The sequence below is a fragment of the Pseudomonas sp. PDM30 genome (assembly GCF_019218985.1).
Lineage (GTDB): Bacteria > Pseudomonadota > Gammaproteobacteria > Pseudomonadales > Pseudomonadaceae > Aquipseudomonas > Aquipseudomonas jessenii.
The window spans coordinates 458,711-689,396 of sequence record NZ_JAHUWM010000001.1 but is presented as its reverse complement, the minus strand read 5'-3'; the positions used below and the strand labels follow the sequence as shown (position 1 = coordinate 689,396).

Annotated in this window: 213 protein-coding genes, 8 tRNA genes, 1 pseudogene and 1 riboswitch (1 of these 223 only partly in view); of the genes and pseudogenes, 60 read left to right on the top strand and 162 right to left on the bottom strand. The window is 60.0% G+C overall.

From position 1 onward, the window contains the following. The 10 genes from ihfB to mtnA form a co-directional block, all read right to left on the bottom strand. A protein-coding gene (gene ihfB, locus KW840_RS03210; protein ID WP_090457143.1) for an integration host factor subunit beta crosses the window boundary here: on the bottom strand, window positions 1–257 show its 5' portion. The gene continues 58 nt to the left of window position 1, outside the view; only the first 257 of its 315 coding nucleotides appear in the window; its start codon is at window positions 255–257; the stop codon falls past the left edge of the window. A 149-nt stretch (window positions 258–406) separates the two neighbouring features. Next, window positions 407–691: a hypothetical protein gene (locus KW840_RS03205; protein ID WP_218494431.1), complete on the bottom strand. Its 285-nt coding sequence runs from the start codon at window positions 689–691 to the stop codon at window positions 407–409. A 211-nt stretch (window positions 692–902) separates the two neighbouring features. Further along, complete coding sequence (rpsA, locus tag KW840_RS03200; RefSeq protein WP_007973639.1) at window positions 903–2,594, bottom strand: 30S ribosomal protein S1; 1,692 nt, start codon at window positions 2,592–2,594, stop codon at window positions 903–905. 120 nt (window positions 2,595–2,714) lie between these two features. Continuing rightward, a complete protein-coding gene (gene cmk / locus KW840_RS03195) occupies window positions 2,715–3,404 on the bottom strand; it encodes a (d)CMP kinase (RefSeq protein ID WP_007973641.1) in 690 nt (229 codons plus the stop codon). Further along, window positions 3,401–5,608 (bottom strand): bifunctional prephenate dehydrogenase/3-phosphoshikimate 1-carboxyvinyltransferase, encoded by a 2,208-nt coding sequence (locus KW840_RS03190; protein WP_235863965.1) that lies wholly within the window; start codon window positions 5,606–5,608, stop codon window positions 3,401–3,403. Before KW840_RS03190 ends, cmk begins: the two co-directional genes overlap by 4 nt. 28 nt (window positions 5,609–5,636) lie before the next feature. After that, the gene (gene hisC / locus KW840_RS03185; RefSeq protein ID WP_218494430.1) at window positions 5,637–6,749 is read right to left on the bottom strand and encodes a histidinol-phosphate transaminase; all 1,113 of its coding nucleotides are present in this window, start codon (window positions 6,747–6,749) and stop codon (window positions 5,637–5,639) included. 13 nt (window positions 6,750–6,762) lie between these two features. Next, window positions 6,763–7,857 carry a prephenate dehydratase gene (gene pheA / locus KW840_RS03180; RefSeq protein ID WP_007939916.1) on the bottom strand — a complete coding sequence of 365 codons (1,095 nt, stop codon included), beginning with the start codon at window positions 7,855–7,857 and terminating at the stop codon, window positions 6,763–6,765. After that, window positions 7,857–8,942 (bottom strand): 3-phosphoserine/phosphohydroxythreonine transaminase, encoded by a 1,086-nt coding sequence (serC, locus tag KW840_RS03175; protein ID WP_057713770.1) that lies wholly within the window; start codon window positions 8,940–8,942, stop codon window positions 7,857–7,859. The genes pheA and serC overlap by 1 nt, the downstream gene beginning before the upstream one ends. Before the next feature lie 201 nt (window positions 8,943–9,143). After that, window positions 9,144–11,798, bottom strand: a complete 2,655-nt coding sequence (gyrA, locus tag KW840_RS03170; RefSeq protein WP_057713769.1) for a DNA gyrase subunit A — start codon at window positions 11,796–11,798, stop codon at window positions 9,144–9,146. A 425-nt stretch (window positions 11,799–12,223) separates the two neighbouring features. Then, window positions 12,224–13,300, bottom strand: a complete 1,077-nt coding sequence (mtnA, locus tag KW840_RS03165) for an S-methyl-5-thioribose-1-phosphate isomerase (RefSeq protein ID WP_057713768.1) — start codon at window positions 13,298–13,300, stop codon at window positions 12,224–12,226. A gap of 108 nt (window positions 13,301–13,408) precedes the next feature. Between mtnA and KW840_RS03160 the strand changes: the two genes are divergently transcribed. From KW840_RS03160 to KW840_RS03140, 5 genes are all read left to right on the top strand, one after another. Then, window positions 13,409–14,743 (top strand): TRZ/ATZ family hydrolase, encoded by a 1,335-nt coding sequence (locus tag KW840_RS03160; RefSeq protein ID WP_090457151.1) that lies wholly within the window; start codon window positions 13,409–13,411, stop codon window positions 14,741–14,743. Between the two features lie 58 nt (window positions 14,744–14,801). After that, complete coding sequence (gene ubiG, locus KW840_RS03155; protein WP_057713766.1) at window positions 14,802–15,500, top strand: bifunctional 2-polyprenyl-6-hydroxyphenol methylase/3-demethylubiquinol 3-O-methyltransferase UbiG; 699 nt, start codon at window positions 14,802–14,804, stop codon at window positions 15,498–15,500. A gap of 4 nt (window positions 15,501–15,504) precedes the next feature. Continuing rightward, the gene (gene mupP / locus KW840_RS03150; protein ID WP_218494429.1) at window positions 15,505–16,176 is read left to right on the top strand and encodes an N-acetylmuramic acid 6-phosphate phosphatase MupP; all 672 of its coding nucleotides are present in this window, start codon (window positions 15,505–15,507) and stop codon (window positions 16,174–16,176) included. Between the two features lie 171 nt (window positions 16,177–16,347). After that, window positions 16,348–17,088: a YciK family oxidoreductase gene (locus tag KW840_RS03145; RefSeq protein ID WP_007999919.1), complete on the top strand. Its 741-nt coding sequence runs from the start codon at window positions 16,348–16,350 to the stop codon at window positions 17,086–17,088. Window positions 17,089–17,465: 377 nt separating this feature from the next. Then, a complete protein-coding gene (locus KW840_RS03140; protein ID WP_057713764.1) occupies window positions 17,466–18,392 on the top strand; it encodes a GGDEF domain-containing protein in 927 nt (308 codons plus the stop codon). A 138-nt stretch (window positions 18,393–18,530) separates the two neighbouring features. Here the strand turns inward: KW840_RS03140 and KW840_RS03135 are convergent, their stop codons facing one another. The 7 genes from KW840_RS03135 to KW840_RS03105 form a co-directional block, all read right to left on the bottom strand. Then, complete coding sequence (locus KW840_RS03135) at window positions 18,531–19,292, bottom strand: TenA family transcriptional regulator (protein WP_219733187.1); 762 nt, start codon at window positions 19,290–19,292, stop codon at window positions 18,531–18,533. A 76-nt stretch (window positions 19,293–19,368) separates the two neighbouring features. Further along, window positions 19,369–21,828 carry an EAL domain-containing protein gene (locus KW840_RS03130; RefSeq protein WP_090457153.1) on the bottom strand — a complete coding sequence of 820 codons (2,460 nt, stop codon included), beginning with the start codon at window positions 21,826–21,828 and terminating at the stop codon, window positions 19,369–19,371. 187 nt (window positions 21,829–22,015) lie between these two features. Continuing rightward, window positions 22,016–23,833: an ABC transporter ATP-binding protein gene (locus tag KW840_RS03125; RefSeq protein ID WP_218494428.1), complete on the bottom strand. Its 1,818-nt coding sequence runs from the start codon at window positions 23,831–23,833 to the stop codon at window positions 22,016–22,018. Continuing rightward, window positions 23,826–24,461: a DsbA family protein gene (locus tag KW840_RS03120; RefSeq protein WP_057713760.1), complete on the bottom strand. Its 636-nt coding sequence runs from the start codon at window positions 24,459–24,461 to the stop codon at window positions 23,826–23,828. Before KW840_RS03120 ends, KW840_RS03125 begins: the two co-directional genes overlap by 8 nt. Window positions 24,462–24,464: 3 nt before the next feature. Next, window positions 24,465–25,406, bottom strand: a complete 942-nt coding sequence (locus KW840_RS03115; RefSeq protein ID WP_090457157.1) for a rhodanese-related sulfurtransferase — start codon at window positions 25,404–25,406, stop codon at window positions 24,465–24,467. Window positions 25,407–25,508: 102 nt separating this feature from the next. Next, the gene (locus KW840_RS03110; RefSeq protein WP_102702334.1) at window positions 25,509–25,808 is read right to left on the bottom strand and encodes a BolA family transcriptional regulator; all 300 of its coding nucleotides are present in this window, start codon (window positions 25,806–25,808) and stop codon (window positions 25,509–25,511) included. A gap of 12 nt (window positions 25,809–25,820) precedes the next feature. Beyond that, entirely contained in the window at window positions 25,821–26,345 is a 525-nt protein-coding gene (locus tag KW840_RS03105; protein ID WP_007997268.1) for a DUF2059 domain-containing protein, read from the bottom strand. 191 nt (window positions 26,346–26,536) lie between these two features. On the opposite strand from KW840_RS03105, the gene KW840_RS03100 reads away from it, so the two are divergent. Continuing rightward, window positions 26,537–27,931 (top strand): class II fumarate hydratase, encoded by a 1,395-nt coding sequence (locus tag KW840_RS03100; RefSeq protein WP_057713757.1) that lies wholly within the window; start codon window positions 26,537–26,539, stop codon window positions 27,929–27,931. Window positions 27,932–28,061: 130 nt separating this feature from the next. Here the strand turns inward: KW840_RS03100 and KW840_RS03095 are convergent, their stop codons facing one another. From KW840_RS03095 to pap, 3 genes are all read right to left on the bottom strand, one after another. Next, window positions 28,062–29,021, bottom strand: a complete 960-nt coding sequence (locus KW840_RS03095) for a DMT family transporter (protein WP_057713756.1) — start codon at window positions 29,019–29,021, stop codon at window positions 28,062–28,064. Between the two features lie 262 nt (window positions 29,022–29,283). Next, window positions 29,284–30,468, bottom strand: coding sequence for a thiolase family protein (locus tag KW840_RS03090; RefSeq protein WP_218494427.1), 1,185 nt, complete (start codon window positions 30,466–30,468; stop codon window positions 29,284–29,286). A 102-nt stretch (window positions 30,469–30,570) separates the two neighbouring features. Beyond that, the gene (gene pap, locus KW840_RS03085) at window positions 30,571–32,091 is read right to left on the bottom strand and encodes a polyphosphate:AMP phosphotransferase (RefSeq protein ID WP_218494426.1); all 1,521 of its coding nucleotides are present in this window, start codon (window positions 32,089–32,091) and stop codon (window positions 30,571–30,573) included. 329 nt (window positions 32,092–32,420) lie between these two features. On the opposite strand from pap, the gene mnmC reads away from it, so the two are divergent. From mnmC to KW840_RS03060, 5 genes are all read left to right on the top strand, one after another. Then, window positions 32,421–34,400, top strand: a complete 1,980-nt coding sequence (mnmC, locus tag KW840_RS03080; RefSeq protein WP_218494425.1) for a bifunctional tRNA (5-methylaminomethyl-2-thiouridine)(34)-methyltransferase MnmD/FAD-dependent 5-carboxymethylaminomethyl-2-thiouridine(34) oxidoreductase MnmC — start codon at window positions 32,421–32,423, stop codon at window positions 34,398–34,400. Between the two features lie 170 nt (window positions 34,401–34,570). Continuing rightward, window positions 34,571–36,343, top strand: a complete 1,773-nt coding sequence (locus tag KW840_RS03075) for an N-acetylglutaminylglutamine amidotransferase (RefSeq protein WP_218494424.1) — start codon at window positions 34,571–34,573, stop codon at window positions 36,341–36,343. A 3-nt stretch (window positions 36,344–36,346) separates the two neighbouring features. Further along, a complete protein-coding gene (gene ngg / locus KW840_RS03070; RefSeq protein WP_218494423.1) occupies window positions 36,347–38,095 on the top strand; it encodes an N-acetylglutaminylglutamine synthetase in 1,749 nt (582 codons plus the stop codon). Window positions 38,096–38,251: 156 nt separating this feature from the next. Continuing rightward, window positions 38,252–39,442, top strand: coding sequence for an osmoprotectant NAGGN system M42 family peptidase (locus KW840_RS03065; protein WP_218494422.1), 1,191 nt, complete (start codon window positions 38,252–38,254; stop codon window positions 39,440–39,442). Window positions 39,443–39,650: 208 nt separating this feature from the next. Beyond that, window positions 39,651–39,878 (top strand): YheU family protein, encoded by a 228-nt coding sequence (locus KW840_RS03060; RefSeq protein WP_056727184.1) that lies wholly within the window; start codon window positions 39,651–39,653, stop codon window positions 39,876–39,878. 5 nt (window positions 39,879–39,883) lie between these two features. On the opposite strand, the gene csrA (KW840_RS03055) is transcribed toward KW840_RS03060, so the two are convergent. The 3 genes from csrA (KW840_RS03055) to KW840_RS03045 form a co-directional block, all read right to left on the bottom strand. Next, entirely contained in the window at window positions 39,884–40,069 is a 186-nt protein-coding gene (gene csrA / locus KW840_RS03055) for a carbon storage regulator CsrA (RefSeq protein WP_057713749.1), read from the bottom strand. A gap of 154 nt (window positions 40,070–40,223) precedes the next feature. Continuing rightward, window positions 40,224–40,556: a YnfA family protein gene (locus tag KW840_RS03050; protein WP_057713748.1), complete on the bottom strand. Its 333-nt coding sequence runs from the start codon at window positions 40,554–40,556 to the stop codon at window positions 40,224–40,226. 64 nt (window positions 40,557–40,620) lie between these two features. Next, complete coding sequence (locus KW840_RS03045; protein WP_057713747.1) at window positions 40,621–41,436, bottom strand: SDR family oxidoreductase; 816 nt, start codon at window positions 41,434–41,436, stop codon at window positions 40,621–40,623. 277 nt (window positions 41,437–41,713) lie between these two features. Here KW840_RS03045 and KW840_RS03040 point away from each other — a divergent pair, with 277 nt between their 5' ends. Continuing rightward, complete coding sequence (locus KW840_RS03040) at window positions 41,714–41,872, top strand: DUF3309 family protein (RefSeq protein ID WP_172435350.1); 159 nt, start codon at window positions 41,714–41,716, stop codon at window positions 41,870–41,872. Between the two features lie 57 nt (window positions 41,873–41,929). On the opposite strand, the gene KW840_RS03035 is transcribed toward KW840_RS03040, so the two are convergent. The 10 genes from KW840_RS03035 to KW840_RS02990 all read right to left on the bottom strand — a co-directional run bounded on the left by KW840_RS03035 (window position 41,930) and on the right by KW840_RS02990 (window position 51,521). Continuing rightward, the gene (locus tag KW840_RS03035) at window positions 41,930–44,023 is read right to left on the bottom strand and encodes an LTA synthase family protein (RefSeq protein WP_150812229.1); all 2,094 of its coding nucleotides are present in this window, start codon (window positions 44,021–44,023) and stop codon (window positions 41,930–41,932) included. A 337-nt stretch (window positions 44,024–44,360) separates the two neighbouring features. Beyond that, window positions 44,361–44,966 carry an START domain-containing protein gene (locus KW840_RS03030; protein WP_057713745.1) on the bottom strand — a complete coding sequence of 202 codons (606 nt, stop codon included), beginning with the start codon at window positions 44,964–44,966 and terminating at the stop codon, window positions 44,361–44,363. A gap of 41 nt (window positions 44,967–45,007) precedes the next feature. Beyond that, window positions 45,008–45,262 (bottom strand): YkgJ family cysteine cluster protein, encoded by a 255-nt coding sequence (locus KW840_RS03025; protein WP_057713744.1) that lies wholly within the window; start codon window positions 45,260–45,262, stop codon window positions 45,008–45,010. Between the two features lie 166 nt (window positions 45,263–45,428). Continuing rightward, entirely contained in the window at window positions 45,429–45,908 is a 480-nt protein-coding gene (locus KW840_RS03020) for a translation initiation factor 2 (RefSeq protein ID WP_218494421.1), read from the bottom strand. A gap of 80 nt (window positions 45,909–45,988) precedes the next feature. Further along, window positions 45,989–47,428, bottom strand: a complete 1,440-nt coding sequence (locus tag KW840_RS03015; RefSeq protein ID WP_218494420.1) for a PLP-dependent aminotransferase family protein — start codon at window positions 47,426–47,428, stop codon at window positions 45,989–45,991. Between the two features lie 201 nt (window positions 47,429–47,629). After that, the gene (locus KW840_RS03010; RefSeq protein ID WP_218494419.1) at window positions 47,630–48,442 is read right to left on the bottom strand and encodes an OmpA family protein; all 813 of its coding nucleotides are present in this window, start codon (window positions 48,440–48,442) and stop codon (window positions 47,630–47,632) included. Continuing rightward, window positions 48,439–48,795, bottom strand: a complete 357-nt coding sequence (locus KW840_RS03005; protein ID WP_056727192.1) for a DUF4398 domain-containing protein — start codon at window positions 48,793–48,795, stop codon at window positions 48,439–48,441. Before KW840_RS03005 ends, KW840_RS03010 begins: the two co-directional genes overlap by 4 nt. Window positions 48,796–48,804: 9 nt before the next feature. Beyond that, window positions 48,805–49,644 (bottom strand): ABC transporter substrate-binding protein, encoded by an 840-nt coding sequence (locus KW840_RS03000; protein ID WP_218494418.1) that lies wholly within the window; start codon window positions 49,642–49,644, stop codon window positions 48,805–48,807. Between the two features lie 197 nt (window positions 49,645–49,841). After that, a complete protein-coding gene (locus KW840_RS02995) occupies window positions 49,842–50,771 on the bottom strand; it encodes an electron transfer flavoprotein subunit alpha/FixB family protein (RefSeq protein ID WP_218494417.1) in 930 nt (309 codons plus the stop codon). After that, a complete protein-coding gene (locus tag KW840_RS02990; protein WP_015093946.1) occupies window positions 50,772–51,521 on the bottom strand; it encodes an electron transfer flavoprotein subunit beta/FixA family protein in 750 nt (249 codons plus the stop codon). A 548-nt stretch (window positions 51,522–52,069) separates the two neighbouring features. Here KW840_RS02990 and KW840_RS02985 point away from each other — a divergent pair. After that, a complete protein-coding gene (locus KW840_RS02985) occupies window positions 52,070–53,734 on the top strand; it encodes an electron transfer flavoprotein-ubiquinone oxidoreductase (protein WP_057713739.1) in 1,665 nt (554 codons plus the stop codon). A 97-nt stretch (window positions 53,735–53,831) separates the two neighbouring features. Here the strand turns inward: KW840_RS02985 and KW840_RS02980 are convergent, their stop codons facing one another. After that, window positions 53,832–54,722, bottom strand: coding sequence for an AraC family transcriptional regulator (locus tag KW840_RS02980; protein WP_057713738.1), 891 nt, complete (start codon window positions 54,720–54,722; stop codon window positions 53,832–53,834). 191 nt (window positions 54,723–54,913) lie between these two features. Between KW840_RS02980 and KW840_RS02975 the strand changes: the two genes are divergently transcribed. Further along, window positions 54,914–55,966, top strand: a complete 1,053-nt coding sequence (locus KW840_RS02975) for an NAD(P)-dependent alcohol dehydrogenase (protein WP_057713737.1) — start codon at window positions 54,914–54,916, stop codon at window positions 55,964–55,966. On the opposite strand, the gene KW840_RS02970 is transcribed toward KW840_RS02975, so the two are convergent. From KW840_RS02970 to KW840_RS02945, 6 genes are all read right to left on the bottom strand, one after another. Then, window positions 55,963–56,766 (bottom strand): IclR family transcriptional regulator, encoded by an 804-nt coding sequence (locus KW840_RS02970; protein WP_218494416.1) that lies wholly within the window; start codon window positions 56,764–56,766, stop codon window positions 55,963–55,965. The two genes, KW840_RS02975 and KW840_RS02970, sit on opposite strands and share 4 nt — an antisense overlap. Before the next feature lie 60 nt (window positions 56,767–56,826). Then, a complete protein-coding gene (locus KW840_RS02965) occupies window positions 56,827–58,137 on the bottom strand; it encodes an MFS transporter (protein ID WP_057713735.1) in 1,311 nt (436 codons plus the stop codon). Between the two features lie 168 nt (window positions 58,138–58,305). Then, window positions 58,306–59,454: a galactonate dehydratase gene (gene dgoD / locus KW840_RS02960; RefSeq protein WP_008047041.1), complete on the bottom strand. Its 1,149-nt coding sequence runs from the start codon at window positions 59,452–59,454 to the stop codon at window positions 58,306–58,308. Window positions 59,455–59,502: 48 nt separating this feature from the next. Further along, window positions 59,503–60,123 (bottom strand): 2-dehydro-3-deoxy-6-phosphogalactonate aldolase, encoded by a 621-nt coding sequence (locus KW840_RS02955; protein WP_090457179.1) that lies wholly within the window; start codon window positions 60,121–60,123, stop codon window positions 59,503–59,505. Window positions 60,124–60,142: 19 nt separating this feature from the next. Further along, the gene (locus tag KW840_RS02950; RefSeq protein ID WP_218494415.1) at window positions 60,143–61,135 is read right to left on the bottom strand and encodes a 2-dehydro-3-deoxygalactonokinase; all 993 of its coding nucleotides are present in this window, start codon (window positions 61,133–61,135) and stop codon (window positions 60,143–60,145) included. A 145-nt stretch (window positions 61,136–61,280) separates the two neighbouring features. Further along, window positions 61,281–61,763, bottom strand: a complete 483-nt coding sequence (locus KW840_RS02945; RefSeq protein WP_057713732.1) for a GNAT family N-acetyltransferase — start codon at window positions 61,761–61,763, stop codon at window positions 61,281–61,283. Between the two features lie 293 nt (window positions 61,764–62,056). Here KW840_RS02945 and KW840_RS02940 point away from each other — a divergent pair, with 293 nt between their 5' ends. Beyond that, entirely contained in the window at window positions 62,057–63,262 is a 1,206-nt protein-coding gene (locus tag KW840_RS02940; protein ID WP_218494414.1) for an MFS transporter, read from the top strand. A gap of 81 nt (window positions 63,263–63,343) precedes the next feature. Further along, window positions 63,344–63,667 carry a hypothetical protein gene (locus KW840_RS02935; protein ID WP_218494413.1) on the top strand — a complete coding sequence of 108 codons (324 nt, stop codon included), beginning with the start codon at window positions 63,344–63,346 and terminating at the stop codon, window positions 63,665–63,667. 51 nt (window positions 63,668–63,718) lie between these two features. Here KW840_RS02935 and araH read toward each other — a convergent pair whose 3' ends face one another. The 22 genes from araH to KW840_RS02825 form a co-directional block, all read right to left on the bottom strand. Continuing rightward, on the bottom strand, window positions 63,719–64,687 hold the full coding sequence (gene araH, locus KW840_RS02930) for an L-arabinose ABC transporter permease AraH (protein WP_090457976.1): 969 nt from the start codon (window positions 64,685–64,687) through the stop codon (window positions 63,719–63,721). 12 nt (window positions 64,688–64,699) lie between these two features. Next, window positions 64,700–66,244 carry an L-arabinose ABC transporter ATP-binding protein AraG gene (gene araG / locus KW840_RS02925; protein ID WP_218494412.1) on the bottom strand — a complete coding sequence of 515 codons (1,545 nt, stop codon included), beginning with the start codon at window positions 66,242–66,244 and terminating at the stop codon, window positions 64,700–64,702. Between the two features lie 64 nt (window positions 66,245–66,308). Continuing rightward, on the bottom strand, window positions 66,309–67,313 hold the full coding sequence (locus KW840_RS02920; RefSeq protein WP_090457187.1) for a substrate-binding domain-containing protein: 1,005 nt from the start codon (window positions 67,311–67,313) through the stop codon (window positions 66,309–66,311). Window positions 67,314–67,455: 142 nt separating this feature from the next. Next, a complete protein-coding gene (locus KW840_RS02915; RefSeq protein ID WP_218494411.1) occupies window positions 67,456–68,274 on the bottom strand; it encodes an SDR family oxidoreductase in 819 nt (272 codons plus the stop codon). Between the two features lie 273 nt (window positions 68,275–68,547). Continuing rightward, window positions 68,548–69,423, bottom strand: coding sequence for an SMP-30/gluconolactonase/LRE family protein (locus KW840_RS02910; protein ID WP_218494410.1), 876 nt, complete (start codon window positions 69,421–69,423; stop codon window positions 68,548–68,550). A gap of 127 nt (window positions 69,424–69,550) precedes the next feature. Continuing rightward, window positions 69,551–70,267 (bottom strand): FadR/GntR family transcriptional regulator, encoded by a 717-nt coding sequence (locus tag KW840_RS02905; RefSeq protein ID WP_057713725.1) that lies wholly within the window; start codon window positions 70,265–70,267, stop codon window positions 69,551–69,553. 191 nt (window positions 70,268–70,458) lie between these two features. Continuing rightward, window positions 70,459–71,019: a DUF1285 domain-containing protein gene (locus tag KW840_RS02900; protein WP_090457194.1), complete on the bottom strand. Its 561-nt coding sequence runs from the start codon at window positions 71,017–71,019 to the stop codon at window positions 70,459–70,461. A 16-nt stretch (window positions 71,020–71,035) separates the two neighbouring features. After that, the gene (locus KW840_RS02895) at window positions 71,036–71,644 is read right to left on the bottom strand and encodes a DUF4823 domain-containing protein (protein WP_218494409.1); all 609 of its coding nucleotides are present in this window, start codon (window positions 71,642–71,644) and stop codon (window positions 71,036–71,038) included. Between the two features lie 127 nt (window positions 71,645–71,771). Continuing rightward, a complete protein-coding gene (locus KW840_RS02890; protein ID WP_090457196.1) occupies window positions 71,772–72,740 on the bottom strand; it encodes a GTP 3',8-cyclase MoaA in 969 nt (322 codons plus the stop codon). Window positions 72,741–72,877: 137 nt separating this feature from the next. Then, window positions 72,878–73,516, bottom strand: coding sequence for a TetR/AcrR family transcriptional regulator (locus KW840_RS02885; RefSeq protein ID WP_007977040.1), 639 nt, complete (start codon window positions 73,514–73,516; stop codon window positions 72,878–72,880). Window positions 73,517–73,858: 342 nt separating this feature from the next. Continuing rightward, complete coding sequence (locus KW840_RS02880) at window positions 73,859–74,644, bottom strand: TatD family hydrolase (RefSeq protein WP_057713721.1); 786 nt, start codon at window positions 74,642–74,644, stop codon at window positions 73,859–73,861. 67 nt (window positions 74,645–74,711) lie between these two features. Further along, window positions 74,712–75,698: a DNA polymerase III subunit delta' gene (locus KW840_RS02875; RefSeq protein ID WP_218494408.1), complete on the bottom strand. Its 987-nt coding sequence runs from the start codon at window positions 75,696–75,698 to the stop codon at window positions 74,712–74,714. Next, window positions 75,691–76,323 (bottom strand): dTMP kinase, encoded by a 633-nt coding sequence (tmk, locus tag KW840_RS02870; RefSeq protein WP_057713719.1) that lies wholly within the window; start codon window positions 76,321–76,323, stop codon window positions 75,691–75,693. Before tmk ends, KW840_RS02875 begins: the two co-directional genes overlap by 8 nt. Before the next feature lie 19 nt (window positions 76,324–76,342). After that, window positions 76,343–77,575 (bottom strand): endolytic transglycosylase MltG, encoded by a 1,233-nt coding sequence (gene mltG / locus KW840_RS02865; RefSeq protein WP_218494407.1) that lies wholly within the window; start codon window positions 77,573–77,575, stop codon window positions 76,343–76,345. 3 nt (window positions 77,576–77,578) lie between these two features. Further along, window positions 77,579–78,394: an aminodeoxychorismate lyase gene (pabC, locus tag KW840_RS02860; RefSeq protein WP_218494406.1), complete on the bottom strand. Its 816-nt coding sequence runs from the start codon at window positions 78,392–78,394 to the stop codon at window positions 77,579–77,581. Then, entirely contained in the window at window positions 78,394–79,638 is a 1,245-nt protein-coding gene (gene fabF, locus KW840_RS02855) for a beta-ketoacyl-ACP synthase II (RefSeq protein WP_057713716.1), read from the bottom strand. Before fabF ends, pabC begins: the two co-directional genes overlap by 1 nt. A 109-nt stretch (window positions 79,639–79,747) precedes the next feature. Then, complete coding sequence (acpP, locus tag KW840_RS02850; RefSeq protein WP_003175607.1) at window positions 79,748–79,984, bottom strand: acyl carrier protein; 237 nt, start codon at window positions 79,982–79,984, stop codon at window positions 79,748–79,750. Window positions 79,985–80,180: 196 nt separating this feature from the next. After that, window positions 80,181–80,921 (bottom strand): 3-oxoacyl-ACP reductase FabG, encoded by a 741-nt coding sequence (gene fabG, locus KW840_RS02845; protein WP_090457205.1) that lies wholly within the window; start codon window positions 80,919–80,921, stop codon window positions 80,181–80,183. A 16-nt stretch (window positions 80,922–80,937) separates the two neighbouring features. Next, complete coding sequence (fabD, locus tag KW840_RS02840; RefSeq protein WP_008050436.1) at window positions 80,938–81,876, bottom strand: ACP S-malonyltransferase; 939 nt, start codon at window positions 81,874–81,876, stop codon at window positions 80,938–80,940. A gap of 125 nt (window positions 81,877–82,001) precedes the next feature. Next, window positions 82,002–83,012 carry a phosphate acyltransferase PlsX gene (gene plsX / locus KW840_RS02835; protein ID WP_256353169.1) on the bottom strand — a complete coding sequence of 337 codons (1,011 nt, stop codon included), beginning with the start codon at window positions 83,010–83,012 and terminating at the stop codon, window positions 82,002–82,004. Window positions 83,013–83,016: 4 nt separating this feature from the next. Next, complete coding sequence (gene rpmF / locus KW840_RS02830; RefSeq protein ID WP_003179396.1) at window positions 83,017–83,199, bottom strand: 50S ribosomal protein L32; 183 nt, start codon at window positions 83,197–83,199, stop codon at window positions 83,017–83,019. 13 nt (window positions 83,200–83,212) lie between these two features. Then, window positions 83,213–83,740: a YceD family protein gene (locus tag KW840_RS02825; RefSeq protein ID WP_007942001.1), complete on the bottom strand. Its 528-nt coding sequence runs from the start codon at window positions 83,738–83,740 to the stop codon at window positions 83,213–83,215. A gap of 105 nt (window positions 83,741–83,845) precedes the next feature. On the opposite strand from KW840_RS02825, the gene KW840_RS02820 reads away from it, so the two are divergent. Then, window positions 83,846–84,424: a nucleoside triphosphate pyrophosphatase gene (locus tag KW840_RS02820; RefSeq protein WP_218494405.1), complete on the top strand. Its 579-nt coding sequence runs from the start codon at window positions 83,846–83,848 to the stop codon at window positions 84,422–84,424. Between the two features lie 54 nt (window positions 84,425–84,478). Here the strand turns inward: KW840_RS02820 and KW840_RS02815 are convergent, their stop codons facing one another. From KW840_RS02815 to rluC, 3 genes are read right to left on the bottom strand one after another with little or no spacing between them, the layout of a single operon-like run. Then, the gene (locus KW840_RS02815) at window positions 84,479–85,468 is read right to left on the bottom strand and encodes a S49 family peptidase (RefSeq protein WP_150812203.1); all 990 of its coding nucleotides are present in this window, start codon (window positions 85,466–85,468) and stop codon (window positions 84,479–84,481) included. 24 nt (window positions 85,469–85,492) lie between these two features. Next, entirely contained in the window at window positions 85,493–86,155 is a 663-nt protein-coding gene (locus KW840_RS02810; protein ID WP_154909309.1) for an HAD-IA family hydrolase, read from the bottom strand. Next, a complete protein-coding gene (rluC, locus tag KW840_RS02805; protein ID WP_007977058.1) occupies window positions 86,142–87,104 on the bottom strand; it encodes a 23S rRNA pseudouridine(955/2504/2580) synthase RluC in 963 nt (320 codons plus the stop codon). Before rluC ends, KW840_RS02810 begins: the two co-directional genes overlap by 14 nt. A gap of 702 nt (window positions 87,105–87,806) precedes the next feature. On the opposite strand from rluC, the gene rne reads away from it, so the two are divergent. Continuing rightward, window positions 87,807–91,070, top strand: coding sequence for a ribonuclease E (rne, locus tag KW840_RS02800; protein ID WP_218494404.1), 3,264 nt, complete (start codon window positions 87,807–87,809; stop codon window positions 91,068–91,070). Window positions 91,071–91,257: 187 nt separating this feature from the next. Here rne and KW840_RS02795 read toward each other — a convergent pair whose 3' ends face one another. From KW840_RS02795 to KW840_RS02740, 12 genes are all read right to left on the bottom strand, one after another. Next, window positions 91,258–91,854 (bottom strand): NTP transferase domain-containing protein, encoded by a 597-nt coding sequence (locus KW840_RS02795; protein ID WP_218494403.1) that lies wholly within the window; start codon window positions 91,852–91,854, stop codon window positions 91,258–91,260. Beyond that, complete coding sequence (locus tag KW840_RS02790; RefSeq protein ID WP_218494402.1) at window positions 91,851–92,834, bottom strand: XdhC family protein; 984 nt, start codon at window positions 92,832–92,834, stop codon at window positions 91,851–91,853. The genes KW840_RS02795 and KW840_RS02790 overlap by 4 nt, the downstream gene beginning before the upstream one ends. Next, window positions 92,834–95,155 carry a xanthine dehydrogenase family protein molybdopterin-binding subunit gene (locus KW840_RS02785; RefSeq protein ID WP_218494401.1) on the bottom strand — a complete coding sequence of 774 codons (2,322 nt, stop codon included), beginning with the start codon at window positions 95,153–95,155 and terminating at the stop codon, window positions 92,834–92,836. Before KW840_RS02785 ends, KW840_RS02790 begins: the two co-directional genes overlap by 1 nt. Further along, entirely contained in the window at window positions 95,152–95,622 is a 471-nt protein-coding gene (locus KW840_RS02780; RefSeq protein WP_015096391.1) for a (2Fe-2S)-binding protein, read from the bottom strand. Before KW840_RS02780 ends, KW840_RS02785 begins: the two co-directional genes overlap by 4 nt. Window positions 95,623–95,863: 241 nt before the next feature. Continuing rightward, window positions 95,864–96,883 carry a UDP-N-acetylmuramate dehydrogenase gene (murB, locus tag KW840_RS02775; protein ID WP_218494400.1) on the bottom strand — a complete coding sequence of 340 codons (1,020 nt, stop codon included), beginning with the start codon at window positions 96,881–96,883 and terminating at the stop codon, window positions 95,864–95,866. Further along, a complete protein-coding gene (locus KW840_RS02770; RefSeq protein WP_218494399.1) occupies window positions 96,880–97,344 on the bottom strand; it encodes a low molecular weight protein-tyrosine-phosphatase in 465 nt (154 codons plus the stop codon). The genes murB and KW840_RS02770 overlap by 4 nt, the downstream gene beginning before the upstream one ends. Continuing rightward, the gene (kdsB, locus tag KW840_RS02765) at window positions 97,344–98,108 is read right to left on the bottom strand and encodes a 3-deoxy-manno-octulosonate cytidylyltransferase (RefSeq protein WP_218494398.1); all 765 of its coding nucleotides are present in this window, start codon (window positions 98,106–98,108) and stop codon (window positions 97,344–97,346) included. Before kdsB ends, KW840_RS02770 begins: the two co-directional genes overlap by 1 nt. Then, entirely contained in the window at window positions 98,105–98,290 is a 186-nt protein-coding gene (locus tag KW840_RS02760; RefSeq protein WP_003179363.1) for a Trm112 family protein, read from the bottom strand. Before KW840_RS02760 ends, kdsB begins: the two co-directional genes overlap by 4 nt. A 24-nt stretch (window positions 98,291–98,314) precedes the next feature. Continuing rightward, the gene (gene lpxK / locus KW840_RS02755) at window positions 98,315–99,325 is read right to left on the bottom strand and encodes a tetraacyldisaccharide 4'-kinase (RefSeq protein WP_218494397.1); all 1,011 of its coding nucleotides are present in this window, start codon (window positions 99,323–99,325) and stop codon (window positions 98,315–98,317) included. Then, entirely contained in the window at window positions 99,325–99,753 is a 429-nt protein-coding gene (locus KW840_RS02750; protein WP_057713701.1) for a biopolymer transporter ExbD, read from the bottom strand. Before KW840_RS02750 ends, lpxK begins: the two co-directional genes overlap by 1 nt. Continuing rightward, on the bottom strand, window positions 99,750–100,385 hold the full coding sequence (locus KW840_RS02745) for a MotA/TolQ/ExbB proton channel family protein (RefSeq protein WP_057713700.1): 636 nt from the start codon (window positions 100,383–100,385) through the stop codon (window positions 99,750–99,752). Before KW840_RS02745 ends, KW840_RS02750 begins: the two co-directional genes overlap by 4 nt. A 98-nt stretch (window positions 100,386–100,483) precedes the next feature. Next, window positions 100,484–102,718 carry a DNA internalization-related competence protein ComEC/Rec2 gene (locus KW840_RS02740; protein WP_218494396.1) on the bottom strand — a complete coding sequence of 745 codons (2,235 nt, stop codon included), beginning with the start codon at window positions 102,716–102,718 and terminating at the stop codon, window positions 100,484–100,486. 135 nt (window positions 102,719–102,853) lie between these two features. Between KW840_RS02740 and KW840_RS02735 the strand changes: the two genes are divergently transcribed. Beyond that, window positions 102,854–103,369, top strand: coding sequence for a DUF2062 domain-containing protein (locus KW840_RS02735; protein WP_057713698.1), 516 nt, complete (start codon window positions 102,854–102,856; stop codon window positions 103,367–103,369). A 151-nt stretch (window positions 103,370–103,520) separates the two neighbouring features. Here the strand turns inward: KW840_RS02735 and KW840_RS02730 are convergent, their stop codons facing one another. From KW840_RS02730 to KW840_RS02715, 4 genes are all read right to left on the bottom strand, one after another. Then, window positions 103,521–104,300 carry an ABC transporter permease gene (locus KW840_RS02730; RefSeq protein ID WP_057713697.1) on the bottom strand — a complete coding sequence of 260 codons (780 nt, stop codon included), beginning with the start codon at window positions 104,298–104,300 and terminating at the stop codon, window positions 103,521–103,523. Further along, window positions 104,297–105,229 carry an ABC transporter ATP-binding protein gene (locus KW840_RS02725; protein WP_218494395.1) on the bottom strand — a complete coding sequence of 311 codons (933 nt, stop codon included), beginning with the start codon at window positions 105,227–105,229 and terminating at the stop codon, window positions 104,297–104,299. The genes KW840_RS02730 and KW840_RS02725 overlap by 4 nt, the downstream gene beginning before the upstream one ends. Before the next feature lie 132 nt (window positions 105,230–105,361). After that, a complete protein-coding gene (locus KW840_RS02720) occupies window positions 105,362–105,985 on the bottom strand; it encodes a glutathione S-transferase family protein (RefSeq protein WP_090457223.1) in 624 nt (207 codons plus the stop codon). Window positions 105,986–106,028: 43 nt separating this feature from the next. Beyond that, complete coding sequence (locus tag KW840_RS02715) at window positions 106,029–106,688, bottom strand: transglutaminase family protein (RefSeq protein WP_057713694.1); 660 nt, start codon at window positions 106,686–106,688, stop codon at window positions 106,029–106,031. Window positions 106,689–106,937: 249 nt separating this feature from the next. Here KW840_RS02715 and KW840_RS02710 point away from each other — a divergent pair, with 249 nt between their 5' ends. The 5 genes from KW840_RS02710 to KW840_RS02690 all read left to right on the top strand — a co-directional run bounded on the left by KW840_RS02710 (window position 106,938) and on the right by KW840_RS02690 (window position 112,807). Then, window positions 106,938–109,385: an acyl-CoA dehydrogenase gene (locus KW840_RS02710; protein ID WP_218494394.1), complete on the top strand. Its 2,448-nt coding sequence runs from the start codon at window positions 106,938–106,940 to the stop codon at window positions 109,383–109,385. A gap of 74 nt (window positions 109,386–109,459) precedes the next feature. Continuing rightward, window positions 109,460–109,867: a PA2817 family protein gene (locus KW840_RS02705; RefSeq protein WP_007972361.1), complete on the top strand. Its 408-nt coding sequence runs from the start codon at window positions 109,460–109,462 to the stop codon at window positions 109,865–109,867. A 595-nt stretch (window positions 109,868–110,462) separates the two neighbouring features. Next, window positions 110,463–111,686 carry a type II and III secretion system protein family protein gene (locus KW840_RS02700; RefSeq protein ID WP_218494393.1) on the top strand — a complete coding sequence of 408 codons (1,224 nt, stop codon included), beginning with the start codon at window positions 110,463–110,465 and terminating at the stop codon, window positions 111,684–111,686. A 119-nt stretch (window positions 111,687–111,805) separates the two neighbouring features. Then, the gene (locus tag KW840_RS02695; protein WP_218494392.1) at window positions 111,806–112,519 is read left to right on the top strand and encodes a tetratricopeptide repeat protein; all 714 of its coding nucleotides are present in this window, start codon (window positions 111,806–111,808) and stop codon (window positions 112,517–112,519) included. A gap of 18 nt (window positions 112,520–112,537) precedes the next feature. Further along, window positions 112,538–112,807, top strand: coding sequence for a DUF3613 domain-containing protein (locus tag KW840_RS02690; RefSeq protein ID WP_218494391.1), 270 nt, complete (start codon window positions 112,538–112,540; stop codon window positions 112,805–112,807). Window positions 112,808–113,094: 287 nt separating this feature from the next. Here the strand turns inward: KW840_RS02690 and KW840_RS02685 are convergent, their stop codons facing one another. The 11 genes from KW840_RS02685 to KW840_RS02635 all read right to left on the bottom strand — a co-directional run bounded on the left by KW840_RS02685 (window position 113,095) and on the right by KW840_RS02635 (window position 123,193). Continuing rightward, window positions 113,095–114,057: a type II secretion system F family protein gene (locus KW840_RS02685; protein ID WP_218494390.1), complete on the bottom strand. Its 963-nt coding sequence runs from the start codon at window positions 114,055–114,057 to the stop codon at window positions 113,095–113,097. A 29-nt stretch (window positions 114,058–114,086) separates the two neighbouring features. Then, window positions 114,087–115,073, bottom strand: coding sequence for a type II secretion system F family protein (locus tag KW840_RS02680; RefSeq protein ID WP_218494389.1), 987 nt, complete (start codon window positions 115,071–115,073; stop codon window positions 114,087–114,089). Beyond that, on the bottom strand, window positions 115,070–116,512 hold the full coding sequence (locus KW840_RS02675; RefSeq protein WP_218494388.1) for a CpaF family protein: 1,443 nt from the start codon (window positions 116,510–116,512) through the stop codon (window positions 115,070–115,072). The genes KW840_RS02680 and KW840_RS02675 overlap by 4 nt, the downstream gene beginning before the upstream one ends. 3 nt (window positions 116,513–116,515) lie before the next feature. After that, window positions 116,516–117,736, bottom strand: coding sequence for an AAA family ATPase (locus KW840_RS02670; RefSeq protein ID WP_218494387.1), 1,221 nt, complete (start codon window positions 117,734–117,736; stop codon window positions 116,516–116,518). Beyond that, window positions 117,730–118,224, bottom strand: a complete 495-nt coding sequence (locus KW840_RS02665; protein ID WP_218494386.1) for a TadE/TadG family type IV pilus assembly protein — start codon at window positions 118,222–118,224, stop codon at window positions 117,730–117,732. Before KW840_RS02665 ends, KW840_RS02670 begins: the two co-directional genes overlap by 7 nt. Then, window positions 118,224–118,703: a TadE/TadG family type IV pilus assembly protein gene (locus KW840_RS02660; protein WP_218494385.1), complete on the bottom strand. Its 480-nt coding sequence runs from the start codon at window positions 118,701–118,703 to the stop codon at window positions 118,224–118,226. The genes KW840_RS02665 and KW840_RS02660 overlap by 1 nt, the downstream gene beginning before the upstream one ends. An 8-nt stretch (window positions 118,704–118,711) precedes the next feature. Further along, window positions 118,712–120,046: a Tad domain-containing protein gene (locus tag KW840_RS02655; protein WP_218494384.1), complete on the bottom strand. Its 1,335-nt coding sequence runs from the start codon at window positions 120,044–120,046 to the stop codon at window positions 118,712–118,714. A 75-nt stretch (window positions 120,047–120,121) separates the two neighbouring features. Continuing rightward, a complete protein-coding gene (gene cpaB / locus KW840_RS02650) occupies window positions 120,122–120,931 on the bottom strand; it encodes a Flp pilus assembly protein CpaB (RefSeq protein ID WP_218494383.1) in 810 nt (269 codons plus the stop codon). A 15-nt stretch (window positions 120,932–120,946) separates the two neighbouring features. Next, a complete protein-coding gene (locus tag KW840_RS02645) occupies window positions 120,947–122,275 on the bottom strand; it encodes an AAA family ATPase (RefSeq protein WP_218494382.1) in 1,329 nt (442 codons plus the stop codon). Between the two features lie 2 nt (window positions 122,276–122,277). Beyond that, window positions 122,278–122,802 (bottom strand): prepilin peptidase, encoded by a 525-nt coding sequence (locus KW840_RS02640; RefSeq protein WP_218494381.1) that lies wholly within the window; start codon window positions 122,800–122,802, stop codon window positions 122,278–122,280. Between the two features lie 196 nt (window positions 122,803–122,998). Further along, complete coding sequence (locus tag KW840_RS02635; protein ID WP_218494380.1) at window positions 122,999–123,193, bottom strand: Flp family type IVb pilin; 195 nt, start codon at window positions 123,191–123,193, stop codon at window positions 122,999–123,001. A gap of 405 nt (window positions 123,194–123,598) precedes the next feature. On the opposite strand from KW840_RS02635, the gene KW840_RS02630 reads away from it, so the two are divergent. Further along, complete coding sequence (locus KW840_RS02630) at window positions 123,599–124,468, top strand: DNA-binding response regulator (RefSeq protein ID WP_218494379.1); 870 nt, start codon at window positions 123,599–123,601, stop codon at window positions 124,466–124,468. 58 nt (window positions 124,469–124,526) lie between these two features. Here KW840_RS02630 and KW840_RS02625 read toward each other — a convergent pair. The 4 genes from KW840_RS02625 to KW840_RS02610 form a co-directional block, all read right to left on the bottom strand. After that, a tRNA-Gly gene (locus KW840_RS02625) sits at window positions 124,527–124,602 on the bottom strand. Between the two features lie 3 nt (window positions 124,603–124,605). Next, window positions 124,606–124,681, bottom strand: a tRNA-Glu gene (locus KW840_RS02620). 104 nt (window positions 124,682–124,785) lie between these two features. Then, a tRNA-Gly gene (locus KW840_RS02615) sits at window positions 124,786–124,861 on the bottom strand. A gap of 2 nt (window positions 124,862–124,863) precedes the next feature. Further along, window positions 124,864–124,939: transfer RNA gene (locus tag KW840_RS02610), tRNA-Glu, on the bottom strand. Between the two features lie 385 nt (window positions 124,940–125,324). Between KW840_RS02610 and KW840_RS02605 the strand changes: the two genes are divergently transcribed. Next, window positions 125,325–126,083, top strand: coding sequence for a hypothetical protein (locus tag KW840_RS02605; RefSeq protein WP_218494378.1), 759 nt, complete (start codon window positions 125,325–125,327; stop codon window positions 126,081–126,083). A 222-nt stretch (window positions 126,084–126,305) separates the two neighbouring features. Here the strand turns inward: KW840_RS02605 and KW840_RS28905 are convergent, their stop codons facing one another. From KW840_RS28905 to KW840_RS02590, 4 genes and pseudogenes are all read right to left on the bottom strand, one after another. After that, the gene (locus tag KW840_RS28905) at window positions 126,306–127,169 is read right to left on the bottom strand and encodes a methyl-accepting chemotaxis protein (RefSeq protein ID WP_371318441.1); all 864 of its coding nucleotides are present in this window, start codon (window positions 127,167–127,169) and stop codon (window positions 126,306–126,308) included. Further along, window positions 127,167–127,391 (bottom strand): annotated as a pseudogene (locus KW840_RS28900) (HAMP domain-containing protein); the annotation flags it as partial. The pseudogene KW840_RS28900 and the gene KW840_RS28905, both read right to left, overlap by 3 nt. A 987-nt stretch (window positions 127,392–128,378) precedes the next feature. Beyond that, window positions 128,379–129,764: a PLP-dependent aminotransferase family protein gene (locus KW840_RS02595; protein ID WP_218494376.1), complete on the bottom strand. Its 1,386-nt coding sequence runs from the start codon at window positions 129,762–129,764 to the stop codon at window positions 128,379–128,381. 204 nt (window positions 129,765–129,968) lie between these two features. Then, the gene (locus KW840_RS02590; RefSeq protein ID WP_218494375.1) at window positions 129,969–130,730 is read right to left on the bottom strand and encodes an SDR family oxidoreductase; all 762 of its coding nucleotides are present in this window, start codon (window positions 130,728–130,730) and stop codon (window positions 129,969–129,971) included. A gap of 238 nt (window positions 130,731–130,968) precedes the next feature. On the opposite strand from KW840_RS02590, the gene KW840_RS02585 reads away from it, so the two are divergent. Then, window positions 130,969–131,973: an NADP-dependent oxidoreductase gene (locus KW840_RS02585; RefSeq protein ID WP_090457259.1), complete on the top strand. Its 1,005-nt coding sequence runs from the start codon at window positions 130,969–130,971 to the stop codon at window positions 131,971–131,973. A 130-nt stretch (window positions 131,974–132,103) separates the two neighbouring features. Here the strand turns inward: KW840_RS02585 and pyrF are convergent, their stop codons facing one another. Then, window positions 132,104–132,802, bottom strand: coding sequence for an orotidine-5'-phosphate decarboxylase (pyrF, locus tag KW840_RS02580; RefSeq protein ID WP_008016546.1), 699 nt, complete (start codon window positions 132,800–132,802; stop codon window positions 132,104–132,106). Window positions 132,803–133,098: 296 nt separating this feature from the next. On the opposite strand from pyrF, the gene KW840_RS02575 reads away from it, so the two are divergent. The 3 genes from KW840_RS02575 (at window position 133,099) to xopAW (ending at window position 135,796) form a co-directional block, all read left to right on the top strand. Further along, entirely contained in the window at window positions 133,099–133,857 is a 759-nt protein-coding gene (locus KW840_RS02575; RefSeq protein ID WP_218494374.1) for a response regulator, read from the top strand. After that, window positions 133,857–134,906, top strand: coding sequence for a HAMP domain-containing sensor histidine kinase (locus tag KW840_RS02570; RefSeq protein ID WP_218494373.1), 1,050 nt, complete (start codon window positions 133,857–133,859; stop codon window positions 134,904–134,906). Before KW840_RS02575 ends, KW840_RS02570 begins: the two co-directional genes overlap by 1 nt. A 248-nt stretch (window positions 134,907–135,154) precedes the next feature. Then, on the top strand, window positions 135,155–135,796 hold the full coding sequence (gene xopAW, locus KW840_RS02565; protein ID WP_218494372.1) for an EF-hand domain-containing protein: 642 nt from the start codon (window positions 135,155–135,157) through the stop codon (window positions 135,794–135,796). A 44-nt stretch (window positions 135,797–135,840) separates the two neighbouring features. On the opposite strand, the gene KW840_RS02560 is transcribed toward xopAW, so the two are convergent. The 10 genes from KW840_RS02560 to KW840_RS02515 all read right to left on the bottom strand — a co-directional run bounded on the left by KW840_RS02560 (window position 135,841) and on the right by KW840_RS02515 (window position 144,462). Then, window positions 135,841–136,896 (bottom strand): AI-2E family transporter, encoded by a 1,056-nt coding sequence (locus tag KW840_RS02560; protein WP_090457260.1) that lies wholly within the window; start codon window positions 136,894–136,896, stop codon window positions 135,841–135,843. Between the two features lie 69 nt (window positions 136,897–136,965). Then, a complete protein-coding gene (locus tag KW840_RS02555; protein WP_218494371.1) occupies window positions 136,966–137,772 on the bottom strand; it encodes a DUF4892 domain-containing protein in 807 nt (268 codons plus the stop codon). Between the two features lie 8 nt (window positions 137,773–137,780). After that, window positions 137,781–138,440 (bottom strand): glutathione S-transferase family protein, encoded by a 660-nt coding sequence (locus KW840_RS02550; protein WP_218494370.1) that lies wholly within the window; start codon window positions 138,438–138,440, stop codon window positions 137,781–137,783. 50 nt (window positions 138,441–138,490) lie between these two features. Further along, the gene (locus tag KW840_RS02545; RefSeq protein WP_218494369.1) at window positions 138,491–139,345 is read right to left on the bottom strand and encodes an alpha/beta hydrolase; all 855 of its coding nucleotides are present in this window, start codon (window positions 139,343–139,345) and stop codon (window positions 138,491–138,493) included. Then, window positions 139,342–140,148: an alpha/beta fold hydrolase gene (locus tag KW840_RS02540; RefSeq protein WP_150754038.1), complete on the bottom strand. Its 807-nt coding sequence runs from the start codon at window positions 140,146–140,148 to the stop codon at window positions 139,342–139,344. The genes KW840_RS02545 and KW840_RS02540 overlap by 4 nt, the downstream gene beginning before the upstream one ends. A gap of 113 nt (window positions 140,149–140,261) precedes the next feature. Further along, the gene (locus KW840_RS02535) at window positions 140,262–140,705 is read right to left on the bottom strand and encodes a hotdog fold thioesterase (protein WP_008003274.1); all 444 of its coding nucleotides are present in this window, start codon (window positions 140,703–140,705) and stop codon (window positions 140,262–140,264) included. Between the two features lie 32 nt (window positions 140,706–140,737). After that, window positions 140,738–142,405 (bottom strand): AMP-binding protein, encoded by a 1,668-nt coding sequence (locus KW840_RS02530; RefSeq protein WP_218494368.1) that lies wholly within the window; start codon window positions 142,403–142,405, stop codon window positions 140,738–140,740. A gap of 200 nt (window positions 142,406–142,605) precedes the next feature. Further along, window positions 142,606–143,061, bottom strand: coding sequence for a phosphohistidine phosphatase SixA (gene sixA, locus KW840_RS02525; RefSeq protein ID WP_218494367.1), 456 nt, complete (start codon window positions 143,059–143,061; stop codon window positions 142,606–142,608). Further along, window positions 143,058–143,405: a DUF4389 domain-containing protein gene (locus KW840_RS02520; protein ID WP_218494366.1), complete on the bottom strand. Its 348-nt coding sequence runs from the start codon at window positions 143,403–143,405 to the stop codon at window positions 143,058–143,060. Before KW840_RS02520 ends, sixA begins: the two co-directional genes overlap by 4 nt. A gap of 31 nt (window positions 143,406–143,436) precedes the next feature. Then, on the bottom strand, window positions 143,437–144,462 hold the full coding sequence (locus KW840_RS02515) for an NAD(P)H-dependent glycerol-3-phosphate dehydrogenase (protein ID WP_150812165.1): 1,026 nt from the start codon (window positions 144,460–144,462) through the stop codon (window positions 143,437–143,439). A 195-nt stretch (window positions 144,463–144,657) separates the two neighbouring features. On the opposite strand from KW840_RS02515, the gene KW840_RS02510 reads away from it, so the two are divergent. From KW840_RS02510 to KW840_RS02485, 6 genes are all read left to right on the top strand, one after another. Continuing rightward, window positions 144,658–146,781, top strand: a complete 2,124-nt coding sequence (locus tag KW840_RS02510; protein ID WP_218494365.1) for a TonB-dependent receptor domain-containing protein — start codon at window positions 144,658–144,660, stop codon at window positions 146,779–146,781. A 1-nt stretch (window position 146,782) separates the two neighbouring features. After that, window positions 146,783–147,715, top strand: a complete 933-nt coding sequence (locus KW840_RS02505) for an ABC transporter substrate-binding protein (RefSeq protein WP_218494364.1) — start codon at window positions 146,783–146,785, stop codon at window positions 147,713–147,715. Beyond that, on the top strand, window positions 147,712–149,613 hold the full coding sequence (locus tag KW840_RS02500; protein ID WP_218494363.1) for an ATP-binding protein: 1,902 nt from the start codon (window positions 147,712–147,714) through the stop codon (window positions 149,611–149,613). Before KW840_RS02505 ends, KW840_RS02500 begins: the two co-directional genes overlap by 4 nt. Window positions 149,614–149,860: 247 nt before the next feature. Beyond that, window positions 149,861–150,376 (top strand): 3-hydroxyacyl-[acyl-carrier-protein] dehydratase FabA, encoded by a 516-nt coding sequence (gene fabA, locus KW840_RS02495; RefSeq protein ID WP_003227150.1) that lies wholly within the window; start codon window positions 149,861–149,863, stop codon window positions 150,374–150,376. A gap of 11 nt (window positions 150,377–150,387) precedes the next feature. Continuing rightward, window positions 150,388–151,608 carry a beta-ketoacyl-ACP synthase I gene (gene fabB / locus KW840_RS02490; protein ID WP_218494362.1) on the top strand — a complete coding sequence of 407 codons (1,221 nt, stop codon included), beginning with the start codon at window positions 150,388–150,390 and terminating at the stop codon, window positions 151,606–151,608. Window positions 151,609–152,009: 401 nt separating this feature from the next. Further along, window positions 152,010–152,198, top strand: a complete 189-nt coding sequence (locus tag KW840_RS02485; protein WP_057713661.1) for a hypothetical protein — start codon at window positions 152,010–152,012, stop codon at window positions 152,196–152,198. A gap of 67 nt (window positions 152,199–152,265) precedes the next feature. Here the strand turns inward: KW840_RS02485 and KW840_RS02480 are convergent, their stop codons facing one another. From KW840_RS02480 to KW840_RS02445, 8 genes are all read right to left on the bottom strand, one after another. Further along, on the bottom strand, window positions 152,266–153,213 hold the full coding sequence (locus KW840_RS02480) for a hypothetical protein (RefSeq protein ID WP_218494361.1): 948 nt from the start codon (window positions 153,211–153,213) through the stop codon (window positions 152,266–152,268). A gap of 158 nt (window positions 153,214–153,371) precedes the next feature. Next, window positions 153,372–153,914: a DUF2058 domain-containing protein gene (locus KW840_RS02475; RefSeq protein WP_057713659.1), complete on the bottom strand. Its 543-nt coding sequence runs from the start codon at window positions 153,912–153,914 to the stop codon at window positions 153,372–153,374. 28 nt (window positions 153,915–153,942) lie between these two features. Further along, a complete protein-coding gene (gene mazG, locus KW840_RS02470) occupies window positions 153,943–154,776 on the bottom strand; it encodes a nucleoside triphosphate pyrophosphohydrolase (RefSeq protein WP_218494360.1) in 834 nt (277 codons plus the stop codon). A 137-nt stretch (window positions 154,777–154,913) separates the two neighbouring features. Beyond that, window positions 154,914–157,157, bottom strand: coding sequence for a GTP diphosphokinase (relA, locus tag KW840_RS02465; RefSeq protein WP_090457279.1), 2,244 nt, complete (start codon window positions 157,155–157,157; stop codon window positions 154,914–154,916). A gap of 122 nt (window positions 157,158–157,279) precedes the next feature. Further along, window positions 157,280–158,632: a 23S rRNA (uracil(1939)-C(5))-methyltransferase RlmD gene (rlmD, locus tag KW840_RS02460; protein ID WP_057713656.1), complete on the bottom strand. Its 1,353-nt coding sequence runs from the start codon at window positions 158,630–158,632 to the stop codon at window positions 157,280–157,282. Continuing rightward, window positions 158,632–159,534 (bottom strand): cysteine synthase CysM, encoded by a 903-nt coding sequence (cysM, locus tag KW840_RS02455; protein ID WP_057713655.1) that lies wholly within the window; start codon window positions 159,532–159,534, stop codon window positions 158,632–158,634. The genes rlmD and cysM overlap by 1 nt, the downstream gene beginning before the upstream one ends. 172 nt (window positions 159,535–159,706) lie before the next feature. Next, window positions 159,707–161,128, bottom strand: a complete 1,422-nt coding sequence (locus KW840_RS02450) for a sensor histidine kinase (RefSeq protein ID WP_218494359.1) — start codon at window positions 161,126–161,128, stop codon at window positions 159,707–159,709. Continuing rightward, the gene (locus KW840_RS02445) at window positions 161,118–161,837 is read right to left on the bottom strand and encodes a response regulator transcription factor (protein ID WP_218494358.1); all 720 of its coding nucleotides are present in this window, start codon (window positions 161,835–161,837) and stop codon (window positions 161,118–161,120) included. The genes KW840_RS02450 and KW840_RS02445 overlap by 11 nt, the downstream gene beginning before the upstream one ends. 215 nt (window positions 161,838–162,052) lie before the next feature. On the opposite strand from KW840_RS02445, the gene KW840_RS02440 reads away from it, so the two are divergent. The 4 genes from KW840_RS02440 (at window position 162,053) to KW840_RS02425 (ending at window position 166,810) form a co-directional block, all read left to right on the top strand. Next, the gene (locus tag KW840_RS02440) at window positions 162,053–164,806 is read left to right on the top strand and encodes a response regulator (RefSeq protein ID WP_218494357.1); all 2,754 of its coding nucleotides are present in this window, start codon (window positions 162,053–162,055) and stop codon (window positions 164,804–164,806) included. Window positions 164,807–164,901: 95 nt separating this feature from the next. Then, the gene (locus tag KW840_RS02435; RefSeq protein WP_218494356.1) at window positions 164,902–165,894 is read left to right on the top strand and encodes a 2-hydroxyacid dehydrogenase; all 993 of its coding nucleotides are present in this window, start codon (window positions 164,902–164,904) and stop codon (window positions 165,892–165,894) included. Between the two features lie 77 nt (window positions 165,895–165,971). Then, window positions 165,972–166,406 carry a hypothetical protein gene (locus KW840_RS02430; protein ID WP_056728017.1) on the top strand — a complete coding sequence of 145 codons (435 nt, stop codon included), beginning with the start codon at window positions 165,972–165,974 and terminating at the stop codon, window positions 166,404–166,406. Continuing rightward, window positions 166,406–166,810 carry an META domain-containing protein gene (locus KW840_RS02425; protein WP_057713650.1) on the top strand — a complete coding sequence of 135 codons (405 nt, stop codon included), beginning with the start codon at window positions 166,406–166,408 and terminating at the stop codon, window positions 166,808–166,810. Before KW840_RS02430 ends, KW840_RS02425 begins: the two co-directional genes overlap by 1 nt. An 89-nt stretch (window positions 166,811–166,899) precedes the next feature. Here the strand turns inward: KW840_RS02425 and KW840_RS02420 are convergent, their stop codons facing one another. Beyond that, window positions 166,900–167,367 carry a TlpA disulfide reductase family protein gene (locus KW840_RS02420; RefSeq protein ID WP_154860364.1) on the bottom strand — a complete coding sequence of 156 codons (468 nt, stop codon included), beginning with the start codon at window positions 167,365–167,367 and terminating at the stop codon, window positions 166,900–166,902. Between the two features lie 114 nt (window positions 167,368–167,481). Between KW840_RS02420 and arsC the strand changes: the two genes are divergently transcribed. From arsC to KW840_RS02405, 3 genes are read left to right on the top strand one after another with little or no spacing between them, the layout of a single operon-like run. Continuing rightward, a complete protein-coding gene (gene arsC / locus KW840_RS02415; protein ID WP_218494355.1) occupies window positions 167,482–167,835 on the top strand; it encodes an arsenate reductase (glutaredoxin) in 354 nt (117 codons plus the stop codon). Further along, window positions 167,832–168,428: an NAD(P)H:quinone oxidoreductase gene (gene wrbA / locus KW840_RS02410; protein WP_057713647.1), complete on the top strand. Its 597-nt coding sequence runs from the start codon at window positions 167,832–167,834 to the stop codon at window positions 168,426–168,428. Before arsC ends, wrbA begins: the two co-directional genes overlap by 4 nt. 1 nt (window position 168,429) lies before the next feature. After that, window positions 168,430–168,855: a DUF2069 domain-containing protein gene (locus KW840_RS02405; RefSeq protein WP_090457293.1), complete on the top strand. Its 426-nt coding sequence runs from the start codon at window positions 168,430–168,432 to the stop codon at window positions 168,853–168,855. Window positions 168,856–168,955: 100 nt separating this feature from the next. Here KW840_RS02405 and KW840_RS02400 read toward each other — a convergent pair whose 3' ends face one another. Continuing rightward, window positions 168,956–169,630 (bottom strand): DNA-3-methyladenine glycosylase I, encoded by a 675-nt coding sequence (locus KW840_RS02400; RefSeq protein ID WP_218494354.1) that lies wholly within the window; start codon window positions 169,628–169,630, stop codon window positions 168,956–168,958. Between the two features lie 195 nt (window positions 169,631–169,825). Then, complete coding sequence (ttcA, locus tag KW840_RS02395) at window positions 169,826–170,650, bottom strand: tRNA 2-thiocytidine(32) synthetase TtcA (RefSeq protein WP_008051493.1); 825 nt, start codon at window positions 170,648–170,650, stop codon at window positions 169,826–169,828. Between the two features lie 282 nt (window positions 170,651–170,932). On the opposite strand from ttcA, the gene KW840_RS02390 reads away from it, so the two are divergent. After that, window positions 170,933–171,535: a Yip1 family protein gene (locus KW840_RS02390; RefSeq protein WP_007988750.1), complete on the top strand. Its 603-nt coding sequence runs from the start codon at window positions 170,933–170,935 to the stop codon at window positions 171,533–171,535. A gap of 157 nt (window positions 171,536–171,692) precedes the next feature. Further along, on the top strand, window positions 171,693–172,187 hold the full coding sequence (locus KW840_RS02385; RefSeq protein WP_057713644.1) for a SprT family zinc-dependent metalloprotease: 495 nt from the start codon (window positions 171,693–171,695) through the stop codon (window positions 172,185–172,187). A gap of 120 nt (window positions 172,188–172,307) precedes the next feature. Here KW840_RS02385 and KW840_RS02380 read toward each other — a convergent pair whose 3' ends face one another. Together KW840_RS02380 and KW840_RS02375 are read right to left on the bottom strand one after the other, a co-directional pair. Continuing rightward, the gene (locus KW840_RS02380) at window positions 172,308–173,489 is read right to left on the bottom strand and encodes a CaiB/BaiF CoA-transferase family protein (RefSeq protein ID WP_218494353.1); all 1,182 of its coding nucleotides are present in this window, start codon (window positions 173,487–173,489) and stop codon (window positions 172,308–172,310) included. A 156-nt stretch (window positions 173,490–173,645) separates the two neighbouring features. Next, window positions 173,646–174,980 (bottom strand): dicarboxylate/amino acid:cation symporter, encoded by a 1,335-nt coding sequence (locus KW840_RS02375; RefSeq protein ID WP_057713642.1) that lies wholly within the window; start codon window positions 174,978–174,980, stop codon window positions 173,646–173,648. Window positions 174,981–175,319: 339 nt separating this feature from the next. Here KW840_RS02375 and KW840_RS02370 point away from each other — a divergent pair, with 339 nt between their 5' ends. Beyond that, the gene (locus tag KW840_RS02370; protein ID WP_218494352.1) at window positions 175,320–176,318 is read left to right on the top strand and encodes an AraC family transcriptional regulator; all 999 of its coding nucleotides are present in this window, start codon (window positions 175,320–175,322) and stop codon (window positions 176,316–176,318) included. A gap of 44 nt (window positions 176,319–176,362) precedes the next feature. Here KW840_RS02370 and KW840_RS02365 read toward each other — a convergent pair whose 3' ends face one another. From KW840_RS02365 to KW840_RS02350, 4 genes are all read right to left on the bottom strand, one after another. Then, window positions 176,363–177,118, bottom strand: coding sequence for a polysaccharide deacetylase family protein (locus KW840_RS02365; RefSeq protein WP_218494351.1), 756 nt, complete (start codon window positions 177,116–177,118; stop codon window positions 176,363–176,365). Window positions 177,119–177,314: 196 nt separating this feature from the next. Then, the gene (locus tag KW840_RS02360; protein WP_090457300.1) at window positions 177,315–178,661 is read right to left on the bottom strand and encodes an ATP-binding protein; all 1,347 of its coding nucleotides are present in this window, start codon (window positions 178,659–178,661) and stop codon (window positions 177,315–177,317) included. Next, entirely contained in the window at window positions 178,658–179,335 is a 678-nt protein-coding gene (locus KW840_RS02355) for a response regulator transcription factor (protein WP_057713638.1), read from the bottom strand. The genes KW840_RS02360 and KW840_RS02355 overlap by 4 nt, the downstream gene beginning before the upstream one ends. Before the next feature lie 120 nt (window positions 179,336–179,455). Beyond that, on the bottom strand, window positions 179,456–180,058 hold the full coding sequence (locus tag KW840_RS02350) for a hypothetical protein (protein ID WP_057713637.1): 603 nt from the start codon (window positions 180,056–180,058) through the stop codon (window positions 179,456–179,458). Between the two features lie 233 nt (window positions 180,059–180,291). Here KW840_RS02350 and KW840_RS02345 point away from each other — a divergent pair, with 233 nt between their 5' ends. After that, complete coding sequence (locus KW840_RS02345; RefSeq protein WP_218494350.1) at window positions 180,292–181,017, top strand: 4'-phosphopantetheinyl transferase; 726 nt, start codon at window positions 180,292–180,294, stop codon at window positions 181,015–181,017. Between the two features lie 108 nt (window positions 181,018–181,125). On the opposite strand, the gene KW840_RS02340 is transcribed toward KW840_RS02345, so the two are convergent. Both KW840_RS02340 and KW840_RS02335 read right to left on the bottom strand, forming a co-directional pair. Then, complete coding sequence (locus KW840_RS02340; protein WP_057713636.1) at window positions 181,126–182,736, bottom strand: ATP-binding protein; 1,611 nt, start codon at window positions 182,734–182,736, stop codon at window positions 181,126–181,128. Beyond that, window positions 182,733–183,455 carry a winged helix-turn-helix domain-containing protein gene (locus KW840_RS02335; RefSeq protein WP_218494349.1) on the bottom strand — a complete coding sequence of 241 codons (723 nt, stop codon included), beginning with the start codon at window positions 183,453–183,455 and terminating at the stop codon, window positions 182,733–182,735. The genes KW840_RS02340 and KW840_RS02335 overlap by 4 nt, the downstream gene beginning before the upstream one ends. A 738-nt stretch (window positions 183,456–184,193) precedes the next feature. Here KW840_RS02335 and KW840_RS02330 point away from each other — a divergent pair. After that, on the top strand, window positions 184,194–187,088 hold the full coding sequence (locus tag KW840_RS02330) for a ribonucleoside-diphosphate reductase subunit alpha (protein WP_218494348.1): 2,895 nt from the start codon (window positions 184,194–184,196) through the stop codon (window positions 187,086–187,088). A 181-nt stretch (window positions 187,089–187,269) separates the two neighbouring features. On the opposite strand, the gene flgE is transcribed toward KW840_RS02330, so the two are convergent. The 6 genes from flgE to KW840_RS02300 form a co-directional block, all read right to left on the bottom strand. Further along, on the bottom strand, window positions 187,270–188,601 hold the full coding sequence (flgE, locus tag KW840_RS02325) for a flagellar hook protein FlgE (protein ID WP_057713634.1): 1,332 nt from the start codon (window positions 188,599–188,601) through the stop codon (window positions 187,270–187,272). Between the two features lie 31 nt (window positions 188,602–188,632). Continuing rightward, window positions 188,633–189,355, bottom strand: a complete 723-nt coding sequence (gene flgD, locus KW840_RS02320; RefSeq protein ID WP_057713633.1) for a flagellar hook assembly protein FlgD — start codon at window positions 189,353–189,355, stop codon at window positions 188,633–188,635. Window positions 189,356–189,370: 15 nt separating this feature from the next. Continuing rightward, window positions 189,371–189,814, bottom strand: a complete 444-nt coding sequence (gene flgC / locus KW840_RS02315) for a flagellar basal body rod protein FlgC (protein ID WP_057713632.1) — start codon at window positions 189,812–189,814, stop codon at window positions 189,371–189,373. A 3-nt stretch (window positions 189,815–189,817) separates the two neighbouring features. Beyond that, window positions 189,818–190,225: a flagellar basal body rod protein FlgB gene (flgB, locus tag KW840_RS02310; RefSeq protein ID WP_008051530.1), complete on the bottom strand. Its 408-nt coding sequence runs from the start codon at window positions 190,223–190,225 to the stop codon at window positions 189,818–189,820. A gap of 362 nt (window positions 190,226–190,587) precedes the next feature. Continuing rightward, on the bottom strand, window positions 190,588–191,415 hold the full coding sequence (gene cheR / locus KW840_RS02305; RefSeq protein WP_007980127.1) for a protein-glutamate O-methyltransferase CheR: 828 nt from the start codon (window positions 191,413–191,415) through the stop codon (window positions 190,588–190,590). A gap of 45 nt (window positions 191,416–191,460) precedes the next feature. Next, on the bottom strand, window positions 191,461–192,393 hold the full coding sequence (locus tag KW840_RS02300; RefSeq protein WP_090457304.1) for a chemotaxis protein CheV: 933 nt from the start codon (window positions 192,391–192,393) through the stop codon (window positions 191,461–191,463). Window positions 192,394–192,475: 82 nt separating this feature from the next. On the opposite strand from KW840_RS02300, the gene flgA reads away from it, so the two are divergent. The 4 genes from flgA (at window position 192,476) to KW840_RS02280 (ending at window position 195,083) form a co-directional block, all read left to right on the top strand. Next, entirely contained in the window at window positions 192,476–193,234 is a 759-nt protein-coding gene (flgA, locus tag KW840_RS02295) for a flagellar basal body P-ring formation chaperone FlgA (protein ID WP_218494347.1), read from the top strand. Between the two features lie 167 nt (window positions 193,235–193,401). After that, window positions 193,402–193,728 carry a flagellar biosynthesis anti-sigma factor FlgM gene (flgM, locus tag KW840_RS02290; protein ID WP_218494346.1) on the top strand — a complete coding sequence of 109 codons (327 nt, stop codon included), beginning with the start codon at window positions 193,402–193,404 and terminating at the stop codon, window positions 193,726–193,728. Window positions 193,729–193,776: 48 nt separating this feature from the next. Beyond that, window positions 193,777–194,244 carry a flagella synthesis protein FlgN gene (locus KW840_RS02285; protein ID WP_218494345.1) on the top strand — a complete coding sequence of 156 codons (468 nt, stop codon included), beginning with the start codon at window positions 193,777–193,779 and terminating at the stop codon, window positions 194,242–194,244. A gap of 92 nt (window positions 194,245–194,336) precedes the next feature. Continuing rightward, the gene (locus tag KW840_RS02280) at window positions 194,337–195,083 is read left to right on the top strand and encodes a flagellar brake protein (RefSeq protein ID WP_057713627.1); all 747 of its coding nucleotides are present in this window, start codon (window positions 194,337–194,339) and stop codon (window positions 195,081–195,083) included. Window positions 195,084–195,146: 63 nt separating this feature from the next. Here the strand turns inward: KW840_RS02280 and KW840_RS02275 are convergent, their stop codons facing one another. The 4 genes from KW840_RS02275 to KW840_RS02260 all read right to left on the bottom strand — a co-directional run bounded on the left by KW840_RS02275 (window position 195,147) and on the right by KW840_RS02260 (window position 200,333). Continuing rightward, window positions 195,147–196,523, bottom strand: a complete 1,377-nt coding sequence (locus KW840_RS02275; protein ID WP_154860372.1) for an MFS transporter — start codon at window positions 196,521–196,523, stop codon at window positions 195,147–195,149. Window positions 196,524–196,593: 70 nt separating this feature from the next. Beyond that, complete coding sequence (locus KW840_RS02270; RefSeq protein ID WP_218494506.1) at window positions 196,594–197,838, bottom strand: glutamine synthetase family protein; 1,245 nt, start codon at window positions 197,836–197,838, stop codon at window positions 196,594–196,596. Between the two features lie 201 nt (window positions 197,839–198,039). After that, window positions 198,040–198,732, bottom strand: a complete 693-nt coding sequence (locus tag KW840_RS02265) for a sensor histidine kinase KdpD (protein ID WP_218494344.1) — start codon at window positions 198,730–198,732, stop codon at window positions 198,040–198,042. After that, window positions 198,729–200,333: a tetratricopeptide repeat-containing response regulator gene (locus KW840_RS02260; protein ID WP_218494343.1), complete on the bottom strand. Its 1,605-nt coding sequence runs from the start codon at window positions 200,331–200,333 to the stop codon at window positions 198,729–198,731. The genes KW840_RS02265 and KW840_RS02260 overlap by 4 nt, the downstream gene beginning before the upstream one ends. A 612-nt stretch (window positions 200,334–200,945) precedes the next feature. Between KW840_RS02260 and KW840_RS02255 the strand changes: the two genes are divergently transcribed. Together KW840_RS02255 and KW840_RS02250 are read left to right on the top strand one after the other, a co-directional pair. After that, complete coding sequence (locus KW840_RS02255) at window positions 200,946–201,212, top strand: hypothetical protein (protein ID WP_218494342.1); 267 nt, start codon at window positions 200,946–200,948, stop codon at window positions 201,210–201,212. Then, a complete protein-coding gene (locus KW840_RS02250) occupies window positions 201,209–201,922 on the top strand; it encodes a LuxR C-terminal-related transcriptional regulator (protein WP_218494341.1) in 714 nt (237 codons plus the stop codon). The genes KW840_RS02255 and KW840_RS02250 overlap by 4 nt, the downstream gene beginning before the upstream one ends. Window positions 201,923–202,240: 318 nt before the next feature. Here KW840_RS02250 and KW840_RS02245 read toward each other — a convergent pair. Further along, window positions 202,241–202,317 (bottom strand) — tRNA-Arg (locus KW840_RS02245). Window positions 202,318–202,607: 290 nt separating this feature from the next. Here KW840_RS02245 and KW840_RS02240 point away from each other — a divergent pair. Then, window positions 202,608–202,841 carry a hypothetical protein gene (locus tag KW840_RS02240; RefSeq protein WP_218494340.1) on the top strand — a complete coding sequence of 78 codons (234 nt, stop codon included), beginning with the start codon at window positions 202,608–202,610 and terminating at the stop codon, window positions 202,839–202,841. Window positions 202,842–202,864: 23 nt separating this feature from the next. Further along, window positions 202,865–203,044 (top strand): PA3371 family protein, encoded by a 180-nt coding sequence (locus tag KW840_RS02235; protein WP_057713619.1) that lies wholly within the window; start codon window positions 202,865–202,867, stop codon window positions 203,042–203,044. Window positions 203,045–203,141: 97 nt separating this feature from the next. Here KW840_RS02235 and KW840_RS02230 read toward each other — a convergent pair whose 3' ends face one another. Then, complete coding sequence (locus KW840_RS02230) at window positions 203,142–203,348, bottom strand: hypothetical protein (RefSeq protein WP_079246716.1); 207 nt, start codon at window positions 203,346–203,348, stop codon at window positions 203,142–203,144. Between the two features lie 110 nt (window positions 203,349–203,458). Between KW840_RS02230 and KW840_RS02225 the strand changes: the two genes are divergently transcribed. After that, the gene (locus KW840_RS02225) at window positions 203,459–203,785 is read left to right on the top strand and encodes an Arc family DNA-binding protein (protein ID WP_008066583.1); all 327 of its coding nucleotides are present in this window, start codon (window positions 203,459–203,461) and stop codon (window positions 203,783–203,785) included. 101 nt (window positions 203,786–203,886) lie between these two features. Here the strand turns inward: KW840_RS02225 and mgtE are convergent, their stop codons facing one another. Further along, on the bottom strand, window positions 203,887–205,329 hold the full coding sequence (gene mgtE / locus KW840_RS02220; RefSeq protein WP_007971042.1) for a magnesium transporter: 1,443 nt from the start codon (window positions 205,327–205,329) through the stop codon (window positions 203,887–203,889). 321 nt (window positions 205,330–205,650) lie between these two features. On the opposite strand from mgtE, the gene KW840_RS02215 reads away from it, so the two are divergent. Then, entirely contained in the window at window positions 205,651–206,169 is a 519-nt protein-coding gene (locus KW840_RS02215; protein ID WP_218494339.1) for a cell envelope protein SmpA, read from the top strand. A gap of 19 nt (window positions 206,170–206,188) precedes the next feature. Here KW840_RS02215 and KW840_RS02210 read toward each other — a convergent pair. From KW840_RS02210 to ltaE, 7 genes are all read right to left on the bottom strand, one after another. After that, a tRNA-Arg gene (locus KW840_RS02210) sits at window positions 206,189–206,265 on the bottom strand. 72 nt (window positions 206,266–206,337) lie between these two features. Further along, window positions 206,338–206,414 (bottom strand) — tRNA-Arg (locus KW840_RS02205). Between the two features lie 107 nt (window positions 206,415–206,521). Further along, window positions 206,522–206,612: transfer RNA gene (locus KW840_RS02200), tRNA-Ser, on the bottom strand. Between the two features lie 62 nt (window positions 206,613–206,674). Continuing rightward, a complete protein-coding gene (gene csrA / locus KW840_RS02195) occupies window positions 206,675–206,863 on the bottom strand; it encodes a carbon storage regulator CsrA (protein WP_002554426.1) in 189 nt (62 codons plus the stop codon). 188 nt (window positions 206,864–207,051) lie between these two features. Then, window positions 207,052–208,293 carry an aspartate kinase gene (locus KW840_RS02190; RefSeq protein ID WP_007971040.1) on the bottom strand — a complete coding sequence of 414 codons (1,242 nt, stop codon included), beginning with the start codon at window positions 208,291–208,293 and terminating at the stop codon, window positions 207,052–207,054. 91 nt (window positions 208,294–208,384) lie between these two features. Then, window positions 208,385–211,006 (bottom strand): alanine--tRNA ligase, encoded by a 2,622-nt coding sequence (gene alaS, locus KW840_RS02185; protein WP_057713617.1) that lies wholly within the window; start codon window positions 211,004–211,006, stop codon window positions 208,385–208,387. A gap of 146 nt (window positions 211,007–211,152) precedes the next feature. Further along, window positions 211,153–212,157, bottom strand: coding sequence for a low-specificity L-threonine aldolase (ltaE, locus tag KW840_RS02180; protein ID WP_218494338.1), 1,005 nt, complete (start codon window positions 212,155–212,157; stop codon window positions 211,153–211,155). 196 nt (window positions 212,158–212,353) lie between these two features. Continuing rightward, window positions 212,354–212,524: riboswitch (FMN riboswitch) on the top strand. A gap of 103 nt (window positions 212,525–212,627) precedes the next feature. Here ltaE and KW840_RS02175 point away from each other — a divergent pair. Then, window positions 212,628–213,137, top strand: coding sequence for a 6,7-dimethyl-8-ribityllumazine synthase (locus KW840_RS02175; protein ID WP_057713615.1), 510 nt, complete (start codon window positions 212,628–212,630; stop codon window positions 213,135–213,137). Between the two features lie 130 nt (window positions 213,138–213,267). Here the strand turns inward: KW840_RS02175 and astE are convergent, their stop codons facing one another. The 7 genes from astE to KW840_RS02140 form a co-directional block, all read right to left on the bottom strand. Then, complete coding sequence (gene astE / locus KW840_RS02170) at window positions 213,268–214,278, bottom strand: succinylglutamate desuccinylase (protein ID WP_057713614.1); 1,011 nt, start codon at window positions 214,276–214,278, stop codon at window positions 213,268–213,270. A gap of 12 nt (window positions 214,279–214,290) precedes the next feature. Further along, the gene (locus KW840_RS02165) at window positions 214,291–214,581 is read right to left on the bottom strand and encodes a topoisomerase II (RefSeq protein WP_090457332.1); all 291 of its coding nucleotides are present in this window, start codon (window positions 214,579–214,581) and stop codon (window positions 214,291–214,293) included. Between the two features lie 61 nt (window positions 214,582–214,642). Then, a complete protein-coding gene (gene astB, locus KW840_RS02160; protein WP_057713613.1) occupies window positions 214,643–215,989 on the bottom strand; it encodes an N-succinylarginine dihydrolase in 1,347 nt (448 codons plus the stop codon). Between the two features lie 162 nt (window positions 215,990–216,151). Then, window positions 216,152–217,621 (bottom strand): succinylglutamate-semialdehyde dehydrogenase, encoded by a 1,470-nt coding sequence (gene astD, locus KW840_RS02155; RefSeq protein ID WP_218494505.1) that lies wholly within the window; start codon window positions 217,619–217,621, stop codon window positions 216,152–216,154. Beyond that, entirely contained in the window at window positions 217,618–218,643 is a 1,026-nt protein-coding gene (astA, locus tag KW840_RS02150) for an arginine N-succinyltransferase (RefSeq protein ID WP_057713611.1), read from the bottom strand. The genes astD and astA overlap by 4 nt, the downstream gene beginning before the upstream one ends. A gap of 79 nt (window positions 218,644–218,722) precedes the next feature. Then, window positions 218,723–219,742 (bottom strand): arginine/ornithine succinyltransferase subunit alpha, encoded by a 1,020-nt coding sequence (gene aruF, locus KW840_RS02145; protein WP_046042322.1) that lies wholly within the window; start codon window positions 219,740–219,742, stop codon window positions 218,723–218,725. Window positions 219,743–219,948: 206 nt separating this feature from the next. Continuing rightward, window positions 219,949–221,169, bottom strand: a complete 1,221-nt coding sequence (locus tag KW840_RS02140) for an aspartate aminotransferase family protein (RefSeq protein ID WP_057713610.1) — start codon at window positions 221,167–221,169, stop codon at window positions 219,949–219,951. Between the two features lie 313 nt (window positions 221,170–221,482). On the opposite strand from KW840_RS02140, the gene KW840_RS02135 reads away from it, so the two are divergent. Further along, window positions 221,483–226,510 (top strand): dermonecrotic toxin domain-containing protein, encoded by a 5,028-nt coding sequence (locus KW840_RS02135; RefSeq protein ID WP_218494337.1) that lies wholly within the window; start codon window positions 221,483–221,485, stop codon window positions 226,508–226,510. A 17-nt stretch (window positions 226,511–226,527) separates the two neighbouring features. Here KW840_RS02135 and argR read toward each other — a convergent pair whose 3' ends face one another. From argR to KW840_RS02110, 5 genes are all read right to left on the bottom strand, one after another. Further along, a complete protein-coding gene (gene argR / locus KW840_RS02130) occupies window positions 226,528–227,508 on the bottom strand; it encodes a transcriptional regulator ArgR (protein WP_150812124.1) in 981 nt (326 codons plus the stop codon). A 113-nt stretch (window positions 227,509–227,621) separates the two neighbouring features. Then, entirely contained in the window at window positions 227,622–228,386 is a 765-nt protein-coding gene (locus tag KW840_RS02125) for an ABC transporter ATP-binding protein (RefSeq protein WP_057713607.1), read from the bottom strand. 36 nt (window positions 228,387–228,422) lie between these two features. Next, complete coding sequence (locus KW840_RS02120; RefSeq protein ID WP_056724135.1) at window positions 228,423–229,121, bottom strand: ABC transporter permease; 699 nt, start codon at window positions 229,119–229,121, stop codon at window positions 228,423–228,425. Continuing rightward, complete coding sequence (locus tag KW840_RS02115; protein WP_015096506.1) at window positions 229,118–229,807, bottom strand: ABC transporter permease; 690 nt, start codon at window positions 229,805–229,807, stop codon at window positions 229,118–229,120. The genes KW840_RS02120 and KW840_RS02115 overlap by 4 nt, the downstream gene beginning before the upstream one ends. Window positions 229,808–229,898: 91 nt before the next feature. Further along, window positions 229,899–230,675, bottom strand: coding sequence for an ABC transporter substrate-binding protein (locus tag KW840_RS02110; RefSeq protein ID WP_218494336.1), 777 nt, complete (start codon window positions 230,673–230,675; stop codon window positions 229,899–229,901). Window positions 230,676–230,686 lie beyond the last annotated feature (11 nt).

Below are 230,686 nucleotides of genomic sequence, written 5' to 3'. Positions count from 1 at the left end.
AACTCTTTACCTGGTTTGAAATGCGGAACGAACTTGCCATCGAGACTGACAGACTGGCCGGTTTTCGGATTGCGCCCTACCCGTGGAGCGCGGTAGTGCAGAGAGAAGCTGCCAAACCCCCGGATCTCGATACGATCCCCGGTAGCCAGACATTGGGACATTTGCTCAAGCATGGTCTTGATGGCCAGCTCCACATCCTTGGATGAGAGCAGCCCTTGATGGGTGACAATTCGTTCGATCAACTCCGACTTCGTCATATTTTTCCCTTCTTTTTCAAGCAGCTAGATCAGCGCTTCAAAGGTTTTAGCATGCCAGCACGATTTTGAACAGCCTGAGTTTTGCCATCCATCCCAGGCCCCCAAAATGCTTGATTCCCGGAACGGGAAGACTCTGGGCGATCACCCTGTCATCGGCAAATCACCAGCATAGTGCGCGTCAGAAAACCTGCCGGGTTGAACCCAAAAAGCCCCCCTTCCTCCTCCTCTTCCTTGAGATCATCAGACCTTGTCACAACCTGGTAGCCCATCCCCTTGCATTCCCTGGCCGCACGCTTGTAACACTTCTCCCATTTCGAACCGAGCCCCGAGCAATCGACATCAATACCGCTAACCCCACGCACTACGTGAGTTTTGGCGTTAGTGGTACAACCCGCCAATGCCAGCGCGGCTACTGCGACAATGAGCTTGTTCATTCACGTCCTTTTGCCAGAAAGCCTATCGGGCGATCATTAGCCTCAGGCTAAAGACTAGCTGCAAATAAGCGATTGATCCGACTAAACATTCAGACCCTCTTTCGGCGTTTTTGGTTCACGACCCAAGCAACTGCATCCGCACCTAACTCACCAAACGCCAGGCACAAAAAAGGGCGACCGAAGTCGCCCTTTTTTTACAGAAAGTCAGAACTTAGTTCTGTTTTTCCATTTGTGCACGCAGCAGGTCACCCAGAGTGGTGGCCACAGGAGCATCAGTAGCTACTGGCTTGTCGCGCAGGCTCTGGATTGCTTCTTTCTCGTCTTCAACGTCTTTCGACTTGATCGAGAGCTGAATTACACGGCTCTTGCGGTCAACGCTGATGATCTTGGCTTCTACTTCTTCGCCTTCTTTCAGAACGTTGCGCGCGTCTTCAACGCGGTCACGGCTGATTTCGGAGGCTTTCAGAGTCGCTTCGATATCGTCGGCCAGAGTGATGATGGCGCCTTTAGCGTCAACTTCCTTCACGATGCCTTTAACGATGGCGCCTTTGTCGTTCTCTTGAACGTACTCGGAGAACGGATCGCTTTCCAGTTGCTTGATACCCAGGGAGATGCGCTCGCGCTCTGGGTCAACCGACAGGATAACGGTGTCCAGCTCGTCGCCCTTCTTGAAGCGGCGAACGGCTTCTTCGCCCACTTCGTTCCAGGAGATGTCGGACAGGTGAACCAGACCGTCGATGCCGCCGTCCAGACCAATGAAGATACCGAAATCGGTGATCGACTTGATGGTGCCGGAGATTTTATCGCCCTTGTTGAACTGGCCAGAGAAATCTTCCCATGGGTTAGATTTGCACTGCTTGATGCCCAGGGAGATACGACGACGCTCTTCGTCGATGTCCAGAACCATGACTTCCACTTCGTCGCCGACTTGTACGACTTTCGAAGGGTGGATGTTCTTGTTGGTCCAGTCCATTTCGGAAACGTGTACCAGACCTTCAACGCCTTCTTCCAGCTCAGCGAAGCAGCCGTAGTCGGTCAGGTTGGTTACACGCGCGGTAACGCGAGTGCTTTCTGGGTAACGGGCTTTGATAGCAACCCATGGATCTTCGCCCAGCTGCTTCAGGCCCAGGGAAACACGATTGCGCTCGCGATCGTATTTCAGAACCTTGACATCGATCTCGTCGCCAACGTTGACGATTTCGGAAGGATGCTTGATACGCTTCCAAGCCATGTCGGTAATGTGCAGCAGGCCATCGACGCCACCCAGATCGACGAATGCGCCGTAATCGGTGAGGTTCTTGACGATACCTTTGACTTGTTGGCCTTCCTGCAGGGATTCCAGCAGAGCTTCGCGCTCGGCGGAGTTCTCGGCTTCCAGGACGCTGCGACGGGAAACGACAACGTTGTTGCGCTTCTGGTCCAGCTTGATGACCTTGAATTCCAGCTCTTTGCCTTCCAGGTGCGTGGTGTCGCGCACTGGACGGACGTCAACCAGAGAACCTGGCAGGAACGCACGGATGCCGTTAACGTCGACAGTGAAGCCGCCTTTAACCTTACCGTTGATAACGCCCTTGACCACTTCTTCGGCTGCGAAGGCTGCTTCCAGAACAATCCAGCATTCAGCGCGCTTGGCTTTTTCACGGGACAGCTTGGTTTCACCAAAGCCGTCTTCAACCGAGTCCAGAGCAACGTGAACTTCGTCACCGACGTTGATGTTCAGTTCGCCAGCGTCGTTGTAGAACTGCTCAAGCGGGATGAGTGCTTCAGACTTCAGGCCAGCGTGAACGGTTACCCAGCGAGCTTGGTAATCGATATCAACGATAACACCGGTGATGATGGAGCCTGCCTGAAGGTTCAGGGTTTTTAGGCTTTCTTCAAAGAGTTCCGCAAAGCTTTCGCTCATTTTAATTCCTGTTGATGAGGGCGAAGAATACGCCCATCTCCACACCCCAGACGGTGTGGGTTAGTTTCATTTAAAAGAAGCCACCGCAGGACTATGACTGGTCCCCTGCGGCCCTCTTGGTCACCCGGCGATATCGCGAATGGCGATCTCGCTCATGATGCGTTCCAGCACCTGGTCGATGGATAATTCCGTAGAATCCAGCTGTATGGCGTCAGCCGCCGGTTTAAGCGGGGCTACCGCTCGCTGGGTGTCACGCTCATCGCGCGCACGTATCTCATCTAGCAGACTCGACAGACTAACACCCTCGACCTTGCCCTTCAACTGCAAATATCGACGGCGCGCCCGTTCCTCGGCGCTGGCGGTCAGAAAAATTTTCAGCGGTGCGTCCGGAAAAACCACTGTGCCCATGTCGCGACCATCCGCCACAAGGCCCGGCGCTTCCTGAAAAGCCCGCTGGCGCTGCAGCAGCGCCTCGCGCACAGCCGGCAACGCAGCTACCTGGGAAGCACCGGAACCGACGCTTTCGGTGCGAATGACATCGCTGACTTCATCACCTTCCAGAATGATGCGTTGCAACTGACCGTCCGTCGCCGCGATGAACTGCACATCCAGATGAGCGGCGAGTTTCTTCAGCAGCTCTTCATTGGTCAGGTCGACACCATGGTTATGCGCGGCGAAGGCCAGCAATCGGTACAACGCACCGGAATCCAGCAGGTTCCAGCCCAGGCGCTTGGCCAGAATCCCGGCTACCGTACCCTTGCCCGAACCGCTTGGCCCATCGATGGTGATGACCGGTGCAATGTTGTTCACGACTGTGCCTCTTGCGCCACGCGAATACCGACCTGTGCGCACAGCGCCAGGAAATTCGGGAACGACGTCGCGACGTTGGCGCAATCATGAATGCGGATTGGCGCACTGGCGCGCAGCGAAGCAACGCTGAACGCCATGGCAATACGGTGATCACCATGACCGTGCACTTCACCGCCGCCGATCTGGCCGCCGTCGATGATGATGCCATCCGGGGTTGGTTCGCACTTGACGCCCAGCGCCAGCAAACCATCCGCCATGACCTGGATGCGATCCGACTCCTTGACCCGCAGCTCTTCGGCGCCACGCAACACTGTGCGCCCTTCGGCACAGGCGGCGGCGACGAACAGCACCGGGAACTCGTCGATCGCCAGCGGAACCAGCGCCTCGGGAATCTCGATACCTTTGAGTTTAGCTGCACGTACGCGCAAGTCCGCCACCGGCTCGCCACCCACTTCACGCTGGTTTTCCAGGGTGATGTCGGCGCCCATCAGGCGCAGGATGTCGATCACGCCGGTACGGGTCGGGTTGATGCCGACGTGTTCAAGCACCAGCTCGGAACCCTCGGCGATCGATGCCGCCACGAGGAAGAACGCCGAGGACGAAATGTCACCCGGGACTTCGATGTGGGTCGCGGTCAGTTTGCTGCCGGACTCGACCGATGCGGTCGCACCGTTGACCGTTACCGGGTAGCCGAAGCCACGCAGCATGCGCTCGGTATGGTCGCGGGTCGGAGCAGGCTCGGTCACCGTGGTCTTGCCTTCGGCATACAGACCGGCCAGCAGCAGGCAGGACTTAACCTGGGCACTGGCCATCGGCATGGTATAGGTCAGGCCCTTGAGCTTGTTGCCACCACGAATGGTCATCGGTGGACGACCTTCGGCGGCGGTTTCGATCACCGCGCCCATTTCACGCAGCGGATTGGCCACACGATTCATCGGGCGCTTGGACAGCGAAGCGTCGCCGGTCAGGGTGCTGTCGAAGTTCTGCGCGGCCAACAGGCCGGACAGCAGACGCATCGAAGTACCGGAGTTGCCCAGATAGATCGGGCCCGGTGCCGGCTTCAGGCCATGCAGGCCAACGCCGTGAATGGTCACGCGACCGTGGTGCGGACCTTCGATGACCACGCCCATGTCACGGAACGCCTGCAAGGTCGCCAGGGCATCTTCGCCCTCGAGGAAACCTTCGACTTCGGTGACGCCTTCGGCCAGGGAGCCAAGCATGATCGAACGGTGGGAAATCGATTTGTCACCCGGTACGCGAATCCGACCGGACAGGCGGCCACCAGGTTGAGCCAGGAAAATCAGATCGTTGGAATTCATAGCGTCCACATAGGCCCTGCGGGCCAGGATTTTACTGAAATGCTCGCGGGCAACCCGGGCGCGAGTGAAAACGCCCAACAATTGGTGCCCATCCCCTGCATCGACCGCGTCGCGCAAGGCGTCGAGATCGCTGCGAAATGTATCGAGTGTGCGCAGGACAGCTTCGCGGTTGGCGAGGAAGATGTCGTGCCACATGACCGGGTCGCTTCCGGCGATTCTTGTGAAATCGCGGAAACCGCCCGCAGCGTAACGGAAGATCTCAAGATTTTCATTGCGCTTGGCCAACGAATCGACCAGGCCGAACGCCAACAAGTGCGGCAGATGGCTGGTCGCGGCCAGTACTTCGTCGTGACGCTCGACCTGCATGTGCTCGACATCGGCGCCCAACTCGCGCCACAAACGGTCGACTACCGCCAGGGCTGCCGGATCGGTTTGCTCCAGCGGCGTCAGGATCACCTTGTGGCGACGGAACAGTTCAGCGTTGGAGGCTTCCACCCCACTCTGCTCTGAACCGGCAATCGGGTGCCCCGGCACAAAGCATGACGGCATCTTGCCAAATGCTTCGGTGGCCGCGCGCACCACATTGCCCTTGGCACTGCCGACATCGGTCAGGATCGCCTGCCCCAGATCCATGCCCGCCAGACGCGCAAGCACTTTCTCCATGGCCAGGATCGGCACCGCCAGCTGGATGACGTCGGCGCCCTGACAAGCAACACCCAGGTCTTCCTCGCAGCGATCCACCACACCCAACTCGACCGCGAGCTTGCGCGATTGCGGATCGAGATCGACTCCGACCACTTCGCGGCACAGACCGCTTTCACGCAAGCCCTTGGCAAACGAACCGCCGATCAACCCGAGACCGACCACCACCAGGCGACCGATCATAGGTTCAGCAGATTGCAGCGCAGTGACATCAACCACGAGCCAGAACCTTGGTCAGCGCCTCAAGGAAGCGGCTGTTCTCTGCCGGCAGGCCAATGGTGATGCGCAGGTGGTTTGGCATGCCGTAGTTGGCCACCGGACGCACGATCACGCCTTCACGAAGCAAGCCCTGGAACACCGGGGCCGCAACCTGACCGAGATCGACGCAAATGAAATTGCCTTTGGATGGTATCCAGCTCAGCCCCAGCTCACGGAAACCGGTCTCCAGCTGCTGCATGCCGGACTCGTTCAACTGACGGCTTTGCGCCAGATACTCTTCGTCCTTCAACGCCGCACAGGCCGCGGCCAGGGCCAGGCTGTTGACGTTGAACGGCTGGCGTACACGGTTCAGCACGTCTGCGACCACCGCCGTGGACAAGCCATAACCCACGCGCAGCGCCGCCAGGCCATAGGCCTTGGAGAAGGTGCGGGAAACCAGCAGGTTCGGATAAGCCGCCAGGAAGTCCAGGCCATCCGGCAGATCGCTGCCTTCGGCGTATTCGATGTAAGCCTCGTCCAGTACGACCAGCACATGATCCGGCACATCCTGCAGGAATTCGTCGAGCGCCTCGGCGTCGAACCAGGTCCCGGTCGGGTTGTTCGGGTTGGCGATGAACACCACGCGGGTGTTGGCATCGATCGCCGCCAGCATGGCAGGCAGGTCATGCCCCCAATCCTTGGCCGGAACCACTTTGGCCTGTGCGCCGACCGCCTGGGTGGCAATCGGGTAGACAGCGAACGCATGCTCGCTGAACACGGCGTTCAGGCCCGGTGCCAGATAAGCACGCGCAACCAGTTCCAGGATGTCGTTGGAACCGTTGCCCAACGTGACCTGATCGAGTTCGACGCGGCACTGCTCGGCCAGCAGACTCTTGAGGGCAAAACCGTTGCCGTCCGGATAACGGGTCAGCTCGGCCAGCGCATCGCGGATCGCCGCCAGCGCCTTGGGGCCAGCGCCCAGCGGGTTTTCGTTGCTCGCCAGCTTGACGATACTGGCTGGATCGAGGTCCAGCTCACGCGCCAGTTCGTCCACGGGCTTGCCCGGAACGTAAGGCGAAAGTTGTTGCACGCCCGGCTGTGCCAGAGCGAGGAAATTGCCACTCATTTGCTACCGCCCCTTAGAGAACTGCTTTCGGGTAGGAACCCAGCACCTTGAGTGCCACTGCTTCCTGACTGATCTTTTCCAGCACACCTTTGACCAAGGGGTCGCGGTGGTGGCCGACGAAGTCGATGAAGAACACATAGGTCCATTTACCGCTGCGCGACGGACGAGTCTCGATTCGCGTCAGGTCGATGCCATTGTCGTGGAACGGCACCAGCAACTCGTGAAGCGCACCCGGCTTGTTGCTCATCGAAACGATGATCGATGTCTTGTCGTCGCCGGTCGGTGGCACTTCCTGGTTGCCGATCATGAGGAAGCGCGTGGAGTTATCCGGACGGTCCTCGATTTTTTCGGCCAGTCGGGTCAAGCCGTACAGGCCGGCCGCCATATCGCCGGCAATCGCCGCCGAGTTCCACTCACCCTTGACCCGCTTGGCCGCTTCGGCGTTGCTGGACACCGCCACGCGCTCGACATTCGGGTAATGGGCGTCCAGCCACTTGCGGCACTGGGCCAGTGACTGGGCGTGGGAGTAGATGCGGCTGATGCTGTCGGTCTTGGTGTTTTCACCGACCAACAGGTGATGGTGGATACGCAGCTCGACTTCACCGCAGATCACCATGTCATGTTCGAGGAAGCTGTCGAGGGTGTGGTTGACCGCGCCTTCGGTGGAGTTCTCCACCGGCACCACACCAAAATTCACCGCCCCCGCCGCCACTTCACGGAACACTTCGTCGATCGCCGCCATCGGCTTGCTGATCACGGCGTGGCCGAAGTGCTTCATGGCCGCCGCCTGAGTGAAGGTGCCTTCAGGGCCGAGATAAGCCACTTTCAGCGGCTGTTCGAGCGCCAGGCACGAAGACATGATTTCACGGAACAACCGCGCCATCTCTTCGTTGCCCAGCGGCCCCTGGTTGCGCTCCATGACACGCTTGAGCACCTGAGCTTCGCGCTCGGGACGATAGAACACCGGCACTTCGCCTTCGGCCAGCGAGGCCATCTTTACTCGCGCGACTTCCTGGGCGCAGCGCGCACGCTCACTGATCAGCTCCAGGACCTTTTCGTCCAGGGCATCAATGCGCAGGCGCAGTGCCTTGAGTTCTTGCTCAGACATTAGCCGTGTTCCTTCTCGAACTCTGCCATGTACGAAATCAGCGCATTGACGGCGTTGATGTCGACGGCGTTATAGATGGAGGCGCGCATGCCACCCACGGAACGGTGGCCCTTGAGGTTCAACAGGCCACGCTCGTCGGCACCGGCCAGGAACGGCTTGTCCAGGCGATCATCAGCCAGACGGAACGGCACGTTCATCCACGAGCGGTCCGACTTGTTGATCGGGTTGCTATACAGGCCGCTGGCATCGATGAAGCTGTACAGCGTGCGCTGCTTGACTTCGTTGAGCTTGCCGATGGCCTCGACGCCCCCCTGCTCCTTGAGCCACTCGAACACCAGGCCGGACAGGTACCAGGCCAGCGTCGGCGGGGTGTTGTACATCGAACCGTTATCGGCCGCGACCTTGTAGTCGAGCATGGTCGGGCACAGGGAACGGGCCTTGCCCAGCAGGTCTTCGCGTACGATGTTGACGACGATACCGCTCGGGCCAATGTTTTTCTGGGCACCGGCGTAGATCATGCCGAAACGCGACACATCCACCGGGCGCGACAGGATGTCCGAGGACATGTCGGCCACCAGCGGAACATCGCCGGTTTCCGGGATCCACTGAAACTCCAGGCCGCCGATGGTTTCGTTCGGCGCGTAGTGAACGTAGGCCGCGTCTTTCGACAGCTTCCACTCGTTCTGGCCGGGAATGGCGAAATAATCGTAAGGCTTGGCGGTGGCGGCAACGTTGACGTGGCCGAAGCGCGAAGCTTCTTCGATGGCCTTCTGCGACCAGATACCGGTGTCGATATAGTCGGCCGAGCCGTTTTCCGGCAACAGGTTCAGAGGAATCTGAGCAAATTGCTGGCTGGCGCCGCCTTGCAGAAACAGCACTTTATAGTTCGAGGGGATATTCAGCAGATCACGCAGATCCTGCTCGGCCTTGGTGGCGATGGACACAAACTCATCACTGCGATGGCTCATTTCCATGACCGACAGACCCTTGCCGTGCCAGTCGAGGAGTTCACCCTGGGCGCGCTGCAGGACAGCTTCGGGAAGCGCCGCAGGACCGGCACAGAAGTTATAGGCTCTCTTGCTCACATCCAATCTCGCTCTGATTTGGTGGTATCACTGTAGGAGCGAGCTTGCTCGCGAAAAACCTGAGAGCGCAAGGGTGCACCAGACGCCCTGCGTTATCGTTGACGACCATCGCGAGCAAGCTCGCTCCTACAGGGGATTTCATTATTTCAAAAGGGACAAACAACAAGGGGGCGAATTTTCATCCGCCCCCTGCTTGCCCACTTATTCCTGTGGTTCTTCGTCAGCGGCGGCGTCGAGTTGCTGGTCTTCGGCAACGTCGTCGATCACGACTTCACCGACAAACCCTTCACCCTCTTCACCTTCCAGCTCTTCACCCTCGACTTCCGACGGCTCTTGAACCCGCTCCAGCCCGACCAGTGTTTCGTCGTTGGCCAGCTTGATCAGGGTCACGCCCTGGGTGTTACGACCCAGGCTGGACACTTCGTCGACACGGGTACGCACCAGGGTGCCCTGGTCGGAAATCAGCATGATTTCCTCGCCGTCGAGTACCTGGACCGCACCGACCAGACGGCCGTTACGTTCGTTGCTGACCATGGCGATAACGCCCTGACCGCCACGCTTGTATTCAGGGAACTCGGTGATCGCCGTGCGCTTGCCGTAGCCACGCGCCGAAGCGGTGAGGATCTGGCTGCCTTCTTCCGGAATCAGCATGGAAATCAGCTTCTGACCTTCCGGTAGACGCATGCCGCGCACACCGCGGGCGGTACGACCCATGGCGCGAACGTCGGATTCCTTGAAGCGCGTCACTTTGCCGCCGTCGGAGAACAGCATGACTTCACGCTCGCCATCGGTGATGGCAGCAGAAATCAGCACGTCGCCTTCGTCCAGTTCCAGTGCGATCAGGCCGACGCTACGTTGACGGCTGAAGGATTCCAGCGGGGTCTTCTTCACGGTGCCGTTGGCGGTGGCCATGAAGATGTAGTGACCTTCGGTGTATTCCTCGACCGGCAGCATGGTGGTGATGTACTCACCGTCGTCCAGCGGCAGCAGGTTGACCAGCGGACGACCACGGGCAGCGCGGGACGCTTCAGGGATTTCGTAGGTTTTCAGCCAGTACACCTTGCCCTTGCTGGAGAACAGCAGCAGCGTGGTGTGGCTGTTGGCAACCAGCAGGTGAGCGATGTAGTCCTCATCCTTGACGCCGGTCGCCGACTTGCCTTTACCGCCACGACGCTGGGCCTGGTACGCAGCCAGCGGCTGGGTCTTGGCGTAGCCACCGTGGGAAATGGTCACGACGCGCTCTTCTTCCGGGATCATGTCACCCAGGGTCAGGTCGAGACGGGCATCGAGGATTTCGGTACGACGCACGTCGCCGTACTCGGCGCGAATCACTTCCAGCTCTTCGCGAATCACTTCCATCAGGCGCGTGGCGCTGTTGAGGATGCGGATCAGCTCGCCGATCTGGTTGAGGATCTCTTGATACTCGGCCAGCAGCTTTTCGTGTTCCAGGCCGGTCAGGCGGTGCAGACGCAGTTCCAGAATGGCTTGCGCCTGCTCTGGCGACAGGAAGTACTTGCCGTCGCGCAGACCGTATTGCGGATCGAGGTTTTCCGGACGGCACGAATCAGCGCCGGCACGTTCAACCATTGCCACCACAGCAGAGGATTCCCAAGGGGTGCTGACCAGCGCTTCCTTGGCTTCCGACGGCGTTGGCGATGCCTTGATCAGGGCGATGACCGGGTCGATGTTCGACAGGGCAACCGCTTGACCTTCAAGGATGTGACCACGCTCGCGCGCCTTGCGCAGTTCGAACACGGTACGACGGGTCACCACTTCGCGACGGTGGCGGACGAAGGCTTCCAGCAGATCCTTGAGGTTCAGGATCCGCGGACGGCCGTCGATCAGCGCGACGATGTTGATACCGAACACCGCTTGCAGTTGGGTCTGGGCGTAGAGGTTGTTGAGGATGACCTCAGGTACTTCGCCGCGACGCAACTCGATCACGACGCGCATACCGTCCTTGTCGGACTCGTCGCGCAGCTCGGTGATGCCTTCGAGCTTCTTCTCTTTTACCAGCTCGGCGATCTTCTCGATCAGGCGGGCCTTGTTCAGCTGGTAAGGCAGTTCGGTGATGACGATCTGCTGGCGACCACCGACCTTGTCGATGTCTTCGATCATCGAGCGGGCGCGCATGTAAATGCGCCCGCGACCGGTGCGGTAGGCTTCGATGATGCCGGCACGACCGTTGATGATCGCGGCGGTCGGGAAGTCCGGACCGGGGATGTATTGCATCAGCTCGTCGACAGTCAGCTCTGGATTGTCGATGAGCGCCAGGCAACCGTCGATGACTTCACCGAGGTTGTGCGGCGGAATGTTGGTCGCCATGCCCACGGCGATACCGCTGGAGCCGTTGACCAGCAGGTTGGGAATACGGGTCGGCATGACCGCCGGGATCATTTCGGTGCCGTCGTAGTTCGGCACCCAGTCCACGGTTTCTTTATGCAGGTCAGCCAGCAGCTCGTGCGCCAGCTTGGTCATGCGCACTTCGGTGTATCGCATGGCCGCGGCGTTGTCGCCGTCCACCGAGCCGAAGTTGCCCTGGCCGTCTACCAGCAGGTAGCGCAGGGAGAATGGCTGCGCCATCCGAACGATGGTGTCGTACACCGCGGTATCACCGTGCGGGTGATACTTACCGATCACGTCACCGACAACACGGGCAGATTTCTTGTACGGCTTGTTGAAGTCGTTGCCCAGCTCGCTCATCGCGAACAGCACGCGCCGGTGCACGGGCTTCAAGCCATCGCGCGCATCCGGCAGTGCCCGCCCGACAATTACGCTCATCGCGTAGTCGAGGTAGGACTGCTTCAGCTCGTCTTCGATATTGACCGGGAGGATTTCTTTGGCCAGTTCGCCCATGAGAAGCCTGATTCCTTTTTCTGGTGAAACTTCGTCACATCCATATGGGACCAACGAAGCTCGCCGATACAGGCTGAGTGCCATGCACCGACTTACGACAAATCAACGAGTTATGCCATGGATCTGCGCAGTACGGGTCGCCACTTCGGGCAACCCTGGAAACCGCCGGATGTTATCACAAGAGCCGCCACGCACCTATCCCCCAGATGCGCATGGAGAGTAGTTAGTTGACCGGTGACAGGCTTGAAGGGGACGAGAGGGGCTTAGAGCCGTGTTGAATGGAGAATTTGTGGCTGATTCGGGTTGGCTCATTGGGTTTGACGACCCCATCGCGAGCAAGCTCGCTCCCACAGGTTTTGTGTACACCGAAAACACTGTGGGAGCGAGCTTGCTCGCGATGGCTATCTTTCAGACGCCAGAAGCTATTAATGCAGGCGCTTACGGCACATCAACTGCGCCATCTTCGCCGTATCCGGGCGCTCGACGATGCCTTTTTCGGTGACGATCGCATCGATCAGGTCCGCCGGAGTCACATCGAACACCGGATTGAACGCTTCGACATCCGCACCCACCCGCTTGCCACCGACCTCCAGCAACTCGCGGCCATCACGCTCCTCAATCGGAATGTCATCGCCGCTGGCCAGGTGCATGTCGATGGTCGAACTCGGCGCCACCACCATGAAGCGCACGCCGTGGTGCATGGCGTTGACGGCCAGTTGATAGGTGCCGATCTTGTTGGCCACGTCGCCATTGGCGGTGATCCGGTCAGCACCGACGATGACCCAGGTAGGGCCTTTGGTCTTCATGATATGCGCGGCGGCGGAATCGACATTGAGGGTCACGGGAATGCCTTCATTGGCCAGTTCCCACGCGGTCAGCCGCGAGCCCTGCAGCCATGGGCGGGTTTCGTCGACATACACCCGCTCGACCATGCCCTCGATGAAAGCCCCACGAATCACCCCCAGCGCCGTGCCAAAGCCGCCCGTGGCCAGTGCGCCGGTGTTGCAGTGGGTCAGGATCGCCTGGGCGTTGCCCTGATGCTTGCGGATCAGGTCCACACCCAGTTGCGCCATGGTCAGGTTGGCTTCGCGATCACTTTCGTGAATGGCGATGGCCTCTGCTTCCAGCACCTCCAGCGGATCGGCATTGTCTTTCAGGCGATCAAGCCGGTCGTGCATGCGTCCCAGCGCCCAGAACAGGTTGACCGCAGTGGGACGGGAATCGGCCAGCAGCGCGAAATCCTCTTCCAGCGCCGCGTACCAGTCGCCACCTTCGGCAATCCGGGCACGGGCCGCGAGCACGATGCCATAAGCGGCACTGATACCAATCGCCGGCGCACCGCGCACCACCATCGAGCGAATGGCCTCGGCCACACCGGCCGCACTGGTGTAGGCGATCCAGGTTTCCTCGAACGGCAAAATGCGCTGATCCAGCAGATGGAGAGCGCCATCACGCCAATCGATGGCCTTTACCTTTTCCGCAGCCAACAGTCGATCGCGCATCCCTCACCCCGCACTCATGAACAAAAGCCGCCGATTATAGCGATCCCCCCGCGAAGACGCTCGGGTATACTTCGCCATCCTTTACAAAAGCACTGGAACCGACCCTCGATGCCGAACACTGCCGCTGCGCTCGACCTGTTATTGCTGCCGACCTGGCTGGTACCCGTCGAACCTGCTGGTGTTGTCCTCAAGGAACATGGCGTGGGCATCCGTGATGGACGCATCGTGTTTATCGGCCCACGTTCCGCCGCACTGAAGCTTAACGCAACCGAAACCCGCGAGTTGCCCGACATGTTGCTCAGCCCCGGCCTGATCAATGCCCACGGGCACGCGGCGATGACACTGTTCCGCGGCCTCGCCGATGACCTGCCATTGATGACCTGGCTGGAAAACCACATCTGGCCCGCCGAAGCCAAGTGGGTCGACGAGGACTTCGTGCGCGACGGCACGGATCTGGCCATCGCCGAGCAAATCAAAGGTGGCATCACCTGTTTCTCTGACATGTACTTCTTCCCGAAGGTTGCCAGCGAGCGCGTGCACAACAGCGGCATTCGCGCGCAGATCGCGATTCCGATCCTCGACTTCCCCATTCCGGGCGCCGCTACAGCGGACGAAGCCATTCGTCAGGGCGTCGAGTTGTTTGGCGATCTCAAGCACCACGAGCGCATCAAAATCACCTTTGGCCCCCATGCACCCTACACCGTGGGCGACGAAAACCTGGAAAAAATCCGGGTGATCGCCGAAGAACTGGATGCCTCGATCCACATGCACGTGCATGAAACGGCGTTTGAAGTGCAGCAATCGGTCGAGCAGCGCGGCGAACGACCGCTGGCCCGACTGGCGCGCCTGGGCTTGCTGGGGCCACGCTTCCAGGCGGTTCACATGACCCAGATCAGCGAAGAAGACATGACGCTGCTGGTAGAAAGCAACAGCAATGTGATTCATTGCCCGGAATCGAACCTGAAGCTGGCCAGCGGGTTCTGCCCGGTAGAGCGCTTGTGGCAGGCCGGGGTCAATGTCGCGGTCGGCACCGATGGCGCGGCCAGCAACAACGACCTGGACCTGCTCGGCGAAACCCGCACCGCGGCCCTGCTGGCCAAGGCTGTCGCCGGCTCGGCCACCGCGCTGGATGCCCATCGAGCCTTGCGCATGGCCACCCTCAACGGTGCCCGGGCACTGGGTATCGAGGCCGAAGTCGGCTCGCTGGAAATCGGCAAGGCCGCGGACATGGTGGCTTTCGATCTCTCCGGGCTGGCCCAGCAGCCGGTCTACGACCCGGTTTCGCAGCTTATATACGCCACCGGCCGGGACTGCGTGAAACACCTTTGGGTTGCCGGCAAGCAGTTGCTCGACGACCGTCGCCTGACACGCCTGGATGAACAACAGCTAAGTACTGTCGCGAAGGCCTGGGGCCGGCGCATCAGTGGCCGCACCGAATCGTAAGCACCCTGGAGCACAATCCGGGGCAACAGGATTTTTCAAGTTTTAGAGGACTTAAACCATGAGCAACGTCGACTACGCCGAAATCGCCAAATTCGAGGCCCTGGCCCATCGCTGGTGGGACCGCGAAAGCGAATTCAAACCGCTGCACGACATCAACCCGCTGCGGGTCAACTGGATTGATGAACGCGTCCACCTGGCCGGCAAGAAGGTCCTCGACGTCGGTTGCGGCGGCGGCATCCTCAGCGAGGCCATGGCTCAGCGCGGCGCGACCGTGATGGGTATCGACATGGGCGAAGCGCCGTTGGCGGTTGCCCAGCTTCATCAGCTGGAGTCGGGCGTGAGCGTCGAATACCGGCAGATCACCGCCGAAGCCCTGGCCGAGGAAATGCCCGAGCAGTTCGACGTGGTCACCTGCCTGGAAATGCTTGAGCACGTGCCAGACCCGTCGTCGGTCATCCGTGCCTGCTTCCGCATGGTCAAGCCCGGCGGCCAGGTGTTCTTCTCGACCATCAACCGCAATCCGAAGGCGTACCTGTTCGCCATCGTCGGCGCCGAATACATCATGAAGTTGCTGCCGCGCGGCACCCACGATTTCAAGAAATTCATTCGCCCTTCCGAACTTGGCGCCTGGAGCCGCATGGCCGGCCTGTCCGTCAAGGACATCATCGGCCTGACCTACAACCCGCTGACCAAGCACTACAAACTGGCCTCCGACGTGGACGTCAACTACATGATCCAGACCCTGCGCGAGGAATAAGCCGATGCCAATCAGAGCAGTTCTTTTCGACATGGACGGCACCCTGCTCGACACCGCGCCGGACTTCATTGCGATCTGCCAGGCGATGCGTGCCGACCGTGGCTTGCCACCGATGAACGACAAACACATTCGCGACGAGATTTCCGGCGGCGCCAAGGCGATGGTCGCAGTGACCTTCTCCATGGACCCGGAATCGCCGGGATTCGAGGAGTTGCGCCTGGAGTTCCTGGAGCGCTACCTCGTCGGTTGTGCCGTCCATAGCAAGCTGTTCGACGGCATGGGCGAACTGCTGGCGGACATCGAGAAGGCCAACCTGATCTGGGGCGTGGTCACCAACAAGCCGCTGCGCTTCGCCGAGCCGATCATGCAACAGCTGGGACTGGCCGAGCGTTCGGCGCTGCTGATCTGCCCGGATCATGTGAAAAACAGCAAACCGGATCCCGAGCCGCTGATCCTCGCCTGCAGGATGCTCGACCTGGACCCGGCCAGCGTGCTGTTCGTTGGCGATGACCTGCGCGACATCGAGTCCGGCCGTGATGCCGGCACCAAGACTGCTGCGGTGACCTTCGGCTACATCCACCCGGATGACAACCCGCGACACTGGGGAGCGGACGTGGTGGTCGATCATCCGTTGGAGCTGCGCAAGGTTTTGGATAGCGCCCTCTGTAGCTGCTGAGACTGTCGTTGACCTCTGTAGGAGCGAGCTTGCTCGCGAAGAACCTGAGAGCGCCACGGGGTGCCAGACTTGTCGCGTCATCGTTTACGCCCATCGTCGGAACGCCGCCCGGAGCAAGCTCGCTCCTACAGGGATAGCGCTTGACCTGAAGAATTTTCGTAGAGGTTTTTTATGTTTGATTATTCCGCCCGCCCCGAACTGCTCAAGGATCGGGTCATTCTGGTCACCGGCGCAGGACGCGGTATCGGTGCCGCAGCGGCAAAAACCTACGCGGCACACGGCGCAACCGTGCTGCTGTTGGGCAAGACCGAAGCCAACCTGACCCAGGTCTACGACGAAATCGAAGCCGCCGGCCATCCACAACCGGCAGTCATCCCCTTCAACCTCGAAACCGCCCTGCCCCATCAATACGATGAGCTGGCAGCGATGATCGAAAGCGAATTCGGGCATCTCGACGGTCTCCTGCACAATGCCTCGATCATCGGCCCGCGCACGCCGATCGAGCAGCTTTCCGGCGAAAACTTCATGCGGGTCATGCAAGTCAACGTCAATGCCATGTTCATGCTCACCAGCACCCTGCTGCCGCTGCTCAAGTTGTCGCAGGATGCCTCGGTGGTGTTCACTTCCAGCAGCGTCGGCCGCAAGGGGCGTGCGTATTGGGGCGCTTACGGCGTCTCCAAATTCGCCACTGAAGGCTTGATGCAAACCCTGGCTGACGAAGTCGATACCGTGGCCCCGGTGCGCTCCAACAGCATCAACCCGGGCGCCACCCGCACCAGCATGCGCGCCCAGGCTTACCCGGGTGAAAACCCACTGAACAACCCGACGCCCGAGGAGATCATGCCGGTCTACCTTTACCTGATGGGCCCGGACAGCACCGGTATCAATGGCCAGGCGTTCAACGCCCAGTAACGACCGTACGTCGCTTTTTAGTGCCGCGCCAGCTTCCTGTCGCGGCACTTGAAGGCTCTCGGGTTCGAGCCAGGCACCTGTCAAACAAACGTCACACGCCGCGCTACACAGGCAGCAGACAACCAACAACCCATTGATTTAATAGAGTTTTCATTCGGATGAACCGAATGGCACGACTTTCGCTCTAAGTTTGCTCAGACACGTAAAGTGAAAGCAGACGGGGGTGAAGCTTGAGCGCAGAGATTACTCATCTTCTACAAAGCGGATTAAACTTGTACGAAATGTCCTACGGGACTGACGGACCAGTACGACGCGCAGCCCTAAGCCGCTCTCACCCTGCTTGTAAGACAGCCTTACTGCTTAGGGGCGCATGCCTTATGAAACCACCTTCCCAGACCAACGCAATTGACTTCGATAGCGCCAAATTGCAGCGCCTGGGCTTTGGTCAGCAGCCGCCTCTCCTGGAAAGACCTGTCAGTCTTGCGCAATTGCGCCAGCAACTGAGCCTGCAGTTGCAAACCAGTCTGGAGCCGCAACGCATTCTTGGGACGTTCTATCGCGAGATTCAGCGGTTGGTACCGTTGGACGCCTTGTGCTACCAGCACAAGAGCAGTGACCTGCGCCTGGAGTTCGGCCAACGCGGCCACCACTCCATCAGTTACAGCCTCAGCCACGAAGGCGAACACCTGGGTGAGCTGATCTTCCGTCGCAATCAGCGTTTCAGCGAACAGGATCAGGGCAATCTCGAATCACTGCTAGCCGCACTGCTTTTCCCGATGCGCAATGCGCTGCTGTACCGTACCGCCACCCAAAGCGCACTGCGCGACCCGCTGACGGGTGCCGGTAACCGCATCGCCATGGACCAGACGCTGCAAAGGGAAATCGAACTGTCCCGGCGCCATCTGCAACCGTTGTCAGTACTGATGCTGGACATCGATCATTTCAAGCTAGTCAATGATACCCATGGCCACAGCACAGGTGATGACGTGCTCAAGGCGGTCGCCGCCACGATCAAAAACCAGCTGCGCAACGTGGACATGGTGTTCCGCTATGGCGGCGAGGAGTTCCTGATCCTGCTGTCGAATACCTGTCGCGAGGCCGCGGCCATGGTCGGTGAGCGGCTGCGGTTTGCAGCCCAGTCTGAAGAGTACCTGGCCGATGGTCACAGGATCCTGCTGACGGTCAGCCTCGGCTGTTCGACCCTGTTGCCCGGCGAGTCTGCCGAAAGTCTGTTGCGACGGGCAGACAGCGCGTTGTATGTAGCCAAGCGCGAAGGTCGTAACCGGCTGGAGATGGCGGGCTGATTTTTCAGCCACGACACAAACCAAAGTGGGAGCGGGCTTGCTCGCGAATGGGATCTGACTTTCAACGATGATGTTGACTGACAGTCCGTATTCGCGAACAGGCTCGCTCCCACAGTTGTTTTTCAAGCAGCGATTGAATCAGCCTTCGGCCAATGCCATCCGCTCACGCACGACCGGTACCCACTCTGCGTGCTCCATTTGCATGCAACGTTCGAGAAACAGGTACATATAGTCGTAGCTCTTGCAAACGGCCTGACGCAACTCCACCTGCAGGGATTTGCCGGGGTTGGTGCCCGCCAATGTGCAGATGATCTCAAGGGCTTCCCATGGATGGGCATCGTCGTACTGGGCATGCATCTTCAGCCACTTCATCGCCCGCTTACGATCTTCCTCGGGGAACGAGGCGGCGTAGATACCGTTGGAACACACTACCGCCGACCATTCCCCGGTCGCTCCTTCGATGGCGTAGTTGGTGGCGGCAATCGCAACGATCAGCGAGTCGGCTGAACTGGTGTGCCAGCACCAATGGCTCAGGGCGTGAAGCTCGGGGGGAACCTGCTGAGCCTGCAGCTCTTCCAGGCTGACACCGTGCGCGCGACTCCAGTTCACCCAGTAATCGGCGTGGTTCAGTTCGACGCGGATGTTACGCATCAGCCAGCGACGGGCCATGTCTTCGCCGGGATGACGGGCAAAGCGGGTCTTGGTCAGGTTTTGTGCCATATACAACGCGAACTGTTCGACCACCGGCCAGCCACCGATCAGGTACTGGCGCATGGTCTTCGCACTGAGTTTGTTGTCTCGCATGCGTTGGTACAGTTCGTGTTCGACAACCCGGCGCTTGCTCTCGCTGCAATCCTGGATCAGGCGCTGGGCCCAGGCAGGGTAACTTGCAGCTTCCATGAGCGGTCCGGTTCGGTTGAATGTATCGATCACTGTCGAGCTCCTTTTGATTGTGATTGTAAGACCGGCAGGAGTCTCAACGGAACGTGCCAGGCGCCTTGAACAACAGCGGTTGCGGCCTGGCGGGACGACTTAACAGACTATCACTGGTAAACAACTGCGGGCGTTCAATCACATACCCTTGAGCGTAATCCACCCCGATCTCCAGCAATGCCTGCTCGATCTGGGGCGTTTCGACAAACTCGGCAATCGTGCGCTTACCCATCACATGGCCAATGTGATTGATCACTTCGACCATGGCGCGGTTAATCGGGTCGTCCAGCATATCCTTTACGAAACTCCCGTCGATCTTCAGGAAGTCTACAGGCAAATGTTTCAGGTACGCGAATGAGGACATTCCGGCGCAAAAGTCATCCAGCGAAAAATGGCAGCCTAAGCCTTTGAGTTCATTAATGAATCGAATGGCGCTGCCAAGATTTGAAATGGCACTGGTTTCAGTAATTTCAAAACAAATCATTTCAGGCGGAATCGAATACGTCACAAACTGTTCGCGCAAGAAGTCCAGAAACGCCTCATCCCCAATCGTCGTGCCTGACAGATTGATCGCACACATGGCCAGCGGTCCGTGGCCTTGCTCGGCCCGGCATTGGGCGATGATCTTGAACACGTTCTGCACCACCCAACGATCAAGCGAGCTCATCAGGCCATAGCGTTCAGCTGCCGGAATGAAGCTGTCGGGCAAGATCATCCGCCCGGCTTCATCATGTAATCGCAGCAGGATTTCAATGTGCCCGCCGTCCTGATCGACATGACCCAAGGGGGCAATTTCCTGGGCGTACAGGCAGAAGCGGTCTTCCTCCAGCGCCATGTGCAAACGCTGCACCCAGGCCATCTCGCCGAAGCGCAGGGACAATTCCGAGTCATCCGGATGATAGACCTGGACCCGGTTCCGACCCTTTTCCTTGGCCATGTAGCACGCCATGTCGGCAGCACGCAGCGAGGCTTCGAGCGTCGTCGGGTTCTGCGCGACATGGACCAGCCCGATACTGACAGTGGTCACGAAAGGCCGGCCTTTCCAGACAAAATGCAGATTCTGCACCGTCTGGCGCAGGCTTTCGGCAATTTTCTCCGCCGCTTCCGGTGCGCAGTTTTCCAGCAGGATGCCGAACTCGTCGCCGCCAAGGCGCGCCAGGGTGTCGCCTTCGCGCAGCCCCGATTGCAACAGCGCGCAGATGTGCCGCAGCAGTTCGTCCCCCGCCGCGTGGCCGCAGGTGTCGTTGACCAGCTTGAACTGGTCCAGATCGAGGAACATCAGGGCATGGCGACCCGAATGGCGGGTCAGGTTGTGCAGCGCCTGTTCCAGGCGATATTCGAACTCGCGACGGTTGGCAAGGCCGGTCAAGGCATCGTGGGTCGCCTGCCACGACAGATTGGCGATGTACTGCCGCTCCTGGGTCATGTCATGCAGCACCAGCACCGTCCCGCTGACTTTTCCGGCATTGCGGATGGGCGCGCCCACCAGCGTGACCGACACCGTGCTGCCGTCCAGGCGTTGAATCAACTTGGAGTGTTCACTGCCGCCACTGAGCTGGCCGCTCAGAATATGCTCGATCAGGGTGAAACCATCGGTCTGGGCATTTTCGTCCAACAGGTTGAACAGCGCCGCCAGCGGCAATCCCGTCGCCTGCTCGGCCTTCCAGTGGGTCATCGCCTCGGCCGCCGGATTCATGTAGGCGATTGCACCGGAAACATCCGTGGTGATCACCCCATCACCAATTGATTGCAGGGTGATCTGCGCCCGTTCTTTTTCCAGTTGCAGCGCATCGGCGAACGCATGGCGCTGCTTGAGCAGTTTATGGGTGCGCATCAGCGCCAGCGCAATCAATCCAAGAGCAGTGGCGAGGTTAGTCAGCAGCAGCAAACGAAGAATGACCCGCGAACCTTCACCCAAGGCATCGCTGAACGCCTTTGCCGCCGGCGTCACACCGTCGTTGATGGCGAAAATCTGCTCCTTCCAGCGCTGTACGTCCGCGCCGGAGGCCGGGCCGGCAGTGATGTGCTGATGCATGTCCCGCGCAACGTCATCGAGCTGGACCAGATAGGCATCCCCCACGGTCCAAAGGTTGATGGCTTTTTCGAGATAACTGAAGTGACGAAAGTTGAGGTACAGCCAGATCAGGCTGGAAACGTCTTCCGGGTGGTTGCCACCCTTGAGAATCGCCACACGTGCCGCCTCTATATTCGGCGGTTGATGATCCAGCGCCACGCGCAACTCATGCCCGCCCTGAGGCACGGAAATGGCGTGCTGGTATTTACGAAAAATCGCTTCGTCGCCGCTGTCGGCATAGAGGTTGAGGTAATAGATTGCGTCCTTCTGGCCCTTGGACCAGAGGCTTTCCCCAGCAACATAGCCGCGAACCGCCGACAGTACGTAAAGGCTAACGCCGCCCAACAAGGCTTGAAACACTACAACGGCGATAAATGGCCAGACGATGCCCAACAGCCGTGGCGTTCCGAGAGTCCGCGTTTGATTCATGAGGTCCCTTGCATTAGCACCGCTTGCTCGTCTTCCGGACGAAATCGCTATAGCTAGACTAGGTTGCGATTCCGATCCCGGCAAGCGACAAGCTATGCCCGGAGGGAATATCGCAGCCACTGAATTCGGCCGCGATGATGTTTTTTATAGTATTGAAGTGGCGCCCTGCAACCTTGATATCATTTCACTACAACCGCTGCAAATGCCCATACAGCTTGGCGTACAGGCCACCGTCGGCAATCAGTTGCTGATGATCGCCATCCTCGGCAATTTGCCCGCCGTCGAACACCAGCACACGGTCGGCCTGTTTTACCGCCGAAAGGCGGTGGGCAATGATCAACGTGGTGCGGTTGCTCAGAAACCGCGCCAAGGCCTGGTGCAGGTTGTATTCGGTGGCGGCATCCAGCGCAGAGGTGGCTTCGTCGAGGATCACCACCTTGGGCTCGGCCAGTACCATCCGGGCGATGGCCAGGCGTTGACGTTGCCCGCCGGACAACCGCACCCCGGAGCGCCCGACGATGCTGTCCAGGCCCTTGGGCAAATCCCGGACCGTACCGTGCAATTGGGCGATTTCCAGCGCCTGCCAGCAGGCCTCGTCACTGCGCTCGCGGCCCATGGTCAGGTTGGCCCGGATGGTATCGTTGAACAGCGCCGGATGTTGCAGGACCACGGCAACATTTTCCCGCACGGTTTCCAGGCCGATCTCCTGCTGGGTCGAACCGCCGAAGCGAATGGTTCCGGCCAACGGCGTGTACAGGCCCAGCAGCAGTTGCACCAGCGTGCTCTTGCCGCCACCACTGGCGCCGACGATCGCGACCTTTTCGCCAGGGGCGATGGACAGGTTCATCTGGTTCAGGACCAGTTCATCACCGTAACCGAAGCTCAACCCTTGTACTTCCAGCCCGACCGTCTCGCGACCGACGAAAGGGTCGATGCCGCCCGGGTATTGGGGCTCATCGGCTCGGGACAGCAACTCGTTGATCCGCGACAGCGCACCGCCGGCAGCGTAGTAGGCATATTGCAGGTTCAGCAACTGTTCAACCGGGCCGATCATGAACCACAGGTAGCTGAACACCGCGAGCATCTGGCCGATTGAAAGGTCGGAAAACAGCACGGTGAGCATCGCCGCGGCCCGGAAAATATCGATACCGAACTGGAACAGCAAACCGCTGGCCCGGTTCGATGCATCGGTTTTCCATTGCGAATTCACCGCATAGTCACGCACGTCCCGGGCGCGCTGGCCCAAGCGACCGAGGAAAAACCCCTGGCGGTTGCCGGCGCGAACTTCCTGGATGGCATCCAGCGTTTCGGTCAGCGCCTGGGTAAAGCGTGAAGTGCTGTCGTTCTCGAGTTTCTTCAGATGTTTGACCCGCTTGCCCAACTGCACCGTGGCATAGATCACCAGCGGGTTGAACAGCAGAATCAGCAAAGCCAGCTGCCAGTGCATCCACATCAGAATGCCCGCCGTGCCGACCAGGGTCAGCATGGCCACGAGGAAACGGCTGAGGGTTTCGCCGACGAATTTGTCCAGCGTGTCCAGGTCGGTGACCAGGTGCGTAGTCACCGTTCCGCTGCCCAGGCTTTCGTATTCGCCCAGGGAGATACCCTTGAGACGCTCGATCAGGCGTATGCGAATGCGGTAGACGATGTCCTTGGCCAACCCGGCGAACAATTTCGCCTGCACCACGTTGAACAGCAGAGCCGTGCAACGCAGGGTCAAGGTCACCACCAGCATCAGGCCGATGTAGCCAGCGGCCTTCTGCCAGCCTTCGGGCAGCACGTGGTTCATGATCTTCAGCGCGGCATCACCATGCCCCAGCAACACCTCGTCCACCAGCAACGGCAGGAGCAAGGGAATCGGCACGCTGCACAAGGTCGCCAGCACGGCTACGCCGTTGGCGATCCACAGGGATTTCTTGTGATGCAGGGCCAGGCGGCGGATTTCCGCCCAGCTCAGACGGTCGACACATTTAGCGGGTGCGACATCATCAGGCAGGTCATGCACAGGCAGCACGCTCCAGCCAGCGGCCGAGCAGCGGGGACAACTCGCTCAACGGCTGATAGCCATTGGTCAACAACGCCAGTTGGCCGTTACGCTCGGCCAGCAGGGTGGGGAAACCGGCAATGCCCAGGTCCTGGACCCAGGTGAAATCGGCTTCAGTCGCAGTGTGCATGTCGGCACGGTCGAAAGCGGCGGCGAACTCGATGCGCGGCACGCCGGCCTGCTCGGCCAGTTCCACCAGCACGCTGGCGCGGGTGACGTCCCGACCTTCGACATAAAACGCATGCTGAATCAGCCCGAGCAGCTTCCAGGCACAATCCGGCGCCAGTCCGCGCGCCGTCACCAGTGCCCGGCAGGCAGGCTCGGTGTCGTAGACAAAGCCATCGGGTAACGCGCCCTCAAACTTGAAGGGCTGGCCGGTGGCCTCGGTGACCGCCTGCCAGTGCTCAAGAATGTAGCGTCGGGTGGTCGGCTCCAGCGCCGCACCGCTACCGGTGCGCAAACCACCCACGATCAAGTGCACATCCACACCCGCGGCTTGCGCCTGCTCGACCAGTGACTTGGCCACGGGGGCAAACCCCCAGCACCAGGAACACATCGGGTCCATCACATAGAGCAGGCGCGCAGACATGGTTCAGGCCTCGGAAGATGCTTGCTTGTAGTTGAAGCCGATCGGGTGAGGCTGGTTACGAGCCTTGGCCAGTTCGATCTGCTTCTGCCGGTCGATCGCACTGCGACGGGTCTTCTCGCTCAGCTTATCCCAGCAATGCGGGCAACTGATGCCGGCCACGTAATGCTCGGACGCGCGGTCTTCCACACTCACAGGCGTGCGGCAGGCATGACATTGATCGTAGTCGCCCTCGCTCAGGTCGTGACGAACGGTCACGCGGTTGTCGAACACGAAGCAATCGCCCTGCCACTTGGTTTCTTCCTGCGGCACCTCCTCGAGGTACTTCAGGATGCCACCCTTGAGGTGAAAGACCTCACCGTAGCCCTCGCTGAGCATGTAGCTCGAGGCCTTCTCGCAGCGGATGCCGCCAGTGCAGAACATCGCGACCTTCTTGTGCACGGCCGGGTCGAAGTTGGCTTTGATGTAATCGGGAAATTCGCGAAAACTGGTGGTTTTCGGGTCGATGGCGCCTTCGAAGGTACCGATCGAGACTTCGTAGTCGTTACGGGTGTCGATCAACAACACTTCCGGGTCGCTGATCAGCGCGTTCCAGTCCTGTGGATCGACGTAGGTGCCGACCTTTTTGTTCGGGTCCACGCCTTCCACGCCGAGGGTGACGATTTCTTTCTTGAGTTTGACCTTGGTGCGGTAGAACGGCTGCTCGTCGCAGTACGACTCTTTGTGGTCGATGTCGTCCATGCGCGGGTCGTTCTTGAGCCAGGCCATCAGCCCGTCGATGCCTTCGCGGCTGCCGGACACGGTGCCGTTGATGCCTTCTTCGGCAATCAGCAGCGTGCCTTTGATGCCGTTGTCGACCATCGCTTGCAGCAGGGGCTCGCGCAGGGCGACGTAATCTTCCAGGGTGACGAACTTATACAGTGCCGCCACGACAATCTGTTGTGTCATGGGTAAATCTCCAGGTGGCTACCCTCGTAAGGGGTGAACCGGATGCGAAAAAAAACGCGCCGGGTTAGCGGCGCGTTGGGCATTCTAACAAAAAACCGGAGTTTAGTGCTTGCTGCCGCCGGCACAGGTCGGCGAGGCCGGAGCTGCGTCAATCTGTGCCCATTCTTCTGGCGTGTAGGTATGCAGCGCCAACGCATGGAACTCTCCCATCAGCTCGCCGAGCGTGCCGTAGACCTTCTGGTGGCGCTTGACCCGGTTCAGGCCTTCGAACTGCGTACTGACCACCACAGCCTTGAAATGGGTTTGCAGCCCACGGCTGTGCATGTGGCTTTCATCCAGCACTTGCAGATGCTCGGGCTGAAGCAGGGCCAGCGTCGATTCGATGCGTTGTTGCATGGTCATACCGAACTCCGCTTAAGGCTTTTTCTTGGCTGGGGCGGCTGCGTCTTTCGGCGTCAGCTCGGCGGTCATGTCAGCCAGCAGCTTGTTGACCACCGGCACTGCGCTTTCCAGCTTGGCCTGGGTCATCTGGGCCGACTGCTGGGTCAGCTGAGGCATTTTTTCCAGGACTTTCTTGCCCAGTGGCGACTGGTAGAACGCAACCAGGTCCTTGAGCTCGGATTCGGTGAAGTTGGTGGTGTAGAGCTTGACCATGTCCGGTTTCAGCTTGTTCCAGCCAATGGCCTGGTCCAGAGCGGCGTTGGCCTTGGCCTGGTAGGTTTCCAGCACAGCCTTTTTCGACTCAGGGGCTTTGGTCTGTTCGAAACGCTGGGCAAACATCTGCTGTACTTGCATGTACACCGGGGTGCCCAGTTTGTCAGCGTGCGCCATGGTCAGGAAAGCCTCGGCACTGGCGTTATGGCTGGCGGTGTCGGCAAGAACCTGGCCGCTGGCGCAGACCAAAGCAACGGCGGTACAGATGGCACGAAGACGAGTCATCGAGTTTCCTTTTCTAGCTGGCGAGGTAAGACCCCAAGGGCGTCCATTCTGCGCCTAAAAAAGTGTGTCGCTCAACCCCAAGCCTTGTCGCACCTGATTTAGAGGGGTTGAATGGTCAAATTCAGACTGATGGAACCACGGCCGTCGATCACGGCCTAAACTGCGCAATCGGACCTACAGGAGTGAGCAAGATGAGCCGTATCGAAACCGACAGCCTCGGCCAGGTTGAAGTCCCGGATGAAGCCTATTGGGGCGCTCAGACGCAACGCTCGCTGATCAACTTCGCCATCGGCAACGAACGCATGCCGCTGGCCGTGTTGCATGCCCTGGCGCTGATCAAGAAAGCCGCGGCACGGGTCAATGATCGCAATGGCGACGTGCCCGCCGATATCGCCCGCCTGATCGAGCAGGCGGCCGACGAGGTGCTCGCCGGCGACCACGACGACCAGTTTCCGCTGGTGGTCTGGCAAACCGGCAGCGGTACCCAGAGCAACATGAACGTCAATGAAGTGATCGCCGGTCGCGCCAACGAGCTGGCCGGCAACCCCCGTGGCGGCAAGTCCCCGGTGCACCCCAACGATCACGTCAATCGCTCCCAGAGCTCCAACGACTGCTTCCCCACCGCCATGCATATCGCGGCTGTCCAGGCGGTGCAACAGCACTTGCTGCCGGCGATCAGCGAACTGTCTGGCGGGCTGGCCGAACTGGCCGCACGCCACATGAAACTGGTCAAGACCGGCCGCACCCACATGATGGATGCGACACCCATCAGCTTCGGCCAGGAGATCTCAGCCTTCATCGCGCAACTCGATTACGCCGAGCGGGCGATCCGCAGCGCACTGCCCTCGGTCTGCGAACTGGCCCAGGGTGGAACGGCCGTCGGCACCGGGCTCAATTCACCCCACGGCTTCGGTGAGGCCATCGCCGCAGAATTGGCCGCCCTCTCCGGTTTGCCGTTTATCACCGCGCCGAACAAGTTTGCCGCGCTGGCCGGTCATGAGCCGCTGACCACGCTGTCCGGCGCGCTGAAAACCCTCGCCGTGACGCTGATGAAAATCGCCAACGATCTGCGCCTGCTGGGTTCCGGCCCGCGCGCCGGCTTCGCCGAAGTCAGGCTGCCGGCCAATGAACCGGGCAGTTCGATCATGCCGGGCAAGGTCAACCCGACCCAATGCGAAGCGCTGTCGATGCTGGCCTGCCAGGTATTGGGCAACGATGTCGCCATCGGCTTTGCCGCCAGTCAGGGCCACTTGCAGCTCAACGTGTTCAAACCGGTGATCATCCACAACCTGCTGCAATCGATCCGTTTACTGGCGGATGGCTGCAGCAACTTCCAGCAGCACTGCGTGGCCGGTCTGGAGCCGGATGCGGAAAAAATGGCTGAGCACCTGGAGCGTGGCTTGATGCTGGTGACGGCACTCAACCCGCACATCGGCTATGACAAATCGGCGGAGATCGCCAAGAAAGCCTATAGCGAAGGCCTGACCTTGCGCGAGGCGGCGTTGCAGCTCGGGTATCTGACAGACGAAGAGTTCGATGCGTGGGTGAGGCCGGAGAACATGCTGGAGGCTGGGGCCAAGGGCTGAATCGGCAGCGCCTGATCGTCCGTCATCGCGGGCAAGCCGCGCTCCCACAGGTTTTGCGTCGTTCATTGATACTGTGGACGACGCAAACCCTGTGGGAGCGTGGCTTGCCCGCGATGAACGATAACGCGGTCTAACTGGCTGCCATCCGCACCTTCCGCGCCTTCAGCCCGGCAATCAACGAGGGCCCCAACGCCACCAGCGCCGACCCCAGCACCACCAGCACCGCACCGCCATATCCCAGGCCATTGATCGTCTCGGCATGCACATAGTCGGGCCACAGCCACGCAGCCATGGCAACCGCGGCAAAGGTCACCAACGGCGTGATGGCCAGCGTCGCGCTGACCCGGGAGGCTTCCCAATGGGCCAGGGCCTCGGCAAACGCGCCATAGGCAATCAGCGTGTTGAGGCAGCACGCCAGCAGCAACCAACCCTGCAAGGGGCTTAATTGCAACGCTTCGAGCGGATGCACCCACGGCGTCAACAGCGCCGCGCAGAACAGGTAGATCACCATCATCACCTGCAGCGAATTCCACACCGTCAGCAATTGCTTCTGCCCCAGGGCATAGAAGGTCCAGACCGTGGACGCCAGCAACACAAGCAGCACACCGGCGGTGTAGTCGGTCAGAGACGTGAGCAACTCACTCAAGCGCTGGTTGAAAAACAGCGCAAAGCCGATCAGCAGTACCAGCAGGCCAATCCCCTGCCCCAGGCTGAAACGCTCCTTGAACACAAACAGACTGGCGATCAGCAGCATGATCGGTCCCATCTGCACTACCAGTTGCGCCGTACCGGGGCTGAGCAGGTTCAGGCCCATCAGATACAACACATAGTTACCGACCAGGCCGAGCACCGCCATCAGCACCAACCAGCCACCACGAGGACCGAGCACCTTGCGGCTGGGCAGACGCCTGGTGGCCGCCAGGTAAATGAACAGGCAGCCGCCGGATACCATCAGGCGAAACCAGGTCACCGTCACCGGGTCCATTACCAGCAACACTTGTTTGAGCTTGATCGGCAGGATTCCCCACAACAACGCGGTCAACAAGGCCAGGAACAGACCGTAACCCCAGCGACCCGATGAAATGTGCATGTGAACCCCAACGCCAACTGACAGGAGTCGACATTCTAGGCCCGCTGCGGTGGCGTACACAGGCACAGTTTCGGTCTGGCCGCGAATGAAACTGTGCGGGTCGTAATCTTCAGGTGATTTTTTTGACCGTGGCGCACCCATCGCGAGCAAGCTCGCTCCCACAGGTTTTGCGACGTACACAACATTTGTGATCGCCGCTGAACACTGTGGGAGCGAGCTTGCTCGCGATGACTATCGAACTGACAACGAGAAATATCGAGGCTTACCGCACCGCTTCAAACAGCCCGGTTGCCCCCATCCCGCCACCCACGCACATGGTGACGATGCCGTACCTCAGATTGCGTCGCTGCAATTCACGAACCAGATGCCCGACCTGGCGCGAGCCGGTCATGCCGAACGGGTGACCGATGGAAATCGAGCCGCCGTTGACGTTGTACCGGGCGTTGTCGATTTCCAGGCGATTGCGGCTGTACAGGCACTGCGAGGCGAACGCTTCGTTGAGTTCCCACAGGTCGATGTCGTCAATCCGCAAGCCTTTGGCCTTGAGCAGTTTCGGTACCGAAAACACCGGGCCGATGCCCATCTCGTCCGGCGCGCAACCGGCCACGGTAAAGCCGCGGAAGAACGCTTTCGGCTTGAGCCCCAGTTCCAGCGCTTTCTCCAGGCTCATCACCAGGGTCATGGACGCGCCGTCAGACAGCTGCGAAGAGTTGCCCGCCGTGACCGAGCCATCTTCGGCGAACACCGGCTTCAACCCGGTCAGACTTTCCAGGGTGGTGTCCGGGCGGTTGCAGTCATCGCTGTCGACAATGCCGTCGAGGATCTGTGCCTGACCTGTGGCCTTGTCTTCAACGCGATACTTCACCGACATCGGCACGATTTCATCAGTGAACAGCCCGGCGGCCTGAGCCTCTGCGGTGCGCTGCTGGCTTTGCAACGCATACAGGTCCTGCTCTTGGCGGCTGACGTTGTACCGACGCGCGACGATTTCAGCAGTCTGGCCCATCGGGAAGTAGATGCCCGGCACCTGTTCCTTGAGCAGCGGGTTGATCAGGTTGTCGGTGTTGACGCTCTTCATGGTCAGGCTGATGGACTCGACGCCGCCGGCGACGATGATGTCGCTGCAACCCGAAGCGATCTGGTTGGCGGCAATGGCGATCGCCTGCAGGCCCGAGGAACAGAACCGGTTGAGGGTCATGCCGGCCGTGCCGATGCCCAGGCGCGAGAGCACCGCGACATTGCGACCGATATTGAAACCCTGGGCGCCTTCGTTGGAGCCGGCGCCAACGATGCAGTCCTCGACGCTCGCCGGATCGATACCGGTGCGCGCCAACAGTGCATCGACACAGTGTGCCGCCATGTCGTCCGGGCGGGTCATGTTGAATTTACCGCGAAAGGATTTGGCCAGGCCGGTCCGCACGCTGTCGACGATCACCACTTCACGCATGACATACCTCATTGTTGTTATCGGTTGAGAGTGGACCGAGCATAAGTCCAGCTCTTCACCGACCGCGACGATCATTCACCCCGCGTATGCGTAACCATGGCCTCAATCCTTGTCCTTACGCTTGCGTTCATGCCGGGCAGTTTTTTCGAAAGCCTCCTCCAGTGCCCGGTTGATGGTGCGCAAGACTTTGATCCGCGCCCAGCGTTTGTCGTTGGCTTCCACCAGGGTCCATGGCGCAATCTCGGTGCTGGTACGGTCGACCATGTCGCCGACCGCCGTGCGATAGTCGTCCCATTTATCACGGTTGCGCCAGTCGTCCTCAGTGATCTTGAAGCGTTTGAAGGGGATCTTTTCGCGCTCTTCGAAGCGCTCCAGTTGCGTCTGTTTGTCGATGGACAGCCAGAACTTGACCACGATCACACCGGCGTCGGTGAGCTGTTCTTCGAAATCGTTGATTTCACCGTAGGCACGCAGCCAGTCTGCCGGGCTGCAAAAACCTTCGATGCGCTCCACCAACACCCGGCCATACCAGGAGCGGTCGAACACGGTGAACTTGCCCCGGGCCGGCAGGTGCCGCCAGAAGCGCCACAGATACGGTTGCGCCCGTTCTTCCTCGGTGGGCGCGGCAATCGGCACGATGCTGTACTGGCGCGGATCAAGCGCTGCCGCTACCCGGCGGATCGCCCCGCCCTTGCCGGCCGCGTCGTTGCCTTCGAACACCGCCACCAGCGCGTGGCGGCGCATGCGTTTGTCACGCATCAACCCGGAAAACCGCGCCTGCTCGGTGATCAGTTGTTCTTCGTAATCTTCTTTGTCCAACTGCAGGGTCAGGTCCAGGCTGTCGATCAGGTTCACTTGATCGACACTGGGGAACACTGGCGCGGCGCTGACCTTTTCCGGATGGATCTTCGGTCGCTTCAATGCGCCCTGCAGGCCCGCCAGCAGAATCCGCCCCACGGCCAGGCTGCGATAATGGGCATCCGCCCCGGCGATCACATGCCAGGGTGCATAAACGCGGCTGGTGCGGCGCAACGCCCGTTCACCATACTTCACGAACCTGTCGTAGGTTTGCGACTGCTGCCAGTCCAGCGGGCTGATGCGCCAGCTGTGCAGCGGGTCGTCGGCCAGTGCCTTGAGGCGTGCCTTCATTTGCTTCTTTGAAAGGTGAAACCAGAACTTGAAGATCAGCGCACCTTCATCGCAGAGCATCTTTTCCAGGCGCTCGGCGGCATTGATCGCCTGATCCAGGCGCGGATCCTTGAACTCGCCATGGACCCGCCCCTGCAGCATCTGGCTGTACCAGTTGCCGAAGAAAATCCCCATGCGCCCCTTGGCCGGGAGCATCCGCCAGTACCGCCAGGCCGGTGGCCGCGCCAGTTCTTCGTCGGTTTGCTGATCGAACGTGCGGACCTCGATCAGGCGCGGGTCCATCCACTCGTTGAGCACCTTGATCGTCTCACCCTTGCCGGCACCTTCGATGCCATTGATCAAAATGATCACCGGGAAGCGGCGTTGCTGCTGCAATTCGAATTGCGCTTCGAGCAACGCTTCGCGCAGGGCCGGGATTTCGGCGTCGTAGGTTTCTTTGTCGATGGCGTGATCGATTTCGGCGGATTCAAACATGGGCGGCTCCCTTCCAGATGTGAGCAAGACTAGCGGATGGACCTGAAGGTCAGTGGAGATTTTCCGGATGGTTGCGGATTCCTGTGGCGAGGGGGCTTGCCCCCGTTGGGTTGCGAAGCAGCCCTGAATCAACCAACCGGGCCTGTCAGGTAAATCCGGTTGGCTGATTTTACGACTGCTTCGCAGCCGAACGGGGGCAAGCCCCCTCGCCACAGGGCTTTGTGCAGGTTGATGATTTTCCCGGTTTCAGCCCGTTCATACCTTGCCACGGATCAAGCACCACACCTTCAATCGGCTAGAATGGCCGCCTTGCCGCTGCAGAGCCTGCCATGAAACCTGTATTGCCCCACGCCCAGCTCGACTGGGACGACCAAGGTCGCCCGTATTCGCGAGTGTTCGACGATGTGTACTTCTCCGACAAGTCAGGGCTGGATGAAACCCGCTATGTATTCATCGAGCAGAATCGACTGGCCGAACGCTTTGCCGCCTTGCCCGAGGGTGGGCGGCTGGTCATCGGTGAGACGGGGTTCGGCACCGGGCTGAATTTTTTGTGCGCCTGGCAGGTGTTCGAGCAACACGCAGCGGCCGGAGCGCGGCTGCATTTTGTCAGCGTAGAGAAATACCCGTTGAGCCCGGCCGACTTGCAACGTGCCCTGGCACTGTGGCCGGAACTCAAGGTATTTGCCGATCAACTGCTTGAGCAATACGTGGCCATCCATCAGGGTTTTCAGCGCCTGACGCTGGACCACGGCCGCGTCACCCTGACGCTGCTGATCGGCGATGCACTGGAGCAACTGCCGCAACTCGATGCCCGAATCGACGCCTGGTTCCTCGACGGTTTCGCCCCGGCGAAAAACCCCGACATGTGGACCGCCGAACTGTTTGCCGAGCTGGCTCGCCTGGCCGCTCCCGGTGCATCCATCAGCACCTTCACCAGCACCGGCTGGGTGCGGCGCCTGCTCAACGCCGCCGGCTTCAAGATGAAACGCACCCCCGGCATCGGCCACAAATGGGAGATCCTGCGCGGTGAGTTCCTCGGCTGGCCCCTGGAAACGCCGGCCCCGGCCCTGGATAAACCCTGGTTCGCCCGCCCGGCCCCGCTGACCAGCGAGCGCCAGGCACTGGTGATCGGTGCCGGCCTGGCCGGTTGTGCCAGCGCCGCCAGCCTCGCCGCGCGGGGCTGGCAAGTGACATTGCTGGAGCGCCACGACGCCATCGCCCGGGAAGCCTCGGGCAACCCGCAGGGTGTGCTCTACCTGAAGTTATCCGCCCATGGCACGGCGCTGTCGCAAATGATCGTCAGTGGATTCGGCTACACCCGACGTCTGCTCGAACACTTGCAACGGGGCCGCGACTGGGACGATTGTGGCGTGCTGCAACTGGCCTTCAACGCCAAGGAAGCCGAACGCCAGGCGCAATTGGCCGCGGCGTTTCCAGCGGACTTGCTGCACCTGCTGGATCAACCCGAAGCACAGGCCGTGGCCGGTATCGGACTGGCACACGGCGGCCTGTTCTATCCCGAAGGCGGCTGGGTCCACCCACCGGCGCTGTGCCAGTGGCAGGCTGCGCATCCACAGATTCAATTGCTCACCCATCACGATGCGCTGGAACTGCGCAAGGTTGAAGGCCGTTGGCAAGCCTGGGACGGCGAGCGATTGCTTGCCAGCGCCCCCGCGGTGGTGCTCGCCGGGGCCGCTGAAATCCAGCGTTTCCCCGAGAGCGCCGAGCTGCCGCTCAAGCGCATTCGCGGGCAAATCACCCGCTTGGCGCAAACTCCGCAAAGCCAGGCCCTGAGCACCGTGGTGTGTGCCGAAGGCTATGTCGCCCCCGCCCGTTTGGGCGAACACACCCTGGGGGCCAGTTTCGATTTCAAGAGCGATGACCTGACACCGACCACGGCAGAACACTTGGGCAACCTGGCCATGCTCGAAGAGATTTCCCACGATCTGGTCGAGCGTTTACAGGCCGATAAACTTGCGCCTGAAAGTCTCCAGGGTCGCGCTGCTTTTCGCTGCACCAGCCCCGATTACTTGCCAATCGTCGGCCCCTTGGCCGACACCCAGGCGTTCACTCAGGCGTATGCGGCGCTGGGCAAGGATGCCCGGCAGGTGCCGGACGTCGAATGCCCATGGCTTGACGGTTTGTACGTCAACAGCGGTCACGGCTCGCGCGGCCTGATCACCGCGCCGCTGTCCGCAGAACTGCTGGCAGCCTGGCTGGACAACGAACCCCTGCCGTTGCCCAGAAGCGTGGCCGAAGCCTGTCACCCCAACCGATTTGCCCTGCGACGCCTGATCCGGGGCAAGTAGTCGATACAGCAGCCGAAGTCGCCCTCACGGGGCGATTCGGCCGTGGTCTGGCCCGCATATAACTCATCGATCTAAAACTCCCCTTACCGAGGAGGGTCACTTTCTGAGTACCCGCCGTTTCGGCGCGGTATCGATCGACCCTCCCCAACGGAAAAACCGGTAAGGAATTTATGTGCGGATTAGCTGGCGAGTTACGTTTTGATCATCAACCTGCAGACCTTGCAGCCATTGAACGAATCACCCATCACCTGGCCCCCCGCGGCCCCGACGCCTGGGGTTTTCATAGCCAGGGGCCGGTTGCCCTGGGCCATCGGCGCCTGAAGATCATGGACCTGTCGGACGGTTCGGCGCAGCCGATGATCGACCCGCAACTGGGCCTGTCCATGGCCTTCAACGGGGCGATCTACAACTTTCCGGAACTGCGCGCGGAACTTGAAAGCCTGGGTTACGCCTTCTATTCCGGTGGCGACACCGAAGTGTTGCTCAAGGGTTATCACGCCTGGGGCGAAGCCTTGCTGCCAAAACTCAACGGCATGTTTGCCTTTGCCGTTTGGGAGCGCGATGCCCAACGCCTGTTCATCGCCCGCGACCGTCTCGGCGTGAAACCGCTGTACCTGTCGCGCACCGACCAGCGCTTGCGCTTCGCCTCGGCGCTGCCGGCATTGCTCAAGGGCGGCGACATCAACCCGATCCTCGATCCCGTGGCGCTCAATCACTATCTGAATTTCCACTCCGTGGTCCCGGCACCGCGCACTTTGCTGGCGGGCATTGAAAAACTGCCGCCGGCCACCTGGATGCGCATCGAAGCCGATGGTCGCACCGAGCAGAAAACCTGGTGGACCCTACCCTACGGCCCTCACGCCGATGAGACGAATCTGACCCTCGATGACTGGCGCGACCGTGTGCTCGACAGCACCCGCGAAGCGGTAGCGATTCGTCAGCGTGCGGCGGTGGACGTCGGCGTGCTGCTGTCCGGCGGTGTCGATTCAAGCCTGCTGGTGGGTCTGTTGCGGGAAGTCGGCGTGGACAATCTGTCGACCTTCTCCATCGGCTTCCAGGATGCCGGCGGCGAACGTGGAGACGAGTTCCAGTATTCGGACCTGATCGCCCGACACTACGGCACGCAGCACCATCAACTGCGCATCGACGAAAAGGAAATCATCGAACAACTGCCCGCCGCGTTCCGTGCCATGAGCGAACCGATGGTCAGCCATGACTGCATCGCCTTCTACCTGTTGTCACGGGAGGTGGCCAAACACTGCAAGGTCGTCCAGAGCGGCCAGGGCGCCGATGAACTGTTCGCCGGTTACCACTGGTATCCGCAAGTGGACGGCGCGAGTGATCCGTATGCCGCGTACCGCGAAGCGTTTTTCGACCGCAGTTACGACGACTACGCCGCCACCGTGCAACCGAAATGGCTGACCGCGAATGACGCTGCCGGTGACTTCGTCAAAGCGCATTTCGCCCAGCCCGGTGCCGATGCAGCGGTGGACAAGGCCTTGCGTCTGGACAGCACGGTGATGCTGGTGGACGACCCGGTCAAACGGGTCGACAACATGACCATGGCCTGGGGCCTGGAAGCGCGCACGCCGTTTCTCGATTACCGCCTGGTGGAGCTGTCGGCACGGATTCCGGGACGTTTCAAACTGCCGGACGGCGGCAAGCAAGTCTTGAAAGAAGCCGCGCGACAAGTGATTCCCAGTGAAGTGATCGACCGCAAGAAAGGTTACTTCCCGGTGCCGGGCCTCAAGCATTTGCAGGGCGATACGCTGGAATGGGTGCGCGAGCTGCTGCTCGATCCCAGCCAGGATCGCGGCCTGTTCAACCCCGCGATGCTCGACCGTCTGCTGTCTGATCCACAGGGGCAATTGACACCGTTGCGCGGCTCGAAGCTGTGGCAACTGGCGGCCCTCAACCTGTGGCTCAGCGAACAAGGAATCTGACCGATGAAACCTCACGCCACGGCTTTCAGCCAACGCCTGTTGCGCGGCCAGTCGCCCTCCTACGAACGCTTGCAAGCACGTCTGGCCGAGGATGGCAGTGAACTCGGCGGGGCGCCGATTGCCGTGCATTGCGGCTGGGGGCGCTTGCTGATCGGCCACACCTTTGCCGATGCCGCGAGCCTGGCCGGGGAGTTGCTCAACGAGCAGCCCGGCGAGCGGGACATTGCCCTATACGTCGCCGCGCCCCAGCAAGTGCTGGGGCTGGAGCCGACGCAGCTGTTCCTCGACCCGTCCGATACCTTGCGTCTGTGGTTCAGCGACTACCGTCAGGCGACCCGGGTGTTTCGCGGTTTCCGCATTCGACGCGCGCAAAGCGATGCCGACTGGCAGGCGATCAATCAGCTGTATCAGGCCCGCGGCATGTTGCCGATCGATGCCACCCTGCTGACGCCGCGCCATCTGGGCGGCCCGGTGTACTGGCTGGCCGAAGACGAGGACAGCGGCGCGGTCATCGGCAGCGTCATGGGCCTCAACCACCACAAGGCCTTCAACGACCCGGAAAACGGCAGCAGCCTGTGGTGCCTGGCGGTCGACCCGCATTGTGCGCGGCCGGGTGTCGGTGAAGTGTTGGTGCGGCATTTGATCGAACACTTCATGAGTCGCGGGCTCGCCTGCCTCGACCTGTCGGTGCTGCACGACAACCGCCAGGCGAAAAACCTTTACGCCAAGCTCGGGTTTCGCAACCTGACGACCTTCGCCATCAAGCGCAAGAACGGCATCAATCAGCCACTGTTTCTCGGGCCCGGCCCGGAAGCCGCGTTCAACCCCTACGCGCGGATCATTGTCGAAGAAGCACACCGTCGTGGCATCGATGTGCACGTCGATGACGCCGACGCCGGGATGTTCACCCTCAGCCATGGCGGGCGCCGGGTACGCTGCCGTGAATCCCTGAGCGACCTGACCAGCGCCGTCAGCATGACCCTGTGCCAGGACAAAAGCCTGACCCACAAAGTGCTAAAGGCAGCAGGGTTGAATCTGCCAGCGCAGCAACTGGCGGGTAACGCCGATGACAATCTGGCCTTCCTCGATGAACACCAGCGCGTGGTGGTCAAGCCACTGGATGGTGAACAGGGCCAAGGGGTGGCGGTGGATTTGCGCACCATAGAGGAAGTGCAACAAGCCATAGAAGCCGCTCGCCACTTCGACAGCCGCGTGCTGCTGGAAAGTTTCCACGAAGGCCTGGACCTGCGCATTGTGGTGATCGGTTTTGAAGTGGTCGCCGCCGCCATTCGCCGGCCAGCCGAAGTGGTCGGCGACGGCCAACACTCCATCGGTGCATTGATCGAAGCCCAGAGCCGACGGCGACAGGCGGCCACGGGCGGCGAAAGCAAGATCCCGCAGGACCAGGAAACCCTGCGCACCTTGCGTGCCGCCGGATACGACTACAACAGCATTCTGCCGGCCGGTGAGCACCTGTTCGTACGGCGCACGGCGAATCTTCATACCGGCGGCGTGCTTGAGGATGTCACGGCGATCCTGCACCCGACGCTGGTGGACGCCGCCGTCCGCGCGGCTCGGGCGCTGGACATTCCCATGGTCGGCCTCGACTTGATGGTGTGCGCCGCTGACCAGCCGGACTATGTGTTTATCGAAGCCAACGAACGGGCCGGGCTGGCCAACCACGAACCGCAGCCGACGGCGGAGCGGTTTGTGGATCTGTTGTTTCCGTACAGTCAGCCGGTGGTCTCTTAGCCATGTGTTGGCTGGGCTGATGCCATCGCGAGCAAGCTCGCTCCCACCTGTGATCGCATTTCCCTGTGGGAGCGAGCTTGCTCGCGATGGCGGCCTGACAGGCAAAACAAATCCCTCATCGAAACCATCGATGCGCTCAACTCATCAGGAGTTTCCATGACCAGCAAAATCCCCGAACCGGACCTCGGCTATTTGCAAAAAGTGCTGCTGGAAATGCTCGCCATTCCCAGCCCCACCGGGTTCACCGACACCATCGTGCGCTACGTCGCCGAACGTCTTGAAGAACTGGGCATTCCCTTCGAGCTGACCCGTCGCGGCACCATCCGCGCCACGCTCAAGGGCAAGAAGAACAGCCCCGACCGCGCCGTTTCCGCCCATCTGGACACCATCGGCGCGGCGGTGCGTGCAGTAAAGGACAACGGCCGCCTGACCCTCGCGCCCGTCGGCTGCTGGTCCAGCCGCTTTGCCGAGGGCAGCCGGGTCAGCCTGTTTACCGACAATGGCGTGATCCGCGGCAGCGTCTTGCCGCTGATGGCTTCCGGGCACGCATTCAATACCGCCGTGGATGAGATGCCGATCAGTTGGGATCACATCGAATTGCGTCTGGACGCCTACTGCGCCACCCGTGCCGACTGCGAGTCGCTGGGCATCAGCGTCGGCGATTTCGTCGCCTTCGACCCGCTGCCGGAGTTCACCGAAAGCGGCCACATCAGCGCCCGTCACCTCGACGACAAGGCCGGGGTGGCCGCACTGCTGGCGGCGCTCAAGGCCATTGTCGACAGTGGTGAAGAGCTGATGATCGACTGCCATCCGCTGTTCACCATCACCGAAGAAACCGGCAGCGGCGCGGCGGCGGCGCTGCCCTGGGACGTCAGTGAGTTCGTCGGCATCGACATCGCACCGGTCGCCCCTGGCCAACATTCCAGCGAGCATGCAGTGAGCATCGCGATGCAGGATTCCGGCGGGCCGTATGACTATCACCTGTCGCGCCACCTCCTGCGCCTGGCCAGCGACAACGACTTGCCGGCACGCCGGGACCTGTTCCGCTACTACTTCAGCGACGCCCATTCAGCGGTGACCGCCGGCCACGACATTCGCACCGCCCTGCTCGCCTTCGGCTGCGATGCCACCCACGGTTACGAGCGCACCCACATCGACAGCCTCGCCGCCCTGAGCCGCCTGCTCGGTGCATATATCCTCAGCCCGCCCGTGTTTGCCAGCGATGCGCAACCGGCCAAAGGCTCACTGGACCGCTTCAGCCATCAGCTTGAACATGACACACAGATGGAAAGCGATACACGGGTGCCGTCGGTGGACAGCCTGGTGGGGCAGCGGTCGGAGAACTGAGTTGAGTCACTGAGATATTCGGTGTCTGATCTGACGCCTTCGCGAGCAAGCCCGCTCCCACAGTTGACCGGGTTACTCCAGGAAAATGCGGTCGAATGTGGGAGCGGGCTTGCTCGCGAAGGCAATCTGTCAGACAACACAAAATCCCGGGCTGGCTGTCCTCGGCCAATCGCCGTAGCATCGCGCCATTGATCCAACCGAGGTGCCTATGCTGATCCCCCACGACCAACTTCAAGTCGACACCCTCACCCGCCTGATCGAGGATTTCGTGACCCGCGACGGCACGGACAATGGTGACGACACTCCCCTGGAAACCCGCGTACTGCGCGTGCGCCAGGCCTTGACCAAGGGTCAGGCACTGATTGTCTTCGACCCGGAAAGCGAGCAGTGCCAACTGATGCTCAAGCACGATGTGCCCAAGCACCTGTTTGACTGAGGTCTTCAGCGTCCCTTGGTTTTCGCCAGTTTGTTCTGGATGCGTTCGTAGATTTCACAGCGGTGCACATTGACGTCCTGAGGCGCTTCAACGCCAAAGCGGATGTTGCTTCCGTTGATCGCGAGAACGCGCACGGAAATGTTTTCACCGATGGAAATGGTTTCGCCCACAACGCGAGTGAGTACGAGCATGAGGAGTGTCCTTCAGGGGTTTCTGGCCCTTGAAGATGCCCGGCCCGCGGTACGCCTACAATGCTCCGACAGCAAACCAGACCGGACTGACAGCCCTTGACGCACACCACTTACGGAAAGGTCTGACAGACCGGTTGATTGTAGGACCGATCTGTCAGGACGCGGAGAATCGCGGCCCGAACAGAATGATGCTCGCGCCGATCACACACAGCGCCACGCCGAGCCAGTCCGAACCCAGCGGACGAATCCGCTCGACCACGGCCAGCCAGCCGATTGAGGCAATGATGTAGATGCCGCCGTAAGCGGCGTAGGCGCGGCCGGCGTAGGTGGCTTCGATCCGGGTCAGCAGCAGGGCGAACAGGGTCAGGCTCAGGAGCGCCGGCACCACCCACCACATGCTTTTCCCCTGGCGCAGCCACATCCAGAAAGCAAAGCAACCGGCAATTTCGAACAGCGCGGCGACGAAAAACCACAGGTAATTAAGCATGCAAGCGTCTCGCGAGGATGGCCGATGGCGGCCACCCTAACCACAGCGTTGCCTGCGGGCAAGATCAGCTTGCGGATTGCCTGGCCTTGGCGCGCATTTTGTCGGCCATGGCGGTCATTTCGTTGTAGAGCAATTGCGGGTTCTTCTGCTTGATCGCCCAGGCCATGCGGCCCTGTTCGTGGGGCAGAATCATGAACTCGCCGGCGGCGACCTGCTGATAGATGTAGTCGGCGATGTCGGCGGCGCTGATGGGCGAGCTTTCCAGCAACTTGCCGACCTGGGCTTTCATGGCCGGGGTCGGACCACGGAAGGAGTCCAGCAGGTTGGTCTGGAAGAACGACGGACACACCACATGCACGCCGACTTCCTGATGCGCCAGTTCGATCAGCAGGCTTTCGGACAATGCCACCACGCCCGCCTTGGCCACGTTGTAGTTGCTCATCGCCGGGCCTTGCATCAGCGCGGCCATGGACGCGATGTTAATGATCTTGCCTTTGCTTTTTTCCAGCAGTGGCAGGAAAGCCTTGCAGCCCTTGACCACGCCCATCAGGTTGATCGCGATCTGCCAGTCCCAGTCCTCCAGGGACAACTCACTGAAGAACCCGCCAGACGCTACACCCGCGTTATTGACGATGACATCGATGCCGCCGAGTTTGACCTCGCAGGCCTGGGCGAACGCTGTCAACTGGCTGTAATCGCGTACGTCGCAGCGCTGGATGAAACCGTCGCCGCCCGCTTCGCGGACCAGCTTGAGGGTTTCCTGCAAGCCGGGCTCGCTGACGTCCGACAAAGCCAGTTGCCAGCCTTCACGCGCCCAGCGCAGCGCGATTTCGCGACCCAGGCCAGAGCCTGCACCAGTGATCATCATGCGATTTTGCATAGCAGACAGCCTTGTTGTTCTTGGAAGATGCACCGAGTGTAGCGAAGGAAATTGCCCGACCCACGCTCCATCAGATTGCTGAATGGCCCGAGCAAACTGCGGGAGCGTCTGACGCAATCAAGGCAACTACAAAAAATAAGAACCCGTGCGAAATACTTCAAAAAAACTTGGAATTTTCCTGCAAGCGCAATAGTCCGAATTTTTAAGCAGCTCGAATTTACTTCATTCCCGCTGACCTAGATTGGCATGGTCAATCCACTGCATTTTCGACAAGGAAATAGACATGGGCACAATACTGATCATCATTCTGATCCTGTTACTGATCGGTGGTTTACCGGTCTTCCCGCACTCCAGAAGTTGGGGTTACGGCCCGTCCGGTATCATCGGCGTCGTATTGGTGGTGCTGTTGATCCTGCTCTTGCTTGGCCGAATATAAGTATCCGCCAGGCAAAAAAAAGAGGCCCTTGAAGGGCCTCTTTTTTTGCGTCACAACTTAGTCCGGCTTGCCATCAACAACACCGGCGGTGTTGTCCAGCAGACTCTTGGTCGCTGTTTGCAGGAACGCTTCGAGCTTGAGTTTCAACTCGGCGGTACGCGGCGCATCAGCAATGACTTCGGCGCGAGGGTTGGCACCCAATTCATACTGATACAACTTCGGCGCCATGTCCTTGTCCTTCGGCAGGACCAGAATCTGGTCCGCGGTGAGGACCGCCGTGGTCTGCTCACTGCCCGACGGCTTGATCACACCAATACCGGCGTCGCCTTCCGGCAGGTTGAGCAGGTCGCGTCCCCAGCACTGATGACGTACTTCGCCACCGATGCGGCCCATGATGGTCGGCACGATGTCGATCTGAGTGCCCACGGTGTGGTCACGCTGGCCGAACTTTTCCTGGATGCCCGGCGCGATCATCAGCATCGGCACGTTGAAGCGGCCCAGGTCCATTTCGGTGATCTGCCGTTCGTTACCAAAACCGTGGTCACCGACGACGACAAACAGGGTTTCCTTGAAGTACGGCTCCTTGCGGGCCTTTTCAAAGAACTGGCCCAGTGCCCAGTCCGAGTAACGCATGGCGGTCAGGTGTTCGTTCAGGTTGCCACGATCGGTCACGCGCTCGACCGGCAATGGCGTCGGCAAGGCGTAAGGCGTGTGGTTGGACAGGGTTTGCAGCAAGGCATAGAACGGCTTGCCGTTTTCCCGCGCCTTGAGCTCGACCAGGCCACGGTCGAACATGTCCTGGTCGGACACGCCCCAGGTCGGATCAGAGAACACCGGATTCACGAAATCGTTACGGCCGATGAAGTTGGTCATGCCTTGGTTGCTGAAGAAACCCGACTGGTTGTCCCAGGCGAAATCGCCGTTGTAGACATACACGTCGTCGAAGTCACGGGCGCTGAGCAACTGCGGCAGACCGGACAGCTTGTGGCTGCCTTCCGGGGTCTGCATCAGGTATTCGAAGCCCGGCAAGTTCGGGAAACAGGCCATGGTGGCGAACATGCCCTGGTGGGTATGGGTACCGTTGGAGAAGAAGCGGTCGAACAGCAAGCCTTCCTTCGACAGTTTGTCGAGGTACGGCGTGATGTTGCCTGGCCCACCCAGCGCACCCACCGAGTGACCGGCCATGCTTTCCATCAGGATCACGACGACGTTCTTGATCGGCAAGGTCTTGTCGGCTGGCGGGGTGTAATCGCGACGTACCGCCGCGGTCTCGCCATCCACCAGTTTGTCATCCGCCATCACCAGCATGTCACGCACCACTTGCTGGGCTTGTGGCTGTGGCAGCGTGGCTTTCCAGATATTGTCGCGATCCTCGGACATCCGGCTCTTGGCGGCGGCGACCAGAGAAAGCGTACCGTTGAGACCCAACTGGTTGGCGAAGTTGGAATCTGTGGTGTAGACATCACCCCAGCGCATCGGCGGGCCTTGGCGCAAGGTGCCACGGGCCGCGACGACGCAGATCAGCAGGCAAACCACGAACACGCCAATGCGTGCATACCACGGCGCGACCTTGCGTGTGCCGATGCTGCCGCCACTGAACGGGCCACGAGGGCGGGTCGCACGGTCGGCGCCCTTGAATGCCATGCTCAGGATCACGGTACCCAGAGCCCACGCCAGCAGATAGCGGACCACCGGAAAACCATACCAGAGCATGCTGGCCACGGTTTTCGGGTCTTCCTTGACGTACTGGAAGACCAGGCCGTTGAGGCGCTGGTGGAATTCACGATAGAAGTCCATCTCCATCAGGCCCAGGAACAGCGCGATGCTGGAGACCACTGTCAGCCAGAGTCGGAACAGCCCGCGTGCCGCCATGGCCCGGGCGCTGAACAAGGCCAGCAGCAACGGAATACTGAGATAGACCACCAGGCGCAGGTCGAAACGCAGACCGTTGGCGAATGCCTCGAGGAAGGTCGAAGCCGGTGTGTCGAGGATCATCGAGCTGTTGTAAGCCAGCAGCGCGACGCGCAGCAGACTGAACATGACCATCATGACCAGGGCACACAACAGCGTGTAGGCCAGATGCGATTTGACGGTCGGTTGCAGCAGGCGACTAGAAGCTCGCTGCTGACTCAGGGCGTCCGGGATTGCCATGTCGTTTTAGGACCCATTGGAAGTTGAAGTTTCAAAAATACAGCTGCGCCTTGCCCTCTTTTCGGCCCGTACCAGGCCTGGGGGTTTGCGCGGTGCGCAAATGTTGCACGATCAACGGCAGCATTGCCATTGATAACTACCCTCATCCCGAGTCTTTCATCCTGCATTCAGCCATACGCTGCGCGTTACGGGAGAGCCGGCGAATTGTCTTGGAGAGTGGGTGAAAATTTCGTGCAACGCATATCCGGTAACAAATTAAAACCTGAGCAGCGTTCAAAAAAGCAAACGCCCCGATCGAGTCGGGGCGTCACGAAGTCACCTCAAAAGAGTGACACAATTACTTCTCGGCGCGTTCCTTGAGGGCTTTCAAGGTATTGAACGGGGCATCCACCACGAACTTGTTGGCCACCATCGACGGCACGCTGCCGCCCGGCTCGGTGTGCACCTGATAGGTCACTTCGATCTGGTCGCCCTTGGGTACGAACTTCCAGAAACCGTCGACCTTGGTGACCCGGACGAAGCCTTTTTCTTCAGGAATGTATTTCGGCACGCCTTCGAGCTTGCGGGTCAGGCTGCCATCGGCCCCTTCGATGGTGGTGATGTGCAACACCGAATCACGGGGAGTAACCGGCCACGGGGTGTTGAACTGAGTGTAGGTCCAGCTCTGCTCACCTTCGTGCTTGAGCAGCTTCTGGGTTTTGCATTCGTGAATCCAGGCGCAGGCTCCGGACACGTCGTCCTGCAACGCACGCAGCTTGGCCATGGTGGTCTTCATCAGCGTGACGCCCTGGTAGGCCTTGTAGTCGGAGCCGGCCACTTCACTCAGGGAGATCTTGATGCCGTCTTCGTCTTTCTTGACCTTCCAGTCTTCGGCCTGGGCCGTCGAGGTAGCCAGCACAACCGTCAAACCACACAGCACAGCCATACGATGCAGCGAACCCATAGTCTTATTCCTTATTGTTGAAGTTCCGTTCGTAGAACACATCACGCCGCCGTCATTTGCTCCCACCAGCCGATCAACCGGATGGCTTCTTCGCTGCTGTTTCCGCACACCTCGGGGTCGGCCTCGAAGGCAGAACACACCGCCGGCCGTTCCGGCTGGCCGAAAATACTGCACAGGTTATCGGAGGAAAGTTGCAGGCAACGCTGCCCCGCGGCCTTGCCATTGGGCATACCGGGAATCGGTGAACTGATGGAAGGGGCAATGCAACAAGCGCCACAGCCCTCACGGCATTTCATGACGACAAGCTCCTCGCGACGAGCAATGTGTTAATGGACGGGGCACAGAGTACCCGTTAAAACAGTTGTTTTAAATTACCTGCGGGCGGGTTTTTCAACGCAAACGAGCATGACCGGCCAGTCTCCGACAAAGCGTCTGGCCTGCGGCTCGCGGATCCTGACGGGGTTACTGCTTGAACTCGAAATCCAGTGCCGCGCCTTCGACCTCGTGGCGTTCTTCATTTCGCAGTTGCAGCTGCATTTCGTTGCTGAGCAGGCGGCCGTTGAGCTGGAACTCGCTGTTGCCGCTTTTGTCACCGAACATCTGGGGTAACAACGGCTCGCGCCTGACCAACGGCACCGTTCCGACCGGCTTGAGCTCTTGAACCATTTCTTTGGGCAAGCTCAGATCCAGTTTGGTAGATGGAAGCTCAGTCTTTGCCACCTCGCTGGCCGGTTTCGATTTGGAGGCAATGGGCGGACGCTTTTTCACGGGCGCAGCCTGCTTACTGGCCGCCGAGGCTTTTTTCGCAGGTGCGGCTTCTTTCGATGCGACGTGGAAACTGCCGGTAGTCTGATCCTGCTCGGTGGCAGCCACGACGGATGCCGGCTGAATACTCGCAATCAGGCAGAGCCAAAGCCAGGCGGCAGGAAAAGTCGGTTTCATGTATCCAACGGTGGGTGCAAACGGCAGAGATGCATATGCTCGCCTGTTGCAGCCCACAAGACAAGCGCAGTCGCAGCCTGTTACAAACCGCCAGCCATCTCCTGGCAGAGTTGGGTGGCCAGCATGCCCAGGGTCATCAATGCACGCTCGGCCTCGCGGTTCCACGGGGTGCCGCAATTGAGCCGGATGCAGTGATTGAATTGCTCGGTATTACTGAAGATCAGTCCCGGCGCGATACTGATGCCCTGCTGCAATGCCCGCACGTGCAACTCTTGCGTGTTGACCCGCCCCGGCAGACTGACCCACAGAATGAAGCCGCCGGTAGGTCGGGTCATCTGCGTGCCTTCAGGGAAATACTGTTGCACGGCCAATTGGAAGGCGCTGAGGTTTTTCCGGTACTCCTGACGGATGAAGCGCAAATGCCGGTCGTACCCGCCATTTTCCAGGTACGCGGCAATGCCCATCTGGGTCACGCTGCACGCGGAATGCGTACTGAAGGTCTGCAAGCGCTGGATTTCCTGCTGATACTTGCCGGCGATCATCCAGCCGATCCGCACGCCAGGCGACAGGGTCTTGGAGAAACTCGAGCAATAGATCACCCGATCCAGCCGATCATAGGCCTTGAGAGACTTGGTGCGCCCCTGCTCGAACATCAGCTCACCGTAGATATCGTCTTCGACAATCTGGATATCGAAGTCCGACGCCAGGCGCAGCAATTGTTTCTGCCGGTCCTCCGGCATGGTGCCGCCCAACGGATTGCTCAGGCGGGTGGTCAGAACCAACGCCTTGATCGACCATTGGTTGGCCGCCAGTTGCAGGGCTTCCAGGCTCATGCCCGTGGCTGGATCACTGGGGATCTCGATGACCTTGAGACCCAACAGGTCGGCCAGTTGCAGCAACCCGTAATAGGTCGGCGACTCGGCCGCGATCAGATCGCCCGGACGGGTCAGCACACGCAAGGACATCTGCAGCGCATCGACGCAACCGTGGGTGATCACCACCTCCGACGGATCGACCACCACGCCGGCATCGCGCATGCGGATCGCCACCTGTCGGCGCAACGGCTCGAAACCAGGGCTGAACATGTAGCTGAAGGCCCGCGGGCTATGGAAACGGGTGACTTTGGCCAATTGCTGATGCAGTGCCCGCACCGGTAAATAGTCGACACTCGGCACCGCAGCGCCCAGCGGGAAGACACCTTCACGACGGGACTCGACCAGGACTTGCTGAATGATGCTGCTGCGGGTGACCAGCCCGGGGCGCTCGACCCGGGCGATGTCCGGCGTCGGCGCGGTGAGTGCCGGCGTCTGGTGCACGTAGTAACCCGACTGCGGCCGGGCGCGGATCAGCCCCTGATCCTCGAGATTGGCATACGCCTGCAACACCGTCGCATGGCTGACATTGAGCTGCGAGCTCATCTTGCGCACCGAAGGCACGCGCTCCCCCGGCTGATAGACCCCACGGCGGATGTCTTCGGCCAGTTGTTGAGCAATACGTTGATAGAGCAAAAGATTGGTCATGACGCAGCACTCGATTTCACGGGCATTTTATTCTTGTGTGAAACAATACCGGAACAGTTTAGAAGTGTACGGGGACAGTTGCCACAATAGTCGACCGTACAGTGCAGTGTCAGCAAAATCTGTACTGTTTTGTGCGGTAATCGGCAGGCATAAAAAAACCCGGCACTGCTTGGCAGGCCGGGCTTTCCAGCGACGCAACCCTTAGCGGGCAGCGCCGAGCTGGCCCTTTTCGTCGGAAAACACAATTTCCACCCGACGATTCTGCGCCCGGCCCCGTTCCGACGCGTTCGCGTCCACCGGATACTCGTCGCCATAACCCTCGACCTGGATGCGCTTGTCGTCGATACCCAGGTCCATCAGCACGTCAGCCACCGATTGCGCGCGGTCGCGGGACAGCTTGAGGTTTTCCTGCTTGCCCCCGGTACTGTCCGTATAACCTTCGATCCGCACCACTCGCTTGGGGTTGAGTTGCAGGAACTGCACGATCTTCAACACCACACGGTTGGCCGACGGTTTCAATTCCGCTTCGCCGGTGTCGAACAGCATGTCGCCCAAGGTCATCACCAGACCGCGGTCGGTCTGGCTGGTCGTCAATGCCAGGATCTGCTCCTCGAGCCATTTGCCTTGCTGCTGCACGCTGAACAGTTTGGACTCACGTAATGCCAGTTGCAGACGCTGCCGCTCCAGTTCGAGTTTTGCCGCTTGCTCTTCGTTGAGCACCTGATTGGTGTGCTCCCGGGCAATGGCGCTGTAGCGCTGGCTCAGGTAGGCGTAATGCACCACGTCCGAACCGCTGCCCCAATAGCTGGACAGGCGATCGGCACGGGCCAGGGACTCACCGGCGCGAATCACGTCCTTGGGGGCGATTCGCAGCACATTGGAGTCTTCCTTGACCTTCTGAAAGTCGGCACTGGCCTGCTGCAACGCGGACTCGCTGTGCTGGCTGGCGCAGCCAAAGAGGCTCGCGCAGCCTGCCAGGATCAAACCGCCGAGGGCTTTGCTCTTGAGGCTCATTGGGCATCTCCCAGTTGCTTGCGCAGGCGGGCGATGCGGGTGTTGAGCACGTTCAACTGTTCCTCGCTCTTGGCCGTCAACACCTTGGCTTCAGCCAGGCGCGCATCGAGTTCGGCCTGTTCGGCCCGCATGCGTGCGTTTTTGAAGGATTGATCGGTCATGTTGCCCTTGGCGCGGTTGAACTTGTCTTCGGCCAGTTTCATTTCCGGCACATCGTCGGCGGTGGCGCCTACGGCCTTGGCCTGTTCGAGTGCCTGTTCGGTCAGGCGAATCTGTTCATTCGGCGCAGGATCGGTTGCACAACCCGCCAGGGCGGCAAAGGCCACGGCAGCGAAAAGAGGTCGAATACTCACTGAAAATCCTTACTGTTTTGGGGTACTGACGGGTTGTTGCGGGGGGCTTGGCTGCGGTTGTGAGCGTTGTGCTTTCCATCGCTCGATATTGCGCATCAGCACGGCCTCCGTCAGTCCGGACGCGGGCAATTCTGTCATCTTTTTGGCCAACTGTCCGCGCAACCACGGATCGTTGCACGCCGAGTCATGGGAAATCGCCAGGTACAGGCCAGGTTTGTCGACCGGTTGCGAGCGCGCGACCAGGTCAGCGGCCATGCCCAGTGTCTGTGCGGTCGCCATGCCCGAGTAGCGCCCTGCCAGTACAAACTCGACCTCGCCCAACAGCAGTTTCTGAAAGGCCTGGGTCAGGTTGGACGTGCGCGTGAGGGTCAGTTGCTGTCCGGCAAAGGTGCTGAATTGCGGGGTCATTCGGGCCTTTTCCGACACGGCACCGGGATGGCCGTGCAGGTCCTGTGCTTCGTTGTAGACCAGTGTCGAGTCCTTGCGAGTCCAGACCAGATAGTCGTTTTCCAGCAAGGCTGGATGGATGTAGTCCAGGGTCTCCAGCTCGCTGACGGTCAACGTCGCGTCCGCCAGCATGTCCATGCGCCCGCTGCGCACTTCGTCCAGGGCCTGGGCGCGTTTGCCGGCATAAAGCAGTTCGACCTTGAGCCCCAACTCCCCCGCCACTTGCTGCAGCAAATCGGCGCTGGCACCGATCAGGTATTTGGGATTGTGCGGGTCTTGCCACAGGTACGGCGGTGCATCCGGGCTGCCGGTGACCACCAGCCGCTCGCATTTACCTGCGGCGACAGACAGCGTCGGCAATAGCGTCAATCCCAGCAAGCTCCAGACAAGGCGCAGATCCATGGCGACACACTCCACTCAAACTCGGTGATGCCCCCCTGTAGGAGCGAGCTTGCTCGCGATGGATTCAAAGACACCGCGTTTATCCAGGATCGACGCGTCATCGTTAACGTCCATCGCGAGCAAGCTCGCTCCTACAGAATGAAGAGCAAAAAAAGCCCGACCAAAAGGCCGGGCTCTTTATAAGTGAAGCAGCCGGATTAGACCAGCTTCTCCAACTCAGGGATGGCTTCGAACAGGTCCGCCACCAGGCCGTAATCGGCCACCTGGAAGATCGGCGCTTCTTCGTCCTTGTTGATCGCAACGATCACTTTGGAGTCTTTCATGCCGGCCAGGTGCTGGATCGCGCCGGAGATACCGACGGCGATGTACAGCTGTGGAGCAACGATCTTGCCGGTCTGACCGACCTGCATGTCGTTCGGAACAAAACCTGCGTCGACCGCGGCGCGCGATGCACCGACGGCAGCGCCCAGCTTGTCGGCCAGGGCGTACAGGTGTTTGAAGTTGTCGCCGTTCTGCATGCCGCGACCGCCGGAAACGACGATCTTGGCAGCGGTCAGTTCCGGACGATCGGACTTGGCCAGTTCTTCGCCAACGAAGCTGGAGATGCCAGCATCGTGGGCAGCGCCAACAGCTTCAACGGCAGCGGAGCCACCTTCAGCTGCAACCGGGTCGAAACCGGTGGCACGCACGGTGATCACCTTGACCGCAGCGTTCGACTGAACGGTAGCGATGGCGTTACCGGCGTAGATCGGACGCTTGAAGGTGTCGGCGCTTTCTACCGAGATGATCTCGGAGATCTGGTCAACGTCCAGTGCAGCGGCAACGCGCGGCAGGATGTTTTTGCCGTTGGAAGTGGCGGCAGCCAGGATGTGGCTGTAGCCCTTGCCCAACTCTGCAACCAGAGGAGCAACGTTTTCCGGCAGCTGGTGCGCGTAGGCGGCGTTGTCGGCCACCAGCACTTTAGCCACGCCAGCGATTTTCGCAGCGGCTTCAGCCACGGCGCCAGCGCCCTGCCCTGCAACCAGAACGTGGATGTCGCCACCGATTTTGGCGGCAGCAGCAACGGTGTTCAGCGTGGCCGGGGCCAGCACATTGTTGTCGTGTTCAGCAATAACCAAGATAGTCATTTAGATTACCTTCGCTTCGTTTTTCAGTTTCTCGACCAGTTCAGCCACCGACTTGACTTTGATACCCGCGCTGCGTGCAGCCGGCGCTTCGACTTTCAAAGTCTTGTTGGTGGAGGCGGTGGAAACGCCCAAAGCATCCGGAGTCAGCACTTCGAGAGGCTTCTTCTTGGCTTTCATGATGTTTGGCAGAGACGCATAGCGCGGCTCGTTCAAACGCAGGTCGGTGGTGACGATCGCCGGCAGTTTCAGGGAAACCGTCTGCGCGCCGCCGTCGATTTCACGGGTCACAGCTACGCTGTCGCCGCTGATTTCGACTTTCGAAGCGAACGTGCCCTGACCGTAGCCGCTCAATGCAGCGAGCATCTGGCCGGTCTGGTTGTTGTCGCTGTCGATGGCCTGTTTGCCAAGGATCACCAGCTGAGGCTGTTCCTTGTCGACAACAGCTTTCAACAGTTTGGCAACAGCCAGGGAAGTCAGGTCTTCGGCGGACTCGACGAGGATGGCGCGGTCGGCACCCAGAGCCAGCGCGGTGCGCAGTTGCTCTTGAGCGGTGGACGGGCCTACGGAGACGACGACGATTTCAGTCGCAACACCCTTCTCTTTCAGGCGTACGGCTTCTTCCACGGCGATTTCGCAGAACGGGTTCATCGACATCTTGACGTTGGCAAGATCGACGCCGGAATTGTCCGCCTTGACGCGAACCTTGACGTTGTAATCCACAACGCGTTTGACAGCTACAAGAACCTTCATGGATTCCTCGTTACTCTCCGGTGAAAAGAAAGTCGCCTAGGCGAACCTGGCGGTTGATGCTCATCGGGCGCAAGGGCACCTCCAAAAACGCCGGCAATGCTGTCAAGTGACCATCGCTCATGATCTGGATGACCATTGGTCAGTGGTGACTGACGAGTCATTCAACATCGCGGCGTGTAAACTGCACATCAAACCCGCGCAGCGCATCACTCTCTACTGCCATCGCCCTGTCTTTAGAGGTGCTCTTGAAACCAACAGCCAGCCTACGGCGAGCGCAAAACCGCCCGTATATTGACCGGAACGCCTATTCCGGTCAATACGCCAAAATGGCCGTTCATAAGGCGCGTGACTTTGATTTCTCTGGCTTTGAGCCAATTCAAACAAACGTTTGTATTGGACGCTGAGAGTGGTGTAGATATAATGCGCCACCAAAAGAGAAAGGTGGTCAATCGATTGTCCTCTTCCGGCGTTGCGCCGGAATTCATGGATGCGACACCCGACTTCCAAATTAGAAAAAAAACTGTTGAGCCTTGAGTAGGAGATAACCTGTGGAACGCGAATACATGGAATTCGACGTGGTCATCGTCGGTGCCGGCCCCGCTGGTCTTTCCGCCGCCTGCCGCTTGAAGCAGAAGGCCGCCGAAGCCGGTAAGGAAATCAGCGTCTGCGTGGTCGAAAAAGGCTCCGAAGTCGGTGCTCACATTCTGTCCGGCGCCGTGTTCGAACCACGGGCCCTGAACGAACTGTTCCCGAACTGGAAAGAACTCGGCGCGCCGCTGAACACGCCCGTCACCCGCGACGACATCTTCGTGCTCAAGAACGCTGAAAGCGCGCAGAAAATTCCAGACTTCTTTGTGCCCAAGACCATGCACAACGAAGGCAACTACATCATCTCCCTGGGCAACCTGTGCCGCTGGCTGGCCCAGCAGGCCGAGAACCTGGGCGTGGAAATCTACCCTGGCTTCGCCGCTCAGGAAGCGCTGATCGACGAAAACGGCGTGGTTCGCGGGATCATCACCGGCGACCTGGGCGTTGACCGCGAAGGCAACCCGAAGGAAGGCCTGTATACCCCGGGCATGGAACTGCGTGGCAAGTACACGCTGTTCGCCGAAGGTTGCCGTGGTCACATCGGCAAGCAACTGATCAAGCGCTTCAACCTGGACACTGACGCTGATGCCCAGCACTACGGCATCGGCCTGAAGGAAATCTGGGAAGTCGACCCGGCCAAGCATCAGCCAGGCCTGGTAGTGCACACCGCCGGTTGGCCGATGGACATCATGGGCACCGAGAACACCGGTGGCTCGTTCCTCTATCACCTGGAAAACAACCAGGTCGTGGTTGGCCTGATCGTCGACCTGTCCTACAGCAACACCTACCTGTCGCCGTTCGACGAGTTCCAGCGTCTCAAGCATCACCCGGTGCTTGCTCAGTACCTGGAAGGCGGCAAGCGCATCAGCTACGGCGCACGTGCCATCTGCAAGGGCGGCCTGAACTCGCTGCCGAAAATGGTGTTCAAGGGCGGCGCGCTGATCGGTTGCGACCTCGGCACCCTGAACTTTGCCAAGATCAAAGGCAGCCACACTGCGATGAAGTCCGGCATGCTCGCCGCTGAATCCGTGGCCGAGGCGCTGTTCGCCGAGAAGGACGGCACCGAAGAGCTGACCACTTATGTAGATGCGTTCAAGAAGAGCTGGCTCTACGAAGAACTGTTCGCCAGCCGCAACTTCGGCCCGGCGATCCACAAGTTCGGCGCCATCGTCGGCGGCGGTTTCAACTGGCTCGACCAGAACATCTTCGGCGGCAAACTGCCGTTCACCCTGCACGACACCAAGCCGGATTACGCTTGCCTCAAGCTCGCGGCCGACTGCAAGAAGATCGACTACCCGAAACCGGACGGCAAGCTCAGCTTCGACAAATTGAGCTCGGTATTCATCTCCGGTACCAACCACGAAGAAGAACAGCCGTGCCACCTGAAGCTGGCCGACGCGAGCATCCCGATCAGCAAGAACCTGCCGCTGTACGATGAGCCGGCACAGCGTTACTGCCCGGCCGGCGTGTATGAAGTGATCACCAAGGAAGACGGCGAGAAGCGCTTCCAGATCAACGCCCAGAACTGCGTTCACTGCAAGACCTGCGACATCAAGGATCCTGCTCAGAACATCACCTGGGTGGCGCCGGAAGGTGCCGGCGGCCCGACTTACCCGAACATGTAAGCCGAACCGCTGAACATCAAGGCTCCCGAAACGGGGGCCTTTTTGTTGCGTGCGATTCAGGACATAACACCGCCCCCACAGGGGATCTATTACCAACTCAGGCAGCGCGTTCATCCCCGGGATTACGCTCGAAGTACCGCTTGTACTCACGACTGAACTGCGACGTGCTCTGATACCCCACCCGATGCGCCACCTGCGCCACACCCAGCCCCTCCCCCACCAACAACTGCTGCGCCCGCAGCAGACGCAATCGCTTCAGGTACTGCACCGGTGACAACAAGGTGCTGCGCTTGAAATGCTCGTGAAAGGTCGACGCACTCATGTTGGCGCAACTGGCCAGGGTCTCGACATTCAACGGTTCGGTGTAATGCGCATGCAGATGACTGAGGGATGCCGCGATCCGGGCGAACTGCCCCTGCTGCTCAACCAGTGCCCGCAATACATCGGCTTGCGGACCGCGCAAGGCGACGAACAGCAACTCACGCAAACGCGCTTGCCCCATGATCTGGCATTCCAGCGGATCGTGCAGGCAACGCAGCAGCCGCTCGACACAACCGCGCATGGCGTCATCGAGCACTGCCGAGGTCATGGACTCCGGTGTTTGCGCCGGAATATGCCGCCCCGGCGCCAGGCCCATCGCCAACACCAACTCGCCCAGCATCACCCGGTCGATCGCGACGGAAACACCCAGCATCGGCCCGCTGGGCGCGGCAAAGGTTTCACACTCGAACGGCACCGGCAGCGCCTGAATCAGGTAATGCCCAGCACCATATTCCAGGGTGCGCGGCCCCAGGTACGCCAGTTTGCTGCCCTGGGCGATGATCACCAGGCTCGGCTCATAGATCTGCGGCCCACGGGCCACGTCGCAACTGGCCCGCAGAACCTGTACGCCCGGCAACGCAGTCGGGACGAAACCGTCGCGAGTGGACAGCGGCTCGATCAGCGAAACCAGAGTGGCATTGGCATCAAGGTAACGGGTCAACAACATCGGGGCTCTTCACAAAAAAGGTCACGGAACAAGGGACGAAAGCATCATCGCAGGTCTGATTGCCAATGGCTTCGAACAGAGGCGGATGCCGGAGGAATAGGCATGACACCCGGAGGAATCGCCATGGCCGGTACAGGGGACGACGCCCAGAATGCGCCACTTCACCCGTCAGCGCTTTTGCGAGGTTCACCATGTACACCGCCATCGGATACGCCGCCCAGTCAGCCACCACTCCCCTCGCCCCCGTGAAATTCGAACGTCGCAGCCCAAGGCCTGACGACGTTGCCATCGAGATTCTCTACTGCGGCGTGTGCCATTCCGACATCCATCAGGCCCGCAACGAGTGGGGCATTGCCGTTTACCCGCTGATGCCTGGCCACGAAATCGTAGGCAAGGTGACCGCCGTGGGTGCGAGTGTCACCCAGCATAAAGTCGGCGATCTGGTCGGTGTCGGCTGCATGGTCGACTCGTGCCGCAGCTGCGAAGCCTGCCAGGCCAACCTCGAGCAATACTGCCTCGAAGGTCCGACCATGACCTACGCCACCCCGGACCGCGTGGATGGCAGCAACACCATGGGCGGCTACTCCGACAGCATCGTGGTCAGCGAGCACTTTGTGGTGCGTATCCCGGAAAAACTGCCCCTGGCCAGCGCCGCGCCGATCCTGTGCGCCGGCATCACCACCTACTCACCGCTCAAGCACTACGGCGTGAAGGCCGGTGACAAGGTCGGGATTCTCGGCATGGGCGGCCTGGGCCACATGGGCATCAAGTTCGCCAAGGCCATGGGCGCCGAGGTGACCTTGTTCACCCGTTCGGCGAGCAAGGCCGAAGAGGCTCGTCGTCAGGGCGCGGACCATGTGATCGTGTCCACCGATGATGCCCAGATGCAGGCTGCGGCCGGGCACTTCGATTTCCTGCTCGACACCATTCCGGTGCAGCACGACCTCAACCCTTACCTCGATACGCTGCGATTCGACGGCGTACATATCCTGGTGGGGTTGATCGAACCGGTGGAGCCACCGGTACATGCCGCCAAACTGGTGTTGGGGCGTCGCGTGCTCGCCGGCTCGCTGATCGGCGGCATCGCAGAAACCCAGGAAGTGCTGGATTTCTGCGCCGAGCACAACATCACCTGCGACATCGAGATGCTCGACATCCGCCAGATCAACGAGGCTTACGCCCGCATGATCGCCGGTGACGTGAAGTACCGCTTCGTCATCGACATGGCGACCTTGAAAATCTAAACCTTCAAGCCAAGCTCCGCCGACAGCCGGGCCGTGACCCCTTTGATCAGGGGAATCAGCTCGGCCATTTTTTCCAGCGGCATGTAGGGTACGGTGCTGGCAATGCTGATCGCCGCCACAATGCGCTTGCTCGCATCACGAATCGGCGCCGCCACGCAGCGGATCGACGGTTCGTTGTCTTCGAGGTCGAACGCGTAGCCGCCGGCCACGTACTCGGTCATGCGCTGCTCAAGCTGTTCCCAAGACTGCTGGGGATGCTGCGGCCAGAACTGACTTTTCCCACCCGCTGGCAGGCTGATGTCGTACAGCCGCTGCCAATCCTGCGGCGAATCATCGAGCATCAACGCCTTGCCAATCCCGGTGCGCGCCAACGGCATGCGATGGCCGACCCGCGAACGCATTTCCGGGCCATTGCGCCCCGGATTCTTCAGCAGGTACAAAACCTCGTCGCCTTCGCGAATGCCCAGGTGCACGGTGTCGCCGGTCAACGCCGACAACTCATCCAGATAAGGCCCGGCCAGGTTCACCAACGGCAGCTCTTCACGGGCCTGAAAGCCCAGTTCGATCAGTTTCGGCCCCAGCAAATAACCGACTTGCGGCACCACCCGCAGATAACGCTCGTCCACCAGGCAACTGGCCAGGCGATGGGTGGTGCTGCGCGTGGTGCCGATCAGCCGGGCGATTTCCTTGAGATCGCGGGCGCCGCTGGCCACGGCCTGGACCACACCCAACCCGCGAAGCAGGGTCTGGGTGCCGGTCGGCGCGGCGTCCTTGGCGATTTTTGGGGCGTCTTCCTGCATATCCAGCCTTTACCGTTGAGCGAGTGAACGGGCGGCATTATGGTCGCCCGCGTGCCACGACTACAACTTGATACGCTCGACCTTGCCTACCAGCAAGATGTAGGACAGTGCGCCAATCAGTGCCAGCACCGAGATGTAGGTGATCGCCGGGGCAAAAGAATCACCCGTCGCGAGGAAGCCGATCACGATAGGCGTGGCAATCGCCGACAGGTTGCCGATGAAGTTGAACACACCGCCGGTCAGCCCGAGCAAACGCGCCGGAGCCAAGGTCGATACCAGCGACCAGGTAATCGAAGCCAGGCCATTGCCGAAGAATGCCAGCGCGAGGAAGGCAATCACCAACGGCGTCGACTCGACAAAGTTGGCGCCGATGATCGAGGTGGAAATCAGCAGGCCGCTGATGATCGGCAACTTGCGGGCGAAACCTACCGTGTAACCGCGACGGATCAAAAAGTCCGAGAAGAAACCGGAACACAGCACACCGATAAACGCGGCGAGAAACGGCAGCGATGCCAACAGGCCGGACTTGATGAAGTCCATGCCGCGATACTTCACCAGGTAGGTCGGGAACCAGGTGAGGAAGAACCACAGTGTCGAGTTGAGGCAGAACTGCCCGAGGTAAATGCCCCAGAGCTTGCGCTTGGTCAGGACAATCCCCAAGTCGGTCCAGCTGAATTTGGCTTTGACCCTGGCCTGTTCGGCCTGGATATCCACCAGCCCGCCGCCCTCGCGGATCAAATCGATTTCCGCGTCATTGGCACCTTTGAAATCCCGTGGCTCGCGATACACCGCGTACCAGATCACCGCCCACACAATGCCCACCGCGCCGGTGGTGACGAACACCATGTGCCAGCCGAATTCGTGCTGCAGCCAGGCCAGCACCGGCGTCAGGAAGGCCAGACCGACGAATTGCCCGGAGGTATAGAAACCGATGGCCGTGGCACGCTCGCGCTCGGGGAACCAGGTGGTGACCACACGGCTGTTGATCGGGTACGCCGGCGCTTCCAGGGCGCCGACTGCCATGCGCAACACGAACAGCGCGATGAAGCTGCCGGCGAAGCCGAGCATCACCGTGGCCACCGACCACAGCAGCAAGGCAACACTGTAAAGGATGCGCGGTGGCACGCGATCCACCAGCCAGCCGCCGGGGATTTGCATGGCCGCGTAGGTCCAGCCGAACGCGGAGAAGATCAGGCCGACGTGGATCGGGTCGATGCCCAGGTCACTGGTCAATGCCGGGGCAGCGATGGACAGGTTGCTGCGGTCCAGGTAGTTGATCACTACAGTGATGAACAACAGCACCATGATGAAAAAACGCTTGCGGCTGGGCGTCACCAACGACGCCTGCCCGGTGAGGGTTTGCGGTTGCATGGGGGGGTGCCTCTTCTTATGGTTATTGAGGTCGATTTGAAAGTTCGCGCAGACCCCTTGCAGGAGCGAGCCTGCTCGCGATGGTGTGTCAGTCGACATCAGGCTGAATGACACACCATCGCGAGCAAGCTCGCTCCTACAGGGGATAGGTGGTGGATCAGGGAGTGATCACCACTCGGCAAAACTGCCATCGGCATGGCGCCAGATCGGGTTGCGCCAGCGGTGACCGATGGCGGCGCGTTCGATCACGTATTCCTCGTTGATCTCGATGCCCAGGCCCGGGCCGTTCGGGATCTTCACAAAGCCTTTGTCGTAGTCGAACACCCTTGGGTCTTTGACGTAGTCGAGCAGGTCGTTGCTCTCGTTGTAATGGATGCCCAGGCTCTGTTCCTGGATGAACGCGTTGTAGCAAGCCGCGTCCAGTTGCAGGCACGCCGCCAGGGCAATCGGGCCCAACGGGCAATGCAGCGCCAGCGCCACGTCGTAGGCTTCGGCCATGTTGGCGATCTTGCGGGTCTCGGTGATGCCACCGGCGTGGGAGGCATCCGGCTGGATGATGTCGACATAACCTTCGCTGAGCACGCGCTTGAAGTCCCAGCGCGAGAACAGCCGTTCGCCCAGGGCAATCGGCGTACTGGTCAGCGGCGCCAACTCTTTGAGCGCTTCGTAGTTTTCGCTCAGCACCGGCTCTTCGATGAACATCAGCTTGTACGGATCAAGCTCCTTCATCAGCACCTTGGCCATGGGCTTGTGCACCCGGCCATGGAAGTCCACGCCTATGCCGACGTTCGGGCCGACGGCATCGCGCACGGCAGCGACGTTGGCCAGGGCCTGGTCGACCTTGTCGAAGGTATCGAGGAATTGCAGCTCTTCGGTGCCGTTCATTTTCACCGCGGTAAAACCACGCTCGACCGCTTCTTTCGCCGCACGCGCGGTGTCCGCTGGACGGTCACCGCCGATCCACGAGTACACACGAATCTTGTCCCGCACCTGGCCACCCAGCAGATCGCTGACCGACACGCCCAGCGCCTTGCCCTTGATGTCCCACAAGGCCTGATCGATACCGGCCAGAGCGCTCATGTGGATCGCGCCGCCACGGTAGAAGCCGCCGCGATAGAGCACGGTCCAGATGTCTTCGATGTTGCGCGGGTCTTTACCGATCAGGTAGTCGGACAATTCTTCAACGGCAGCGGCAACGGTGTGGGCGCGACCTTCGACCACGGGCTCACCCCAACCGGTGACGCCCTCGTCGGTTTCGACCTTGAGGAAGCACCAGCGCGGCGGAACGATGAAGGTGGTCAGTTTGGTGATTTTCATCTTTTGGCTCTCTTATTAGATGCAGCGCGCTCGGCGCTCAATGAAGTCTCAGCGAAGGGCTTTCCAGGCAGCGACGTAGGCCTCGGCATTGGCCGACACTTGCGTAGGCGTCATGCCCGGTTTGAACAGGCCGGAACCGAGGCCGAAACCTTTGACGCCGGCGTCGATGAACGACTGCATGTTGTCCGGCGTGATCCCGCCGACCGGCGCCAGAAGGGTTCCGGCAGGCAATACGGCGAGCCAGGCTTTAACGACTGCCGGCCCCATCTGCTCGGCCGGAAACAGCTTCAGCACATCCGCGCCTTCAGCCAGTGCCGTGAAGGCTTCGGTCGGCGTGGCGACACCCGGCGACAGGTACAACCCTGCCGCTTTCGCCGCGCGCAAGACCTTCGGATCGCTATGGGGCATGACGATCACCTGGCCGCCCGCGGCTTTCACTTGCTCGACCTGCTCCGGCGTCAACACCGTACCGGCACCGATCAGGCAATCGGCGGGCAAGGTACTGCGCAGGATGCGAATACTTTCGTACGGTTCAGGGGAATTGAGCGGCACTTCGATGACGCGAAATCCGGCGGCGTACAGGACTTCGCCGATGGCCGCCGCTTCCTGCGGGCGCAGGCCACGCAGGATCGCGATCAGGCCGTTTTGCGCCAGGGCTTGTTTGAGCATGTCAGGACTCCAGTCAGGTTTAACGGGATGCGGTGCACGTGATCAGGCCGGCAGCCAGCGCCAGTTGCCACAACCCGCGTTCGGTGGCCTGATCGGCCAGAGTCACCCGGGCAAAACCGCAGGCGTCGAGCGCACGGCTGTAGCGGGCACAGAGTTGGGTGTTGCCGATGAGGATGATCGAAGGCAGATGCACACTGTTGCGTCGGCGCCGCTGGACATTGGCCAAGGCCGTCAACTCGTGACCGATCAGCAGGCCGGACAGATAGTCCGCCTGGGCGATTGCGCTCAACTCGCCGGTCAGCCCGAGACTGCGGGCGCTGAACATCGTCGACAGCAGGCCGATTTCACCGTGCGCCGACAACGCGACCTTCACGCCGCGATCAAACGCATCGCCATCGAAAGACGCGCCACATTGTTGGGTGCGTCCGAGAATGCTGTGTTGACTGAGCACTGCGAAGACTTCGCCGGTCATGAAAGTGTCGAAGTGCACGATGCAGCCGTCGGCCACTTCCACCCATTTCGAATGGCTGCCCGGCAGGCCGATCAGCAGATCAGCGCCCGCCTCGCTCGTCAGGTTTTGCAGCACGCCGAGTACCTGGGTTTCTTCGCCGCGCATCACGTTCGGCAAAGGCGAACGCTCGATGACGCCGGGCACGATGTGCACATCGACGCCGCGCCGGCTGCGCACGGTTTGCAAGGAAGTACCGAGCGTGGCGACGTTCGCCGGCGTGTCGCGGTAGGCCGCTTCACTCCAACCCTGGGCGCTGCCGACCATGCCGCAGGCAATCACCGGTAAATCCGGCTGGGCGTCGAGCCAGTCGCCACAAGCCTCATCGAAGGCCAGTTCGAAACCATCGGCGCATTCCCGGCCGCCAATGATTCGCGGCGCTTTCGGCAGCTGCATGATCCCCGACGACAGCGAACGCTGTTCGAGCACTTGCCCGCCTTCGGCCAGTTTGTAAGCACGTAATGAGGTTGTCCCCCAGTCGAGCGCGATCAATTGCGCCTGCATCGCTTCACCTGTTTTGGTTTTTGGCAGTGAGTGAGCGGGACTATAAACCTGCGAAGGGACAAATCTCAATATATAAATATCAATCCCATATTATGAGACAAGACAAAAAAATCGCAGCCCGAAGGCTGCGATCTTTTAGAAGCGATCAGTTACCCGCTGCAAAATCCCGCAACACCGCCCCATCCATCCGATAGCGCACCCACTCCTCCTGCGGCTGCGCGCCCAGGGATTTGTAGAAATCGATGGCCGGCGTATTCCATTCCAGCACGCTCCACTCGAAACGGCCGCAGTCGTTGGCGCAGGCGATTTTCGCCAGATGCCGCAACAGAGTCTTGCCCGCGCCACCGCCGCGTTGCTCCGGGGTGATGTAGAGGTCTTCGAGGTACAGGCAGTTGCTGCCAAGCCAGGTGGAATAGCTGAAGAAGAACACCGCGAAACCGATGGGTGCACCCTCGCGCAGGCAGATCAGGCCATGGGCTGTGGCGCCTTCGCTGAACAGACTGCGCTCGATATCGGCAACGCTGGCGATGACTTCATGGCGGGCACGTTCGTAGTCGGCCAGTTCAGTGATGAACGCGAGGATTTGCGGTGCGTCACTGGGGGTCGCCGGGCGGATTTCGATCGTCATGGACGTGCCTTGTCAAAAGTGGAAAACGCCATACTAAGTCGGCGCGGTATTTGTGGCGAGGGAACTGTCCCAACACCTGTAGGAGCGAGCTCGCTCGTGATGGTCGTTAACGATAACGCGTGCTTTCTGGATACATGTGGTGTTCTCGGCGTCATCGCGAGCAAGCTCGCTCCTACAAAGGGGGTTTACTCCGGCCGGCACTAACCCTGGAATCGATAACCTCGGACCTAATATTCGGGGTCTGCGTGGTTAGATAGACGCGCTGCTCATTTATCCGGTCAAGGAACCGCGTCATGCCCACCGCAACACCCCCAGTTTCAAACAAGCTGTTCGGCCTTTTTTGTCTTGCCAGTTACCTGTTGTCATTGTCCTACGGCTCGACGTTTCTGCTGTCGTTGCTGATTGGTTCTCGCGGCGGTAACGAACACGACGCTGGAAGTGTGATTTCGGCGGCAATGCTCAGCACCTTTGCAGCGGTAATTGTTTCCGGTCATTTGTCCGACTTGCTCGGTGCCGCCCGCTCGGTGGCGCTGTTCGGTGTATTGCTGGTAGCCGCCAGCCTGGGCTTCGCCCTGACCCCGGGCTTCGGTCACCTGTTGTTGTTTTTCGGCCTGCTGCTGGGCTTGGGCTGGGGCGTGTTCTACACCCTGGGGCCGATCATCGTGGCAAGCCTGGTGACACCCGCGCAGCGCGCCAGATACTTCGCCCTGTTGTCCGGCAGCATGATGACCGGGATCGGCAGCGGCCCGTTGCTCGGCCGCGCGGCAAGTGCGCTCGGTTATCCGGTGACCGCGGCGTTTTACCTGGCGGCGCTGGCCAGCCTGATCGGCGTATTGCTGTTCTGGCGCCTGGCTCGACAACTGAAGCCGGCGCCCGCGCAATCTGGCAGCGTGTCGCGAATTTCCTGGCGTGCAGCGGGTCAGGTGCTGTCGTCCAGGGCCGTTTTCCCGATCATCATGGTTGGTCTCGGCGGCTGCGTGTTCGGTGGTCTGTCGAGCTTTCAAACCAGTTATGCCGCAGCGCGCTCGCTCGACTATTCGCTGTTCTTCCTCGGCTTCATGAGTGCGGCGATCAGCGGCCGCATGCTGGTTGCCGGTTTCGTGGTCAAGCGCGATCCATTGCGTGCATCGTGCCTGCTTTCGGGGCTGATGCTGGCATCGATCGTGATGTTCGGTGTTGTCGTCGACAGCAGCGTCAGCTACGTGCTCGCGGCGGTGATGCTCGGGATCGGTTACGGCCTGACCTACTCGGTGATCAACGGCCTGGCCGCCAATGAAGCGCCGAACGGCACCACCGCACAATCCTTGCTGCTGTTCAGCCTGTCGTACTTCATCGGCGTGTTCGGACTTCCATTGCTGGCAGGGAAAATCATCGTCGAGCAAGGCATGCCCACGCTGTTGCTCACGGTGTTGGCGGTTGCCTCGCTCAACTGGCTGATCACCGTGGGCCGCTTGATCTGGCGTAGAGCCACCGCGGTGAGGGCACTGGAGGAGGCCTGAGCCGTTCGTCGCTGACAATGCACCCATCCGGATCGAGGGCGGACTAATCAGGTAAGGACTCTACTCGCTGGAGACACCACCATGACCCTGTCCAGGTTGACCGCCCTCGTTTTCACTGCCCTTTTATCCGCCGCCTCCTTCGCCGGAACCATCGGCTCGAGCACCGGCCCGACCAATCCGGTGGAAAAACCCAGGGCTCCCGCCATCCAGAGTGCCCCCGGCATGAACACCGATGGCACGACGATCGACCAAAACCTGCCGCCCGCCACCGGCACCGACCCGCGGATTCAAGGCAACGATGCGGGACGTCAGGGCGGGACGAACCTGCCGGACAAAAAAACACCCGGCAGTGGTGGCCTCGGTTCAAGCACCACCGAGGACGAGGAAAGCCATTTGAGCCAGTAATGAAGCCAGTCCGTCATCGCGAGCAAGCTCGCACACAGGTGTAATGGGGTATCAGCGCTGTTTCAGGCGGTCAATCACGACGGCCAGAAGCAAAATCGAACCCCGGATCACATACTGATAAAACGTATCGATGTTCTTCAGGTTCATCGCATTTTCGATGATCGCCAGAATCAACACCCCGGCGATCACGTGCCGGATCATGCCGATCCCGCCACTCAACGACACCCCGCCCAGCACGCAGGCCGAGATCACCGTCAGCTCGAAACCCTGGCCGATCATCGGCTGGCCGGAGGTCATGCGCGAGGCCAGGATCACCCCGGCCAACGCGCCGATCACACCGTGCACGGCGAAGATGATGATCTTGGTCCGGTCGACATTCACACCGGCCAGCAGTGCCGCTTCCTGGTTGCCGCCGATGGCCATGGTGTTGCGCCCGTAGGTGGTGTAGTTCAGCAGCCAGCCGAAGAACAGGAAGCAGACGATGGTGATCAGGATCGGTACCGGCACGCCAAACATCTGGCCGTTACCGAACACAAAGAACGACTCCTGGGACACCCCCACCGCTTTGCCGTTGGCGAAGATGTAGGCCAGGCCGCGCACGATCTGCATGGTCGCCAGCGTGGTGATCAGCGCATTGACCCGCAACTTGGCGATCACTATCCCGTTGATCAACCCGACGATCAGGCCCATCACCAACGCCGCACAGACACCGAGAAACACGCTGTCGGTGTCGCGCATCACCACCGCCGCGACCACCCCGGCACAGGCAATCACCGAGCCCACCGACAAGTCGAAATGCCCGGACGCCAGGCAATACAACATGGTGCAGGCAGCAATGCCGGTGGTGGAAATCGCCAGGCCCAGGCCACGCATGTTCAGCGGTGAAAGGAAGTTGTCGATCAGCAAGGTGCAGGCGACAAAGATGCCGACCGCCGCCAGCAGCATCACCCAGTCATCAAGGAAGCGCCGCAAGTCCAGCGGTTTGCGCGTGGTCGGCAGGGTGTTGTTTTGGGTTGTCATCATAGTCACCTCTCAGTTCGCCACGCCGTCGGCGCGTTGGCGCGGCAAAGCCAGTTGCAGCAGGTTGGATTCGTTGGCCTGTTCGCGGCTCAGCTCGCCATGCAGGGCGCCTTCGCACAGCACCAGGATGCGGTCGGAAATGCCCATGACTTCCATCAAGTCGCTGGACACCACAATCACCGCGATCCCCTCGGCTGCCAGGTTATGGATGATCTGGTAGATCTCGGCCTTGGCACCGATGTCGATGCCGCGTGTGGGTTCGTCGAGCAGCAGCACTTTCATCGGCATCGACAGCCAGCGACCGAGAATGGCCTTCTGCTGATTGCCACCGGACAGGTACATGATTTTCTGCGTCGCGTTGGGCGTCTTCACTTTCAACGCCTTGATCTGCTGCTCGGCGTTGTCCTTCTCCCACAGGCCACGCAACAGGCAACCGAAGGTGGAGTGGGCGCCGCGCGCACTGATGTTGATGTTCTCGGCGACGCTGGCCAGCGGCAGGATGCCTTCCTTCTTGCGGTCTTCGGGGCACAACAGGATCCCGGCGGCAATCGCGTCCCGGGGTGAACGCAGCTTCAGTTCATGGCCTCGAAGTTTCAGCTGTCCGGCGCTGTGGCGCGCCAGACCACTGAGCAGGCGCAACAGCTCGGTGCGACCGGCACCGACCAGCCCGAACAGCCCGAGGATTTCGCCTTTGTGCACCTCGAAACTCACTGGCTCGCGCAACCCCGGCCCGAGCAGTCCGTCGACCTTGAGTGCCACCGCGCCGCGCTGGCGCGGGCGGTAATCGTAGATGTCCTGGATGTCGCGCCCGACCATGCAGGTGACCAGTTGATCGTGGGTCAGTTGGCTCATGTCATCGAACGTGCGCACGTAGCGCCCATCCTTGAACACCGTCACCGCGTTGCAGATGCGAAACACCTCTTCCATGCGATGGGAGACATAGAGCACCACTTTGCCTTCGTCCCGCAGCCGGCCGATGATCGCCATCAAGCGGTCGATCTCCCTTGCCGAAAGGCTGCTGGTGGGTTCGTCGAAGGCAATCACGTGGGCGCCACGAGACAAAGCCTTGGCGATTTCCACCAGTTGCCGCTGGCCGAGGGACAGGCGCCCGACTTTCTCCTGCGGGTCGATTTCATCGGCCAGGCCTTTGAGGCAGGCCAGTGCCTGCTGGCGCAGGGTGCTGCGATTGATCAGGCCGAAACTGGCTGGCAGATGCCCGAGAAACAGGTTCTCGGCCACGGTCATTTCCGGCACCAGATGCAACTCCTGGTGGATCACCGCGACGCCACTGCCGATGCTGTCGGCGGTGGACTTGAAGTCCATCGTCCGCTCGCCGATCTGCAAGGCACCGCTGCAAGGCGTGTAGGCCCCGCCGAGAATTTTCAGCAGTGTCGACTTGCCGGCACCGTTCTCGCCCATCAAGGCGTGAACCTGTCCCGGATGGGCGACGAAGCTGATGTTGTCCAGCGCCTTCACCCCGGGAAAGGTCTTGCCGATCCCGTTGAAGCGCAAGCTGCCGGTAAGGCTGTGTTCGTGTTGGATTGTTTGCGCGTGCATAACCACCTCTTCACACCGATCAGGCGACCCCGCCGCCGAGGCCGCCGCTGAAGTCAAACGGCCGTCAGTTCCACAGGCCGATCTTTTCCAGTTCCTGCTTGAAGTTGTCGCGGGTGATCAGCGTCACGTCATCCATGGCGGTGTACTTCGCCGGTTCTTTGCCGGTGGTGACCCACTCGTACATCATGCTGGCGGTGTTGTAGCCCTCGATGTGCGGGCTCGGCAGCATCGAGCCGTAGAAGCCGCTGTCGGGTTTCTTCAGCTCGCCGATGGCGTCGGTACCGTTGATGCCGATGCCGATCACGTTGGCTGCGGCGAAACCGGCGCTCTCGGTGGCGCGCACCCCGCCGAGCACGGTGTTGTCGTTCATGCCGCCGATGATCAGGTTTTTCGCCGCCCCCGGCAGTTTCACCAGGGCCGAATTGGTAGCGTCCATGCTGCCCGGCACGTCGAGGGTCTTGAGGGCCGCGAACAGGATGTGGTCTTTCGGCATGCCGGCATCCTGCAGCGCTTTCACCGAACCGTCGGTGCGCTTCTTGCCGGTGTCGAGCTCGTTGTAGGTGTTGATCACCGCATAGGTGTCTTTCCAGTCCCAGCCGCGTTTCTTCGCTTCGGTCGCCATGGCATTACCTTGTTTCTGGCCGACTTCGAAAGCGGCCATGCCGAGGTACGGCACGTCTTCCATGAACTTGCCGCTGGCATCGACGAAACGGTCATCGACGGCGATCACTTTCAACCCGTTGAGTTTGGCCTTGGCCATGATCGCCGGGCCAAGGGACACGTCCGGCGGGCAGATCACGAACCCCTTGGCGCCATTGGCCGCGAGGCTGTCGATGGCAGAAAGGGTTTTCTCACCGTCGGGCACAGCGATCTTGATCAGGGTGAAGCCTTTCTCTTTCGCGGCCTTTTCGGCAAAGGCCCACTCGGTCTGGAACCAGGGTTCTTCGGCCTGCTTGACCAGGAAACCGATCTTCACTTCCTCGACTGCCAGCAGCGTGTTGCTCAGGCTGAACGCCGAGACCGCCAACGCGGCACAGCACAGGGAACGGATAGCATGACGACGATTCATAAGCTGACTCCTTGTTATTTTTCTTGAGCACTCGTTGAAAGCGTTCTTTGTTAACCAACGGGCGGTAAAAACATACTGCCAATAGTCATATCGTATGATGATTGGATTTCAGGCGAAGCAAGGCGCCGGAAAGCCCGATCACTCAGTCGTGGTACATCACCGAGCGACCACCATCGATGGTGATGCACGAGGCATTGATGAACGGCGCTTCATCACTGGCCAGGAACACGGCGGTCATTGCCACTTCGATCGGCTGCCCGATGCGGCGCGGCGGGTGCAGGTCAAACGCGCGCTGGCGTTCGGCGTGGGGGTCGGCAAAACCGTTCCAGTAATCGATGTTCAACTGGGTTTCGATGTAGCCCGGCGCAATCGCGTTGACGCGCACACCCTTGGGCGCATATTCGATGCCCAGCGCGCGGGTCAGACCGAGCAGGCCATGCTTGGCCACCGGGTACGGGAAGCAGCCAGGAATGATGTGGGTGGAATGGGTGGACGCGATATTGATGATGCTGCCGACGCCCTGCTCGATCATCTGCGGCAGCACTGCCTTGCAACCGTACCAGGCACCATCGAGGTCGATGGCAAAGCAGCGACGCCAGTCTTCCTCGGTCATTTCCAGCGGATCGCGGAATACGTTGACCCCGGCGCAGTTGACCAGCACATCGATCCGGCCGTGCAGGTCGATCGCCAGCCGGGCCATGGCGTGCAGGTCCTGCTGACGCGACACGTCGGCCTTGATCGCCACCACATCGGCGCCCTGGTCTCGCCAATGCGCCGCGACCTTCTCGACTTTCTCGCCCTGAATGTCGCTGATGATCAGCCTGGCCTGCTGGGACGCGAAGGTCGCCACAATCGCTTCGCCAATACCCTGGGCGGCACCGGTCAGCAAGACGACCTTGTTTTTCAGGCGTTCGCCCTTGGGCGGTTCGGGCACCGGTGGCAATGACAGTGGTTCAGCCATGAATCAAGACTCCTGTTCGAAAACACGACGAAAACCGGGCATCTGTCGATGTCCGGTCAAAAGGCGCTGGGTAGGAAACAGGTGAGTGCGAAAACGTTTCAGCCTGGAAACGTTCTGAGGCACAGGCTCCGCAAGGGAGCACGGGGGAACTTCGCTGCATCACTTCACCTGTTTTGTTTTTTTAAGTGTGAGTGCATGTAACTGGTGAGGCCGACTATAAACCCGGCCTGCGACAAATCTCAATATATATATTTACATCCCATATTCCGGGATTTATCCAGCAAAGCGCGTGCAATGTTTTCCAGCCACATCCACTGCGATCGACAACACAGCCCCATCCAACGGATGGCCCAGCGGACTGGCCGCGCTGGTGATGTACAGGGTTTTGAGGTCTGAACCGCCGAACACGCAACTGGTGGGACGACTGACCGGCAGTTCAATGATCCGATCGACTTTGCCGTCCAGGCTCAACCTGAGCAGGCACTTGCCGTCCCAACGGGCATTCCAGATAAAACCTTCGGCATCCATCGCTGAACCGTCCGGGACGCCACGCCCGTGCGGACCAAACCAGACCTGTGGCGCATCGAGGGCTCCGTCGGTACGGATGAAATGTCGATACAAGGTGCCGTCGAGGCTGTCGCCGAAATACACGCTGGTGGCGTCATCGCTCCACAGCAGCGTGTTGGGAATGCCCAGATTGCGCAGCAACGGCGCAACCCGCCCGGCGCGATCGATGCGGAACAGTCCACCGGAACGGTGGACGATGGGCAGGTCTTCGCCGTTTGCGCCGATGTTGTTTTGCATGGTGCCGAGCCAGAGCCGGCCCTGGGCGTCGCAACGGGCTTCATTGGGGCGGTTGCCCGGTTGCGGATCCGCAACGCAAAACAGTGTCAGGCGCGGCGCCAGGCCCGGTGAATCGAGATCGAGCCGATACACGCCGCTGCTCAATGCCACCAGGGCATCGCCGCTTTCGCAGGGAATGAACGCCGACACGTGCTCCGGCATCTGCCAGATCTGCACGTTGGCGCCGATCAACCGCAACGCCTGCTTACCGGCGATATCCACCCAGTACAGGGCTTGGGTGGGCGCATCCCAGAACGGGCCTTCACCCAGTTGTGCCCGATGCTCGGTCACCGCAGTCCACGCCATGAAACCTCCTGCGTTGTTCTTGTTTTTATTGTGTAGGAGCCAGCTTGCTCGCGAAGGTGTGCCAGTCGACCTGGCGGTAGCTGATACACCATCGCGAGCAAGCTCGCTCCTACAGTGGTTCGAGCTGTCAGCTGGCTTTTTTATCGGCCATGACTTGCGGGTAGTAACGCTTGATAGCAAGGTCCGCGTTATCGATCAGGGTCATACAGGCCCAGACACCCCGGGCGGTATCCCGGGCCGCGATAGCCTCGGCCAGGTCCCGGTGAATCGGCAGGGTGCGACGCAGTTCATCCGGGTCGGCGGCGGACACTTCAAAGGCCACCGCCAGCAACGCGCCGAGGGCGGGAACCATTTGTTCAATGAATTGATTGTGGCTGGCGGCGAGGATGCACTCGTGGAAGAACTGATCGGCGCGGTTGTAATCGATGCCGCTGTCCACCGCCCGTTCCAGCGCGTTGCAGGCCAACAGGATCTCGTTCACCTGTTCGCCGGTTGCGCGCTCGCAGGCCCAGCGCACGGCCATCGGTTCGATGGTGCGGCGCAGGTCGAGCAGATCGTCGACGAAGTTTTCCGGTAAGCCGCTGCGCGACAACCAGCCAACGACTTGTGGATCGAAGAGGTTCCAGCGCCGCACTGGCAATACCCGCGTGCCGACTTTCGGCCCGACCTCAAGCATGCCTTTGGCAACCAGGGTCTTGATGGCTTCACGGATGACCGTGCGGCTCACGCCGAGTTGTTCGCCGAGGTCGGCTTCGACCTTGAGTGACTCACCTGGCTTGACCTGCCCCGTGGCGAGCCAGCAACCCAGCCAGTCAACCGTCGATGCATGAAAGCTGCTGGACATGGACACCTCAATGCCGTTCGCAATGGAGGCCCACGCTAATCATCATATGATTGGATGTCAATTTGATTTTTTGAGTGTTCGCAGAAACCACTGTGGGAGCGAGCTTGCTCGCGATGACGGAGTAACAGGCAACATGGATGTTGAATGTTATGCCCTCATCGCGAGCAAGCTCGCTCCCACAGGGTTATGGGTCAGGGTTCGAGACCGATGGGGAAGAACTCGCCGCCACTCCATACACCGAGCCAGCGCTGGCCGTCGATCTCGCGACTCACCGCCAGCTCCACCAATTGATAGAACACGTTGCGATGGATCAACGCTTCGAGATTGCTGCGCACATGCACGTAAGGGGCAGGCTCCTGCGTTACCGGGTCGATGACCACACGCAGGAGGTGCTCGGCGCCGGCCTCGGTGGTTTCATCGACGTTGGTGGTAAAGCGCAACACCTGCGCCTCGCCCTCGCCTTCCACGTCCACCGCAATCGCCACGAACGGCGCATCGTCGACCTTGATCCCGACCTTTTCCACCGGTGTGATCAGGAAATAATCATCGCCGTCGCGGCGAATGATGGTGGAGAACAGTTTGACCATCGGCTTGCGCCCGATCGGCGTGCCCAGGTAATACCAGGTGCCGTCCCGGGCGATGCGCATGTCGATGTCGCCGCAGAAATCGGGATTCCACAGGTGCACCGGCGGCAAGCCTTTGGTCTTGGGGATTTGCCCCAGCAAGTCGTTGGCTTTTTGCGGGCCACTCATGGCGTTCTCCTTGAAATTACTGGTCGCTGAGCCCCAGCAGGCTGCGCGCGTATTGTTCCAGCGGCGGGCCCATCAGGTCTTCGGGTTTTTTATCGTGGAACGTCAGTAAACCGCCACGACTCTTGATGGTTGCAGTATCAATCAAATATTGGGTGCTGGTCTCGATCAACATGATCTGAATCATACCGCTGTCGATGCCGAGACGATCCAGGGCTTCCTGGTCCAGCCACTCGTCCGAGTTGCCGATACGGTCGTCAGACCTGGCAAACCGGGTGTAGAGCAGATAGTGCGCACCGGCGGCACGGGCTTCGCCCATGGCCTGGTCGAGGCCTTCCGGCGTACGGGCACGGCGGACCATCGGGAAATATTCGACGAAGCCGTTGAACGCGACTTCGGCAATCACGTTGGGCCGCGGATAAACGGCGCTGCCCGGCGGCATGAAAGCGCCCTGGGCGATGTAGACGAACGAGTCCGGCTGAATACGCAGGTTGTTTACGCGACGGCTGTCACTGTGATCGAGCAGCCCCGCATCGCTCATATGGTAACGAGTCCCTTCGGCCATATCGCTGACGTTCATGCAGCCACCAAGTGCCAAAACGGCCAGCAGCAAAACCAGGCTACGCATCCTATCCTCCAGAGGCCGGTGTCGGAAAACCGGCGAATGGCCGTAGGATGCAGCTTCCGCGCCAGCTCATTAGCATCAGCATCTGACAGACCGAATCGCGAGCGAGCTTGCTCGCGATTGCGCAGGTTCAACCGCCGATAATCTTCATGACAGTCGCGCCGCCAGAGAACGCCACTTCCTGCTTGTCACCCAAGGCTTTCACCAGCAGCCGCTGCAAGGCCGGCAGGGCCTGATGGCGTGGCTTGTCCAGCAGGTCACCGATGTAATGGCGATTGCTCGACGACAGGCAGCCATGCAGCCACCCGGTGGAAGACAAACGAAGTCGCGAACAGGTACGGCAGAAAGGCACGCTCTCGTTGGCGATCACGCCGAAATAACCCTGGCCGGGAATTTCATATCGAACGGCCGTCGCATCGACCGGGGCATCGGCTTGCAGATATTCGTAGCGTTCGCCGATCAGACTCAGCAATTGCTGGAGACTGACGAACTGCTGCAGAAAGGCATTGGAATCGTTGGCCAGGTGGCCCATGCGCATCAGTTCGATGAAGCGCAGTTCATAACCGCGCTCCAGGCAGTAGTCGAGCAGCGGCATCACTTGATCGAGGTTCTGTCCGCGCAGCGGCACCATGTTGACCTTGATCTTCATGCCGGCCGCACTGGCCTCGCTCATGCCGTCGAGCACGGTGGCCAGGTCGCCGCCCCGGGCAATACTGCGGAACGCACTGGCGTCGAGAGTATCGAGGGAGACGTTGAGGCGCCGGATACCAGCGTTCACCAGCAGCGGCAGTTTCTTCGCCAGCAACTGGCCATTGGTGGTCAGGCTGATGTCTTCCAGGCCCATCTGCCCGACCGCCGTCATGAACGCCTCGAGTTTCGGGCTGACCAGCGGCTCGCCGCCGGTAATGCGCAGACGCTCGATGCCCGCCGCTTCAATCAGATAAGCCACGCCGCGCGCCATGGCTTCGGCCGACAATTCATCCTGCGCAGCCACCAGCCGCTTGCCGTTGGGCACGCAGTAGGTACAGGCGTAATTGCAGGCAGAGGTCAGACTGATTCGCAAGTTGCGAAAACGCCTGCCTTGACGATCAACGATCATGGTCACTCCGGCGGAAGAATATCGGGCCGCTAAAACTTGACTCAGAAATCAAGTTTTAGCAAGTCCTCTACCTGAGTATATTCCTGCGCTACTGCGCCATGTAGCGAAATCATGGCGCAATAAGGCAACTGAATGGCTCAGCTGCCGGAAGTGTCGGTGTCACGCTTGCGCTTGTTGCCCATGCGCACGCCGATGTCCATCAGGAACTGGAAGAAACCTTCCTGATCTTCCAGCACATTGCTCCAGAACGGCGAGTGATACAGCGCGACGGCACCGTGCACCAGCGCCCAGGACGCGCAGTAGTGGAAGTAAGGTGGCACGTCTTCCAGCTTGCCTTCGCTGATCCGGCCCTTGATCAGCAAGGTCAGGCGTTCGAAGTTCGAGGCACGGATCTTGTGCAGCTCCTCGATCATCTCCGGCACCTGGTTGCCCTTGACCACTTTCTCTTCGAGGCGGTCGAACAGGCGATAGCGTTGTGGATCGCGCATGCGGAATTCGAAGTAGGCCCGGGACAGGGCTTCCTTGTCCTTGTCGACATCGGCCGAATGCAGCAGAGCGTTCAAATCGCGCTCGTAGTCGAGCATCAGGCGCAGATAGATTTCCGCCTTGGATTTGAAGTGCTTGTAGATCGTGCCTTTGCCGATACCGACGGCATCAGCAATCATCTCGACGGTGACACTGTCTTCACCTTGTTCGAGGAACAGCTTGAGCGCGGTATCGAGAATTTCCTGCTCGCGGCGACGGAATTCACGGACCTTACGAGGTTCTTTATGCATAAGAAAAGGTCTGTCGGGGTCAAAATTCGAAGCCGCGTATTATGCCTAACTTACGCAAAAATGCACGGATCATCCGACCATATCTGCGCTTTCTGGTCATTCTGCGTACGTTTACAGGGTGATGAGAACTCTTCCGAAGCGCACGTATTCCAAATTTGTTTAAAAACCCGGACCGGTAAACTGGACGAGGCGCAATCCTGATCAATACTTGAACTGTCGGCGGGGCATCTCCCCCAAGTGTCACGCCGATATTGGTACCAACGGACCGCGTGCCATTGTTTTACTCCTAATGGTCTTAACCCGGATTCACCCCCCAGAACCCGGGTTTTTTTTGCCTGCGATTTAACCTTTTACGTGTGCCAGCGGGAACAGTCGCTTGAAATTCGCCGTGGTTTGCTCAGCAAACCGCTCGTAGGGCTCACCGCGCAACATTGACAGAAATTCCGCAACTTCACGCACGTACTGCGGCAGGTTTGGTTTGCCGCGATAGGGGATCGGTGCCAGGTACGGCGAGTCGGTTTCCACCAGCAATCGGTCGGCCGGCACCTTGCTGGCCACATCACGCAATGCGTCGGCATTGCGAAAAGTGACAATCCCGGACAGGGAAATGTAATAGCCCATGTCCAGCGCGGCCTTCGCCATCTCCCAGTCTTCGGTGAAGCAATGCAACACGCCTGCCTGGGGCAGCGCCGCGTCCCGCAGCAAGTCCAGGGTATCGGTGCGGGCGCCACGGGTATGGATGATTACCGGTTTGCCGGTCTGCTGCGCCGCTTGCAGGTGCAGGCGGAACGATTCCTGCTGCAACTCTGCCGCTTCCGGCTCGTAGTGGTAATCGAGGCCGGTTTCGCCAATCGCCACCACCCGCGGGTGATTGAGCTCCTGCAACAGCCAGTCCAGCGCCGGCGCGGCCCCCGGCTGCACATCCAGAGGGTGCACGCCTACCGAGCAGTCGACATCGTCATAACGTTCGGCCAGGGCCTTGACGTCGGCCGCGTTGTCCGCGCTGACACCGATACACAGAAAGTGCCCGACCCCACGCTGCCGGGCAGCTTCCAGGGCAGCATCCAGGGAGCCCTCATGGGCGGTCAGATCAAGGCGATCAAGGTGACAATGGGAATCTACGAGCATAAAGGGCTGCAACTTGTATGGGTGGGACGGTCGGATGTTCTGATACTCAGAGTCTAGGCGCAGACAGTCATCGTTGGGCAGGCAACGACGCCCATTGCACCAGCAATGCTTCCAGCAACAAGGCGGGGTTGAGGTTGGCCTTGCTCAGGACTTTCTGCCGCTGGGCGAGGATCCAGTCCTGAATATCGAGGACTTTGCCTTGGGCGCTTTTCTGCGCCAGATATTGCACGACCTTGCGCATGTCGGTCAGGCCGAGGCCGGCTTCATCCTGAGTCAATTGATAGCGCAGGATCAGGCTCGACCAATCGCAGAACCAATCGAACAGGCGCAACATAGGAATGTTTTTCCATTCTTCGGCCAGTTGCGTCGGCGACTGCTGTTGCTTGAGGAGTTTTTTCACCCCTTCCACCACTTGCGTGCGCTGTTCACGCACGCCCTGGGCCTGGAGATTGACCGCTGCCAGCGGCGAACCGGCGGCCAGCGTCAGCAGTTCGACGCGCTCATCTTCGGAGGATTCCGGCAACGCCTGGGCCAACCACTTCAAGCTCATGGCCTCGCCCGGCAGCGGACAGGCCTGCTGCACGCAGCGACTCTTGATGGTTGGCAACAAGCGGCTCGGCTGATGGCTGACCAGCAACAGAACGGTATCGCCGGACGGTTCTTCAAGGCTTTTGAGCAAGGCGTTGGCGGCGTTGATGTTCATCGACTCGGCCGGCTCGATCAGCACCACTTTGCGCCCGCCCAACTGTGCGGTCTGCACCACGAAACCGACCAGATCGCGAACCTGGTCGACCTTGATCGCCTTGTCGGCTTCTTCCGGCTCCAGGATGTAGTTATCCGGATGGCTGCCAGCCTTGAGCAGCAGGCAGGATTTGCATTCGCCGCAGGCTTGCAGCGCGTTCGGGCGCTGGCACAGCAAGCTGGCCATCAAGCGCTCGGCCAGTGCCCGCTTGCCGATTCCGGCAGGGCCATGCAGCAGGTAGGCGTGCGCATGCTGGGTGCGACCGGCCAGTTGCTGCCAGAGGTTTTCCTGCCACGGATAGGCCTCAGCCACGGCTCAACTCCAGCAGGCGCGGTAGCAAGGCATCCAGCGATTGCTGAACCTGTGCCAACGGCTGGGCAGCATCGACCAGCACATAACGCGCCGGATCCGCCTTGGCCCGCTTGAGGAAGGCACTGCGTACGGCATCGAAAAAGGTCCGGCCTTCGAGCTCGAAGCGATCCAGACGACCACGAGCGCTGGCGCGGGCCAGGCCGACCTCGACAGGCAGATCGAAAATCAGCGTGAGATCCGGGCGCAGATCGCCTTGGACGAAGGTTTCCAGGGTCGCGATGCGCTCCAGCGACAAGCCGCGACCGCCGCCTTGATAGGCGTATGTCGAGTCGGTAAAACGATCACACAAGACCACGGCACCGCGGGCCAGCGCCGGGCGAATCACCTCGGCCAGATGCTGGGCACGCGCCGCGAACACCAACAGCAACTCGGTATCCGGGTTCATGACTTCATCGACCGGGGCCAGCAGCACTTCACGAATGCGCTCGGCCAACGGCGTGCCACCCGGCTCGCGGGTCAGCACCACCTCGATGCCGGCGGCGCGCAGGCGCTCGGCCAGGTATTCGCGATTGGTGCTCTTGCCGGCCCCTTCCGGGCCTTCCAGAGTAATAAACAAGCCAGTCACAGGCAGTCCTTAATCAGAGTCATTGCGGGCTTTTCGGTGCGCTTGCATCGGGTTCGGGCGTTTCAGGGGTTGGCGCAGGATCTTGCGCCGGCACTTGCGGCAGTGCCTCGGGAGCCGTGTTCGGTGAAGCGGCCGGGATCGGCGCCTGCTCCTGCGGAGACTTGGCCTCCTGCATACCGTTTTGCTCAGCCTGGATTGGCGGCATCTCGGGCGCAGTAGCGGGAGCCGGGCTGGAGCGGTAATCGGCGCGGCGCTTGATCTGGAACTCCTTCACGGCATTGTTGTGGGCATCCAGGTCGTCGGAGAACACATGGGTGCCATCGCCACGCGCCACGAAGTAAAGGCTGTTGCCGTCCACCGGATTGAGTGCCGCATGGATGGCTTCGCGACCGACCATCGAAATCGGCGTCGGCGGCAATCCCGCATTCATGTAAGTGTTATACGGCGTCGATTCCTTGAGGTGAGCCCGGGTCAGCTTGCCGCTGTAGCGGTCGCCGAGGCCGTAGATCACCGTCGGGTCGGTCTGCAGCAGCATGCCCATCGCCATGCGCCGCACAAACACGCCGGCAATCTGCCCGCGCTCCTGCGGTACGCCGGTTTCCTTTTCCACCAGCGAAGCCATGATCAGCGCCTGGTAGGGTTCGGTGTACGGTGTATCTGCAGCGCGCTTTTCCCACTCCTTGGCGAGCACTTCATCGAGGCGGTCGTAAGCGGTTTTCAGCACCTCGACATCGGACATGCCCCGCACGTAGCGATAGGTGTCCGGGAAGAAGCGCCCTTCCGGAAAAATCCCGGTGTGGCCGAGCTTGTCCATGACCTGGCTATCGCTCAAACCGTCGAGGCTATGTTCGAGCTTCTCTTCCCTGGCCAGCGCTGCGCGGACCTGACGGAAACTCCAGCCTTCGACCAGGGTCAGGCTGTACTGAACCATTTCCCCGCGTTTCCACAGGTCGATCAGGCCTTCGACGGTCATGCCGGGCTGAATGCGGTATTCACCGCTGTGCAGGGGTTGTCTGGCGAGGTTGAAGCGCCAATACACCCGCAGCCAGAATGCGTCCTTGATGACGCCGTTGGCTTCGAGTCGGTAGAGGGTGCGGGTCGGCGTGGTGCCCTTGGGCACATCCAGCAATTGTTCCTGGGTAATGTTCAGCGGCTGTACCAGCGCCGAATGAATCTTCCAGGCTGAAGCACCCATCAGCAGCCCCGCCAGAACCACACCGGTTTCCAGCAGCAGCAAGAGTTTACGTCTCACGTATCAAGCATCCAGTAGCACACGGGCAATGGTTTGGAGTTTACGGGTGAGCGGCCCAACCGGCCAGTGAAGAGCAGCATAGGCGCGCACCGGCCAGACACCATACACGCTGTTGCAGACAAAGACTTCGTCAGCCCATTGCAGCTGTTCGAGGGGGATATCGGTGATTTGCGTGGGGATTCCCAGCGACTTGGCCTGAAACAATATTTCTGCGCGCATCACGCCTGCCACGCCGCAGCGCTTGAGGTCAGCGGTGATGAGCACGCCATCACGCACCAGGAACAAGTTGCTGAACACACCCTCAATTACGCGCCCGGCCTGATCGAGCATCAAGCCTTCGGCATGCTCGGTGTCCTGCCATTCGGCACGGGCGAGGACTTGTTCAAGACGATTGAGGTGTTTGAGGCCGGCCAGTAATGGCTGCCTGGACAATCGCGTGGCGCAAGGAAACAAACGAACACCCTGTTCACCATGCGCGGCAGGGTAAGCCGCAGGTGGACTGCCTTGCACAATGCGTCGGGCCTGGGCCGAAGGATCGGGGGCATAACCGCGCAGACCGTCGCCACGGGTGAGAATGAGCTTGAGCACCCCGTCACCCAGTGCCGCGGCGTAGGCCAGCAGTTCGTTGCGGATCAGCTCCTGCTCGGCCGTTATCGCCAGGCGCGAACAGCCGTCCGCCAGACGCGACAGATGCCGGTCCAGCAACACGGGCTGACCGCTGCGCACGGCGATGGTCTCGAACAGACCATCGCCATAAGCCAGGCCGCGATCCTTCAGCGACAAAGCGTCAGCCGGCTGACCGTCGACCCAGCTGTCCATCAGCCTGCGAACCGACGGAACACCAGCGAACCGTTGGTGCCGCCAAAACCGAAGGAGTTGGAAACGACCACATCGATATCCATGTTGCGCGCCGTGTGCGGCACAAAATCGAGATCGCAGCCTTCGTCCGGCTCATCGAGGTTGATGGTCGGCGGCGCTACCTGGCTGTTGATTGCCAGCACGCTGAAGATCGCCTCGACCGCGCCCGCCGCACCCAGCAGGTGACCGGTCATGGACTTGGTGGAACTGACGGCCAGCTTGTAGGCGTGCTCGCCGAATACCGACTTGATCGCATTGACTTCGGCCAGGTCGCCTGCAGGAGTCGAGGTGCCGTGGGCGTTGATGTACTGCACTTGATCGCCATTGATTTTGGCATCGCGCAGCGCATTGGTGATGCAGCGCGCAGCACCCGCACCATCGGCTGGCGGCGAGGTCATGTGGTAGGCATCGCCACTGGTGCCGAAGCCGATCAGCTCGGCGTAGATGGTCGCGCCACGCGCCTTGGCGTGCTCGAGTTCTTCCAGTACCAGCGCACCGGCACCATTGGACAATACGAAGCCATCGCGGCCCTTGTCCCATGGACGGCTGGCGCGGGTCGGCTCGTCGTTGCGGGTCGACAGCGCGCGGGAAGCACCGAAGCCGCCCATGCCCAGACCGCAGGCCGCCATCTCGGCGCCGCCGGCAATCATCACGTCAGCTTCGTCGTACATGATGTTACGGGCCGCCATGCCAATGCAGTGTGTACCGGTGGTACAGGCCGTGGCGATGGCGTAGTTGGGTCCCTGTGCACCGAGGTGGATGGACAGGAAACCGGAAATCATATTGATGATCGAGCCTGGCACGAAGAACGGAGAGATCCGTCGTGGGCCGGTCTCGTGCAGCGTGCGGGCGGTTTCTTCGATATTGGTCAGACCGCCAATACCCGAGCCCATGGCCACGCCGATACGCTCACGGTTGGCGTCAGTGACTTCCAGACCGGCATTGCGTACCGCCTGAAAACCTGCGGCCAGACCGTATTGAATGAACAGGTCGAGCTTGCGGGCTTCCTTGACCGACAGGTATTCCTCGACATTGAAGTCCTTTACCGAGCCGCCAAAACGGGTGGAATAGGCAGAAAGGTCGGTGTGTTCGATCAGACCAATGCCACTGCGGCCAGCCAGAATGCCCTGCCAGCTGCTCGGCACATCCGTGCCCAGTGGCGACAACATACCCATACCGGTGACTACGACGCGTCTACGCGACACAGCACTCTCCTTTTTTCAAATGACGACTTTGCATCAGGCCTAAAGAAAAAACCGCACGCCATGATGGCAGTGCGGTTTTTCCATGACAGCGAGCAACGATTACAAACTATTACGCCTGGTGGCTAGTAACGTAGTCGATTGCAGCTTGTACAGTAGTGATCTTCTCGGCTTCTTCGTCAGGGATTTCGGTCTCGAATTCCTCTTCCAGAGCCATCACCAGCTCAACGGTGTCAAGGGAGTCGGCACCCAGGTCTTCAACGAAGGAAGCAGTGTTGACCACTTCTTCTTCTTTAACGCCCAGTTGCTCAGCAACGATTTTCTTGACGCGCTCTTCGATGGTGCTCATACCTTGTTTTCACTCCTAATGGACAAATTCAGGCAGCTGGCCAGTGGGTAAGTGTATAGAAAGGCTTTTCAGCTTTTCAACTGAAAGCTTCACTCCTCGAACCCGGTGACCCTCTGCCTATAAATAGATTGCAGCTTTATAACGGATTTTAGACAGCTCGTATGACATTTTTTTGAAGCAATCCGTCACATTTGAATTACATGTACATCCCGCCGTTCACCGGGATTGTAGCTCCGGTAACGTAAGCCGCACCGTCCGACGCAAGAAAAGCGACCACGGACGCGATCTCTTGAGCCTGCCCCAGACGACCCAGCGGAATCTGCGACTGCAAGGCTTCACGCTGTGCCTCGGGCAGTTCACGGGTCATATCGGTATCGATGAACCCAGGAGCCACCGAGTTTACCGTAATCGAACGCGAACCGACTTCGCGCGCCAGAGCACGGCTGAAACCTTCCAGACCGGCCTTGGCGGCAGCGTAGTTTACTTGGCCTGCGTTGCCCATGGCACCCACAACCGAGCCAATACTGATAATTCGGCCCCAACGAGCTTTGGTCATGCCGCGCAAAACGCCCTTGGACAGGCGGAACAGACTGTTCAGATTGGTATCGACAACGTCGTGCCACTCGTCGTCTTTCATGCGCATCATCAGGTTATCGCGGGTGATACCGGCATTATTGACCAGAATCGCCGGCGCACCGAATTGCTCCTGAATGCTCGCCAGAACACTTGCCACGGACTCGTCGCTGGTGACATTGAGTTCCAGGCCAGTGCCCTGAATACCGTTTTCCTTCAAGGTCGCAGCAATGCGCTCAGCACCCGACGCGGAGGTCGCGGTACCAACAACGATGGCGCCCTGACGACCCAGTTCCAGGGCGATAGCCTGGCCGATGCCACGGCTTGCACCGGTGACCAGTGCAACTTTACCTTGCAGACTCATGCAAGCTTCTCCTGATTCAGGCCAACGCTGCACGGGCGGCAGCGAAAGCGTCTGGGGTATTGAGGTTGGATGTCGACACGCCTTCGGCGCAACGCTTGTTCAGACCGGCCAGTACTTTACCCGGGCCACACTCGACCAGGTTGGTCGCGCCCTTGGCGGCCAGTGCCTGGACCGATTCAACCCAGCGTACTGGCTTGTACAGTTGCTCGAGCAGATCGCGCTTGAGGGTTTCCAGATCGGCCGGCACCTGGGCACTGACGTTCTGCACTACGGGAATCTGCGGTGCCTGCCAGTCGATCGCCGCGATCGATTCGGCGAAACGCTCGGCAGCCGGGCGCATCAGCTCGCAGTGCGACGGCACGCTGACCGGCAACGGCATGGCGCGCTTGGCACCACGCGCCTTGCAGCCTTCGATGGCGCGCTCGACGGCAGCCTTGGCACCGGCGATGACCACCTGGCCCGGCGAGTTGAAATTGACCGCGCTGACCACTTCGCCTTGCGCCGCTTCGGCACAGGCTGCCAGTACGTCGGCATCGTCCAGACCCAGGATGGCGGCCATGCCGCCCTGCCCGGCCGGAACGGCTTCCTGCATCAGCTGGCCACGACGCTCGACGAGCTTCACCGCATCGCCCAGGCTCAGACTGCCTGCCGCGACCAGCGCGCTGTATTCACCCAGGCTGTGCCCGGCAACGTAAGCCGGGCGCGCACCACCTTCGGCCAGCCACAAACGCCACAGGGCGATAGAGGCGGTCAGAATGGCTGGCTGGGTTTTATCGGTTTGATTGAGTTGCTCTTCCGGCCCTTGCTGGGTCAGTGCCCACAGGTCGTAACCCAGTGCATCGGAAGCTTCTTTGAATGTTTCAAGGACAACCGGATGTTGCGCGCCCAGCTCGGCCAGCATGCCGAGGGACTGCGAACCCTGTCCTGGAAAGACGAATGCGAGGGAAGCAGACATGTAACAAGCCCCTAATGATCTTGTCGTCGGAGAGTTGGCGCCCCGCTTTGGGGACGCAAGAAACTGACAGTTGGATGGCCCATCGAACCAAGCGGTCACATTTAAGCATTGTCCGACGAAAACGCCTAAAGCAACAAATCCTCCAGACGACCGTGCAGGCGCTCGGGAAGATTCTCCTGAATCTCGATCAAGGCGCGCTGAATGGCACTCTGAAACCCCTGGACACCAGCAGAACCGTGGCTTTTCACCACGATGCCCTGCAAGCCGAGGAAGCTTGCGCCATTATGTCGCGCCGGCGCCAGATCAGCCTGCAGGCGTTTCATCAAAGGCAGCGCCAAGGCACCGACAGCGCGGGAAGCGAGACTCTTCTTGAACAAGGCTTCGATACGCGCAGCAATCATGGTCGCAAGACCTTCGCTGGACTTGAGCAGGATATTACCGACAAAGCCATCGCAGACCACCACGTCCGCCTCACCGCGATACAAGCCATCACCTTCGATGAAGCCGATGTAGTTGATACCACGGGCGCCTTGCAACAAAGTCGCGGCCAGCTTGACCTGTTGATTGCCCTTGATGTCTTCGGTGCCGATGTTCAGCAACGCCACCCGAGGACGCGCTATGCCCAGGGTCTCGGCCGCCACCGAGCCCATGACCGCAAACTGCAACAGATGCTCAGCACTGCAGTCGACGTTGGCGCCCAGGTCGAGCAACTGGCAATAGCCCTTTTGTGTCGGAATCGCCGCCACCATGGCCGGACGATCAATGCCGGGCAAGGTCTTGAGCACGAACCGCGACAACGCCATCAGCGCACCGGTATTACCGGCACTGACACAAGCCTGGACCTTGCCATCACGCAACAACTCAAGCGCCACGCGCATCGACGAGTCGGGTTTGCCGCGCAAGGCCTGGGCAGGCTTTTCGTCCATGGTGATGACTTCGGACGCTGGCATTATCGACAGGCGCGCGCGATCCACAGCCGGATGGCCAGCGATCAGTTCTTCAAGAAGGGAGGGTTGACCGACGAGGGTCAGGTGCAGCGAGGGTGTGGCAGACAGGCAAGCAAGGCTGGCCTGGACAATGCTGCGGGGACCGAAGTCCCCGCCCATTGCGTCAATCGCGATGACTTGAGCGGACAAGTGATTACTCGTCAGCGCCCTTGTCGATCACTTTACGGCCACGGTATACGCCTTCTGGCGATACGTGGTGACGCAGGTGAACTTCACCGGTGGTTTTTTCTACAGACAGGGTGCTAGCCTCGAGAGCGTCGTGCGAACGGCGCATGTCACGGGCAGAGCGGGATTTTTTGTTCTGCTGAACAGCCATAATTGATTAACTCCTAAACGTTTGGGTCACGCTTTAACTGCGCCAATACACTGAACGGGTTGGACCGCGTTACCTCGTCCTCGCTCGGTTCGGGCTCATCTGCTCCCGCCGGCTGCTGGCATTCTTCCGGATGATGAGCAGGCACAATGGGCAAGGCGAGCAGAAGCTCCTCCTCGATCAGTGACTGCAGATCCAAAGGATCTTCGCCCAGTTCCAGCACGTCATAACCTTTCGGCAACGACTGGGTATTCGCACCCTCCTTCACCACAGCGTAACTGCATTCGCTATGGATCGGCAGGGTGACCAGCTCAAGACAACGCTGGCAAACCATTTTGACTTCAGTGTCGATAAAGCTGTGGATGACCACAGATTTACGTTCATCTCGTTCAAAAACGAATTTAGCCTGCACCGTACCGACATTGTCGGAAAGCGGGTCGCAGAGTCTCTCCAAATCGGCCAGCAGCATTTCACCTTGAAGGGTGGTGCCACGATCAGCCAATTTGCGCGGGTCAACGTGAGGTGGAATCGGGTCATTCAACATAGGCGCAGCATTATAGGGATGCACCCGCCCATGTCAAAGGAAATTCAGCCCTGTCCGTCACTTGGAAGCCTCGCTAGAATTCGCACACGCCTTATGGAGTTGTGCATGCTGCCTTTAATACTCGCTTCCAGCTCGGCCTATCGCCGGGAATTGCTGACCCGCCTGCAGCTGCCTTTCACTTGCAGCTCGCCGGATATCGACGAAAGCCATCGGCCGGCTGAGTCCGCCATCGAGCTGGTCAAGCGCCTCGCCGAAGAGAAAGCGCGCGCCCTGGCCGACAGCCATACCGCTCATCTGATAATCGGCTCCGACCAGGTCGCCGTACTGGGAGAGCGGATTATCGGCAAACCCCACACATTCGAAAAAGCCCGGGAACAACTGCTGGCCGCCAGCGGTGCCAGCGTGACGTTCCTCACCGGCCTGGCCCTGCTCAACAGCCAGACCGGGCACTGCCAGGTCGATTGCGTGCCGTTCACCGTACACATGCGCACACTCGACGCACCTCGCATCGAACGCTACCTGCGCGCCGAACAACCCTACGACTGCGCAGGCAGCTTCAAGGCCGAAGGCCTGGGGGTCAGCCTGTTTCGCAGCACCGAGGGACCTGACGCCACCAGCCTGATCGGCCTGCCGCTGATTCGCCTGATCGACATGCTGCTGACTGAAGGCGTACAGGTTCCCTGAATCCCGATACTAAAAAACCGGCCACGCAGGCCGGTTTTTCATGTCACATCAGAATCAGCGCAGCGACGGACCGTTAAAACCCATCCACATCGCCAAATGCTCAGCCACGCTGGCGCCGAGCTTTTTCGAAAAGCGATCGAATGGCGATTCCTGAACGGTGAAGTCCACCAGTTCTTTCTCACCGATCACATCCCGCGCAACCGAACTGGCATTACCCAGCCCATCGATCAATCCCAATGGCAGTGCCTGCTCGCCGGACCAGACCAGGCCAGAGAACAACTCCGGATGCTCCTTGTCTTTCAAGCGGTCGCCACGACCCTGCTTGACGCTATTGATGAACTGCTTGTGGGTCGTATCGAGCACGCCCTGCCAGAAGGCGGTTTCTTCCGGCTTCTGTGGCTGGAACGGATCGAGGAACGACTTGTGCTCGCCAGACGTGTAGGTACGACGTTCGACACCCAGCTTCTCCATGGTGCCAACAAAGCCATAACCGGCTGCCGTCACACCGATGGAGCCGACCAGGCTCGCCTTGTCGGCGTAGATCTGATCCGCCGCACTGGCGATGTAGTAAGCGCCGGAAGCCCCCAGATCGGAAATGACCGCATAGAGCTTGATGTCCGGGTGCAGACCGCGCAGACGCTTGATCTCGTCATAGACATAACCCGACTGCACCGGACTGCCGCCCGGGCTGTTGATGCGCAGGATGACGCCCTTGACCTTCTTGTCCTCGAAAGCAGCACGCAAGCTGCCAACGATATTGTCTGCACTGGCCGACTCCTTGTCGGCAATCATGCCTCTCACATCGATCAACGCCGTGTAATTGGCACTAAGGGTGCCGGCCTTTTCCATATCCATCAGAGGCGAAAACAGGGCAATGGCGCCGAACAGATACACAAAAATCAGAAACTTGAAGAATATCCCCCAGCGACGGGACCGGCGCTGCTCCTGTATGCCGGCCAGCAGGGTCTTTTCCAGCAGTTTCCAGCTTTTGTCGTCACCGCTCTCTGCGCTTGCCTTGGCGGGCGCCTTCCATTCGTCGGTCATGCCATCCACCCCAAAAACAACCGGTTAAGCCCGCTGATTCAGCCAGGCATGCAATTCTGAAAAACGGTCGATGGCCAGTCGCGGCTCATACAACCTCAACGCATCGATCGATTGAGCGCCATAACTGACGGCCACCGAACCCATGCCGGCGTTGCGCGCCATCTGCAAATCAAAGGACGAATCACCCACCATCAACGCCTGTTCCGGGCGGACCTCGCAATGGGCGAGAATCTGTTCGAGCATCAGCGGGTGGGGCTTGCTGGCGGTTTCGTCGGCGGCGCGAGTGATATCGAAGTAATTCTCCCAGCCATGGGACTTCAACACCCGATCCAGCCCGCGACGGGCCTTGCCGGTCGCCACAGCCAGATGATAGCCCTCGGCACGAAATGCCTCGAGCGACTCGACCACACCCTCGAACAGCGGCGAAGGCACAGCCTCCGACGCGATGTAATGCTCAGCATAGTGCTCGCGGAACGCGATCAGCTCGGCGTCGCCGATTTCGGGGTACAGGGTGCGGATCGCTTCCGGCAAGCCCAGGCCGATGATGCCCTTGACGGCCAGATCATCGCGCAGCTCAAAACCGGAACGCTGCGAGGCAACGTGCATCGCCTCGACAATCCGACCAATGGAATCGGCCAGAGTGCCGTCCCAATCAAAGATCAACAGCTTGTAGTCAGATGGGCGCACTCAATCGCTCCACGGTTTTGGCCCACATCTCGTCGACCGGCGCTTGCAGCTTCAGCTCACCACCATCGGGGAGCGGCACCGTCAGCATGTAGGCGTGCAGGAACAGGCGCTTGCCGCCCAGATCGCGGATTTCCTTGCTGAAACCTTCGTCGCCATACTTGGTGTCGCCAGCGATGCAATGCCCGGCGTGCAAGGTATGGACGCGGATCTGGTGAGTCCGGCCGGTAATCGGCTTGGCTTCGATCAGGGTGGCAAAGTCGCCGAAGCGGCGCAGGACCTTGAACACGGTCACGGACTCCTTCCCCTCCTCCTCGTCGACCTCGACCATGCGCTCGCCGGAGCGCAGATTGCTCTTGCCCAGCGACGCACGGACTTGCTTGATCGAGCTCGCCCAGTTACCGCGGACCAGCGCCATGTAGCGCTTGTCGACGCCATCACCGCGCAATGCGGTGTGCAAGTGGCGCAACATGCTGCGCTTCTTGGCGATCATCAACAGGCCGGACGTATCACGGTCGAGACGGTGAACCAGTTCGAGCTCTTTGCAATCGGGGCGCAACTGACGAAAGGCTTCGATTACCCCGAAAGTCAGGCCGCTACCACCATGAACAGCAATGCCCGCGGGCTTGTTGATCACGATCAGCGCCTTGTCTTCGAAGACAATCGAGGCCTCTAGCCGCTGCAACAGGCCTTGTGCCAGCGGCACCGGTTCGTCGCGCTCAGGCACGCGAACCGGCGGCACGCGCACGATATCGCCCGCCTGCAGCTTGTACTCGGGCTTGATCCGACCTTTGTTCACGCGCACTTCGCCCTTGCGCAAAATGCGATAAATCAAGGTCTTGGGCACGCCTTTGAGTCGGGCGAGAAGGAAATTATCAATGCGTTGGCCGGCATATTCCGGCGAGACCTCAAGCAGTTGTACGCCTGGAGTCGGGGGGGTAGTCGTCGTCATGGCGCGGATGATAACAATTTTTTATGGAATTGAAGCACTTAATCATTGCTGCTATAGTCGCGAACGCCGCCAAAAGCGGCCTGGACAGCGGACCAACGGTCAAAAACCGGCCCTGACCAACGCAATTCACCAGGACGCGAGGCCGTCCTACGGGGCTTTCGCTACGTAACGGTGGAGTTTGCAGGTGTAACGAGCGCAGGTGACATGAGGCCTGAATCACGCCACAAAGCAGAGTTTTCCACTCGTTTTGCGAGCCATATTCACGGCCAGTTCACAAAGTGCAGTCAGCTGCGAATGACCCCGAGCGAAGGCATCGGAAACAACGCCTAAATTAGCCATGATGCGTGACCTCCCCTTTCGGAGCTCACGGTAAATGCCAACCCGCTGCGGATTCTGCGCGCGGCAGCACCCGAATTATCAGGGATACGTGTAGGGTGGAGATGCACAACCGCCGGACTGTGTAGCAACAGGCTTTCTCAAGACGCTTCATCTCGTCCACAGCCGCTGGTTGATTCCTCCTCCTGACTGAGTGCTTAAGTAGCCACAGCAAGCAGGACGCGTACGTCGCGATGAAGGCCCACATTGGCCGGACTTCGCTGGACACGGGAAATGGCCAACCACTCCCGACGCACCTGACACCGACCGTGAGAAGTCGTGTGTGCCGAACGCCGTTTCCGGCAGCCCGGAAACCGACGGTACTACATGAAAAGAATGCTGATTAACGCAACTCAACCCGAAGAGTTGCGTGTTGCACTGGTAGATGGCCAGCGCCTCTACGACCTGGACATCGAATCCGGTGCACGCGAGCAGAAGAAGGCCAACATCTATAAAGGCCGGATTACTCGCATCGAACCAAGCCTCGAGGCTGCCTTTGTCGATTTCGGCTCTGAGCGCCACGGCTTCCTGCCCCTCAAAGAAATCTCCCGCGAATACTTCAAGAAAGCCCCGGAAGGTCGCGTCAACATCAAGGACGTCCTGAGCGAAGGCCAGGAAGTCATCGTTCAGGTCGAAAAAGAAGAACGTGGCAACAAGGGCGCCGCCCTGACCACCTTCATCAGCCTGGCCGGTCGTTACCTGGTGCTGATGCCGAACAACCCGCGTGCCGGCGGTATCTCCCGTCGCATCGAAGGCGAAGAGCGCAACGAACTGCGTGAAGCCCTGAACGGTCTGGTTGCCCCGGCCGACATGGGCCTGATCGTGCGCACTGCAGGCCTTGGCCGCAGCAGCGAAGAAATGCAGTGGGACCTCGACTACCTGCTGCAACTGTGGACCGCCATCAAGGAAGCTTCGCTGGACCGCGCCGCGCCATTCCTGATCTACCAGGAAAGTAACGTGATCATCCGCGCGATCCGCGATTACCTGCGCCAGGACATCGGCGAAGTGCTGATCGACAGCGTTGAAGCCCAGGACGAAGCCCTGACCTTCATCCGCCAGGTAATGCCGCAGTACGCCAGCAAGATCAAGCTGTACGAAGACAGCGTTCCGCTGTTCAACCGTTTCCAGATCGAAAGCCAGATCGAAACCGCTTTCCAGCGCGTTGTCGAACTGCCTTCCGGCGGTTCCATCGTGATCGATCCGACCGAAGCCCTGGTGTCCATCGACATCAACTCGGCGCGCGCCACCAAAGGCAGCGACATCGAAGAAACCGCGCTGCAAACCAACCTTGAAGCGGCCGAGGAAATCGCCCGTCAGTTGCGCCTGCGCGACATCGGCGGCCTGATCGTCATCGACTTCATCGACATGACCCCTGCCAAGAACCAGCGCGCAGTGGAAGAAAAAGTCCGCGAATGCCTGGAAGCCGACCGCGCTCGCGTGCAAGTCGGTCGCATTTCGCGCTTCGGCCTGCTGGAAATGTCCCGTCAGCGCCTGCGTCCATCCCTGGGTGAAAGCAGCGGCATCGTCTGCCCGCGTTGCAACGGCACCGGCATCATCCGTGACGTTGAATCGCTGTCCCTGGCGATCCTGCGCCTGATCGAAGAAGAAGCCCTGAAAGACCGTACCGCCGAAGTTCGTGCACAAGTGCCGATCCCGGTGGCGGCGTTCCTGCTCAACGAAAAACGCAACTCGATCACCAAGATCGAACTGCGCACCCGTGCCCGCATCGTCATCCTGCCGAACGATCACCTCGAAACGCCGCACTTTGAAGTACAGCGCCTGCGTGACGACAGCCCGGAAGCCGCGACCAACCAGTCCAGCTACGAAATCGCCGCTGCCGCTGCCGAAGTCGAAGAAGTCCAGCCAGCCGCTGCGACCCGCACCCTGGTTCGCCAGGAAGCTGCGGTCAAAACGGCCCCAGCCCGTGCCAACGCTCCTGTGCCAACAGAGGTGGCCGCTCCAGCCCCTGCCCCGGCCGCCGTACCGGAGCCAAGCCTGTTCAAAGGCCTGGTGAAGTCGCTGGTGAGCCTGTTCGCCACCAAGGAAGAGCCTGCCGCACCGGTTGTGGTTGAAAAACCTGCCGCCGAGCGTCCGGCCCGCAACGAAGAGCGTCGCAACGGTCGCCAGCAGAGCCGCAACCGTAACGGTCGCCGCGATGAAGAGCGCAAGCCTCGCGAAGAGCGTGCACCGCGTGAAGAACGCGCACCACGTGAGCCGCGTGAAGAGCGTCAGCCACGGGAAGTGCGTGAACCTCGCGAAACCCGCGAAGAAACGCCAGCGGTAGCCCGCGAAGAACGCGCACCACGCGCGCCTCGTGAAGAACGTGCACCGCGCGCTCCGCGTGAAGATCGCAAGCCACGTGGCGAGCGTGAAGAACGCGTTCGTGAACTGCGCGAGCCTCTGGATGCCACTCCGGCTGCTCCGACCGCCGCTGCTACCGCTACGGCTGCTACCGCTGAAGAACGCCCAGCTCGTCAGCCACGTGAAGAACGCGCGCCACGTCCACCGCGTGAAGAACGTCAGCCACGTGCCGAACAAGCTGCCGCAGCCGCAACTGAAGAAGAACTGACCACCAACGAAGAGCAACTGTCGGAAGACGGTCAGGAAAGCGCCGAAGGCGACCGTCCACGCCGCCGCTCCCGTGGTCAGCGTCGTCGCAGCAACCGTCGCGAGCGTCAGCGTGACGCCAACGGCAACGTGATCGAAGGTTCGGAAGAGTCCGAGTCCGGCGAAAACGCTGAAGCGCCAAGCACTGCCGATCTGGCCGCCGGCCTGGCTGTCACCGCAGCTGTTGCCAGCAGCGTGATCAGCGCTCCAGCAGAAGCTGAAGCCAATGTGCAAGCCGAACGCGCCACTGCCGCGGCCCTGGAAGCAGCTCCGGTTGAAGCGCCAGTCGTTGAAGCAACCACACCGGTCGAAGTCACCGCCTCGCCGGAAATCGAAGTGGCGCCAGCGCCAGAAGCTCAGCCTGCTGTTGAAGCGGCTGCCGAGCCAGCGCCAGTGGTAGAAGCACCTGCCCAGGCTGCGGAAGCTGTTGTTGAAACCGTGGCTGACACCGTGCGTGAAGTTCGCGAAGAGCAAACCGCATTCAACTGGGTTGCCGAGCCAGCCGTCGCTGAAACCGCTGCACCAGCCGCTGAAACCCAAGTGGCAGAAGCCATGGTTTCCGAGCCGGTGGTTGCCGCAGCAGAACCGGCCCCGGCGCCGGTGGTTGAAGCGCCAGCCGTTGAAGCACCGGTCGTTGCCCAGGCACCTGCACCAGTGGTCGAAGCCGCTCCTGCCAGCGCCCTGACGCCAAGTGGCCGTGCGCCTAACGACCCGCGTGAAGTGCGTCGTCGCAAGCGTGAAGCCGAGCGTCTGCAGAAGGAAGCTGAACTGGCTGCCGCTGCGGCTCCAGCTGAAGCGGTTGTCGCCGCCGAGCCTGCACCGGTTGCTGCTGAAGTGGTTGAGGCAGCTCCTGCCCCGGCTGCCGAAGTGGCTGCCGAGCCGGTTGAGTCGGTGATCCACGAAGCACCGCGCTCCGTTCAGGAAGCGGTAGAGCAACACGAGCAGGCCCAGGAAAAAGAGCACGAGCCTAAACCTCTCGTCTGATTCCATCGGCCACTAAAAAGCCCCGCCTGGTGATCCCAGGCGGGGCTTTTTTTACATCTGTGAAATCACACCATTCCCCTGTGGGAGCAGCCGGTCGACGCTCGATTGCTCGCGATGGCGGAATGACATTCAACATTGGTGCTAGCTGATCCACCGCTATCGCGAGCAAGCTCGCTCCCACAAGGATCTATGCTGGCCTGAAGGTTAGTGCTTCAGGCACATCCACATCCCACACCACACCAGGATCATCCACGCTCACTTCAACCACCCGGCCTTGGGCGAACAGCGGCTTGGCGCCGCGATCACCCGATAACGCCATCAACCCCGCCGCGAAGTCCCGTCCGAAACCGACCGGATGCCCGTACCCGCCGTCCTGCACGGGCACGCTGATACTGTCATCGCCAATCCCCGCCACCACTTGCTCGATACTCGATGGCAGGATGAACGGCATATCCCCCAGCACCATCAGCCAGCCATCGAGTTGCTTGCAGGCAGCGACTCCCGCGGCAATGCTGTCGCCCATTCCCGTCGATTCGATCAGCACAATCTCGCAGCCATAGGCCTGAGCCATGCGAATCACTTGCGGGCGGTCAGCAGTGGTCACCAGTACGCGCTTGTCCAGCGTCGCCGGCAGGTTGACCAATGTGTGCTCGATGACGGACCGCACCACGCCGTCACGCCCGATGCAATCGGCCACCAATTTATCCTTTTCGGCACCCGCCACCTGACGAAACCGGCTGCCCTGCCCCGCTGCCAACACGATAACGCCGATGGATTTGCTCATACGCTCTCCCGCAGGACTTTCTTCTGCTTCAGTTCGATGCCGTTTTTGACCGCCACGATTTCCGCCATGAGCGACAAGGCAATTTCCGCTGGATTATGACTGCCGATGTGCAAACCGATCGGACCATGCAAGCGGTCAATCGCCGATTGCGACAAACCCAGTTGAGCCAGGTTTTCCCGGCGCTTCTGGCTGTTGACCCGCGACCCCAGCGCTCCGACGTAAAAAGCCCTGGAATCCAGGGCCGTGAGCAGCGCCATGTCATCCAGACGCGGATCATGGGTCAAGGCCACGATAGCCGTGCGTTCATCGGTCTGGATATTCAATACCGCCTCATCCGGCATGCCCGAAACGAATCGTCCGTGCTGCTGCTCCCAGCCGTAGACGAACTCGCTACGCGGGTCGCAAATCAGCACCTCGAAATCCAGCAGCCGGGCCATTTCCGCCACATAGCGCGACAGCTGCCCCGCGCCGATCAGCAGCAAGCGCCAGCGCGGGCCATGGATCACCCGCAGGGTCTGCCCGTCGAACGTCAACACGTCATCTTTACTGGCCGGCTGCAAAAGTACTTCGCCGGTGGTCAGGTTCAGTTCACGCGCAACGATTTCATGGGCCTCGCAACGGGCGAGCAACTGCTCGACCCAATCCCCATCGTCGATACGCTCCTCGGTCAAGCGCAAGGTGCCACCGCAGGGCAAGCCGAAACGTGCGGCTTCCTCGCGGGTCACGCCGTAGGTGATCAATTGCACCGGCGGCCCGTCAAGTGCGAGGCGTCCGTCGTGCAGCCGGGCAATCAAGTCATCTTCGACACACCCGCCCGAGACCGAACCAATCACCATGCCGTCTTCGCGCAAAGCCAGCATGGCGCCGGGTGCCCGGGGCGCAGTGCCCCAGGTTTCGACCACGCTGTACAACACCACCCGCTGACCGGCGCGATGCCATTGCAACACGCTGCGCAGGACGTTCAGATCGGCACTGTCCATCAGGCGCCAGCCTTCTGCCATCCCGACAGCTGATAACGAACCGGCAGATTGCGGATGCGTTTGCCGGTGGCGGCGAAGATCGCGTTGCACAGTGCCGGCGCAATCGGTGGCACGCCCGGTTCACCCACACCACCCAACGGAACATTGCCCGGCGGCGTCACCAGATGCACCGCCACTTCTTTCGGCGCCAGGGACATGCGCGCCACTTCGTACATATGGAAGTTATCCTGCTGGACCTTGCCGTCCTTGAAGCTGATTTCCCCCAGCACCGCATTACCCAGGCCCATGACACAGGCGCCTTCGAATTGCGCGCGAATCCGCTCGGGGTTGATCTGCGGCCCGCAATCGACGGCGATGTCAGCCTTGTGCACCACCAGCGTACCGTCGTCCTTGACCTCCACCTCGATCACCGCCGCCACATAGGTCACGAAGCTGTAATGCACTGCCAGGCCCAGGCCGCGTCCCTTGGGCAACTCACGCCCCCAACCGGCGGCTTTGGCGGCGGTCTCCAGTACCGTGCGCAGGCGCGCGGTGTCGATCGGATAACGCTCGGGGGATTCGCCGTAGTTCCACTCTTCACTCAAGGTACGCGGATCGATCTGACGGTCCGGGCCGAGCAATCTGATCTGGTACTTCAGCGGATCCTGCCCGGCCTTGTGCGCCAGTTCATCGATAAAACTCTGGATCGCGAAACCATGGGGAATGTTCGACACCGAGCGATACCAACCTACCCGGGTATGCACCGTTGCCTCGGGGTTTTCCAGGCGAATGTTGGGGATCGCATACGCCATGTTGGTGAACCCCATGCCCAGTTCGAACGCCGCCTCATGGTTCATGCCTGACGCAAACAACGCGGTGATGCTCGGCGCCACCGTACGGTGCAACCAGCCGGATGGCAGGCCATCCTTGTTCAGGCTGGCCTTGAGGTATTCGGCCGACACGGTGTGAAAATAGGAACAGTGGATGTCGTCTTCGCGGGTCCATTGCACCCGCACCGCTTTACCGGGGAATTCCTTGGCGAGGATGGCGGCCTCGATGATGAAGTCAGGCTTGGACTTGCGCCCGAACCCGCCCCCGAGCAGGGTCACGTTGAACGTGACCTTGTCGAACGGCAGGCCCAGGCGCTCACCGATCCGTTCCCGGGTGACCTGCGGCGCCTGGCTTGGCCCCCAGGCTTGGCACGCACCGTCCTTGAACCGCGCAATGGCGACCATCGGTTCCATCGGCGACTGTGACAAATGCGGCAAGTAGTAGGAGGCTTCCAGCGTGCTATCGGCGCTGGCCATGGCCTCATCGAGGTTGCCGGTATTGCGCACCACCTTGCCGGGCTTGAGCGAGGCTGCTTCGAGTTCCTTGCGATAGGCAATCGAGTCGTAGCTGGCGTTGGGGCCGTCGTCCCATTCGATTTTCAGTGCCTCGCGGCCCTTGATCGCCGCCCAGGTATTGCTCGCCACCACGGCGATGCCGCCCAGGGGTTGGAACTCCGAAGGCAACGGGCGGCTTTCGATCTGTACCACTTTGACCACGCCTGGGACTTTCATCGCCGCACTGCCATCGAAGCTTTTGACCTTGCCGCCATACACCGTGGGTCGCGCGATGGTCGCGTACAGCATGCCGTCGAAATGCACGTCGGCGCCGTACACCGCACGACCATTGACGATGTCCTCACCGTCGATGGCCTTGGTGCCTTCCTTACCGATATATCGAAATTCCGAAGGTTGCTTGAGTCTCAGGCTTTCTCGCGCAGGCACGGCCAAAGCGCCAGCGGCGGCGGCCAGCGCGCCATAGCCCAGTTCGCGGCCCGACGGTTTATGAATGACTTTATGAAGTTGCGCCTGGCACTCGCCGACTGACACTTTCCACTGGTCAGCCGCGGCTTGTTCCAGCATGGCCCGTGCGGCGGCGCCGCAACGACGCATCGGCTCGTACCAGTGACGCATGCTGCGCGAGCCGTCGGTGTCCTGGTTGCCGAAGCGCGCTTCATCGCCGGGGGCCTGCTGTACCTTGACCATCGCCCAGTCGGCTTCCAGTTCATCGGCCACCACCATGGTCAAGCTGGTGCGCACGCCCTGGCCCATCTCCGAGCGGTTGCAGATAACGGTCACCGTGCCATCGGCGGCGATGCTCACATAGACTTTCGGATCGTCGACCCAGCCGTGGGGCATGCCGTCGGCGCCGAACTTCTTCTCTTTCTCTTCGGCAAACGCGTCTTGCCAGCCCCAACTCGCGGCGACCACCAGCGCACCGGTCGCCCCCACGCCCTTGAGAAAACCACGGCGACTGAGGTTGCTCAGGGTGAAATCATTCGGTAACCGGCTCATGCCTTGGCCTCCTTCAGGTGAGTGGAAGCCTGACGGATCGCGGTCTTGATACGGTTATAGGTGCCGCAGCGGCAGATGTTGCCGACCATGGCTTCTTCGATCTGCTCGTCGCTCGGGTTCGGATGGGTCTTGAGCAGTGCCGTCGCCGACATGATTTGCCCGCCCTGGCAGAAGCCGCATTGAGCCACTGCCGTGTCGAGCCAGGCTTGCTGCACGACTTTGCCGATCGGATCGGCGTGCAGGTTGTCGATGGTGCTGACATTCTGCCCGACGACTGAACCGATGGGCGTAATGCAACTGCGTGCCGGAGCCCCTTCGATATGAATGGTACAGGCGCCGCACAGGCCCATGCCGCAGCCGAATTTGGTGCCGTTGTAACCGGCCACGTCGCGGATCGCCCAGAGCAGCGGCATGTCCTCGGTGACGTCGAGTTGATGGTCTTGACCATTGAGTTTCAGGGTAATCATGGGCACGCCCGCATAGGTCTTGAGTTATGGGGTCGAGCAATCTGCCGCTGGATCTCGGTGGGTCGCACGCAGATCGACTCAGGCTAATGGGCTCTCTTATGCTGACGCAAATGGTCTGCACCGGGCCTTTGGTGGAGCAAGAGTGTGCATCGTTAGCTGACTAAGTTAACCGAGCATTAACAAAAAAGCCCTGCACAATAAACATTGTGCAGGGCTTTTTGATCCGTCCTGAAAGCTTAGCTCAATACCGGTTCGGCTCCATTTCCAGATCGACATGGAAACGCTCGAAAATGTCTTTCTGGATGCGCTGCGCCAGGTTCAGCAGTTGCAGGCCCGTCGCGCCTCCATAGTTGACCAGCACCAGCGCCTGCAATTTATGCACGCCAGCATCAGCTTCACGGAAGCCTTTCCACCCTGCCCGCTCGATCAGCCAACCGGCGGCCAGTTTCATCTGCCCGTCGGGTTGCGCATAGGCCACCAGGTCCGGGTATTCGCCCTTGAGCCGTGCAGCCAGCGCCGACGACACCAAAGGGTTCTTGAAAAAGCTGCCGGCATTGCCGAGTACGGCCGGGTCCGGGAGTTTTTCGTTGCGGATGCTGCAAATGGCCTGGCTGACATCGCTGGCGGTCGGATGCTCGATGCCTTGTTCGGTCAGGCGCTGGCGCACCGGGCCGTACTCCAGGTGCAGATGCGCGGCGCGGTCGAGGGCGAAACGCACACGCAGGATCAACCAACGCCCCGGCTCCTGCTTGAACAGGCTGTCGCGGTAGGCGAAGTTGCACTCTTGCAGGGTAAAGTCGCGCAGTTCGCCGGTCTGGCGATCGAGGGCGGTCAGGCCGGCGAACACGTCCTTGATCTCGACGCCATAAGCGCCGATGTTCTGCATCGGTGCCGCACCGACAGTGCCGGGAATCAGGCTGAGATTTTCCAGGCCGGACAGCCCCAGGGACAGTGTGTGTTGCACAAATGGATGCCAGGGCTCGCCTGCCTCGGCCTCGATCACCACTTTGCCGCCCTCATCGCTCAGCACGCGAATCCCGCGCGTGGCCATGCGCAGAACCAGTGATTCGATATCTGCCGTCAGCAACAGGTTGCTGCCGCCGCCGATCACCAGCACCGGGACCTTGTGCTCCAGCCCGTAGGCCAGAGCTTCGCGCACATCGGCGTCGCTATGGGCCTGGGCAAACAGCCGGGCCTGGACATCCACGCCAAAGCTGTTGAACGGCTTGAGCGAAACCTGTGATTGAACCTGCAAACTCATAACCGTCCCTTCAATTCGATCACCAGCAAATCACTGGCGTGCTCGATCAGGTCCAGCACCTGCTCGAAGCCTTGTTCGCCGTCGTAGTACGGGTCCGGCACTTCATCGACTGGCGACTGGTAGCGACGCAGGAACAGGTCCAATTCGGCCTTGCCCTTGGCCGGCTGCAAGGCCTTGAGGTTGCGCAGGTTGCTGTTGTCCATCGCCAGGATCAGGTCGTAGGTGGCGAAATCGGCACGACTGACTTGCCGGGCGCGCTGGGCGGACAAGTCATAACCGCGCAGCTTCGCCGCGGCCTGACTGCGCTTGTCCGGCACCTTGCCGACATGCCAGTCACCGGTGCCGGCGGAAGCGACTTCGACCTGGTCGGCCAGCCCCGCTTGACGCAACTTATGCCGCAGCACGCCTTCGGCCGTGGGCGAGCGACAGATGTTGCCCAGGCAGACAAACAGAACCCGCATCACGCCTCCAGCAGGCGACGAACGCGCTCAAGGTCTTCAACGGTGTCGACACCGGGTGGCGGCGCGATCAGTGCATCGGCGACGTGAATTCGTACGCCGTGCCACAGCGCACGCAGCTGTTCCAGACACTCAGTGTTTTCCAGCCAGCATGGACCCCAGTTGACGAAATCCTGCAGGAATCCGGCGCGATAGGCATAAATGCCGATATGGCGGCGGTACGGCACACCTTCGGGCAACTGCTCACGGTTCACGGCGAAGGCATCCCGCGCCCAGGGCAAGGTAGAACGGCTGAACGTCAGCGCCAGGCCATTGAGGTCGCTGACGACCTTGACCACATTGGGATTGAACAGGGTGTCCACGTCTTCGATCGGCTCGGCGAGCGTGGCCATGCGCGCTTCGGCATGGGCTGCCAGGTTGGCGGCCACCTGATCGATCACGTTCGGCGGGATCAGCGGCTCGTCGCCCTGGACGTTGACCACGATAGCGTCGGGCGCCAGGCCCAGCTTCATCGAGACTTCGGCCAGGCGATCGGTGCCGGAGTTGTGATCCTCACGGGTCAACACCACTTCGGCGCCAAAGCCATTGCAGGCCTCGACGATGCGCGCGTCGTCGGTGGCCACCACCACCCGCTCGGCGCTGCTTTTGCTCGCCTGTTCCCAGACGTGCTGGATCATCGGCTTGCCGGCGATCAGCAGCAGCGGTTTGCCGGGCAGGCGTGTGGAGGCGTAACGCGATGGAATGACGACGGTAAAGGCTGTGGTCATTTATCCAGGCGCTCGTCGGTGGTCAGGGTGCGCGCTTCGGATTCGAGCATCACCGGGATGCCGTCGCGAATCGGGTAGGCCAGGCCTGCGCCCTTGCTGATCAGCTCGGTCTTGTCGGCGCTGAGCTTGAGCGGGCCTTTGCAGACCGGGCAAGCGAGGATATCGAGCAATTTGGTGTCCATGAGCATTCCCTGGAAAAAACGGAGTTAAGGCAACAAACGAGCCGGCAGCAGGCGCATCAACTGCGTGTCGAACCAGGCCACGAAGGCCGGCGACGGCACAGCATCGACCGCCAGATACCACCAGTCGGCGGCGGCAAAGGCACGGCATTTCACCGCGTCCTTTTCCGTCATCACCAACGGCAATGACGGCATGAAATTCAACGCCTCCACGCTGTATTCGGCGTGGTCGGCAAACGCATGTGGAACCGGCTGCCAGTGTAGCGTTTCGAGGGTCTTGAAGAAACGTTGTGGATTGCCGATGCCGGCCACCGCGTGCACGGCCTGGCCTGCGCCAAAGTGGTCGAGGGGACGACGTTCGCCGCTGCGCAGGTTGACCAGCGCGGTGGGTTGCAACTGGAAGGCAAATCCATCATCGCGGTCGGCCACGGCACCGTTGTAGAGGACCGCGTCGACGCTTTGCAGGCGCTCGACCGGCTCACGCAATGGCCCGGCAGGCAGGCAACGGCGATTGCCCAGGCCACGGGCAGCGTCGATCAGCACCAGTTCCAGGTCACGGGCAATGCGGTAGTGCTGCATGCCGTCGTCGGACAGGATCAGGTCCAGCGGCTCACTGGCCAACAAGGTTTTGACGGCGTTGCTGCGATTGGGGTCGATCATCAGCGGGACGCCCGTGCGCTGGACGATCAGCAACGGCTCGTCACCGGTGACGTCGGCGCTTTGCTCGGCCTCGACTCGCCATGGCAGTTGCGGCGGTTTGGCGCCGTAGCCGCGGCTGACCACGCCGACCCGCAGGCCGCTGCGCTGGCAGTGCTCGATCATCCACAGAATCAGCGGTGTCTTGCCGGTGCCACCCACGGTGATGTTGCCGACCACGATCAGCGGCACCGGTGGCTGATAGATCTCGCCCTCTCCGGCCAGAAAGCGCTTGCGCTTGTTCATGACCACGCGCCGGTACAGCCATTCCAGCGGCTGCAACAGTTTCAGGGCCGGATGACCTGCGTACCACGCGGCGAGCAATCGATCGGACATGGCCATCAGGACGCGGGGGGCGCCGCTTCGACAGTGGTCATGCGCAAATGGCTGAAACCGAGCTTGCCGGCCGCATCCATGGCGGTGATGACGGACTGATGCTGTGTCTTGCCATCAGCGCTGATCGACAGTGGCCGGTTGGTGTCGCCATTGGCTTCCTTTTGCAGCGCGTCCATCAGCGAAGCCAGGTCGCTTTTCGGCAGGATCTGGTTATTCACCGAGAACACGCCGTCGGCACTGATGGCGATGTCCAGAGGCTTGTTCTGATCGTCGGCCGGCGCGCCGCTGACCGCTTCCGGCAGATCGACGCGCAGCTGGGTTTCACGGGTGAAGGTGGTGGTCACAACAAAAAACAGCAGCAGGATGAACACCACGTCGATCAGCGACGCGAGGTTGATGTCCACCGTTTCCCGTGGTTTGCGGCGGAATTTCACGCTTTGCTCCCGGCCAGGTCCACATCGCGGTCGCCCTGCACTACCTCGACCAGTTTGATCGCTTCCTGCTCCATCCCTACCACCAGTTCATCGATCCGGCGTTGCAGGAATCGATGGAAGAATACCGCCGGGATACCAACCATCAAACCGGCAGCCGTGGTGATCAGGGCCTTGGAAATACCACCGGCCAGTACCGAGGCGTTGGTGGTCATGCCTGAGCCTGTGAACGCGCTGAAAATATCGATCATGCCCAGCACGGTACCGAGCAAGCCCAGCAACGGGGCCATGGCAGCAATGGTGCCCAGGGCGTTGACGTAGCGTTCGAGCTCATGGATGACCCGTTGAGCGGCCTCTTCGATGCACTCCTTCATGATCTCGCGACCATGCTTGGAGTTGGCCAGGCCGGCCGCCAGGATCTCGCCCAAAGGCGAATTGGCGCGCAGTTCCTTGAGCTTTTCCTTATTGAGCTGTTTGTCCTTGATCCAGACCCATACCTGCCCGAGCAAGTGCTCCGGGGTCACGCGGCTGGCCCGCAGGGTCCACAGACGCTCGGCAACGATCGCCATGGCCGCGATGGAACTCAAAATGATCGGCAGCATCATCCAGCCGCCGGATTTGACCAATTCCCACACAGTGACAGCCCCCTCGAAAAAGTGCGCCACTCTAACATAGGGGGTGGACGCACCGAAGACCGTGATGTCGCATCCGGTCGGGCTTTGATAACGCTCGGTTATGGGTTCAAGGGCGGCGGATCGCGCCAGAAACGCCGTTCCTGGCGCAATGACCACGGCGGCTCGAAGCGTCCCAGTTGCAGACGAATGGCACCCTGTTCGACGCTGTCGTAGATCGCCATTCCACGTTTTTGATAACGCGCGATGACCGTGGGATGCGGATGGCCAAACGAATTGCCCTGCCCGCGGGAGATCAGCGCACCTTTGGGTTGCAGGACATCCAGGAGGGCATTGGACGACGAGCTGCGACTGCCGTGGTGTGGCGCCTGCAGCCAATCGGTGGGCCGGGCCAACGGACTGTCCAGCAGGGCTCTCTCGGCGGCGGCATCGATGTCACCACTCAACAGCAGCCGTTCGCCATTGGCCTCGATCAGCAAGACACAAGAGTTCTGGTTGCTATCGCCGGCCAATGGCCAGTGCCAAAGCTGGAAATCGACTTCATCCCAGGTCCATCGCCGACCGCTCTCACATCTCCCGGCCTGCAGTTGCGCAGGCAAGTCTGACGGTTCACCACTGACCACCTGTTTCACCGGCAACCCCCTGGCAATCGCCGGGGCACCGCCGGCATGATCGGCGTGGGCGTGGCTGATCAGCATCAGGTCTATGCCCTTCACCCCCAGTTTGCGCAATGCCGGCAGCACCACCCGTTCCCCCTGGTCGAGTTCTCCGAAACGCGGTCCGGCGTCATACAGCAACGTGTGATGCCGGGTGCGCACCAGGATCGCCAGGCCTTGACCGACATCCAGTTGCCAGACTTCCGCCATGCCCTCCTGCAACATCGGCCTGGGCGAAAAAACCAGCATCAACAGCATGGGCCACCCTAACGGGCGCATCGGCAAGCCTCGCGGCAGCAAGAGCAAAAAGGCGCCAATAGCACCGATTGCCCAGGCCCATAGCGGGACTGCCGCGGGCACCCACGCAGGAACCTGACCGGAGACGACCCCCAATCCGCTGAACCAACCGTCGATCAGACCGCCCGCCAGCCACAGCAATTTCTCACCCACATAAGGCACCGGCAGCAACAGCGTCCCGAGCAACGCCGGTGGCAATACCACCAGACTGATCCAGGGCACCGCAAACAAATTGGCCAGCGGCCCGCTCAGACTGATGGGCAACCCCAGTGCCAATAACAACGGGCACAGCCCGATTGCAATCAGCCACTGGGCACGGGTCCAGGTCTGCCACCAACGCCACGGCCCCAAACGTCCGCCGAAGGTCAATATCAAGACTGCCACGGCCGCGAAAGACAGCCAGAAACCAGGCTGGAGACTCGCCAGCGGCGCCAGCAGCAAAATGCCGTTGAGTGCCAACAACAGTGGCCACCACGCACCGAGATGACGGAACCGCAGACGCCACAACAATACCAGACCAATCATCAAGCAGGCCCGTCGCACCGGTACCTCGAAACCGGCCAGCATCCCGTAACCGAGCGCAGCGGCGAATGCCAGGCCACACGCCCAGGGCAGCCATGGCAGACGGTTCGGCCATAACCCAAAGCGGGCCAGGCCGGCGATCAGCAGATACACGACGCCCGCCAGCAATCCGATGTGCTGCCCGGAAATCACCAACAGATGAACCGTGCCGGTGTCCTGCAATACCTGCCAGTCTTCGCGACTCAACCCGGCGCCGTCCCCGAGCACCAACGCCGTCAACGCGCCGTTTCGCCCTTGGGCATCCACCGCCAGCAAACGCTGACGGATTGCATCGCGCCAGGCCCACTGGGCTGGCGCAAGGCGTTCGCCCTGCTTGATCGTCCCGGTCGCCCCGATGCGTTGTGCCAGCAACCAGGCCTGGTAGTCGAAGGCCTGCGGATTGAGCAGCCCGACCGGACGCTTCAACTTGACTGCCAGGCGCCAGCGCTCGCCACTGTTCACCGGCGGCCCGCCATACCAGGCCAGACGCATTTGCTGCGGCAGCCGGGTACGTCGGGACTGGATGTCGGTCAACTCGAAACGCACGACACCGTCGTCATGCCGGGGCAAGCCAGTGACCCGCCCTTCGACCCAACGGGTTTCTCCGTCCAGCGCCGGCGGTAACCGGTCATCCAGCGCCCATTGCGCATTCGCGCAGGCCCAACTCAAGCCGAACAAGTAAAACGCCACCGGATAAGTCCTGAACGGCAGCAACATCAAACCCGCCACCGGCATCGCCAGCCATAACCAGACCGGCGGTAATGCCGGTAAAAAACGCAAGGTCAAAAGACCCAACGCCAGCGCCATCATCCCTGTGCGCATAAGCCCGTCCTTGAAAGTCCCCTTCAAGGCTTAGCCCGCTCGTCGCATGGGCGCCGTCAATAATTGTCACAAAATCTGAATAGGCAGTTCATGGAATCCAGACATACTTGCCGCCCTGACCGACCGAGAAGCCTTATGCCCCGGCGCTTATTCAAACGCTACATGCCAGACCCGATGAGCATCAGGGAACACAAGTCCTTACGCTTTCTCGGCACGCTGTTGCATGACCCGAACCTGTGGCACCTCAACCGCCACTCCGTTGCCCGCGCCATGGCGGTGGGGCTGTTCGCCGCGTTCCTGCCGATCCCGCTACAGATGCTGCTGGCGGCAATCCTCGCCATCATCGTGCGCGGCAACATGCCGATTGCCGTGAGCCTGGTCTGGCTGACCAACCCGATCACCATGCCCGCCGTGTTCTTCTGCACGTACCAGACCGGCGCCTGGCTGATGGACGTTCCCGCACGGCAGTTGCCGGACTCACTGAACTGGGAATGGATTACGGGTGAAATCTCGACCTTGTGGCAACCGTTTCTGTTGGGCTCAGTGGTAACGGGGCTGGTACTCGGCGCACTGGCCTACTTCCTGGTGATGATGTATTGGCGCTGGTGGGTGGCCAGGCAGTGGAAGCGGCGCAAGAAGAGCCGGATGTGAGAATGCAAAACGGCCTCCACTTGGGAGGCCGTTTTTTTTTTGTCCGGGCTGACGCCATCGCGAGCAGGCTCGCTCCCACATTCAATCTACGCGGCGAACAAGATCCCCTGTGGGAGCGAGCTTGCTCGCGATGCAGGCGACGCGGTATTCCTTAAGTCCGCATCCCGCGCCCGCTGACCAGCAACCTTGCACTACCGAAATACAGCACCGCGGTCGCAACCAGCATGAAGGCGATGGCCACGCTGATGCGGATATCCGATACGCCAAGGATGCCGTAGCGGAACGCGTTGACCATGTGCAGCACCGGGTTGGCCAAGGACACGGTCTGCCAGAACGGTGGCAGCAAGGTGATCGAGTAGAAGACCCCGCCCAGGTAGGTCAGTGGCGTCAGCACGAAAGTCGGGATGATCGAAATGTCATCGAAGTTGCGCGCAAACACGGCGTTGATGAAGCCCAGCAACGAGAAGATGGTCGCGGTCAGCACCACCACCAGAATGGTCACGCCCAGGTGATGCACCTGCAAATGGGTGAAGAACAGCGACAGCAGGGTCACGATGATCCCCACCATCAGGCCACGCAGCACGCCGCCCAGGGTATAGCCAATCAGAATGGTGTGCGGCGACAACGGCGAGACCATCAATTCTTCAATGGACCGCTGGAACTTGCTGCCGAAGAAACTCGACACCACGTTGCCGTAGGAGTTGGTGATCACCGACATCATGATCAGCCCCGGCACGATGTACTCCATGTAAGTGAAGCCACCCATGTCGCCGATCTGCCGACCGATCAGATTACCGAAGATCACGAAGTACAGGACCATGGTGATGGCCGGCGGCAGCAGGGTCTGGGGCCAGATCCGGGTGAAACGCCGGACTTCACGGTAAACGATGGTGTTGAGGGCAACGAGGTTGGGGCGCAGCTCGGAACTCATACCGCCACCTTCGACAGATTTTTCTCCACCAGGGACACGAACAACTCCTCAAGGCGATTGGTTTTGTTACGCAGGCTCAGCACTTCGATGTTCTGCTGCGCCAACTGGGTGAACAGCGCGGTGATGCCCATGGACTTTTCCACCTGGACTTCCAGGGTGTGGCTGTCGATCAGCCGGGACGGATAGCCGAGCAACTGCGGCGCAGCTGGCAGGTCGCCCTTGAGGTCCAAGAGGAAGGTTTCTACATGCAACTGGCTGAGCAACTGCCGCATGCTGGTGTTCTCGACGATGGTGCCGTGGTCGATGATGCCGATGTTGCGGCACAGCTGCTCAGCCTCTTCCAGATAGTGGGTCGTGAGGATGATGGTGATGCCTTTCTCGTTCAGCTCGGTGAGGAAGCTCCACATCGAGCGACGCAGCTCGATGTCCACCCCGGCGGTCGGCTCGTCGAGGATCAGCAGACGCGGTTCATGAACCAGCGCGCGGGCGATCATCAGGCGACGCTTCATACCGCCGGACAGCGAGCGCGATGGCACGTCCTTCTTGTCCCACAGACCGAGCTGGGTCAGGTACTGTTCGGCGCGTTCCTTGGCGATTTTCGCCGGGATGCCGTAGTAGCCGGCCTGGGTCACGACGATGTCGAAGGTCTTTTCGAACTGGTTGAAGTTGAATTCCTGAGGCACCACGCCGATGGAGCGCTTGAGCTGCGCAGGATTCCTGTCCAGGTCGTGACCGAAGATGTTCACCGTGCCGCTGGTCTTGTTCACCAGGGTCGAGAGAATGCCGATGGTCGTGGACTTGCCGGCGCCGTTCGGGCCGAGCAAGGCGAAAAAGTCACCTTCGGCGACATCCAGATCGATACCACTCAGGGCCTGGAAACCGTTGCCGTAGGTTTTGGTTAGCTGCCGGATGGACAGAGCGGAACTCATATCTGATTTACGCACCAAGATGGGAAGAAAAGGATAAGTATGGGCGGCGGCGAACAAAACAACCGCAGCGGAGTGGCACAATGGTGCTTGTCGCCGCCACACAAGTACAGTCAAGCGTGTCGATAGTGAGTATTAAGTCAACGCGGTCATGACCGCCTTTTGATACGCCGGACGCTGCTTCAACCGGCCATACCAGGCCTGCAGATGCGGTTGTGGCGCACGTTCGATCGGCATCTCGAACCAGGCATAAATGAAACTGCCCAGGGGAATATCGCCCATGCCGATCTCGTCTCCGGACAGGTAGGGCTTGTTCGCCAACGCCTGATCGGCCATTGCCAGCAGCGTGTCGCACTCCTTGATCGCCGCCTTGATGGCGGGCCAGTCCTGCTGGTCTGCCGGGGTACGCAGCACACCCCAGAACACGGTACGGAACGGGCCGGCAAAGCTTGAGGTGGTCCAGTCCATCCACTTGTCGGCAGTGGCCCGGGCCTTGGGACTATTCGGGTACCAGGCCGTGCCGTCGGCATGCAAGGCCATCAGGTAACGCACGATGGCGTTGGACTCCCACAACACAAAACCGTCGTCTTCAATGACAGGCACGCGACCATTGGGATTCATGGCGCGGTATTCGGGTGTATCGACGACACCAAAGGCGCCACCGGCATCGATCGCCTCGTAGGCCAGTCCCAGTTCTTCGGCGGCCCACAATGGTTTTCTGACATTCGACGAGTTTTTCCGACCCCAGATCTTCAGCATGACCGCCTCTTTTTCGGTAAGTGGGCAGGCAGCATACGCCGGATCAGGCGCGACTCAAATCGCTCTGCATGTCGCCCAATAGTGGTTGCTGTTGCTCACCGAACAGGTGCGGATAGCACTTTTCCAGGTGTTCGAAAAAGAACGCTTCAGGTACGTCGGCGAACTGGCCGTGATCGACCAGGTACTCCATCAGCTTCGCGCCATCGCGGTTGAAGGGATGAAAAACGCTGTCGTTGATCCCGTCGAATTCCAGCGGCGCCACATTGAACAGGTCGCAGAGTTTGCGGTTGAACGCGGGTGTTGCCTTGACCCAGCGATCCTGCAAGTAAAACTCGGTGTAGCCGTGCATGGCGAACATGTCGCTCTTGAGCAATTCGAGCAGCCGTGGCGTCGACAAATGATTGCGCACATCCGCCAGGCCGATCCGCGCGGGAATCCCGCAATGCCGCGCTGCACCTGCCAGCAACGTGGCCTTGGGCACGCAATAACTCTCCCCGGCCGCCAGCGCATAACTGCCGCGCAGGGTCTGCGGGTCGCGACTGAACGTGTACGGGTTGTAGCGCACCGCTTCGCGCACGGCGTAATAGAGACTGATCGCCTGCTCCAGCGGATCGCGACTGGCGCCACGGTGCTTTTCGGCGAACTCCACCACGGACGGATGGTCACTATCGATGAAGCGGCCGGGACTCAGATACTCGCGCATGAAAATAATCTCCTGGGGAAGCCCCGAGTCTAGCGAGAGCTTCAGCACAGAGATAACGACGTTTCGGCCAAACATGGCCGCTTTGCCGCTCGCTCAATGAACGTATTTCCCACGTGTGCGGCCCATTTGTCGCACGAAAATCATCCGGGGTTTCCCACGATTCGAATCACATCGCTCCAACCAGCCTGTTTCGCGGATGCCGTCTAAGCTCTGTGGGCTGGTTCGCCCTGGTTTCACGGAGGAATGAATATGCTGTTGTTGTGGATACTGGTTTTGCTGGTCGGGATTGCTTATTTGGCCCACCGCCGCATCGCCCCGCTGCCCGCCTTGGTCATCGTGGCCATCTATGTTGTGGCCATGGGCGCTTTCAGCCGCGCACCGGGCTGGCTGCTGCTGGTTTTCTGGGTGTTGATCGCCGCCGTCGCCGCGCCTTTGCTGCTGCCCGACCTGCGCCGCAAACTGTTCAGCGCGCCGATGTTCAACTGGTTCCAGAAAACCCTGCCGCCGATGTCGCAAACCGAACGCGATGCCATCGACGCTGGCACGGTCTGGTGGGACGGCGAACTGTTCAGTGGCCGTCCGGACTGGAGCAAGCTGCTGTCCTATCCCAAGGCGCAATTGAATGAAGAGGAACAGGCCTTCATCGACGGGCCGACCGAAACACTCTGCGCCATGGTCAGTGAATGGCAGCTCGGTCAAACCATGGACCTGCCGCCGCAAGCCTGGACATTCATCAAGGACAACGGCTTTTTCGCCCTGATCATCCCCAAGGAGTTTGGCGGCAAGGGCTTCTCCGCCTATGCCCACTCGCAAGTGGCGATGAAACTGGCGAGCCACAGCGGCGACCTTGCCTCAACCGTGATGGTCCCCAATTCCCTCGGCCCGGCCGAACTGTTGCTGCATTACGGCACCGACGAACAACGCAATCATTACCTGCCTCGCCTGGCGCGCGGCGACGACATCCCGTGTTTTGCCCTGACCGGTCCGCTGGCCGGCTCCGACGCCGGCGGCATGCCGGACTCTGGAGTGATCTGCAAAGGTGAATGGGAGGGCCAGGAAGTCCTGGGCCTGCGCCTGAACTGGGAAAAACGCTACATCACCCTCGGTCCGGTGGCCACCCTCCTCGGCCTGGCCTTCAAGGCCTACGATCCGGATCATCTGCTGGGTGACAAGGAAGACCTGGGCATCAGCCTGGCACTGATTCCGACCGACATCGCCGGTGTCGAGATCGGCCGCCGGCATCTGCCGTTGGGCGCGGCATTCATGAATGGCCCGAACTCGGGCAAGGACGTGTTCGTCCCGCTGGAGTTCCTCATCGGCGGCCAGGAGATGCTCGGCAAAGGCTGGATGATGCTGATGAACTGCCTGTCGGTCGGGCGTTCGATTTCCCTGCCGGCGGTGGGCACCGGCATGGCCAAGTTCACTAGTCTGGTAACGGGCCAATACGCTCAGGTTCGCGAGCAGTTCAATGTGCCGATTGCCTCGTTCGAAGGCATCCAGGAAGCCATGGCCCGCATTGGCGGCAACGCCTGGATGATGGACGCCGCCCGCATGCTGACCGCCAATGCAGTCGATCTGGGCGAGAAACCGTCGGTGCTGTCGGCAATTCTCAAGTACCACCTGACCGAACGCGCCCGCGACTGCATCAGCGACGCCATGGATGTGCACGGCGGCAAGGCGATCATCATGGGGCCGAACAACTACCTCGGCCGCAAATGGAACGGTGCGCCGATTTTCATCACCGTCGAAGGCGCGAACATTCTCTCGCGCAACCTGATGATCTTCGGCCAGGGCGCGATTCGCTGCCATCCGTTCGTGCTCAAGGAAATGGCCCTCGCCGGCCGTGAAGACAAGGATCAGGCGCTCAGAGAATTCGATGACCTGCTGCTCAAGCACATCGGTTTTGCCGTGGGCAACGCCGCCAGTACGCTGGTGCTCAATCTCGGTTTCGGGCATCTGGAACACACCCCGGGCGACAAACTCAGCCAGGGTTATTTCCGCGCACTCAACCGTCAGGCCGCTGCTTTCGCCCTGCTCGCCGACCTGAGCATGATGTTGCTGGGCGGCGCACTGAAACGCCGCGAACGCCTGTCCGCACGGCTAGGCGACGTATTGAGCAACCTTTACCTGGCGTCCGCCGCGCTCAAGCGCTACAACGACCTTGACTCACCGCAGTACATGACACCACTGCTGACCTGGGCCATGGAAGAAAGCCTGGGCCAGGCGGAACGGGCGATGGATGAACTGCTGAGCAACTTCCCGAACAAAGTCGTGGGCTGTGTGTTGCGAGTGATCGTGTTCCCGTTCGGGCGCCGGCACAAAGGGCCATCGGACAAACTCGGCGCCGAAGTCGCAGGGGTGATCGGCCGCGCCAAGGGCGACCCGGCACTGGAAGAAGTGCTCCTGGGGTGCTACCGCCCGCAAGCGAGCGACGATCCGGTCGGTGCACTGCAACACGCCTGCAATCTGTTGAGCACCGCACAGCCGCTGCAGAAAAAACTGCATATGGCACTCAAAAGTGGCCAGGTCAAACCGGTGGCCGGCGAGTCGGTGATCGATGCCGCCCTCGAGGCTGGCGTATTGCAGCCGGTGGAGGCCCAAACCCTGCGAGAAGCCGAAGTGGCTCGGCGCAAGGTGATCGATGTCGATGACTTTGACCAAGAGGCCTTGGCACTGGCCAAGGGAAAAGTCCGCTGATCCCCTCAAACATGTAAAAACGGGCGCGGGCGCTTTATACTCCCGCGCCCGTTTTGCTCTTGAGGACTTATCTCGTGTCCAACATCGTTGCCGATCATCTCGTTTTACTCGACCACCTGCGCAGCATCCTGGTCGCCGTAGGTGAGGCCGAGCAGGTTCCCGACGAAAGTCATGCCTTGTTCCTTGAGCGCTTCGACGAACTGCTTGCGTTACTGCCTGTCGACCCGATCGAAAGCCAGTACCTGGGCCAGGACATCCTGTGCCAGGTCATCACTCGCTACCCGCAAATCGCTCACCTGGTCCCGCGCGACCTGCTGTGGTATTTCGCCGGCGACTGCCTGCACTACATGCCCGATGATGAAATCGACCTGTATCAGGCACTGGAAGAGCGCCGCTTCGAAGCCGAACAGAACGACGAGCCCTTCGATTGGAACCAGGAAAAGCAGCTGCTGGCGCTGTCGAACCAGGACAGCAAGCACTGATTATCAATCAGTGATGCCAAAGGCCCGCATGCTTGAGCATGCGGGCCTTTTTTTTCCTTCAGCGCACCCCGTCAACTTCAGGCAACCGCACTGTGCTGCGACCTTTTCCGCAGCGTCCGCCTGCCTAGCTCCAGCCTTTGCACCAATAGTTTTCTCTCTATCTCATGGCACTTTGGTTTGATTGAACTACCTTCAAACTACAAGAAGTCATAACGGCTCGAGTTTTCACGTTAGCTTCAGTGATCAGATAGCGGATTGGCAAAAGGAGTTACCTCACCATGATCCTGGCAGGCGTTTTCCGGCTCTGTACCTGCATTGCCGATGACTTTCCGGGGGGACCAGGTCGAACCATAGGCGCGAGTATCGCTCCGACAGGCAGTCCAGGTCACCGGATCACTGAAAACCGTTTCAGCAATGGTCGCTCGCTATCCAGCCAGATCAGCGAATTGCGCCCGCTCATGTGTAGCACGCAAGGAATAACGCCAAGGCCGTGGATAAGTGGTCTGGCGCATTGGGAGAGGTAGTCCGGTCCCCGTGAGTGATCCGAGACAACTTAGTCAGCCTGAAGATGGCCTATCCAGCGAGGATGTCCTTAATGAGCTTTCGTACCGAGCCCGCTTTCAAGCGAATTATCCATGGCCTGTTCTGGATGGGCCTCAGCGTGGATGCGGCTCAGGCCGCGCCGGCCAATTGTTCACAACTGGACAATTGGCCGACAACGTACGAGGTCGGTCAGGGGCTGCAGAATGAACTGCGCAGCCCCGTTCCGGTGACGCAACTGGCGGTGGGTGACCCGAAAATTGCCGACGTGCAGCCCAGCGGCAGCAGCGCGTTCATACTCACGGGCATTGCGCCGGGGACCACCAGCCTGATGGTCTGGACCGCCTGTTCGAAAACGCCACGCCAAAGCATGGTGTTCGTCAAGGGTAGAGCCACATCGGCGCTGACCAGTGTGCCGTCGGTGCCCTCCGACGACCCGTTGCTGCCGAGCCAGGTGCAGACCGATATCCGCTTCGTTGAAGTCAGCCGGACCAAACTCAAGGAAGCCTCCGCCTCGATTTTCGGCGTCCGTGGCAACTGGCTGTTCGGCTCGCCGAGAACCTTGCCCACCATCGGCGGCATTGTCACGCCGTCAATACCGGTGAACAACGACAACTTCAACCTCACGTTTGCTACCGGCAGTACCCTGGTGGCGCTCAATGCGCTGGAGGGCAGCGGCTTCGCCTACACCCTGGCGCGGCCAAGCCTGGTAGCGCTCAGCGGGCAGAGTGCGAGCTTCCTGGCCGGCGGTGAAATACCGATTCCGGTGCCCAGTTCAGGCAGCGATAACGTGTCCATCGAGTACAAGGAATTCGGTATCCGCCTGACCCTGACGCCGACCATCGTCGGGAAAAACCGTATCGCGCTGAAGGTGGCGCCGGAAGTCAGTGAACTGGATTTCACCAACGCCGTGAGCATCGCCGGTACGGTCGTCCCGGCCCTGAACGTGCGCCGGACCGATACCAGCATCTCCCTGGCTGATGGCGAAAGCTTCGTCATCAGCGGCCTGATCAGCTCCCGCAACAACTCCCAGGTAAACAAGTTTCCGGGGCTGGGCGATATCCCGGTTCTGGGCGCGTTTTTCCGCGACAACACCATCAACCGTGAAGAGCGCGAACTGCTGATGATCGTTACCCCGCATCTGGTCCAGCCACTGGCTGCCAATGCACAACTACCGTCATTGCCTGGCGAACAGCTACGCAATTACGACCCGAACTTCTACCGCATGTTTTTCCTGGAAAATGGCGACTTCGACAGTCGCAGCGGGCTCTCGCAATGAACCGGAGCCTGAACCAGACTTGTCTCGCCCTCACGCGTAGCGGTGACTTTGAACACTTGCCGGGCCAGCCTTATTGCCATTGGCCAGGCGTTCAACGTGTTGCAGCCAGGGGACCTTCGATGAAAGCAGTCATTGCAATAGCGGCGACATTAATGCTCGCAGGTTGTGCCAGCAATGGTCTGTCTTCGCGACCGGCCAGCTGTGCCAAGCCCGATTCGGAGCAAGAACTGGCCCTGAACCTGGCCGACAACATGGCCGACGAAGGCCGTTTGTATGCCAGCCTGGCGAATCTGGAAGGATTGCCCGATAACCTGGTCCAGGTTCGCCTGCGCAAGGCTCGGGTACTGCGCCTGATGGGGCGTAGCGGCGACGCGCAGCCGTTGTACGAAGGCTTGCTCGGCACCTGTCTGGCGGCTGAAGGGGAACATGGCCTGGGCCAGTTGGCCGCAGCCAAGAATGACAACGCCAGCGCTGCCACTCACCTTGAGCGTGCGGTGAAGATGGCCCCCACCGACGACAGAATGCGAAATGACCTGGGGGTCGTCTACCTCAATCAGCGACGGATCCCCGAAGCACGCTTTGAGTTCATGACAGCCATGGAGCTCAAGCAGGCAAACACACTGGCGGCACTCAACATGGTGACGTTGCTGATCTATCAGGATAACTGGAAGGCGGCAGCCGAACTCGTGACCCGCGCCGACTTGAGCCCCAAGCAAGTCGTAGAGGCTCAAACCCGCGCGGAAAAACTCAAGACCTCCGCCAAAAAAGTGGTGGCTACCGATGGGAATCGCAAGACTGAGGTAGCCGATGCCTCTACCAGTGCGAACAAGTAGAACGTACGAGGAGTCGAGATGAATACCAAAAGGCTGTTGATCGTGTGCACGGCTTGCCTGTCAACCACTGCCTGGGCCATTGAGCCGGGCCCTTCTTCGCCGTATCAACAAGGTACCGAACAGTGGTTGCAGCTGCAGATTCGCGGTGTGGTTGCCTCCCCTCACCTGCAAACCGCTTCGGCTACCGAACGTGACCTGGCCATGCAGCGCTGGCTCAATAGCTTCAACTACCCGATTCCGGAATTTTATGACCAGGATTCAGCGGGACAAATGACCATCGGCAACTGAGGCCTATCGATGGGTGATCAGCCTCTGGTGTCGTCCAGAGTAGCCTGGCTGCAAAGCCGGGCTTGATGTCGTGTGCAGGAAAGCAGTGGTATCTACACATTATCCAATCCTTATCAAATTACTCCCGAAGCTGCCGCAGGCTGCGATCTTCTGAATTAAAGGCCCAGGCAACGAATTGCCTGCCAGAAAAATCAAAAGATCGCAGCCTGCGGGAGATGTGTAGATCAAGTTCAGATCAGGCTTGGGTGACAAGGCCATCGCGCTCGACAGGCTCCGGCCGTTTTACCTCACCCGAATGCTTTGAGTACTCCGATCATGGCGGGGCCGATAGCGACCAGAAAGAAGCTCGGCCATAGACAGAAAATCAGCGGAAATACCAGCTTGGTACCGATTTTCGCCCCCATCTCTTCGGCGGCCTGCGTACGCCGGTCGCGAAACTCATCAGCATAGATGCGCAAGGTGTCGGCCACGCTGGTACCGAAGCGGATACTTTGTGCCAACAGACTGACCAACCCTTGCACGTCATCCAGGCCAGTGCGTAAGGCCAGTTGCTTGAGCGCCTCGGTACTGGAAATGCCCGCACGGATTTGCGCATTGACCAGGGCCAGTTCTTCAGCCAGTTCGACCTGACTGACCGACATCTCCTCAGCCACCCGTTCGATCGTCGTGGGCAGGGCCAGGCCTGACTCCACGCACACCACCATCAGATCCAGCGCATCCGGAAACGCAGCACGCAGCCGACCTTGTCGCAACTGCTTGCGCTTGGCGACATACAGCGCTGGCACCAGCCATCCGATACCGGTCACCAAGACCACCAACAGTAGCCCCATGACCAGGGAAACCTTGGGAATCATCGGCAACAGCAGCAACGCAATACCGAACAACAACAGCGGCAACATCAAGCGTACCGCCCAGTACATCTGCACCGCCGACGAGGAGCGGTATCCCGCATGCATCAACAGGGTCTGGGTGACGGACGTCTGAGCCGATTCGGCTGAGGCAAAGCGCTGGCCGACCCGCTCAAGCAACAGTTGCAGGTTACCTGGAGCGTCCTGTCCGGTCGTGTTGCCTAAATGACCACGCTTGATCAGCGCCAGACGACGCTGCACCGGATCCTGAAGCCCCATCATCAGCAAGATCACGGCGACAACCGCAAGCACCGTACTCAAACCGATCACGGCGAGGAACAACAGACGCGCCATCTCCTCGTTTGCCGTGACCCGACTGAACAACCCGAGTAAAAAGTCCATGAACTGTACCTCTCGGTAGCGAATAGCGCTTAAACCTGAATCCGGATGATTTTGCGTATCCAGAAAATCCCGATCAACATGGCGCAGAACGCCCCGATGATCAGCTTGCGGCCCATGGGATCATTGATCAGCACAGGCATGTAACTGGGGGTGGTGAGTATGATCGCGATCGCCAGCACGAAGGGAATCGCCACCAGCACCCAGGCCGACATGCGCCCTTCCGCCGACAGGGTTTTGACTTTGCGCTGAAAGCGGAAGCGCCCGCGGATCAGCCGACTCAGACGTTCCAGCACTTCTGTCAGATTACCGCCGGTCTCGCGATGGATGAGGATCGAGGTCACCAGCATCATCACCGTCATGCTCGGCATCCTCTCCAGCAAGCCGAGCATGGCCCGGCGTACATCGTTGCCATAGTTGATATCGGAGAAAGTCAGGCCAAACTCATGAGCCACCGGCCCCTTGTGCTCCTCGCCCACCAGACGCAGGGTTTCGTTGAATGGGTGCCCAGCGCGCAAGGCGCGGCACATGGCATCCAGCGCGTCCGGCAGGCCTTCCTCGAACGCAGCGAAACGCTTGCCACGGTCACGAGAGATTTTCAGTATGGGTAACCAGAAGACCGCCACCCCCACCACCAGCGCCATCCACCAGACTGACGAGACCATCCAGATCAAAATACCCGCCCAGACACCCAGCACCAGCCCGAGCAGCAATACCCGATAGGCCCGGTACTCGTGCCCGGACTGCTCGATCATTTGCGTCAGTGTTTCCATAAAAGGCAACTGCTCAAGCATGGCCTCCAGTGGCGACAAACGCGTCAAGTACTTCTGCCTCAATACCGTTTGCATGTTGGGCAAATTATTGGCTTTCTCCAGTACGTGCAGGCGACCGCGGATGCGCTTGCGCATCTTGCCGGCCTCGCCGAATACCGGCACCGCCACCCCCTGGGACAGGAGGAAGACGGCGATAAACACCATGCCGAGGAACATCAAAATGAATTCACCGGGAATCTGGTTCATGGCTGCCGAGCCTCCATCCACTCAGGCCTGAACATCGTCAGCGGCAACTCGATGCCGCGCTTGGCCAGCACATCGCGAAAGGCGGGGATCATGCCGCTGGGCCGATAATCACCCAGCACTTCGCCATTTTCACCCATGCCATGGCGCGCGAAGGAGAAAATTTCGGTCATGGTGATGATCTCCCCTTCCATGCCGTTGATCTCCTGCACGCTGACCAGGCGGCGCTTGCCGTCCTCCTGGCGTTCCAGCTGGATCACCACATCGATGGCCGAAGCGATCTGCTGACGCATGGCCTTGATCGGGAAGGTCGCCCCGGTCATCGACACCATATTCTCGACCCGCCCCAACGCATCGCGCGCGGTGTTGGCATGGATCGTGGTCAACGAGCCATCGTGGCCGGTGTTCATGGCTGTCAGCATGTCCAGCGCCTCGGTGCCGCGCACTTCGCCGATCACAATACGGTCCGGACGCATCCGCAGGCTGTTGCGCACCAACTCCCGCTGACTCACCTCGCCACGCCCCTCGATGTTCGAAGGCCGGGTTTCCAGGCGCACCACGTGGGGCTGCTGCAGTTGCAATTCGGCCGAGTCTTCGATGGTGACGATGCGCTCGTTGTGCGGAATGAAACTGGACAGCACATTGAGCATGGTGGTCTTGCCGCTGCCGGTACCACCGGAAATCAGCACGTTCAAGCGCCCACGGACAATCGCCTTGAGCAGCAGGGCAATGGCCGGGGTTAACGTCCCCACCTGGATCAGGCTGTCGGTATTGAGCAGGTCCACCGCAAAGCGCCGGATCGATATGCTCGGACCGTCGATGGCCAGCGGCGGGATAATCGCGTTGACCCGCGAACCGTCCTTGAGCCGGGCGTCCACCAAGGGCGACGACTCATCGATACGCCGGCCCAGGCTGGAGACGATGCGGTCGATGATGTTCAGTAAATGCTGATCATCGCGAAAGCGTACATCGGTGCGTTGCAGTTTGCCGAAGCGCTCGACATAGACCGAGGCATGACCGTTGACCAGAATGTCGGACACGCTGTGGTCAGCCAGCAAGGGTTCCAGAGGGCCAAGGCCGAGCACCTCGTCGGTGATCTGCTTGATGATCAATTGGCGGCTGGAAGTACTCACCGGTGCCGAATGCTCATCGAGCAGGCGCTGGCAAATATCGCGAATCTGCCGTGCGGCCTCAGCCTGTTCAAGGGTGTCCAGCAAGGACAGGTCCATGACCTTGAGCAACTGCTGGTAGATCTTTTCTCGCCACTCGGCTTCCACCGGGGTGACCTGACTTCTGGTTTCGTAAAGAACGTCCGGCGTTGCACGCTCCCACGCCATTATTTCCTCAGCCGGATCCGGCAGGTCGTCACCCGGCTGGCTAGCCGGCGATGAGGCGGGTTTAGCGGACTGTTTGCGCAAGCGGTTACGAAAGTCGCTGATCATGGGTCACCCCCCGAAAAAACGGTTGAAGGCGCGTTTGAACACACCTTTTTTTCCAGCCATCTGGTTGCCGACCAAGTCGTCGGCCACGTTGCGCAGGGCAACGGTGATCGCCGCCTTCGGCGCATGCAGCTCCAACGGCACGCCAGTGTTCTGACTCTGGCTGACCAGGTTGAAGTCGTTGGGTAATTTCGACAGGTTCGTGCTGCGCAGCGCCTCGCCGATATCCTTGAGGCTGACCGCTGCCGTCTTGTCATAGCGGTTGACCACTATCTGCAACTGATCTCCACGCACACCCAAGTCTTCGCGAAGAATCCGCACCAGAGAGCTGGCATCGCGCAAATGGCTGACGCTCTGCTGCACCACCACGTACACCCGATCCACCTGTTCCAGCACGGAGCCGGTGAGGTGGTCGATTTGCCGCGGCAGATCGATCACTACCCAGTCATAGCTGGCGCGGGCCAATTGCAACAAGGTATCAAGTTGCTCGGGCTGGGCATCCTGCGGCAGGCACAGCTCGCCGGCCCGCCCACCCAGCACATGCAAGGTCGGGCTGAAGTGGCTGCAAAAACCGCGTAACGCGACGCTGTCCATGCCGTCGATCTGGTGCAACACCTCCAGATGACTGTGCGACTGCGCCACATCCAGGTAATGCGTCACGCTGCCAAATTGCAGGTCCATGTCCAGCAACAGAGTACAGCCACCCTTCATACTGAGCTGCTGGGCCAGGTTGCAGGCCAGCATGGTGCCGCCGGATCCGCCCTTGGCGCTGATCACGGCGAGCAATTTCCCTACTGTCCCGCTGCCGGTTCGAACCTCCATGACCAGCCGATTCAAGGCGGCGACCAGTTCCGTCTCGGCGACGGGCTCCGGCAGCACGTCACGGGCGCCGGCCTGCATCGCCAGGCGCATGCCTTCCTGTTCGCTCAGCAGACCGCACACCAACATCGGTGGGCGCTCATGGGCCGGGCGCTGCAACAGTGCCGCCAGCTCCTCGCGCCACAGGTGGCTGACGCGCAACAGCAACAGATCGGGCATCCGGTCCAGGCCGTAGAGCGGGTCGACATGCCCATTGCTCACCAGCCGAGTACTCACCTCCAGGCTGGGCATGCGTTGGCAGACGCCTTGCAGGTCGCGCAACGACGTGGCATCACGGCTGCTGATCAGCAACCTGAGCCCGGCTTTGCCGGTAGAACTGGCGAGTGGGGTGTCCTTGGTATTCAGCATGGCGTGATCTCCCCGGAATCGGAATGACGCCCGAGGCTTTCGCGTGGCAACGTTGCCCTGAATGTAGGCAAGGTAATGGGCACGCCGAACCCGGGAATGAACAGATTGAAAACGAAGTTTTGCAGGCTCAACCGGACATAGCGGATTGCACGAAAACCATTGACGCTGACCAGATCAGCGGGGTTGGCCACCTGTGCACCGTTTACATCCAGGTAGGTCAACGTCAGGTGAGTGGTGGCCAGATCGCCGATCAGCTGGCTATTACCTGCATTGCCCGCGGCATTGAAGATCGCCCGCCGCAACACCACCGGATCGCTGATATTGCATACCGCCGCCAGGCGCGTACCACGCCGTACGGCTTCATCCAGCGCATTGACCGTGAGGTACAGGCGGCCCATTTCCACTACGCCGAACAACAGCGTGAACACCAACAGACCAATGACGGCGAACTCCACCACATAGGTGCCGCGCATGTGTTTGCGATTCATCACAGTGCCCTCATCACGGTAGTGGCGACCAGCGGAATGCCCAGTGCAATCTGATTACCAAAAAAACCGGGAAGCGCTCCGGCGCAATTGCCAGCGCCAATCACCGGGCAAAACGTGTAAGTGATGGTGACCCGAACATGGTCGGTGCCCACCGCGGCAACGACCACGTTGCCAGTCGTCAACCCTGACACCACAGCGGTCCCGGTGTTGGCCGGCACGCCATACACCGCAACGTTTTTCGTCTGGGTCAGTAGCGTACTGCTCAGAGCGACCGCACCCAGCGTCGAGTTCCAGGCCTGGCTGGCGACGAAACGGTCGGCATCGCGACTGGCCTGCAGCAACAAGTTGTACTGATAGAACATGCGGCCGAACTCACCGAAGGCCAGTAACATCAACAGCAACACCGGCAGGACCAGGGTGAATTCCACCAAGGCCAGGCCTTGCTGGCACTGCCGATGTTTAAATCCATGAAGTCTCATGACGCCCCCTACGAGTCAGTGCTCGGAGTGCCGCTGCCGTTGAGATAGGTTTTGTAGAGCTGAATGATCTGCGGGCCGGAATCGGTGGACGGCGAAGGGCCGGCCACGTTGTCGCCTTCGCACTCCTTCACGAACTGGCCGAAGATCTCCGCTTCCCCGCCGCCGCCATTCATGGGCTGCACCACGAAATAACAGCCAAAACCGAGGACGGGGATCGAGGTTGAACCACTATTTTTCCCGGCGCAGTTGCCCACCACGATTTTCAGCATCCGGCGCTCGAACACCCCATTGCTCTGACAGCCACTGCCCCCAGCCACACACGCGGCAACGCTCGCACGCCAGTCGTTGTAGTCCAGTATCGAGTTGCCGCCCGCCGTGAGATTGCCATTGCTCGAGGTAATGGTTTGCCCCTGGTACTTCGGGCCTGTGCCGTCGTCAGTGATTGCGGGATTACTGGACGTGGTCACCAGGTCCGGCGGATAGGCCGAGGCACTGACCGGACCGTTGTAAATGCCGAAGCGCGTATTCAGGCCTTGAGACGCAGGGCCGACCTTGTTGCCAGGCTCGGTCGTGACGTTGTCTCCCACATTGCGGCAGACCTGGCCGCCTCCGGCCATCTCCTCCCTGACCGCATTGCCGCCCGAGCCAAAATCGAGCAACTGAAAGTTGCCTGGACCAATGGGCGACTGATTGCCGGAAGCCGTCTTCAATACCTTCAGATCACCAAACTGGAAGCCCCAGAACATACCGGCGCCCGGGTTGTATTGAGCCGGGTCGCCACAGACCATCAAAGGCGCGAGATCGCAGGGGCTGGTAGGGCTGGGTCCCGCGGTGGCCATCGCCGCCACCGCCTTGTTCCCCAGGGCGCCTAATGACTGGGCGAAGCTCCAGAAAAATCCCGTCAGGCTATAGCTCGCTACCGATACCCGAACGTACTTGGCATCCGTTGGCCCGGGATAGGAGAACGGGCCATAGACGCTGCTTGCCAGCTCCACCACTGCAAATGCGCCTGCATTGCCGCCGACCGCCGTGGCCAATTCGTTGTTGCCTGTAGCATTGGCATTTTGTGTCAGCGTATTGAGCGCGGCGGTACGCGTCGCGGTGGCCGCGCTGACACTGTTGACGCCCCCCTCCACCTGACTCAGGGTTTTGGCGCCACTCAGGGCGGCGGCGTCCACCGCATTCTGCAGACGCGTTTTGTTCAGCATCATATGCCCGCCGTCCAGAGCCAACGCCGCCATCATGGCCATCGCCGCCAACGCGATCACCATCAATGCACTCACCGATCCTTCCTGGCGCCTTGGCGTCGAAATGAACGGCCGCTGAATACGAAGATTCATCATCAAGCCCTCGATTGCCGATACGGATCCGGATCGGCTCCGCCAATAACCTGGTGCCCAGGCACCTGTTGCACACCGTCAGCGAATGTTGACCACTTTGGCTTCGGTCCCGCGGATAACGGTGACGGCTCTGCCACTCTCACCATTACCACGCGGCACCACGCGTCTTGGCTCTGTGGCGGTAGCCACCGCCATGACCGGTGCGGCAGGCGCAACGGTCGCGATTTGTTTCTCGGCGTTCAGCGGGTTGCGCAAGGTCAATTGCAACTTCCCTTCCGTTTGCGCCGTGACCAGGGTTTCAGCCTCGGCGGTCGACATCTCCAGAGTCACTGCGCGCACCACGACCGGTTGGGTCTTGTCGGTACCCGCTGTCTGATCCACCGCCAACACCCGCAGGTTCTCGAGGATGGTCCTGGACGTGGCGCTGTTACCGCCGGCATTGGTGGTTTTGGTCGCCAGTACATCGACCCGGTTACCCGGCAACAGGAATCCGCCCACGCCGACCACATCGTCCACACGTACCGATATGGCGCGTTTGTCAGGAGCAATCAAAGAGGCCAGGGTGCTGCCCCCCAGGTGCTCGCTCAGACGCGCACCGCGCACGATGTCGCCCCGCAGAATGTCGAACGTTGCGATCTTGCCCACGGCTTTTTCGCTGGCATCGAAGGCGTCGTCCGGGATCGTATCCATGGGCATGCGTACGGTCGTGACCTGCTGGGCCTCGACCATCTGCCCGAATGGAATCTCTACCGTGGCGACCACCACACTTCGAAAGTGGTCATCCGGGCTGGCATTGAGCCGCGCGCTCAGCCAGGAGTCGGCCATCCATGCAGCCCCAAGGCCCATGACCAGTGAAGCGCCTATCAGGGTAAGCGTACGAGAGCTCATGTCAGTATCTCCGCATCAAAGAAAGTTGAGCTGGACGAAGTAGTTGTGCCAGGCCCATTCCAACTCTTTCGGTGACAGTGGTCCGGAACCGCCGATATAACGCTGGCGATCGAGCGCCATGTTCAGGAGATCTCGGGGATGGCAGGGCACCAGGGGCATGCCTTCACTTGCATAAAGCCTTTGCAGCACATAACGCACCAACAGCGGGTCATAGGAAATACCCAGACGCTCGCTTTCCATACGCCAGATCTTTTCGTACTCCTCGGGCTTCAGGTAACCGAATTGCAGCTTGTAGCCAATCCGCCGAAGGAAGGCCTCATCGGCCAGCTCCAGTGGATTGAGGTTGGTGGAAAACACCAGAATCAGATCGAATGGCAGCTCGCAATGCCGACCACCGCCCAAGTTGAGGAAATCGCGCTTCTCTTCCATCGGGACGATCCAGCGATTCAACAGCTCGGCGGGTGCCATGCGCTGGCGCCCCATGTCGTCGATGATGAACAGGCCATTGCTGGCCTTGAGCTGCAGGGCAGCCTGGTATTGACGGGTGAAAGGGTCATAACGAACGTCCAGCTGTTCCATGCTCAACTCACCGCCCGTGATGACGATCGGGCGTTTGCAGCACAGCAGTCGACGGTCGATCCCTTCGTTGAGCATCAGGGTGTTCTGTTGAGCGTTGTCATCGAGCCGCTGATGCACTTGCGGGTCATAGATCTCGATCACCGACTCGTTGATGACGATGGCATGGGGGACCCAGATGGCCTCGGCGAACAGACGGATCAGCCGACTGCTGACATAAGTCTTGCCGGTACCCGCGGGGCCATAAATCATGATCGCGCGCCCGGAGTTCATCGCCACACCCAACTGATCGAGCATCTCCTCCGTGAGCACTACGCCTGCCAGGGCATTGCGCATATCGTTGGCGTTGATGCGACCATGGTGAATGGTCTGTAGCTTGATCAGGGACCGGTAGGTACTCACCGGGAAGGGTGCCGCACCGATATAGCCACTGCGCGACAGGGCATCGCGGGCGACACTGCGACCGCGCTCGGTCAGGCCATATCGCAACATCTGGCCGCCCGTTTGACTCACCTGGCCGAGTACTTCGACACGGCCATCCTTGCGCAGAAACGCCAGGACCTCTTCAAGTACCGCGCCGGTCAGCGCCAGGCGGTCCACCAGCCGCGACATGTCCAGCACACCGGCATCAAACAAATGCTTGCACACCAACTCGCCGAGAAAACTGTCCGTCAGGCCAGTTTCGCGGATAGTGCAGGGCTGAGGAGCCAGCCGTTGCACCGCTCCCCGATCACTGGGGTAGGCATCACTATCGACGATGACGTGCATGTCTAACCTCCGAATCCACCGGCAACTTGCCCGTAGACGCTGCTCAAAGTGCCGATCAATATTGCAATCGAATATGGGAAAGGCTTGCCGGCTACTTCATCCGAAGTTGGCGCCAGATAAGCCTGCGCCCTAAGAATCAGCCAATAGCGCCCAAAGGTCTGACGCAATTGACCGCGAACCAGCACGATCAATAAACCGCATACGCCGCCAGCTACCAGGCTGAACATTGCAGCCCACAATGCGTATTGGAACGGTAGAAAACTGCCGACCATTGCCATCAACTTGACGTCACCGGCAGCCATGCCACCGAAGGCGTACATCGGCAGAAACAGCGCAAAACAGATCAGGATGCCCAGCAGGCTGTCACCCAATCCGCCGACACCGCCTGAGTAAGTCTGACCGGCCAAGCCCAGGGCAAGGCCCAACAGGACCAGCATGTTGGGAATACGGTGGTGAAGCAGATCGCTAACCACCGCCACGCCCAAAAGCCCTATCAGTAAAACCATCGATACCAGTTCCGTGGACATGGCATGTCTCCCTGCGGGTATTAATCGTTAGCACGCAACATTGCTATTGGCGGCCTTTAACAGCGCAGTGATTTGCGCTCTCTACGCAAATTGAAAGGGACAACGCGATGTCCATGAAGAAAGTTGCCGGCGCCCTATTAGAAATAGCGGCAACCGGCTGCCCCATAAACATCGACGCGTCACCCAGCGGGAACTATCAGCAAGCGACGTTATTATTAAGCGCGGTGCAGAGTGTCTGCATTTTGGTCTGAACCGCTGTTCCAAGAGTGGTAAATATTGCGACGACAAGCGCCGTAACCAACCCGCCGGCTACCGCGTACTCCACAACGGTCAGACCATCTTCGTCATTGATGAACTTCACTACCGAAGCCTTGATTGTTTGCATGATCATTTTGCCCACCTCACTCGAATGTTGTTTTTTCTGAGGCAGTACGTTCTGCGCTGCCTGAGTGCAACAGTAGTCAGGGTGCAGGCATTGGCGTTAGGAAGATTTTGCACATCGTTAGGACTTTTTTGCGGGGCGGCCAAATATGGGACATTGGTCTTTACAGAAGTAACGGGAGGGGTAAACAAGGCGTTGAAAACCAAAGGCAATTGTCATTGATTCACAAGCGACAAGCGGTTAAACCCGGTTTGTCGAAAACACACCAACAAACACTCGCTCGGGCTGCCTTCCAGGCAACCCATAGAGCGAATAGAACTAAAAACCGTCTTTCCTATCGGGATTAAATCTGCAAGGTGATAGCACATTGGCAATACTAGCGAAGTGAGTCACCAAGAACCCCAGAGTAGAGACATGACGTCCAACTTGACCAAAAGGCCATCGCTCCTGTGGTTCGATCTGACTCATGATCGGTCCACGAAAGAACTCGTCGCGCAGTTCGAGGGTACCTGCGACTGCAAACTGGCGAAAAACTCCGTGTTGCCCATCGGGGAACCGGCAGACATGATCTGCGTCCATTTTGATCGCCCCGACACGCCAGGCTTGCGACTGTTGCTGGAGATCAAACGCACCACCCCCAGCATCCCGATCACCATGTTCACCGTGCAGCACTCGGAGGAACTGGCTGTATGGGCCATGCGCTCCAGCGTCTGGGAATACATGGTGCTCCCGCTCTCGACCACCGAGAAGAATCGTTACCTGACGGCGGTGGTGCAGCTCTGCGAGCTGCGCCGAAATGCCAACGGCCGGGGCAAGTCATCGCAGATCGACCACTCCCCTACCCTGCCGGACAGCATCCGTCGGACCTCAGGACACCAAAAACACCAGGCGCTGAGCAATGTCATGCTGTACATCGAACAGCACTTTCGTGACAGCATCGATCAGAGGGAATTGGCGCAACGCTGCGGCATGACGACATTTCGCTTCAGCCGCCTGTTCAAGGAAGCCAATGGGCTTGGATTCACGGATTACATCCTGGACAAGCGCATGAACTTCGCCAAGGATCTGCTCGACAATAGCCAGATGCCGATTACCAGCATCGGCTATGAGGCCGGCTTCAAGGATCCTTCCTACTTCGCCCGTGCCTTCAAGCAGTTCGCAAACTGCACGCCCAGCGAATACCGCCTGGCACGCCAACTCAAAGCAGCTGCCGCTACGCAACCGGTGCAGGATGACAAAACCACTGAAGCGCTCGAAAGCCTGGTACAAACCCTCAGCAGTTGATCCGGTTTTTTACGCGCACACAAAAACGCCGCTCAATGAGCGGCGTTTTCGTTAAATATGGAGCGGGAAACGAGACTCGAACTCGCGACCCCGACCTTGGCAAGGTCGTGCTCTACCAACTGAGCTATTCCCGCAAATGGCGTCCCCTAGGGGACTCGAACCCCTGTTACCGCCGTGAAAGGGCGGTGTCCTAGGCCACTAGACGAAGGGGACACGCTACCCGGAACACATGGTGTGTGTTTCGGTGTCCAGAGCCGCATCCGAAGACTTGGTTCTGGTTTCACTCAGCCCTGCCCGAAAGCAACGCTGTTTAAAATTGGAGCGGGAAACGAGACTCGAACTCGCGACCCCGACCTTGGCAAGGTCGTGCTCTACCAACTGAGCTATTCCCGCATTGGCGTCCCCTAGGGGACTCGAACCCCTGTTACCGCCGTGAAAGGGCGGTGTCCTAGGCCACTAGACGAAGGGGACACACATACTACATTCACTCCCTGCTTCGTTTCGCTGTGTGCTTTACGCTGCAAGTGGCGCGCATTCTATGGATGGATTGAGAGGTCGTCAACCCCCTGATATAAATTTATTTAAATCAATGACTTCGCCCTGCTTTTGGGAGCCATTGCGGTTTTTCCGCTGCCCGGCGTTTGACGCCTATATTCTGGCACCCGCCAAGACGTTATAGTCCACCCGATGATGGCAATCTGAGTATCGAGTGCCATCATTCATAGAAGCGGGGCTCCGGCCGATACAAGAACAAGCATGTCCGATCCAACCCGTCGTGCGGGCCTGGGGGCTCAAATGCCAAGCCACTCAACCCGCATGCGTAACCTATAAAGAGGTCTTACCGGTGACGCCACTCATGATCACCCTGCTAGTCGTAGCCGGGATCGCGCTGTTGATCGCCATTGGCTACATGAACCATGTGGTGGAAAACAACAAGCTGGAAAAGGCCCGTACCAAGATTGAGCTCAACGATCGCCTGCGACGCTGCGGCGAAATCACCGAGACGTTCCCCGGCCAGCTGATGACCCCGGCCCTCAAGCTGCTGTTGGCCCGCCTGGAACTGAACGTCTGCCAGCGCCTGCTTAACCTGGAAAAATCCAGCGCCAACCTCAAGGCACGGATCACCGAACTGGAGGCCCTTGTCGGCCAGGGTGAATCCATCCCGGTCAACAATCCGCCGGCACCGATCCAGACTGAAGCCAAGGCCAAGGATGTACGCTTCCTGCTCGAAGCCCTGCACGGCCAGGTTACCCGCGCGGCACAGGACGGCTTCCTGCCCCCCAACGAAGCCAAGCGCTGGATTCGTGAAGTGCGCCACATCCTGGTGCTGCTGCACATCGAGTTCTTCAACAACCTCGGCCAGCACTCCCTGCAACAGAACCAGCCCGGGCAGGCCCGCCTGGCATTCGAACGTGGCGTGCAATACCTGCGCAAACAGCAGGAACCACAGGTCTATGCCGAGCAACTGGAGTACCTGGAAAAACTCCTGGCCAGGGCCAACGACCAGGTCATGGATCGCATCGCTCCGGTCGAAGGCGAGGTCAACCAGTTGACCGAAGGCCTCAAGGACGTCGAGGTTGACGCAGACTGGAAGAAGAAAGCGATCTACGACTGATCAGCGAAAATGGAAAAGCCACCTAGAGGTTAATTCCGATCAGTCAACGGTTTGAACACCGCCACCCTGTGGGAGCGAGCTTGCTCGCGATGACGGTTGGACAGTCACACAAGGGGTGCCTGACAGTCCGCCATCGCGAGCAAGCTCGCTCCCACAGGTTTAGTGTGTTAACTGATGAGCATTAACCGAGAGGTGGCTTTTTTAGCCTGGCCGATGATCATTTCAAAGCCTGAAATGCCCCACCATCCCCTTCAGTTCAACCCCCAGTTGCGCCAGCTGAATACTCGACGCTGCATTGCCCTGCATCGCCAGCGATGACTGATCGGCACTGGCGCGAATACTGGTGACACTGCGGTTGATCTCCTCGGCCACCGAGCTCTGTTCCTCGGCCGCCGCGGCAATCTGTTGGTTCATCTGCTGGATCAACGACACCGCCGCCGCAATGCTTCCCAGCGCACTCTCGGTCTGCAAGGCATCGCTGACCGCCAGCTTCACCAATTCGCCACTGCTCTGGATCTGCCGCACCGACGACTGCGCCGCCGAGCGCAAAGCGCTGACCAGGCGTTCGATTTCCTCGGTCGATTGCTGGGTTCGCTTGGCCAGCGCACGCACTTCATCGGCCACTACTGCAAAGCCCCTGCCCTGCTCGCCGGCCCGGGCTGCCTCGATCGCCGCATTCAACGCCAGCAGATTGGTTTGCTCTGCCACGCTTTTGATCACGCTCAAGACCGTGCCGATGTTCTGTATTTCCGCACTCAGGCTTTCGATGCTCGAACTGGCCGAGGTGGCCGAGTCCGCCAACTGCTCGATCCGCGCCATGCTCTGGCGCACCACCTGCTGACCACTTTCAACCCTGCCGTCAGCGGTTTGCGCGGCCAGCGCAGCTTCCTCTGCATTACGCGCGACGTCATGCACCGTGGCCGTCATCTGATTCATTGCGGTGGCGACCTGTTCGGTTTCCTCCTTCTGCGTGCTGACTTCGAGATTGGTCTGTTCAGTCACCGCCGACAACGACTGGGCGGAAGTCGCCAACTGCTCGATACCCGATTGCAAGCCGCTGACTATATGGCTGAGCCCCGCGCCCATTTGTTGCATTGCCTGCATCAACTGGCCGATTTCGTCACGGCGGGTCACGTCAATGGTCGCACTCAAATCCCCTGAGGCAATCTGCTGCGCCACCTGAATCACACGGCGCAGCGGTGCCACGATCAACCGGGTGATGATCCACGCGGCAACCAACCCAACCAGCAAGGCCAGGGCGGAAGAGCCAATGATCAGCAGCGAGTTCTTTTTCAGTTCAGCCTGCATCGCCAGGTCTTGCGCGACATAAGCCTGATCCACCCGCTCGACCACTTGGGCTGCGCGCTGGTGTAATTGTTGATAGACGGTTTTTTCCTGTTCCAGCAGGCCGGTGTACTCGGCGAGCTTGTCACTGAAACTGACGATATGACCCATCACCTCATTGAGGACGGTCTGGTAACCCTCGTCCTTGACCGTAGTCTTGAGCTGTTCGGCCTGGGCCAATGCCTGGCTGGCCTGTTCGATCTTGCCCTGCCCGGCGCTGTCGTCGCCTTTGCGGCTTTGATCCAGACGCACGCGCGCTTCATTCATGGCTTGCAGCATCAAGCGTGAAACCTGGCTGACCTGGCTGGCCTGCTCGATGAATTGCGCACCGTCCTTGCCTTCGGAGTCTTTCAGCGTATAGGTGCCGTCATCGGTGAGCCCGGATTGCAATACATCAAGGTTATTGGCCACGCTGGACACCGACCAACTGGCCATTTCCAGCGCCAGGTCCTTGGCCTGGGTGAGCGAGACAAACTCGTCGAAGGCCTTGCGATAGGCTCCCAGGGACTGTTCGACATCATTCATCACCGGCACGTTGGCCGCAGACGCGGCCTTGAGCTGGCCGGCCAGGGCGATCAAGCCATCGACGCCCTCGTGCAGGGCATCGACGGTTTTCGGATTGCCGTGCAAGGCGTACTCCTGCTCCAGTAGCCGCACCTTGAGCAAACCGCTGTTGAGCGATGACATTTGCTTGAGCCCATCGAAGCGCTGGCTGATGGTTTGCAGGGACCAAACGCCAATGCCCGCCACCAGCGCAGTCAACAACAGCACCAGGACAAACCCGACACCCAGTTTTTTCGCCATACCGAGGTTGGCAAAACGTCCTTGCACGGCCGAATTCATTGCACTTAGTCCCCTGCCAAAGTCTGTAGACGCAGATTCGCAACGGGCCAGTGGCAACACAAGGCTCTGGCTCCGGAATAATGGCAAAAAGCTACGCCAACGTCGTTTTCAGAACGTTTGAGGTCGATCCCGGGCAGTGGCCTGAAAGAACGCCCGGGCACGCGGATCGCAGGCATATGTCACGTTGATACGCTGCCAGTCACTGGACTCACCCGAGGGGTTGAAGGCGGTCTTCGATGACAGCAGTACACCCAGGCGCCGTGCCTGGGTTCGCAGCTGATCGTAGTCGGACATTCGTGATCGCGCCCAGATGAACAGGCCTCCCGCCGGCTTGCCGAAAACTTCCCACTCGGCATCTTCGAGCATTTGCAGCACCACCAGCCGGTCGCTGCTCAAGCGTTGGCGCTGACGCTGTACCAGTTTGCGGTAGGCACCGTTAGCCAACAGGCACGCCAGCACCGATTCGCAAAATCGCGAGGCGCCCATGCCACTGATCATCTTGACCTCGGCCAGACGTGTAATGACTTCGGCATCGGCCACCACGAAACCAACCCGCAAGGAACTGCTGAGTGTCTTGGAAAAGCTGCCCACGTAGATCACATCGTCGTCCAGCGCAGCCAGTCGCATACCGGAACCGCTGTGCAAATCCGCATAAACGTCGTCTTCGATCACCTGCACGCCGAAGGTCCTGGCCAGTTGCAGCACGCGGCGCGCCACCACCGGTGCAAGGCTGCTGCCGGTCGGGTTGTGATAGAAGCTATTGATGAACAGCCCTTGGGGGCGGTGTTTGACCAGCACCGACTCGAGCACCTCCACGTCCGGCCCGCGCGGTGTTCGCGGTATCTCGACCATGTGGATGCCGTGCAGCCTGAGCAGATCGAACAGCACCGGATAACCGGGACTCTCCACGACCACACAGTCACCGGCCTTGAACAGCGTCCGCACAATCAGGTCGAGCCCCTGACTGGCACCCGCCGTGGTCATGATCCGGTTGTCCTTTGCCCGGATATCCAGCTGCCTGAGGTGCTTGAGGATCTGTTGTCGCAAGGCTGGCAAACCCAACGGCGTGCTGTAGTTGAACAGGCTGGCCGTGTCGGTACGACTGACTTGCCGAATCGCGTAAGTCAGATCGTCTGTCTCGCGCCAGCTTTCAGGCAGCCCGCCACAGCCAAGCCTCAACTCACTCGAAAAAGTCCCGTGATCGGGCTCCGCCCCCTCGAACCACACCGGCTCGTGCTTTGTACCTGTGGCCAATGCCGGATCGGCAACCGCATAGCCGGCTCCATGACCTGACACCAGCATTCCCTGTGTCACCAGGCGTTCACAAGCCTGAGCGACGCTTAACTGACTGAGCAAATTGATCCGCGCGATCTGTCGCACCGAAGGCAGGCGCGTACCGGGCGATACCCCGCTGGAATGAAGCCAGCAGGTCAGCGCGTCAACAATTTGCTGTACGACGGGCACCAGCGCCTGTCGGTCGATTCTCAATTCCATGAGCAAGCAAACCCCTGTTGATTTTGCGATTAGCAGTTAATCACAGGCGTGTTCGAAGACTTGTGCGACAACGCCGCCAAAACCATTCGATCTAATCATTTGAAACACATTGCCTGGCCCTTTAGCGGAACCCAAAAAAAACCTGTGGGAGCGAGCTTGCTCGCTCCCACAGGTTCGCAGTGTGTCTGGTATTGATGTGTCGTTTTAAAACGCGGTAACGCCACCGTCCACAGCCAATGAGTGCCCCGTGGTGAATGCCGCGCCATCGCTGCACAGGTACAGCACCGCGCTGGCGATCTCTTCGACCTTGCCGATGCGACCGACCGGATGCATGGCGTTGGCGAACTCGCCTTTTTTCGGGTCGGCTTCATAAGCGCGGCGGAACATATCCGTGTCGATCACCGCCGGACACACGGCGTTGACCCGGATTTTCTTCTTGGCATATTCGATGGCCGCCGACTTGGTCAGACCGATCACCGCATGTTTAGAGGCTGCGTAGATGCTCATTTTCGGCGCCGCCCCAAGGCCGGCCACCGATGCCGTATTGACGATCGCACCGCCCCCTTGCGCCAGCAGCAACGGCAACTGGTATTTCATGCACAGCCAGACACCTTTGACGTTGACGCCCATGATCGCGTCGAACTCGTCGAGCGTACCTTCGGCCAACTTGCCCTTCTCGATTTCGATGCCGGCATTGTTGAAGGCATAGTCGAGGCGACCGTAAGTATTGATCACCTCCCCCATCAGATTTTTTACATCGTTTTCCAGGGTAACGTTGCAGCGCACGAAGGTCGCTTCGCCACCGGCGGTACGAATCAGCGCCACCGTGCCCTCGCCGCCCGCCACGTCCATATCGGCCACTACTACCTTCAGGCCCTCGGCGGCAAATGCCTGGGCGGTCGCGCGGCCAATACCGGCCGCCCCGCCTGTCACCACGACCACCAGGCCAGAAAACGTCATGCTCATTTTGTTATGCCCTCAAAAAGAAGAATGCGGGGAATCGCGTAGGACCAGTCTAGCCATGGAGGTCTTGAACACGGCAGCACTATCAAGGCTCCGGTTGGGCTCCCATGAGTTGCAGTGATGGAACTGCCGTACCAACTATCACTGCACTGGATCAACCTGCATTCGCCGCATCAGCCGAACTTGCAGCATCGTCGCTGACCGGCTATCAACAAAGCTTCATTCAACTTGAGTGCCTGCCATGACCTCCCAGACCAATCGCCAATTCCTGCTCGCCAAACGTCCGGTTGGCGCGGCGACCCGCGAGACATTCACCTACCAGGAAGTACCGGTCGGCGAGCCTGCGGCGGGTCAGATACTGGTCGAAAACCAATACCTGTCCCTGGATCCGGCCATGCGTGGATGGATGAACGAGGGCAAGTCCTACATCCCGCCGGTCGGGCTCGGCGAAGTCATGCGCGCCTTGGGTGTGGGCAAAGTCATTGCGTCGAACAACCCGGGGTTCGCGGTCGGGGATTACGTCAACGGCGCCCTGGGTGTGCAGGACTTCTTCCTCGGCGAACCCCGAGGCTTCTACAAGGTCGATCCGAAACTGGCACCGCTGCCACGTTACCTGTCCGCGCTGGGCATGACCGGGATGACGGCGTACTTCGCCCTGCTCGACGTCGGCGCTCCGAAGGCCGGTGACACCGTGGTGCTGTCGGGCGCGGCGGGCGCCGTGGGCAGCATTGCCGGGCAGATCGCCAAGATCAAAGGGTGCCGGGTGGTTGGCATCGCCGGTGGCGCCGACAAGTGCAAGTTCCTGATCGATGAACTGGGTTTCGATGGCGCTATCGACTACAAGAGCGAAGACGTCCTCGCCGGCCTCAAGCGCGAGTGCCCGAAGGGTGTCGACGTGTATTTCGATAACGTAGGTGGCGACATTCTCGACGCGGTGTTGAGCCGCCTGAACATGAAGGCGCGGGTGGTGATTTGCGGTGCCATCAGCCAGTACAACAACAAGGAAGCGGTCAAAGGACCGGCCAATTACCTGTCACTGCTGGTCAACCGCGCGCGCATGGAGGGTTTTGTGGTGATGGACTACGCCGCCCAATACGCCAGCGCAGCCCAGGAAATGGCCGGCTGGATGGCCAAGGGGCAGCTCAAGAGCAAGGAAGATATTGTCGAAGGACTGGAGACTTTCCCGGAGACGCTGATGAAATTGTTCAGCGGCGAGAACTTCGGGAAGTTGGTGTTGAAGGTCTAACCCGATATTTGAACTCACCCAAAAACCACTGTGGGAGCGAGCTTGCTCGCGATAGCGGAGTGTCAGGCAACATTGATGTCCTGATCCTCCCCCATCGCGAGCAAGCTCGCTCCCACAGGTTTAGCGGTGTTTAGGCCAGTTCAGCCACAACCGAAGCCAGTGCCTTCGCTGGATCCGCCGCCTGGCTGATCGGACGGCCGATTACCAGATAGTCGGAACCGGCATCCAGCGCCTGACGTGGCGTCAGAATGCGGCGCTGATCGTCCTGGGCGCTGCCCGCCGGACGAATCCCCGGGGTCACCAGTTGCAGCGACGGGTGCGCCGCTTTCAGTGCCTGGGCTTCGAGGGCCGAGCACACCAGGCCGTCCATCCCGGCTTTTTCCGCCAGGGCGGCCAGGCGCAGCACCTGCTCCTGGGGCTCGATGTCCAGGCCGATGCCCGCCAGGTCTTCACGCTCCATGCTGGTCAAGACGGTCACGCCGATCAGCAGTGGTTTAGGACCGGTGCGCTGATCCAGCACTTCACGGCACGCCGCCATCATGCGCAGGCCGCCGGAGCAATGCACGTTAACCATCCACACGCCCATTTCCGCCGCTGCCTTGACAGCCATCGCGGTGGTGTTCGGGATGTCGTGGAACTTGAGGTCCAGGAACACTTCGAAACCCTTGTCGCGCAGGGTGCCGACGATTTCCGAGGCGCAGCTGGTGAACAGTTCCTTGCCGACTTTGACCCGGCACAGCTTCGGGTCCAACTGATCGGCCAGCTTCAGTGCGGCGTCACGGGTAGGGAAATCCAGGGCGACGATGATGGGAGTCTGGCAGGCGGACATGAGTGGGCTCTCAGGCAAGTCGAAATCGGCGCGCATTGTAGCGGAACCAGCGCCGCTGCGGGACCCGATGATCGGTAAATCGTCGCGACGGCTCAGGCAAGACTAGCCCTTGAGGCCATTGTGTCGAGTTCGATACACACACGACACGCCCGCAACACCCAGGCCCGCTACCCTCGGCAACCGCAACAGGTCCCTGCAACAGCGCTTCCCGCCTCAGGGCCGGACGCCTATGCTGGAACCACAACCTCGCAGCCTATCTTTGTGGTTGGCAGCCTACCTGGCAGATGAACGCACGCATGCACAACACCCCAGCACCCGTGAACGACGACCAAAAAACGCCCGGTGACGACAAACGCTGGAGCATTCGTGCCCTGATCGTCGACGATGACGTCCCGATCCGCGAATTGATGATCGACTACCTGGCCCGGTTCAACATTCACGCCAGCGGCGTCACCGATGGTGCCGCGATGCGCCTGGCGTTGCAGGCGGAGCATTTCGACGTGGTGGTGCTCGACCTGATGCTGCCCGGTGAAGACGGCCTGTCGCTGTGCCGCTGGCTGCGCGCCAAGTCGGCCATCCCGATCCTGATGCTCACGGCCCGCTGCGAACCCACCGACCGGATCATCGGCCTCGAACTGGGCGCCGACGACTACATGGCCAAGCCGTTCGAGCCTCGCGAACTGGTGGCGCGGATCCAGACTATCCTGCGCAGGGTGCGCGATGACCGCAGCGAACAGCGGGCGAACATTCGTTTCGACAATTGGCGCCTGAACAGTGTGCTGCGGCAACTGATTGCCGACGATGGCCTGGTGGTGCCGCTGTCCAACGCCGAATTCCGCCTGCTCTGGGTGTTTATCGAACGTCCGCGCCGCGTGCTCAGCCGGGAACAACTGCTTGACGCCGCTCGCGGTCGTTCGATCGAAGCCTTTGATCGCAGCATCGACCTGCTGGTGTCGCGCCTGCGCCAGAAACTCGGCGACGACCCCAAGGCTCCGCAGTTGATCAAGACCGTTCGCGGCGAGGGTTACCTGTTCGATGCCCGAGACATCGGCTGATGCGCGGGCGCTTCGATACGCTGTTCGGCCGCCTGTTTGGCGTGCTGTTGCTGGCGATTATCCTCGCGCACCTGCTGGCCTTTGCCTGGTTTCATCATTACGGCCCGCCGCCACCGCCGCCTCCACCGGAGTTTTCCGAGGGCCTGGACGGGCCACGCCCACCACTGGACCCAAACCTCGAAAAACGGCCACCACGGCCGTGGTTCGGCGGCCCCCTGGTACCCCTGACGTTTCAATTGGTCTCACTGATCATTGCCGCCTGGTACGGCGCCAAACTGCTGAGCCGGCCGATCCAGCGCCTGAGCGACGCGGCCGAGCGTTTGAGCGAAGACCTCGACAGCCCGCCACTGGAAGAATCGGGACCACGGGAAGCACGGCAAGCGGCGCACACGTTCAACAAAATGCAGCGCCGCATCCTGGAACAGGTCAAGCAGCGCTCGCGCATGCTTGGCGCCGTGTCCCACGACCTGCGCACGCCGCTGTCGCGGCTCAAACTGCGGCTGGAGAAAATCGACGACGACAAGTTGCAAGGTCAGATGCGCCAAGACCTCGACGACATGATCAGCATGCTCGACGCCACCCTCACCTATCTGCATGAACAACGCACCAGCGAAGCTCCGCAGTGGATGGACGTGCAAGCGCTGGTGGAATCCCTGAGCGAAAATGCCCAGGACCAGGGTGCGAACGTCCAGGCCAGCGGCCACTGCGCCCCCCTGCAAGTTCAGCCGATGGCCTTGCGCTCCTGCATCAACAACCTGATGGACAATGCCCTGCGCTATGCCGGACAGGCGTTGATCACCCTGCAAGACCATCGTGAACAGCTGGAGATTCGGGTCATCGACCATGGCCCGGGCATCGCCCCAGAACAACGTGAAGCGGTGTTCGAACCCTTCTTTCGCCTTGAAGGCTCGCGCAATCGCAATTCCGGCGGCGTTGGCCTGGGCATGACCATTGCCCGGGAGGCCGCGCAACGAATGGGCGGGCAGCTGACACTGGAAGAAACTCCGGGCGGCGGCCTGACGGCGGTGATTCGCCTGCCCCGGACCTGAAAGCCACACCGGTCCATTGTGGGAGCGGGCTTGCTCCGAGCGGCGTTCCGACGAATGCGGTGTGCCAGACAACATTTTCGTCGACTGACACTCCCTCTTCGCGAGCAAGCCCGCTCCCACAGGGGTATTGGCGAGGCTGACAGCCATGTGTACCACTCGGTACAAACTCCACATATCCGCGACAACTCGCCCCTTGAGTCTGCATAAGCCGGTACACCACCGGTTTATCTTTCCAAGGAGTGAGCCCCATGATCGGCAGCATCAGCAGCAATTACTCGAATTACACCAGCAGCACCACATCCAATAGCGCCCGCAACCAGCAATTGCAGAAAGACCTGTTGGCCAAACTCGACAGCAATAGCGATGGCACGGTCGATCAAAATGAACTCAAGAGTGTTTTGTCGCAGCAAACCGATGACGGTTTACTGGTCAACCTGAGCAAGAATTTCACCGACCTCGACAGTGATGGCAGTGGCAGCCTGAGCGGCGAAGAAATGGCCGTGATGGCTCCCCCGCCGCCTCCGCCAGGCGATGAAGCCCCCAACACCGACCTCGCTGACGCATTGATCAGCGCGCTGGACGCCGACGGCGATGGCACCATCAGCAGCGATGAACTGAGCAGCGCGTTACAGGCCAGCAACAGCAACTCGTCGACCAGCACCGACACCAGCACCGCGCTGCTCAAGGCGCTGGACAGCGACAGCAGCGGTGGTGTCAGCAGTGATGAACTCAAGGCAGCCCTGCAGGCCGGTCGGGAGCAGAACACCAACAGTTCTTCCGATCAATCGAGCGTAAATGACGCGCTGCAAAAAATGATCGCCAACCTGAGCAAGCAGTATTCGCTCGATAACGTGGCAAGCGTGGGCAAGCACCTGAACGTAGCAACCTGAGTCAAAAGCTTCGTCGGATCGCCGCCCGGAGTTGAATACAAATCTCAGGGCCGGCGATCTTCACCCCGTGCCTGGGTCGTGCTCCAGTCGATCAACAGGCTGTAGGCCACCGCCAGCAATGTCGGGCCGATGAACAGGCCGATAAAGCCAAAGGCAATCAACCCGCCAAACACCCCAAGCAGCACAATGACCAGCGGCAGGTTGCCGCCACGGCTGATCAAGTACGGTTTGAGCACGTTGTCGACACCGCTGATGATGAATGTGCCCCAGATCCCGAGGAATATGGCCATCCCGTACTCGCCTTTCCAGACCAGCCACGCGGTCGCCGGAATCCACACCAGCGGCGGGCCCATCGGGATCAGGCTGAGCATGAACGTCACGATGCCAAGCACCAGCGCACCCGGTACGCCGGCAATCAGGAACCCGATCAACGCCAGGATCGCCTGGGCCGCCGCAGTGCCGATCACGCCGTTCACCACCCGCTGTACCGTGCCCGCCACCAGCTCAATGTAGTAGCCGGCCCGTTGACCGATCAGCCGCTCCAGCAGTGTGTGTACAAATGCCGCCAGGCGCGGCCCGTCACGATAGAAAAAGAATACGAAGACGACGCTCAGGGTCAGTTCGAGAATACCGCCGCCGATCTGCGCGCTGCGCGCCAGCAACCAGTTACCCACCTGCCCCAGATAAGGCTTGAGCGACACCATCATCGCCGCGCCCTGCTCATCGATGCTGTTCCAGATCCCCACCAGCCGCCCGCCCACCAGGGGAATCGAACCCAGCCACAGCGGCGCTTCGGGAAGCCCCTCAACCTGTGCATCCTTGATGAATGCCGTGGCATCGCGCACATGATCGGCAAGGTTGAAACCCAGCCACACCAAGGGTGCCGCTACCAACACCATCCAGCCCAGCGTCAGCAATGCCGCCGCCAGCGACTCGCGGCCATTGAGCCAACGGGTCAGCAAGCGCATCAGCGGCCAACTGGCAAACGCCAGGACCGCACCCCAGAACATCGCCGACCAGAACGGCGCCATCACCCAGAAGCTCGCGCCGAACAACGCCACGAGCAGGATCTGCACCAACAGGCGATCGTTATTGATCATCAAAAGTCTCGAAAAAGTCAGTCAGCAAAAGAGTAGGCGAACGCGACGTACGCGCTCGCCCGGTACAGCCTAGCGCAATAGCTCGATGTGCAGGCCAGAGCCTTCGGCACTGCCGACTTCCATCCGCGCGGTACGCACGCCCTGGCCAATCAGGGCCTGACGCCAGGCTTCGGCGTTCGCTCCGGAAATGCTGACCCGCAAGGTGGTGTCCAGATTCAGTCCGCGAGAAATCAAGCGGAGCCAGGTCTCGTCAGGTGCGCTGTTCAGCGTGGCAAAATCGAGCTCGCCGGTGCTCTTGAGTTCACGCAGCAAGGTCGCGGAGGTCGGCAACAACTCACCCAGCGGTGTCGAAGCCTCGAACTGTTCGACATGCAGGTAGGCTTTGCGATTACCCCGGGTGATGCTGTACAGCGCAACGAGCGTGTTGTCCCTTGGAGCGGCAAGTCGCAGCAACAAATAGGCTTGCTGATCGTCGGCGCCGTACAGCTTGGCGTTGCCAAAGACCTGGTTGGCCCAGAGGCTGCTTTCACCGCAATCGCGCGCCTGGCACCAGAAGAGCAACCCGGCGTCCTGCTGTTGCAAAGCCTCGCGGGCAGCGGTGAACGCCTCGATGGATGAATGCTCCGAGGGTAATTCGTAGGTCACCGAAGTGACGTTGCCGCGGGCACTGACCTGGCCGTCGAATCGTAACTGGCCACTGATTTTACGGATCGAGCCCAACGGGTAGATCCGCTCCAGTTCGGCGGCGGGGCGATAGTCGACAATCTGGGCGTCGACCATGCGCGGCACTATCGGCAGGTCCTGACTGCCCGGAACATCGGCGGCGAATAACAAGGGACTGAAACTGCACAGCACCAGCAAACTGAATGAACGCATGGATAGACTCATCGGATCAGCATGGCCTGGGCGCCCTTGATAATACTGGCTTCATCGGCGCGTTTCGGTACTTGCAGGCCACGCTGCACCGCCGGCCGGTCCTCCATGGTTGCCATCCAGCGTTGCAACGCCGTCAAGCCTTCCACCGAGACGCCCGACCACTCGTAGCCGCGCACCCAGGGAAAGGTGGCAATGTCGGCAATGCTGTACTGATCGGCGAGGAACTCCACGCCTTGCAACCGCGTGTCGAGCACTTCGTAGAGGCGACGGGTTTCATGCTGATACCGGTCGATGGCACCGTGGAGTTTTTCCGGAAAGTAGCGGAAGAACACGTTGGCCTGGCCCTGCATCGGTCCGATGCCCCCCATCTGGAACATCAGCCATTGCAATACCAGCGAACGCCCCTTCGGGTCCGATGGCATCAGTTTGCCGGTCTGTTCAGCGAGGTAAATCAGGATGGCGCCTGACTCGAACACGGCGAAATCGCCATTGGCGCGGTCGACAATCGCCGGAATCCGGCCATTGGGGTTGATCTTGAGGAAGTCCGCGGACTTCTGCTCCTTTTTGTCGAAACTCAAGGCATGCACCGTGTAGGGCAGGCCGAGTTCCTCGAGCACGATAGAGACCTTGTGGCCATTCGGGGTCGCAGCGGTGTAGAGATCTATCATGGTTGTCTCCCTTTTCAACCCGCCAAGCCTCGACAGTTGCCCGGCGCAAGTCAAGGAATGGCGAAAAACCGATTGAAACAGTCTGCGACAAGATCGGCACCAGACTCATCATTGAGGTGCAAATGGTGGCCGCCTGGCAGCTGTTCCCGGCTAAAGGGTAGACGCTCCAGCAACTCTGGGTGTTTGGCGAGCATGCCGTCGGCGGCAACCACCAGTGTTGCAGGACACTTGACCCGCTGGACGAAGGCCATGGCCTGTTCGGTGGTAAGACGCAGCGGCGATGGCAGTGTGAGGCGATTGTCGGTGCGCCAGGTGTAACCGCCCGGCACCGGCATCAGGCCACGCTGCGCCAGCAGTTCTGCGGCCTCGCGGCTGACCGCCACCAGGCCTTTCATGCGCGCTTCGATGGCTCGGTCGAGGGTGTCGTAGACCGGTTTGCGCTTTTCCCGCAGATCCAGTTGCGCCTGCAGGGCCATGCCCATGCGCTCGGCAGCGTTTTCACCTTTGTCTGTAGGAGGAATGATGCCGTCGATCAACGCCAGGTGGGTGACCCGCTCGGGCATCGACCCGGCGATGATCAACGAAGCAATGGCGCCCATCGAATGCCCCATCAACGCAAACTTCTTCAGCCCAAGCTGTTCGGCGACTTGCAGCACGTCGTGGGCATAGTCCCACATGGCGTAGCCGGCTCCCGGCGGGCGATGCCCGGAATGACCGTGACCGGCCATGTCCAGGGCGATGATGCGCAGGCCTTTAAGCTTCGGCGCCAGACGGGCAAAACTGTTGGCGTTGTCCAGCCAGCCATGCAGGGCAATGACCGGCAATCCGTCTTCAGGACCGAACAGGTGCGCCGCCAGTTCGATATGCGGCAGGCTCAGGCGGACCTCTTCGACGACGTGGTTCATGCGCAATCCTGTTGTCGACGGCCGTCCCAACGGTAGAACAGGCCTTTGAGCATGTCAGCGGTATCAAGGGGACGTTCGAGCGGAAACATGTGGCCGCCAGGCATGGTCAACGACTCGCCCAACGGCAGGCGGTCGACCGAACTGGCGTGATGGCGCATCACCACGCGGCTGTTGTGCCCGCGTACCACCGCCAGCGGCACTTGCAACTGCCGGGTGCTGCCCGGGCTGGTGTGCGGTACACCGCGATAGATACTGATTTCCGTGGCCGGGTCGAACCGCAGGCGCAACTTGTCGCCGACCTGATGCAAGCCGTGTTGCAGGTAGGCATCGAAACATTCCGGGTCGAAGCCACGAAACAGGGTTTTTCCAGCGAAATACTTCCGGGCGCTTTCCAGGTCGGCGAATTCTTCACGGCGGCCCAGGGTACGCCCGGCCGGGGTCAAGCGGTCGATGAAACCAAAGCGTTTGGCCGCCCGTATGACCCATTGATCGGTCCGGGTCAGCACTGGCGAGTCGAGCATCACCACGCCGCGATACAACTCGGGGCAACGCAAGGCCGCATGCAGGTGCAACACGCCACCGAAGGAGTGACCGACGCCCCACACGGGTTCGGCCTGTTGTTGCAGGTGATGGATCAGCTCATCCACCAGGTTGTACCAATTGTCGTCCGCCGGGAAACGCGGGTCGTGGGCGTGCTGCTCCAGATGCGTCACCTGAAACTCGGGTGCCAGCGCCGCAAACAACTTGCCGTAGGTCCCCGAAGGAAAACCATTGGCGTGGGCGAAAAAGATCTGTTGCGACATACCTGCAAATCCATGAGCGAGAACAGGTGTAGATTGTCCGCAAGACCGCGTCCTACAGCAATGACCGTAACTGACAGGAATGATGACAGTCCGGTCAAAGCTATGGTTTTGGTTCAACGCGCCGGCGGATTCTCACCCAAGGGCACCACAGCCATGGTCAGTCGCGACACACAACTGGCCTTGCCCTCATCGCTGGTCAACCGAATGTCCCAGACATGGGTCGTGCGGCCGATGTGGATCGGCTTGGCCACCGCCGTCACCCGTCCGCTGCGCAGGCCGCGCAAATGGTTGGCGTTGATTTCCAGGCCCACGCAATAGAATTTGCTGGCATCGATGCACAGGTAGCTGGCCATCGAGCCGACCGATTCGGCCAGCACCACCGAGGCACCGCCATGCAGCAAGCCGTAAGGCTGATGGGTGCGGTGATCGACGACCATGCTGGCGGTCAGGGACTCATCGTCAAAAGCTTCGAAACGGATGTCCAGCACTTCGCCGATGGTGTTTTTCTGGATTGCGTTCAACTGCTCGATGTTCGGGGTGGTGCGCCACAGGCTCATCGCAGAGTTTCCTCGTTGGTTTTGTTCGTGGATCAATCCTGCCACAGCACCGCTTCGCTGCGCTCGCTCCATTCCTCAAAGCGTTCACCGTAAGCCGCTTCGATCACGTTGCGCTTGATCTTGAGGGTCGGGGTAAGAAAGCCGTTTTCCACGGCCCAACTGTCCTTGACCACCACCAGGCGCCGAAGTTGTTCATGCTTGTCGAGGGCACCATTGACCTCCTCCAGCAGTTTTTCCAGGCTCGAATGCAAACCGGCGCGCGCGGCCCCGCCGGCATCCTGTTGGCCCACCGCCGACAACACGCACAAACCCAGCGGCGCACTCAAGCCATCGCCCACCACGCAAACCTGTTCGATGCGCGAATGCACGGCCAGGCGATTTTCAATCGGTGCCGGGGCCACGTACTTGCCTTTGCTGGTCTTGAAGATTTCCTTCAGGCGCCCGGTCAGGCGCAGATTGCCTTCGGCGTCCTCCTCGCCCTTGTCGCCGGTACGCAGGAAGCCGTCCTCGGTAATGGTGTCGGCGGTTTTTTCCGGTTCCTTGTAATACCCGAGCATGGTCGCACCACTGCGCACCATGACCTCCCCCGTCTCGGCGATCCGCACTTCGACTTCCGGACACGGCTTGCCGATCCAGCCCGGTTTGTTCTGGCCCGGCAGGCCGATGTGGGAGTAGCCGCAACTCTCGGTCATGCCGTAGACCTCCAGTACGTCCAGTCCCAGTTTGCGGTACCACTGCAACAAGGTCTGCGGCACCGGAGCCGCGCCGGACAACGCGATGCGCAACGCATCCAGCCCCAACCCGGCAAGGACTTTATGTCCGACCCGTTTGCCGATGATCGGCAGGCCGAGCAGGAAGTCGAGACGTTTTGCCGGGATCTTGCTGTACACGCCCATCTGGAATTTGGTCCAGATGCGCGGCACGCCAAACAGTGCGGTCGGGCGCGCACGGCGCAGGTCGGTGAGGAAGGTATCGAGGCTCTCGGCGAAAAACACCGTTTGGCCGGTATAGATCGATGCCAGCTCGACGAACATGCGCTCGGCAACGTGGCACAGCGGCAGGTAGGACAACAGCCGGTCCGACTCGTTGAGACCGAACAACGCAGTGCCGCGGGTGGTGGCAAACCCCAGAGTGCCGAAGCTGTGCATCACACCCTTGGGCATGCCCGTGGTGCCGGACGTGTAAATGATGGTCGCCAGTTGATCGGCGTCGGGCTTGGGATTGTCCTGGATGGGCGAACTGCGTTGCAGGTCGTCCCAACTGAAATCAAAGTCGCCGGGAGGATGCAGGGGCAGGCTGATGGTCGGCAGGTCGGGGCTGACACCACGGGACATACCTGGCCAGTCGTCGAGCTTGCCGATGAATGCCAGCGCTGCTTGCGAATGTTCGAGTACCTGGGCAACGGTCTCGGCGGTCAGGTTTGGGTACAACGGCACCGACACATGCCCGGCCATCCAGATCGCGAGATCGGCAACTATCCAGTGCGCACAGTTCTTCGAGATCAGGGCGATATGGCTACCCTGCGGCAGTTCCCGCGCTCGCAGCCAGTGGGCTGCGCAGCGTGCTTGATGACCGACGTCCGCCCAGGTCAAGGTCTCGACCTGGCCGCCTCCGACAGGCTGGACCAGAAAGCGCTGGCGGGGATGACGGGCCTCACGCTCGTAGAAAACGTCCAGCGGCAAACGAAAAGCAGCAGACATGCGACTCGCTCCTGTGATTTTGGTCTGGAGCAAGCGTAGTCAACCAAGCAAGTGCTTGGTTGATTATTTCATACAAAACTTTTCGGGTTATGACGTACCTGTGGGAGCGTGGCTTGCCCGCGATGCAGGCTCCGCGGTTTATCAGGCATGACCGAGTCGATGCCTTCGCGGGCAAGCCACGCTCCCACAGAAAAGCGGTGTTACGGATGCTTGATGCTGTCGAGTTTCATTGACCCGACCAGCAGCTCTTCACCCTTGAGCTCCGCCAGACCGGCAGTGCTGACCCTTTCCGGCGGATGTCCGGCACCATGCTGCAGGTAGCTCAGCAGATTCCCCACCAGCGGATTGTGACTGACCAACAAAACGTTGCTTACCGCGACCATCTGTTCGGCCACCTTGTCCGGCTCCGTGTCCGGTGTCAGCCACTCGACGGTGCGGATTTCCGGTTCGAAACCCAATGCGTCTCGTACCAGTTGCGCTGTTTCCTGCGCTCGCAGGTACGGGCTGGCGTAAATGCCGGTCAGTGGCTGACCCATCAGCTCTGCGGCGATTTTCAATACTTCCTTACGACCGTTATCCGTCAATTCCCGCTCCGAATCGTGGGGGCGGGAGCCGTGTGGTACAGCTTCACCATGACGCAATACCCAGAGTTTCATAGCTTGGGTTCCTCATCTCGGGCCGGATGCGGTGCCGGTGCCACGACATGCGGAGCCTCACCTTCCGGTGTACGCGGCGTCGGCCAGTCGGCGAACGGCCAAGGCTTCTGGTCGCTGTGAAAGCTGCCGAAACGACCGATCTGCGCCAGAAACTGGCTCAGGCTGTCGCCGAAATTCATCAGGCTGGCGCTTGGGGCGCCATAAAACAAACGATAGATCAACTGGACCAGCACGACGGCGCCGAGGATGAACTGCGCCACTTGCCACACCAGAACGAAGACGATCATCCACAGCACCCGCAGCAGGATGGACTCGTACTTGGCTTCTATTTTTGGATCGTTCATGCGCAACTCCCTGCTTTTCTGGCAAGCGTGATTAGTTGAAACCACTGGTGGAAATAAAGTCGACGTCGGTTTTCGGCTCGCCACGCATTAACAGACCGATGACCTGCTCCAGCGTGCGCCCCTCGAACAGGATCGCGTGCAGCCCGGCGACCAGCGGCATGTACACGCCAACCTCCTGGGCCTTGGCCTTGAGCACTTTAAGGGTATTGACCCCTTCGGCGACTTCGCCCAGGCGCGTGACCGCCTCGTCCAGGCTCAGGCCCTGGCCGAGGGCGAAGCCGACCTGATAGTTGCGGCTCTTGGGCGACGAACAGGTCACGATCAGATCGCCCACGCCGGCCAGCCCCAGGAAGGTCATCGGGTTGGCACCCTGGTTCACCGCGAAGCGGGTCATTTCCGCCAATGCCCGGGTAATCAGCATGCTCTTGGTATTTTCTCCCATGCCCAGCGCCACCGCCATGCCGGCGATGATCGCGTAGACATTTTTCAGCGCTCCACCCAGCTCCACGCCGAAACGATCGGCGCTGGCGTAGACACGAAAGGTGCGTCCGTGCAGCGCGGCCTGAACCTGCTGGCAGAGTTCTTCGTCTTCACTGGCGACCACCGTGGCGGTCAGCGCGTGCTCGGCGATTTCACGGGCCAGGTTGGGTCCGGACAGGACGCCGATGCGCGCCTGCGGGGCGATCTCTTCGAGGATCTCGCTCATCAACTTGAACGTGTGGGCTTCGATGCCTTTGGTCAGGCTCACGAGCATTTTGCCGGTCAAGCGTTCGGCGTGCGGCACCAACACCGAGCGCAGCGCACTGGAGGGCAATGCGACGAAACACAGGTCGCAGGCGTCCAGGGTGGCTTGCAGGTCGGTGACCGGCGTGACGCCGGGCAGAATCTTGATGCCTTTGAGGTAACGCGGGTTCTCGCGATTGACCCGAATGGCCTCGGCCTGTTCGGGGTCACGCATCCACTGAAGGACCTGATGCCCGTTCTCGGCCAGCAGATTAGCCACGGCGGTTCCAAAACTTCCGCCTCCCAGGACCGCAATCGGGCGCTGTTCAGTCATATGCAATCCGTTAATCCATACCAGTGGCGATGTCGGCATTATACGGGGCAGTCCATCGACGGCCAGCCCCGACATCAAATACCTGCACCCGTAGGAAGAAGACCAATAAAACCGAGGAAAATGCAGACATCGTGAATGGAAAAGTCATTCGGCTCGGTTAACATGCGCGCCAACAATCACTGACAGGGATGTGTTGTGTCTCCGGGCTCTCCTTCACCGCATTCACCTCTGGTTCTGGCGCTGATTTTCAGCTCGCCGGCGCTGGCCGACGACTTGTTCCTGGACAGCGAACCTCTGCCGCAAGTACTCACCGCCACGCGCCTGAAGCAGTCGCCGGCGGCCGTGCCGGGAAGCATGACGGTGATCGACAGTGCCCTGATCCACGCCAGCGGTGCCCGTGACATCAGCGAACTGCTGCGCCTGGTGCCGGGGATGATGGTCGGCAACATCAGCGGCAATCAGGCGACGGTGAACTACCACGGCACCAATGCGAATGAAGCGCGGCGCATGCAAGTGCTGATCGACGGGCGCTCGGTGTATCGCGCCGGCCTGGCCACCGTGGACTGGAGTGACATTCCGGTGGCCATGGAAGACATCGAGCACATCGAAGTCTTTCGCGGACCGAATACCGTCAGCTACGGCGCCAACGCCCTGATGGCGGTGGTCAACATCATTACCCGGCGCCCGGCCGACAGTCACGGCACGCGGATGAAGGTCACCCGGGGCCAGCGCGGCATCAACGACTTTTACGCCAGCCAGGGCCTGGGCTGGGAGGATGGAGACATGCGCCTGTCCCTGTCCGGCCAGCAAGACGACGGCTTCGACACCGACAGAACCGGCGCTGACTACCATGACAGTCGTCGCCTCGAGCGCTTCAACCTTACCGTCAGCCAGAGCCTCGACGAACGGCAAAGCCTCGATTGGCAATTGAATGCCAAGGACGGCACCAACCAGCGGCCCTATACCTACCGGCCGGTGTTCCCGGGAATTACCCGCGCCGGCGACGACTCCGACGTCACCGCCAAGGACTACGCCGGGTCATTACGCTGGAATCTGGACGTCAATCCCGACCACAGCCTTTACATCCAGGGTTCGGCCCAACACTGGGATCGCCAGCAAACCTGGCGCGCCTGCGATGCAGAAGTTTCGTTCAGCCCGCAGCTGACCGAACTCTGGCAGTTGAACCCGAACTACACCGAGCGCCTGGCCCGCAATATCACGCGTTTCATCGGCTCTGGTGCGCCGGCCGGCACGCCCGCCGAGCAGGCGCTGGCCAACCAGGTACTCGATCAATGGCGCAACGGCGCGAGCCAGACCGTTTGCGGCGACATCGACCAGAGCACCCGGGAATCGCGCTACGACCTCGAACTGCAGGACACCCTGAGCCTTGCCGATAACCTGCGACTGGTCAGCGGGATAAACTACCGTTACGACCGGGCGGATTCCGAGACCTACTTCAATGGCACTCTCGATGACAGGATCTGGCGAGCGTTCGGCCAGTTCGAGTGGCGTGCCACCGAACACTGGCTGCTACAAGGCGGCGCCATGTTCGAGGACACCCGGTTGACCGGCAGCTCGCTGACACCTCGCATGGCGGTCAACTACCTGATCAACCCGCGCCACGGCTTGCGTGCGGTGTACTCCGAGGCCATCCGCTCACCGAACATGTTCGAGAACAACGTCAACTGGAGTTATCAGGTCACCAACCTCAAACCCGGTGCGTTTGGCCAGTCCAGCGCCCGTTATTTCGTCAAGACCCGTGGCCCCGGCGACCTTGATCAAGAGCACATGCGCTCCCGGGAACTGGGCTACAACGGCTATTTTCCCGAACCGGGGCTGGCGCTCGACGTGAAGCTGTTCCACGACGAAATCACCGGCATGATCAGTGAGCCGCTGCGCAACAATCAGTACATTGCCAGCAATGCCAACAAGGCGCGCTTTTCGGGGGTCGAAACCCAGCTCGACTGGCGTGTCGGCAGCCTCGATCGCCTGCGACTGACTTATGCCTACGTCGATACCGATGCCAGCAATCCGCTGGATGCCAGGCAGACTGCAAGTAACAGTGGTTCGGCCGGATGGCTGCGCGATTGGGGCCAAGGCTGGAACAGTGCGCTTTTCTACTATGGCGACGACGCCCTCAACGGCTACCGCTTCGAACGGGTCGATGCGCGCATCGCCAAACGTATCGCCTTGGGCAAGGCCAGCCTGGAACTGGCCGGGGTGCTCCAGCAACGGCTGGACAATCAGCCGACCACCTTCATCGACAATAATTATGACCAGCGCCAGGTGATGTATTTCAGCGCCGAGCTGGAGCTTTAAGATGCCGAATCGCCCGGCCTGCAGAATGCCGCCCCTGGGTCGGCTGCTGGTCATACTTTGCCTGCTGACAAGCGGCCTGCTGGGCAGCCTGGCGAGTAACGCGGCCGACATTTTGCTCACGGGGGCCGAAGACAGCCCCGGTGTGCGGGCGTTTACCCAGGCCCTGAGCGAGTTGCGACCACGCGATAACGTACGCTTCCAGACGCTGGCCAAAATGCCGATACCGGACAAGCTGCCGGAAAACATCCGCTTGATACTGCTCGACCTGCCCAGCCTCGACTGGCGCCTGCAAAACGCCCAGGGCCCGGCGACTCTCGTATTGCGCATCAGCCGCCTGCAAGCCCGGCAACGCTTGAACAATACGTTGCCTGCGCGCCTGTGCCTGCTATGGAGCGATCCACCACTGGATCGCCAGTTGCGCTTGACCCGCACGCTGTTGCCACAAGCCAGACGCATCGGCGTTCTCTACGACACCCACAGTGAATTCCTGTTGAATGAGCTGCGTCAGGCCGCCCTCCCCCTGGGTCTTGAGATCGTCACCCAGCGCTGGGACAACATTCACGACAGTCGTCCATTACAGGCACTGCTAAATAACAGCGACGTGTTGCTGGGACTTGACGATGCCGACCTGTACAACCCGCAAACCGCAAAGAACCTGCTGCTGAGCAGCTATTCGCGGCAAGTGGCCCTGATCGGACCGAACGCCGGATTCGTCAAGGCCGGAAGCCTGGCCAGCACCTATAGCGATCAGAGCGACTGGCTGGCGGTCCTCGATGAATTGCTCGACCAGCCACCGGCCACCTGGCCGCGCACGCACTATCCCCATCGATTCAAGGTCGCGAGCAACCCGCAAGTCGCACGTTCATTGGGTATCGAACAGATAAACGAAGCGTCTGTCGCCACACTGCTGGCTGAAGGAGAACGCCGTCCATGAGCTTGCGCCGTCGCTGGGACATCAACACTCGCACCCAACTGATCAGCCTCGGCCCTGCACTGCTGCTGACCTTGTTGCTGATCAGTTTCTTCACGTTCGTGCGCATCCAGGATCTGCGTCAGGAAATCTCCCACACCGGCCAGTTGATCGCCAATCAACTGGCCCCGGCCACCGAGTACGGCGTGATTTCGGGCAACATCGAAGTGCTCGAAACCTTGCTCAAGGCGACGCTGGCCACGCCCAACGTGAGTTTTCTGGAAATCCAGGACAGTGCAAACCGGGTTCTGGTGTACGTCGAACAACCGAGCGAACACCACAATCGCGCGCAACAGCTCGAAGTGTTCCAGGCACCGATACGGCTCCAGCGTATCGCGTTGCACAATGATTTTTTCCAGAGCAGCAAAACCGCCACTGCCGCCCCCACCGAGGACTACCTCGGTCGGGTGATCGTCGGGCTGTCCAACGATGCCTTCAGCCGGCGCCAACAGGAAATCGTGCTCAAGGCCGCCATCCTGGCGCTGTTTGCCCTGCTGTTTACCTTCATCGTGGCCCGCCGCCTGGCGGGCAGCCTGTCGAAACCGATCCGTGATATCGGCAATGCGGTCAAGGCGATCCAGGACGGCGATTACAACACACCGCTGCCCATTGTCGACGACACCGAGCTGGGGGCGCTGTCGCAACACATCAACAACCTCGCCATCGGTCTCGAGCAGGCCAGCCGCGAACAGCATCAGGCCATGGCGCAATTGATCCAGACCCGCGAAGAAGCGGAAAAGGCCAACAACGCCAAATCCGATTTCCTCGCGATGATGAGCCATGAACTGCGCACGCCGATGAATGGCGTACTGGGCATGCTGCAGTTACTGGAAACCACCGACATGACCGAGGAGCAGGTGGAGTATGCGGCGCTGGCCTCCGAATCCACCGAGCACTTGCTCAAGGTCATCAACGACATCCTGGATTTCTCGCGGATCGAACGTTCAGAGCTGGAACTGGAGCACATTGCATTCAACCTCACCGACCTGATCGGCAGTTGCGCCCAGTCGTTCCAGCACAGCGCCGCGCAACGCGGCCTGGACCTGCAACTGATGATCCCCGACGACATGCGCGGTTTGCAGGTCAAGGGCGACCCGACGCGTATCCGTCAGATACTGGTCAACCTGGTCGGCAATGCGCTGAAGTTCACCGAGCAGGGCCGCGTCACGATCGAGGCGCAGTGGCAGTCGCTGGACCACGAGTTGCTGTGGTTTACCTGCACCGTGCGCGACAGCGGCATCGGCATCCCGGCGCAAAGCCTGGAATTGATGTTCAACGCTTTCCAGCAGGCCGACAGTTCTATTTCAAGACGCTACGGCGGTACGGGGCTGGGCCTGCCGATTGCCCGTACCCTGGCCGAACGCATGGGCGGCACCTTGCGCGCGCAGAGTGAGGAAGGCCGCGGTTCGGTGTTCACCCTGGAAATTCCCCTGGCATTGCACCAGCAGACACAACCACTCCTACCCCCTCGCGCGCAATCGCGCAACAGCAACGGCGAAGGACGCAATGTGTTGTTGGTCGAAGACAACCCGGTCAACCAGACCGTCATCGAAGCCATGTTGCGCAGCCTGGGCTTCAAGGTCAGTGTCGCTGCCGACGGCGCGCAGGCGGTACGCAGCGCCGAGAGCCTGATCTTCGAAGCGATCCTGATGGATTGCCGCTTGCCGATCATCGATGGCTATGAAGCCACCCGACAAATACGCAATCTACCCGGTTGCACCGACCTGCCGATCATCGCCCTGACCGCCAATGCCTTGCAGGGTGACCGCGAAGCCTGTCTGTCGGCGGGGATGAACGATTACCTGGCCAAGCCGTTCAAACGGACTGATCTGCAGCAAATTCTTCAGCGTTGGGTGCAGTAGTACAGGCCTTTCGACCATCTGCGACTGGCGTGAAAGGCGAAAGTGCGGCAGTCTTAGTCACCCGAACAGGCCCGAAAAGGGGCTTGAATAATAATTTCAGTGCACAAGTGTACATTCATGTCCTTGGTGCTGTGACTTTCACCACAACGCAATAGTCTATGAGTAGGCTGCCGGTTCGAGGCATGAACGCTTCGATCGGCCGGGAAGATTTGCCCCACCTGCCGCATGGGACTATTGAGGAGCTCGCATGACCAAACAAAACGCCTTTACCCGGGAAGATCTGCTGCGCTGCAGTCGCGGTGAGCTGTTCGGCCCTGGTAACGCGCAACTGCCCGCCCCGAACATGCTGATGGTTGATCGCATCACCCTGATCAGCGAAGAAGGTGGCAAGTACGGCAAAGGTGAATTGGTCGCCGAGCTGGATATCAATCCGGACCTGTGGTTCTTCGCCTGCCACTTCGAAGGCGATCCGGTGATGCCGGGCTGCCTGGGCCTCGACGCCATGTGGCAACTGGTCGGCTTCTTCCTGGGCTGGCAAGGCCTGCCGGGCCGTGGCCGTGCGCTGGGTTCGGGCGAAGTGAAATTCTTCGGCCAGGTCCTGCCGACCGCCAAGAAAGTCACCTATAACATTCATATCAAGCGCGTCCTCAAGGGCAAGCTGAACCTGGCCATCGCCGACGGTTCGGTCACTGTCGACGGTCGCGAAATCTACACCGCCGAAGGCCTCCGGGTCGGCGTGTTCACCTCCACTGACAACTTCTAAGGGTTATCCGCATGCGCCGCGTCGTTATCACTGGTCTGGGCATCGTTTCTTGCCTGGGCAATGACAAAGAGACCGTCTCCGCTAACCTGCGTGCAAGCCGCCCTGGCATCCGGTTCAACCCGGAATATGCCGAAATGGGTCTGCGTAGCCAGGTTTCCGGCTCCATTGACCTCAACCTTGAAGAACTGATCGATCGCAAGATCTATCGCTTCGTCGGCCACGCGGCAGCTTATGCCTACCTGGCCATGAAAGACGCCATCACTGACTCCGGCCTGACCGAAGAGCAGGTTTCCAACCCGCGTACCGGCCTGATCGCCGGTTCCGGTGGTGCATCGACCTTGAACCAGATGGAAGCGCTGGACATCCTGCGCGAGAAAGGCGTCAAGCGCGTCGGCCCATACCGCGTAACGCGGACCATGAGCAGCACCGTTTCCGCTTGCCTGGCCACTCCGTTCAAGATCAAGGGCCTGAACTACTCCATCGCTTCTGCCTGCGCCACCAGTGCTCACTGCATCGGTACCGCCATGGAACAGATCCAGATGGGCAAGCAGGACATCGTCTTCGCCGGCGGCGGTGAAGAAGAGCACTGGAGCCAGTCGTTCCTGTTCGACGCCATGGGCGCCCTGTCCAGCAAGCGCAACGACAGCCCGGAAAAAGCTTCCCGTGCCTACGACGCAGACCGTGACGGTTTCGTCATCGCCGGCGGTGGCGGCATGGTCGTGGTTGAAGAGCTGGAACATGCTCTGGCCCGCGGCGCGAAGATCTACGCGGAAATCGTTGGCTACGGCGCGACCTCCGACGGCTACGACATGGTTGCCCCGAGCGGCGAAGGCGCGATCCGCTGCATGCAGCAGGCGCTGTCCACCGTCGACACCCCGATCGACTACCTGAACACCCACGGCACTTCGACCCCGGTCGGCGACGTCGCGGAAATGAAAGGTGTGCGTGAAGTGTTCGGCGACAAGGCTCCGGCCATCAGCTCCACCAAGAGCCTGTCGGGTCACTCCCTGGGCGCTGCCGGCGTTCACGAAGCGATCTACTGCATGCTGATGATGGAAGGCAACTTCATTGCCGGCTCCGCCAACATCGACGAGCTGGACCCTGAAGTGGCCGACCTGCCGGTGCTGACCAAGACCCGCGAAAACGCCACCATCAACACCGTGATGAGCAACAGCTTCGGTTTCGGTGGCACCAACGCCACTTTGGTACTGAAGCGCTGGGAAGGTAAGTAATTTCCCTCTGCTGAGTCGCACATGAAAACGCCCCGACTGGTTCGGGGCGTTTTTTTTTGGCCTCAAAGAATTCGACACCACAACCATTGTGGGAGCGAGCTTGCTCGCGATGAGGGAGTGTCAATCGACATCATTGCTGTCTGACCCACCGCCATCGCGAGCAAGCTCGCTCCCACAGTTTCAGTGCTCGACACTGGATTTGTGGTGCCTTCAACATGAAACGTTTGTCATGAAACTTAACACCCTGCGACTGAATGTCGCGGATTCCGCGGGCTGCAGGACTGTTTCCATTTTTGCAAAAAACCGTTACCAAACTCAGTTATTTACTTAGCAAGCTAACAAAACATATAACAGAGTCCTGCACACGCCTTGCTGCAGATAACAGAGATTGGAGCTAGCAGATGACTGTAAAAGTAACTGAACGCGACGATTCACATAAATCCCACGAGGGTGTAGCCGCCGGTATCCGGATCTGGGACGTGCATCAACAAGACCTGCTGGTCGGGATGTTCCACTCCGAGATCGACGCGCAAAACTACAGGGCCGAACTGGAAATGCTCGAGCGCAACCGCGAGCTCGCAACCGGTTGAAGACAGACTCCACCACCGTGCAGTCTGCCCCTTCCCGCACGGGCAGGCTGCAACCGAAGCACGCGGCTCAGGCAATCTGAATGACCGCTAAATGAAGGGAGTCGTCGATCACCACCGAAGGAACAACACCGACGATCCAGCCCGCCTCAAGTTTCACCACCTCGCACTCACCATCGCCCATGCCGTCATTGCGGACGGCAAACTGAAGCGAAGATAGATGACGCTTGCCGTCATCGAAGTCCATGCCACAGGCGATCAGGAAATCGATTTTGGCCCCCGCCAGTTCAACCTCCTTGTCCCGTTCACCGTCTTTCAACACCGCATAATCGAGGCACAAGTTGATACCGAATGGGCAACCCACTACAAGACTATTAATAAATATTCCTTCGTAGCCACCAAAGTAACTGTGCTCGGCCTGTACACTACTGACCTTCTTTACCCGTACCACAATCTCATCGAACAACTTGAAAAACCAGTACCCGTCTTCCGAGCCTACATGTCTTCCAAAATCGATGCCTGACACATAACGCTTCGGCCACATCGACATCAGCGGCATGTCGACCTCGTATTCCTTATTGGAAATTGTGAGCACATAATTAATGACATCGTAATAGCTCGACTCCCCCTCTCCCACCTTGATCAGCGTCGCACAACTTCCCGCCAATAAAACGATCTTGCCGTAGCGCTCCACTGGCAGATCACTTATCAACAGCGTCACACACTCGGTCACCTTCGTCAGATAAGCAGAGTTCAGTTCGTGAAGTTCCTGTTCATTACGGACTTCGTGCCAGGGAATGTTCCAGAAAAACTCAGGCAGGGTTACGAAAACGCACGCGGGCCTGCCGTGATCGTCGCGAGCAGCTTTCGCAGCGATCTTGATCTTTCGGCGCACAAGCTCCGCTCGTGTGACAAGCTCGTCGTCCAGATAGTCGTGAATGGATTGATCGGGTTGTCGCGGCTGTGAAAGCTGCGATTTAAAAGTAGGTTGGCGTAACGAGGCGATACTTACCAGCATTGACAATATCCTTATTCATTTAATTTCATTCCATTAGTTCTCTCCCCTGAGAATATTTCGGGCAAAAGAAAACCCGAGAGATCGTATCGACGCGATCTTTCGGGTTCAATTCATTAATCCAGCAATGTACTAACAAACATGTAATGGAAGAGGAGCGATTACCACATCAGATCATCAGGGATCTTGTAGGCCGCATACGGATCGTCCTCGACGCTGACTTCTTCGGTCTGCACATTCATCTGCACGATGCGTTGCGGGTCGCGCTCCTGAATCTTCAATGCCGCCTCGCGCGGAATCACTTCGTAGCCGCCAGCGTGATGCACGATGGCCAGCGAACCGCTGCTGAGCTTGTTGCGCATCAGGGTGTTGACGCAGATGCGCTTGACCTTTTTGTCGTCGACGAAGTTGTAGTAATCCTCGGTCGTCAATTTCGGCAGGCGCGAAACTTCGATCAATTGCTTGACCTGCGCGGCACGGGCCTTGGCCTCAGCCTTTTCCTGCTGCTGGCGGTTGAGCTCCTGGTCGCGCTTGACCTTCTCGGCCATGGCTTCCTGTGCCGCGCGCTGCTGGGAGTCATCCAGCTCGATCTGGCCTTTGTGGGCCAGGCGTTGCTGTTTCTGCTTGTCTTTGCTGACCTGCTTGGCCTGCTTCTGGTTGACCAGCCCTGCTTTGAGCAACTGGTCGCGAAGGGAAATGCTCATGGTGCTTATTACTCACTTAGGCCACTGCTCAACCGCAGCTGGGCAAATTCTTTTCCTGACGTTTGGCTTCGCCCCACAAGGCGTCCAACTCTTCGAGGGTGCAATCTTCCATGGGACGGCGGGTGTCGCGCAATGCCTGTTCGATAAAACGAAAGCGTCTTTCAAACTTGCCGTTGGCACTCCGCAGTGCGGTTTCCGGATCAACCTTGAGGTGCCGCGCCAGATTCACCACGGAGAACAGCAGGTCACCGATCTCTTCGGCCACGGCCTCGGGATCATTTTCCGACATGGCTTCGAGGACTTCATCGAGCTCTTCACGCACTTTGTCGAGCACCGGCAAGGCGTCCGGCCAGTCGAACCCGACCTGCCCCGCGCGCTTTTGCAATTTCGCCGAACGTGACAACGCCGGTAATGCAGCGGGGACGTCATCGAGCAATGACAGCTGTTCGGGCGCGCAGGACTTCTCTGCGCGCTCCTCGGCCTTGATCTCTTCCCAGCGCTGCTTGACCTGCTCTTCGCTGAGGCGCGGGACATCCAGCGGTGCATAGAGGTCGCCCGTAGGGAACACATGGGGGTGACGACGGATCAGCTTGCGGGTGATGCTGTCGACCACACCTTCAAACTCGAAGCGCCCTTCTTCCCGGGCCAACTGGCTGTAATACACCACCTGGAACAACAAGTCGCCGAGCTCCCCCTGCAAGTGATCGAAGTCACCGCGCTCAATGGCGTCGGCGACTTCGTAGGCTTCTTCCAGAGTGTGGGGGACGATGGTGGCGTAAGTTTGCTTGATGTCCCACGGGCAACCGTACTGCGGGTCGCGCAGGCGGTTCATGAGGTGCAGCAGGTCTTCAAGTGAATACATCAATCTCTCTCACTGCAAAGTCCCTTGTGGGAGCGAGCTTGCTCGCGATAGCGGACAGTCAGACAACACCTGTGTTGAATGTTGAACCGTCATCGCGAGCAAGCTCGCTCCCACAGTGGATCGGCGCTGAACATGCATCACGGCGTACGGTTACGCCGGGTTTCGATGATATTCGGCAACTGGGAAATCCGCCCCAGCAACCGCCCCAATGCATCCAGCCCCGGAATCTCGATGGTCAGGGACATCAGCGCGGTGTTGTCCTCCTTGTTCGAACGGGTGTTGACCGCCAGCACGTTGATCCGCTCATTGAGCAAAACCTGCGAGACGTCACGCAGCAACCCGGAACGGTCGTAGGCGCGGATGATGATGTCCACCGGATAGGTGAGTACCGGTACCGGGCCCCAGCTGACCTGGATGATCCGCTCCGGCTCCCGCCCACTCAGTTGCAGCACCGAGGCGCAGTCCTGGCGGTGAATGCTCACGCCGCGGCCCTGGGTGATGTAACCGACGATGGCATCACCCGGCAATGGCTGGCAGCAGCCGGCCATCTGGGTCATCAGGTTGCCGACGCCCTGGATCTGGATGTCCCCGCGCTTGCCCGGTTTGTAGCCGGTGGCCTTGCGTGGTATGAGTTCAAGCTGTTCGTTGCCACGCTCCGGCTCGACCAGTTGCTGCGCGAGGTTTACCAGTTGCGCCAGGCGCAAATCCCCGGCGCCGAGGGCGGCGAACAGGTCTTCGGCGGTTTTCATGTTGGCCTTGTCGGCCAGCTTGTCGAAATCCACCGCTGGCAGGCCGAGGCGATTGAGTTCGCGCTCGAGCAAGGTTTTACCGGCCGCGACGTTCTGGTCGCGAGCCTGCAACTTGAACCAGTGAACGATCTTCGCCCGTGCCCGCGACGTAGTGACATAACCCAGGTTCGGGTTCAGCCAGTCACGGCTCGGGGTGCCGTGCTTGCTGGTGATGATCTCGACCTGTTCACCGGTTTGCAGGCTGTAGTTGAGCGGTACGATGCGCCCGTTGATCTTGGCGCCACGGCAGTTGTGACCGATCTCGGTGTGTACGCGGTAGGCGAAGTCCAGCGGGGTCGCGCCCTTCGGCAAGTCGATGGCGTGACCGTCCGGGGTGAAGATGTAGACCCGGTCCGGCTCGATGTCGACCCGCAGTTGCTCCGCCAGGCCACCGATGTCGCCCAGTTCTTCGTGCCATTCGAGCACCTGGCGTAGCCAGGAAATTTTCTCTTCGTAGTGATTGGAACCGGATTTGACGTCGGTGCCTTTGTACTTCCAGTGGGCGCATACCCCCAGCTCAGCCTCTTCGTGCATGGCGTGGGTGCGGATCTGCACTTCCAGTACCTTGCCTTCCGGACCGATCACCGCCGTGTGCAGCGAGCGGTAGCCGTTTTCCTTCGGGTTGGCGATGTAGTCGTCGAACTCTTTCGGGATATGCCGCCACAGAGTGTGGACGATGCCGAGCGCGGTGTAGCAGTCGCGCATTTCCGGCACCAGCACGCGCACGGCACGCACGTCATAGATCTGGCTGAACTCCAGACCCTTGCGCTGCATTTTGCGCCAGATCGAATAGATGTGTTTGGCCCGGCCGCTGATGTCGGCATCGACGCCGGTGGCCTGCAGTTCGTTTTTCAGCTGGCTCATCACGTCGCTGATGAAGCGCTCGCGATCCAGTCGCCGCTCATGGAGCAGCTTGGCGATCTGCTTGTACTGGTCCGGTTCCAGGTAACGGAAGGACAAGTCTTCCAGTTCCCACTTGATATGACCGATACCCAGCCGATGGGCCAATGGCGCGTAGATGTCGAAGACTTCACGGGCCACACGGTTGCGCTTTTCGTCGTCGGCGGTTTTCACCGCACGGATCGCGCACGTGCGTTCGGCCAGCTTGATCAGGGCAACGCGAACGTCGTCAACCATGGCCACCAGCATCTTGCGCAGGTTTTCCACCTGGCCCTGGGTGCCCAGCACCAGGGATTTTCGCGGACTCAGGCTGTCGCTGATCGCGGCCATGCGCTGCACGCCGTCGATGAGCTTGGACACCACCGGACCGAAGCGCTGGCTGACGGCGGGCAACTTGATCTGGCCTTCGCGCACGCCTCGATACAGGATCGCGGCGACCAAAGAGTCCTGGTCGAGTTTGAGATCGGCGAGGATCTCGGCGATCTCAAGCCCTGTACGGAAAGTCGAGTTACCTTCCGACCACAGATTCTGTGCCGCATTGGCTTGTTGTTCGGCCTCGCGAGCGTACTCGCAGGCCTCTTTCAAGGCTTCGCGATCCAGTGCCAGATCGACACTGACCGCATGATCGAGCCAAGCCTCGAGATTGATACTGCCGTCGGTGTTGATCGGCTGGTGTGCTCTCACCTGTACCATCTTGCTTACCTTCCCTACGACGCAGATTCAATGCGTCAAATCGCTGACCTTCGTTGCCGGTGCGCCCACGTCGGGCTGGGTGCGCGGCTGCACGGGCGGGCCAGTCGGACCAGACGAGCATCCTAGCTCGCTTCAAATAACGCCATGGCCTCGACATGTGCCGTTTGAGGAAACATATCGAGAATCCCGGCACGTTTTAACCGGTAGCCCTGCTTGATCAATTCGACCGTGTCGCGCGCCAGAGTTGCAGGGTTGCACGACACATACACCAAACGTTCGGCGCCCAGGCTCCTGAGCTTGCGCACAACCTCGAAAGCACCGTCACGCGGTGGGTCCAAGAGTACCGCACAAAAGCCTTCGGCGGCCCATTCGGCGTCCGTCAAAGGCTGGGATAAATCGGCCTGAAAAAACTTCGCGTTATGCAGATTATTGCTGGCCGCATTCGCCGCGGCCCGATCGACCATCACCTGCACGCCTTCGACCGCCACCACTTCACGAGCAGCCTTGGCCAGTGGCAAGGCAAAATTGCCCAGGCCACAGAACAGGTCGAGTACGCGCTCATCCGCTGTCGGCTTCAGCCAGTCCAGTGCCTGGGCGACCATCGCTTCGTTGACGGCGGCGTTGACCTGAATGAAATCCCCGGGACGATACGCCAGCTCCAGGTCCCACTGTTCAAGACGATAGCCCAACGATTGATCGGCCTCGACCGGTTGCGGTTCGCCATCGCCGTGCAGCCACAACTGGGCTTCATGGAACGCGCAGAATTCCTTGAGGATCGTCAGGTCGGCATCGGACAACGGCGCCATGTGCCGCAGTAAAACCGCCAGCGTCGAGCCGCTGAACAACTCCACATGCCCGAGTGCCTGGGGTTTGCTCAAGCGCCGCAGCATCTCCGGCAAGCGGGCCATGATCGGTTGCAAGGGCTGTACCAGCACCGGGCAGTCATCGATGCCCACGATGTCCTGGCTGCCAGCGGCACGGAAACCGACTTCGAGTTTTTTTGCCTTCATGTCCCAGCGCACCGCGACGCGGGCGCGACGGCGGTAAGCGAACTCCGCACCGCTCAATGGCGCCGCCCACTCATCGGGTTCGACGCCCGCGACTCTCGACAACTGCTCGGCGAGCATGCGCTGTTTCAGGGCAAGCTGTTCGTTGTGGGGCAGATGCTGCACGCTGCAACCGCCACAGCGGCCGGCATGGGCGCACGGTGCAGGGCGGCGTAATTCGCTGGCCTTGAACACCCGTTCGGTGCGCGCCTCGACCACTTTGCCATGGGCACCGAGGACGCGCGCCTCGATCTCTTCACCGGCCAATGCGCCGATGACGAACCAGGTGCGACCTTCGAAAAACGCGATACCGCGACCGTCATTGGCCAGGCGCTCGATGGTCAGGCGCTGCTTTTTGCCGGTCGGGACTTGCGGGGCCTTGCTGCCGCCGGTGGGCTGGAAGCGCAGGCCTCTTTCATGTTTGGCCATCAGTTGGGCGCGTCGAAAATGCCGGTCGACAAGTAACGGTCGCCACGGTCGCAGATGATCGCGACGATCACCGCGTTTTCAACTTCTTTGGACAGGCGCAACATTGCCGCCACGGCACCGCCCGAGGACACGCCACAGAAAATGCCTTCTTCGCGGGCCAGACGACGGGTCACGTCTTCGGCTTCGCTTTGCGCCATGTCGACGATCCGGTCCACGCGGTCAGCCTGGTAGATCTTCGGCAGGTATTCCTGAGGCCAGCGGCGGATCCCCGGGATCGCCGAGCCTTCCATCGGTTGCAGGCCGATGATCTGCACGTTGTCGTTCTGCTCTTTCAAGTAGCGCGACACACCCATGATGGTGCCGGTGGTGCCCATGGAGCTGACGAAATGGGTGATGGTGCCCTGGGTCTGGCGCCAGATTTCCGGGCCGGTGGTGGTGTAGTGCGCCTCGGGGTTGTCACCGTTGGCGAACTGATCCAGTACCTTGCCCTGGCCTTCGGCTTCCATCTTCTGCGCGAGGTCACGGGCGCCTTCCATGCCCTGCTCCTGGCTGACCAGAATCAGCTCGGCGCCATAGGCCGTCATGGCTGCCTTGCGCTCGGCGCTGGAGTTGTCGGGCATGATCAGGATCATCTTGTAACCCTTGATCGCAGCGGCCATGGCCAAGGCGATCCCGGTGTTGCCCGAGGTCGCCTCGATCAGCGTATCGCCGGCGTGGATCTGCCCGCGCAGCTCGGCGCGGGTGATCATCGACAGCGCCGGACGGTCCTTGACCGAACCCGCCGGGTTGTTCCCTTCGAGCTTGAGCAAAAGGGTATTGCTGGTGGCGCCGGGCAGGCGCTGCAAACGGACCAGCGGAGTGTTGCCGACGCAATCGGCGATGGTTGGGTACTGCAAGGTCATGGCGTATTCGCAATCCAGACTGCGGGGGCGACTATCATACCGGCAAACGTTCCCAGGCCATATCACGCAAAGTGCGGTGCTTATGGCTTATGGGAATAAGCAGATATGTTGCGGTGAACAGGAGGGCCTAATCGCGAGCAAGCTCGCTCGCTCCCACAGGGTGCCGGGGTGATCACAGGTTTCGCGGTTCAAGCACGGTCAGTGTGGGAGCGGGATTGCCCGCGATGGCGTCGGCACTGGCGCTATCAACATCCGCCAACAACCGCATGTTCAGGCGCAACCCGGTTCCGGTGTTCTGTGCCCACAACTGTCCGCCCTGACGCTGCACCGCGTTTCGGGCGATGCTCAAGCCCAGGCCAAACCCACCATCCCCCGGCCGCGAACCGTCGAGTCGGGTGAACGGCAGGAAGATCCGCTCCAGATCAGCTTCCGCCACGCCGCCGCCCTGATCCTCCAGCCATAGATGCCAGAAATCTCCATCACGCTGGCCGCCGAGCAGGACAACCCCACCATCAGGTGAATGCCGTATCGCATTGCGCAGAATGTTTTCCAATGCCTGGGCCAGGGTGTTGAGATGACCGCGAACCCAGCAGGATGAATCTACGGTGCATTGCAACTGCGTATCGGGCCAACCACTTTCATAGCAGGCGTTCTCCGTGAGCATTTCCCACAGGGCCTGGATCTGGATCGCTTCGTCAGGCAAACGGGTGCGCTCGGTATCGAGCCACGCCAGTTGCAGCGTGTCTTCCACCAGCCGCTGCATGCCATCGACTTCACGGCCGATGCGTTCGCGCAATGGCTCCAGCCCCTGCTCGCTTTCACTGGCCACCCGCAGGCGGCTCAAGGGCGTGCGCAATTCGTGGGACAAGTCGCGCAGCAGTTGCTGCTGCAAGGCCACAGTGCTTTGCAGGCGCTCGGACATGTGATCGAACGCCCTGCCCAACTCGCCCAATTCATCGGAACGATTGGTAGTGCGGCTCGACAGGCGCACATTCAGTTGGTCGGCACGCCAGGCATTGGCCTGTTCACGCAGACTGTTGAGCGGCACCACCAACAAACGATACAGCCCGACGCACAACAGCAAGGTGAACAATCCCGGAATCACGCCGTTGGTGATCACCCGCCAGAACACCCGGTAACGCCCGGGTACGAAGCGTTTGGGCAACTCGATCACCAGGCTGCCGACGGAGGGGTCACCGGGAAAGGGTATGCGCATCCACGGCCGGCCTTTCTTGTGGATGGGCCAATCGAGGCCGCGCAAAAAAGTCAGGCGTTCGACTTCCTTGTCCGTCAGCGATTGGTTGCTCAAGGACTGCAAATCACCGCCGATGACACCGACCCAGCCTTTTTCCCGCTGATGCATGCCTTGCAGCCAGTCATCGATACCGGCGCTCTGACGCTGCTGCCATGCCTGCTCGGCTTCAGCGGCATAACCGGACAGGGTGCCGCGGGCCTCATCGGAGAGGAACTGGTTACGCTGCTCCATGTAACGGCCCCAGGACCAACTCAGCCAGATCATCAGCAGACAGAAAGCGACCAATAGACAGGCCAGTTTCCAGAACAGCGAATGCCTGCCCGGCAAGTTACATTTCATCGGCGGCGCTCAGGATGTAGCCCTTGCCCCAAACCGTACGCACTTCGCGCTCGGTGTAGCCAATGGCCTTGAGCTTGCGGCGGATCTGGCTGATGTGCATGTCCAGGCTGCGGTCATGGGCCGCGTAACCGCGCTGCAGCACCTGTTGATAAAGAAAGGCTTTGCTCAGTACTTCGTCGGCGCTGCGGTGCAGCGTCTCCAGCAACCGATACTCGCTGCGGGTCAGGCCACCGGCCTGTTCGCCATAAAAGACCTCGAAGCTTTCATCGTCGAAACGCAGGCTGTCCATCGACGGCGCCGGCACGGCGGGCGCGGGTCGGCGGTCGAGTGCCACCCGCCGCAGAATGGCTTCGATGCGCACCCGCAACTCCACCATGCTGAAGGGCTTTGGCAGGTAATCATCAGCCCCCAGGCGAAAGCCGCTGATGCGATCGGCCTCGGCACCGAGGGCCGACATCAGCAACACCGGGGTGGAATGGCTCTGGCGCAATTGGGTCAGTACCGCCAGGCCGTCCATGCCCGGCAGCAGGATATCCATCAACACCACGTCGAATGGTTGCCGGCGGGCAATGTCCAGGCCTTCCTGACCGTTCTGGCACCAGGTCACCTGGAAGCCGCTGCGGTCCAGATGCTCATGAACGTAGGCTCCGAGCACAAGGTCGTCTTCGATGGACAGGATTCGGGGAAGGCCGGCAGTGATGGGAGTCATGACTATCTGCAAATAATTCTCAGTTGAGCGATTATTCAAGATTGCCTCGCCAGGGGCAACCCACCGTTTGTCCGTATTGCCAATGAGTCGTCCGGACCGACGAATGACGGCACCATTTTTACGAAGATTGCCCGCGAGCAAATCGCTACACTGCGCAAGTGGTGCATGGCGGATGCATGTGCAGGCCTATAAATAGCGGGATGCAGGAGAGATGCGTGCTCAAGAAACTGGGAATCAAAGGCCGCGTGCTGTTGCTGACCCTGTTGCCAACCAGCCTGATGGCGTTGGTGCTGGGGGGATATTTTACCTGGATGCAACAGGCTGACCTGCAAACCCAACTCATGCAGCGCGGCGAAATGATCGCCGAGCAGTTGGCTCCACTGACGGCGCCAGCCATGGGCCATCAGGACAACGAACTGCTCGAACGCATCGCCACCCAGGCCCTGGAACAAACCGACGTGCGGGCCGTGACCTTCCTGGCTCCTGACCGCACGCTGCTGGCCCACGCCGGCCCGACCATGCTCAACCAGACACCCTCCGGCAGTGGCACGCAGATGCTGCGCCGCAGTGGCAACGATGCGACCCGCTATCTGCTGCCGGTATTCGGCAAACACCGCAACCTGGCCGGGGACGTGATTCCCGAAGAAGCCGACCGCCTGCTGGGCTGGGTCGAGCTTGAACTGTCCCATAACAGCATGCTGTTGCGCGGTTACCGCAGCCTGTTCGCCAGCCTGATGTTAATCGTGGCGGGGCTGATAGGTGCGGCACTGCTGGCCTTGCGCATGGGTCGCACGATCAATCGGCCATTGAGCCAGATCAAGCAAGCCGTGGCTCAACTCAAGGACGGTCATCTGGAAACCCGCCTGCCGCCACTCGGCAGTCAGGAACTGGACGAGTTGGCCTCCGGCATCAACCGCATGGCCGGCACCCTGCAAAATGCGCAGGAAGAATTGCAGCACAGCATCGACCAGGCCACCGAAGACGTGCGCCAGAATCTGGAAACCATCGAGATCCAGAACATCGAACTGGACCTGGCGCGCAAGGAAGCCCTGGAAGCGAGCCGGATCAAGTCCGAATTCCTGGCCAACATGAGCCATGAAATCCGCACGCCGCTCAACGGCATTCTCGGTTTCACCCACCTGCTGCAAAAAAGCGAGCTCACCCCGCGCCAGCTCGACTACCTGGACACCATCGAAAAATCCGCCGACAGCCTGCTGGGCATCATCAACGAGATTCTCGACTTTTCGAAAATCGAGGCCGGCAAGCTGGTGCTCGACCATATTCCGTTCAACCTGCGCGACCTGCTACAGGACACCCTGACCATCCTCGCCCCGGCTGCCCACGCCAAGCAGCTGGAACTGGTGAGCCTGGTGTACCGGGACACGCCGCTGTCGCTGGTGGGCGACCCACTGCGGCTCAAGCAGATCCTGACGAACCTGGTGAGCAACGCGATCAAGTTCACCCGCGAAGGCACCATCGTCGCCCGCGCCATGCTCGAAGAAGAACACGAAGACACCGTGCAGTTGCGCATCAGCATTCAAGACACAGGCATCGGTCTTTCGAACCAGGACGTACGCGCCCTGTTCCAGGCCTTCAGCCAGGCCGACAACTCGCTGTCGCGGCAACCCGGCGGTACTGGCCTGGGCCTGGTGATTTCCAAGCGCCTGATCGAACAGATGGGCGGTGAGATAGGCGTCGACAGCACGCCGGGGGAAGGGTCGGAATTCTGGATCAGCCTGAGCCTGCCAAAAACCCGCGACGATGCCGAAGACCTGCCCTCGGCACCCTTGCTCGGGCGACGGGTGGCGGTACTGGAAAACCACGAGCTGGCACGGCAGGCGTTGCAGCATCAACTGGAAGACTGCGGCCTCAGCACCACACCGTTCAATACCCTGGAAAGCCTGACCAATGGCGTCACCGCCGCCCACCAGACCGACCAGGCGATCGACCTCGCCGTGCTCGGCATCACCAGTAACGACATGCCGCCGGAACGCCTCAACCAGCACATCTGGGACCTCGAGCATCTTGGCTGCAAAGTGCTGGTGCTGTGCCCGACCACGGAACAGACGCTGTTCCATCTTTCCGTGCCCAACCCCCACAGCCAGCTCCAGGCTAAACCGGCCTGCACCCGCAAGCTGCGACGCTCCCTGTCTGACCTGGTCAACCCGCGGTCTATGCGCAGCGAGCCGGGCGAACCGGTATCCAGCCGTGCCCCGAAGGTGCTTTGCGTCGACGACAATCCGGCCAACCTGATGCTGGTGCAAACCCTGCTCGAAGACATGGGCGCCAAGGTACTCGCGGTGGAAAGCGGTTATGCCGCCGTCAAGGCGGTGCAGAACGAGACATTCGATCTGGTGTTGATGGACGTGCAGATGCCCGGCATGGACGGTCGCCAGAGCACCGAGGCGATCCGCCAGTGGGAAAGCGAACGCCATTGCACGCCGCTGCCGATCGTGGCCCTCACTGCCCACGCCATGGCCAACGAAAAACGCGCGCTGCTGCAAAGCGGCATGGACGACTACCTGACCAAACCGATCAGTGAACGGCAATTGGCGCAAGTGGTGCTGAAGTGGAGCGGCCTGGCGCTGCGCAATCACAGTCCGGAGCGCTCCGGCGATGGGCATGCTGGCACCCATGACCTGTTGGTGCTCGACCACGAGGAAGGATTGCGCCTGGCTGCCGGCAAGGCCGATCTGGCCGCGGACATGCTGGCGATGCTGCTGGCGTCACTGGAGGCTGACCGCGAAGCCATCCGACTGGCTCGGCAAAGCAATGAACACAACGCCCTGGTCGAACGGGTCCATCGCCTGCATGGCGCGACGCGTTACTGCGGCGTACCGCAATTGCGTGCGGCCTGCCAACGCAGCGAAACCCTGCTCAAGCAACAGGACCCGAAAGCCAGCCTGGCACTGGATGAGCTCGACCGGGCAATCAATCGCCTGGCAGCCCAGGCGCGCATGAATGCTTGATGCAGCGCAATCGCGAAGGGCTGTTGGCGAGTTAACCTGGGGACTGTCGAATGCCGGCTTGCTCAACGGCGCAGGCCACCTTCAAGGAGCACCGCATGCGTACGATTCTTTTCAGCAGCCAGAACTACGACCGCGACAGCTTTCTCGCGGCCGGGCAACCGGCCGGCATCGAGCTGCAATTTCAGACTGCGCGCCTGAGCCTCGACACGGTAGCGCTCGCCCAAGGGTATGAAGCGGTCTGCGCGTTCATCAATGATGACCTTGGCGCTGCGGTACTCGAGCGCCTGGCCGCTGGAGGCACACGCCTGATCGCCCTGCGCTCGGCCGGTTACAACCATGTCGACTTGCCGACAGCAAAACGCCTGGGACTGGCCATCGTGCGTGTCCCGGCCTATTCGCCCCACGCCGTTGCCGAACATGCAGTAGCGCTGATCCTCGCACTCAACCGCCGCTTGCCCCGCGCCTACAACCGCACTCGCGAAGGGGATTTCAGACTGCAGGGGCTGACCGGTTTCGATCTGGTGGGCAAGACCGTCGGCGTGGTCGGCACCGGTCAGATTGGTGCCACCTTCGCCAAAATCATGAGCGGATTTGGCTGCCGGTTGCTGGCCTATGACCCCTACCCCGACCCGCAGGTCGAAGCCCTCGGCGCTCGCTACCTGAGCCTGCCGCAATTGCTGGCCGAATCGCAGATCATCAGCCTGCACTGCCCGCTCAACGAGCAGAGCAAGTACTTGATCAACCGCGAGTCCCTGGCGCACATGCAACCGGGCGCGATGTTGATCAATACCGGGCGTGGCGGTCTGGTGGACACCCCGGCACTGATCGATGCCCTGAAAGACGGTCGCCTGGGTTACCTGGGGCTGGATGTGTATGAGGAGGAAGCGCAGTTGTTCTTCGAGGACCGCTCCGACCTGCCGTTGCAAGACGATGTGCTGGCCAGGCTGCTGACCTTTCCTAACGTGATCGTCACCGCGCACCAGGCGTTCCTGACCCGCGAAGCACTGGACGCGATTGCCGCCACCACATTACACAACATTGCAGCCTGGACGGCGGGCACCCCGGAAAACCTGGTGACGGGAGACTGAAACGGATCGAAGGTCATCTACCTGCGCGATGCGGCGTACAAGCCCGTGCTAGCATATCGCGCATATTTGGAGGACCCATGGTCGAACACGATTTCCGCTACAGCCTGATGAACCCGCAACACACCCTCACTGAATGCCGCGCCCTGGTGCCGGGGCGCTATCAAGTCACCGGCAACGGTGGTTCGATTCGCAACAATGACGTGCTGGTTGTGACCCTCAAGGGTGCCAAGGACTTGTCCATGCGCCTGACCGTCGAAACGGTTCGCCACCTGATCAACCCGCCCGGCCAATGGGTCGCGGTAGCCAGTGGCCCGGTGTTCGGCGAACTGGCCATCCACACCTGGCAAGTGAACTGTGACAGCTGTGCCAAAGAGCTGAGCTTCGAGTTTGCCGTCGATGCCAAGCTGGGCAACAAGGCCGAAAAGCCTGCCGCCACCGCGCGGATTGCCGAGTTGGGCTGGACCAGCGTTGGCGAGAAACACCTGTGCCCGAAATGCCAGGAGCCTGCGTGATGAAAGGCCTCGCTCTGACCGCCATGGTCGGTGCCGGCCTGCTGGGCTGCGCCGCCGAGCCGGTGCAACTGCAACAGAACCGCAGCTACATTCTGGAGTGGATCGGCGAGCGGCCGTTGATGGACTACAGCCACCTGACCGTCACCCTCGACGAAGATGGCCGGGCCTACGGCAATGGCGGCTGCAACCACTGGTTCGCGCCGTACACCCTCGATGGCGACAAACTGACCTTCGGCAAAATCGGCAGCACCCGCAAATTGTGCGCGCCGGCACTGATGGAACAGGAAAAACGCTTCCTTCAGGCCCTGGAAAACGTCCAGCGTTGGGACGTCTCCCCGATCGAGCAGATACGCTTCTGGCCAGCCGAAGGCAAGCCGTTACGTTGGTGGCTCGAGGAGGGTTGATCGCCCTTTCAGCACGCTGAAACCAGTGGGGAGGGGGCTTGCCCCCTCGCCACAAAAAGCCCCTGACCACAATGAAAACGATCATCTGATCAATTCTTCGCCTGCAACGCCTCAAGCTTCGCCATCACCCCCGCCGCCGTCTGTTCACCCATCAACTGCTCACGCACCTTGCCCTTGTTATCGACGATGTAGGTCACCGGCAATGCTTCGCTGCGCGGCAGCTCGAACAGTTCGGAAGGGTCCTGGGCCAGCACGGTGAACCTGATCCCAAGTTTCTCGCTCGCGTCCTTCAGTTCTTGCCCCTGGACATTGTCGAAGTTGACCCCGAACACACCGATTTTCTTGTCCTTGAGCTGCTCAGCCAAGGCATTCAACTCCGGTATCTCGGTACGGCAAGGCCCGCACCATTCTGCCCAGTAGTTCAGGACCAGCCATTTGCCGTCCAGTCGGTCGGCGGCGATCTTGTGGCCGTCCTGGTCGATGCCATAGTCATTACCGCAGCCCCCCAGCATCAACGCCCCAATAATCGCCAATGCTGCTGCCAGTCGCCTTGTCATGTCGTGTTCCTTGTCAAAAATTGAATGCACCTGCGACCCATCGCCTCTTACGGTTCTGGATTGCGCGCTGCACAGTTAGAATAGCCGCCACCTTACGCAAGATGCGACCCGCTCATGACCGATCTGACGCTTTATCACAATCCGCGCTGCTCGAAATCCCGCGGTGCGCTCGAACTGCTTGAAGCCCGTGGCCTGACCCCGACCGTGGTCCGTTACCTGGACACTCCGCTGGACGCCGCGCAAATCCAGAGCCTGCTGGGCAAACTCGGGATCAGCGCCCGGCAATTGCTGCGCACCGGCGAGGACGAGTACAAGACCCTTGACCTGGCCGACAGCAGCCTGAGCGAAGCGCAATTGATTGCCGCCATCGCCGCCCACCCGAAACTGATGGAACGACCGATTCTCGAAGTCGGCAACAAGGCCATCATCGGCCGCCCACCGGAGCAGATCCTGGAACTGTTGCCATGAGTGCACCGTACATTCTGGTTCTGTACTACAGCCGCAGCGGCTCGACCAACGAAATGGCCCGGCAGATCGCCCGTGGTGTCGAACAGGCCGGGCTTGAGGCCCGCCTGCGCACGGTGCCGGCGATTTCCAGCGAGTGCGAAGCCGTTTCGCCGGAGATTCCCGACGAAGGCGCGCTGTATGCCAGCCTCGACGACCTGAAGAACTGTGCCGGCCTGGCACTCGGCAGTCCGACCCGCTTCGGCAACATGGCGGCACCACTGAAGTATTTCCTCGACGGCACCAGCAACCTGTGGCTGACCGGCGCCCTGGTGGGAAAACCGGCGGGTGTGTTCACCTCCACCGCGAGCCTGCACGGCGGTCAGGAGACCACGCTGCTGTCGATGATGCTGCCGTTGCTGCACCATGGCATGCTGATCACCGGCCTGCCCTACAGCGAGTCGGCACTGCTGGAAACCCAGGGAGGCGGTACGCCATACGGCGCCAGCCACCACGCCGGTGCCGACGGCAAAAGCGGTCTGGATGCCCATGAAGTGGCGTTGTGTCGCGCGCTGGGTCTGCGCCTGGCCAAGACCGCACAGAAACTGGAGAGCTGAGGTGGCCAAGAAGCCGAAGATCCTGCCCGCCCTCGAATGGCTCGAACCACGCGTCAAGGCGATGCGCGCCATCAGCCTGCTGTGCTTTTTCGGCCTGGTGGGACTGCTGTGTGTTTACTACCTGGCGATTGCCGATCTGCATGGGGCACGCCCCTGGGTGATCCTGTTGATCGAACTGGTGCCACTGCTGATTCTGGCACCGGGGATGATCGTCGGCAGCCCTCGCGGGCATTCGTGGATGTGCTTTGTGGTGAACCTGTACTTCATCAAGGGCGCATTGGCTGCCTATGACCCGAACCGGCAAGTCTTCGGCTTGCTGGAGATGGGCGCGAGTCTGGCGGTGTTTTGCTCGGCGCTGTTGTATGTGCGGTGGCGGTATCAGTTGAACCGCAAGTTGGCTGGCGAGGGCGAACCCTCCGTCGCCTGACCCACCGCTATCGCGAGCTGGCTCGCTCCCACAGGGGATTTTGTGAACGACACAGATCCAATGTGGGAGCGGGCTTGCCCGCGATTGGGGCGACTCGGTCTCAATGATTGACTGTGTAAGCCAGCATCATCGAAATCTGGCTCATCGGCCGCCCGCCGCTTTCCTCATGCCACTGATTGAACACGTCCTGCACCAACGCCAGGTCGCGCAGACTGCTCGGCACCTTGTCGATGATGTCCTGCGCATTCAGCGCCGCCACCACGTCATAGCTCGGTACAAAGGTGTCCTTGCCGATCATCCGCAAGAAGCGCGGGGCTGACAGCCCGCCCAACTGATGCCCACGTTTTTTCAGGAAGGTCCAGAGCCCGACGATATCGGTCACCGGCCAGTCGGCGATGAGCGCGCCGAAGCTGCCCTTTTCATGGGCCACATCCAGTATGAACTGCGCATTGCGCGGCACGCTCTTGAGCTTGCCCAGGTGACGGATGATCCGCGTGTCCTGCATCAGGCGCTCAAGGTGCTCGGCGCTCATCAGCACGACTTTTTCCGGGTCGAACCTGAAGAACACTTCTTCGAAGGCCGGCCACTTGGCATCCACCAGGCTGTGCTTGAGCCCGGCGCGGAACACCCGCAGCGCCATCATCGAGAGGTAGCGATCGTCGCTGATCTTGCGCAGTTGCGCGGGAGTCTTGGGAACGGGCAGATGGGCTTCCAGTTCAGCCACCGAACCGAAGCGGTTCAAGCAGTACTCATTCAGCCACTTGTAGTCGCGCATGCCCTCTCCTGGAGGTTGAAACAAAATACAGTTGTAGAGTGAGCCTGTGGCGAGGGGGCTTGCCCCCGTTGGGCTGCGAAGCGGCCCAAGATCTCCCAAGCACCAAAGATCTTGTGAGTGCTACGCACTCAAACAGGGCGGTGCGGCGTTCCGACAAGCCCCCTCACCACAGGCTCGCGCCCACAGTAGTTGTGGTCAGAGGTTGACCACGTTGACGAAGCGCGATGCGGCGCTTTCGTCGATCTTGAGGCTGGTGAAGTCGAACAGGTTGCGATCCGCCAGTTGGGACGGGATCACGTTCTGCAGGCTACGGAAAATGCTCTCGGTACGGCCCGGGGTCTTGCGTTCCCAGTCCAGCAGCATTTCCTTGACCACCTGACGCTGCAGGTTCTCCTGGGAACCGCAGAGGTTGCACGGAATGATCGGGAATTGCTTGAAGTCCGAGTAGGCCTGGATGTCTTTTTCGTTGCAGTAGGCCAGCGGGCGGATCACCACATTACGACCATCGTCGGCGCGCAGCTTCGGTGGCATGGCCTTGAGCGAACCGTTGAAGAACATGTTCAGGAAGAACGTTTCGACGATGTCGTCGCGATGGTGACCGAGGGCCATCTTGGTCGCGCCGATTTCATCGGCGAAGGTGTAGAGCGTGCCGCGACGCAGGCGCGAGCACAGCGAGCAGGTGGTCTTGCCTTCCGGGATCAATTCCTTGACCACCGAGTAAGTGTCTTTCTCGACGATGTGGTACTCGATCCCCAGTTCCTTGAGGTAGGCCGGCAGCACGTGCTCCGGGAAACCCGGCTGCTTCTGGTCCATGTTCACGGCCACGATCTCGAACTTGATCGGCGCGACCTTCTGCAAGTGCATCAGCACATCGAGCATGGTGTAGCTGTCCTTGCCACCGGACAGGCAGACCATGACCTTGTCGCCGTCTTCAATCATGTTGAAATCGGCAACTGCCTCTCCGGCCAGTCGGCGAAGGCGCTTTTGCAGTTTGTTCTGGTTGACCGTGAGAGTGCCCATGACGCGAAATCCGTGAGGTGTGACGAAAGGCCGGCATTTTACGCAAAAACGCCTCAGGGGCGAAGTGCCTCGCCAAAAGGGCTGTTCGCCACAGACCCTGCGGCGATTAACAACTGCGTTTACAGCGCGATTTGCTCTAAAGCCCTTACTCCCTCTGAGGAAACTCCTCCCTATACTGCGACATAAGGTCACATACAAATTCAGACCTATGACTTGCTTGGCCGCATTGGCCCGTAGGCGCTCCACTGGGGGGCGACGGTAAAAACAAGAGGAGTGACTGGCATGATCCATCACGTAGTGGGGCTCTTCACCCACCCTGACCAAGAATGGAAAGAAATCCGTGGCGACCAGGAGGAAAGCATCAGCCACATGTACCTGACCCATACGCTGATCCTGGCGGCGATCCCCGCCGTGTCTGCCTTTATTGGCACCACACAGGTCGGCTGGGTCATCGGCAATCGACCTCCCGTAATGCTGACCGTAGAAAGCGCAATATGGATGACGGTCATGTCGTACCTGGCGATGCTCGGTGGTGTGGCCGTAATGGGCGCCTTCATCCACTGGATGGCCCGCACCTATGACGCCAACCCAAGCCTGGCCCGTTGCATTGCGTTTGCCACCTACACCGCTACACCGCTGTTCATCGGCGGTCTCGCCGCCTTGTACCCACACCTGTGGCTGGGGATGATCGTCGGTACCGCAGCGATCTGCTACACGGTGTACTTGCTGTATGTGGGCTTGCCGACATTCATGAACATTCCATCTGACGAGGGCTTCCTGTTTTCAAGTTCGGTGCTCGCCGTAGGCCTGGTGGTGCTGGTCGCCATCATGGCGTTCACAGTAATTGTCTGGGGACTCGGCGTGGGCCCGGTCTACACCAGTTAGCCGCTCATCACTGAAAATCAGAACTGCCGACAAAGGCCGCCGCAAGGCGGTCTTTTCATTCTTCAGCAACGAGAACGCACACGACCATTCGGCAACCTGGTGATTCGCAAGGTCCGAAGGTTGCGGCATACTCGACCGCTCTGGAGATCCATCAAGCATGCCCGAGCAACTCAATACCCGCGTCGAAGACTGTTTCCAACTAGCCGAATCCTTTTTCAAACGACCTTTCAAGCGCCCCGTGGTGAGCCTCAAGCTGCGCGGGCAAAAAGCCGGTGTCGCGCATTTGCACGAGAACCTGCTGCGCTTCAACCCGCAGCTGTACCGGGAAAATACCGAAGATTTCCTCAAGCAGACCGTGGCCCATGAAGTCGCGCACCTGATCGCCCACCAACTGTTCGGCGACCGCATCCAACCCCATGGTGAAGAGTGGCAACTGATCATGCGCGGCGTGTACGAACTGCCGCCCAACCGCTGCCACACCTATGACGTCAAACGCCGCAGCGTGACCCGCTACATCTACAAGTGCCCGTGCGTCGACAGCGACTTCCCGTTTTCGGCACAGCGCCACAGCCTGGTTCGGCAGGGACGGCGGTATTTGTGTCGGCGGTGCCGCAATACGTTGGTGTTCAGTGGCGAGATGCGGGTCGAGTAGTTGGATTTTCGGTGTTTGTGCTGCCGCCATCGCGAGCAAGCTCGCTCCCACAGGGAATCTGTGGCGTGACACAAACCCAGTGTGGGAGCGAGCTTGCTCGCGATGGCGGCCTGACAGGCACTAAAGAATCACCTTGGCCCGCCGCAACTGCTCGATCCGCTCAGCACTGAACCCCAACTCTCCCAACACCTGATCCGTATGCTGCCCCAGCGCCGCGCCAATATGCCGGGGCTCCGGCAAACCTTGCGAAAACTTCAACGGGCACGCCATCTGCGCCTGGGTCGAGCCATCGCCACGAGGTACGTCGGCCACCAACTCCCGCGCCTGCAACTGCGGATGACCGAGCGCTTCTCCCAGGCTCAACACTGGCTCGACACACGCATCCAGCTCTGCGAACAGCGCGCGCAACTCGGCAAAGTCATGCTTTTCGAATTCGAGCTTCAGCGCGTCTTTAAGCTGTTTCTGATGCGCCGGTTGCGGTGACAGGCCGAGGCCGGCCAATTCCTCCAGACCCAATGCCGTGCACAACTGTTTCATGAAGACCGGCTCCAGGCTGCCCACCGACAGCCAACGCCCATCCCGGGAGCGGTAGTAATCGTAGAAACTGCCGCCATTGAGCACCTGGTTTTCCGGTCCCGGCTCGACGCCGCAGGCCAGATACCCGGCACCGGCCATCGCATTGAGGCTGAACGCGCAGTCGGTCATGCTGACATCCAGGTGCTGGCCCTGCCCGGTTTGCTGTCGGGCGATGACTGCCGCCAGCAAGCCAATCACCCCGTGCAGCGAACCACCGGCGACATCCGCCACCTGCATGCCCAACGGCAACGGCCCAGTGTCGGCACGGCCGGTGTAACTCGCCAGCCCGGACAGGGCCAGGTAGTTGATGTCATGACCGGCGCGGTCCTTGTAGGGGCCCGTCTGGCCATAGCCGGTGATCGACACATAAATCAGTCTCGGATTGATCGCCTTCAGGGCTTCGTAACCCAGGCCCAGACGCTCCATGACACCGGGACGGAACTGCTCGAGCACAATGTCGTAGTCCTGCAGCAACGACCTGATCACCTCCAGCGCCTCAGGCTGCTTGAGATCCAGGGTCAGGCTGCGCTTGTTGCGATTGAGATAGGCATGACTGGCTGACACACCTTGATCGTGGGGCGGCAACACCCGCAGCAAATCCATGCGGGTCGGCGATTCGATGCGCAGCACTTCGGCGCCCATGTCCGCCAGCAGCAACGAGGCGAACGGCCCCGGCAGCAATGTCGAGAAATCCAGAACCTTGAGTGATGCCAGTGGACCGAGCATAAGTGTTCTCCAGTGCGATCCTCCAAGCCTAGGCAGCCGAGAACATCGCAGCAATCACCTGATGCGTCACTGGCGGTGACCGTTGCGCTCAAATCGCAGGTATGAAAAACCCGCCGAAGCGGGTTTTTCATTGCAGGCCGAGTTTCTGTTGAGCGTTTACTTGACGCTGGCCGGGGCTGGGCCTTCGGCCACGCCCAGGTCGTCTACTTCACGCTCGTCGGAGATACCGCGACCGCCGGAAGCCAGTTCGACTTGCAGCGTGTCTTCGTCCAGCTCTTTCACCCACTTGGCCACGACCAGGGTCGCAACAGCGTTACCCACCAGGTTGGTCAGGGCACGGGCTTCGGACATGAAGCGGTCTATACCGAGGATCAGCGCCAGGCCGGCAACCGGCAGGTGGCCCACGGCGGACAGGGTGGCAGCCAACACGATGAAGCCACTACCGGTCACACCGGCGGCGCCCTTGGAGGACAACAGCAGCACCAGCAGCAAGGTGATCTGGGCAGTGAGGTCCATTGGGGTGTCAGTCGCCTGAGCGATGAACACAGCGGCCATGGTCAGGTAGATCGACGTACCGTCGAGGTTGAACGAGTAACCAGTCGGGATCACCAGACCCACAACGGATTTCTGTGCACCCAGGCGTTCCAATTTGATCAGCATGCGTGGCAGAGCGGATTCCGAAGAGGAAGTGCCCAGCACGATCAGCAGTTCTTCACGGATGTAGCGAATCAATTTGATGACGCTGAAACCGTGCGCGCGGCAGATGGCACCCAGTACCAGGAGCACGAACAGGATGCAGGTGATGTAGAAGCAGATCATCAACTGGCCCAGTTGCACCAGCGAACCGACGCCGTAGGCACCGATGGTGAAAGCCATCGCACCGAACGCACCGACTGGAGCGAGCTTCATGATCATGTTGATGATGTTGAACATCACGTGAGCAAAGCGATCGATGAAGTCCAGCACCGGCTTGCCGTAGGCACCCAGGCGATGCAGGGCGAAACCGAAGATCACCGAGAACATCAGCACTTGCAGGATGTCGCCGTTGGCGAACGCGCCGACGATGGTGTTCGGGATCACGTTGAGGACAAAGGCAATGATGCTTTGGTCTTTACCAGCCGAGATGAAGCCAGCGATTTTGCTGGTATCCAGGGTCGATACGTCGATGTGCATGCCGGCACCCGGTTGCACGACGTTGACCACGACCAGGCCGATCAGCAAGGCAAGGGTGGACACGATTTCGAAGTACAGCAGCGCATAGCCGCCGGTCTTGCCGACCGATTTCATGTTCTGCATGCCGGCGATACCACTGACGACGGTACAGAAGATGATCGGCGCGATGACCATTTTGATCAGTTTGATGAACCCGTCACCCAGCGGTTTGAGGGCTACACCGGTCTGCGGGTAGAAGTGACCGAGCAAAATGCCGATAGCGATGGCAACGATCACCTGGAAGTACAGGGATTTATACAGTGGCTGACGAGTCGTCATTGCAAAGTTCCTCAAAGGTGCCCGGTGACAACATCCAGCTGTTGCCCGCAACACCGCGATTGCGAACCCTCCTGCACTGGAGGGATTTGTTTTTTCGAGCTGCGCAACGGCAGGCATCTGCTCGTTGTATCGCAAGGCCCGTGCCACCTTCCGTAAAACCCCCTGCAAGCCTTTTTATATCTGGGGTTGCAGCGAATTCCCTGTCACCGAACGGCTACAAGCATGTGGCGGATTTCCGCCCCTGCACTGAAAGTCGTCCTGCAATTTGGCGGATATCCGCCCTGTTCACGCCCGCGGCGCGCAGCTAACATCCGTCGATCAACGGTCAGATCTGCTGCCATGCGCGAACGTACCATCGCCAGTCACTTCGCCCGCGCCGCCCTGTGTGGTGCGCGTCGGCACGGCTACGACTATTCGGGCTTGCTACAGCAACTGGGAATCAGCCCCGAGTTGCTGGACGAACCCCGGGCACGCATCGCTCCGGAGCAATTCACCCAACTGATCCAGGCGTTATGGCTGGCACTGGACGACGAGTACCTCGGGTTCGGGCAAGCCCCAAGCAGGCCGGGCAGCTTCGCAATGATGTGCCATGCCGTGATTCACTGCCGCAGCCTGGATAAGGCACTCCATCGCGGCTTGTTGTTTTACAGCCTGTTCCCCGGGGCGCCCCGTTTGACCCTGAGCCGCGAAGATGAATGGGTGCGCCTGAGCCTGGACGACTCGCAGCTCTGGGACCCGGATCATTTCCTCAGTGAAAGCCTGCTGGTGATCTGGCACCGTTTCGGCAGCTGGCTGATCGGCCAGCGCATTCGCCTGGAACAGGCCACGTTCAGCTACCCCCGGCCGGAACACGGCGCCGAGTACGACCTGCTGTTTTCCTGTCCGCTTGAGTTTTCCAGGCCCCAGAGCAGCCTGTTGTTTCACAGCCGCTACCTGGCCATGCCGTTGTTGCAGGATGAACGCACCCTCAAGCATTTCCTCGAACGCTCCCCCGCCGACCTGCTCTCGCGCCCGGACGATGGCGACAGCTTGAGCAGCCGCCTGCGGCGCTTGCTCAGTCGCGACAGTTCACACTGGCCCGACCTGGAAGCCGTGGCCGCCCACCTGCACATCAGCCCGCAGACCTTGCGCCGGCATTTGCGGGAAGAGGGTTCGAGCTTTCAGGAATTGAAGGACCAATTGCGCCGGGACATCGCGATTTATCACCTGAGCCGCGCCGACCTGTCGTTGCAACAGATCGCCGAGCAGTTGGGGTTTTCCGAGCCGTCGGCGTTTCACCGGGCGTTCAAGAAATGGACGGGGCTGACGCCGGGGGCTTATCGGGCGCAGGAGAACTGAATTTTCAGCACCCGCGTTACACCCCGTCCAGATTTGGCGAACGCTTACCCTGGAGGCGGGATGATCAGTGACAGGCCAGGGTAAATTTTGTCTGGATGATCCAGCACCGACCTGTTCGCATTAAAGATCAGTAGGTATTTGGCAGCATCGCCATAAAACTCTCTGGCAATTGTGGACAATGTATCGCCCCTTACCACCACATACATATTCAACTGACTGACCGGCGCAATCGCCAGTGTGGCCGGTGACTCGAAGTCCACATCGCCCAGCAGGTTTACTTGTCCGATGAACCGGCCAAGATTATTGGCCGTGGTCGCATGTATGTCATGCATCAGCACAATGGAATTCTTTCTTTTCCTTACTTGCTCAACACCATGGGATACCCAGCCCCCCGGTTGGTAGTTGCTGCTCCAGTCCAGGGTATCCACGTTCCAGAGAACCTGCCGGTACCCCAACTCGGCGACAGTGCGATCGACCATCGCGTCGTGAGCGCCATAAGGCGGCCTCATGATCAGGTCCGGCTGCTGGTAGGGAGTCAGCGCCTGCTCCGTCATTTTGACTTGATCGATGATGGTGTCTTTGTCCTGGCCGACCAGTCTTAGATGATCGTAAGTGTGATTGCCGATCCGGTGCCCTTCGCCCAGGATGCGCTTGATACGCTCGCCATGCCTGGCAACCAGATTGCCAACAATAAAAAACGTTGCCTTGATATCAAACAGCTCCAGTGTTTCCAGCACGGTTTCGGTCTGGGCTTGCCGAGGACCGTCGTCAAACGTCAGCCAAACTTTCTTCCTTTCCATCCTTATCTCCTTTGGTGGCTTGTAACGCTTCAGCCCCTATCCACTCATGCAAGCAACACAGACTCTGCGTGTTCATGTCGTCAATAAGGCGAGGCTTATTACTTGCCACCAAACGGCTGAACGCCAACAAAACATTGTTGCCGGTCGTTTAACGCTTGATACCTGTAGCCCGAAAAGCCTGCTATCAAATACCCGTTCACACCGCTGGAAAATAAATCCGGAACGCCGCTCCGCCCATCGGTGAATCCCCCAGGGTCAGCTGGGCGTGGTAGCTCTCGATGATGTCCTTGACCACCGCCAGGCCGATACCCTGCCCCGGGTGCTGGCGGTCCAGGCGTTCTCCGCGCTCGAGAATCCGTGCGCGCTGATCCTGTGGTACGCCAGGGCCGTCGTCCTCGACACACAACTGCGTGCCGCTGAGGGTTTCACGCACACTGATGCGTATTTCGCCCAGGCACAGGCGATAGGCGTTTTCCAGCAGATTGCCCATCATTTCCAGCAGGGCACCCTGCTCGATCGGTACGTAACATGGGTCGGGCAAATCGAACGCGACGTGTACGCGCTTGTCGCGGTAAACCTTGTCCAGCGTGTCACACAAGCTTTTCAGTACCGGCCGCAAATGCACCTGATGACGTACCAGGCCGCTTTTGCGCAGGCTGGCGCGCTGCAACTGGTAGCTGATCTGCTGGCTCATGCGTTCGATCTGGGTTTGCAGCACCCAGGCCTGATCGCGATCCTCGGGACGCTGGGCCATGTCTTCACTGACGCCTTGCAGCACCGCCAAGGGCGTTTTCAGGCTATGAGCCAGGTCGTCGAGGGAATCACGATAGCGACTGCGCTGCTCACGCTCACTATGCAGCAAACGGTTGAGGGAACCGGTCAGGCGCAGCAACTCCCGGGGATGTTCCTCACTGAGGCTTTCGCGGGTGCCACCTTCGATCTGGTCCAGTTCCTGGCTCAAGCGCCGCAATGCCTGCAAGCCCCAGGTCAGGCCGATCCACAGCAACGCCAGCAGCACCAGCAGTGCCGCTCCAAAACCCAGATAGAGATTTTCCCGCAGACCTTCGAGGGTCAGTTCGTACTCGCGAACCGGCTGCAACGCCACGATGCTGAAGGCTGCACTTTTGCCGCCGAGCAACTTGACCTCGACGTCGTAGACGAAGAACTCCTGGCCATTGGCTTCGCGGATCCGCGCAAACTCGCTGCCACGTCCGTCGTAGCGCGGCTTGTAGTTGATGCGTTCTTCCTGGGTCGCCTTCGAACGCCAGACCAGTTGCCCTTCACGGTCATAGATATAGCCGAGCAATCGGCTGTCGGTGAGATTGAAGCGCTCGTCGGGCAATTGCGCTGGCATCTGCAGGCTGTTGTTCTCCACCCGGGCGGCCGAGATCAGCGTGGTAACGTCGGATGCCAGACGCTGCTCGATGGAGTCCTGCAGCGCCAGGCTGAAGGCACCCTGCATCGCAGGCAGCAACGCCAGCATGAACAACACCGCCAACAGCGTGGCGGCGAGCATCAAGCGTATGCGCAGCGAACGGATCAAGTGCAACGCTCGTTGAACAGGTAGCCCAGGCCGCGCACGGTGTCGATCGGTTTGAACCCGCCCGGCCCCTCCAGTTTGCGGCGCAGACGACCGACCAGCACCTCGATCACATTCGGATCACGCTCGTCGTCATCCGGGTAGAGCTGTTCCATCAAGCGATCCTTGGGCACCACTTGCTGATGGTGACGCATCAGGTATTCGAGAATGCGGTACTCATACGCAGTCAGTGCCAACGGCTGATCGTCGAGGGACGCCTGCTTGCGGTTCAGATCCAGCAGTAACGGGCCAGCGACGATGGTCGACTGGGTGAAACCGCTGGAGCGTCGCAGCAAGGCATTCAGGCGGGCCTCCAGTTCTTCGAACTGAAACGGCTTGACCAGATAATCATCGGCGCCGGCGGCCAGGCCTTCGACCTTGTCCTGCCAGTTACCGCGCGCGGTGAGGATCAGGATCGGGAAGGTTTTGCCACTTGAGCGCAACTGCCGGATCAGGTCGAGCCCGCTAATGCCCGGCAGACCGAGGTCGATCACCGCCAGATCAAAGTTGAACTGGGCTGTCTGGTACAGCGCCTCCTCGGCGTTGGCCACGGACTCGACCACGTGGCCGCTCTCCGTCAGGCGGGTTTGCAGGTGATGACGCAGCAGCGCTTCATCTTCGACGACCAGCAATTTCATATTGCTCTCCCGGGCAAATCAACATCTCCATAGGCGCAACGTCGCACCTCAAGAGCTAACATGGCAACGCCGGATCAGTCACTCGGGCTGATCCGGCGCAGGCCGTTCACGAAACGCTTGTCAGAAAGCGTAGTTGGCGGACAGGTAAGTCTGGGCGCTGCTGGTCAGGTCCAGCGAACCCTGCTTGCTGCCGCCGCGCTCACTCATCTCGGTGCTGGCGTTGCTGCGCAGGTAACGGTAACCCAGTTCAACCGAGGTGTTTTGCGAAACCTGTTGCAGCACACCCACCTGGCCACCGATGGCGTAGCCGATATCACTGTCGCGGCTGAAGCCTGGCGACTCCTGAGTCATTTTGGTCAGGCCGGCCGTGGCGCCACCGAACAGCCTGGTGCTAGCGCCCACCGGGTAGAACAGATCGTAGCTGCCCAGGAGATTTTCCTGACGCAGTTTAATGCCGTTGTGCGAGCCCGACACATTGTCGTAAGTGGCGTAGTAGCGGCCCTTGGTGTTTTGCTGGCCCAGACGAACACCCCAGGTGGTGTCCTTGCCGATTACGCCATCGGCGTTCGGGTGATTGAGGTTGTCGTTCAGGGCGTGGGATTTTTTAACCTTGTCGCTGGTCTGTCCAAGAGTAAGGCTGGCGAAGTTGTCGTCGGACGCGAAAGCTGCGGTGCTTGCGCTCAGAACCGTGAATGCCAGAAGCAGTTTTTTGAATCCAGTCATTGGGGAGTTTCCTCATGTGCCGATTGTTTTTTGGGTACGAGGCAAGGTTACGCACCGCGCCCTGAACTCCCCCTGAACGCACCCTGAACCTGGGCTGAACCGACCCGCCCCGAATATTTCGACACGTTTCAGCAGCAGATCCGACCATGCAATGGAAAAGGCGGGCACCGACTACCAACTCGTCAGAAGCTTTGCACTACCCAGCCTCAGGCCAACCCGGCAAAATGCCAGATATGAACTCAACCCCCGCCCTGCCCGTCTGCTGCACGCCCCTCGATGACCATTGGCCGCTGCCGTTTGCGCTGCCCAATACGGTCCTGCTGAGTACTCATTTCGATAGCGCCCGACTGGACAGCGATGACTTCCAGCGCAGCGCTGTCGAAGCGCCGGCGAGCATCCAGCGCTCGGTGGCCAAACGGCAGGCGGAATTTCTCGCCGGGCGAGTGTGTGCCCGGGCCGCGTTACAGCGACTGGAAGGCTTGAGTTTCATTCCGGCCATCGGTGAAGACCGGGCACCGGTCTGGCCTGCTCATATCACTGGTTCGATCACCCACAGCACTGGCCGGGCCGCAGCGATCGTGGCGAACAAAAGCCATTGGCGCGGCCTGGGCATGGACCTGGAAAACCTGCTCAATGCCGAACGGGCCGAACGCCTGGCCGGGGAAATCCTCAATCCGCCGGAACTACAGCGCATGGCGGCCGGTGATCACGATCAACGGGCGCTGCTGGTCACCCTGACATTCTCGGTCAAGGAAAGCCTGTTCAAGGCGCTCTATCCGATCGTTCAGCAACGCTTTTATTTCGAACACGCCGAAGTGCTGGAGTGGCGTGAGTCGGGTGAGGTGCGGTTGCGACTGCTCACTGATCTGTCCAGCGAATGGCGCAATGGCACCGAGCTGGATGCGCAGTTCGGGGTCAAGGACGGGCAGTTGCTGAGTCTGGTCAGCATCAAGGCCTGAAGTCTTTGGTGCCTGTCAGGCCGCCATCGCGAGCAAGCTCGCTCCCACAGGGGATCCAGTGTGGGAGCGAGCTTGCTCGCGATGGGGCCGCAACAGACAACACAAGGCTCAACGCTTCTCCTGATTGCGCGGCCAGCTCAGACTGAAGCACGCCCCGCCCAGGCTCTTGCTCTTGCCGATCAACGCGCGCCCGCCATGCCAATGGATGATGCGCCGCACAATGGACAGGCCTAACCCATGGCCTCCAGACGCTCGGGTACGGCTGTCGTCGAGACGCAGGAACGGCGTAAAGATCTTCTCCCACGCCGACTCCGGCACACCCGGCCCGTCATCCTCGATATCCACTCGGCATCGCTGCTGCCCCACTTGATAGCTGATGGTTACCCGTGATTGCGCGTGGCGCATGGCATTAGTTACCAGATTCTGGATCGCCCGATGCAGATAGCGCGGTTCAGCCTCGACCCAGGCGTCGTCGTTATCGGCAGCCGATAGACACAAGCCCCGTTGCACCGTGACGTCGGCGCGCAACGGCGCCAGTTCTTCGATCACCTGATCGACCAAGGCATCCAGATCGATCCGCTGAAAGTTCAGTGCCGGCGAGCCCTGCTCCAACCGCGCGTAAGTCAGCATCTCGTCCACCAGCCGGTCGAGGTCCTCGATGTCGTGGTCCATGCCCTGGCAGTATTTTTCCAGGGCTTGCGGTGTGGTGGCCGAGCCGATCATCTCCAGGCCAAAGCGCAGGCGTGCCACCGGCGTGCGCAATTCGTGGGACACCGCACGCACCAGTTCGCGTTGGATCGCCAGCAACTGCTGCAAGTGTTCGGCCATGCCGTTGAACGCCGAGGCCAGCCGTCCCACCGAGTCCGCGCCGCGCGCCGGCACACGGGTTTCCAGGCTGCCTTTGGCAATGCGCGTGGCGGCGGCTTCCAGTCCACGCAAGCGTCGCTCCAGCTGACGCACCAACAGATAGACGATCAAACCGATCAGCGTCAGGCCCAGCGCGGCGATCAACACCAACCACTCCGGCGGATAAGGATTCATCTGATACAAAGGGCCGATTTCCAGGACCCACGGCGTGCCCACCATACCGGCAAATACCCGGATCGAATCCCCCCCCTTGCCCAGCGCCATCACCGTATCGCCCTCGGATACCCGACGGCTCTGGTCTTCATCCATGTCCGCCTCGTCAACCGTGACCAGGCGCAGATCGAAGCCGAAACCCTTGCTTTCCTTCAATTGCGCCAGGCGCAAGGGTTGGTCGGCGACCGGGGTGCGCACCAGTTCATCGGTCAACAGGTAGATGGTCGCCCGGGCCAGTTGCTCGCTGATCTGCTGCACTTCCCCGGTGAGCATCAACTGTTCCTTGTCGCTGACCAGCTTGTAGACCTTCGCTGCGTGCGGCCCGGTCTGTTCCACCAGTGCCTGACCGCGCAACACACGGGTGCGCTGGGTCAGGTCGAGGTCGGTCTCGGCAAAAGTTTTCAGCGCCAGTGGAATCCCCAGCAGCCGCTCCCACACCAACAAGGCCCGATGTCGTTCGGTCTGGTTCATCGGTTGCAGGTTGTCGGCCATCAGCGAGAACGTGCCGTGGGCCAGGCGCTCGCGGTATTGCTCGCTGCGCACCTCATTCAGCAGGTGCAACGCCAGCACACCGAGCACCGCCACCAGAATCAGCGCGGCGCACATGCCGCCATAGATACGCAGGAAGATCGAGTTCACAGGGACGGATCCACGCAAGCCTCGGGAACGAACAGATAGCCTTTGCTGCGCACGGTCTTGATCAGCCGTGGATGCTCCGGGTCATCGCCGATCTTCGGGCGGATGCGCGAGATGCGCACATCGATGGAGCGGTCCTGACCATCATAGCCAATGCCCCGCAGCGCGGTGAAGATCTCTTCCCGGGAGAGGATACGCCCGGCATTGGCCACCAGTAGCCAGAGCAGGTCGAATTCGGCGCTGGTCAGCTCGATGCCGTTGCCCTGCAGCCAGGCTTCGCGCAAGGCGTTATCGACGATCAGCGGGCCGAACTGTAGACGCCGCTGTTTTTCCGGGGCGACTTCGGGCGTTTCGCTACGGCGCAGCAGCGCCTGGATGCGCGCCAGCAGCAGACGCGGGCGTACCGGTTTGCAGACGTAGTCGTCAGCCCCCAGGTCCAGGCCGAGAATCTGGTCAGTGTCATCGGTGCGGGCAGTGAGCATCAGGATCGGGCCGTCATATCGGGCGCGGGCCTTGCGGCAAATGCTCAGGCCATCTTCACCGGGGAGCATCAGGTCGAGGATCACCAGGTCCGGTTGTTCCTTGATAATACGATTCGCAGCGAGCGCACCATTGCCTTCGATCGATACACGCAGGCCATTGGCTTCCAGGTAATCGCGGGTCAGTTCGGCCAGTCGCTGGTCGTCCTCCACAATCAATACCTGCCAGGCTTCTTGCTCCACGGGTGACCTCTGCTTGCCAAAAACACTAATAAGGAAGGATCCGCCCCTCTTTTTGTAATGATTCGGGGGGATAAATATGTATACACACTGGGCCGATTGTATAAACGCCGCCCGTCGAGAACACAAGCGGGTAAATGCGTTCGGACAACAGGGTTTTTTGTGATAGGGTTCGCGCCCTTAAAAATCCGCCCGAGCGTTTTCGATGGTTGAAAATCGCTGAAAAAAGGTCCGGTCCAGCAGCGTCGCGGCCTACACGCCGGTTACCTCTTTCACACACAATTTACGCACAGGTTTATCCACAGGCAGTACGTTGCAATCGCCCCCCAAAACGCATTATCTTGTACCCCGGCGCTAAAAAACCCCTAGATGTAGGGTTTTGCGCGAAAAACCAAACACAAACCAGACACCAATTTCAAGCGCTTTTATTGCCTCTGTCCGGTTGAACCATACGTATTTTTGAAAGACCAAACCGCGCGTGCGGATGGCTACTGTATTTCGACCCCGAGTGGTCAAAACGGTACGGGTGTTGCAGTCCCAACTGTCACCCTCAAAGGACTCCGGTCTCAGGCCCAAGGCGTGAGACCAAAGACTTCGGCATGGAAGCGGCGCCCTATAGCCCCCTTCCTACTGTCCCGAAGTTGTTATGCCCGGCGCTCGCCGGTTGTAGTGCTTCAGGACGGAACGGTGGGCACCGTGATGGTGCCCAAACAAACATAGAGAATGTGGAGACACCCCCCCATGCAAACCGACACAACTCGCGAGAACCCGCAGGGCACCTTGCCGCAGGCCGCTGATTCGAATTCGGATCTGTCCGCCACCGCGCCAGGCCAACTGCGTGTGATCAAGCGTAACGGCACTGTCGTTCCCTACACCGATGACAAAATCACCGTCGCCATCACCAAAGCGTTTCTCGCAGTTGAAGGCGGCACCGCCGCTGCCTCGTCGCGAATCCACGACACCGTTGCCCGCCTGACCGAACAGGTCACCGCGACCTTCAAGCGTCGCATGCCATCGGGCGGCACCATCCACATCGAAGAAATCCAGGACCAGGTCGAACTGGCCCTGATGCGTGCCGGCGAGCAGAAAGTCGCCCGCGACTACGTAATCTACCGTGACGGTCGTTCGAAAGAACGCGCTGCCCACGCCCCGGCCGAGGAAGCGGTCAACGCTCACCCATCGATCCGCATCACCCGCGCCGACGGCAGCCTGGCGCCACTGGACATGGGTCGCCTGAACACCATCGTCACCGAAGCGTGCGAAGGTCTGGAAGAAGTCGACGGCGACCTGATCCAGCGCGAAACCCTGAAGAACCTGTACGACGGCGTGGCCCTGACCGACGTCAACACCGCCCTGGTAATGACTGCCCGCACCCTGGTTGAACGCGAGCCGAACTACTCGTTCGTGACCGCGCGCCTGCTGATGGACACCCTGCGTGCCGAAGGCCTGGGCTTCCTCGGTGTAGCCGAGAGCGCCACTCACCACGAGATGGTCGACCTGTACGCCAAGGCGCTGCCGGCCTACATCGCCAAAGGTATCGAATACGAGCTGCTGAACCCTGAGCTGGCCAATTTCGACCTGAAAAAACTCGGCAAGGCGATCAACCACGAGCGCGACCAGCAGTTCACCTACCTGGGCCTGCAAACCCTGTACGACCGTTACTTCATCCACAAGGACGGTATCCGTTTCGAACTGCCGCAGGTGTTCTTCATGCGCGTGGCCATGGGCCTGGCGATCGAAGAGAAAGACCGCGAAGCCCGTGCCATCGAGTTCTACAACCTGTTGTCGTCCTTCGACTACATGTCGTCGACCCCGACCCTGTTCAACGCCGGCACCCTGCGTCCACAGCTGTCGAGCTGCTACCTGACCACCGTGCCGGATGACCTGTCGGGCATCTACCACGCGATCCACGACAACGCCATGCTGTCCAAATTCGCCGGCGGCCTGGGCAACGACTGGACGCCAGTCCGTGCACTGGGTTCGTACATCAAGGGCACCAACGGCAAGTCCCAGGGCGTTGTACCGTTCCTCAAAGTAGTGAACGACACCGCCGTCGCCGTTAACCAGGGTGGCAAGCGCAAAGGCGCTGTCTGTGCCTACCTGGAAACCTGGCACATGGACATCGAAGAGTTCATCGAACTGCGCAAGAACACCGGTGATGATCGTCGTCGTACCCACGACATGAACACCGCCAACTGGATCCCTGACCTGTTCATGAAGCGTGTCTTCGATGACGGCAAGTGGACCCTGTTCTCGCCATCCGAAGTGCCGGATCTGCACGACCTGACCGGCAAGGCCTTCGAAGAGCGTTATGAGTACTACGAAGCCCTGACCGAGTACCCGGGCAAGGTCAAGCTGTTCAAGACCATCCAGGCCAAAGACCTGTGGCGCAAGATGCTGTCCATGCTGTTCGAAACCGGCCACCCATGGCTGACCTTCAAGGACCCGTGCAACCTGCGCAGCCCGCAGCAGCACGTGGGCGTGGTCCACAGCTCGAACCTGTGCACCGAGATCACCTTGAACACCAACAAGGACGAGATCGCCGTTTGCAACCTGGGCTCGATCAACCTGCCGAACCACATCGTCGACGGCAAGCTGGACACCGCCAAGCTGGAACGCACCGTGAACACTGCCGTGCGCATGCTAGATAACGTTATCGACATCAACTACTACTCGGTGCCGCAAGCGAAGAACTCCAACTTCAAGCACCGTCCGGTCGGCCTGGGCATCATGGGCTTCCAGGATGCGCTGTACCTGCAGCACATTCCTTACGGTTCCGACGCTGCCGTCGAGTTCGCCGACAAGTCGATGGAAGCGGTCAGCTACTACGCGATCCAGGCTTCCTGCGACCTGGCTGATGAGCGTGGCGCCTACGAGACCTTCCAGGGTTCGCTGTGGTCCAAAGGCATCCTGCCGCTGGATTCGCAACAAATCCTGATCGAAGCCCGTGGACAGAAGTACATCGATGTCGACCTGAAGGAATCCCTGGACTGGGCACCGGTTCGCGCCCGTGTGCAGAAAGGTATCCGTAACTCCAACATCATGGCCATCGCACCGACCGCAACCATCGCCAACATTACTGGCGTATCGCAGTCGATCGAGCCGACCTACCAGAACCTGTATGTGAAATCGAACCTGTCGGGCGAATTCACCGTGATCAACCCGTACCTGGTTCGCGACCTGAAGGCTCGCGGTCTGTGGGACTCGGTCATGATCAACGACCTGAAGTACTACGACGGTTCGGTGCAGCAGATCGAGCGCATCCCGCAAGAACTCAAAGAGCTCTACGCGACTGCCTTCGAAGTGGACACCAAGTGGATCGTTGACGCCGCCAGCCGTCGTCAGAAGTGGATCGACCAGGCTCAGTCGCTGAACCTGTACATCGCTGGCGCTTCGGGCAAGAAACTGGACGTGACCTACCGCATGGCCTGGTACCGTGGCCTGAAAACCACTTACTACCTCCGTGCCCTGGCTGCGACCAGCACCGAGAAGTCGACCATCAACACCGGCAAGCTGAACGCGGTTTCCAGCGGCGGCAACCACGGTGACGACTCGGTCCTGGCGGCGCCTGCAGGTCCCGCTCCAGTGCCAAAGGCTTGCGCCATCGACGAGCCGGATTGCGAAGCTTGCCAATAAGCTGAGCCAGCAAGCACCCAAAGGTGCTTGCTCGAAACCCCCGATCAGCCTCTGGCGGGTCGGGGGTTTTCTTTTGCCTGCCTGTAGGAGCCTCGACCGGCTGCTCCAACAGGCTTTCGGCGAGCACAAAAAAGCCCTTCTTGCGAAGGGCTCCTTGTGCAGCATGTTCAGCCAACCGGCATCAAGTCATCTGAATGATGGTCTGCATGATGGTGCTCTGGGTGGAAATGGTCTTGGCGTTCGCCTGGTAGTTGCTCTGCGCCTTGATCAGGTCGACCAGTTCGTTGGTCAGATTGACGTTGGACTCTTCCAGGGAGTTGGAAACGATCGAACCCAGGGTGCCGGTCTCCGGCGCATCGTAGCCCGGGATACCCGACGCGTAGGTTTCTTTCCAGCTGGTGCCGCCTACCGGCTGCAGGCCTTGCTCGTTGGTGAAGCTGGCCAGGGAAATCTGACCGATCGGCTTGGTCTGGTTGTTGCTGAAGTTGGCCAGCAGCACACCGCTGCCATCGATGGTCAGGTTGGTGATCTGGCCGGTGGCGTAACCGTTCTGCGCCGGAATCGAACGCGCGGTGTCGGCATTGAACTGGGTAGTGTTGGCCATGGCGATGGTCAACCCTGCTGGGTCGGCTGCGGCACCGTTGGCTGTCCAGACGCCATTGGTGACACTGCCCGGGGTCCAGTTGGTGATTTTCAGGTCACTGCTGATCACCGAAGTCGGTGGCGTGGTTGGTGGCGTCACTGGCGTGCTGACCGAAGTCAGTTTGCCGGTGGAATCGAACGACATGGTCGAAGCAACCGGCGCGGTAACAGTAGGATCACTGCCATCCGGATTGCGGCCATCGATCAGTGTGTAGGTGTCCCACGTGTTCGCTCCAGTCTTGACCATGTATTGATCCATGGTGTGCTGGTTACCCTGCGTATCGTAGATCGGTGTACTGAACGACTTGGTAAAGGTCTCGGTCTTGGACGGGTTGAACTTGTTCGCCGCAACCGTCTGGTCGATCACTGCCGACGTCGAGTTCAGGTTGATCGTCGACGACACGGTGCTGGTGGATTTCGGTGCCAGGTTGGACGTGTCGATCCGCAGGTCCGTCAGCACGCCATTGACGATCTTGCCGTTGGAGTCCACACCGTAACCTTGCAGGCGGGCAGTACCGTCGCTGTTGGTGACGTAGCCTTCCTTGTCGGTCTTGAACGTACCGGCACGGGTATAGGTCAGCGAGCCGTTGTTGCTCAGGACAAAGAAACCGTTGCCCTGGATACCCATATCGAGCACGTTGCCGGTGTTGCTCACGTCACCCTGGCCGAACTGCTGGGAAACGTTGGCCAGGCGCACGCCGTTGCCGACGGTCTTGCTGCCGGTGCCCAGGCGGGTTGCCGAGTACACGTCTTCGAATTCTGCACGGGACGATTTGAAACCGGTGGTCGCGACGTTGGCGATGTTGTTGCCGGTCACGTCCAGTTGTTTGTTGGCTGCATAGAGACCGCTAAGGCCGATATTAAAAGACATCATCCACTCCTTTATGCCGTATTAGTCGGCTCTACATACCAATGGTTTGTACTTTGGACAGAGCAACGCTGCCCAGCCCGGCCAGATTGAGCATCAACTCACCGCCGGTCTGGCTGATGGTCACGCTGTTGACGGTCGCGGGCAGGTTGGTGATCAACGCAACGGACTGACCATCGATCGTGGTCGTGGCGCCGAAGGTATAGGTGCCTGCAGGTACGGTCTCACCCGCATCGTTCTTGCCGTCCCAGATGAAGCTGGCGTTGCCGGCCTTCTGTGAACCGAGGTCGATGGTGCGCACTGTCTTGCCGGCTGCGTCGGTGATCTTCAGGGTGGCAGACGCCACCGAAGACGGAACGACCACCGTGCCGCTGAGGCTCTTGGTGGTATCGACCACGGCCTTGTCGCCTGGAGCGATGACCGAACGCCCCACCAACGACGACGCCTGCAAGGCCTGGGACGAGTTGTAGTTGCTGGCCAGGCCGGTCACCGTATCGTTGAGCGTGGTGATACCTTCCAGGCTGCTGAATTGCGCCAGCTGGGCCACGAATTCGCCGTTGTCCTGGGGTTCCAGCGGGTTCTGGTTTTTCAACTGAGTAACCAGCAATTTCAGGAATGCATCCTTGCCCAGGGCCTTGTTGCCCGTGGCGCTGCCGGTTGCCGACGCGAGGCCGTCAGTCGTGGTGCTGGTCTTGATCGAGGAGTTGGCCAGGATATCGTTGAGGCTCAAACCACTGGTGGAATCGGTAACACTCATCTGAGTCGCCCCTTATCACTGACCGAGGGTCAGGACCTTCTGCATCATGGTTTTGGCGGTGTTCATCATTTCGGCGTTGGTCTGGAACGAACGACTCGCGGAAATCATGTCGGCCATTTCCTCCACCACGTTGACGTTCGGGTAGTAGACGTAACCCTTGGCATCGGCCGCCGGATGGTTCGGCTCGTAGCGCGCGTCAAGATTGCTCTGGTCTTCGACTACACCCAGCACCTGAACACCCTGACCGGCGGCGTCCTGGCTCTGGAACAGCGAATCGCTGCCGCCGCTCTGCCCGCCCTGGAACATGGTGGCGAATACCGGGTGACGCGCACGGTAGGTCTGGTCGATGCTCGACGAGACCGTTTCGGCGTTGGCGATGTTCGAAGCGACGGTGTTCAAACGCGTGGTCTGCGCACTCATGCCGCTACCGGCAATGTTGAAAACACTGGATAGAGACATGGCTTACTCTCCGCGCAGGGCTGATACCAGCCCTTTGAATTTGCTGTTGAGCAGGGTGAAGCTGGCCTGGAAGCCGATCGCGTTTTCCGCGTAGTTCGACTGCTCCAGCTGGGCGTCCACGGTGTTCTGGTCAATCGACGGTTGCATCGGCGTGCGATACAGCAACGACTCGTCGCCATTGCCCAGGCCTTCAGCCTCGATATGACGGCTGTTGGTCATGTTCAAGGCGAAAGTGCCGCTTTTGGTTTTCTCGTTCTGCTCGGCGAGCACTTTCGAGAAGTCCAGGTCCCGAGCCTTGTAGTTCGGGGTATCGGCGTTGGCGATGTTGTTGGCCAGGACTTCGGCACGCTGGGCTCGGAAGCCCAGGGCTTGTTCGTGGATACCGAGCGCTTTATCGAAGCTGATGCTCATGTCGGGAAACCTTCGGGTGACCTGATTTTTCGTAGAATCAACTTAGCAAGCCCCATGCCAATTCAAAAACCCCCGGAAACCGGGGCCTTGCAGGCCATGGCAACATGGCAATGCCAGAAAAGCGGCAACGGTTTTCCGCCGGACGCCGCTTTTCTGCCGCCTCCTCACCCTTTTCAGAACACCGCCGCTCCTGTGGGAACGAGCTTGCTCGCGATTGCGGTGGTCAGGGAAAGTTGAACTCGACTGTCAGGACGCTATCGCGAGCAAGCTCGCTCCCACAGAGGTCAGCAGCGTTTGCAAGAAATCAGCACACAAAAAACGGGAGCCTATAAGGACTCCCGTTTTCGATGACGCCGGCAAATTCACTTCGCCTGGTAAATGATCCCCGGGCTGCACTGGACCATCTGGTAATGATCCGGCAAACCGTTCAACGCTTCGGAAGCACCGAGAAACAGGTAACCGCCTGGCTTCAATGTGCTGTGGATGCGCAGCAGGATGTCCTTCTTCACCTCGGCGGAGAAGTAGATCAACACATTGCGGCAAAACACGATGTCGAACTTGCCGAGGCTCGCGTAGCTGTCCAGCAGGTTGAAGGAACGGAATTCCACCCGGCTCTTGATCGGCGCCTTGATCGCCCAGCGCCCCGGCCCTTTCGGGTCGAAATAACGCTGCAGGCGCTCAGGCGACAGGCCGCGGCCGATGGCCAGGCTGTCGTACTCGCCGGTCTTGCAGTTGTTCAGCATGGTACCGGACAGGTCGGTGGCAACAATCTGTACGCCCATCCTCAACTGGCCCATGTTGACCCGCTCGAACTCGTCGATGGACATCGACAGCGAGTACGGTTCCTGGCCCGACGAGCATGCTGCCGACCAGATGCGCAGGCGCTGACCGGGACTGGCCTTGATCGCTTCGGGCAGTACCTTGTTCTTCAAGACTTCAAACGGGTAGGTGTCACGAAACCACAGGGTTTCGTTGGTGGTCATGGCATCCACCACCTGCTCGCGCAAACCGCTGCGCGGCTGGGTCTGCATGCGCTGAACCAGTTCCCCCAAAGACTTGATGCCTTGCTGTTCCATCAGTTTGTTGAGACGGCTGGAGACCAGGTACTGCTTGTTTTCACCGAGCAAAATGCCACAGGCTTTTTCCAGAAATACCCGGAACTGTTCGAAATCCAAATTACCCGTAGACAATGATGCCGCCTCTTAAATCGTGTTGACTGCCAGGGGTGCGAACCCCTAGCTGATATCTGCTGCTTTGATCCGGTCGACTACCCGGGATGCCAGGTCATCAGGACGGAACTTGGCCAGGAAGTCATCGGCACCGACCTTCTTGACCATCGCCTGATTGAATACCCCCGACAACGAAGTATGCAGGATGATATGAAGCTTTTGCATGCGCGGGTCGTTGCGGATTTCCGCCGTCAGGGTGTACCCGTCCATCTCCGGCATCTCGATGTCGGAGATCATCATCAGGAACTCTTCTTCCGGCTTCTTGCCCTCGTCGACCAGTTTGCGCAGGTAGTCCAGCGCTTGCCGACCGTCGTTCAACGCCACCACTTCCACGCCGACCGTTTGCAGGCAGCGCGTGACCTGCTTGCGCGCCACTGACGAGTCGTCGACCGTCAGCACGCGCAACGAAAGCGCCTTGTGCTGGGTTTCGACATCCACCACACCCACGGAAATCGCTTCCGGCGTCGGCGCCACTTCCGCCAGCACCTTCTCGACGTCGATGATTTCGACCAACTGATTGTCGACCCGCGTCACCGCCGTCAGGTAGTGATCGCGCCCGGTGCCCTTGGGCGGCGGATGGATCTCCTCCCAGTTCATGTTGACGATGCGTTCCACCGAGCGGACCAGGAAACCCTGGGTCTTGGTGTTGTACTCCGTGATGATCACGAAGGGGCTGTTCTTGTCTTTCAACGCGCCGGAACCAGTCGCCATCGCCAGATCAAGGATCGGAATGGTCGCCCCCCGGATGTTCGCCACGCCGCACACGACAGGACTGGATTTGGGCATCAGCGTCAGTTTGGGGCATTGCAGCACCTCCCGAACCTTGAACACGTTGATCCCGTACAGTTGCTGGCCGTCGAGACGGAACAACAACAACTCAAGGCGATTCTGCCCCACCAGTTGCGTGCGCTGGTTTACCGAATCCATTACACCAGCCATGCCAGACTCCTACGCCAACGCCAAGTGTTGTTGCGACGCGCCTTCATCACTAAACGGCACGGCGCTTGCTTTTTTAATCGTTATGAACACAAAACCGACATTTTTTCGACGCCTGACCACACCGTACCGCAAATTGCTCGGCGTGCTGGCGGCTGTTTGCCTGTTCAACGCTGGCAGCCCTGCCCTTGCTGACGCGGTTACCTTGCCTGACATGCTTATCGGCGTCACTCAGGGCTTTCTTGAATTCACCGTAGAAGACTATCTGGCGACCAGTCAAACGGAGGGTCGCTACGAGATCCAGGTCAACCAGCTCGATCCGCGCATGCACATGCCCATGTGCGACAGGGAATTGACAGCAACACTCGAGAGTCCCAAGCCGCTGGGACGGGTTACGGTCAAGGTTCGCTGCGAGGGCGCTTCCCCCTGGACGGTATTCGTACCCGCTCAAGTCCGCCTGTTTCGCGATGTCGTGACCAGCACCCGGCCACTGCGCCGTGCCGCCATTGTCGAGCCTGGGGATGTGGTCCTGCGCGAGCGCGATATCAGCCTCATCAGCCAGGGCTACCTGACCGCCCTCGATCAGGCGATCGGGCAGCGACTGACCCGACCAATGGTCGCCGACCAGGTGATTACCCTGGTGCATATCGAACAGGCCGAAGTCATCCGCAAGGGTGATCAGGTGGTGATAACCGCCCGCAGCGGTACCCTCAGCGTGCGCATGCCGGGCGAAGCCCTGTCAAACGGCAGCCTGAGCGAGCAGATCCGGGTGAAAAACCTCAACTCCCAACGAGTCATCAAGGCGCAGGTCATGGCGCCGGGGCAGGTGGAAGTGTCCATGTAATTCGCTCTGCTCATCAGAATGTGGCGCTTGCCGCGGCTGTTCCCTAGACTGTGCTCCATGCAGGGCATGCGCTGACGCGCGCAAGGTTCATTGATAAATGAGCCTAAAGTTTTCCAGGGAATGGCCGAAACCATGGCAAGCGTCCAAATTCCCAGAGGTTTTTTATCATGGTCATCGATTTCAGCCGTTTGAACAGCTCCTCGTCCCTGACGGGCAGTACACGTACCAGCGCCAGCAAGGAAAGTGCCGAGGCCGGCAAATCCGCGCCGCTGGAATCCGCGGCCGAACAGGCCAGTACCGTCAAAAGCGGGGAATCGGTACATCTCAGCGATGAGGCTCAACAGTTGCAGAAGGTCACTGAACAGCTGCGCGATCAGCCTGCCGTCGACAAAGCCCGCGTGGCCGAATTGAAAGCAGCGATTGCCGATGGCAGCTATAAAGTCGACAGCAACCGTGTAGCCAGCAAACTGCTCAACTTCGAAGCCCAGCGCTAGGCCACCGCCGGCGCCAGGCTTTTGGACGCTTAAAACCCAAGGCCAGCCATGCACGACACTCATTTACTGCAACTGATCACCGACGACTTTGCCCCAGCGCAACACCTGCTGGAGTTACTGCAGACCGAATCCCTCGCATTGCATGGCCGCGACATGCCATTGCTCGAGAACATCCTGGCGCAGAAACAGGCATTGGTCGTTTTGCTCGAACAGCATGGCCGCAAGCGCAGTGAAATCCTTGCCAATCTCAACCTGCCGACCAACCGTGGCGGTCTGGAGCAATTGGCCAGCCAGTCGAGCATTGGCGAGCAGTTGCTGGCGCAAAGTGACGTGCTGACCGATCTGCTGGCCCAGTGCCAGGCCATCAACGCCAACAACGGCCAGTCGATCCTCACTCAACAGGCCGCTACAGCCACCCAGCTGAAAATCCTCAACGGCGGTGATACCCCGGCGCTTTACGATGCCAGCGGAACATTCTCCAAGCTTGCCAAGCCGCGCCCGCTCAGTCAGGCATGAGCCGGTCAATGCCCCCGCTCTATCAAGACGCGCAACATACTGGCAAACTGATAGCCAGTCGTAGTCAAATTTTGTCTGGAGATTGATTAAACGTGTCCAATGCCTTATCCGTGGATGATGCTCCGCAGCCACCCAAGGTGCTCTCCACGCCCTTGGAAATCTCCAGCAACCTGCGCCAGTTGCTCGAAAGCCATGACCCGCTGATCATCACGTTCCACGAGCGCAGCCAGCGCTTCCAGAGCTATCTGGTGGATCTGGACCGTGACAGCAACATGATTGCCCTGGACGAAATGATTCCCCGTGACGGCGAGCGCTACCTGCTGGCGGGCGAGTCGTTCAGGGTCGAAGGCTTCCACGAAGGCGTACGCATTGCCTGGGAAAGCAACGGCCAGTTGAACATCGACGAATCCGGTGGCAGCCGCTGCTATCGCGGCCCCCTGCCCGATGAAGTGGTGTACCACCAGCGCCGCAATGCCTTCCGCGCCGCGCTGAAGCTGGCACAATTGGTCAACGTCAACCTCGACGGCGAAAAACTCAAGGCGCCCATCAGCGGCAAGCTGCTGGATATTTCCGCCACCGGGTGCAAACTGCGCTTCGACGGCGACATCACCGGCAGCCTGCAACTGGGTCAGGTTTACGACCGTTTCAACGCCGACCTGCCCTTCGGCAAGATGACCGCGCCGGTCGAGTTGCGTTATCTGCACTTCGAAGAAAGGATTTCCACCACCTTCGCCGGCGTTCGCTTCCACAACATGAGCGGGCTGGTGCAGCGTCAGGTCGAACGCTTCGTCTACCAGTTGCAACGCGAAGCGCGTCGCTTCGACAAAGACGACATCTGATAGCGCGTCAACAAAAAACGGGCAGTCCCTTGCGGTGACTGCCCGTTTTTTTGTGCCCCGGTTTTAAGGCCTGGCCTCGCTGAAGTTAGGGTCCCGCCCTGTATCAGGGTCTTGCGGCGGCTGATCGGATTCAGTTTCGGTGACAGGTTCTGATTCAGGCTCTGGCCCGGTACTCACCGGACTGTGCATCTGATCCTGCACCACCTGCTCGTCAACACGCGGGTCGAGGCAGGCCACCAGTGGCGAACTCGTCATATTGTCCGGCATGGCCACGTGATGCAGCGGTGCGTCGTCGACCTGATGCAGGTTGGTCACTGCTTTCGGGCGAATCCGCCATACCAGCACCAACGCAAAGAAACTGAAGAACGCATAGAGCATCTGGCTGCCGAACAGCTTCATCAGCACACCTGCCACCAGCGGTCCGATACTCGCACCCACGCCATAGGTGACCAGTAACATCGCCGTAAGGGACACCCGGCGATCACCTTCGACGTGGTCATTGGAGAACGCCACCGCCAACGGATACAGGCAGAACTGCACCAGCGAACAGAGGAACCCGGCGATGAACAATACCTCCAGCGGCACCTGCGGCATGATCGCCAGCGGCAGTGCAGCCAGTGCCAGGCTGAACGCGAAACTGCGGATCAGCACGGCCCGATCGTAGCGGTCGGACAACCAGCCCAACGGCCACTGCACCAGCAGCCCGGCAAAAATGCAGCTACCCATGAACAGACCGACCTGCTCGGTCGACAACCCTTGCTGCGAGGCATACAGCGGGGCCAGACCGTAGAACGAACCGACGATCAGGCCCGCTCCGAGCACCGTGCTCAGTGACTGCGGCACGCGCTTGATAAAGAACCGTGGCTCCATCGGTGCCGGGTGCAAGGGTGCCGGGTGAATGCGCCGGGTCAGGGCCACGGGTACCAGGCACAGCGCGAAGCACAGGGCGACCAACATCAGCAATTCAAGCCCCAGCCCTGGGTGCATGACCAGAATCAACTGCCCCAGAACCAACCCCAAGTACGAAGCGATCATGTAGCCGCTGAAGACCATGCCGCGCTGATTGGCATCGGCCTGTTCATTGAGCCAGCTCTCGATCACCATGTACTGGCACATCATGCCGAGGCCGACGATCACCCGCAAAAACAGCCAGGCCGGCAACCAGTCCACCAGGCCATGGCCGAGCACCGCCGCGCCAACGATCCCGGCACACGCCGAATAGGCCCGGATATGCCCGACCCGGGCAATCAACCGGTGGCCGATCTTGCCCCCCAGCACCAGGCCGAAATAGTTGGCAGCCATCAGCGCACCGACCCACAGACTGTCGACATGGTCGGCAGCCAGGCGCAACGCCAGGTAAGTACTCAACAGACCCGAGCCGATCAACATCATCAGCGAGGCGAAATACAATGCTCGAAAGGATTTCCAGATTTGGCGCATCGGCGTTCCGAGCGGCTCCTTGCAGTGAGAATCGGCTATCGCTAAACGATAGCCGGATGTCGACGGAACGTCAGGCCTGGGCTGCTAAAACACGCCTTTCCCAGGGAGTAATTTCATCATGGAAACTGGTCAGTTCCAGGGTCTTCGAAGCGATGTAGCCTTCGATGAATTCCGCGCCGAACAGTTCCTTGGCCAACTGGCTACGTTTCAGACGCTCGAGTGCCGCATGCAAGGTACACGGCAACGAAAGATTGTCCGGCACCTCGAACTCACCCTGGATCGGCGCGCTCGGCTCCAATGTCTTCTCGATGCCATGCAACCCCGCCGCCAGGCTTGCGGCAATCGCCAGATACGGGTTGGCATCGGCCCCCGGCAAGCGGTTCTCGACCCGACGGGCCACCGGCAAACTGGCCGGAATACGCAGGCCGGCCGCCCGGTTGTCGTAGGACCAACAGGCATTATTCGGTGAGGCGTAAGGGTGGCACAAGCGCTGATAGGAGTTCACGTTCGGCGCAAACAACGCAGTGAAATCGGCCATGCACGTTTGCTGACCGGCAATGAAGTGGCGGAAGGTGGCCGTCTCCTGCCCCGCCTCGTCGCTGAACACGTTACGCCCGGAATCGATCTCAACCACGCTCTGATGGATATGCATCGAACTGCCCGGCGTATGCGCCAACGGCTTGGCCATGCACACCACGCTCAGGCCGTGCTTGAGGGCCACTTCCTTGAGCAGGTGCTTGAACAGGAATGTCTGGTCGGCCAGCAGCAGCGGATCACCGTGCAGCAGATTGATCTCGAACTGGCTGACGCCCATTTCGTGCATGAAGGTATCGCGAGGCAACTCCAACGCAGCCATGCACTCGTAGACTTCATTGAAGAACGGCCGCAAGCCGTTGTTGGAACTGACGCTGAACGCCGACTGACCATCTTCGCGGCGACCGTCCAGCCCCAGTGGCGGTTGAAAAGCCAGGGTCGGATCGGTGTTGGGGGCGAAGACAAAAAACTCGAGCTCGGTCGCCACCACAGGCGCCAGGCCGCGGGCCGCGTAACGGGCAATCACCGCCTTGAGCTGACCACGGGTCGACAGGTTGGAGCTGGTGGTGGTGCCCAGTTCATCCGCATCGCAAATGGCCAAGGCCCGCGGTGGATGGCTCCAGGGCAAGCGATGGATTTGTGCAGGGTCCGGGATCAGTGCCAGGTCGCCATCATCGCTGCCGTAAAACCGTGCCGGCGGATATCCGCCCATGATGCATTGCAGCAGCACGCCCCGCGCCATCTGCAAACGTCGACCGTCGAGAAACCCCTCGGAGGTCATCACTTTGCCCCGTGGTACGCCATTCAAATCCGGCGTGACACATTCAACTTGATCAATGCCCGTCAATCGCTGCGCGAGTGAACTCAGGCCAACGGTCGTCATGACGCTATCCTTGTTATTGTGCGGGCCGCGAACGGCGACCGTACAAAATAGGCTCCACGTGTTCGGAATTTCAAGCAGCGTCGAAAAAAATGCTGTCTGTCAGGGCAGGTAAAGGCGGAACACCCCTCCGCCCAACGGCCCGCCATTGCTGATTTCGGTACGCCCACCCACGCCGTTGCGCTGATGCAGCGCGGCAATTCGCCCGGCAAAGTACAGGCCCAGCCCGGTACTGCCGGTGCTTTGATTGATACCCTGCACGTAATCGACCTGACGTTCGATCATCTGCGCCGGATACCCCTCGCCATCGTCATTGATGGTCAACACCAGTTGCCCGGCTTCGTCGCTGACGCTGATCAAAACGGCATGCCGTGCAAAGCGAATGGCGTTGTTGATGCAGTTGGTCAATACCGACGCGATCAACTCACGGTCGAAGAAACCCAGCGGGCTCAGCGGGTCCACTTCATAGGTGGCGATGATCCCGCGGCTGGCGAACACCTCCTGATGACAGGCCAGCTGCGCTTCGATGAAGTCGTCCAGTTCATGGTAGGCCGGTTGCAGTGGCATCTGGTTGACGCCGAGCTTGTACAGCCCCAGCAACTGCACCAGCATGCCGTTGAGGTGGGCGAATTCGAAGTCGATCACGCCCTGCTCCGGCGCCTGCCGCGCCGACTCCGGCAATCGCCCCAGCCACTGGCTGTGGGCCTGCATCAGCATGGCCAGCGAGTTCTTCATGTCGTGCACGGTCGAGGCGATCACCGTGGAGAAATCCAGTGCCGGTTCGTTGTCGTTCATTGGCCAAACGCCTTGCTTTTCAGCTTCTGGTAACGCGGATAGCGCGCGTCGGTGTCGGGCATCAGGCCGACCATTTTCAGGCAAACCTGGCACTCCTCCAGCTCTGCCGAGGGAACGCTGGTATCGGTGCCATGCAACAATGACTGCGCCATGTTCAGGGCGATACTGATGTTCTTCGGTTGCAACGCCAGGGCCCTGCGAAATACCTGCCGGGCCTCCACCAGGTTGCCGGTCTTGTACACGCGCACGCCCTGACGGTTGAGTTCCGCGGCGGCGTTGCCGGAATTGAGGATGCTCGGGTCGTCGGTCTGCTTGGCGATGTCCTTCATGACCACCGGATCGTCACCGTAGATTTCCACGCAGTTTTTCAGCATCGCGGTACCGGCCTCTGTCTGCCCGAGCAGTTTCAGTTGCTTGGCCACCAGCAACGCCGCTTCGGCGCTCATGAATTGCTCCATGCCGTCCAGACGCAGCAAGGCTTGCTCGGTAAGCTTGTCGGCCGTCTCGGCGTCGTTGAGCAACAGGCTGGTGGCCTTCATCAGGCGCGCGCGGATTTGCAGGCCCGGATCGGAAGGGTTTTCCTTGGCCACGGCACTCAATGTGGTGTTGATTTCCAGACGGGTCCGCGTGTCCAGGCCCCGTTCGCTGCCCTTGCTGATCAATGCATGGGCCAGGCCGAGGTTGCTCTCGGCATCCTTGAACCGCGACTGGGCGCCCTGGCTCACGGCCTGGCGATAGGCCTTGGCCGCCGTGTCGAAGTCCTCGTTGGTCATCGCCAGCTTACCGAGCAACGCCTGGCGACGCACCGCCAGCGGCGACAGGCGAATCGCCTCTTCCAGGACGCGCTGCGCCCCCTTGGTGTCCCCTTCGGCGACCAATACATCCGCCATGCCGTCATACAGCGACGGCATCATCGGGAAGACTTTCAGGGCTTTCTCATAAATGCCCTTGGCCTGCCCGACCTGACCGCGCTTGAACAGCAACTTGCCCAACCCGGCAAACGCCCATGGCAACGGGCGGTCGGCGATGATGCTGTCATAGAGGCGCTCCAGCGCTTCGTTCTGATTCAGATCGCGCAGGGCATCGGCGCGATAGCGCAGGCACAACGGCGAGTAACGAATATCTTGTTTGCACAGGGCGATACAGGCGTTGAGCACCTCCATCGGCTTGCCCCGGTCGAGGGCCTGCAGGATCGGCTTGAGCAGAGTCTTGCGCTGCTCCAGGCGCTCCAGGCGCTGAGCCAGGCTGGAACGGTTGAACGGCTTGGTCAGGTAGGCATCGGGCTCATGCTCCAACGCACTGAGCACCATGGCCTGGCTGGTTTCGGCGGTGACCATGACGAACACCGCCTCATGGCTGATCAGCTTTTCTTCCATCAGGTCTTCGAGCACCTGCTGGCCGTTCTTCTTGCCGTCACCCAGGTGAAAATCCTGCAGGATGAAGTCGTAGGCCTTCTGCGAGCACATTTTCAGCGCCTGCTCACCGGTATCGGCAGTGTCCACTTCCTTGACGCCCAGTTCGCGCAACATCGACCTGACCGAACTGCGGAAGTCCGAGAAATCATCGACGATCAGAAAACGCTTTTGGTGATACGACAGCATCGAAGATTTCCAGGCAATTTAAGAAGAAGAACCCAAAGGCAAATACACGGACGGACTCAGCTTCGCAGCCCCTGTTTTGGCGCGCAGATGATAACGGGTTGCACTAGGCCATCAAACACCTTCTCATAGACAGTGCGCCCCATGCCGACCGGAAGAGACGAACAAGTCCCTGACTGCCCGTGTTATCGGCCAGCCATGGCATTCCCTTGAGAACCTTCCCCCAACGCCCGTTCTGAATAGGTGTAGGCCTTACTGAAAACGAGACCTCGCGCACAAAAAAGTGCTGATACATGAACACCAGCGATACATGAACACCCGCAAATGCCGGTGGCTGACCAGCAGGCATCGCCGATAAATTGACTAAGCTGACATTAGCACTCCTAAGTGAACACCACTCGTCGATTAATTGACGAAGGCAATCAGGATCAGACCTTGGCAATTGGCCACCCATGGCGAGCCTAATACCTTGATTTTCGAGGCTTACTCCCTTCCTTGAGTACATCGCTCAGGCCTGTGCGCACCGGGCTTGTATCGAGGACTGACGGATGGACAGGTTGGCAGCGCTCCGGGCTGACCTAGAATCAGTTGAGAGGCGGGAGGGAGCACATCATCATGCGTAAACCACTGATAATTATTTGTATTGAACTTCTCTCCCGGGCTTTGCCTGCCTTCTGGAAAAGTTCGCCCCACGTGCCAGTGCTGTTGATGGAAACGGCCCCGGGGTCGGTGGTTGCCAATGCCTGGGCGGGCATCATCACGGCCTCCCGGCGTTCGAATCCATCCTTCAATCGCTGCGCCCCGGTGAGCAAGTTGTTGACCCGGGAAGGCCAGCGGGTGGAGGCCATCATTGGTTTTTCAAGGAGGTCAGGAAGATCATGACTGACCAAAAAGAGCCAATTGGTGTGATGTTGATCGATTGTCGCCCCCTCGTACTCAAGGGCCTTCACGACTTGATCAATGCCAGAATGCCCTGCATGGAAGTGACAGGACAGGCCACCACCTATACCCAGGCGCTGGATCTTGCCGATCAGCTGCGGCCCGATGTCATTTTTTTCAGTTTCTTTCCGGATGCGCTGAACCCTCTGGATGTCGTCGCGGGACTCACCCGTAGCGCAGAAATGAAATTGCTGCTGCTCAAGGGCCTGTACGAAGTCGTCCCCGCTGCCCAGGCGATAGAGGCTGGCGCTCGCGGCATCGTGCTGGCGGAAGACCCGACGGAATCGATCATCCAGGCCATCCTCAAGGTCCACCATAGCGACATCGCAATGGATAGAGCCTGGGCGGGCGGCCTTTCCGGCTATGCCGCGTCCAGACATACACCCATGAAATGCAATCTGGAGCGGGCGAAACAGGCGCGGTTGACGCTGCGCGAGAGAGAACTGATTCGCGCCATCGTGGGCGAACCGTCCGCCAAATATGTGAGCATCGCCGGGCGCCTGGGGATCAGCGAGCACACCGTGCACAACCACCTCAGCAACATCTATCAAAAGCTGGATCTCATCAACCGCATCGACTTGTTGATGTATGCGCTCAAACACGGGCTCACCAACGAAGCACCAACCGAGTCCGCCTGGGTAGAACTGGATTGAATTTCAAGTCGATGCAAGACGGCCTCCCCCCACTTTAAGGGTTAGGCCGTCACCGTTTCGCCGTCCTTTTCGGTGGCCAGGGACAGGGCTCTCGCAATACTGATGTCGTTTCCGGTAAATCCTGCCGCACCAACCTGTACCTACTCCCCCGCGCACTCCCAGACGGGATGGGAGATTCAGACTACGTGGGAGAGCAGACGGAAAGGCGCGAAGGCAGAGTTGAAGGCTTCGATAAATCCAAGGCGCCTGAACTTGCAGAACTTTATCTACAAGTCGTGAAAAGGAAGCGTTGAAGCAGGCGGGGGGAGCTGAAAAATATGGTGTCCCAGGGCAGGTTCGAACTGCCAACCTTCCCCTTAGGAGGGGGATGCTCTATCCAATTGAGCTACTGAGACACAGGTTGACCGCGACGAGACGCGGTGCGATGGACGGCGTGCATGTTAACGGCCGGGCTGGCTTTTGTCATGTCGTCCGTAGGCTTTTTAAGTGTAGGCAGACGCCTCGGCCGGGCGCGGACTTGTTTACCATGCAAATTGCATCACTGCAAAAAGCCATCATTGCAAAATGCAATATGGCGCTTTACCAAAAATAACTTAATTCATTGTTTTTAAAGAATTTAATTGTCGATAGACTCTGGCATGCGAGCTGCTTCTGCTGTTTTCACAGAACAACCGAGGTACGCCCCATGAAGAGCGCCCTTTCACTCTTGTCTGCAATCGCACTGGTGGTTTTAGCAGGCGTTCATTTTGTTCCCCAGAGCAGCGCTACGCAGGTTGCCCAACGTATGCCGCATTACCTTCAGTTGCAGAAGGCACCGCAGCTGGCAGTGACGAGCGACCGGCACAGCCTTGTCAGTCAGGAGATCGACCAGGAAAACATCCTGGTGCCGGCTCCGTCTGCCGAACGTTTGGTATTTTGAATGACCTTTACCAGGAGCACAGCATGTCCAGATCAGCCGCGAGTTTCTTCACCCTCGCCTTGTTGAGCGGCATTTTCCATCTGTCATTGACCCAGGACATGGTCGTCACTCTCCCCCTGATCGCCTGTGGCGTATTCAGCACGCTGTTCGTGCTCGCATTGATCGCCGGGCGCAAGATCAAGTTTGATCCGGTACTGCGTTGATCCTGACATGGCAGACCCGCTGCAAGGGCCTGCCATCCATCCTGAATTCACCCCCGCTATACGACTTCCCCTAGTAAATCGGCAATTTGCCACTATCCTATAAAAGACAAGGAACAGGGTCCGAGTTCACTTTTTCCTGCCCGCCGGCAACCTTTCGTCGGGTGGAGAAAGCGATAAGCGATGCGGCCTGGTCGAACTTTTCAAACCAGTCCGCGTTTCTGATAATTGGTGCTGGCAGAACGCCTTTATTCGGTTCAATATTTGTCACATAATTGGCGCCAAGGATCTGGCTGCTTTGAGGCATGATGCGCGCCTCTATCAATTCAGGTTGAACATTTGGTCAGAGCGCTTGTCCTACCAGACATCCTGCGGCCAATCCCGAAAACCGCTCCCCTGAACTAACCGGTTAAATATATGCGCCCATTGAAACAGGCAATTTATTCCAGCCGTACGGCTGACAAGTTCGTCGTACGTCTGCCAGACGGAATGCGTGAACGCATTGCCGAGGTGGCTCGCAATCATCATCGCAGCATGAACTCCGAAATCATTGCGCGCCTTGAGCAGAGTCTTATTCAGGAAGGTGCACTGGGAGAAGAGTTGAGCATGCGCCTGGACAGCCCGGAGCTTTCCTTGCACGAACGGGAGTTGCTGCAGCGCTTCCGCCAGCTCTCCCATCGACAGCAGAACGCCCTTGTTTCGCTGATCGCCCATGACGCTGAAATGACCGCCGACGCTTCCTGATTCAGCCAGTAAGCCCAAGCCAGCCTGATCGCTGGCTTTTTTTTGCCTGAAATCCGGGCACAAAAAAACCCGCCAAAGACGGGTTTTCGATGAACAAGGCTTCAGAGCAGGAAGATTGTCGCCAGCCCCAGGAAGATGAAGAAGCCGCCGCTGTCGGTCATGGCCGTGATCATCACGCTGGCCCCCATCGCCGGGTCGCGCCCCATCTTCGCCAGGGTCATCGGGATCAAAACCCCCATCAACGCCGCCAGTAGCAAGTTAAGCGTCATCGCGGCGGTCATCACCACGCCCAAAGACCAACTGCCATAGAGCAGGTAGGCAACCACACCGATCACCCCACCCCAGATTACGCCGTTGATCAGCGCTACCGCCAGTTCCTTGCGCATCAGGCGCGAGGTATTGCCGGTGCTCACCTGGTCCAGCGCCATGGCCCGAACAATCATGGTGATGGTCTGGTTACCCGAGTTACCACCGATCCCCGCCACGATCGGCATCAACGCCGCAAGCGCCACGAGCTTCTCGATCGAACCCTCAAACAAACCGATGACCCGAGAAGCCACGAACGCGGTAATCAGGTTGATCGCCAGCCAGGCCCAACGGTTACGCAGGGATTTCCAGACCGACGCAAAAATGTCTTCTTCTTCACGCAGACCCGCCATGTTGAGAACTTCGCTTTCGCTCTCTTCACGGATCAGGTCGACCATTTCATCGATGGTCAGACGGCCGATCAGCTTGCCGTTCTTGTCGACTACAGGTGCGGAGATCAAGTCATAACGCTCGAATGCCTGGGCGGCATCGTAGGCGTCTTCGTCCGGGTGGAAACTCACCGGATCGCTGGCCATCACCTCGGAAACCTGTTTGTCCGGATCGTTGACCAGCAAACGCTTGATCGGCAACACGCCCTTGAGCACGCCGTCGTAATCGACCACGAACAGCTTGTCGGTGTGGCCCGGCAACTCCTTGAGACGACGCAGGTAACGCAAGACCACTTCAAGGCTGACATCCTCGCGGATGGTCACCATCTCGAAGTCCATCAGCGCACCGACCTGCTCCTCGTCATAGGACAGAGCCGAACGCACGCGCTCGCGTTGTTGCTGGTCGAGGGTCTCCATGAGCTCATGGACGACGTCTCGCGGCAGCTCGGAGGCCAGGTCAGCGAGTTCGTCGGCATCCATGTCCTTGGCGGCTGCCAGGAGTTCGTGATCGTCCATGTCGGCGATCAGTGATTCACGGACCGAATCGGATACTTCAAGAAGGATGTCGCCGTCGCGATCGGCCTTCACCAGTTGCCAGAGCGTCAGACGATCGTCCAGCGGCAAGGCTTCAAGGATGTAGGCGACGTCGGCGGAGTGCAGGTCATCGAGTTTGCGTTGCAACTCGACGAGGTTCTGCCGGTGGACCAGGTTCTCGACCCGGTCATGATGCGGGCCTTCCTGGCGGTGAGTCAGGTCTTCTACAACTCGCTGGCGCTGCAGCAACTCAACCACCTGAGCCAGGCGATCCTGCAAGCTTTCCTGCGTTTTCTTTACTTCAACTTCGGACATAGGCGAACTCCACTCCCAGCAGCGGGGCACGCCGGAAGGATCAATCAGTCAATTCATGATTGGTGAAACGGGGTACTGAGTAACTACTGGGTAAGTCCATGGAGGTATTCCACAAGCCCCGGCGGGGCTGACGGGCGCAATGATACACCGCCTGACGGTTTTAAACGTTAAAAAATCTCGGCTGAAACAAGCGCTTGCACAACAAACCTGAGCATCGGCCTGATCCATGAAAATGCGACGACGTATTCCGAAAAGAAAACACACACCCCTTCGAAAATTGTAGCCGCTACCCTTGAAAAGGAACGTCACGGAGGACGCCTGATGCCATCAGTTGCTCAATTCTTTTTGGTTTTCACCCTGCTCAGCCCCCTGCCCTTGGCGGTCGCCACCACCGTTCAGCGCTGTGAGGCTGCCAATGGGCGCATTACCTTCACCACACTGGGTTGTGCCGCGGGAGAGAATGTTTCACTTCAGGACGCCCGTGCCTTTACACCTGGCAGCACGATGGCGCTTATGCCGCCAGCCGAGCCCCGCGAAACATCAGGTATGAAAATTCCAAGCAGAGAGCCGACCATGGTCGGTCAGGCGCAGGACAAGTGTGGAAACCTGATCAATGCCAGGGAGCGCCGGGAGGCGATCATCAATCAGCGAGTGATCGCCGGCATGAGCCAGCAAGACGTCGAAAGCGCCCTCGGCAAGCCAGACAGGATCAGTATTCGAAATTCAGCCACGAGCTACCGCTACGACACCCTGCGAGGTCGTAGTGCACAGGTGGAGTTCGACGAGAGGGGATGCACGAAAGGAAAAGCCAAATCCCGGACGGCAAAAAGCCCGCATTAAATGCGGGCTTTCTGTTGTATGGTGCACTCGACAGGATTCGAACCTGTGACCGCTCGGTTCGTAGCCGAGTACTCTATCCAGCTGAGCTACGAGTGCAATTTGTGTTTTTATACCAGATCACAACTGGTTGAAACCAAGTTACTTACATTGCTGTAACTAACTCTTAAATGGTGCACTCGACAGGATTCGAACCTGTGACCGCTCGGTTCGTAGCCGAGTACTCTATCCAGCTGAGCTACGAGTGCATTTGTTGCCGCGCATTATAGGCCGTCTAATCTCTATGTCAAGCACTTTTTCTAGTAATTTCAACAACTTACCGAAAAAGCCAGATTACAACGTACTACGCAAATAATGGCGGAGAACGGGGGATTCGAACCCCCGACACCCTTTTGAGGTGTACTCCCTTAGCAGGGGAGCGCCTTCGGCCACTCGGCCAGCTCTCCGCAACACGGGGCGTATATTAACCAGCTTCTTCCCCGTTTGCAAACATAAAAAACGATAAAAATTAATGGCTTGGTTCTTCGTCCTTCTCTTTCTTGATACGCAGGTAAATTTCTTCCCGGTGAACAGCTACCTCTTTGGGGGCATTAACACCGATGCGCACTTGATTTCCTTTGACGCCGAGCACGGTCACGGTGATTTCGCCATCACCGATAATCAGGCTTTCTGCACACCGACGAGTCAGAATCAGCATACCTTTCTCCTCACGCATTACATTTCAGGGACAACAGTCTGCAAAAAAAAGGCACTCGACCCACAACCGGAGCGGTCGCAGCCCTACATGCCTGAGTATTGACTAGCGCGAGCAAAAGAACAGTCTCGGGGGTCACGCCATTCAAAAAAACAAAAGGCGCGGTCAGACCGCGCCTTTTGGCAAACGCATCACTCGCCCTGGCGGGCCGGTGCGTCCAGTTCGAAAGCCGTGTGCAGAGCGCGCACAGCCAGTTCCAGATACTTCTCTTCGATCACTACGGAGACTTTGATTTCCGAAGTCGAGATCATCTGGATGTTGATGCTTTCCTTGGCCAGGGATTCGAACATGCGGCTGGCCACGCCTGCGTGAGAGCGCATGCCAACGCCGACGATCGACACCTTGGCGATCTTGGTGTCGCCCACGACTTCACGGGCACCCAGCTCGCCAGCGGTTTTTTCCAGCACGGCTTGCGCCGCCTGGTAGTCGTTGCGGTGCACGGTGAAGGTGAAGTCGGTGGTGTTATCGTGCGCGACGTTCTGCACGATCATGTCGACTTCGATGTTCGCGGCACTGATCGGGCCGAGAATCTTGAAGGCAACGCCCGGGATGTCTGGCACGCCACGGATGGTCAGCTTGGCTTCATCGCGGTTGAAAGCGATACCGGAAATGATCGGCTGTTCCATGGTTTCCTCTTCATCAATAGTAATGAGGGTGCCCGGACCCTCCTTGAAGCTGTGCAGTACGCGCAGCGGAACGTTGTACTTGCCGGCGAACTCGACCGCGCGGATCTGCAACACCTTGGAACCGAGGCTGGCCATTTCCAGCATCTCTTCGAAGGTGATCTTGTCCAGGCGCTGAGCCACGGACACCACACGCGGGTCGGTGGTGTAGACGCCGTCGACGTCGGTGTAGATCTGGCATTCGTCAGCCTTCAGGGCTGCCGCCAGCGCCACGCCGGTGGTGTCGGAACCGCCACGACCGAGGGTGGTGATGTTGCCGTGCTCGTCGACGCCCTGGAAACCGGCGACAACCACCACACGACCTGCCTTCAGGTCACCGCGAATCTTCTGGTCATCAATCTGCAAGATACGCGCTTTATTGTGCGCGCTATCCGTCAGAATCCGCACCTGATTGCCGGTGTACGACACCGCCGGCACGCCGCGCTTGATCAGCGCCATGGCCAACAGGGCAATCGTCACCTGCTCACCGGTGGAAACGATCACGTCCAGCTCGCGCGGAACCGGTTGGCCGTCGCCACTGATTTGCTTGGCCAGATCGATCAGACGGTTGGTTTCGCCGCTCATTGCAGACAGCACAACCACCAGGTCATCGCCGGCATCGCGGAATTTCTTAACCTTGTCGGCGACCTGCTCGATTCTCTCGACAGTGCCGACCGAGGTGCCTCCAAATTTCTGTACGATCAAAGCCATTTCAAAGCCGCCTCTGCCCATGAAGGGCGCCCAAATAATCACTCAAACAGCGTTGCGGCCCACCACTAGACTGCGGGCCGCAAGTACTGCCTTATAGACCCTGCTCTACAAACGGAACGGTCAGGGCCAGTGCCGCATCCAGTGCGCCAGCGTCGGTACCGCCGCCTTGCGCCATGTCTGGACGACCACCACCCTTCCCGCCCACTGCCGCAGCGGCTTGCTTCATCAAATCACCGGCTTTGAGTTGGCCAGTCAGGTCTTTGGTTACGCCTGCAACCAGAACGACCTTTTCCTCATGGACACTGCCGAGCAGGATCACTGCGCGGCCGAGTTTGTTTTTCAGTTGATCGACCAGCGCCAGCAGCGCCTTGCCATCCTGACCGTCCAGACGCACGGCCAGCACTTTCACATCCTTGACGTCCAGCGCCTGGGCCGACAGATCGTCGCCCGCGGCACTGGCAGCCTTGGCTTGCAACTGCTCGAGTTGCTTCTCCAGCAGACGGTTGCGCTCCAGCACAGCCGACAGCTTGTCGATCAGGTTATCGCGGCTGCCCTTGACCAGGCTGGCCGCTTCCTTGAGTTGTTCTTCCGCCGCGTTCAAGTAAGCCAGCGCTTGCGCACCGGTGACTGCCTCGATACGACGCACGCCCGATGCCACACCGCCTTCGCTGATGATTTTCAGCAGGCCGATGTCGCCGGTACGGTTCGCGTGGATACCGCCGCACAGCTCGACGGAGAAATCGCCCATGCTCAGTACGCGTACGTTGTCGCCGTATTTTTCGCCGAACAGCGCCATGGCGCCTTTCTGCTTGGCGGTTTCGATATCGGTTTCTTCGGTTTCAACTTCGGAGTTCTTGCGAATCTCGGCGTTGACGATGTCTTCCAGCGCTTTCAGTTGTTCAGGCTTGATGGCTTCGAAGTGGCTGAAGTCGAAGCGCAGGCGCTGACTGTCGACCAGCGAGCCTTTCTGCTGAACGTGATCGCCCAGCACCTGACGCAATGCTGCGTGCAGCAAGTGAGTCGCGGAATGGTTCAGCGAAGTGGCGTGACGCACCTCGGCATCCACCTGCGCCTGAACTGGCGAGCCAACGATCAGGCTGCCCGAATCCAGCACACCGTGGTGCAGGAACGCACCGCCGGTCTTGGTGGTGTCGCGCACGTCGAAACGCGCAGCGCCAGCCTGGAGGAAGCCGCAATCACCAATCTGACCACCGGATTCCGCATAGAACGGCGTCTGATCGAGAACGACCACGCCCTCTTCGCCTTCGCTCAACACGTCGACCGATTGCCCGTCCTTATAGAGAGCAACGATCTTGGCGGAACCGCTGTGAGCGGTGTAACCGGTGAATTCGGTGTCCACATCAACCTTGACCAGGCTGTTGTAGTCCATGCCGAAGGAACTGGCGGAACGGGCACGAACGCGCTGGGCTTCCATCTCACGCTCGAAACCTTCTTCGTCGATGGTCAGGCTGCGCTCGCGAGCGATGTCGCCGGTCAGGTCCATCGGGAAACCGTAGGTATCGTAGAGTTTGAACACCACGTCGCCCGGCACCACGTCGCCCTTGAGCTCGGCCAGATCCTGCTCGAGGATCTTCAGGCCCTGCTCCAGGGTCTTGGCGAATTGCTCTTCTTCGGCCTTCAACACGCGCTCGATGTGCGCCTGCTGGGATTTCAGTTCCGGGAAGGCTTCGCCCATCTCGGCGACCAGGGCCGCGACGATCTGATAGAAGAAGCTGCCCTTGGCGCCCAGCTTGTTACCGTGACGGCAGGCGCGACGGATGATCCGGCGCAGCACGTAGCCGCGGCCTTCGTTGGACGGCAGCACGCCGTCGGCGATCAGGAAGCCGCAGGAACGGATGTGGTCAGCCACGACTTTCAACGAAGCCTGGGCGTCGTTGGTGCAGCCGATAGCCTTGGCCGAAGCGCTCAGCAGGCTCTGGAACAGGTCGATTTCATAGTTCGAGTGAACGTGCTGCAGCACGGCACTGATCCGCTCCAGGCCCATGCCGGTGTCGACCGACGGCGCTGGCAGCGGGTGCAACACGCCATCGGCGGTGCGGTTGAACTGCATGAACACGTTGTTCCAGATTTCGATGTAACGGTCGCCGTCTTCTTCCGGCGAGCCCGGTGGGCCACCCCAGATGTCGGCGCCGTGATCGTAGAAAATCTCGGTGCAAGGACCGCACGGGCCGGTATCGCCCATGGTCCAGAAGTTGTCGGAGGCGTACGGTGCGCCCTTGTTGTCGCCGATGCGCACCATGCGCTCGGCCGGAACCCCGATTTCCTTGGTCCAGATGTCGTACGCCTCGTCATCGCTGGCGTAGACGGTGACCCAGAGCTTTTCCTTCGGCAGGTTCAACCACTTGTCGGAAGTCAGGAAGTTCCAGGCGTAGCTGATGGCATCACGCTTGAAATAATCACCGAAGCTGAAGTTACCCAGCATTTCGAAGAAGGTGTGGTGACGAGCGGTATAACCGACGTTTTCCAGGTCGTTGTGCTTGCCGCCGGCGCGCACGCATTTCTGGCTGCTGACAGCGCGGGTGTACGCGCGCTTTTCCTGGCCCAGGAAGCAGTCCTTGAACTGGTTCATCCCCGCGTTGGTGAACAGCAGGGTTGGGTCGTTGCCCGGAATCAAAGAGCTGGAGGCTACACGGGTGTGGCCTTGCTCTTCGAAGAAGCGAAGGAAGGCTTCACGGATTTCTGCGCTTTTCATTAGGTTCTTCCACGGAGGCTGCGGCCAAAGGCCTGTTCGAAACGTCAACAGACGAAGCGACGGCAAAGGGCCGCATTATATCGGCCCTGCGCGCGGGGTACAGCGTGTTTATACGATAGAAACGGTCAATTGGAGTGCTAACGCTATCACTTGCGCGAAAAGTCGACGAATGTCGCGACGACCTGCTCGATTTGCGCACGGCTGACGTCCATGTGCGTGACCATGCGCAGACGCGCGGCGGCACTGAGTTTGATCCCGCGCTTGGCGGCAAAGGCCTTGATGGCCTCGGCCTGATCGCCCATCTGCACGTAAACCATGTTGGTCTGCACCGGTTCGACCTCGAACCCCGCCCCGCGCAGGCCTTCGGCGAGCAACTGCGCGTTGGCATGGTCATCGGCCAGGCGCTCTACGTTGTTATCCAGCGCATACAGGCCTGCCGCTGCGAGAACACCGGCCTGACGCATGCCGCCACCGACCATCTTGCGCAGGCGCCGGGCCTTGCCGATCAACTCGGCCGAGCCGCAGAGCACCGAACCGACCGGTGCGCCCAGGCCTTTGGACAGGCACACCGAGACGGAATCGAAATACTGGGTGATTTCCCGGGCATCCACACCCAGCTTCACTGCCGCGTTGTACAAACGTGCGCCGTCCAGGTGCAGTTGCAAGCCATGCTCGCGGGTAAAACTGCGCGCCCGTGCCAGGTATTCCAGTGGCAGGACCTTGCCTTGCATGGTGTTTTCCAGCGCCAGCAAACGGGTGCGGGCGAAATGGAAGTCGTCCGGCTTGATCGCAGCAGCGACCTGCGCCAGGTCCAGCGAACCATCGGCCTGCACTTCCAGCGGTTGCGGCTGGATCGAGCCAAGCACCGCCGCGCCACCCCCTTCGTACTTATAAGTGTGGGCCTGCTGGCCGACGATGTACTCGTCACCGCGCTCGCAATGGGCCATCAACCCCAGCAGGTTGCTCATGGTGCCGGTCGGCACGAACAGTGCTGCGGCGAAACCCAGGCGCCTGGCCAGTTCGGCTTCCAGGTGATTGACCGTCGGATCTTCGCCATACACGTCATCGCCGGTGGCGGCCTTGGTCATTGCCTCAAGCATGCCGGCGCAAGGTTGGGTGACGGTGTCGCTGCGAAGATCGATAACACTCATGAATCTGGCCTCGGTAAGCAGGGGAAATCCCTTTCAGGAAAGAATTACTGCGGGCATGGCGACGATTAATCAACCCTTGCGTAGGAAAAGGCCGATTAATCCAACGGAAAAGTCGATGACAATCATCCAAAAGGGGTCATGCGCATACCGCAAATATGTGATAAAAACGCTGCGCCGCCAAACATTTGGGCGGCAAAAACGTTCTCAGGGCGGGGTGCAACTCCCCACCGGCGGTAATTGCGCGCAATGCGCATAGCCCGCGAGCGCTTGGTGACAGCACGGCTTCGGCGGTGCCTGACAGCAAGGTCAGCAGACCCGGTGTGATCCCGGGGCCGACGGTCATAGTCCGGATGAAGAGAGAACGGGATTGACAACAAAGGGCCGTCCGCCGGCATTCGTGCGAGTGTGCGTACCCTCAGATCCCCTTCGATTCATAACGCCCTGTTTTTCACACAAACAGGAGTCAGAACATGCAACCCACCGCAATCGACAGCAAAAGCAAACACCATCAGGGCGAGCGCGTAGCGTTCATCCAGGCCTGCTGGCACAAGGACATTGTCGATCAGAGCCGTAAAGGCTTCGTCGCCGAAATGATTACCCAGGGTTATCAGGAATCCGACATCGATTTCTTCGAAGTCGGCGGCGCCTTTGAAATGCCCCTGCACGCCAAGTTGCTGGCCAAGACCGGTCGTTATGCTGGCATCGTCGCCGCAGCCCTGGTGGTGGACGGCGGGATCTACCGTCACGAGTTCGTCGCCCAGTCGGTGGTCAGCGGCCTGATGCAGGTTCAACTGGAAACCGAAGTGCCAGTGTTCTCGGTGTCCCTGACCCCGCACCACTTCCATGCCGGCGAAGAACACCAGAAGTTCTTCTTCGAGCATTTCCTGCATAAAGGCCAGGAAGCGGCAAAGACCTGTGCGGATACGCTGTTGAAAATCCGTTCGCTGCGCCGCACTGAACCGCGCGCGGTAGCTGTCTAAAAGCCGAAAACCTTGTAGGAGCGAGCTTGCTCGCGATAGTCGTCAACGATAACGCGGGAAGCCTGGCACCCCGCGGCGTTTTCAGATTCATCGCGAGCAAGCTCGCTCCTACAGAGGTTAAATGCCGTAATCAGGCCAGGTTTTCGTCGGTGGTCGGCACGACTAGGATGCCGGCACGCAAACCATTCTTCACCCTGGGGTTCGGGAAGATGATCCGGGCGCCCTCTTCCTCGATGATCCAGCGGGTGTTGGCGATATCTTCCGCCAGCAGGTAACCCACTTCCAGCTCCGAAAAGTTCTCGATGTCCGCCGGCAGGTTCAGGCGGAAGCTGTCGCTGTGCTTGATGATTTCTCGCGCCACGCTGTACAGCTGCAAACCGTCCAGCGCGTCCTCAGTCAGTTCTGGTTCGGTGCCCTCGATGATCTGCTTTAGGCGCTTCTCCAGCAGAGAGACGTTGACACCGTCGTTCTGACCGAACGGCCGCGCCTTGCCCAACTCCAGGGTAAAAGCCTCGGCACCCAGCTTGTCGTAGGTATAGGAGCTGAACACGATGGACGGCTTGTTCTGCAGCAACACCGCTTCCATGCCGGCAGCACGCAGGCGCGCCAGTTCCTGACGCGAATGCTGGCGGTCTTCCTTCCACGGGTACAAGGCGAACTGCTCGATTTTCGAACCACGAATCGCCGTGTGCAGGTCGTAGTGCAGGCGCTGGCGATCCGGCAGGCTGAAGAAGCTGGCAGCCAAACGTTCCAGCTCACAGGCGCGCAGGGCTTCGCAACCGCTGCTTTGTTCGTGACGGCCATTGAACAGCCGATTGACGTCCTGCTCGACGAAACGCTCGCCCTTGCGAATCGCTTCCGGGTTGCCGAACAGGAACAGAATACGTGCACGCGGCTTCAAGTCGCCACGGGCAATGTCGTGCAACAGGCGATCGAGCAATTCGATCGGCGCTGTTTCGTTGCCATGGATCCCCGCCGAAAGCAGCAGGTCCAGGCCGTTGTCACGGGCTTCAGGTGGCCGGACTTCCAGCGCACCTTCGCTCAACCAGCGCATGCGCACGCCTTCGACAGTCAGTTGAGTCTTCTCCGCCGGTTCGCGGCCGGCGAGGGTCAGTTCAAGCAGTTTGCCGAGGGCGAGCATAGAGCGGTTTCCTTAGTGATCGTGGTTGCAGTCCGGGCCGTGGACGTGTTCCTCGTCGTCACCGAGGTCAGCCGGTTCCATTTCCAGTTGCAGACTTACCAGATTAGTCGCCAATGGGCGCAACAGCAGGTTGGCGTACTCGGCGTCGCCTTCTTCGACGTCCACGCCGATCAGCAACTGGCCACGGCCGTCCTGCTGGATCCACAGCTCTTTACCTTGCCACAGGACCGCGACGCGGGTGCAGGACGTTTCCAGTTGCGTGCCGTCGGTGTCTTCAAGGATCAGCTGCAGGGTATCGCTCATGTCTTTACGCTCTCGTTTGAGATGAATCAGCGCGCTGCCGTAGAAAGCGGCGCGCCGTCGATCAATTGATCTGGAATGGATAAACCGCGCCCAGTTTAAGGATTTGCGTCAGTTCATCCAGTGCCGTCCGGCACTCAAGCAGCAATTGCGGGTCCGCCAGATCGTTTTCGGTCATGCGGTCGCGGTAGTGCTTCTCGACCCATTCGGTCAGTGTGCCGTACAACGGTGCCGTCATGATAACCCCTGGGTTGACGGCCGCCAGTTCGGTTTCGTTGAGCGCGACACGCAGTCGAAGGCAAGCAGGGCCACCGCCGTTCTGCATGCTCTGCTTGAGATCGAAGACTTTCACTTCGCGGATCAGGCCGCCGGAGCTGGTCAAACCCTGCAAGTACTGCCAGACACGCTCGTTGCCACGGCATTCTTCCGGCACGATCAACAGCATGGAGCCGTCAGGACGCGACAGCAGTTGGCTGTTGAACAGGTAGGAACGAACCGCGTCTTCCACGCTGACGGCGGAACGTGGCACACACACAGACTGAAATTTCCCACCGACTTTGGCGAGTTTGCTCTGCAATTCAGCGAGCATTTTCTCGGTCTCGAGGAACGCGTCCTCGTGATAGAACAGCACTTCACCATTACCCACGGCGATCACGTCGTTGTGGAACACGCCCTGATCGATCACCGACGGGTTCTGCTGGGCGTAGACCACGCCGTCATCGCTCAAGCCGTGCAAACGGGCAACGGCCTGGGACGCTTCGAGGGTCTGCCGCGCCGGGTACTTCTGCGGTGCCGGGTAGCGGGTGTCGAACGCACTGCGGCCGAACACGAAGAATTCGACACCGGCTTCGCCGTATTCACGGCAGAAACGCGTGTGGTTGGCCGCGCCTTCGTCACCGAATTGCGCCACGGCCGGCAAGGCGGCGTGGTGGGCGAAGTGTTTCTGGTCAGCGAACATCGCCCCCAGCACGCGGCTGGTGGTCGGGTGTTCGATGCTGCGGTGGTATTTGCAGTTGAGGTTGGCGGCGGTGAAATGCACGCGGCCATCAGCGGTGTCGGCGCTCGGGCTGACGGTCGCGGCGTTGGCCACCCACATGCTCGACGCCGAGCAACTGGCCACCAGCAGCGGCATCGCCTCTTTGGCAGCGCGCTCGATCACTTGAGCGTCGGTGCCACCAAAGCCCAGGCGACGCAGTGCAGCCACATCCGGGCGCTCTTGCGGTGCCAGTACGCCTTGCTGGAAACCCATTTCCATCAGCGCTTTCATCTTTGCCAGGCCTTGCAGCGCCGCTTCCTTGGGGTTGGAAGACTGCTGGCTGTTGCTCTGGGACGCGACGTTGCCGTAGGACAGGCCGCCGTAGTTATGGGTCGGCCCCACTAGACCGTCAAAATTGACTTCATAGGATTTCATCAGCGAGGCTCCACGAGAATCTGTTGTTATAGGCTTCAGTAACTGTTCTTTTAGACCGCGTCGCGGCCATCGCGAGCGAGCTCGCTCCTACAGTGATTGCGTCGTACACAAGATATGTGAACGCCACCGAACCTGTGGGAGCGGGCTTGCCCGCGATGGGCATCACGCCATCTTCACGCCAGGTGTCAGGGCAGCAGGCATGGTCAGGCTCGGCGTTTCCAGCGAGGCCACCGGGTACGCGCAGTAATCCGCCGCGTAGTAAGCGCTGGCGCGGTGGTTGCCCGATGCCCCTACGCCGCCGAATGGCGCGCTGCTCGCGGCACCGGTCAGTTGCTTGTTCCAGTTGACGATACCGGCACGGCTTTCCAGCCAGAATTGCTGGTAACGCGCCTCGGAGTCCGACAGCAGGCCAGCGGCCAGACCGTAGGCGGTGTCGTTGGCTTCAGCGATCGCTGCTTCAAAATCAGCGTAGCGGATCACCTGCAGCAACGGACCGAACAGCTCTTCGTCAGGACGATCGGCAACGGCGCTCACGTCCAGGATACCCGGGGTCAGCAGGGCCGATTCAGCCTGAGGCTGAGTCATTTCCAGCAGCGCCACGGCGCCGTTGGCCAGCAGATGTTCTTGCGCATCCATCAACGCTTTCGCAGCGCCAAGGGAAACCACCGAGCCCATGAACGGCGCCGGTTGCTGATCGAAGGCTCCGACTGAGAGGGTCGAACTGACCGCCACCAGGCGCGCCAGCAACGAGTCGCCCCAGGCACCTTGCGGCACCAGCAAGCGACGGGCACAGGTGCAGCGCTGGCCGGCGGAAATGAACGCCGACTGAATGATGGTGTACACCGCGGCATCGAGGTCGGCGACCTGATCGACCACCAGCGGGTTGTTACCGCCCATTTCCAGCGCCAGGATCTTGTCCGGACGACCGGCGAATTGTTGGTGCAGGTGATTGCCGGTGCGGCTGGAACCGGTGAAGAACAGCCCGTCGATGCCCGGGTTCGCCGCCAGGGCGATGCCGGTTTCGCGAGCGCCTTGCAGCAGGTTCAAGACGCCAGCTGGCAGGCCAGCCTCGATCCAGCACTTGACCGTCAGTTCAGCGACTTTCGGTGTCAGTTCGCTTGGCTTGAACAGCACGCTGTTACCGGCCAACAGTGCCGGCACGATATGGCCGTTCGGCAGGTGACCCGGGAAGTTGTACGGACCAAACACCGCGACTACACCGTGGGGTTTGTGGCGCAGCACAGCGGTGGCATCGCCCAGCGGCCCGCTCTTCTCGCCGGTACGTTCGCGGTAGCTCTGCACCGAGATGGCAATCTTGTTGACCATGCTGGTGACTTCGGTCGCCGCTTCCCACAGGGGTTTGCCGGTTTCTTCGCCGATGGTATGAGCCAATTCGTCAGCGTGATTCTTCAGCGCGGCGGCAAAGGCCTCCAGCACCGAGATACGCTCTTCCAGGGTGCGCCGCGCCCAGTCCGGGAACGCCTGACGCGCCGCTTGCACAGCCGACTCGACCTGACCGGCGGTGGCTCCGACGCCGGACCACAGCACCTGCTGGGTCACCGGGTTCAGCGACTCGAAGGCTTCGCCCCCACCTGCCAGCCATTCACCTGCGATGTAAAGCGACTTCATTATTTCGACTCCCGAGCTGCGGACAACGCCACGGCGCGCACTTGATCGCCCGCGTTGAGTTGAAGACGTTTGGCGGTCAGCGGGTCGACCACCAGGGTGCCGGCGGCCAGACGTGCAGGCGCGGCAGTGATCCGGCAGTCCTCGCGCTTGCGGTTGTGAATGATGAATGGCGTGGCATCGTCACCCGGGGTGCCGACGGCCAGCACCAGCGCCTGGCTGTCGCGCACGGCGCGGATCTTGCCGGTTTCGCATTCGATCGCCGGGCCTGCGTCGAAGATATCGACGTAGCCCTGGTAGCTGAAACCTTCGCTCTTGAGCATGGCCAGCGCCGGCTCGGTGTCCGGATGAACCTGACCGATCACGTTGCGCGCATCCGGCGACAGGAAGCAGGTGTACAGCGGGAACTTCGGCATCAGCTCGGCGATGAACGCCTTGTTGCCCACGCCGGTCAGGTAGTCAGCCTGGCTGAATTCCATCTTGAAGAAGTGCCGGCCCAGGCTTTCCCAGAACGGCGAACGCCCGGCCTCGTCGGAAACACCGCGCATTTCGGCAATGATCTTGTTGCCGAACAGTTGCGGGAATTCGGCGATGAACAGCATCCGCGCCTTGGACAGCATGCGACCGTTGAGGCCACTGCGGTAATCGGCGTGCAGGAACAGCGAGCACAGCTCGGAGTTGCCGGTCAGGTCGTTGGCCAGGAACAGCGTCGGGATTTCACGATAGATGTTCAGCTCTTGCGAGGCGCTGACCGTCAGACCGACCCGGAAGTTGTACCAGGGCTCACGCAGGCCAACGGCGCCGGCAATGGCGGAAATACCCACCACGCGCCCGTCGTCGTCTTCGAGCACGAACAGGTAGTCCGCGTCGCCCCGCCCGGCTTCGCCGCGAAAGGTCTTCTCGGCCCAGCCGACCCGATGGGCCAGCCGCTCTTCGTTGGCCGGCAAGGTGGTCAGGCCGGTGCCGGTGCTGCGGGCCAGGTCGATCAGAGCGGGTAAATCGCTGCTGCGTACGGGACGAACGATCATGCTATCTCCTCAAACGGGCCGCTTGCGCCACCCGTGAAACTTCGCTGCTTTCTAAACAAGCAATCAGGCCAGGTCGCTGTTAAACCGCGACCAGGCGCACGCTGGCACCCTCGCCGACACCCAGGGCTTCGGCCGCCTCCAGGTCCAGGGTCACCGGTTTGCCCGGCGCGTAATCGAGCTCGAGCATGACCGCGCGGTAATCCTGCAACTGGGCATTGGCAACCAGGTACTGGCGACCGACGCCTTTGACCGGCTCACCGATCTTCACCGGCACCACACGGCTCTGGGCGATCGAACGGATCCCCGAGACACGGGCATGCAGGGTCGGGCCACCGTCGAAGATGTCGATGTAGTGATCGGTCTCGAAACCTTCGCGCATCAGAATGTCGAAGGTGATCTGCGCGCGCGGGTGCACCTGGCCCATGGCCTCTTGAGCGGAGTCCGGCAGCAGTGGCACGTAGATCGGGTAATGCGGCATCAGTTCGGCAAGGAACGTACGGCTTTTCAGCCCGCACAGACGCTCTGCTTCGGCGTAGTTGAGGTCGAAGAAGTTGCGGCCGATGGCATCCCAGAACGGCGAATCGCCGTTTTCATCGCTGTAACCGACGATTTCGGTCACCACGGAATCGGCAAAACGCTCCGGATGGCTGGCCACGAACAGCAAACGGCCACGGGAGTTGAGCTCCGACCAAGGCGACCCCACCAACTCGCGCTGCACATAGAAGCTGGTCAGCAAGCTGTTGCCGGTCAGGTCGTGGCACTGGGAGAGCACGTGGATCTTGTTGTGAATCTTCAGCTCGCGGGAAGCGTGTACGAAGGTTTCGTTGCGAAAGCTGTAGAACGGCTCGGAGTAACCGGCCGACGCCACGATGGCCGAGCAACCGACCAGCTTGCCGGTAGCGGAGTCTTCGAGGACGAAGAAATAGCTTTCCTCACCGTTGAAACTCACTTCGGCGGCGAACGAGGCTTCGCTTGCCGCGATCTTGTCGCTCAGGCGCTCAACGTCATCCGGCAAGGAAGTGACACCAATCGGACTGTCCGCAGCCAGACGCTGTACCTCGCCCAGATCAGCCATTTGCGCGGGGCGCATCACCAGCATGGTGTCACTCCTTTCTAAAACTCTTTTGAGGGAAATAAGCCGGGGCCGCCTTGGAACTCCTGTGGGAGCGAGCTTGCTCGCGATGGAGTGTCAGTCGACACCAATGTGGCTGATCCACCATCGCGAGCAAGCTCGCTCCTACAGTAAAGCGGGCCCGGCATAAAAATTGGGTTCGACGCCTGAAAGGTCAGGCGTCGAAGGGTCTATCAGGCTTGCGTCAGTTTTGCCGCGGCACGTTCGAAGCGGTCCAGACCGGCATCGATATCGGCGTCTTCCACCACCAGGCTCGGGGCGAAACGCACCACGTCCGGGCCGGCTTGCAGAATCATCAGGCCTTCTTGTTCAGCGGCGTTGAAGATGTCCTTGGCCTTGCCTTTCCAGGCATCGCTGAGCACACAGCCGATCAACAGACCCAGGCCACGGACCTGGGTGAACAGGCCGTATTTCTCGCCGATCTGCTCAAGGCGTGCCTTGAACTTGTCGTGCTTGGCATTGACGCCAGCCAGCACCTCTGGGGTGTTGATCACGTCGATCACCGCACCTGCGACAGCGCACGCCAGCGGGTTGCCGCCGTAAGTGGTGCCGTGGGTGCCGACGACCAGGTGCTTGGCCAGGTCTTCGGTGGTCAGCATGGCGGCGATCGGGAAACCACCGCCCAGGCTCTTGGCGCTGGTCAGGATGTCCGGGATCACGCCGTAATGCTGGTAGGCGAACAGGTGGCCGGTACGGCCCATGCCGGTTTGCACTTCGTCGAACACCAGCAGCGCGTTGTGCTCGTTGCACAGTTCGCGGGCGCCTTGCAGGTAGGCCAGTTCGGCCGGCAGTACGCCGCCCTCACCTTGAATAGGCTCCAGGACCACGGCGCAGGTCTTGTCGGAAACGGCAGCTTTCAACGCAGCCAGATCGTTGTATGGCACGTGGGTGATGCCGGTGATCTTCGGACCGAAGCCATCGGAATACTTCGACTGGCCACCGACGTTCACGGTGAACAGGGTACGGCCGTGGAAGCTGTTGAGCGCGGCGATGATCTCGTACTTCTCGCTGCCATAACGGTCGAACGCGACACGACGGGCCAGCTTGAAGGCGGCCTCGTTGGCTTCGGCGCCGGAGTTGCAGAAGAAGGCGCGCTCGGCAAAGGTGGCGTCGACCAGCTTGTGCGCCAGGCGCAGCGCCGGCTCATTGGTGAACACGTTGGACACGTGCCACAGCTTGTTCGCCTGCTCGGTCAAGGCACCGACCAGCGCCGGATGCGCGTGACCCAATACGTTGACGGCAATCCCGCCGGCGAAGTCGATCAGCTCGCGACCGGACTGGTCCCAAACGCGGGAACCGGCGCCACGCACAGGAATGAATGCGGCAGGCGCATAGTTGGGAACCATTACCTGATCGAAATCGGCGCGTTGTACCGCAGCGTGCTCAACGGACATCGGAGTCTCCTGAAGAGAAAACACTCGCCTGAAACTGGCGAGCTTGGTGAGGATTGTAAGGACAGTTTTCAGCCCGGCCTTGCCGCCAAGCGACAACTTCTTATAGCGCAAACCCCGGATTTTCCCGGGTTTACGGCAATGCGACATATAGGGTCGCAAAGGCGCAGTTTAACTGGCGGCGGACGTTTGCGGCAGGCTTGCTGCGTTGTAACTCATGGCAATGGCACGAGTGCGGTAAATATGTACCGCACAGCGTCCGGGTTCGCGCGGTTTCCTAAGGGCCTCATCCCACTTCGATGGTCACCTTAACCGCATGAATACCCAACATACCGACATTGCTAGCGACGCCTTCAGGCCAGACCCTCACTATCAGCACTTGAGCAACGTGATCCCCTCCTGGCTCCGCCAAGCAACGCCTCAACGGCGTGAGGCACTGCGCAACAGCGCGCCAGGCATTCCGGCCGGGCTCAAGGACGCTCCACCCCATCAGCATGCAGAACTGGGCAAACTCATTGCCCGTCATGTGACCAGCCAGAACCAGGTTGATCAAATGATGGCAAAGCTGCAGAGCCCCGCCGACTTCGCCGAACCACTTCTCGAAACGGCGCTCAAGACCCGATTCGGCCTGGAACTGGACGCTCGTAAAACGTTCCTTCGCCTTTACATCCCGGCTCACATCCCATGGCTTCGGCTGAAATCCGGCGCTGCGCGCACCTGGACGGTGTCCCTGCTGGATGCCGCACTGCACAATTTTGAAAGCACCGAAACCAAAGCAGACGCCTTCGAGCCCGCCTCGACTTACATCACGCCCCCCTCTGCTACCGGGCAATTCAATACATTGCCGCAGATACTGGAAAAGATGCCCATCACGGCTTTTACCAGCCTCTGCCGGGAACTGGACATTGGCCAGCGCTATAAAGAGTATCTGGACGACAACCTTGGCATCAGCAATCCCGTGGCCGCGGCAATACTGAAATCGAAAATTCACGACAGCCAGAAAACCGCACTCACCGCTGCCCTGCACATGGCGCAGATGCAAAAATTGCTGGGCAGTGACGTCCACCGACTGACTCTTGGCTTGCTCGACAACCTGCCTTCTTTACGTTTGCATGGTCTGCCCTGGGGCTACCATGAACTGACAATCATGAACGCTCGCCTGACCGGCATCGTTTTGTTTGCACCGGATCTGGAGCGCGCAACAGAAGTGGTCAGAGTGGTGGCCTACATTCCTGACGACCCCGAACACCCGATCAAGGAATACAGTTCAACCGCCGCATTCGCCGAGGAACTTGGTCAGCGCTTGCGTGCCCCCGAATACCAACAGTTTTTCAGTCGATTCATCAATCATGAGGATCGTGGGCACTTTTTCGCGCAGTTGAACAACGAGCTATCACCTTTAACCTGGCAGCCTGTTCCACCGGGCGATCCGCACCCGACCTGGCGAGAGCGCCCCAACCAACGTCCCGACTTGCACATTGCGGCCACACCGGTGAAAGACGATCTCTTGACCCACCTCTATCAGAGCAAGCTCAACAAGATCCTCAACGATGCGCGAGTGATCGCCGTGTCCACCGCAACAGTCGACCAGAGAGCCCGCTGGGCGTTATGGGACTCCTTTACGGAAATAGCTTCGACCCTGCTGAACATCGCGGCCTTTATTGCCCTGCCGTTCGTACCCTTCCTTGGCGAGTTGATGCTGGCCTACATGGCCTACCAGTTGCTCGACGAAACCTTCGAAAGCATTGTTGACTGGGCCGAGGGCCACACCACCGAGGCCTTCGAGCATTTCATGGGCGTTGTTGAATCCGCCGTACAACTGGGCACCTTTGCGGTGGGTGGCGTGATCGCGGCGGGAGAATTTCGCGCGATCCTGCCCAAGGAAATTGTGCAGTTCATCGACCGTTTCAATTCGGTGAAGCGGCCCAATGGCGAAACCCGCTATTGGAAACCCGACCTGACCGCCTACGAGCACCCCGCCACACTCCCGGCAGACTCAAAACCGGATTCACTCGGACTGCACAGGCATCAAGGTAAAACCCTGTTACCCCTGGAAGGCAAAAACTACGCCGTCAGCGAGGACTCCGTCATCGGCGAGTACCGCATCGACCACCCCTCCCGCCCTGACGCCTACAAACCACAACTGCGGCACAACGGCACCGGCGCCTGGCAAACCGAACTCGACCAGCCGTTGAGCTGGGACCAGGCCACCGTGCTGCACCGTATCGGCCCGGACATGCAGCGATTTTCGGCCAGCACCCGCGAGCGCATCCTCAGCATCAGCGGCAGCCACGAAGATACCCTGCGCAAGATACACGTGCATGCCGGGCAGGTGCCGCCGTTACTGGCCGACACACTCAAACGCTTCAGGATCGATCAGGACATACAAACCTTTATTGATCAGATCGGCAGCGACCAGCCGGAGCACTTCCTCAAGGCGGATCCCGTGACGCAGCTGGAACTGCTCAATGAAAACGGTTACTGGCCGGCAAACAAAGGCCTGCGACTGATCGAAGAAAATGCGCAAACCCTTTGGCAAAGCCCGGCGCCCGATGTACCCGTGGTGGAAATCGACGCCACCCGCCTCACCGACGGCGACCTGCTGAAAACCTTTCTCCTGACCCTGTCGGACAGCGAAGCCAGAACGCTGATGGGCGAAGAATTCGGTCACCCCTCCCCTGGCCTGGAAAACCGGGCGCAACGGTTGCGCAAGATACTCGCGCGGCTTGCCGAACAGAAACGGCAAGGCCTGTTCGATCAGCGTTATCGCAGACTCGAACGTGGCGCTCAAGGCCCCATACAAGCAGTCATGGATGCTGAGCCCGGACTACCAAGCAGCGTTGCAGAAGCGATTGTGAACACAGCAAACGAACAGGAACTGCAACAGCTGAAAAAACCAACCATTTCCCCTCGCCTGGTCGAGCTGAGCCAGGAGGCCAGATTACAAGTACGAGTGACACGCGCCTACGAGGGGCTTGATTTGCCATCGACCGAGAACAACCTCGACACCGACCGGCTGGCCTTGCACACCCTGGAAAAACTGCCAGGCTGGACGGGACAGCTACGACTGGAAACCCGCCAGTACGCCCATGAAGGCCTCCTGATCGACAGCGTTGGCAGTGCCGACGCGCCCCTGCGTAAAGTGCTGGTGCTCAGAGTAGAAGGCGAGTATCAGGCGTTCGATCAAGACGGCGAAGAACTCAGCGGCATGGACTCGCTTTACGCATGCCTATTACAGGCCATGCCGGACAGTGAACGCACCGCCCTGAACCTTCATATCGGTGAAGGTGAACGACTCAAACAGTTAATTCGCAATCACGCCTTGAGCCGTGACGCATTAAGCTCGCTGCTGGCTCGACACCCCAACCTCAAACCCACCTACGACCCAAAGGTAATGCGCTTGCTCGGTGGCGGTGACGGGTATCGTCAAATGCCACGCAACACACCTACCTTGCAAGCTCGGGCTCAGACACTGTTCCCCCATCTATCCGCCGAAGAGCTCGACGCCTTCGTCGAACGCCTGCAACAGCACCCAAACGGACCGCGGGCAGAACTGAATCGGCTTATGGTTCAACACACGCAGCTCCAGGAAACGCTTTCTTCCTGGCGCGACGAAATTCCGCTGTTTATTCCAGACACACAACTCAGGGTCACTCCCGAGCAATTCGCTGCCCAAAAGCGGGTCCGTCGACAGTTCACCATCGACCTGATGGACTGCTGGCGACAGCAATGGACCCTTCCCGAGACCGCGCTTGAAAGAGTCGACTTCAACTTCTTCCAACCGATCATCGGCGAATTGCCAGCCCTGAGCACCGACTTCAGCGGCGTCACAATGCTTACACTGGAAGGCAGCAGCGCCACGCGGGGCATGCATGAGTTTCTGCGCAGCTTTACCGGTTTACGCATCCTGAAACTGCGCGATTTCAACCTTGGCCACTTACCGGACACCCTTCCATCGTTGCAACTCGAAGAACTCATTCTGAGCAATTGCGCGATCACCCTCAGCCCCGAAAGCCAGGTCGGGCTCGCGGGCCTGCATCGGTTGACCACAATGGACCTGTACAAGAACCCCTTGGGCATGACACCCGATGTCGGCAGCATGCCCGATTTGAATTACATCGACTTATCGCAGACGGGCATTACTGAACTCCCGCGCGAATTATTGACTCGCCCACGCCTGCGCACCGCCCTGCTCAATAACAACCAGATCAAAGAGTTGCCCAGCGCATTGTTCACACTGCAACAACGCACCCAGGAGGGTTTCGACCTGGGCAACAATCCGCTTTCAAACGCAGCCCGCGAACGCCTCAAACAGCACTTCCAGCAGACCCGTCAGGACTTCGGTATCTTTGCCGAAGAAACAGATATCCACCGCGCGCAGGCACTGTACCCCTGGATGGACCAGGAAGATGCCAGCAAATTCGTCTACAAACTGCCCGGGACCCTGGATGAGGGTCGAGTCGAACTGACCCGCCTGGAAGTCGAACTCACCACCTTGGAGAACGACCTGTCGGCCTGGACCGGCAATATTCCCGCCGTCCACCCCCACAGCAATCAACCGTTCACTGCCCAGCAACTGCTGATCGAACATTCGACGCGGGACGCATTCAGAGAGTCCGTACTGCGCTGCTGGCGCCGGGAAAGCGACCCGGAGGACTTCGACGTATCACTGCAAGCAACTACTTATGACCTGAGTCTGGAGACACGGATTACCGGTAACTTGCCGACACTGAGCGCAGACTTCAGCCATGTTTCTCTGGTTTACCTGAGTAGCGAGAGTGGCCTGACCACAGGCGTCACCGGATTCCTGGAGTGCTTCCCCAAACTCAAGACCCTCGTTATCAACGACTTCAGGCTAGGCGATATCCCGGAGGCGATCTTCCGGATGAGCGATTTGAGATCGCTCAATCTCCTCGACTGCAACATCACCCTGACCCCGCAGTCTGCCCTGAACCTGGCCGAGATGGCCCGCCTTGAATTCATCGACTTGAGGAACAATCCGCTGGGGCTGGCTCCGGATATCAGCCAGATGGCGGACCTGGCGACCCTGCAACTGGACAACTGCGGGCTCACCGAATTACCCGCTGGACTGTTGCAGCTCAAGAGCCTGGAAACCGTAGACCTGAGCGACAACGCAATCAGCCGGATACCCGCCGACCTCCTCGAACTGCCGCTGGAGGTCGCCGAAAGCATCAACTTGCGGGGCAATCCGTTCTCCGAAGACAGCCTGCAGATCCTGATCGAGTATTTCAGGCTGACCAGTGTCGACTTCGGCATTCAGGAAGTGATCGATCGGGCAGAATTGGAGGTGTCGACGTCCGAGGCGTCCGAACCGGAAGACTGATAGGGATCAGGTGCCGATCAGCCGCGCTCCGGCGGCACCGATGACAATTCGAACGGGCTGCTGCTGCGCCGCTGGTTGCGATCTTCCCGCGGCGTGGCACCGAAGAAATTGCGGTAGGCGCTGGAGAAATGCGGCCCCGAGGAGAAGCCACAGGACAGGCCGATCTGGATGATCGACTTGCTGGTTTGCATCAACATCTGCCGGGCCTTGTTCAGGCGCAGTTCCAGGTAATACTGGCTCGGCACGCGGTTGAGGTATTGCTTGAAGATCCGCTCCAGCTGCCGACGGGATACGCACACGTGCTGGGCGATTTCGTCGGTGGTCAGCGGTTCTTCGATGTTGGCTTCCATGAGCAACACTGCTTGTGTGAGCTTCGGATGACTGGAACCCAGGCGGTTCTGCAACGGAATGCGCTGGCGTTCGCCGCCCTCGCGGATGCGCTCGACCACCAGTTCTTCGGATACCGCACCGGCCAGTTCCGCACCGTGATCGCGGGCCAGCACGGCCAGCAACAAGTCGAGCACCGACATCCCGCCGCACGCGGTCAGGCGATCGCGATCCCAGTCGAACAAGTGACTGGTGGCGATGACCTTCGGAAAGCGCTCGGCGAAATCGTCCTGCCAGCGCCAATGCACAGCCGCGCGATAACCGTCGAGCAAACCCAACTGCGCCAGCGGGTAAACACCGGCCGACAGACCGCCGATCACGCAACCGGAACGCACCAGTTGCTTGAGCGCACTGCTGAGCGCCGGCGCCAGTGCGGTCGGTGGCTCGTCAGCGAGCAGGAACAGTTTCTGGAAGTTTTCGAGCTTGCCGGTCCACGCCTCACCCGGCAATTGCCAGGCGCTTTCGCTCGGCGCTTCGGCCTGCAGGAACGACAGCTCGTAAACCACGTCCGGATGCACACGCTGGGCAACACGCAAGGCCTCCTCAGCCAGCGCAAGCGTCAGTGCTTTAGTGCTGGGCCAAATCAGGAAACCAATTCGATGGGCAGTCATGGTGGGCAATCCGAAACGAAAACAGTGTTAGAAGCCAAAAGCGGCTGCAACCAAATTAGACCATCTGGCGCGCGCTGCGCAGCATGGCCTAATTTGGTGCGTAACGGGAGCGATTACTTCAGGCTACCCGACAGGAATTGCTGCAGACGCTCGGATTGCGGGTTCACCAGCACTTCGCGCGGGTTACCGCTTTCTTCAACCACACCTTTGTGCAGGAACACCAGCTGGTTCGACACTTCACGGGCAAAGCCCATTTCGTGGGTCACCACGACCATGGTCCGGCCTTCCTGGGCCAGAGCCTGCATGACTTTCAACACGTCGCCGACCAGCTCCGGGTCGAGGGCCGAGGTCGGTTCGTCGAACAGCATCACCTCAGGTTCCATCGCCAGCGCACGGGCAATCGCCACACGCTGCTGCTCGCCGCCGGACATGTGCCCAGGGTAAGCATCCTTGCGATGGGCCACGCCTACCTTGTTCAGGTAGTGTTCGGCCTTCTCGCGCGCTTCAGCCTTGGACACGCCAAGCACATGCACCGGCGCTTCCATGATGTTTTCCAGCGCGGTCATGTGCGACCACAGGTTGAAATGCTGGAACACCATCGACAGGCGCGAACGCATGCGTTGCAGCTGTTTCGGGTCGGCGGCCTTCAGCGCGCCGTCCTTGTTCGCCACCAGCTTCAGCTCTTCGTTGTTGAGCAGAATCCTGCCCGCGTGCGGCTGCTCCAGCAGGTTGATGCAACGCAGGAAAGTACTTTTGCCGGAGCCACTGGAACCGATGATGCTGATCACATCGCCGGCTGCCGCTTTCAGGGACACGCCCTTGAGCACTTCGTGACTGCCATAGCGTTTATGCAGGTCTTGGACTTCAAGTTTGTACATGCTGTCGGTTCTCACAAAAACAGTCAGTCAGTGGTATCAGTGCTTGCGCGGGGCCAGGTAGCCCAGCCAGCGGCGCTCGGCCATCTTGAACAGCTTCACCAGGATGAAGGTCAGGCACAGGTAGAACACGCCAGCGGTGATGTACGCCTCGAACGGCAGGTAGAACTGGGCGTTGACCGTGCGCGCGGCACCGGTGATGTCGATCAGGGTCACGATGGACGCCAGACTGGTGGTCTGCAGCATCATGATCACTTCGTTGCTGTACTGCGGCAGCGCGCGACGCAAGGCCGACGGCAGCAGGATGCGCTTGTACATCTTGACCCGCGACATGCCCATGGCCTTGGCCGCTTCGATCTCGCCGTTCGGCGTGGCGCGCAGGCTGCCGGCGATGATTTCGGCGGTGTAGGCGCTGGTGTTGATCGCGAAGGCTAGGCACGCACAGAACGTTGCGCTGGACAGCCAGGGCCAGAGGAAACTTTCCCGCACGGCTTCGAACTGCGCCAGACCGTAGTAGATCAAGAACAGCTGCACCAGCATCGGCGTGCCGCGGATCACGTAGGTGTAGAGCCAGGCCGACATGTTGACGACCGAGTTCTTCGAGACGCGCATCAGGCCCAGCGGCAAGGCGCACAGCAAGCCGAAGAACAACGACAGCGCGAGCAGTTTGAGGGTGGTCACCAGGCCGCCAAGGTACAGCGGCATGGCCTCCCAAATGACGTTGTAGTCGAAGATCATAGATCAGCCGCCCTTACGCCTACCGAGTAGCGCTTCTCAAGGTGACGCAATGCCAGCAACGACACACTGGTGATCACCAGGTACATCGCGGCTACTGCGAGGAAGAAGGTGAAAGGCTCGCGGGTGGCATCGGCCGCCTGCTTGGCCTTGAACATCATGTCTTGCAGACCCACCACCGAAATCAGCGCGGTAGCCTTGGTCAATACCAGCCAGTTGTTGGTGAAACCCGGAATCGCCAGGCGAATCATCTGTGGTACCAACACCCGGAAGAACACCTGAAAACTGCTCATGCCGTAGGCCATGCCGGCTTCGGCCTGACCCTTGGGGATCGCCATGAAGGCGCCACGGAAGGTTTCCGACAGGTACGCGCCGAAGATGAAGCCCAGGGTGCCGATACCGGCCGCCAACGGGTTCAGGTCGATGTACTCGTCAAAGCCGAGCAGCGGTGCGACGCGGTTGAGCAGGTCCTGGCCGCCGTAGAAAATCAGCAGGATCAGCACCAGGTCGGGAATACCGCGGATCACCGTGGAATACAGGTCGCCCAGCCAGGCCAGCCAGCGCACCGGCGACAGACGCAGTGCCACGCCGATCAGGCCCAGAACGATGGCCATGGCCATGGACGACAAGGCGAGCTGAAGCGTCAGCCAAGCGCCATCGAGGATGACAGCCCCGTAGCCTTTCAACATGATTCAGGTCCTCGAAAGTTGGGATGAAAAAATGGCGCAAACCTCAGAGATCCTGTTGCTTGCGCCATTTCGGACTTGTCGCTGGGACGTATTACTTGCCGTAGATATCGAAGGCGAAGTACTTGTCCTGGATTTGCTTGTACTTGCCGTTCGCACGAATGGCTGCGATGGCGTTGTTGAGCTTGTCCAGATCTTCCTTGTCGCCTTTGCGCACCGCGATACCTACGCCGTCGCCGAAGTATTTGACGTCGGTGAACGCAGGGCCGACGAAGGCGAAGCCTTTACCGGCATCGGTTTTCAGGAAGCCGTCATCCAAAAGCGTAGCGTCTGCCACGGTGCCGTCGAGGCGGCCGGCGGCCACGTCGAGGTAAATTTCGTTCTGCGAACCGTAAGGCTTGATCTCGGCACCCAGCGGGGCCAGGACTTCGCGGGCGAAACGCTCGTGGATCGAACCACGCTGCACGCCGATGTTCTTGCCCTTGAGCTCGGTCAGGCCTTCGCTGACCTGAGTGCCGGCCTTCATGACCAGGCGAGCCGGGGTGTTGTAGTACTTGTTGGTGAAGTCCACGGACTTCTTGCGATCTTCAGTGATCGACATGGACGACAGGATCGCGTCGATCTTGCGCACTTTAAGCGCAGGGATCAGGCCGTCGAACTCTTGCTCGACCCACACGCACTTGATCTTCATTTCTTCGCACAGCGCGTTGCCGATGTCGTAGTCGAAACCAACGATGCTGCCATCCGGCGCCTTGGACGCGAACGGAGGGTAAGCCGCCTCGATACCGATTTTCAGAGGTTTTTCATCGGCGAAGGTTGGCAAGGACAGCACGGACAGTGCCAGGGCGCCAAGCAGCACGAGTTTCTTCATCTTGGGACTCC

Coding starts and splice junctions, on each gene's coding strand:
- KW840_RS02670 (WP_218494387.1), bottom strand. CDS start 117,736: ATGCTGAATACCAAGGACACCCCACTCGCCAGTTCTACCGGCAAAGCC.
- KW840_RS02685 (WP_218494390.1), bottom strand. CDS start 114,057: ATGGACTTTTTACTCGGGTTGTTCAGTCGGGTCACGGCAAACGAGGAG.
- kdsB (WP_218494398.1), bottom strand. CDS start 98,108: ATGACCACAGCCTTTACCGTCGTCATTCCATCGCGTTACGCCTCCACA.
- araG (WP_218494412.1), bottom strand. CDS start 66,244: ATGCACGCGCAAACAATCCAACACGAACACAGCCTTACCGGCAGCTTG.
- KW840_RS02570 (WP_218494373.1), top strand. CDS start 133,857: ATGCGCGGGCGCTTCGATACGCTGTTCGGCCGCCTGTTTGGCGTGCTG.
- KW840_RS02635 (WP_218494380.1), bottom strand. CDS start 123,193: ATGATCATGCAAACAATCAAGGCTTCGGTAGTGAAGTTCATCAATGAC.
- rpsA (WP_007973639.1), bottom strand. CDS start 2,594: ATGAGCGAAAGCTTTGCGGAACTCTTTGAAGAAAGCCTAAAAACCCTG.
- relA (WP_090457279.1), bottom strand. CDS start 157,157: ATGGTACAGGTGAGAGCACACCAGCCGATCAACACCGACGGCAGTATC.
- KW840_RS02655 (WP_218494384.1), bottom strand. CDS start 120,046: ATGATGAATCTTCGTATTCAGCGGCCGTTCATTTCGACGCCAAGGCGC.
- KW840_RS03000 (WP_218494418.1), bottom strand. CDS start 49,644: ATGGATCTGCGCCTTGTCTGGAGCTTGCTGGGATTGACGCTATTGCCG.
- KW840_RS02285 (WP_218494345.1), top strand. CDS start 193,777: ATGCACGACACTCATTTACTGCAACTGATCACCGACGACTTTGCCCCA.
- KW840_RS02215 (WP_218494339.1), top strand. CDS start 205,651: ATGCCATCAGTTGCTCAATTCTTTTTGGTTTTCACCCTGCTCAGCCCC.
- KW840_RS03025 (WP_057713744.1), bottom strand. CDS start 45,262: ATGAAATGCCGTGAGGGCTGTGGCGCTTGTTGCATTGCCCCTTCCATC.
- KW840_RS02520 (WP_218494366.1), bottom strand. CDS start 143,405: ATGAACGATCCAAAAATAGAAGCCAAGTACGAGTCCATCCTGCTGCGG.
- KW840_RS02350 (WP_057713637.1), bottom strand. CDS start 180,058: ATGACTGGATTCAAAAAACTGCTTCTGGCATTCACGGTTCTGAGCGCA.
- KW840_RS02225 (WP_008066583.1), top strand. CDS start 203,459: ATGCGCCCATTGAAACAGGCAATTTATTCCAGCCGTACGGCTGACAAG.
- flgB (WP_008051530.1), bottom strand. CDS start 190,225: ATGAGCATCAGCTTCGATAAAGCGCTCGGTATCCACGAACAAGCCCTG.
- KW840_RS02120 (WP_056724135.1), bottom strand. CDS start 229,121: ATGATCTTCGACTACAACGTCATTTGGGAGGCCATGCCGCTGTACCTT.
- KW840_RS02665 (WP_218494386.1), bottom strand. CDS start 118,224: ATGAATCGCAAACACATGCGCGGCACCTATGTGGTGGAGTTCGCCGTC.
- KW840_RS02780 (WP_015096391.1), bottom strand. CDS start 95,622: ATGATTACCCTGAAACTCAATGGTCAAGACCATCAACTCGACGTCACC.
- KW840_RS02375 (WP_057713642.1), bottom strand. CDS start 174,980: ATGACGACTCGTCAGCCACTGTATAAATCCCTGTACTTCCAGGTGATC.
- KW840_RS02760 (WP_003179363.1), bottom strand. CDS start 98,290: ATGGACACCAAATTGCTCGATATCCTCGCTTGCCCGGTCTGCAAAGGC.
- fabA (WP_003227150.1), top strand. CDS start 149,861: ATGACCAAACAAAACGCCTTTACCCGGGAAGATCTGCTGCGCTGCAGT.
- astE (WP_057713614.1), bottom strand. CDS start 214,278: ATGCTCGCCCTCGGCAAACTGCTTGAACTGACCCTCGCCGGCCGCGAA.
- KW840_RS02450 (WP_218494359.1), bottom strand. CDS start 161,128: ATGAAATGTAACTTGCCGGGCAGGCATTCGCTGTTCTGGAAACTGGCC.
- KW840_RS02545 (WP_218494369.1), bottom strand. CDS start 139,345: ATGAACCACGTCGTCGAAGAGGTCCGCCTGAGCCTGCCGCATATCGAA.
- KW840_RS02900 (WP_090457194.1), bottom strand. CDS start 71,019: ATGAGTGGCCCGCAAAAAGCCAACGACTTGCTGGGGCAAATCCCCAAG.
- KW840_RS02720 (WP_090457223.1), bottom strand. CDS start 105,985: ATGCTGAAGATCTGGGGTCGGAAAAACTCGTCGAATGTCAGAAAACCA.
- KW840_RS02695 (WP_218494392.1), top strand. CDS start 111,806: ATGAAAGCAGTCATTGCAATAGCGGCGACATTAATGCTCGCAGGTTGT.
- araH (WP_090457976.1), bottom strand. CDS start 64,687: ATGACAACCCAAAACAACACCCTGCCGACCACGCGCAAACCGCTGGAC.
- rne (WP_218494404.1), top strand. CDS start 87,807: ATGAAAAGAATGCTGATTAACGCAACTCAACCCGAAGAGTTGCGTGTT.
- KW840_RS02240 (WP_218494340.1), top strand. CDS start 202,608: ATGAAGAGCGCCCTTTCACTCTTGTCTGCAATCGCACTGGTGGTTTTA.
- KW840_RS02140 (WP_057713610.1), bottom strand. CDS start 221,169: ATGTCCGTTGAGCACGCTGCGGTACAACGCGCCGATTTCGATCAGGTA.
- KW840_RS03140 (WP_057713764.1), top strand. CDS start 17,466: ATGAAACCACCTTCCCAGACCAACGCAATTGACTTCGATAGCGCCAAA.
- KW840_RS02795 (WP_218494403.1), bottom strand. CDS start 91,854: ATGAGCAAATCCATCGGCGTTATCGTGTTGGCAGCGGGGCAGGGCAGC.
- KW840_RS02555 (WP_218494371.1), bottom strand. CDS start 137,772: ATGCGTTCATTCAGTTTGCTGGTGCTGTGCAGTTTCAGTCCCTTGTTA.
- KW840_RS02430 (WP_056728017.1), top strand. CDS start 165,972: ATGGTCGAACACGATTTCCGCTACAGCCTGATGAACCCGCAACACACC.
- murB (WP_218494400.1), bottom strand. CDS start 96,883: ATGAGTTTGCAGGTTCAATCACAGGTTTCGCTCAAGCCGTTCAACAGC.
- astA (WP_057713611.1), bottom strand. CDS start 218,643: ATGATCGTTCGTCCCGTACGCAGCAGCGATTTACCCGCTCTGATCGAC.
- cysM (WP_057713655.1), bottom strand. CDS start 159,534: ATGACCTTGCAGTACCCAACCATCGCCGATTGCGTCGGCAACACTCCG.
- KW840_RS02550 (WP_218494370.1), bottom strand. CDS start 138,440: ATGATAGATCTCTACACCGCTGCGACCCCGAATGGCCACAAGGTCTCT.
- KW840_RS02910 (WP_218494410.1), bottom strand. CDS start 69,423: ATGGCGTGGACTGCGGTGACCGAGCATCGGGCACAACTGGGTGAAGGC.
- KW840_RS02940 (WP_218494414.1), top strand. CDS start 62,057: ATGCCCACCGCAACACCCCCAGTTTCAAACAAGCTGTTCGGCCTTTTT.
- KW840_RS02480 (WP_218494361.1), bottom strand. CDS start 153,213: ATGCTGGTAAGTATCGCCTCGTTACGCCAACCTACTTTTAAATCGCAG.
- ltaE (WP_218494338.1), bottom strand. CDS start 212,157: ATGAGTGTTATCGATCTTCGCAGCGACACCGTCACCCAACCTTGCGCC.
- KW840_RS03095 (WP_057713756.1), bottom strand. CDS start 29,021: ATGCACATTTCATCGGGTCGCTGGGGTTACGGTCTGTTCCTGGCCTTG.
- rluC (WP_007977058.1), bottom strand. CDS start 87,104: ATGACGACGACTACCCCCCCGACTCCAGGCGTACAACTGCTTGAGGTC.
- flgE (WP_057713634.1), bottom strand. CDS start 188,601: ATGTCTTTTAATATCGGCCTTAGCGGTCTCTATGCAGCCAACAAACAA.
- KW840_RS02675 (WP_218494388.1), bottom strand. CDS start 116,512: ATGATCAGCGACTTTCGTAACCGCTTGCGCAAACAGTCCGCTAAACCC.
- KW840_RS28905 (WP_371318441.1), bottom strand. CDS start 127,169: ATGGGCGCGGGGCTCAGCCATATAGTCAGCGGCTTGCAATCGGGTATC.
- KW840_RS03020 (WP_218494421.1), bottom strand. CDS start 45,908: ATGAAACCGACTTTTCCTGCCGCCTGGCTTTGGCTCTGCCTGATTGCG.
- fabD (WP_008050436.1), bottom strand. CDS start 81,876: ATGTCTGCTTCCCTCGCATTCGTCTTTCCAGGACAGGGTTCGCAGTCC.
- astB (WP_057713613.1), bottom strand. CDS start 215,989: ATGAAATCCTATGAAGTCAATTTTGACGGTCTAGTGGGGCCGACCCAT.
- KW840_RS02535 (WP_008003274.1), bottom strand. CDS start 140,705: ATGAGCCTGTGGCGCACCACCCCGAACATCGAGCAGTTGAACGCAATC.
- KW840_RS02890 (WP_090457196.1), bottom strand. CDS start 72,740: ATGATCGTTGATCGTCAAGGCAGGCGTTTTCGCAACTTGCGAATCAGT.
- KW840_RS02530 (WP_218494368.1), bottom strand. CDS start 142,405: ATGTCTGCTGCTTTTCGTTTGCCGCTGGACGTTTTCTACGAGCGTGAG.
- KW840_RS02895 (WP_218494409.1), bottom strand. CDS start 71,644: ATGCGTAGCCTGGTTTTGCTGCTGGCCGTTTTGGCACTTGGTGGCTGC.
- KW840_RS02110 (WP_218494336.1), bottom strand. CDS start 230,675: ATGAAGAAACTCGTGCTGCTTGGCGCCCTGGCACTGTCCGTGCTGTCC.
- KW840_RS02815 (WP_150812203.1), bottom strand. CDS start 85,468: ATGACCGACGAATGGAAGGCGCCCGCCAAGGCAAGCGCAGAGAGCGGT.
- KW840_RS03115 (WP_090457157.1), bottom strand. CDS start 25,406: ATGACACAACAGATTGTCGTGGCGGCACTGTATAAGTTCGTCACCCTG.
- dgoD (WP_008047041.1), bottom strand. CDS start 59,454: ATGAAAATCACCAAACTGACCACCTTCATCGTTCCGCCGCGCTGGTGC.
- KW840_RS02475 (WP_057713659.1), bottom strand. CDS start 153,914: ATGAGCATTTCCCTTCGCGACCAGTTGCTCAAAGCAGGGCTGGTCAAC.
- KW840_RS02435 (WP_218494356.1), top strand. CDS start 164,902: ATGCGTACGATTCTTTTCAGCAGCCAGAACTACGACCGCGACAGCTTT.
- KW840_RS02270 (WP_218494506.1), bottom strand. CDS start 197,838: ATGACCTCCGAGGGGTTTCTCGACGGTCGACGTTTGCAGATGGCGCGG.
- KW840_RS02485 (WP_057713661.1), top strand. CDS start 152,010: ATGACTGTAAAAGTAACTGAACGCGACGATTCACATAAATCCCACGAG.
- lpxK (WP_218494397.1), bottom strand. CDS start 99,325: ATGGCCATGTCCGATCGATTGCTCGCCGCGTGGTACGCAGGTCATCCG.
- KW840_RS02165 (WP_090457332.1), bottom strand. CDS start 214,581: ATGAGCGATACCCTGCAGCTGATCCTTGAAGACACCGACGGCACGCAA.
- KW840_RS03205 (WP_218494431.1), bottom strand. CDS start 691: ATGAACAAGCTCATTGTCGCAGTAGCCGCGCTGGCATTGGCGGGTTGT.
- xopAW (WP_218494372.1), top strand. CDS start 135,155: ATGATCGGCAGCATCAGCAGCAATTACTCGAATTACACCAGCAGCACC.
- hisC (WP_218494430.1), bottom strand. CDS start 6,749: ATGAGTGGCAATTTCCTCGCTCTGGCACAGCCGGGCGTGCAACAACTT.
- KW840_RS03050 (WP_057713748.1), bottom strand. CDS start 40,556: ATGCTTAATTACCTGTGGTTTTTCGTCGCCGCGCTGTTCGAAATTGCC.
- KW840_RS02355 (WP_057713638.1), bottom strand. CDS start 179,335: ATGAAATTGCTGGTCGTCGAAGATGAAGCGCTGCTGCGTCATCACCTG.
- KW840_RS03120 (WP_057713760.1), bottom strand. CDS start 24,461: ATGTCTGCGCGCCTGCTCTATGTGATGGACCCGATGTGTTCCTGGTGC.
- fabB (WP_218494362.1), top strand. CDS start 150,388: ATGCGCCGCGTCGTTATCACTGGTCTGGGCATCGTTTCTTGCCTGGGC.
- KW840_RS02945 (WP_057713732.1), bottom strand. CDS start 61,763: ATGACGATCGAAATCCGCCCGGCGACCCCCAGTGACGCACCGCAAATC.
- KW840_RS02190 (WP_007971040.1), bottom strand. CDS start 208,293: ATGGCTTTGATCGTACAGAAATTTGGAGGCACCTCGGTCGGCACTGTC.
- KW840_RS02115 (WP_015096506.1), bottom strand. CDS start 229,807: ATGTTGAAAGGCTACGGGGCTGTCATCCTCGATGGCGCTTGGCTGACG.
- mupP (WP_218494429.1), top strand. CDS start 15,505: ATGCCAATCAGAGCAGTTCTTTTCGACATGGACGGCACCCTGCTCGAC.
- flgD (WP_057713633.1), bottom strand. CDS start 189,355: ATGAGTGTTACCGATTCCACCAGTGGTTTGAGCCTCAACGATATCCTG.
- KW840_RS02275 (WP_154860372.1), bottom strand. CDS start 196,523: ATGCGCCAAATCTGGAAATCCTTTCGAGCATTGTATTTCGCCTCGCTG.
- argR (WP_150812124.1), bottom strand. CDS start 227,508: ATGACTGCCCATCGAATTGGTTTCCTGATTTGGCCCAGCACTAAAGCA.
- KW840_RS02260 (WP_218494343.1), bottom strand. CDS start 200,333: ATGCTGTCGTATCACCAAAAGCGTTTTCTGATCGTCGATGATTTCTCG.
- KW840_RS02255 (WP_218494342.1), top strand. CDS start 200,946: ATGCGTAAACCACTGATAATTATTTGTATTGAACTTCTCTCCCGGGCT.
- KW840_RS03015 (WP_218494420.1), bottom strand. CDS start 47,428: ATGACCAATCTTTTGCTCTATCAACGTATTGCTCAACAACTGGCCGAA.
- mnmC (WP_218494425.1), top strand. CDS start 32,421: ATGAAACCTGTATTGCCCCACGCCCAGCTCGACTGGGACGACCAAGGT.
- pabC (WP_218494406.1), bottom strand. CDS start 78,394: ATGGACAGCTGGGTCGACGGTCAGCCGGCTGACGCTTTGTCGCTGAAG.
- KW840_RS02505 (WP_218494364.1), top strand. CDS start 146,783: ATGCCGAATCGCCCGGCCTGCAGAATGCCGCCCCTGGGTCGGCTGCTG.
- KW840_RS02385 (WP_057713644.1), top strand. CDS start 171,693: ATGCCCGAGCAACTCAATACCCGCGTCGAAGACTGTTTCCAACTAGCC.
- KW840_RS02445 (WP_218494358.1), bottom strand. CDS start 161,837: ATGACTCCCATCACTGCCGGCCTTCCCCGAATCCTGTCCATCGAAGAC.
- KW840_RS02885 (WP_007977040.1), bottom strand. CDS start 73,516: ATGCATAAAGAACCTCGTAAGGTCCGTGAATTCCGTCGCCGCGAGCAG.
- KW840_RS02690 (WP_218494391.1), top strand. CDS start 112,538: ATGAATACCAAAAGGCTGTTGATCGTGTGCACGGCTTGCCTGTCAACC.
- KW840_RS02400 (WP_218494354.1), bottom strand. CDS start 169,630: ATGCGCGACTACAAGTGGCTGAATGAGTACTGCTTGAACCGCTTCGGT.
- KW840_RS02820 (WP_218494405.1), top strand. CDS start 83,846: ATGCTGCCTTTAATACTCGCTTCCAGCTCGGCCTATCGCCGGGAATTG.
- KW840_RS02660 (WP_218494385.1), bottom strand. CDS start 118,703: ATGAGACTTCATGGATTTAAACATCGGCAGTGCCAGCAAGGCCTGGCC.
- pap (WP_218494426.1), bottom strand. CDS start 32,091: ATGTTTGAATCCGCCGAAATCGATCACGCCATCGACAAAGAAACCTAC.
- KW840_RS02175 (WP_057713615.1), top strand. CDS start 212,628: ATGCAACCCACCGCAATCGACAGCAAAAGCAAACACCATCAGGGCGAG.
- KW840_RS03035 (WP_150812229.1), bottom strand. CDS start 44,023: ATGGCAATCCCGGACGCCCTGAGTCAGCAGCGAGCTTCTAGTCGCCTG.
- KW840_RS02740 (WP_218494396.1), bottom strand. CDS start 102,718: ATGCGCACAGGGATGATGGCGCTGGCGTTGGGTCTTTTGACCTTGCGT.
- cpaB (WP_218494383.1), bottom strand. CDS start 120,931: ATGAGCTCTCGTACGCTTACCCTGATAGGCGCTTCACTGGTCATGGGC.
- KW840_RS02420 (WP_154860364.1), bottom strand. CDS start 167,367: ATGACAAGGCGACTGGCAGCAGCATTGGCGATTATTGGGGCGTTGATG.
- KW840_RS02715 (WP_057713694.1), bottom strand. CDS start 106,688: ATGCGCGAGTATCTGAGTCCCGGCCGCTTCATCGATAGTGACCATCCG.
- KW840_RS02645 (WP_218494382.1), bottom strand. CDS start 122,275: ATGCACGTCATCGTCGATAGTGATGCCTACCCCAGTGATCGGGGAGCG.
- KW840_RS02235 (WP_057713619.1), top strand. CDS start 202,865: ATGTCCAGATCAGCCGCGAGTTTCTTCACCCTCGCCTTGTTGAGCGGC.
- alaS (WP_057713617.1), bottom strand. CDS start 211,006: ATGAAAAGCGCAGAAATCCGTGAAGCCTTCCTTCGCTTCTTCGAAGAG.
- KW840_RS02770 (WP_218494399.1), bottom strand. CDS start 97,344: ATGCGGGTTCTGTTTGTCTGCCTGGGCAACATCTGTCGCTCGCCCACG.
- KW840_RS02680 (WP_218494389.1), bottom strand. CDS start 115,073: ATGAACCAGATTCCCGGTGAATTCATTTTGATGTTCCTCGGCATGGTG.
- KW840_RS02915 (WP_218494411.1), bottom strand. CDS start 68,274: ATGGCTGAACCACTGTCATTGCCACCGGTGCCCGAACCGCCCAAGGGC.
- aruF (WP_046042322.1), bottom strand. CDS start 219,742: ATGCTGGTGATGCGCCCCGCGCAAATGGCTGATCTGGGCGAGGTACAG.
- KW840_RS03045 (WP_057713747.1), bottom strand. CDS start 41,436: ATGCAAAATCGCATGATGATCACTGGTGCAGGCTCTGGCCTGGGTCGC.
- KW840_RS03010 (WP_218494419.1), bottom strand. CDS start 48,442: ATGAGCCTCAAGAGCAAAGCCCTCGGCGGTTTGATCCTGGCAGGCTGC.
- KW840_RS03100 (WP_057713757.1), top strand. CDS start 26,537: ATGAGCCGTATCGAAACCGACAGCCTCGGCCAGGTTGAAGTCCCGGAT.
- KW840_RS02135 (WP_218494337.1), top strand. CDS start 221,483: ATGAATACCCAACATACCGACATTGCTAGCGACGCCTTCAGGCCAGAC.
- KW840_RS02330 (WP_218494348.1), top strand. CDS start 184,194: ATGCAAACCGACACAACTCGCGAGAACCCGCAGGGCACCTTGCCGCAG.
- KW840_RS03090 (WP_218494427.1), bottom strand. CDS start 30,468: ATGCGTGAAGTGGTGATCGTCGACAGCGTGCGGACCGGCCTGGCCAAA.
- pyrF (WP_008016546.1), bottom strand. CDS start 132,802: ATGTCCGCCTGCCAGACTCCCATCATCGTCGCCCTGGATTTCCCTACC.
- mazG (WP_218494360.1), bottom strand. CDS start 154,776: ATGTATTCACTTGAAGACCTGCTGCACCTCATGAACCGCCTGCGCGAC.
- KW840_RS02710 (WP_218494394.1), top strand. CDS start 106,938: ATGCTGTTGTTGTGGATACTGGTTTTGCTGGTCGGGATTGCTTATTTG.
- KW840_RS02300 (WP_090457304.1), bottom strand. CDS start 192,393: ATGGCTGGTGTAATGGATTCGGTAAACCAGCGCACGCAACTGGTGGGG.
- flgA (WP_218494347.1), top strand. CDS start 192,476: ATGAACACAAAACCGACATTTTTTCGACGCCTGACCACACCGTACCGC.
- ngg (WP_218494423.1), top strand. CDS start 36,347: ATGAAACCTCACGCCACGGCTTTCAGCCAACGCCTGTTGCGCGGCCAG.
- KW840_RS02995 (WP_218494417.1), bottom strand. CDS start 50,771: ATGACTATCTTGGTTATTGCTGAACACGACAACAATGTGCTGGCCCCG.
- KW840_RS03075 (WP_218494424.1), top strand. CDS start 34,571: ATGTGCGGATTAGCTGGCGAGTTACGTTTTGATCATCAACCTGCAGAC.
- KW840_RS02935 (WP_218494413.1), top strand. CDS start 63,344: ATGACCCTGTCCAGGTTGACCGCCCTCGTTTTCACTGCCCTTTTATCC.
- KW840_RS02265 (WP_218494344.1), bottom strand. CDS start 198,732: ATGAACGACAACGAACCGGCACTGGATTTCTCCACGGTGATCGCCTCG.
- KW840_RS02365 (WP_218494351.1), bottom strand. CDS start 177,118: ATGGAAAGGAAGAAAGTTTGGCTGACGTTTGACGACGGTCCTCGGCAA.
- rlmD (WP_057713656.1), bottom strand. CDS start 158,632: ATGGCCAAACATGAAAGAGGCCTGCGCTTCCAGCCCACCGGCGGCAGC.
- KW840_RS02725 (WP_218494395.1), bottom strand. CDS start 105,229: ATGAGTTCCGCTCTGTCCATCCGGCAGCTAACCAAAACCTACGGCAAC.
- KW840_RS02970 (WP_218494416.1), bottom strand. CDS start 56,766: ATGCAGGAAGACGCCCCAAAAATCGCCAAGGACGCCGCGCCGACCGGC.
- KW840_RS03065 (WP_218494422.1), top strand. CDS start 38,252: ATGACCAGCAAAATCCCCGAACCGGACCTCGGCTATTTGCAAAAAGTG.
- csrA (WP_057713749.1), bottom strand. CDS start 40,069: ATGCTCGTACTCACTCGCGTTGTGGGCGAAACCATTTCCATCGGTGAA.
- KW840_RS02560 (WP_090457260.1), bottom strand. CDS start 136,896: ATGATCAATAACGATCGCCTGTTGGTGCAGATCCTGCTCGTGGCGTTG.
- KW840_RS03190 (WP_235863965.1), bottom strand. CDS start 5,608: ATGATCGGTCGCCTGGTGGTGGTCGGTCTCGGGTTGATCGGCGGTTCG.
- flgM (WP_218494346.1), top strand. CDS start 193,402: ATGGTCATCGATTTCAGCCGTTTGAACAGCTCCTCGTCCCTGACGGGC.
- ttcA (WP_008051493.1), bottom strand. CDS start 170,650: ATGGGCACTCTCACGGTCAACCAGAACAAACTGCAAAAGCGCCTTCGC.
- KW840_RS02630 (WP_218494379.1), top strand. CDS start 123,599: ATGACGTCCAACTTGACCAAAAGGCCATCGCTCCTGTGGTTCGATCTG.
- KW840_RS02605 (WP_218494378.1), top strand. CDS start 125,325: ATGATCACCCTGCTAGTCGTAGCCGGGATCGCGCTGTTGATCGCCATT.
- KW840_RS03145 (WP_007999919.1), top strand. CDS start 16,348: ATGTTTGATTATTCCGCCCGCCCCGAACTGCTCAAGGATCGGGTCATT.
- KW840_RS02515 (WP_150812165.1), bottom strand. CDS start 144,462: ATGACTGAACAGCGCCCGATTGCGGTCCTGGGAGGCGGAAGTTTTGGA.
- KW840_RS02735 (WP_057713698.1), top strand. CDS start 102,854: ATGCCCCGGCGCTTATTCAAACGCTACATGCCAGACCCGATGAGCATC.
- ubiG (WP_057713766.1), top strand. CDS start 14,802: ATGAGCAACGTCGACTACGCCGAAATCGCCAAATTCGAGGCCCTGGCC.
- KW840_RS02500 (WP_218494363.1), top strand. CDS start 147,712: ATGAGCTTGCGCCGTCGCTGGGACATCAACACTCGCACCCAACTGATC.
- KW840_RS02590 (WP_218494375.1), bottom strand. CDS start 130,730: ATGAGCATGACGTTTTCTGGCCTGGTGGTCGTGGTGACAGGCGGGGCG.
- arsC (WP_218494355.1), top strand. CDS start 167,482: ATGACCGATCTGACGCTTTATCACAATCCGCGCTGCTCGAAATCCCGC.
- KW840_RS02250 (WP_218494341.1), top strand. CDS start 201,209: ATGACTGACCAAAAAGAGCCAATTGGTGTGATGTTGATCGATTGTCGC.
- csrA (WP_002554426.1), bottom strand. CDS start 206,863: ATGCTGATTCTGACTCGTCGGTGTGCAGAAAGCCTGATTATCGGTGAT.
- KW840_RS03135 (WP_219733187.1), bottom strand. CDS start 19,292: ATGGAAGCTGCAAGTTACCCTGCCTGGGCCCAGCGCCTGATCCAGGAT.
- KW840_RS03030 (WP_057713745.1), bottom strand. CDS start 44,966: ATGGGTTCGCTGCATCGTATGGCTGTGCTGTGTGGTTTGACGGTTGTG.
- KW840_RS02955 (WP_090457179.1), bottom strand. CDS start 60,123: ATGCTCAAACAAGCCCTGGCGCAAAACGGCCTGATCGCGATCCTGCGT.
- KW840_RS03160 (WP_090457151.1), top strand. CDS start 13,409: ATGCCGAACACTGCCGCTGCGCTCGACCTGTTATTGCTGCCGACCTGG.
- rpmF (WP_003179396.1), bottom strand. CDS start 83,199: ATGGCTGTTCAGCAGAACAAAAAATCCCGCTCTGCCCGTGACATGCGC.
- KW840_RS03130 (WP_090457153.1), bottom strand. CDS start 21,828: ATGAATCAAACGCGGACTCTCGGAACGCCACGGCTGTTGGGCATCGTC.
- pheA (WP_007939916.1), bottom strand. CDS start 7,857: ATGTCTGAGCAAGAACTCAAGGCACTGCGCCTGCGCATTGATGCCCTG.
- KW840_RS02425 (WP_057713650.1), top strand. CDS start 166,406: ATGAAAGGCCTCGCTCTGACCGCCATGGTCGGTGCCGGCCTGCTGGGC.
- KW840_RS03105 (WP_007997268.1), bottom strand. CDS start 26,345: ATGACTCGTCTTCGTGCCATCTGTACCGCCGTTGCTTTGGTCTGCGCC.
- KW840_RS02370 (WP_218494352.1), top strand. CDS start 175,320: ATGCGCGAACGTACCATCGCCAGTCACTTCGCCCGCGCCGCCCTGTGT.
- gyrA (WP_057713769.1), bottom strand. CDS start 11,798: ATGGGCGAACTGGCCAAAGAAATCCTCCCGGTCAATATCGAAGACGAG.
- KW840_RS03060 (WP_056727184.1), top strand. CDS start 39,651: ATGCTGATCCCCCACGACCAACTTCAAGTCGACACCCTCACCCGCCTG.
- KW840_RS02920 (WP_090457187.1), bottom strand. CDS start 67,313: ATGAATCGTCGTCATGCTATCCGTTCCCTGTGCTGTGCCGCGTTGGCG.
- KW840_RS02990 (WP_015093946.1), bottom strand. CDS start 51,521: ATGAAGGTTCTTGTAGCTGTCAAACGCGTTGTGGATTACAACGTCAAG.
- KW840_RS02790 (WP_218494402.1), bottom strand. CDS start 92,834: ATGGACAGTGCCGATCTGAACGTCCTGCGCAGCGTGTTGCAATGGCAT.
- mgtE (WP_007971042.1), bottom strand. CDS start 205,329: ATGTCCGAAGTTGAAGTAAAGAAAACGCAGGAAAGCTTGCAGGATCGC.
- sixA (WP_218494367.1), bottom strand. CDS start 143,061: ATGAAACTCTGGGTATTGCGTCATGGTGAAGCTGTACCACACGGCTCC.
- KW840_RS02905 (WP_057713725.1), bottom strand. CDS start 70,267: ATGTCCAGCAGCTTTCATGCATCGACGGTTGACTGGCTGGGTTGCTGG.
- KW840_RS02125 (WP_057713607.1), bottom strand. CDS start 228,386: ATGTACAAACTTGAAGTCCAAGACCTGCATAAACGCTATGGCAGTCAC.
- wrbA (WP_057713647.1), top strand. CDS start 167,832: ATGAGTGCACCGTACATTCTGGTTCTGTACTACAGCCGCAGCGGCTCG.
- KW840_RS02825 (WP_007942001.1), bottom strand. CDS start 83,740: ATGTTGAATGACCCGATTCCACCTCACGTTGACCCGCGCAAATTGGCT.
- KW840_RS02230 (WP_079246716.1), bottom strand. CDS start 203,348: ATGCCTCAAAGCAGCCAGATCCTTGGCGCCAATTATGTGACAAATATT.
- KW840_RS02975 (WP_057713737.1), top strand. CDS start 54,914: ATGTACACCGCCATCGGATACGCCGCCCAGTCAGCCACCACTCCCCTC.
- KW840_RS02390 (WP_007988750.1), top strand. CDS start 170,933: ATGATCCATCACGTAGTGGGGCTCTTCACCCACCCTGACCAAGAATGG.
- KW840_RS02540 (WP_150754038.1), bottom strand. CDS start 140,148: ATGTCGCAACAGATCTTTTTCGCCCACGCCAATGGTTTTCCTTCGGGG.
- KW840_RS02880 (WP_057713721.1), bottom strand. CDS start 74,644: ATGCTCGTAGATTCCCATTGTCACCTTGATCGCCTTGATCTGACCGCC.
- mtnA (WP_057713768.1), bottom strand. CDS start 13,300: ATGCGCGATCGACTGTTGGCTGCGGAAAAGGTAAAGGCCATCGATTGG.
- KW840_RS02380 (WP_218494353.1), bottom strand. CDS start 173,489: ATGCTCGGTCCACTGGCATCACTCAAGGTTCTGGATTTCTCGACATTG.
- KW840_RS02730 (WP_057713697.1), bottom strand. CDS start 104,300: ATGAGTTCCGAGCTGCGCCCCAACCTCGTTGCCCTCAACACCATCGTT.
- KW840_RS02785 (WP_218494401.1), bottom strand. CDS start 95,155: ATGAGCCGGTTACCGAATGATTTCACCCTGAGCAACCTCAGTCGCCGT.
- KW840_RS02950 (WP_218494415.1), bottom strand. CDS start 61,135: ATGCAGGCGCAATTGATCGCGCTCGACTGGGGGACAACCTCATTACGT.
- acpP (WP_003175607.1), bottom strand. CDS start 79,984: ATGAGCACCATCGAAGAGCGCGTCAAGAAAATCGTTGCTGAGCAACTG.
- KW840_RS02980 (WP_057713738.1), bottom strand. CDS start 54,722: ATGTTGTTGACCCGTTACCTTGATGCCAATGCCACTCTGGTTTCGCTG.
- KW840_RS02575 (WP_218494374.1), top strand. CDS start 133,099: ATGCACAACACCCCAGCACCCGTGAACGACGACCAAAAAACGCCCGGT.
- fabG (WP_090457205.1), bottom strand. CDS start 80,921: ATGAGTCTGCAAGGTAAAGTTGCACTGGTCACCGGTGCAAGCCGTGGC.
- KW840_RS02965 (WP_057713735.1), bottom strand. CDS start 58,137: ATGCAACCGCAAACCCTCACCGGGCAGGCGTCGTTGGTGACGCCCAGC.
- KW840_RS02345 (WP_218494350.1), top strand. CDS start 180,292: ATGAACTCAACCCCCGCCCTGCCCGTCTGCTGCACGCCCCTCGATGAC.
- KW840_RS02585 (WP_090457259.1), top strand. CDS start 130,969: ATGACCTCCCAGACCAATCGCCAATTCCTGCTCGCCAAACGTCCGGTT.
- KW840_RS02640 (WP_218494381.1), bottom strand. CDS start 122,802: ATGTCCACGGAACTGGTATCGATGGTTTTACTGATAGGGCTTTTGGGC.
- flgC (WP_057713632.1), bottom strand. CDS start 189,814: ATGTCTCTATCCAGTGTTTTCAACATTGCCGGTAGCGGCATGAGTGCG.
- KW840_RS02595 (WP_218494376.1), bottom strand. CDS start 129,764: ATGGAATTGAGAATCGACCGACAGGCGCTGGTGCCCGTCGTACAGCAA.
- KW840_RS03110 (WP_102702334.1), bottom strand. CDS start 25,808: ATGACCATGCAACAACGCATCGAATCGACGCTGGCCCTGCTTCAGCCC.
- KW840_RS02700 (WP_218494393.1), top strand. CDS start 110,463: ATGAGCTTTCGTACCGAGCCCGCTTTCAAGCGAATTATCCATGGCCTG.